The organism is Tardiphaga sp. vice154 (assembly GCF_007018645.1).
GTDB lineage: Bacteria > Pseudomonadota > Alphaproteobacteria > Rhizobiales > Xanthobacteraceae > Tardiphaga.
This window is the reverse complement of the sequence record NZ_CP041399.1, coordinates 4,677,459-4,905,133: the sequence shown is the minus strand read 5'-3', so window position 1 is coordinate 4,905,133 and position 227,675 is coordinate 4,677,459. Positions and strand designations below refer to the sequence as shown.

General features: G+C 64.2%; 213 protein-coding genes and 2 tRNA genes (2 of these 215 cut by a window edge). 127 read left to right on the top strand and 88 right to left on the bottom strand.

Going from position 1 to position 227,675, the window contains the following annotated elements; genetic code table 11:
• Both ypfJ and moaB read left to right on the top strand, forming a co-directional pair.
• On the top strand, positions 1–103 hold the 3' end of the coding sequence (gene ypfJ, locus FIU28_RS23075; protein ID WP_143575442.1) for a KPN_02809 family neutral zinc metallopeptidase. 827 nt of this gene lie to the left of the window's left edge; 103 of the gene's 930 nt are visible here — the last part of the coding sequence; the start codon falls outside the window, past its left edge; it ends in the stop codon at positions 101–103.
• A gap of 150 nt (positions 104–253) precedes the next feature.
• A complete protein-coding gene (gene moaB / locus FIU28_RS23070) occupies positions 254–838 on the top strand; it encodes a molybdenum cofactor biosynthesis protein B (RefSeq protein ID WP_143575441.1) in 585 nt (194 codons plus the stop codon).
• Positions 839–968: 130 nt separating this feature from the next.
• Here the strand turns inward: moaB and FIU28_RS23065 are convergent, their stop codons facing one another.
• The 3 genes from FIU28_RS23065 to FIU28_RS23055 all read right to left on the bottom strand — a co-directional run bounded on the left by FIU28_RS23065 (position 969) and on the right by FIU28_RS23055 (position 5,222).
• Positions 969–1,535 (bottom strand): glycosyl transferase, encoded by a 567-nt coding sequence (locus tag FIU28_RS23065; RefSeq protein WP_143575440.1) that lies wholly within the window; start codon positions 1,533–1,535, stop codon positions 969–971.
• 106 nt (positions 1,536–1,641) lie between these two features.
• A complete protein-coding gene (locus FIU28_RS23060) occupies positions 1,642–3,279 on the bottom strand; it encodes a PEP/pyruvate-binding domain-containing protein (protein ID WP_143575439.1) in 1,638 nt (545 codons plus the stop codon).
• Between the two features lie 14 nt (positions 3,280–3,293).
• The gene (locus FIU28_RS23055) at positions 3,294–5,222 is read right to left on the bottom strand and encodes a hypothetical protein (protein WP_143575438.1); all 1,929 of its coding nucleotides are present in this window, start codon (positions 5,220–5,222) and stop codon (positions 3,294–3,296) included.
• A gap of 186 nt (positions 5,223–5,408) precedes the next feature.
• On the opposite strand from FIU28_RS23055, the gene FIU28_RS23050 reads away from it, so the two are divergent.
• Entirely contained in the window at positions 5,409–6,569 is a 1,161-nt protein-coding gene (locus tag FIU28_RS23050; protein ID WP_143575437.1) for a PA0069 family radical SAM protein, read from the top strand.
• 306 nt (positions 6,570–6,875) lie between these two features.
• Here FIU28_RS23050 and FIU28_RS23045 read toward each other — a convergent pair whose 3' ends face one another.
• Both FIU28_RS23045 and FIU28_RS23040 read right to left on the bottom strand, forming a co-directional pair.
• Positions 6,876–7,823, bottom strand: a complete 948-nt coding sequence (locus tag FIU28_RS23045) for a DnaJ C-terminal domain-containing protein (protein WP_143575436.1) — start codon at positions 7,821–7,823, stop codon at positions 6,876–6,878.
• Between the two features lie 148 nt (positions 7,824–7,971).
• On the bottom strand, positions 7,972–8,367 hold the full coding sequence (locus tag FIU28_RS23040; protein WP_143575435.1) for an RT0821/Lpp0805 family surface protein: 396 nt from the start codon (positions 8,365–8,367) through the stop codon (positions 7,972–7,974).
• 135 nt (positions 8,368–8,502) lie between these two features.
• Here FIU28_RS23040 and pdxH point away from each other — a divergent pair, with 135 nt between their 5' ends.
• Together pdxH and FIU28_RS23030 are read left to right on the top strand one after the other, a co-directional pair.
• The gene (gene pdxH / locus FIU28_RS23035; protein WP_143575434.1) at positions 8,503–9,168 is read left to right on the top strand and encodes a pyridoxamine 5'-phosphate oxidase; all 666 of its coding nucleotides are present in this window, start codon (positions 8,503–8,505) and stop codon (positions 9,166–9,168) included.
• A gap of 35 nt (positions 9,169–9,203) precedes the next feature.
• The gene (locus FIU28_RS23030) at positions 9,204–9,956 is read left to right on the top strand and encodes an SDR family NAD(P)-dependent oxidoreductase (protein WP_143576357.1); all 753 of its coding nucleotides are present in this window, start codon (positions 9,204–9,206) and stop codon (positions 9,954–9,956) included.
• Between the two features lie 153 nt (positions 9,957–10,109).
• Here the strand turns inward: FIU28_RS23030 and FIU28_RS23025 are convergent, their stop codons facing one another.
• On the bottom strand, positions 10,110–10,319 hold the full coding sequence (locus FIU28_RS23025; protein WP_143575433.1) for a hypothetical protein: 210 nt from the start codon (positions 10,317–10,319) through the stop codon (positions 10,110–10,112).
• Positions 10,320–10,577: 258 nt separating this feature from the next.
• A complete protein-coding gene (locus FIU28_RS23020) occupies positions 10,578–11,558 on the bottom strand; it encodes a magnesium transporter CorA family protein (protein WP_143576356.1) in 981 nt (326 codons plus the stop codon).
• Positions 11,559–11,941: 383 nt separating this feature from the next.
• Here FIU28_RS23020 and FIU28_RS23015 point away from each other — a divergent pair, with 383 nt between their 5' ends.
• Positions 11,942–12,625, top strand: coding sequence for a L,D-transpeptidase (locus FIU28_RS23015; RefSeq protein ID WP_143575432.1), 684 nt, complete (start codon positions 11,942–11,944; stop codon positions 12,623–12,625).
• A gap of 354 nt (positions 12,626–12,979) precedes the next feature.
• Here FIU28_RS23015 and FIU28_RS23010 read toward each other — a convergent pair whose 3' ends face one another.
• Positions 12,980–13,975 (bottom strand): extensin-like domain-containing protein, encoded by a 996-nt coding sequence (locus tag FIU28_RS23010; RefSeq protein ID WP_246660782.1) that lies wholly within the window; start codon positions 13,973–13,975, stop codon positions 12,980–12,982.
• Positions 13,976–14,121: 146 nt separating this feature from the next.
• Between FIU28_RS23010 and FIU28_RS23005 the strand changes: the two genes are divergently transcribed.
• The 3 genes from FIU28_RS23005 to FIU28_RS22995 all read left to right on the top strand — a co-directional run bounded on the left by FIU28_RS23005 (position 14,122) and on the right by FIU28_RS22995 (position 18,190).
• On the top strand, positions 14,122–15,750 hold the full coding sequence (locus FIU28_RS23005) for a fatty-acid--CoA ligase (RefSeq protein ID WP_143575430.1): 1,629 nt from the start codon (positions 14,122–14,124) through the stop codon (positions 15,748–15,750).
• Positions 15,751–15,883: 133 nt separating this feature from the next.
• Entirely contained in the window at positions 15,884–16,606 is a 723-nt protein-coding gene (locus FIU28_RS23000) for a ribonuclease HII (RefSeq protein WP_143575429.1), read from the top strand.
• A 78-nt stretch (positions 16,607–16,684) separates the two neighbouring features.
• Positions 16,685–18,190 carry a glycosyltransferase family 39 protein gene (locus tag FIU28_RS22995; protein ID WP_143575428.1) on the top strand — a complete coding sequence of 502 codons (1,506 nt, stop codon included), beginning with the start codon at positions 16,685–16,687 and terminating at the stop codon, positions 18,188–18,190.
• A gap of 90 nt (positions 18,191–18,280) precedes the next feature.
• Here the strand turns inward: FIU28_RS22995 and FIU28_RS22990 are convergent, their stop codons facing one another.
• Complete coding sequence (locus FIU28_RS22990) at positions 18,281–19,132, bottom strand: uracil-DNA glycosylase (RefSeq protein ID WP_143576355.1); 852 nt, start codon at positions 19,130–19,132, stop codon at positions 18,281–18,283.
• A 143-nt stretch (positions 19,133–19,275) separates the two neighbouring features.
• Here FIU28_RS22990 and FIU28_RS22985 point away from each other — a divergent pair, with 143 nt between their 5' ends.
• From FIU28_RS22985 to FIU28_RS22975, 3 genes are all read left to right on the top strand, one after another.
• Positions 19,276–20,934 carry an electron transfer flavoprotein-ubiquinone oxidoreductase gene (locus tag FIU28_RS22985; protein ID WP_143575427.1) on the top strand — a complete coding sequence of 553 codons (1,659 nt, stop codon included), beginning with the start codon at positions 19,276–19,278 and terminating at the stop codon, positions 20,932–20,934.
• A gap of 478 nt (positions 20,935–21,412) precedes the next feature.
• Positions 21,413–23,197 carry a tetratricopeptide repeat protein gene (locus tag FIU28_RS22980; RefSeq protein ID WP_143575426.1) on the top strand — a complete coding sequence of 595 codons (1,785 nt, stop codon included), beginning with the start codon at positions 21,413–21,415 and terminating at the stop codon, positions 23,195–23,197.
• Between the two features lie 22 nt (positions 23,198–23,219).
• On the top strand, positions 23,220–24,104 hold the full coding sequence (locus FIU28_RS22975) for a 4-(cytidine 5'-diphospho)-2-C-methyl-D-erythritol kinase (RefSeq protein WP_143575425.1): 885 nt from the start codon (positions 23,220–23,222) through the stop codon (positions 24,102–24,104).
• Positions 24,105–24,228: 124 nt separating this feature from the next.
• Here FIU28_RS22975 and FIU28_RS22970 read toward each other — a convergent pair whose 3' ends face one another.
• Positions 24,229–25,239: a polyprenyl synthetase family protein gene (locus FIU28_RS22970; protein ID WP_143575424.1), complete on the bottom strand. Its 1,011-nt coding sequence runs from the start codon at positions 25,237–25,239 to the stop codon at positions 24,229–24,231.
• Between the two features lie 225 nt (positions 25,240–25,464).
• On the opposite strand from FIU28_RS22970, the gene FIU28_RS22965 reads away from it, so the two are divergent.
• The 6 genes from FIU28_RS22965 to glyS all read left to right on the top strand — a co-directional run bounded on the left by FIU28_RS22965 (position 25,465) and on the right by glyS (position 31,445).
• Entirely contained in the window at positions 25,465–25,692 is a 228-nt protein-coding gene (locus tag FIU28_RS22965; RefSeq protein WP_143575423.1) for a putative signal transducing protein, read from the top strand.
• Entirely contained in the window at positions 25,685–26,464 is a 780-nt protein-coding gene (locus FIU28_RS22960) for a tRNA1(Val) (adenine(37)-N6)-methyltransferase (RefSeq protein ID WP_246660781.1), read from the top strand. The genes FIU28_RS22965 and FIU28_RS22960 overlap by 8 nt, the downstream gene beginning before the upstream one ends.
• A 223-nt stretch (positions 26,465–26,687) precedes the next feature.
• Positions 26,688–27,572: a S49 family peptidase gene (locus tag FIU28_RS22955; RefSeq protein WP_143575422.1), complete on the top strand. Its 885-nt coding sequence runs from the start codon at positions 26,688–26,690 to the stop codon at positions 27,570–27,572.
• Between the two features lie 96 nt (positions 27,573–27,668).
• Positions 27,669–27,860: a hypothetical protein gene (locus tag FIU28_RS22950; RefSeq protein WP_143576353.1), complete on the top strand. Its 192-nt coding sequence runs from the start codon at positions 27,669–27,671 to the stop codon at positions 27,858–27,860.
• Positions 27,861–28,278: 418 nt separating this feature from the next.
• Positions 28,279–29,208 (top strand): glycine--tRNA ligase subunit alpha, encoded by a 930-nt coding sequence (locus FIU28_RS22945; protein WP_441351633.1) that lies wholly within the window; start codon positions 28,279–28,281, stop codon positions 29,206–29,208.
• Entirely contained in the window at positions 29,208–31,445 is a 2,238-nt protein-coding gene (gene glyS / locus FIU28_RS22940) for a glycine--tRNA ligase subunit beta (protein WP_143575420.1), read from the top strand. The genes FIU28_RS22945 and glyS overlap by 1 nt, the downstream gene beginning before the upstream one ends.
• A gap of 236 nt (positions 31,446–31,681) precedes the next feature.
• Here the strand turns inward: glyS and FIU28_RS22935 are convergent, their stop codons facing one another.
• Positions 31,682–32,050, bottom strand: coding sequence for a DUF1236 domain-containing protein (locus tag FIU28_RS22935; protein WP_143575419.1), 369 nt, complete (start codon positions 32,048–32,050; stop codon positions 31,682–31,684).
• A 238-nt stretch (positions 32,051–32,288) separates the two neighbouring features.
• Between FIU28_RS22935 and FIU28_RS22930 the strand changes: the two genes are divergently transcribed.
• The gene (locus tag FIU28_RS22930; protein ID WP_143575418.1) at positions 32,289–32,447 is read left to right on the top strand and encodes a DUF3096 domain-containing protein; all 159 of its coding nucleotides are present in this window, start codon (positions 32,289–32,291) and stop codon (positions 32,445–32,447) included.
• 95 nt (positions 32,448–32,542) lie between these two features.
• On the top strand, positions 32,543–35,560 hold the full coding sequence (gene ppdK / locus FIU28_RS22925) for a pyruvate, phosphate dikinase (RefSeq protein WP_143575417.1): 3,018 nt from the start codon (positions 32,543–32,545) through the stop codon (positions 35,558–35,560).
• 229 nt (positions 35,561–35,789) lie between these two features.
• Here the strand turns inward: ppdK and FIU28_RS22920 are convergent, their stop codons facing one another.
• The 4 genes from FIU28_RS22920 to FIU28_RS22905 form a co-directional block, all read right to left on the bottom strand.
• The gene (locus FIU28_RS22920; protein WP_143576352.1) at positions 35,790–37,013 is read right to left on the bottom strand and encodes a bifunctional alpha/beta hydrolase/OsmC family protein; all 1,224 of its coding nucleotides are present in this window, start codon (positions 37,011–37,013) and stop codon (positions 35,790–35,792) included.
• 96 nt (positions 37,014–37,109) lie between these two features.
• The gene (locus FIU28_RS22915; protein WP_143575416.1) at positions 37,110–37,772 is read right to left on the bottom strand and encodes a sulfite oxidase-like oxidoreductase; all 663 of its coding nucleotides are present in this window, start codon (positions 37,770–37,772) and stop codon (positions 37,110–37,112) included.
• A 30-nt stretch (positions 37,773–37,802) separates the two neighbouring features.
• Complete coding sequence (locus FIU28_RS22910; protein WP_143576351.1) at positions 37,803–39,038, bottom strand: MFS transporter; 1,236 nt, start codon at positions 39,036–39,038, stop codon at positions 37,803–37,805.
• Positions 39,039–39,482: 444 nt separating this feature from the next.
• The gene (locus FIU28_RS22905; protein WP_143575415.1) at positions 39,483–40,910 is read right to left on the bottom strand and encodes an amidase; all 1,428 of its coding nucleotides are present in this window, start codon (positions 40,908–40,910) and stop codon (positions 39,483–39,485) included.
• 113 nt (positions 40,911–41,023) lie between these two features.
• Here FIU28_RS22905 and FIU28_RS22900 point away from each other — a divergent pair, with 113 nt between their 5' ends.
• Positions 41,024–41,869, top strand: coding sequence for an alpha/beta hydrolase (locus FIU28_RS22900; protein WP_143575414.1), 846 nt, complete (start codon positions 41,024–41,026; stop codon positions 41,867–41,869).
• 124 nt (positions 41,870–41,993) lie between these two features.
• Here the strand turns inward: FIU28_RS22900 and FIU28_RS22895 are convergent, their stop codons facing one another.
• Entirely contained in the window at positions 41,994–42,770 is a 777-nt protein-coding gene (locus FIU28_RS22895; RefSeq protein WP_143575413.1) for an SDR family oxidoreductase, read from the bottom strand.
• 205 nt (positions 42,771–42,975) lie between these two features.
• On the opposite strand from FIU28_RS22895, the gene FIU28_RS22890 reads away from it, so the two are divergent.
• Entirely contained in the window at positions 42,976–44,052 is a 1,077-nt protein-coding gene (locus FIU28_RS22890; protein ID WP_143575412.1) for a tartrate dehydrogenase, read from the top strand.
• 219 nt (positions 44,053–44,271) lie between these two features.
• Here the strand turns inward: FIU28_RS22890 and FIU28_RS22885 are convergent, their stop codons facing one another.
• Genes FIU28_RS22885 through FIU28_RS22875 form a run of 3 tightly spaced genes read right to left on the bottom strand, consistent with a single transcriptional unit; the run spans position 44,272 to position 47,413 of the window.
• Entirely contained in the window at positions 44,272–45,180 is a 909-nt protein-coding gene (locus FIU28_RS22885; RefSeq protein ID WP_143575411.1) for an NAD(P)-dependent oxidoreductase, read from the bottom strand.
• Between the two features lie 14 nt (positions 45,181–45,194).
• Entirely contained in the window at positions 45,195–46,442 is a 1,248-nt protein-coding gene (locus tag FIU28_RS22880) for a Zn-dependent hydrolase (protein ID WP_143575410.1), read from the bottom strand.
• Positions 46,443–46,480: 38 nt separating this feature from the next.
• On the bottom strand, positions 46,481–47,413 hold the full coding sequence (locus FIU28_RS22875; protein ID WP_143575408.1) for a LysR family transcriptional regulator: 933 nt from the start codon (positions 47,411–47,413) through the stop codon (positions 46,481–46,483).
• 122 nt (positions 47,414–47,535) lie between these two features.
• Between FIU28_RS22875 and FIU28_RS22870 the strand changes: the two genes are divergently transcribed.
• The 8 genes from FIU28_RS22870 (at position 47,536) to FIU28_RS22835 (ending at position 53,697) form a co-directional block, all read left to right on the top strand.
• Positions 47,536–48,348, top strand: a complete 813-nt coding sequence (locus FIU28_RS22870) for a putative hydro-lyase (protein WP_143575407.1) — start codon at positions 47,536–47,538, stop codon at positions 48,346–48,348.
• Between the two features lie 90 nt (positions 48,349–48,438).
• Positions 48,439–49,689, top strand: a complete 1,251-nt coding sequence (locus FIU28_RS22865; protein WP_143575406.1) for an ABC transporter substrate-binding protein — start codon at positions 48,439–48,441, stop codon at positions 49,687–49,689.
• Positions 49,690–49,910: 221 nt separating this feature from the next.
• Positions 49,911–50,789 carry a branched-chain amino acid ABC transporter permease gene (locus tag FIU28_RS22860; protein ID WP_168203019.1) on the top strand — a complete coding sequence of 293 codons (879 nt, stop codon included), beginning with the start codon at positions 49,911–49,913 and terminating at the stop codon, positions 50,787–50,789.
• On the top strand, positions 50,789–51,775 hold the full coding sequence (locus FIU28_RS22855; RefSeq protein WP_143575404.1) for a branched-chain amino acid ABC transporter permease: 987 nt from the start codon (positions 50,789–50,791) through the stop codon (positions 51,773–51,775). The genes FIU28_RS22860 and FIU28_RS22855 overlap by 1 nt, the downstream gene beginning before the upstream one ends.
• A complete protein-coding gene (locus FIU28_RS22850; protein ID WP_143575402.1) occupies positions 51,772–52,506 on the top strand; it encodes an ABC transporter ATP-binding protein in 735 nt (244 codons plus the stop codon). Before FIU28_RS22855 ends, FIU28_RS22850 begins: the two co-directional genes overlap by 4 nt.
• Complete coding sequence (locus tag FIU28_RS22845; RefSeq protein ID WP_143575401.1) at positions 52,490–53,194, top strand: ABC transporter ATP-binding protein; 705 nt, start codon at positions 52,490–52,492, stop codon at positions 53,192–53,194. The genes FIU28_RS22850 and FIU28_RS22845 overlap by 17 nt, the downstream gene beginning before the upstream one ends.
• A 51-nt stretch (positions 53,195–53,245) precedes the next feature.
• A complete protein-coding gene (locus FIU28_RS22840) occupies positions 53,246–53,446 on the top strand; it encodes a hypothetical protein (RefSeq protein ID WP_143575399.1) in 201 nt (66 codons plus the stop codon).
• A complete protein-coding gene (locus FIU28_RS22835) occupies positions 53,443–53,697 on the top strand; it encodes a ParE family toxin-like protein (protein ID WP_143575397.1) in 255 nt (84 codons plus the stop codon). Before FIU28_RS22840 ends, FIU28_RS22835 begins: the two co-directional genes overlap by 4 nt.
• A gap of 8 nt (positions 53,698–53,705) precedes the next feature.
• Here the strand turns inward: FIU28_RS22835 and otnC are convergent, their stop codons facing one another.
• Entirely contained in the window at positions 53,706–54,368 is a 663-nt protein-coding gene (otnC, locus tag FIU28_RS22830; protein ID WP_143575396.1) for a 3-oxo-tetronate 4-phosphate decarboxylase, read from the bottom strand.
• Between otnC and ltnD the strand changes: the two genes are divergently transcribed.
• The 6 genes from ltnD to FIU28_RS22800 all read left to right on the top strand — a co-directional run bounded on the left by ltnD (position 54,323) and on the right by FIU28_RS22800 (position 64,153).
• Positions 54,323–55,399 (top strand): L-threonate dehydrogenase, encoded by a 1,077-nt coding sequence (gene ltnD / locus FIU28_RS22825; protein ID WP_143575395.1) that lies wholly within the window; start codon positions 54,323–54,325, stop codon positions 55,397–55,399. The two genes, otnC and ltnD, sit on opposite strands and share 46 nt — an antisense overlap.
• Positions 55,400–55,419: 20 nt before the next feature.
• Complete coding sequence (otnI, locus tag FIU28_RS22820; RefSeq protein WP_143575393.1) at positions 55,420–56,199, top strand: 2-oxo-tetronate isomerase; 780 nt, start codon at positions 55,420–55,422, stop codon at positions 56,197–56,199.
• Entirely contained in the window at positions 56,196–57,470 is a 1,275-nt protein-coding gene (gene otnK, locus FIU28_RS22815; protein ID WP_143575391.1) for a 3-oxo-tetronate kinase, read from the top strand. The genes otnI and otnK overlap by 4 nt, the downstream gene beginning before the upstream one ends.
• 241 nt (positions 57,471–57,711) lie before the next feature.
• On the top strand, positions 57,712–59,391 hold the full coding sequence (locus FIU28_RS22810) for a methyl-accepting chemotaxis protein (protein ID WP_143575390.1): 1,680 nt from the start codon (positions 57,712–57,714) through the stop codon (positions 59,389–59,391).
• A gap of 390 nt (positions 59,392–59,781) precedes the next feature.
• Positions 59,782–62,967, top strand: a complete 3,186-nt coding sequence (locus FIU28_RS22805) for an efflux RND transporter permease subunit (protein WP_143575388.1) — start codon at positions 59,782–59,784, stop codon at positions 62,965–62,967.
• Positions 62,957–64,153 carry an efflux RND transporter periplasmic adaptor subunit gene (locus tag FIU28_RS22800; RefSeq protein ID WP_143575387.1) on the top strand — a complete coding sequence of 399 codons (1,197 nt, stop codon included), beginning with the start codon at positions 62,957–62,959 and terminating at the stop codon, positions 64,151–64,153. The genes FIU28_RS22805 and FIU28_RS22800 overlap by 11 nt, the downstream gene beginning before the upstream one ends.
• A gap of 144 nt (positions 64,154–64,297) precedes the next feature.
• Here the strand turns inward: FIU28_RS22800 and FIU28_RS22790 are convergent, their stop codons facing one another.
• Positions 64,298–65,797 carry an acetyl-CoA acetyltransferase gene (locus FIU28_RS22790; protein WP_143575386.1) on the bottom strand — a complete coding sequence of 500 codons (1,500 nt, stop codon included), beginning with the start codon at positions 65,795–65,797 and terminating at the stop codon, positions 64,298–64,300.
• A 226-nt stretch (positions 65,798–66,023) separates the two neighbouring features.
• On the bottom strand, positions 66,024–66,803 hold the full coding sequence (locus FIU28_RS22785) for an SDR family NAD(P)-dependent oxidoreductase (protein ID WP_143575385.1): 780 nt from the start codon (positions 66,801–66,803) through the stop codon (positions 66,024–66,026).
• Positions 66,804–66,957: 154 nt separating this feature from the next.
• On the opposite strand from FIU28_RS22785, the gene FIU28_RS22780 reads away from it, so the two are divergent.
• Positions 66,958–67,749 (top strand): enoyl-CoA hydratase/isomerase, encoded by a 792-nt coding sequence (locus FIU28_RS22780; RefSeq protein WP_143575383.1) that lies wholly within the window; start codon positions 66,958–66,960, stop codon positions 67,747–67,749.
• A 209-nt stretch (positions 67,750–67,958) separates the two neighbouring features.
• Here FIU28_RS22780 and FIU28_RS22775 read toward each other — a convergent pair whose 3' ends face one another.
• The 5 genes from FIU28_RS22775 to FIU28_RS22755 all read right to left on the bottom strand — a co-directional run bounded on the left by FIU28_RS22775 (position 67,959) and on the right by FIU28_RS22755 (position 70,910).
• Positions 67,959–68,738 carry an enoyl-CoA hydratase-related protein gene (locus FIU28_RS22775; RefSeq protein WP_143575380.1) on the bottom strand — a complete coding sequence of 260 codons (780 nt, stop codon included), beginning with the start codon at positions 68,736–68,738 and terminating at the stop codon, positions 67,959–67,961.
• Positions 68,739–68,858: 120 nt separating this feature from the next.
• On the bottom strand, positions 68,859–69,524 hold the full coding sequence (locus FIU28_RS22770; RefSeq protein WP_143575379.1) for an HAD family hydrolase: 666 nt from the start codon (positions 69,522–69,524) through the stop codon (positions 68,859–68,861).
• Positions 69,524–69,895 (bottom strand): TIGR02301 family protein, encoded by a 372-nt coding sequence (locus FIU28_RS22765; RefSeq protein ID WP_143575378.1) that lies wholly within the window; start codon positions 69,893–69,895, stop codon positions 69,524–69,526. The genes FIU28_RS22770 and FIU28_RS22765 overlap by 1 nt, the downstream gene beginning before the upstream one ends.
• 68 nt (positions 69,896–69,963) lie before the next feature.
• Positions 69,964–70,389, bottom strand: a complete 426-nt coding sequence (locus FIU28_RS22760; RefSeq protein WP_143575377.1) for an NUDIX hydrolase — start codon at positions 70,387–70,389, stop codon at positions 69,964–69,966.
• Entirely contained in the window at positions 70,386–70,910 is a 525-nt protein-coding gene (locus FIU28_RS22755; RefSeq protein WP_143575376.1) for a hypothetical protein, read from the bottom strand. Before FIU28_RS22755 ends, FIU28_RS22760 begins: the two co-directional genes overlap by 4 nt.
• Before the next feature lie 60 nt (positions 70,911–70,970).
• On the opposite strand from FIU28_RS22755, the gene FIU28_RS22750 reads away from it, so the two are divergent.
• From FIU28_RS22750 to FIU28_RS22715, 8 genes are all read left to right on the top strand, one after another.
• A complete protein-coding gene (locus FIU28_RS22750) occupies positions 70,971–71,738 on the top strand; it encodes an SOS response-associated peptidase (protein ID WP_143575375.1) in 768 nt (255 codons plus the stop codon).
• Between the two features lie 235 nt (positions 71,739–71,973).
• Complete coding sequence (locus FIU28_RS22745) at positions 71,974–73,371, top strand: cell wall hydrolase (protein WP_143575374.1); 1,398 nt, start codon at positions 71,974–71,976, stop codon at positions 73,369–73,371.
• A gap of 276 nt (positions 73,372–73,647) precedes the next feature.
• Positions 73,648–74,634, top strand: coding sequence for an acrylyl-CoA reductase (NADPH) (gene acuI, locus FIU28_RS22740; protein ID WP_143575373.1), 987 nt, complete (start codon positions 73,648–73,650; stop codon positions 74,632–74,634).
• Positions 74,635–74,745: 111 nt separating this feature from the next.
• Positions 74,746–75,351, top strand: coding sequence for a hypothetical protein (locus FIU28_RS22735; protein WP_143575372.1), 606 nt, complete (start codon positions 74,746–74,748; stop codon positions 75,349–75,351).
• A gap of 317 nt (positions 75,352–75,668) precedes the next feature.
• Positions 75,669–76,145 carry a MarR family winged helix-turn-helix transcriptional regulator gene (locus FIU28_RS22730; RefSeq protein WP_143575371.1) on the top strand — a complete coding sequence of 159 codons (477 nt, stop codon included), beginning with the start codon at positions 75,669–75,671 and terminating at the stop codon, positions 76,143–76,145.
• Positions 76,142–78,202: an FUSC family protein gene (locus FIU28_RS22725; protein WP_143575370.1), complete on the top strand. Its 2,061-nt coding sequence runs from the start codon at positions 76,142–76,144 to the stop codon at positions 78,200–78,202. Before FIU28_RS22730 ends, FIU28_RS22725 begins: the two co-directional genes overlap by 4 nt.
• Complete coding sequence (locus FIU28_RS22720; RefSeq protein WP_143575369.1) at positions 78,199–78,408, top strand: DUF1656 domain-containing protein; 210 nt, start codon at positions 78,199–78,201, stop codon at positions 78,406–78,408. Before FIU28_RS22725 ends, FIU28_RS22720 begins: the two co-directional genes overlap by 4 nt.
• A complete protein-coding gene (locus FIU28_RS22715; protein ID WP_143575368.1) occupies positions 78,405–79,301 on the top strand; it encodes an efflux RND transporter periplasmic adaptor subunit in 897 nt (298 codons plus the stop codon). The genes FIU28_RS22720 and FIU28_RS22715 overlap by 4 nt, the downstream gene beginning before the upstream one ends.
• Before the next feature lie 168 nt (positions 79,302–79,469).
• Here FIU28_RS22715 and FIU28_RS22710 read toward each other — a convergent pair whose 3' ends face one another.
• A complete protein-coding gene (locus FIU28_RS22710; protein ID WP_143575367.1) occupies positions 79,470–80,372 on the bottom strand; it encodes a LysR family transcriptional regulator in 903 nt (300 codons plus the stop codon).
• Between the two features lie 90 nt (positions 80,373–80,462).
• On the opposite strand from FIU28_RS22710, the gene FIU28_RS22705 reads away from it, so the two are divergent.
• The 7 genes from FIU28_RS22705 (at position 80,463) to FIU28_RS22680 (ending at position 85,917) form a co-directional block, all read left to right on the top strand.
• Positions 80,463–81,161: a pirin family protein gene (locus FIU28_RS22705; RefSeq protein ID WP_143575366.1), complete on the top strand. Its 699-nt coding sequence runs from the start codon at positions 80,463–80,465 to the stop codon at positions 81,159–81,161.
• A 45-nt stretch (positions 81,162–81,206) separates the two neighbouring features.
• The gene (gene wrbA / locus FIU28_RS22700) at positions 81,207–81,806 is read left to right on the top strand and encodes an NAD(P)H:quinone oxidoreductase (RefSeq protein WP_143575365.1); all 600 of its coding nucleotides are present in this window, start codon (positions 81,207–81,209) and stop codon (positions 81,804–81,806) included.
• A gap of 71 nt (positions 81,807–81,877) precedes the next feature.
• On the top strand, positions 81,878–82,009 hold the full coding sequence (locus tag FIU28_RS27235) for a hypothetical protein (protein WP_256365913.1): 132 nt from the start codon (positions 81,878–81,880) through the stop codon (positions 82,007–82,009).
• Positions 82,010–82,051: 42 nt separating this feature from the next.
• Positions 82,052–82,585, top strand: coding sequence for a DUF2478 domain-containing protein (locus FIU28_RS22695; RefSeq protein WP_143575364.1), 534 nt, complete (start codon positions 82,052–82,054; stop codon positions 82,583–82,585).
• A gap of 256 nt (positions 82,586–82,841) precedes the next feature.
• Positions 82,842–83,846, top strand: a complete 1,005-nt coding sequence (locus FIU28_RS22690; protein ID WP_143575363.1) for a TRAP transporter substrate-binding protein — start codon at positions 82,842–82,844, stop codon at positions 83,844–83,846.
• A gap of 204 nt (positions 83,847–84,050) precedes the next feature.
• Positions 84,051–84,599 (top strand): TRAP transporter small permease, encoded by a 549-nt coding sequence (locus tag FIU28_RS22685; protein WP_246660777.1) that lies wholly within the window; start codon positions 84,051–84,053, stop codon positions 84,597–84,599.
• Between the two features lie 25 nt (positions 84,600–84,624).
• Positions 84,625–85,917 (top strand): TRAP transporter large permease, encoded by a 1,293-nt coding sequence (locus FIU28_RS22680; protein ID WP_143575362.1) that lies wholly within the window; start codon positions 84,625–84,627, stop codon positions 85,915–85,917.
• Positions 85,918–85,984: 67 nt separating this feature from the next.
• Here the strand turns inward: FIU28_RS22680 and FIU28_RS22675 are convergent, their stop codons facing one another.
• Together FIU28_RS22675 and FIU28_RS26590 are read right to left on the bottom strand one after the other, a co-directional pair.
• Positions 85,985–86,755 carry a FadR/GntR family transcriptional regulator gene (locus FIU28_RS22675; RefSeq protein ID WP_143575361.1) on the bottom strand — a complete coding sequence of 257 codons (771 nt, stop codon included), beginning with the start codon at positions 86,753–86,755 and terminating at the stop codon, positions 85,985–85,987.
• A gap of 123 nt (positions 86,756–86,878) precedes the next feature.
• Positions 86,879–87,028, bottom strand: a complete 150-nt coding sequence (locus FIU28_RS26590; protein ID WP_168203018.1) for a hypothetical protein — start codon at positions 87,026–87,028, stop codon at positions 86,879–86,881.
• Between the two features lie 254 nt (positions 87,029–87,282).
• On the opposite strand from FIU28_RS26590, the gene FIU28_RS22670 reads away from it, so the two are divergent.
• Positions 87,283–87,999 carry a glycosyltransferase family 25 protein gene (locus FIU28_RS22670; protein ID WP_143575360.1) on the top strand — a complete coding sequence of 239 codons (717 nt, stop codon included), beginning with the start codon at positions 87,283–87,285 and terminating at the stop codon, positions 87,997–87,999.
• A 7-nt stretch (positions 88,000–88,006) separates the two neighbouring features.
• On the opposite strand, the gene FIU28_RS22665 is transcribed toward FIU28_RS22670, so the two are convergent.
• The 3 genes from FIU28_RS22665 to FIU28_RS22655 all read right to left on the bottom strand — a co-directional run bounded on the left by FIU28_RS22665 (position 88,007) and on the right by FIU28_RS22655 (position 90,966).
• Positions 88,007–89,230: an O-antigen ligase family protein gene (locus FIU28_RS22665; protein WP_143575359.1), complete on the bottom strand. Its 1,224-nt coding sequence runs from the start codon at positions 89,228–89,230 to the stop codon at positions 88,007–88,009.
• Positions 89,227–90,102, bottom strand: coding sequence for an amidohydrolase family protein (locus FIU28_RS22660; protein ID WP_143575358.1), 876 nt, complete (start codon positions 90,100–90,102; stop codon positions 89,227–89,229). Before FIU28_RS22660 ends, FIU28_RS22665 begins: the two co-directional genes overlap by 4 nt.
• A 93-nt stretch (positions 90,103–90,195) precedes the next feature.
• Positions 90,196–90,966 carry an IclR family transcriptional regulator domain-containing protein gene (locus FIU28_RS22655; RefSeq protein WP_143575357.1) on the bottom strand — a complete coding sequence of 257 codons (771 nt, stop codon included), beginning with the start codon at positions 90,964–90,966 and terminating at the stop codon, positions 90,196–90,198.
• Positions 90,967–91,065: 99 nt separating this feature from the next.
• On the opposite strand from FIU28_RS22655, the gene FIU28_RS22650 reads away from it, so the two are divergent.
• The 6 genes from FIU28_RS22650 (at position 91,066) to FIU28_RS22625 (ending at position 96,697) form a co-directional block, all read left to right on the top strand.
• Positions 91,066–91,542 carry a MaoC family dehydratase gene (locus FIU28_RS22650; protein WP_143575356.1) on the top strand — a complete coding sequence of 159 codons (477 nt, stop codon included), beginning with the start codon at positions 91,066–91,068 and terminating at the stop codon, positions 91,540–91,542.
• A gap of 19 nt (positions 91,543–91,561) precedes the next feature.
• Positions 91,562–92,002, top strand: a complete 441-nt coding sequence (locus tag FIU28_RS22645) for a MaoC family dehydratase (protein ID WP_143575355.1) — start codon at positions 91,562–91,564, stop codon at positions 92,000–92,002.
• Positions 92,003–92,050: 48 nt separating this feature from the next.
• A complete protein-coding gene (locus FIU28_RS22640; RefSeq protein WP_143575354.1) occupies positions 92,051–93,022 on the top strand; it encodes a tripartite tricarboxylate transporter substrate binding protein in 972 nt (323 codons plus the stop codon).
• 224 nt (positions 93,023–93,246) lie between these two features.
• Complete coding sequence (gene ykgO, locus FIU28_RS22635) at positions 93,247–93,372, top strand: type B 50S ribosomal protein L36 (RefSeq protein ID WP_143575353.1); 126 nt, start codon at positions 93,247–93,249, stop codon at positions 93,370–93,372.
• A gap of 113 nt (positions 93,373–93,485) precedes the next feature.
• On the top strand, positions 93,486–94,130 hold the full coding sequence (locus FIU28_RS22630; RefSeq protein ID WP_143575352.1) for a tetratricopeptide repeat protein: 645 nt from the start codon (positions 93,486–93,488) through the stop codon (positions 94,128–94,130).
• Between the two features lie 149 nt (positions 94,131–94,279).
• Positions 94,280–96,697 (top strand): mechanosensitive ion channel family protein, encoded by a 2,418-nt coding sequence (locus FIU28_RS22625; protein WP_143575351.1) that lies wholly within the window; start codon positions 94,280–94,282, stop codon positions 96,695–96,697.
• A 54-nt stretch (positions 96,698–96,751) separates the two neighbouring features.
• Here FIU28_RS22625 and FIU28_RS26585 read toward each other — a convergent pair whose 3' ends face one another.
• A complete protein-coding gene (locus FIU28_RS26585) occupies positions 96,752–96,928 on the bottom strand; it encodes a hypothetical protein (RefSeq protein ID WP_168203017.1) in 177 nt (58 codons plus the stop codon).
• Positions 96,929–97,077: 149 nt separating this feature from the next.
• Here FIU28_RS26585 and FIU28_RS22620 point away from each other — a divergent pair, with 149 nt between their 5' ends.
• The 3 genes from FIU28_RS22620 to FIU28_RS22610 all read left to right on the top strand — a co-directional run bounded on the left by FIU28_RS22620 (position 97,078) and on the right by FIU28_RS22610 (position 99,319).
• Entirely contained in the window at positions 97,078–97,815 is a 738-nt protein-coding gene (locus FIU28_RS22620) for a DUF3750 domain-containing protein (RefSeq protein WP_246660776.1), read from the top strand.
• Positions 97,816–97,887: 72 nt separating this feature from the next.
• Positions 97,888–98,850: an alpha/beta fold hydrolase gene (locus FIU28_RS22615; protein WP_143575350.1), complete on the top strand. Its 963-nt coding sequence runs from the start codon at positions 97,888–97,890 to the stop codon at positions 98,848–98,850.
• A gap of 40 nt (positions 98,851–98,890) precedes the next feature.
• Positions 98,891–99,319: an OsmC family protein gene (locus FIU28_RS22610; RefSeq protein WP_143575349.1), complete on the top strand. Its 429-nt coding sequence runs from the start codon at positions 98,891–98,893 to the stop codon at positions 99,317–99,319.
• 167 nt (positions 99,320–99,486) lie between these two features.
• Here FIU28_RS22610 and FIU28_RS22605 read toward each other — a convergent pair whose 3' ends face one another.
• Positions 99,487–100,080 (bottom strand): DUF1036 domain-containing protein, encoded by a 594-nt coding sequence (locus FIU28_RS22605; RefSeq protein ID WP_143575348.1) that lies wholly within the window; start codon positions 100,078–100,080, stop codon positions 99,487–99,489.
• A 177-nt stretch (positions 100,081–100,257) separates the two neighbouring features.
• Here FIU28_RS22605 and FIU28_RS22600 point away from each other — a divergent pair, with 177 nt between their 5' ends.
• Positions 100,258–100,563 (top strand): DUF1244 domain-containing protein, encoded by a 306-nt coding sequence (locus FIU28_RS22600; RefSeq protein ID WP_143575347.1) that lies wholly within the window; start codon positions 100,258–100,260, stop codon positions 100,561–100,563.
• 179 nt (positions 100,564–100,742) lie between these two features.
• A complete protein-coding gene (locus FIU28_RS22595; RefSeq protein ID WP_143575346.1) occupies positions 100,743–101,018 on the top strand; it encodes a DUF2312 domain-containing protein in 276 nt (91 codons plus the stop codon).
• 224 nt (positions 101,019–101,242) lie between these two features.
• Here the strand turns inward: FIU28_RS22595 and FIU28_RS22590 are convergent, their stop codons facing one another.
• The 5 genes from FIU28_RS22590 to FIU28_RS22570 all read right to left on the bottom strand — a co-directional run bounded on the left by FIU28_RS22590 (position 101,243) and on the right by FIU28_RS22570 (position 108,281).
• On the bottom strand, positions 101,243–102,892 hold the full coding sequence (locus FIU28_RS22590) for a DUF882 domain-containing protein (RefSeq protein ID WP_246660775.1): 1,650 nt from the start codon (positions 102,890–102,892) through the stop codon (positions 101,243–101,245).
• A gap of 261 nt (positions 102,893–103,153) precedes the next feature.
• Positions 103,154–105,292 carry a L,D-transpeptidase family protein gene (locus FIU28_RS22585; RefSeq protein ID WP_143575345.1) on the bottom strand — a complete coding sequence of 713 codons (2,139 nt, stop codon included), beginning with the start codon at positions 105,290–105,292 and terminating at the stop codon, positions 103,154–103,156.
• Between the two features lie 300 nt (positions 105,293–105,592).
• Positions 105,593–107,095, bottom strand: coding sequence for a sigma-54-dependent transcriptional regulator (locus tag FIU28_RS22580; protein ID WP_143575344.1), 1,503 nt, complete (start codon positions 107,093–107,095; stop codon positions 105,593–105,595).
• Between the two features lie 86 nt (positions 107,096–107,181).
• Positions 107,182–107,832 (bottom strand): TerC family protein, encoded by a 651-nt coding sequence (locus tag FIU28_RS22575; RefSeq protein ID WP_143575343.1) that lies wholly within the window; start codon positions 107,830–107,832, stop codon positions 107,182–107,184.
• A 113-nt stretch (positions 107,833–107,945) separates the two neighbouring features.
• A complete protein-coding gene (locus FIU28_RS22570) occupies positions 107,946–108,281 on the bottom strand; it encodes a hypothetical protein (RefSeq protein WP_143575342.1) in 336 nt (111 codons plus the stop codon).
• 98 nt (positions 108,282–108,379) lie between these two features.
• Between FIU28_RS22570 and FIU28_RS22565 the strand changes: the two genes are divergently transcribed.
• The 9 genes from FIU28_RS22565 to FIU28_RS22525 all read left to right on the top strand — a co-directional run bounded on the left by FIU28_RS22565 (position 108,380) and on the right by FIU28_RS22525 (position 115,017).
• Positions 108,380–108,712: a helix-turn-helix domain-containing protein gene (locus FIU28_RS22565; RefSeq protein ID WP_143575341.1), complete on the top strand. Its 333-nt coding sequence runs from the start codon at positions 108,380–108,382 to the stop codon at positions 108,710–108,712.
• Positions 108,709–109,143: a hypothetical protein gene (locus FIU28_RS22560; RefSeq protein ID WP_143575340.1), complete on the top strand. Its 435-nt coding sequence runs from the start codon at positions 108,709–108,711 to the stop codon at positions 109,141–109,143. The genes FIU28_RS22565 and FIU28_RS22560 overlap by 4 nt, the downstream gene beginning before the upstream one ends.
• 40 nt (positions 109,144–109,183) lie before the next feature.
• Positions 109,184–111,088, top strand: coding sequence for a M3 family oligoendopeptidase (locus FIU28_RS22555; RefSeq protein ID WP_143575339.1), 1,905 nt, complete (start codon positions 109,184–109,186; stop codon positions 111,086–111,088).
• Between the two features lie 92 nt (positions 111,089–111,180).
• On the top strand, positions 111,181–111,405 hold the full coding sequence (locus tag FIU28_RS22550) for an AbrB/MazE/SpoVT family DNA-binding domain-containing protein (protein WP_143576347.1): 225 nt from the start codon (positions 111,181–111,183) through the stop codon (positions 111,403–111,405).
• Between the two features lie 12 nt (positions 111,406–111,417).
• Entirely contained in the window at positions 111,418–111,807 is a 390-nt protein-coding gene (locus FIU28_RS22545; protein WP_143575338.1) for a type II toxin-antitoxin system death-on-curing family toxin, read from the top strand.
• Positions 111,808–111,912: 105 nt separating this feature from the next.
• On the top strand, positions 111,913–112,065 hold the full coding sequence (locus FIU28_RS22540) for an aa3-type cytochrome c oxidase subunit IV (protein WP_143575337.1): 153 nt from the start codon (positions 111,913–111,915) through the stop codon (positions 112,063–112,065).
• Positions 112,066–112,143: 78 nt separating this feature from the next.
• Entirely contained in the window at positions 112,144–113,274 is a 1,131-nt protein-coding gene (locus tag FIU28_RS22535) for a Re/Si-specific NAD(P)(+) transhydrogenase subunit alpha (RefSeq protein WP_143575336.1), read from the top strand.
• Positions 113,275–113,285: 11 nt separating this feature from the next.
• Positions 113,286–113,600: a proton-translocating transhydrogenase family protein gene (locus FIU28_RS22530; RefSeq protein ID WP_143575335.1), complete on the top strand. Its 315-nt coding sequence runs from the start codon at positions 113,286–113,288 to the stop codon at positions 113,598–113,600.
• A 10-nt stretch (positions 113,601–113,610) separates the two neighbouring features.
• Positions 113,611–115,017 (top strand): NAD(P)(+) transhydrogenase (Re/Si-specific) subunit beta, encoded by a 1,407-nt coding sequence (locus FIU28_RS22525; protein WP_143575334.1) that lies wholly within the window; start codon positions 113,611–113,613, stop codon positions 115,015–115,017.
• Positions 115,018–115,298: 281 nt separating this feature from the next.
• Here the strand turns inward: FIU28_RS22525 and FIU28_RS22520 are convergent, their stop codons facing one another.
• Positions 115,299–115,691 (bottom strand): VOC family protein, encoded by a 393-nt coding sequence (locus FIU28_RS22520; protein ID WP_143575333.1) that lies wholly within the window; start codon positions 115,689–115,691, stop codon positions 115,299–115,301.
• Positions 115,692–115,847: 156 nt separating this feature from the next.
• Here FIU28_RS22520 and FIU28_RS22515 point away from each other — a divergent pair, with 156 nt between their 5' ends.
• From FIU28_RS22515 to FIU28_RS22505, 3 genes are all read left to right on the top strand, one after another.
• Positions 115,848–116,942, top strand: a complete 1,095-nt coding sequence (locus FIU28_RS22515; RefSeq protein WP_143575332.1) for a calcium:proton antiporter — start codon at positions 115,848–115,850, stop codon at positions 116,940–116,942.
• Between the two features lie 18 nt (positions 116,943–116,960).
• Positions 116,961–117,248 (top strand): cupin domain-containing protein, encoded by a 288-nt coding sequence (locus FIU28_RS22510; RefSeq protein ID WP_143575331.1) that lies wholly within the window; start codon positions 116,961–116,963, stop codon positions 117,246–117,248.
• A 138-nt stretch (positions 117,249–117,386) separates the two neighbouring features.
• The gene (locus FIU28_RS22505; RefSeq protein WP_246660774.1) at positions 117,387–118,217 is read left to right on the top strand and encodes a hypothetical protein; all 831 of its coding nucleotides are present in this window, start codon (positions 117,387–117,389) and stop codon (positions 118,215–118,217) included.
• A gap of 12 nt (positions 118,218–118,229) precedes the next feature.
• On the opposite strand, the gene FIU28_RS22500 is transcribed toward FIU28_RS22505, so the two are convergent.
• From FIU28_RS22500 to purE, 4 genes are all read right to left on the bottom strand, one after another.
• Positions 118,230–118,880: a tetratricopeptide repeat protein gene (locus tag FIU28_RS22500; RefSeq protein WP_143575330.1), complete on the bottom strand. Its 651-nt coding sequence runs from the start codon at positions 118,878–118,880 to the stop codon at positions 118,230–118,232.
• Between the two features lie 123 nt (positions 118,881–119,003).
• A complete protein-coding gene (rpsU, locus tag FIU28_RS22495; protein ID WP_143575329.1) occupies positions 119,004–119,312 on the bottom strand; it encodes a 30S ribosomal protein S21 in 309 nt (102 codons plus the stop codon).
• A gap of 188 nt (positions 119,313–119,500) precedes the next feature.
• Complete coding sequence (locus FIU28_RS22490) at positions 119,501–120,604, bottom strand: 5-(carboxyamino)imidazole ribonucleotide synthase (protein WP_143575328.1); 1,104 nt, start codon at positions 120,602–120,604, stop codon at positions 119,501–119,503.
• Entirely contained in the window at positions 120,601–121,086 is a 486-nt protein-coding gene (gene purE, locus FIU28_RS22485) for a 5-(carboxyamino)imidazole ribonucleotide mutase (RefSeq protein WP_143575327.1), read from the bottom strand. The genes FIU28_RS22490 and purE overlap by 4 nt, the downstream gene beginning before the upstream one ends.
• A gap of 219 nt (positions 121,087–121,305) precedes the next feature.
• Between purE and FIU28_RS22480 the strand changes: the two genes are divergently transcribed.
• Positions 121,306–121,869, top strand: a complete 564-nt coding sequence (locus FIU28_RS22480) for a GGDEF domain-containing protein (RefSeq protein WP_441351251.1) — start codon at positions 121,306–121,308, stop codon at positions 121,867–121,869.
• A 235-nt stretch (positions 121,870–122,104) separates the two neighbouring features.
• Here FIU28_RS22480 and FIU28_RS22475 read toward each other — a convergent pair whose 3' ends face one another.
• The gene (locus FIU28_RS22475; RefSeq protein ID WP_143575325.1) at positions 122,105–122,356 is read right to left on the bottom strand and encodes a hypothetical protein; all 252 of its coding nucleotides are present in this window, start codon (positions 122,354–122,356) and stop codon (positions 122,105–122,107) included.
• A 217-nt stretch (positions 122,357–122,573) separates the two neighbouring features.
• Positions 122,574–122,780, bottom strand: coding sequence for a YdcH family protein (locus FIU28_RS22470; protein ID WP_143575324.1), 207 nt, complete (start codon positions 122,778–122,780; stop codon positions 122,574–122,576).
• A 242-nt stretch (positions 122,781–123,022) separates the two neighbouring features.
• On the opposite strand from FIU28_RS22470, the gene FIU28_RS22465 reads away from it, so the two are divergent.
• Positions 123,023–123,205: a YdcH family protein gene (locus FIU28_RS22465; RefSeq protein ID WP_143575323.1), complete on the top strand. Its 183-nt coding sequence runs from the start codon at positions 123,023–123,025 to the stop codon at positions 123,203–123,205.
• Positions 123,206–123,347: 142 nt separating this feature from the next.
• On the opposite strand, the gene FIU28_RS22460 is transcribed toward FIU28_RS22465, so the two are convergent.
• Positions 123,348–124,460 carry an NAD(P)/FAD-dependent oxidoreductase gene (locus FIU28_RS22460; protein ID WP_143575322.1) on the bottom strand — a complete coding sequence of 371 codons (1,113 nt, stop codon included), beginning with the start codon at positions 124,458–124,460 and terminating at the stop codon, positions 123,348–123,350.
• A 191-nt stretch (positions 124,461–124,651) separates the two neighbouring features.
• Between FIU28_RS22460 and FIU28_RS22455 the strand changes: the two genes are divergently transcribed.
• The 4 genes from FIU28_RS22455 to FIU28_RS22435 all read left to right on the top strand — a co-directional run bounded on the left by FIU28_RS22455 (position 124,652) and on the right by FIU28_RS22435 (position 130,018).
• A complete protein-coding gene (locus FIU28_RS22455) occupies positions 124,652–126,943 on the top strand; it encodes a sensor domain-containing protein (protein ID WP_143575321.1) in 2,292 nt (763 codons plus the stop codon).
• Between the two features lie 51 nt (positions 126,944–126,994).
• Complete coding sequence (locus tag FIU28_RS22450; RefSeq protein WP_143575320.1) at positions 126,995–128,161, top strand: ABC transporter ATP-binding protein; 1,167 nt, start codon at positions 126,995–126,997, stop codon at positions 128,159–128,161.
• Positions 128,158–129,069: an ABC transporter permease gene (locus tag FIU28_RS22445; protein ID WP_143575319.1), complete on the top strand. Its 912-nt coding sequence runs from the start codon at positions 128,158–128,160 to the stop codon at positions 129,067–129,069. Before FIU28_RS22450 ends, FIU28_RS22445 begins: the two co-directional genes overlap by 4 nt.
• Positions 129,070–129,217: 148 nt before the next feature.
• Entirely contained in the window at positions 129,218–130,018 is an 801-nt protein-coding gene (locus FIU28_RS22435) for an ABC transporter permease (RefSeq protein WP_143575318.1), read from the top strand.
• Between the two features lie 118 nt (positions 130,019–130,136).
• Here FIU28_RS22435 and FIU28_RS22430 read toward each other — a convergent pair whose 3' ends face one another.
• Positions 130,137–132,044 (bottom strand): AsmA family protein, encoded by a 1,908-nt coding sequence (locus FIU28_RS22430; RefSeq protein ID WP_143576345.1) that lies wholly within the window; start codon positions 132,042–132,044, stop codon positions 130,137–130,139.
• A 273-nt stretch (positions 132,045–132,317) separates the two neighbouring features.
• On the opposite strand from FIU28_RS22430, the gene FIU28_RS22425 reads away from it, so the two are divergent.
• The 3 genes from FIU28_RS22425 to FIU28_RS22415 all read left to right on the top strand — a co-directional run bounded on the left by FIU28_RS22425 (position 132,318) and on the right by FIU28_RS22415 (position 134,948).
• Positions 132,318–133,058 carry a CoA transferase subunit A gene (locus tag FIU28_RS22425; protein WP_143575317.1) on the top strand — a complete coding sequence of 247 codons (741 nt, stop codon included), beginning with the start codon at positions 132,318–132,320 and terminating at the stop codon, positions 133,056–133,058.
• The gene (locus FIU28_RS22420; RefSeq protein WP_143575316.1) at positions 133,058–133,708 is read left to right on the top strand and encodes a 3-oxoacid CoA-transferase subunit B; all 651 of its coding nucleotides are present in this window, start codon (positions 133,058–133,060) and stop codon (positions 133,706–133,708) included. Before FIU28_RS22425 ends, FIU28_RS22420 begins: the two co-directional genes overlap by 1 nt.
• Before the next feature lie 178 nt (positions 133,709–133,886).
• Positions 133,887–134,948, top strand: a complete 1,062-nt coding sequence (locus FIU28_RS22415; protein WP_143575315.1) for an AI-2E family transporter — start codon at positions 133,887–133,889, stop codon at positions 134,946–134,948.
• 3 nt (positions 134,949–134,951) lie between these two features.
• Here the strand turns inward: FIU28_RS22415 and FIU28_RS22410 are convergent, their stop codons facing one another.
• Positions 134,952–136,592, bottom strand: coding sequence for an ABC transporter permease (locus tag FIU28_RS22410; RefSeq protein WP_143575314.1), 1,641 nt, complete (start codon positions 136,590–136,592; stop codon positions 134,952–134,954).
• Between the two features lie 168 nt (positions 136,593–136,760).
• Positions 136,761–137,777 (bottom strand): Fe(3+) ABC transporter substrate-binding protein, encoded by a 1,017-nt coding sequence (locus FIU28_RS22405; protein ID WP_143575313.1) that lies wholly within the window; start codon positions 137,775–137,777, stop codon positions 136,761–136,763.
• Positions 137,778–138,137: 360 nt separating this feature from the next.
• On the opposite strand from FIU28_RS22405, the gene FIU28_RS22400 reads away from it, so the two are divergent.
• Positions 138,138–138,995 carry a substrate-binding domain-containing protein gene (locus FIU28_RS22400; protein ID WP_143575312.1) on the top strand — a complete coding sequence of 286 codons (858 nt, stop codon included), beginning with the start codon at positions 138,138–138,140 and terminating at the stop codon, positions 138,993–138,995.
• Positions 138,988–141,351, top strand: a complete 2,364-nt coding sequence (locus tag FIU28_RS22395; protein WP_143575311.1) for a putative bifunctional diguanylate cyclase/phosphodiesterase — start codon at positions 138,988–138,990, stop codon at positions 141,349–141,351. The genes FIU28_RS22400 and FIU28_RS22395 overlap by 8 nt, the downstream gene beginning before the upstream one ends.
• 10 nt (positions 141,352–141,361) lie before the next feature.
• Here FIU28_RS22395 and FIU28_RS22390 read toward each other — a convergent pair whose 3' ends face one another.
• A complete protein-coding gene (locus FIU28_RS22390) occupies positions 141,362–144,556 on the bottom strand; it encodes a PAS domain-containing sensor histidine kinase (protein ID WP_143575310.1) in 3,195 nt (1,064 codons plus the stop codon).
• A 340-nt stretch (positions 144,557–144,896) separates the two neighbouring features.
• Here FIU28_RS22390 and FIU28_RS22385 point away from each other — a divergent pair, with 340 nt between their 5' ends.
• The 6 genes from FIU28_RS22385 (at position 144,897) to FIU28_RS22360 (ending at position 147,983) form a co-directional block, all read left to right on the top strand.
• Positions 144,897–145,271 (top strand): phasin, encoded by a 375-nt coding sequence (locus FIU28_RS22385; RefSeq protein ID WP_143575309.1) that lies wholly within the window; start codon positions 144,897–144,899, stop codon positions 145,269–145,271.
• A 295-nt stretch (positions 145,272–145,566) separates the two neighbouring features.
• The gene (locus FIU28_RS22380; protein ID WP_143575308.1) at positions 145,567–146,001 is read left to right on the top strand and encodes a phasin; all 435 of its coding nucleotides are present in this window, start codon (positions 145,567–145,569) and stop codon (positions 145,999–146,001) included.
• Positions 146,002–146,196: 195 nt separating this feature from the next.
• A tRNA-His gene (locus tag FIU28_RS22375) sits at positions 146,197–146,273 on the top strand.
• A gap of 196 nt (positions 146,274–146,469) precedes the next feature.
• Positions 146,470–146,700, top strand: coding sequence for a hypothetical protein (locus FIU28_RS22370; protein WP_143575307.1), 231 nt, complete (start codon positions 146,470–146,472; stop codon positions 146,698–146,700).
• A gap of 51 nt (positions 146,701–146,751) precedes the next feature.
• Complete coding sequence (locus FIU28_RS22365; protein ID WP_246660772.1) at positions 146,752–147,111, top strand: hypothetical protein; 360 nt, start codon at positions 146,752–146,754, stop codon at positions 147,109–147,111.
• Positions 147,112–147,302: 191 nt separating this feature from the next.
• Positions 147,303–147,983, top strand: coding sequence for a ParA family protein (locus FIU28_RS22360; RefSeq protein WP_143575306.1), 681 nt, complete (start codon positions 147,303–147,305; stop codon positions 147,981–147,983).
• Positions 147,984–148,106: 123 nt separating this feature from the next.
• Here the strand turns inward: FIU28_RS22360 and FIU28_RS22355 are convergent, their stop codons facing one another.
• Positions 148,107–148,382: a metal-sensitive transcriptional regulator gene (locus FIU28_RS22355; RefSeq protein WP_143575305.1), complete on the bottom strand. Its 276-nt coding sequence runs from the start codon at positions 148,380–148,382 to the stop codon at positions 148,107–148,109.
• Between the two features lie 49 nt (positions 148,383–148,431).
• Here FIU28_RS22355 and FIU28_RS22350 point away from each other — a divergent pair, with 49 nt between their 5' ends.
• On the top strand, positions 148,432–150,780 hold the full coding sequence (locus FIU28_RS22350; protein ID WP_246660771.1) for a heavy metal translocating P-type ATPase: 2,349 nt from the start codon (positions 148,432–148,434) through the stop codon (positions 150,778–150,780).
• 315 nt (positions 150,781–151,095) lie between these two features.
• Here FIU28_RS22350 and FIU28_RS22345 read toward each other — a convergent pair whose 3' ends face one another.
• Positions 151,096–152,019: a LysR family transcriptional regulator gene (locus tag FIU28_RS22345; RefSeq protein WP_168203015.1), complete on the bottom strand. Its 924-nt coding sequence runs from the start codon at positions 152,017–152,019 to the stop codon at positions 151,096–151,098.
• 2 nt (positions 152,020–152,021) lie between these two features.
• Positions 152,022–152,987, bottom strand: a complete 966-nt coding sequence (gene trxB, locus FIU28_RS22340) for a thioredoxin-disulfide reductase (protein WP_143575303.1) — start codon at positions 152,985–152,987, stop codon at positions 152,022–152,024.
• Between the two features lie 246 nt (positions 152,988–153,233).
• Here trxB and FIU28_RS22335 point away from each other — a divergent pair, with 246 nt between their 5' ends.
• Together FIU28_RS22335 and FIU28_RS22330 are read left to right on the top strand one after the other, a co-directional pair.
• Positions 153,234–153,713 carry an Lrp/AsnC family transcriptional regulator gene (locus tag FIU28_RS22335; RefSeq protein WP_143575302.1) on the top strand — a complete coding sequence of 160 codons (480 nt, stop codon included), beginning with the start codon at positions 153,234–153,236 and terminating at the stop codon, positions 153,711–153,713.
• Between the two features lie 314 nt (positions 153,714–154,027).
• Positions 154,028–154,966, top strand: coding sequence for an IS110 family transposase (locus FIU28_RS22330; RefSeq protein WP_143572486.1), 939 nt, complete (start codon positions 154,028–154,030; stop codon positions 154,964–154,966).
• Positions 154,967–155,032: 66 nt separating this feature from the next.
• Here the strand turns inward: FIU28_RS22330 and FIU28_RS22325 are convergent, their stop codons facing one another.
• From FIU28_RS22325 to FIU28_RS22305, 5 genes are all read right to left on the bottom strand, one after another.
• Positions 155,033–155,443, bottom strand: a complete 411-nt coding sequence (locus FIU28_RS22325; RefSeq protein ID WP_143575301.1) for a DoxX family protein — start codon at positions 155,441–155,443, stop codon at positions 155,033–155,035.
• A 187-nt stretch (positions 155,444–155,630) separates the two neighbouring features.
• The gene (gene greA / locus FIU28_RS22320) at positions 155,631–156,107 is read right to left on the bottom strand and encodes a transcription elongation factor GreA (RefSeq protein WP_143575300.1); all 477 of its coding nucleotides are present in this window, start codon (positions 156,105–156,107) and stop codon (positions 155,631–155,633) included.
• A gap of 204 nt (positions 156,108–156,311) precedes the next feature.
• Positions 156,312–159,641 (bottom strand): carbamoyl-phosphate synthase large subunit, encoded by a 3,330-nt coding sequence (carB, locus tag FIU28_RS22315; protein WP_143575299.1) that lies wholly within the window; start codon positions 159,639–159,641, stop codon positions 156,312–156,314.
• A gap of 213 nt (positions 159,642–159,854) precedes the next feature.
• Positions 159,855–159,928: transfer RNA gene (locus FIU28_RS22310), tRNA-Cys, on the bottom strand.
• A 78-nt stretch (positions 159,929–160,006) separates the two neighbouring features.
• The gene (locus FIU28_RS22305; RefSeq protein ID WP_143575298.1) at positions 160,007–160,702 is read right to left on the bottom strand and encodes a class I SAM-dependent methyltransferase; all 696 of its coding nucleotides are present in this window, start codon (positions 160,700–160,702) and stop codon (positions 160,007–160,009) included.
• Positions 160,703–160,911: 209 nt separating this feature from the next.
• On the opposite strand from FIU28_RS22305, the gene FIU28_RS22300 reads away from it, so the two are divergent.
• Positions 160,912–161,439 carry a Dps family protein gene (locus FIU28_RS22300; protein WP_143575297.1) on the top strand — a complete coding sequence of 176 codons (528 nt, stop codon included), beginning with the start codon at positions 160,912–160,914 and terminating at the stop codon, positions 161,437–161,439.
• 124 nt (positions 161,440–161,563) lie between these two features.
• Here the strand turns inward: FIU28_RS22300 and treS are convergent, their stop codons facing one another.
• Complete coding sequence (treS, locus tag FIU28_RS22295; RefSeq protein ID WP_143575296.1) at positions 161,564–163,651, bottom strand: maltose alpha-D-glucosyltransferase; 2,088 nt, start codon at positions 163,649–163,651, stop codon at positions 161,564–161,566.
• Positions 163,652–163,873: 222 nt separating this feature from the next.
• Complete coding sequence (gene carA / locus FIU28_RS22290) at positions 163,874–165,064, bottom strand: glutamine-hydrolyzing carbamoyl-phosphate synthase small subunit (protein WP_143575295.1); 1,191 nt, start codon at positions 165,062–165,064, stop codon at positions 163,874–163,876.
• Between the two features lie 363 nt (positions 165,065–165,427).
• Between carA and FIU28_RS22285 the strand changes: the two genes are divergently transcribed.
• Together FIU28_RS22285 and FIU28_RS22280 are read left to right on the top strand one after the other, a co-directional pair.
• A complete protein-coding gene (locus FIU28_RS22285) occupies positions 165,428–166,993 on the top strand; it encodes a glycosyltransferase family 39 protein (protein ID WP_368039452.1) in 1,566 nt (521 codons plus the stop codon).
• A 106-nt stretch (positions 166,994–167,099) separates the two neighbouring features.
• Positions 167,100–167,558 (top strand): GatB/YqeY domain-containing protein, encoded by a 459-nt coding sequence (locus tag FIU28_RS22280; RefSeq protein ID WP_143575293.1) that lies wholly within the window; start codon positions 167,100–167,102, stop codon positions 167,556–167,558.
• 80 nt (positions 167,559–167,638) lie between these two features.
• Here the strand turns inward: FIU28_RS22280 and FIU28_RS22275 are convergent, their stop codons facing one another.
• Positions 167,639–168,409 (bottom strand): anti-sigma factor family protein, encoded by a 771-nt coding sequence (locus tag FIU28_RS22275; protein WP_143575292.1) that lies wholly within the window; start codon positions 168,407–168,409, stop codon positions 167,639–167,641.
• A gap of 265 nt (positions 168,410–168,674) precedes the next feature.
• A complete protein-coding gene (locus FIU28_RS22270) occupies positions 168,675–169,163 on the bottom strand; it encodes a sigma-70 family RNA polymerase sigma factor (protein WP_143575291.1) in 489 nt (162 codons plus the stop codon).
• A 201-nt stretch (positions 169,164–169,364) separates the two neighbouring features.
• Here FIU28_RS22270 and fabI point away from each other — a divergent pair, with 201 nt between their 5' ends.
• From fabI to FIU28_RS22250, 4 genes are all read left to right on the top strand, one after another.
• Positions 169,365–170,183, top strand: a complete 819-nt coding sequence (fabI, locus tag FIU28_RS22265) for an enoyl-ACP reductase FabI (RefSeq protein ID WP_143575290.1) — start codon at positions 169,365–169,367, stop codon at positions 170,181–170,183.
• A gap of 11 nt (positions 170,184–170,194) precedes the next feature.
• Positions 170,195–170,794: a histidine phosphatase family protein gene (locus FIU28_RS22260; RefSeq protein ID WP_143575289.1), complete on the top strand. Its 600-nt coding sequence runs from the start codon at positions 170,195–170,197 to the stop codon at positions 170,792–170,794.
• A gap of 229 nt (positions 170,795–171,023) precedes the next feature.
• A complete protein-coding gene (gene aroC, locus FIU28_RS22255) occupies positions 171,024–172,109 on the top strand; it encodes a chorismate synthase (RefSeq protein WP_143575288.1) in 1,086 nt (361 codons plus the stop codon).
• A gap of 33 nt (positions 172,110–172,142) precedes the next feature.
• Positions 172,143–173,315, top strand: coding sequence for an adenylate/guanylate cyclase domain-containing protein (locus FIU28_RS22250; RefSeq protein WP_246660770.1), 1,173 nt, complete (start codon positions 172,143–172,145; stop codon positions 173,313–173,315).
• Between the two features lie 2 nt (positions 173,316–173,317).
• Here FIU28_RS22250 and FIU28_RS22245 read toward each other — a convergent pair whose 3' ends face one another.
• Both FIU28_RS22245 and clpS read right to left on the bottom strand, forming a co-directional pair.
• Entirely contained in the window at positions 173,318–175,285 is a 1,968-nt protein-coding gene (locus FIU28_RS22245) for a methyl-accepting chemotaxis protein (RefSeq protein WP_143575287.1), read from the bottom strand.
• Positions 175,286–175,517: 232 nt separating this feature from the next.
• Complete coding sequence (clpS, locus tag FIU28_RS22240; RefSeq protein WP_143575286.1) at positions 175,518–175,823, bottom strand: ATP-dependent Clp protease adapter ClpS; 306 nt, start codon at positions 175,821–175,823, stop codon at positions 175,518–175,520.
• A 178-nt stretch (positions 175,824–176,001) separates the two neighbouring features.
• Between clpS and FIU28_RS22235 the strand changes: the two genes are divergently transcribed.
• Positions 176,002–176,832 carry a DUF1194 domain-containing protein gene (locus FIU28_RS22235; RefSeq protein WP_143575285.1) on the top strand — a complete coding sequence of 277 codons (831 nt, stop codon included), beginning with the start codon at positions 176,002–176,004 and terminating at the stop codon, positions 176,830–176,832.
• 118 nt (positions 176,833–176,950) lie between these two features.
• Here FIU28_RS22235 and FIU28_RS22230 read toward each other — a convergent pair whose 3' ends face one another.
• A complete protein-coding gene (locus FIU28_RS22230) occupies positions 176,951–178,495 on the bottom strand; it encodes an acyl-CoA synthetase (RefSeq protein ID WP_143575284.1) in 1,545 nt (514 codons plus the stop codon).
• Positions 178,496–178,663: 168 nt separating this feature from the next.
• Between FIU28_RS22230 and FIU28_RS22225 the strand changes: the two genes are divergently transcribed.
• The 7 genes from FIU28_RS22225 to FIU28_RS22195 all read left to right on the top strand — a co-directional run bounded on the left by FIU28_RS22225 (position 178,664) and on the right by FIU28_RS22195 (position 187,218).
• The gene (locus FIU28_RS22225; RefSeq protein WP_143575283.1) at positions 178,664–179,335 is read left to right on the top strand and encodes a TetR family transcriptional regulator; all 672 of its coding nucleotides are present in this window, start codon (positions 178,664–178,666) and stop codon (positions 179,333–179,335) included.
• Between the two features lie 232 nt (positions 179,336–179,567).
• The gene (locus FIU28_RS22220; RefSeq protein ID WP_143575282.1) at positions 179,568–180,326 is read left to right on the top strand and encodes an SDR family NAD(P)-dependent oxidoreductase; all 759 of its coding nucleotides are present in this window, start codon (positions 179,568–179,570) and stop codon (positions 180,324–180,326) included.
• A gap of 242 nt (positions 180,327–180,568) precedes the next feature.
• Positions 180,569–182,443: an AMP-binding protein gene (locus tag FIU28_RS22215; protein ID WP_143575281.1), complete on the top strand. Its 1,875-nt coding sequence runs from the start codon at positions 180,569–180,571 to the stop codon at positions 182,441–182,443.
• Between the two features lie 21 nt (positions 182,444–182,464).
• A complete protein-coding gene (locus tag FIU28_RS22210; RefSeq protein WP_143575280.1) occupies positions 182,465–183,592 on the top strand; it encodes an acyl-CoA dehydrogenase family protein in 1,128 nt (375 codons plus the stop codon).
• A 111-nt stretch (positions 183,593–183,703) separates the two neighbouring features.
• Complete coding sequence (locus FIU28_RS22205) at positions 183,704–184,948, top strand: acyl-CoA dehydrogenase (protein ID WP_143575279.1); 1,245 nt, start codon at positions 183,704–183,706, stop codon at positions 184,946–184,948.
• 171 nt (positions 184,949–185,119) lie between these two features.
• Positions 185,120–186,361, top strand: coding sequence for an acyl-CoA dehydrogenase (locus FIU28_RS22200; RefSeq protein WP_143575278.1), 1,242 nt, complete (start codon positions 185,120–185,122; stop codon positions 186,359–186,361).
• Positions 186,362–186,537: 176 nt separating this feature from the next.
• Positions 186,538–187,218, top strand: coding sequence for a nitroreductase (locus tag FIU28_RS22195; protein ID WP_143575277.1), 681 nt, complete (start codon positions 186,538–186,540; stop codon positions 187,216–187,218).
• A 238-nt stretch (positions 187,219–187,456) separates the two neighbouring features.
• Here the strand turns inward: FIU28_RS22195 and FIU28_RS22190 are convergent, their stop codons facing one another.
• Entirely contained in the window at positions 187,457–188,239 is a 783-nt protein-coding gene (locus FIU28_RS22190; protein WP_143575276.1) for an enoyl-CoA hydratase/isomerase family protein, read from the bottom strand.
• Positions 188,240–188,379: 140 nt separating this feature from the next.
• Here FIU28_RS22190 and FIU28_RS22185 point away from each other — a divergent pair, with 140 nt between their 5' ends.
• The 4 genes from FIU28_RS22185 to FIU28_RS22170 all read left to right on the top strand — a co-directional run bounded on the left by FIU28_RS22185 (position 188,380) and on the right by FIU28_RS22170 (position 190,919).
• Positions 188,380–189,039: a Crp/Fnr family transcriptional regulator gene (locus tag FIU28_RS22185; protein WP_143575275.1), complete on the top strand. Its 660-nt coding sequence runs from the start codon at positions 188,380–188,382 to the stop codon at positions 189,037–189,039.
• Positions 189,040–189,051: 12 nt separating this feature from the next.
• Positions 189,052–189,909: a DUF6537 domain-containing protein gene (locus tag FIU28_RS22180; protein ID WP_143575274.1), complete on the top strand. Its 858-nt coding sequence runs from the start codon at positions 189,052–189,054 to the stop codon at positions 189,907–189,909.
• A gap of 46 nt (positions 189,910–189,955) precedes the next feature.
• Positions 189,956–190,360 carry a DUF3307 domain-containing protein gene (locus tag FIU28_RS22175; RefSeq protein ID WP_143575273.1) on the top strand — a complete coding sequence of 135 codons (405 nt, stop codon included), beginning with the start codon at positions 189,956–189,958 and terminating at the stop codon, positions 190,358–190,360.
• Between the two features lie 139 nt (positions 190,361–190,499).
• Positions 190,500–190,919 carry a hypothetical protein gene (locus FIU28_RS22170; protein ID WP_143575272.1) on the top strand — a complete coding sequence of 140 codons (420 nt, stop codon included), beginning with the start codon at positions 190,500–190,502 and terminating at the stop codon, positions 190,917–190,919.
• 16 nt (positions 190,920–190,935) lie between these two features.
• Here FIU28_RS22170 and FIU28_RS22165 read toward each other — a convergent pair whose 3' ends face one another.
• The 4 genes from FIU28_RS22165 to FIU28_RS22150 all read right to left on the bottom strand — a co-directional run bounded on the left by FIU28_RS22165 (position 190,936) and on the right by FIU28_RS22150 (position 195,056).
• Positions 190,936–193,161, bottom strand: coding sequence for a sensor domain-containing diguanylate cyclase (locus FIU28_RS22165; RefSeq protein WP_246660769.1), 2,226 nt, complete (start codon positions 193,159–193,161; stop codon positions 190,936–190,938).
• A 153-nt stretch (positions 193,162–193,314) separates the two neighbouring features.
• Entirely contained in the window at positions 193,315–193,635 is a 321-nt protein-coding gene (locus FIU28_RS22160; RefSeq protein ID WP_143575271.1) for a YkgJ family cysteine cluster protein, read from the bottom strand.
• 176 nt (positions 193,636–193,811) lie between these two features.
• Positions 193,812–194,423 (bottom strand): pyridoxamine 5'-phosphate oxidase family protein, encoded by a 612-nt coding sequence (locus FIU28_RS22155; RefSeq protein WP_143575270.1) that lies wholly within the window; start codon positions 194,421–194,423, stop codon positions 193,812–193,814.
• A gap of 81 nt (positions 194,424–194,504) precedes the next feature.
• On the bottom strand, positions 194,505–195,056 hold the full coding sequence (locus FIU28_RS22150) for a carboxymuconolactone decarboxylase family protein (RefSeq protein WP_143575269.1): 552 nt from the start codon (positions 195,054–195,056) through the stop codon (positions 194,505–194,507).
• Positions 195,057–195,174: 118 nt separating this feature from the next.
• Between FIU28_RS22150 and FIU28_RS22145 the strand changes: the two genes are divergently transcribed.
• Entirely contained in the window at positions 195,175–196,080 is a 906-nt protein-coding gene (locus tag FIU28_RS22145) for a LysR family transcriptional regulator (RefSeq protein WP_143575268.1), read from the top strand.
• Here the strand turns inward: FIU28_RS22145 and FIU28_RS22140 are convergent.
• Positions 196,077–196,496, bottom strand: coding sequence for a PaaI family thioesterase (locus FIU28_RS22140; RefSeq protein ID WP_143575267.1), 420 nt, complete (start codon positions 196,494–196,496; stop codon positions 196,077–196,079). The two genes, FIU28_RS22145 and FIU28_RS22140, sit on opposite strands and share 4 nt — an antisense overlap.
• 206 nt (positions 196,497–196,702) lie before the next feature.
• Positions 196,703–197,875, bottom strand: coding sequence for a 4-hydroxybenzoate 3-monooxygenase (pobA, locus tag FIU28_RS22135; RefSeq protein ID WP_143575266.1), 1,173 nt, complete (start codon positions 197,873–197,875; stop codon positions 196,703–196,705).
• 181 nt (positions 197,876–198,056) lie between these two features.
• On the opposite strand from pobA, the gene FIU28_RS22130 reads away from it, so the two are divergent.
• The 8 genes from FIU28_RS22130 to FIU28_RS22095 all read left to right on the top strand — a co-directional run bounded on the left by FIU28_RS22130 (position 198,057) and on the right by FIU28_RS22095 (position 207,223).
• Positions 198,057–199,091, top strand: a complete 1,035-nt coding sequence (locus FIU28_RS22130; RefSeq protein ID WP_143575265.1) for a TRAP transporter substrate-binding protein — start codon at positions 198,057–198,059, stop codon at positions 199,089–199,091.
• Between the two features lie 235 nt (positions 199,092–199,326).
• Positions 199,327–199,821 (top strand): TRAP transporter small permease, encoded by a 495-nt coding sequence (locus tag FIU28_RS22125; RefSeq protein ID WP_441351311.1) that lies wholly within the window; start codon positions 199,327–199,329, stop codon positions 199,819–199,821.
• Positions 199,822–199,831: 10 nt separating this feature from the next.
• A complete protein-coding gene (locus FIU28_RS22120) occupies positions 199,832–201,136 on the top strand; it encodes a TRAP transporter large permease (protein ID WP_143576340.1) in 1,305 nt (434 codons plus the stop codon).
• Positions 201,133–201,594: a DUF3237 domain-containing protein gene (locus FIU28_RS22115; protein WP_143575263.1), complete on the top strand. Its 462-nt coding sequence runs from the start codon at positions 201,133–201,135 to the stop codon at positions 201,592–201,594. Before FIU28_RS22120 ends, FIU28_RS22115 begins: the two co-directional genes overlap by 4 nt.
• Before the next feature lie 231 nt (positions 201,595–201,825).
• Positions 201,826–202,617: a crotonase/enoyl-CoA hydratase family protein gene (locus tag FIU28_RS22110; RefSeq protein WP_143575262.1), complete on the top strand. Its 792-nt coding sequence runs from the start codon at positions 201,826–201,828 to the stop codon at positions 202,615–202,617.
• A 38-nt stretch (positions 202,618–202,655) separates the two neighbouring features.
• On the top strand, positions 202,656–204,539 hold the full coding sequence (locus FIU28_RS22105) for a feruloyl-CoA synthase (RefSeq protein WP_168203013.1): 1,884 nt from the start codon (positions 202,656–202,658) through the stop codon (positions 204,537–204,539).
• 109 nt (positions 204,540–204,648) lie between these two features.
• Positions 204,649–205,797: an ABC transporter substrate-binding protein gene (locus FIU28_RS22100; RefSeq protein WP_143575261.1), complete on the top strand. Its 1,149-nt coding sequence runs from the start codon at positions 204,649–204,651 to the stop codon at positions 205,795–205,797.
• A gap of 280 nt (positions 205,798–206,077) precedes the next feature.
• Positions 206,078–207,223, top strand: coding sequence for an ABC transporter substrate-binding protein (locus FIU28_RS22095; RefSeq protein WP_143575260.1), 1,146 nt, complete (start codon positions 206,078–206,080; stop codon positions 207,221–207,223).
• A 159-nt stretch (positions 207,224–207,382) separates the two neighbouring features.
• On the opposite strand, the gene FIU28_RS22090 is transcribed toward FIU28_RS22095, so the two are convergent.
• From FIU28_RS22090 to FIU28_RS22080, 3 genes are read right to left on the bottom strand one after another with little or no spacing between them, the layout of a single operon-like run.
• The gene (locus FIU28_RS22090) at positions 207,383–208,114 is read right to left on the bottom strand and encodes an ABC transporter ATP-binding protein (protein WP_143575259.1); all 732 of its coding nucleotides are present in this window, start codon (positions 208,112–208,114) and stop codon (positions 207,383–207,385) included.
• Entirely contained in the window at positions 208,111–209,883 is a 1,773-nt protein-coding gene (locus FIU28_RS22085; protein ID WP_143575258.1) for a branched-chain amino acid ABC transporter ATP-binding protein/permease, read from the bottom strand. The genes FIU28_RS22090 and FIU28_RS22085 overlap by 4 nt, the downstream gene beginning before the upstream one ends.
• A 5-nt stretch (positions 209,884–209,888) precedes the next feature.
• The gene (locus tag FIU28_RS22080) at positions 209,889–210,929 is read right to left on the bottom strand and encodes a branched-chain amino acid ABC transporter permease (RefSeq protein ID WP_168204696.1); all 1,041 of its coding nucleotides are present in this window, start codon (positions 210,927–210,929) and stop codon (positions 209,889–209,891) included.
• Between the two features lie 178 nt (positions 210,930–211,107).
• Here FIU28_RS22080 and FIU28_RS22075 point away from each other — a divergent pair, with 178 nt between their 5' ends.
• A complete protein-coding gene (locus FIU28_RS22075; protein WP_143575257.1) occupies positions 211,108–211,611 on the top strand; it encodes a MarR family winged helix-turn-helix transcriptional regulator in 504 nt (167 codons plus the stop codon).
• Positions 211,612–211,833: 222 nt separating this feature from the next.
• Here the strand turns inward: FIU28_RS22075 and FIU28_RS22070 are convergent, their stop codons facing one another.
• From FIU28_RS22070 to FIU28_RS22020, 11 genes are all read right to left on the bottom strand, one after another.
• Complete coding sequence (locus FIU28_RS22070) at positions 211,834–213,072, bottom strand: ABC transporter substrate-binding protein (RefSeq protein ID WP_143575256.1); 1,239 nt, start codon at positions 213,070–213,072, stop codon at positions 211,834–211,836.
• Between the two features lie 181 nt (positions 213,073–213,253).
• Positions 213,254–214,483 (bottom strand): ABC transporter substrate-binding protein, encoded by a 1,230-nt coding sequence (locus FIU28_RS22065; protein WP_143575255.1) that lies wholly within the window; start codon positions 214,481–214,483, stop codon positions 213,254–213,256.
• A 159-nt stretch (positions 214,484–214,642) separates the two neighbouring features.
• Positions 214,643–215,860 (bottom strand): ABC transporter substrate-binding protein, encoded by a 1,218-nt coding sequence (locus FIU28_RS22060; protein ID WP_246661602.1) that lies wholly within the window; start codon positions 215,858–215,860, stop codon positions 214,643–214,645.
• 155 nt (positions 215,861–216,015) lie between these two features.
• Complete coding sequence (locus FIU28_RS22055; protein ID WP_143575253.1) at positions 216,016–217,239, bottom strand: ABC transporter substrate-binding protein; 1,224 nt, start codon at positions 217,237–217,239, stop codon at positions 216,016–216,018.
• 263 nt (positions 217,240–217,502) lie between these two features.
• Complete coding sequence (locus tag FIU28_RS22050; protein WP_143575252.1) at positions 217,503–218,729, bottom strand: ABC transporter substrate-binding protein; 1,227 nt, start codon at positions 218,727–218,729, stop codon at positions 217,503–217,505.
• A 314-nt stretch (positions 218,730–219,043) separates the two neighbouring features.
• Positions 219,044–220,270 (bottom strand): ABC transporter substrate-binding protein, encoded by a 1,227-nt coding sequence (locus FIU28_RS22045; protein ID WP_143575251.1) that lies wholly within the window; start codon positions 220,268–220,270, stop codon positions 219,044–219,046.
• Positions 220,271–220,280: 10 nt separating this feature from the next.
• Positions 220,281–221,309, bottom strand: coding sequence for a branched-chain amino acid ABC transporter permease (locus FIU28_RS22040; protein WP_143575250.1), 1,029 nt, complete (start codon positions 221,307–221,309; stop codon positions 220,281–220,283).
• Positions 221,310–221,311: 2 nt separating this feature from the next.
• The gene (locus FIU28_RS22035) at positions 221,312–222,190 is read right to left on the bottom strand and encodes a branched-chain amino acid ABC transporter permease (protein ID WP_143575249.1); all 879 of its coding nucleotides are present in this window, start codon (positions 222,188–222,190) and stop codon (positions 221,312–221,314) included.
• Positions 222,191–222,217: 27 nt separating this feature from the next.
• On the bottom strand, positions 222,218–222,931 hold the full coding sequence (locus FIU28_RS22030; RefSeq protein ID WP_143575248.1) for an ABC transporter ATP-binding protein: 714 nt from the start codon (positions 222,929–222,931) through the stop codon (positions 222,218–222,220).
• On the bottom strand, positions 222,931–223,737 hold the full coding sequence (locus FIU28_RS22025) for an ABC transporter ATP-binding protein (protein ID WP_143575247.1): 807 nt from the start codon (positions 223,735–223,737) through the stop codon (positions 222,931–222,933). The genes FIU28_RS22030 and FIU28_RS22025 overlap by 1 nt, the downstream gene beginning before the upstream one ends.
• A gap of 75 nt (positions 223,738–223,812) precedes the next feature.
• Positions 223,813–224,682 carry an IclR family transcriptional regulator gene (locus FIU28_RS22020; RefSeq protein WP_143576337.1) on the bottom strand — a complete coding sequence of 290 codons (870 nt, stop codon included), beginning with the start codon at positions 224,680–224,682 and terminating at the stop codon, positions 223,813–223,815.
• Between the two features lie 137 nt (positions 224,683–224,819).
• Here FIU28_RS22020 and FIU28_RS22015 point away from each other — a divergent pair, with 137 nt between their 5' ends.
• On the top strand, positions 224,820–226,904 hold the full coding sequence (locus FIU28_RS22015; protein WP_143575246.1) for a 3-hydroxyacyl-CoA dehydrogenase NAD-binding domain-containing protein: 2,085 nt from the start codon (positions 224,820–224,822) through the stop codon (positions 226,902–226,904).
• 191 nt (positions 226,905–227,095) lie between these two features.
• A protein-coding gene (pimA, locus tag FIU28_RS22010) for a dicarboxylate--CoA ligase PimA (RefSeq protein WP_143575245.1) crosses the window boundary here: on the top strand, positions 227,096–227,675 show its 5' portion. Its footprint extends 1,106 nt past the window's final position; the window shows 580 of its 1,686 coding nt (coding positions 1–580); the start codon lies at positions 227,096–227,098; the stop codon falls past the right edge of the window.

Below are 227,675 nucleotides of genomic sequence, written 5' to 3'. Positions count from 1 at the left end.
CTTCACCCACGGCTCCGCCGAGCAGCGCAAGCGCTGGTTCATGACGGGCTACCAGCAGGGCACCGTGACGTCGTGCAACACGTTCGCTGCCGAGCGGCTGTAAGGCGTGCATTCCGTTCCCCGGACGCGACGCAGCACGAAGTGCTGCTTCGCAGAGCCGGGGCCATTGCGGGCGCCGGCGTCTGATACGGTCCCGGCTCTGCGAAGCGGCATAGGAATGCCGCATCGCGTCCGGGACAAGTGAGAGAGCATCATGTCATCCACCGACGACGCCAAAACCTTCATCCCGCTCAACATCGCGGTGCTGACGATCTCCGACACCCGCGTGCTGGCCGATGACAAGTCCGGCACGACGCTGGCCGATCGCCTCACGTCGGCCGGCCATCATCTCGCCGCCCGCGACATCGTCACCGACGACGTCGAAGCCATCCGCGTCATGATCCGGAAATGGATCGCCGATCCCGGCATCGATGTGATCATCAGCACCGGCGGCACCGGTTTCACCGGCCGCGACGTCACGCCGGAAGCCGTCGAGCCCTTGTTCGAAAAACGCATGGACGGCTTCTCGATCGCCTTTCACATGCTGAGCCACGCCAAGATCGGTACCTCGACGATCCAGAGCCGCGCCACGGCGGGCACCGCTGGCACGACCTTCATCTTCTGCCTGCCGGGCTCGCCCGGCGCCTGCCGCGACGGCTGGGACGGCATTCTCGCCGCGCAACTGGATTATCGCACGCGGCCCTGCAATTTCGTCGAGATCATGCCACGGCTCGACGAGCATTTGCGGCGCGGCAAGGCGAAGGGCCCGTCTGTATCATCTCAGTCGCCGTCATCCTGAGGCGTTCGCCGGAGGCGAGCCTCGAAGGATGCGGCGACAAGCGCGGGTGTGGGGGTCGGCGCAAGCCTGGTGCGGCGGGCGTGCCCGGCATATTGGCGTCGGGGATACTTGGCTTGGCCGGCGCTCAGGCTCAGGCCACGATGATCCGGCTGCGCAGCAGCGTGCGCGAGGAGCGGCCGAGCCGGCGCAGCAGGCGCGCTTCGGCGCGGCGGGCGTCGGCATAGCCGCCGAGCCGGTCATAATGCTCCCGGGCGATCAGCAGGCCCTGGTCGGCAGACGGCCCCTTCAGGATCCGCGCCAGATATTTCAGCCCGTCGACCACGCCGCTTTCATCATAGGGCGAGCGTGCATAGCGAAAAATGCCGGCGCGCGGCCGGCCACTCATCGAAACCCGCTGGATGAACTGGCTGGTCTCTTCGGTCCAGCCGGCATCGAGCACCGCGCCGGCATGCAGAAACATCAGCCATGGCGAACGCGCCTGTTTGGCGCCGGCGGCCATCGCCGCCGCGCGGCTGCCCTGGAACGGCAGGAAGCCGCAGCCGGCGACATCGGCGACGTGTTCAATCACCCCGGTTCCGGCGCGATCGACCAGCAGCACTTCCTTGATCACTCCCGCAGCAGCGCCCGGCACCAACGCGGCCAGGGTGGCCACGGCGGGTTGTTCATTACCATCGGTGGGAATGATGACGCTCAGCATTGACGGGTAAAATTACCTTATGATGTGAAACCGTTGCACGGTTACCATCTTGTCGCAATCAAATCAGCGAACTGCTCGTCAATTTTTGCCGCTGCGGCAAGCTGGCTTAGTGGCTGGCGGGATGTTGGCTTGCCGGGTCCGTCCGGTGATGGCCATGGCCCTTGCCGTGCTTGTTCGATCGCCAGCCCTCGATCTCGGCGAGTTCGGCGTCGGGACGGCTGACGATGATCTCGCGCTTGCCGAGATAGATCCGGCCGCTGTCGCCATCGATGGCGATCCAGTCGCCCGCCGACACCGCCGAGCTGCCGAGCATGGCGCGGTCCGTGTCGCTATCGATCACCAGGCCGGCGCAGCCGACGATGCAGGGCCGCCCCATCTGCCGCGCCACCAGGGCGGCGTGCGCCGTGCGGGCACCCACCGCGGTGACGATACCGGCCGCCACCGCAAAGCCGGCGACATCTGCGGTCGAGGTCTCGGGCCGCAGCAGGATCACCGGCTCGCCCGATTCAGCCAGCCGTTGCGCGCTGGCGGAGTCGAACGCCGCGCGGCCGACCGCAATGCCGCCGGAGGCGCCGATCCCGGTGATCGCCGGATGGCCGGTATCGGCGAGCCGCGTCAGATCCAGCGCGGCAATGTCGATGCCGTCGATCCGTTGCAGCGCTTCCTTTGGTGCGATCAGCCCTTCTTGGACGAGGTCGATGGCGATACGTAGCGCGGCGCGTGGCGTCCGCTTGGCGGTGCGGGTTTGCAGGATCCAGAGCTTGCCATCCTCGATGGTGAATTCGATGTCCTGGACGTCGCCGAATTCCCGCTCGAGCTGCTTCAGGATGCCGGCAAGCTCCGTGGCGACCGCCGGCAGAACACGGGCGATGGTCTGCTCGGTATCCGGGGTGCGGCGGCCGGACACCACGTCCTCGCCCTGCGCGTCGAGTACCAGATCGATCATCGGTTTCGGCAGGCCTGTGGAAGGATCGCGCGAGAATGCCACGCCGGCGCCGGAACTGAGCCCGCCATTGCCGAACACCATGGCCTGCACGGTGACCGCGGTGCCCCGGAGATCGTCGAGCTGCTGCAGCCTGCGATAGGTCTGCGCGCGTTCGCTGATCCATGAGCGATAGACCGCGCGCGCCGCGCTGTCGAGCTGGACTGCGGCATCCTCCAGCCAGCCATCATCGTCGTCGTCAATCAAAGCGCGTTGCGCGCCGGCCAGTCGCTCCAGCGCCTCGCTGTCGAGGTCGCGATCGCTTGACGCCTGCTCGGCGGCGATCAGCTCGTTCAGCCGCGCGGCCAGCGACGCGGGATCGATGCCGAGCACGGTTTCCGCATAGCTCTCGATGAAGCGCCGGCGGCAGTCCCATGCCAGCCTTGGGCGCCCGGTCGCGCGGATCAGGCCGTGGACGGCGGAAAGCGTACAGCCGACGTCGAGCACGGTCTCCAGCATGCCGGGCATCGAACGCGCCGCGCCCGATCGCACCGACACCAGCAGCGGGTCGCGGCGATCGCCGAACCGCTTGCCGGTCGCGGCCTCCAGAAAGGCAATGCCGTCCTTCAGCCCGTGGCGCAGGTCCCGCTCGGCATGCGCATCGCCGGCGAGAACGGCGGCGCACAGCTTGACCGGCAGCACGAAGGCCGGCGGCACCGGCAGGCCGAGTGCCGCCATGCGCGCGAGGTTCGCAGCCTTGTTGCCGATGCTGTCGGCGGAATGATGTTTGGCGGAGCCGTCGCCAATTCGCACGATATGCATTGTCAGCCCCTCGGTTACGCCAGCAGGTCGGAAATGATGTAGCGGCGCAGCAGGTGACCGAATCCTGCGAGCCGGTCGGTCGCGCGCTCGATCGCCCGCGCCAGTTCCAGCACCGCCAGCGAGGTCGCCACGTCGAAGCCGCCGGTCAATACCTGCGCCGTAATCTCGCGTTCGCGCAGGTCGGCGCTGTGCTCGGCGTCGATCAGGCGGAGCACGCAGGCCAGTGCGTCCTCGGAATCGACGCGCTGGCCGTCGGGCACTTCGGCGGCGGCGGCGACGCCTGAGGCGGTTGCCTGCAGGGCCGAGACGGACGAGCCGCACAGCCCCGCCAGCGCTTCCAGCAGCGCCGGGGCAACCGCTTCAGGCAGCAGCGAGGCGATGAACGCCGCTTGTTCCAGTTCGTCGATGGCCTGCTCGACGCGGTCCATCATCTGCTCGATGACCGGACGGGCGTTGAGGCGCGTCACCTCCTTGCGGGCTTCGATGGCGATGCGGTCGGCCTTCTGCTCGATCCGGCTGGCGCGCGCGGCGAGGGCCTTGCCGTCGCTGCTGCGCCCGGCCTGCAGCGCGGCGATATGAGACGCGAGGCCGGCGGCGATATCGTTCGCCAGACCGGCCTGGCGCAGGATGATGGCAAGCAGGGTGCTATCGACCCGCTCCAGATGCCGGACCAGTTCGGCTTCGATCTGGTCGCGTACCAGGCGTACCGAGCGGCCCTCGCGCAGTGCTTCGGTGGAAACCCGCATCGCGGTCTTGAGGAATTCCACCGCGGCGTCGCGGCCCAGGGCCTGGTCGAGCCGTTCGCCGAAACCGATCCTTGTTGGGGCCGCGTTGCGTACCGCGGCGCCGATCAGTTCGTCACCGCCAAGTTCGAGGAACGCCCGGTGGCCGATCCGATGGCGCGCCGCCCAACCGAGCAGGTTGGCGGCGTCGCCCTTGGCGACCCAGCTCCGCAACAATTTTCGCGCCTTGTTCCAGTCGATCAGGAACACCAGAGCAGCGCCGATCGCGGCCAGGAAGGCATCGCGCTCATCGGCGCTGTCGGCCTGATAGTCGCCGGTCACCAGATAGAACGTGCCGTCGTCGCCGAGTCCGCTGGCGGCGTGCCGATCCAGCCCGCTCCACGCCGCCGGGAATTTCTCGAACTGCGCCACGAAGAACCTGGCGCGGGCGCGATGCACGTCGGTATAGGTGACGGTGACGGTGTTCGCCTTCACGGCGATTACGACGACATGGGCATCGGTGGTGCCGATATCGTTCTGGATCAGCAGCCGCCCGCCGGAACGCGTCGCCATGGTGTCGAGGCCAGGGTGATCGAACTTCAGCATTTTCGTCTCGCCGAGCCCACGCATGAAGCTCTGCACCGGCGCATGGTCTTCAGGCTGCAGACCGAAGACATGGGCGCCATCGACGATTTCCTCGGCGCAACGGGCGGCAAGACGGTTAAGCGCCTTGTGCAGGTCCATCACCAGCCGATGCAGGCTGTCGGCGCCGTTTTCGGCCATGCCGGTCAGTCGCGCGATCCGCACCACCTCGATCTCGGTCGCCGCGTCCAGCACGCCGGCCGCCAGCATCGCCGCCAGCCGGGCGTCGAAGGCCTCGCCCTCCTGCGGGGCGCCGGCCCGGACGGCGCGGATCATCGCCGCGATGTCGTCGGCGATGTCCTTCATCAGCTTGGCAAGATTTGGCGCGGCGATGCGACCGTCGGCTGCCATATGGGCGCCGCCGATCAGCGTCGCGATCGCCGCCGGCGGAATCGAAGCGGCGCGGCATTCGGCCTGCAGATCCGAAACGGCCTGATCCGGCTGTCGCGCATGCTGCGCGGCGCCCTGCAACGCGCTCATCCGCACCTTGATGCGGTCATTGGCGCCGAGACCTTCCGCGACCAGAGAGGGCAGCAGCATGCCGGTCTGGCCAAGTTGTTCGATGATCTGGGATTTCATTTGCCACCACCAGTTCGATCCGACCTGTGCATGTATGGCGCGCCTTCGCGACAGTTTGATTGCGCTGGATCATTCATCGAAACGTCACAGAACAGCTGCCCGACCGGCACGGATTGCCGCCGGCTGTTTCGAACAGGGATGTTTATTTGTTCTTGATATGTTCCGGTTGTTTGTTATGTTGTCGGCATGACTCGCACCCATGCTGCCGCCCGCAAGCACCCGCCGGTTCTGCCGCCCCCCGAACCGGGCGGGGCCTCGCCGTTTCCCGAGATTGCGGTGGCGATCGAGAAGCAGCGGCGGCGCGGTCGCGGGGCGCAATCCAATGATAGCGGTCGCTTCGAGGCCGAAGCCCGCGTCGCCTTCGACGACGGCTGGCAGAGCCTCGATGAACTGCCGGCCTTCAAGACGACGGTGGCGGTCGATACCGCGCGAAAGGTGATCACCCGCAACGAGTCGCCGGATATCGGCTTCGACCGCTCGATCAATCCCTATCGCGGCTGCGAGCACGGCTGCGTCTATTGCTTCGCGCGGCCGAGCCACGCCTTTCTCGGCCTGTCGCCCGGACTGGATTTCGAATCGAAGTTATTCGTCAAGCCGGACGCGCCGGGGCTGCTGGAGAAGGAGCTGGCGGCGCCGGACTACGAGCCGAGGATGATCGCGATCGGCACCAACACCGATCCCTACCAGCCGATCGAACGCGAGCGGAAGGTGATGCGCGGCATTCTCGAAGTGCTCGAGCGCGCCAACCATCCGGTCGGCATTGTCACCAAGGGGGCTTTGGTGACCCGCGATATCGACATTCTGGCGCGTATGGCGAAGCGCAACCTCGCCAAGGTGGCGATCTCGGTGACGTCGCTCGATCCGAAGCTGTCACGCACGATGGAGCCGCGGGCGTCGTCGCCGGAAAAGCGGCTGGAGGCGCTGCGGCAATTGTCGGAGGCGGGCATTCCGACCACGGTGATGGTGGCGCCGGTGATTCCCGCGCTGAACGACGCCGAGATCGAGCGCATTCTCGATGCCGCGGCGCATGCCGGGGTGAAGGAGGCGAGTTACGTCCTGCTGCGGCTGCCGCTGGAGGTCCGCGACCTGTTTCGCGAATGGCTGATGGCGAACTATCCGGATCGGTATCGCCACGTCTTCACGCTGATCCGCGACATGCGCGGCGGCCGCGACTATGATTCGCAATGGGGCACGCGGATGAAGGGTACCGGGCCGATGGCCTGGATGATCGGCCGGCGCTTCGAGATCGCCTGTACCAAGCTCGGCCTCAACAAGCGCCGCTCCAAGCTGACCACGGATCACTTCGTGCGGCTGAGCAAGGCGGGCCAGCAATTGAGTTTGTTTTAGAAGGCTAAGTTTCGCTGCCAGAAGTTTCGCTGCCAGAAGTTTCGCTGCCAGGACTTTCGCTGCCAGGACTTGGCCCCTCGCTTCCATGCGGAACGAGGGTGCCTGAGCAGCGCCATCGGGTGGAGGGGAGTTCGTGAGTTCGCGGCTCCCCTCGCCTGAAAGGCAATGCATCGATTGATGCCGACCTCTTGACGGAGCGTCGGTCGGTAGCCCGGATGAAGTCGGCGCGCGGGAAGCGCGCGACGACGTAATCCGGGAATGGCTGTTGTGGATAGGCCGGCCCCGGATTGTCATCCGGGCTACGCATTACCCCAGATCGCTGCGCGGATTGTAGGTGTTTCCGTCGCGCCATTTTTCCATCAGCGCTTCCAGTTCGGCGTCGTTGCCGTCGGGCAGCATGATGCGGGTGATGAAATACAGGTCGCCACTTGTGCCACCGACCTTCGGCAGGCCCTTGCCCTTGAGGCGGAAAATGCGGCCGCTCGACGTGTTCTTCGGAATCGACAGCTCGACCGCCCCCGACAGCGTCGGGGCCCGCACCTTGGCGCCGAGCACCGCCTCGTACAGCGTGATCGGCAGTTCGACGCGCAGATCGCTGCCGTCGATCTTGAAGAAGGCATGCGGTGCAATGCTGACCGTGATCATCAGGTCGCCGGGCCGATGGCCGGGGGCGGTTTCGCCCTGGCCCTTCAGCCGGATCTGCTGGCCGGCGGAAACGCCGGCCGGAATCTTGACGTTCAATTCCTTGCCGGTCGGCAGCCGGACGCGCTTCTCGGCGCCCTTCACGGACTCCTCCAGCGACACCGTCATGGCGACAGCGACGTCGAGATCCACCGGCATCATGCGCTCATCGAAGCCGGCGCCTTGCGGCCCGCCGCGGCCGCGCCCGGAGCCGGCAAACATGCTGTTGAGAATATCCTCGAAACCGCCGCCGCCAAAGCCCTGCTGCGCGCCGGGACCGCCGCGGAAGGCATGTTCGAATCCGGGCTGCGCCGAAGCGCGCCCGCCGCCCGGGAAGCCCTGGAATTTCGGCTTGCCCTCGGCGTCGATCTCGCCGCGGTCGAACTGCTTGCGCTTGTCTTCGTCACCGATGATCTCGTTGGCCGAGTTGACTTCGGAGAAGCGTTCGGCGGCCGTCGGATCCTTCTGGTTATTGTCTGGATGATGTTTCTTGGCGAGCTTGCGGTAGGCGCTCTTGATCGCCGCAGCGCTGGCGCCCCGCTGCACCCCCAAGACCTCATAGGGGTCGCGCATCCGTCGTCACTCCTTCAGGCAAAACTACGAAATGCGGGCAAACGGCCCGCTTGATCTCTCATTTGGGGCCTTGGTGTCTTTTTTGCAACTGCGATGTGACAAATCCGCCAAGACGACCGGTCATCGCAACCGCTCGTCGCGACGGTCGTCAGCCGCGCCGCCACGGCTTCAGCGAGTGGACATCCCAGCGCGCGCCGTCCTTGCAGGCGGCGCCCTGCATCCAGGTTTCCGAGCGGCCGTTGACATAGCTGGCCAGGAACGCCCGGCAGGTTCGACCGTCTTCGCTGTAGGCATTGGCCAGCGGCGTCACCGAGCCGCGCGCGCCGGTCGAAGGGTTCTCCCACGGCTGGCTGGAATCCTTGTCGCCCTTGGTCAGGACGTCGGAGGCGGCGGTGCGGGCGAACACCAGGTCGGCCTCGGTCGGCTCGGGGCCTGCGGCCGGCACCAAAGGCGTGATCGAGCCGGTCACGTCGCTGCCTTCCATTCTGGCAAAAGCGCCCTCGTTGCGGCCGATACTGCAGCCGCCGACGCCGGCACCGATCATAATAGCTGCAATCGCCGCCACGGGCGGGCAGATAGCCGATAGGCCAATGCCAATACGTGTCCTATATAGGACTGGCCTATGCAGGAACCGCAGCAAGCTCGAAGCCTCAGGCCAACACAAGACGGAACTCCGGACATGACCGACACGATCAACCCTATCCAACACCCGACTCCGTTAACGTCCGGTGATTTTACGGCGGCCGATGAGCCTTTTGCGTTGTTTGCCGACTGGTTTGCCGAAGCGCAGGCCGCCGAGCCCAACGATCCCAACGCCATGGCGCTGGCAACGGTCGATGCCGACGGGCTTCCCGACGTCCGCATGGTGCTGATGAAGGGCTTTGATGCCGACGGCTTCGTGTTCTACAGCCACATCGCCAGCCAGAAGGGCCAGGAGCTCGCCGCCAATCCGAAGGCGGCATTGCTGTTTCACTGGAAGTCGCTGCGCCGTCAGGTCCGGGTGCGTGGTCCGGTAACGCCGGTCACCGAGGCCGAGGCCGACGAATATTTCGCGTCCCGCCCCAGGCAGTCGCAGATCGGCGCCTTGGCCAGCAAGCAGTCGCAGCCACTGGAGAGCCGCTTTGCCTTCGAGCAGGCCATCGCCAGGGAAGCCGCCAAGCATCTGATCGGCGCCGTGCCGCGGCCGGCAGGCTGGACCGGCTGGCGGATCACCCCCCAGCGCATCGAATTCTGGCACGACCGGCCGTTCCGGCTGCACGACCGCATCGAATTCCGCCGTGACACGACCGACGCGTCGTCCGGCGCTGCGCAAAACTCCTGGAGCAAGGTGAGGCTCTACCCGTGAACCTGCAAAATTCGACGAGACCGGCCAGCAGCATGATGCCCACAGGTTCAAACGCGCCGAAGCGTACGCTGCTCCTGACCGGGGCCAGCCGCGGCATCGGCCATGCCACCGTGATGCGCTTTTCCAGCGCCGGCTGGCGCGTGCTGACCTGCTCGCGGCACCCGTTTCCCGAAGTCTGCCCGTGGGACGCCGGCCCCGAGGACCACATCCAGGTCGATCTCGCTGACCATGCCGACACCACGCGCGCGATCGCGGAGATCAAGGAACGGCTCGAAGGCGGTCAGTTGCATGCGCTGGTCAATAACGCCGCGATCTCGCCGAAGGGCGAGGGTGGCAGCCGGCTCGGCTCGATCGACACCGACGTCGAGACCTGGAGCCATGTGTTCCGGGTCAATTTCTTTGCGCCGATCATGATGGCGCGCGGGCTGATCGAGGAGTTGAAGGCGGCGAAGGGCTCGGTGGTCAACGTCACCTCGATCGCCGGCTCGCGCGTGCATCCGTTTGCCGGGGCGGCCTATGCGACGTCGAAGGCGGCGCTGGCGTCGCTGACGCGGGAGATGGCCTCGGACTTCGGCCGCCTCGGCGTTCGCGTCAACGCCATTGCGCCGGGCGAGATCGACACCTCGATCCTGTCGCCGGGAACCGACAAGATCGTCGCCGAGCAGATCCCGCTCAATCGGCTGGGCACGCCCGATGAGGTGGCGAAGATCATTTACGTGCTGTGCACGGAGACGAGTTCCTACGTGAACGGCGCCGAGATCCACATCAACGGCGGCCAGCACGTCTGATCGTCATTCCGGGGCGAGAGCGCGCCAGCGCGAACGAACCTCAGCCACTCCACTTGGAGTGGCGGGGAATCTCGACATGGAACGATGAACGTTCCGGGATTCGGGGTTCGCGCTCGGCTGTCGCCGTCCGCGCCCCGGAATGACACCATGAATCTACTCCGCGAAAATCCGCCGCGGTGCTGGCGCGGCATCGCTGATGCCGAGGCTGGAGCAATCGTCGTCCGATTCGCCGTCCATCAGCGACGCGCCGCAATGCCGGCAGCACCGTGCCGAGATCGGATGCGCCTTGCCGGCAGCATTCTGACGCGCCTGCTGGTAGGAAAGGAAATTGACGACGTTGGGAGAAGTCACTGGGTCAGTCATTGCAGTCCTCATCACTTGAGCCTGTGTTATGACAGCAACCCTTCGCTCAACCGTTCAGCCAACCATTCAAATTTTACCGTTAGAATTGTGGCGCGGGTCACGCGGCTGCGAAAGCGGTGTGAGTGGTTCGTTAACTGACGCGGAGCTGGACAATCTGTAGCCCGGATGAAGTCGCTGCGCGCGGAGAGCACGGCGTCGAAATCCGGGGCTGAACGTCATGGTGAAAGGCCGGCCCCGGATTGTCATCCGGGCTACGGGCTACAGCCACTTCTTCCATTTGAAGAACATGTAGGGAAGCGCCGCGGCGACCAGCATCATGAGCAGCGCCATCGGGTAGCCGTGTTCCCACTGCAGCTCCGGCATCAAGCGGAAATTCATGCCGTAGACCGAAGCGATCAGCGTCGGCGGCATCAACACCACGGCCATCACCGAGAACAGCTTGATGATGTTGTTCTGCTCGAGATTGACCACGCCCAGCATGGCGTCGAGCACGAAGGTGATCTTGTTCGACAGATACGAGGCGTGATCGGTCAGGGACGCGACGTCGCGCAGCATGGTCTTGAGCTGCGCGCGCATGTCCTTCGACCATTTCACGCCGTCGGCCTCCGCTGTGACGAAGGTGACGACGCGGCCGATCGAAACCAGGCTTTCCCGGACCTTCGAGGTCAGGTCGCCCTTGCGGCCGATCGCGATCAGGATCTCCGAATAGCGCTTGGCATGGCCGGTCCGCATCGATTCGTCGGGCTCGAAAATATCGTGGCTGACCTGATCGACGTCGGCGCCGGCGCGCTCCAGAATGTCGGCGCAGCGATCGATCACGGCGTCGAGGAGTTCCAGCAGCACGGTCTCGCCATTGGCGCTGGGCGGCGTGCCGCGCGACAGCTTGTTTTCCACCAGCGAGAACGGTTTTGGCGCATCATAGCGCACCGTGACGAGCCGATGCCCGGACAGGATAAAGGTGACGGGCGTGATGCGCGGTGAATCGGTGTCGGCCGCGCACATCAGCGACGCCGTCATGTAACGCGCGCCGTTCTCGATATAGAGCCGGCTGGAAATCTCGATCTCCTGCATCTCCTCCCGCGTCGGCACCGCGATGCCGAACAATCGCTCCACCGCATGGTCCTCGCCCGGCGACGGATTGAGCAGGTCGATCCACACCGTGTCGGCCGGCAGCGCCGTCAGATCGGTCGGCTCAGAGCGCTTCAGGGTCGTCTCTTGGGGCGTGAACACAGCGAGCATGGCAACTCCGGAACAATGGCGACGCAAGGTGAACGATTGCAGGCCGGGCGAATCGCAGATCCAGCCCGCATAACCGAAGATCATGGGGGCGGTCATGACAGCCTTCCACGGGCGCGCCAACCCCCCGATCCGGCGGTTTCAACTCACGCGAGCGTGAACGCGGCCGTCGTCCGGATCAGGGCGCCGCGACAAGGCGGCAAAGCCTGCGCGAAACGCCACCGCTAGCCGGCAAAATTGCGACAAATCGGACACACTTCCCGACAGCTTGTGCGCCGCATGAGGGAAGTTCTGGAAGATTGCGATTTTCAAAGCTACTCATCTGGAAGGATTTATTAGCCGTCATGGCGCATCGTTGGCGCCACCCTGTATTGGAACGCTCGCAAATGTCGTCGATGAAGATGAAGCTCGGACTTGTTCTCGCTGCCGGCCTGATGCTGTCGGGCTGCATGCAGACTGGCACCACGTTTCAGGCCGCCCCGGAAGCCAATTTGAAGCCGAATGACAAGGCGCAGCTGGCAAAGGCACGCTACGTCAACACCCCGGTCGCCGAGCCCTTCCGCCGCGCGCTCGTCAGCTATCACCGCAAGGAAGCGCCGGGCTCGATCGTGGTCGATTCCGACAATCACTACCTTTACTACGTTCAGGACGGCGGCAAGGCTATCCGCTATGGTGTCACCGTCGGCGAGGAAGCCCTGGCGTTCTCCGGCGTCGCCCGGGTCGGCAACATGGCCGAATGGCCGAAGTGGACGCCGACTAAGGACATCCACGCCCGTATCGAGGGTCTGCCGGCCCAGGTGCCCGGTGGCGTCGATAACCCGCTCGGCGCCCGTGCTCTGTATCTGTACCAGGGCAACAAGGACACCCTGTTCCGGATCCACGGCACCAACCAGCCGGAATATATCGGCGCCTCGATTTCCTCGGGCTGTATCCGCATGACCAATGAGGACGTCATCGACCTCTACAGCCGCGTCAAGCCCGGTGCGGTCGTGGTCGTGCTCGAGCCGAAGCATGGCGACTCGCCGGTCAATTCCAAGCTCGCTTTGCAGGGCGGCGGCGGCGCTTACTGAACGCGGTTCCCGCTTCATAGATCTGCAAAAGCGCCGGTTCTGCCGGCGCTTTTTTGTTGAGGGTAGCTCTCTTCATTGTTCACGAAGACGGCAGTGGTCTCCCTCCCCCTTGCGGGGAGGGTCGGCCGAACGAAGGCAATGCGTCAGCATTGCCGAAGAGGAGGCTGGGGTGGGGGCGCCACAGGCGATGGCGCTTATGGCACTCCAACCCGTCACGTTTGTTCGCTGAGTTTATCATCGGGCCGGCGAAGCCGGACCCGTTGGCTCTCAAACGCGCCACCCATGGCGGACGAATTCGTCCGCCAGACCCCGAAAGGGGGAGGGAAAGAAGCCGGCGCGTATTGCTGACATGTGCTACCTGAAAATCGGAAACGGCGGATGTTCGGCGCGGCGTTTGCGCGGCTTCGCCTTGGCCTTTCGCTTCACCGGCGCAGGCCTCGGCTCGCCGGCCTCCTGCTCGACCTCGACCTCGGGCTCAACGGCTGCGGCGGCGGCGGGCTGTTCGGCTGGTGTGGGTTGCGGCGGCGTTTGCGCTACCGGCTCCGCGCTTTCGCGCGGCGGCGCGTCGGCCGGGCGCTCCGCCGGCAGCAACGGCGCGATCGGCGGCAGCGGGTCCCAGACGTCCCATTGGCACAGCTTGTAATTGCCGCGGCGTTCGGCGAGGTCGATGTGGATGTGGTCCTCGTGGTAGCCGTCGGAGCCCGGGCCCAGCACCGTCGAGAACCGCGTGCACATCGACCGCAACACCTGCTCGCGCGACGCGCGCGGCGTGTCGCGCTCGGTCAGTGCGAGGCTCTGCCCGTTGCCGAGCTTGAGGCCGCGGATGTCGAGCGCGTTGGCGCGGCCATGCTCGGACAGCTTGGCGCCCGCCACGCGGTTGCGGCCGCGGCAGTCGAATGAATCAAAATTATCGAGTTCGACGAGACGGGTGCCGAGCGACGCCGCCAGCGGCGCCATGTCGGTGCGGATCCAGTCGGCCACCGCGGTGGCCATCGCGCAGCGCATGGTGCCGCCGGGCTTCAGCGGCACGCGGGTCTTGTCCGCCAGGATCACGGCCTCGAGGTGCACCAGGTCCGGCCCGCCGCAGGCGCCCGGCCCCTTGATGTCGGGCACGCTCGGCGCAATCGCGATCGCGTCCGTCAGTGCCAGCCGGCAGGCCGAGGGTGGCGGCGGCCCGGCCGGGCGCTGTTCGGCGGCCGGCTTTTCCGGCTCGGCGGGTTTGTCGGCGTCGGCCGGCGTCGGCTGTTCGACCTCAGGCGCCTCGGCCGGGCGCGGCATCGGCAGCGGCACGCGGCCGGCGGTCAAATAGGCCTGGGCCGGCGTTGCGGCGAGCAGCAGCACGGCGAGCATCGCTGCGGCCCCGCTTTGGCCGCGGCCCCACCGCCAAAAGGCCCATTTCCGGACCGCTTTCCCCGCGCTAAACTTCATGCCAAGACCTTGAATAACAAGCCGGGCAAAAACCGCCCGGCAGACCACATCCCGGGAGGAACGTTTATATGCGCGGATTGATGCAGGACTGGCCGCTTCTTTGTACCCGGATCATCGATCATGCCGCGCAGGTTCACGGCGAACGCGAAGTGGTGACGCGCTCGGTCGAGGGCCCGATCCATCGCACCAACTACGCCGAGATCCGCGCCCGCGCGCTGAAGGTCGCGCAGCGGCTCGATCGCGACGGCATCAAGATGGGCGACCGGGTCGCGACGATTGCTTGGAATACGTGGCGGCATCTGGAGACGTGGTACGGCATAATGGGCATCGGCGCCATCTGCCACACCGTCAATCCGCGCCTGTTCCCCGACCAGATCGCCTGGATCATCAATCACGCGCAGGATCGCGTCGTGATGACCGATCTGACGTTCGTACCATTGCTGGAAAAGCTTGCCGATCAGCTCCCCAGCGTGGAGCGCTACATCATCTATGCCGACAGCGCGCACATGCCGCAGACGACGCTGAAGAACGCCGTCGCCTATGAGGACTGGATCGCGGAAGCCGACGGCGACTTCAAGTGGAAGGAGTTCGACGAAAATACCGCAGCCGCGATGTGTTACACGTCGGGCACCACGGGCGATCCGAAGGGCGTGCTGTATTCGCACCGCTCCAACGTGTTGCACGCGCTGATGGCCAATACCGGCGATTCGCTCGGCGCCAATGCCGCCGATACCATGCTGCCGGTGGTGCCGCTGTTCCACGCCAACTCGTGGGGTATTGCGTTCTCCGCGCCGTCGATGGGTACCAAGCTGGTGCTGCCCGGCGCCAAGATGGACGGCGCCTCGATCTACGAATTGCTGGCCACCGAGAAGGTCACGCACACCGCCGGCGTGCCGACCGTATGGCTGATGCTGCTCAACCACATGAGCGCCAACAACCTGAAACTGCCGGATCTGCGCATGGTGGTGTGCGGCGGCTCGGCGATGCCGCGCTCGATGATCAAGGCCTTCATCGACATGGGCATCGGCGCGCGCCACGCCTGGGGCATGACCGAGATGAGCCCGATCGGCTCGCTCGCCGCGCTGAAGCCGCCATTCGACCAGCTCGAAGGCGAGGAGCGGCTCGATATCCTGCAAAGCCAGGGCTATCCGCCGTTCGGCGTCGAGATGAAGATCACCAACGACGACGGCAAGTCGCTGCCATGGGACGGCAAGACGTTTGGCCGGCTCAAGGTGCGCGGCCCCGCAGTGTCGCGGGCCTATTACCGCGTCGAGACGAACATCCTCGACGAGGAGGGCTATTTCGACACCGGCGATGTCGCCACGATCGACGCGTATGGCTACATGCGGATCACCGACCGTTCCAAGGATGTCATCAAGTCCGGCGGCGAATGGATCTCGTCGATCGACCTGGAAAACCTCGCCGTCGGCCATCCCAAGGTGGCCGAAGCGGCGGTGATCGGCGTCTATCATCCGAAGTGGGATGAACGGCCGCTCCTGATCGTGCAGCTCAAGCCTGACCAGAAGGCGACGCGGGAAGAGATACTCAGCTATATGGACGGCAAGATCGCCAAATTCTGGATGCCGGACGACGTCGTGTTCGTCGAGGGCATCCCGCACACCGCCACCGGCAAGATCCTGAAAACCGCTTTGCGCGACCAGTTCAAGACCTACAATCTGCCGACCGCGGCGGCGTGAGGCTCTGCATCTTCCCCTCTCCCCCGGCGCAGCGGCGTTGGCGGGAGAGGGGAAAAAGAGGTGCGGCTTCGACTCTTCAATCTCGCCCGAGTTCCGTGTTGATTCGCGGCGCTGGCTTGCGCACGATCCCGGCATGATTCGCCCCCCGAAACAGGACGCCCCCAAGCCGCGCAAAGCGGTGGCTGCGCCGAGCTTCAAGCGGGAATGCGCGTTGCTGAAGCAGGGCATATGGCCGGTCGCGGGCTGCGACGAGGCGGGCAGGGGGCCGCTGGCCGGGCCGGTGGTCGCCGCGGCCGTGATCCTCGATCCCAAGCGCATCCCCAAAGGCCTCGACGATTCCAAGCGGCTGACCGCGGCGCGCCGCGATGAACTGTTCGAGGAAATCTGCGCGACCTCGTCCTTTGCCGTGGCCTATGCCTCGCCGGCGCGGATCGACCGCGACAATATCCTGCGCGCGTCGCTGTGGGCGCTGGCGCGCGCGGTGCATGCGCTGCCGGAAGCGCCCAAGCATGTGTTCGTCGATGGCCGTGACCGGATCGATACCACGGCGGAATGTCAGGCGGTGATCGGCGGCGACGGTCTGGTCCTGTCGATCGCCGCCGCCTCGATCATCGCCAAGGTATCCCGCGACCGTTTGATGTGCCGGCTGGCCGAGCACTGCCCGGGGTACGGCTTCGAGATCCACAAGGGCTATGCGGTGCCGCAGCACCTCGCCGCGCTCAACGATCTCGGGCCCAGCATCCACCACCGCAGCCTCTATGCCCCGGTGGTCGCCGCGCGGATCAGGCGCGACGGTCTCGTGGCCGAGGCCGATTTGTTCGCCGACGCGCGGATGGTGCTTCCGATCCCCGCCTGAACGGCCCCTCTGTTGCCTCCTCTGCACATGCGCCGTATCACACGAGGATAGTATTTCCGCGGGCCGGCCTGGCGATTGATGCGTTTCACCTCCCTGATCGTTGAACTGATCCGCGCCCGGCCACGGCTGATCTTCTGGGTCGCCGTACTGTGCCAGGCGATGTTGTGGCTGATGGTGCCGCTGCTGCTGTACAGCGGCCCGCCCGGCGAGCTAGCGACCGTGCTGGCCTATGGCCGGGAATACCAGGTCGGCACCGATCTCGGCCCGCCGCTGGCGTTCTGGCTGGCCGACCTCGCCTTCCGCGCCGCCGGCGGCCATATCTTCGGCGTCTACGTGCTTTCGCAGCTCTGCTTCATCGCCACCTTCCGCGCGCTGTTCTATCTCGGCCGCACCATCGTCGGTGGCCCGCAGGCGGTGATTGCGGTGCTGCTGACCATGACCGTGACAGCGTTCAGTTCGCCCGGCGTCGAATTCGGACCCGTGGTCCTGGCGCAACCGCTATGGGCGATGCTGCTGCTGCACGGCTGGCTGGTGATCGGCGAGGGCCGCCGCAACGCCTGGTTTGCCCTGTCGATCGTGGCCGGGTTGTTGCTGCTCACCACGACGACGGCGCCGTGGCTGCTGTTGCTGCCGCTCGGCTTTGCGCTGGCGACGTCGCGCGGCCGGCAACACCTCAAATCCCTCGATCCGATCTACGCGCTGCTGGTGATCGCCGTGATCGCGCTGCCTTATGCGATCTGGGTGATCCGTGCCGGCGCCGTGGTGCTGCCGGCGCGGCCGGATCTATCGAATATCGCAGGCACCGCGCAGAATTGGGGCGCGCTGCTGTTCTGGCTGGTCGCAGCGGCGGCGGCCTTGATCGTCCTGAGCGTGCTGAACTCGCGCGCTCTCGCGGCGCAGCCCGAGGATGCGCCGATCATTTTTCGGCCGCCGGTGGATCCGCTGGCGCGCAAGTATGTCTATTTCTTCGCGCTGGCGCCGGGACTGCTGGGCAGCCTGTATGCGGCGCTCTACGGCCAAGGTCGCCCGCTGGGCGGCGCGGGCATCGCGTTGCTGGTGTGCGGGCTTGCGGTGGTGATCGCCACCGGCGATCTCGTCACGCTGCGGCGGCAGCGCATGCTGCGCAAGGTCTGGGCCTTGGCAATTGCGGCCCCGGCGCTGGCGGCGCTGGGCGCGGCGTTCATTTTACCGTGGAGCGGCGCCGCCGAGCAGGCAACGGCTTTGCCGGCACGCGACATCGCGCGCTTCTTCAGCGACAGTTTCGAGCGCCGCACCGGCAATAAATTGCAGGCGGTGGCGGGCGATCCGCAACTGGCAGCGCTGATCGGAATGGGGGCCTCGCGCCCGCACGTTCTGTTCGATGCTTCGGCCGCGCGGACTCCGTGGATTTCGCCGGAGATGTTCGCGCAGACCGGCGGCGTGGTGGTGTGGCGCGCGGCGGACACGTCGGGCGCGCCGCCGGCGGACATCGCCTTCCGTTTTCCCAATCTGGTGCCGGAAGTGCCGCGCGGCTTCGACCGTCTCGTCAACGGCCGCAATCCGCCGCTGCGCATCGGCTGGGCGATCGTGCGGCCACGCCCGTAGCCCGGATGACAATCCGGGGCCGGCCTATCTACGATCGATAGTTCCCGGATTGCGTCGTCGTGCGCTGCGCGCCCGCCGACTTAATCCGGGCTACGGACGCGGCGGCAGCGCCGCCAGAGCGCTGGCGATCGCGCGCAGATCGACCCAGGCCATGCGCTTGTAGCCCGGCGAGCGCAGCAAATATTCCGGATGGAAGCTGGCGATGGCGCGGATTTTCCGCGTCCCGGTGTCGTAATCGACCCAGCGGCCGCGGCTCTTCATGATGCCGTCCTTGGTCTGCAGCAGCGTCTGGGTCGCGGGATTGCCGAGCGTGACTAGGATGTCGGGATCGACCAGTTCGATATGGCGCTGGATGAACGGTACGCAGATCTGGGTTTCCTGCAGCGTCGGGGTCCGGTTGCCGGGCGGCCGCCACGCGATCACGTTGGAAATATAGACACCACTCCGGTCGAGTCCGATCGCGGCCAGCATCTTGTCGAGCAGCTTGCCGGCCTGGCCGACGAAGGGCAGGCCCTCGATATCCTCGTCGCGGCCCGGCGCCTCGCCGACGAACATGATCCGCGCCTGTGGATTGCCGTCGGCGAATACCAGTTGCGTTGCTGTGGATTTCAGCGCGCAGCCCTCGAAGGTCTCCATCAGGCCGCGCAGGGCTGCAAGCGTCGGCGCGGTGCGCGCGGCGTCGCGGGCTGCCGCGATCGCCACTTCCGGCGCGATCTCGATTTTGGCCGGCATCACTGGCCGTGCCGGCACGCCGGGCTGCATCGAGGCCAGCGTCGGCCGTTTCGGCGCGTCGCCCGCCGCGGGATCGGCCGCGGGCCGCGCCGGGGCTGTGTCGATATCCGCCAGCCGGTTGACCGGCTCGTCCATCAGGGCGCAATCGACCCCGGCCTCCAGATAAAAGGCCAGCAATTGCGCGAGGCTGGGCGCGGGGTCATGCGTCAAATGGGGCATGGCCGCAATCTAGGACATATTGCGCGGCGGCGAAACGCCCGCGGGGTATTTCGGCTGTTGTTCTCGGGCTCAAAATCGTAAACAAGAGCCCTTAGAAGCGTTCTGAACGGGTTGAAACGGTCCGAGATCAAATTATGAGCATTGAAGAACTGCCGCCGCGCGAATCCATGGAATTCGATGTTGTCATCGTGGGGGCCGGTCCTTCGGGCCTGACCGCCGCGATCCGGCTCAAACAGCTCAATGCGGAACTCTCGGTCGTGGTGGTCGAGAAAGGCTCGGAAGTCGGCGCGCACATCCTGTCCGGCGCGGTGATCGATCCGGTGGCGCTCGACGAACTGATCCCGGACTGGCGCGACGACGCCGACTGCCCGATCAAGACCAAGGTCAAGGAGGACCAGTTCTTCTTCATGACCAAGACCGGCGGTCTGCCGCTGCCGAACTTCATGATGCCGCCGCTGATGAACAACCATCACTGCTACATCACCTCGCTCGGCATGGTGTCGCGCTGGCTGGGCGCGCGCGCCGAGGCGCTCGGCGTCGAGATCTATCCGGGCTTCGCCGCCGCCGAGACGCTGTATGACGAGAACGGCGCGGTGCGCGGCATCGCCACCGGCGACATGGGCATCGGCCGCGACGGCAAGCCGAAGGATTCCTTCACCCGCGGCATGGAACTCCTCGGCAAGTACACGCTGTTCGCCGAAGGCGCGCGTGGCTCGCTGACCAAGCAACTGATTGCCAAATTCGCGCTCGACAAGGATTGCGAGCCGCCGAAATTCGGCATCGGCCTCAAGGAAATCTGGCAGATCGATCCGGCCAAACACCAGAAAGGCTTGGTGCAGCACTCGTTCGGCTGGCCGCTCGACAATGCCACCGGCGGCGGCTCGTTTTTGTATCACTACGACGACAACCTCGTCGCGGTCGGCTTCGTGCTGCATCTGAACTATGAAAACCCCTACATATACCCGTTCGAGGAATTCCAGCGCTTCAAGACCCACCCGAAGATCCGCGACACCTTTGCCGGCGCCAAGCGCCTGGCCTATGGCTCGCGCGCGATCACCGAGGGCGGCTACCAGTCGGTGCCGCGGCTGACCTTCCCCGGCGGCGCGCTGATCGGCTGCGCCGCGGGCTTCGTCAACGTGCCGCGCATCAAGGGCGTGCACAATGCGATGGCCAGCGCGCTGCAGGCCGCCGGACACATCACCGCCGCGCTGGCGGCCGGCCGCGCCAATGACGAGTTGGTCGAGTACGAGAATGGCTGGCGGTCGTCCTCGATCGGCAAGGACCTCTACCCGGTGCGCAACGCCAAGCCGCTGTGGTCGAAATTCGGCACCGTCGTCGGCAATGCGCTGGGCGGTCTGGACATGTGGTGCAATACGCTCGGCTTCTCGCTTTTCGGCACCCAGTCGCACGCCAAGCCCGACCGCAAGACGCTGAAGCCAGCCAAGGACTACCAGCCGATCGCCTATCCGAAGCCGGACGGCAAGCTGACCTTCGATCGCCTTTCGTCGCTGTTCCTGTCGAACGTCAACCATGAGGAGGACCAGCCGGTTCATCTCAAGGTCGCCGACATGGCCTTGCAGAAATCGTCCGAGCACGACGTGTTCGCGGGTCCGTCGAACCGCTATTGCCCGGCCGGCGTCTACGAGTGGGTCGAGGAGAGCACAGGCCCCCGGTTCCAGATCAACGCGCAGAACTGCGTCCACTGCAAGACCTGCGACGTCAAGGACCCGAACGGCAATATCACCTGGGTGCCGCCCGAAGGCGGCGGCGGTCCGAACTACGAGGCAATGTAACCGAGGCGCGACGCTCCCTTCACCTCTCCCCATCGGGGAGAGGTCGCCTTCCACATGCGAAGCATGTGGAAGGCGGGTGAGGGGGCCCTTGCACCGCTGTCTGAGGAAGCCCCTCACCCGACCGGGCTTCGCTGCGCTCTGCCCGGTCGACCTCTCCCCGATAGGGAGAGGTGAAGTAAGAGCCTTCGCTCCACCGATCACGTCATCGTCACCAGACGCGGCAGCAGCGGCGCGTCATGCCTCGCGTCACGATGCCGCCACAGAACAAGCGTTTTCAGGGATGATCGTGATATCTGCGGCCTATCGCCGGGGATTGGCGGTATTGCCGGCGACTCCGTCCGAAGGCCCCCGATCCTTGCGATCGGGCGCCAAACGCGGCATTGTTGGCGGCTTGTGCTGCCAGTTGGCTGCGCAGCCAACTGGCTTGCCAAAGCCTGCACGTCTTCTTGCCTGTCATTTCTGGAGCTCGGCGCACCTCATGTTTTCCAACCGTTTTCATCGCCTGATGCTCGCTACCTCCGCCGTCGCCATGCTGGCGATGCCGCTGCCGTCGTCGGCCCAGACGCCCGATCACACCGGGGACAGCACGGCGCAATTTCCTTCCAAGCAAGACCTGAAATCGCTGACCACCGCCGGCAGCTATCTGGCGGCCCGCCATGCCAGCGTCGAGCGCGACGCCACCTCGGCTGCGGCCTTCTACCGCTCCGCATTGCGCACTGATCCGAAGAACAACGAGTTGCTCGACCGCGCCTTTATCTCCTCGCTGGCCGATGGAGACATCGAGGAAGCCGTCAAGCTCGCCGATCGCATCCTGCTGATCGACAAGTCGAACCGCGTGGCGCGCCTCGTGGTCGGCGTCCGCGATCTCAAGCTGAAGAAATACACGGCGGCGCAGAGCAACATCAACCAGTCGATCCGCGGCCCGATCACCGATCTCGTCGCCACCTTGCTGTCCGGCTGGGCGAGCTTCGGCGCCGGCGACAGCAAGACCGCGATCGCCAATATCGACAAGCTGGTCGGGCCGGAATGGTATCCGATCTTCAAGGACCTGCATGCCGGGCTGCTGCTCGACCTGGCGGGCAAGCAGAAGGAAGCCGGCGCCCGCTTCGAGCGCGCCTACAAGCTCGACGATTCCGCGCTGCGCGTCGCCGACGGCTACGCGCGCTGGCTGTCGCGCAACAAGGACGACGCCGCGGCGCAGGCGGTCTATGAGAATTTCAACGCCAAGCTGGCGCGTCATCCGCTTGTGCTGGAAGGCATCCGCGACACCAAGGCCGGCAAGAAGCTGACCCCGCTGGCCGACAGCCCGCAGGCGGGCGCCGCCGAAGCCCTGTACGGCATCGGCGCGTCGCTGACCCGGCGCGGCGGCGAGGATCTGGCGCTCGTCTATCTGCAACTGGCGCTATACCTGAAGCCCGACCATTCGCTGGCGCTGCTGTCGCTCGCGGACCTCTACGAGTCCGTGAAGAAACCGGCGATGGCCATCAAGGTCTATGAGCGCGTGCCCGCCGCCTCGCCCTTGAAGCGCAACGCGCAGATCCAGCAGGCGACCGATCTCGATGCCGTCGATCGCTCGGAGGAGGCCATCAAGATCCTGAAGGGCGTGATCTCGGAGGATGCGAAGGATCTCGAAGCGATCATGGCGCTCGGCAATATCGAGCGCGGCAAGAAGAAGTTCGCAGACTGCGCGCTGACCTATACCCAGGGCATCGACGTGCAGGCCGCCCAAGGCGACAAGCCGAACTGGGTGTCGTTCTATTTCCGCGGCATCTGCCAGGAGCGTTCCAAGCAGTGGGCGAAGGCCGAGGCCGACATGCGCAAGGCGCTCGCGCTGCAGCCCGAGCAGCCCCATGTGCTGAACTATCTCGGCTATTCCTGGATCGACCAGGGCATCAACCTCGACGAAGCCATGAAGATGATCAAGCGCGCCGTCGATCAGCGCCCCGATGACGGCTACATCGTCGATTCGCTGGGCTGGGCCTATTACCGGATCGGCAATTTCGAGGACGCGGTGAAGACGCTGGAGCGCGCCATCGACCTCAAGCCGGAAGACCCGACCATCAACGACCATCTCGGCGACGCCTACTGGCGCGTCGGCCGCACGCTCGAGGCCAGGTTCCAGTGGCAGCACGCCAAGGATCTGAAGCCGGAAGCCGAAGAACTGCCGAAGATCGAAGCCAAGATGGAAAACGGCCTGCCCGACGACGCAAAGCCGGCGGCGGCATCCAATGACGGCAAAAAAGAAGACGGCAAGGGCGGCTGACCGCGGGCTGGGGGATTAGAAGATGCCGGCGCTGGGGGACGACGCACGCGCTAAGGTCAACCTCACCCTTCGGGTGATGGGCCGGCGCGTCGATGGCTATCATGATCTGGAAAGCGTCGTAGCGTTCGCCGATTGCGCGGACCGCTTGACCTTCGAGCCGGGAGCGGAACTCGCGCTCGTGACCACCGGGCCTGGCGCCGCCGAATGTGGCGATGGCGCCAACAACCTCGTCATCAAGGCGGCACGGCTGCTCGGCGAGCGCGTCGAGGGCCTGACGCTCGGTGCCTTTGCGCTCGACAAGCATCTGCCGGTCGCGGCCGGGATCGGTGGCGGCTCGGCCGATGCCGCCGCGGCGCTGCGCCTGCTGGCGCGCGCCAACGGCCTCGAGCTCGACGATCTCCGCCTGATCGACGTGGCCCTGCTGACAGGCGCCGACGTGCCGGTCTGCCTGCCATCGACCGCCTGCGTGATGTCCGGCGTCGGCGACCATCTGATGCCGCTGTCGCTGCCGCGGCTGCCTTGTGTGATGGTCAATCCGCGGGTGCCGGTGGCCACGAAAGATGTGTTCAAGGAACTCGGCCTGAAGCACGGACAGCTTCGCGTCGGCGTCACCGACGTGCTGAAGGCGCCGAAATGGCCCGGCGAGGGCGCTCCGGTCGAGGCCTGGATCAAGGCGCTAGCCGCGGGGACCAACGACCTCGAAGCGCCGGCGCTGAAGGTCGAACCGGTGATCGGCGAGGTGCTATCCGCGCTGCGCGATGCTAAAAATGTGCGGCTCGCGCGCATGTCCGGCTCGGGCGCGACCTGCTTTGCGATCTTTGACGACGATGCGGCAGCAAAGCGCGCCGCCGCGGCCATCACGCTCGCGCATCCCGAGTGGTGGGTGCACGCCGGGGCGTTGAGTTAAGACCGTTGTCCGTAGCCCGGATGACAATCCGGGGCCGGCCCATTCAGATCGGCTCTTTTCCCGTATTTCGTCACCGTCGCGCGCTTGTGCGGGCGTCGCCGACTTCATACGGGCTACGCGCCCCTCAGTGCGATCTTGCCAGACAGAACGCCACGACCTGCTCGAGCGCGGTCTTCATCGGCGAGGTCGGGAACAGCGCTAGCGCGTCCACCGCCATCGCGCCGTAATGCTGGGCGCGGTTCATGGTGTCTTCGAGCGCGCGATGCTTGGTCATCAGGCCGATCGCCTGGTCGATATCGCCGTCGTTGATCTCGCCGCGTTCCAGCGCCTTTACCCAGAACGCGCGCTCGGCGTCGTTGCCGCGGCGGAAGGCCAGCACCACCGGCAGCGTAATCTTGCCCTCGCGGAAATCGTCGCCGACGTTCTTGCCGAGCTTGGCGGCCTTGCCGCCGTAGTCCAGCACGTCGTCGACCAGCTGGAAGGCGATGCCGAGATTCATGCCGACCGAGCGGCACGCGGTCTGCTCGGCCTTCGGCCGGCCGGCGATCACCGGCCCGACCTCGCAGGCCGCGGCGAACAGTTCCGCCGTCTTGCCGCGGATCACCGCCAGATATTCGTCTTCGGTGGTGGCAGTGTTCTTCGCGGCAGCAAGCTGCATCACCTCGCCTTCGGCGATGGTGGCGGCGGCCGACGACAGGATGTCGAGCGCGCGCAAGGAGCCGACCTCGACCATCATGCGGAACGCCTGGCCGAGCAGGAAATCGCCGACCAGCACGCTGGCCTCGTTGCCCCACAGCATCCGCGCCGACAGCTTGCCGCGGCGCAGCTCGCTCTGATCGACGACGTCGTCGTGCAGCAGCGTGGCGGTGTGCATGAATTCGACGGCGGCGGCGAGCTTGATATGGCCTTCGCCGCTGTAGCCGGTGAGGTTGGCCATCGCCAGCGTCAGCATCGGCCGCAGCCGCTTGCCGCCCGACGAGATCAGATGGTTGGCAACCTCGGGGATCATGGTGACTTCGGAACCGGTGCGCGACAGGATCGTCGCGTTGACGCGCTCCATATCGGGAGCGACAAGGCCGACCAGTTGATCTATCGATGCAGTCGAGGGGCTCTCGAAGGGTACAATCACCGCCACGCGAAAAATCTCCGAAGTGCGAGAGCCTTGCCAGACGGACGGGATGGACCGTGCCGGAAGACGCTGATGGTCAAATAGGACGAATTCAGGTGAAAAACAGGTGTCGTGTCGCTGAACCAGCCCGGAAACGCTGTTCCGCACAATAGAAACTGCCGGCCAGTGCGGCAAGGGCGACGGGCCGGGCAATGGCCGCGGGACGACCTTGTGATGACAAAGGAGCGCCAATTGCGCGAATTGCTGCGAACCAATGATGTCGTGCTGGTGTCCGCGGTGGGCGCGCTGCTCGACGGCGCCAATATCCCTCATCTGTTGCTGGACCAGAACATGAGTATTCTGGAAGGCTCGGTCGGGGTCATCCCGCGCCGGATTCTGGTTCACGAGGACGATGCATCCGAAGCGCGGCAGGTCCTGACCGATGCCGGGCTGGCCCACGAGCTGCGCGACGATGGCTGAAATGGCGCCGGAGGCGGAAATCGCGACCACCTGCGATGGCTTTCTCGGCGGGCAGCTGCAGCTATGCCAGCCGGCACGCGGCCATCGTGCCGGCCACGACGCCATCCTGCTGGCGGCATCGACCGCCGCGCGGCCTGGCGACCGCGTGGTCGATTTCGGCGCCGGCGTCGGCACCGCCGGTCTGGCGCTGGCCTGGCGCGTCAAGGGTATCTCGCTGACGCTGGTGGAGATCGATCCACGGCTGGCCAGGCTGGCGCGCGACAATGCGGCGGCCAATGGGATCGCTGCGAAGGTGATCGGGATGGACCTCTCGTCGCCGGCCGACGTCTTTGCCGCAGCCGGCCTGCCGCCGGATGGTGTCGATGTCGTGCTGATGAACCCGCCATACAACGATGCGACGCGTCATCGCGCCTCGCCGGATGCGGCCCGCGCGGTCGCCCATGTTGCAACATCTTCGACGCTGCAAAATTGGATTCATGCGGCGCGACGACTGCTCCGGTCAGGCGGCGCGCTGACGCTGATCTGGCGGGGCGACGGGTTGTGCGAGGTGGTGGCGGCGCTGGAGAAAGGCTTCGGAAGCATCTCGTTGCTGCCGGTGCACGGCGATCCGGCCAAGCCCGCGATCCGGATTTTGGTGAAGGCGATCAAAGGGGGCCGCGCGCCTGCGGCGATTTATCCGGGGATCAACCTGCGGGATGCAACCGGAGCATCCGATCCCTACATGTCAGAAGTTCTGGCCGGAAAAGCGACGCTTTCACTGGCGTCGCTATAGCGCCTTGCTGGGTGATTATTGCGGCTGGGTTTCGGAACGTTTCTGCGGCGTCGATGTGAAATGGATCGCCGTGAGCAGGGTGCCGATGATCAGCATGAGCAGATAGATTTTCATGTCTTCTCCCGGAGACGGCGCGCTGGCCTGTTATCTTTGCAACGCGAAACGCGGCTGCTGGTTCATGCCATCGGCGCGATAAAATACGGTTAAGATCGAGGTAAACTTAATGATCGAATCCAACCTTTTGACGACGCTGAAAGGCCTGCTGCCGGCCCGGTTCCGCACGCGCGCCCCGGTGGTGCCGGTGGTCCGGCTGTCCGGCGTAATCGGAGCGGCGACGCCGCTGCGGCCGGGCCTTTCGCTGGCGGGCGTCGCCAAACTGCTCGACAAGGCGTTCGCCACCAAGAACGCCAAGGCGGTGGCGCTGGTGATCAATTCGCCGGGCGGATCGCCGGTACAGTCGCGGCAGATCTATCTGCGCATCCGTCATCTGGCCGAAGAAAAGAAACTGCCGGTGCTGGTGTTCGTCGAGGACGTCGCGGCCTCCGGCGGCTACATGATCGCCTGCGCCGGCGACGAGATCTTCGTCGATCCGTCCTCGATCGTGGGCTCGATCGGCGTGGTCGGCGGCACCTTCGGGTTCCAGGAACTGATCCGCAAGATCGGCGTCGAGCGCCGGCTTTATACCGCCGGCGAGCGCAAGGCGACGCTCGACCCGTTCCTGCCGGAAAACCCGGAAGACGTCGCCCGCATCAAGACCCTGCAGCGCGAGATCCACGCCATCTTCATCGCGCTGGTGAAGGGCAGCCGCGGCGCCCGTCTGAAGGGCGCCGAGGACGTGCTGTTCTCCGGCGAATACTGGGCCGGCGAAAGCGGGATCGCGCTCGGCCTGGTCGATGCAATCGGCGACCTCCGCAGCGTGCTGCGCACCCGTTTCGGCGAGAAGGTACAGATGCCGGTCATCACGCAGCCGGCGGGCATGCTGGCCGGGTTGATCGGCCGCAGGTCTGGCGCCGGGGCCCAGCTCTCGCTCGACGGGCTGTCCGGGCTGCCGGAGCAGGTGATTTCGGCGCTGGAAACGAGAGCGATCTGGGCCAGATTCGGCTTTTGAGGGTGGTTTGGTGCCGCAAAAGTTAATTGCGGGACGGTTCGGTCTGCGCGACAATGCTTTGATGAGGTGTGAATCATGACCGACAAGGATCGCGCGATGCCGCCGCTGGTTGCCATTGCCGGCGCGCTCGGAAGCGCCGCCGTCGTTCGCTGGGCCTACCGGACCGCGAAGCGGATCAATCAGGAGCTGGAAGAGGCGCGGCTGGCGCGGGTCACCGAACCTGCCGAGCCGGCCGACGTCCGGACCCTGCGACGCGATCCGGCGACCGGGGCGTATCGGCCGGGCTGAGGCCGCAAAGCACGAAAAAGACCCCCAAAATATTTGCGCCGGTTTCAGGATGGGGCACCATCCTTGAAACCGGCGAGCAAACGTTTGGAAGTCTACGTTAGTCTGGACTTGGAGGTCCGTAGTCTGGGCCAGAGCGGGTCGTCGGCGCGCTGGCCTTCGCTTTAACAAGCACGGACGGGGACTTTCGTTCCGTCCGATCGTCAATTGGTAAAAGACAATTCCTAACGATCGACAGACGGCGGACCGCACCCGACCGGCATGGTTAGCGCCGGGTTAAGCGGCAGGCACCTGCAATACCCCGCATTGCCTTGATTCCCCGGCCCCCCGCCGATACGGTCCGCGCGCCCAGCCCCTTGAAATTTGCCCCTTGAATCCAGAGATCGTGACCCCCGACGTGACCGATTCCATCCCCCCGCACATGCGCCCGGAAAAATCCTTCCAGGGCTTCATCCTCGCGCTGCAGCGCTTTTGGGCCGACCAGGGCTGCGTGATCCTGCAGCCTTACGACATGGAGATGGGCGCGGGTACCTTCCATCCGGCGACCACGCTGCGGGCGCTCGGCCCGAAGCCCTGGAAGGCCGCCTATGTGCAGCCGTCGCGCCGGCCGAAGGATGGCCGCTACGGCGAGAACCCGAACCGGCTGCAGCATTATTACCAGTTCCAGGTCATCATCAAACCGTCGCCGCCGGATTTGCAGGATCTCTATCTGCGTTCGCTGAAGGCGATCGGCATCGACACCGCGCTGCATGACGTGCGCTTCGTCGAGGACGACTGGGAGAGCCCGACGCTGGGCGCCTGGGGGCTTGGCTGGGAGTGCTGGTGCGACGGCATGGAAGTCAGCCAGTTCACTTACTTTCAGCAGGTCGCCGGCGTCGAATGCGCGCCGGTGGCCGGCGAACTCACCTACGGCCTCGAGCGGCTGGCGATGTATGTGCAGGGCGTCGATAACGTCTACGACCTCAATTTCAACGGCCGCGACGGCGACGAGAAAGTCACCTATGGCGACGTCTTCCTGCAGGCCGAGCAGGAATATTCCCGGCACAATTTCGAGCACTCTGACGCCGACATGCTGTTCGAGCAGTTCAAAATGGCCGAGGGCGCCTGCAAGAAATATCTCGACGCCGGCTGGAAGAACGACAAACGCGACGCGCATCTGATGGCGCAGCCGGCCTATGACCAGTGCATCAAGGCGAGCCACGTCTTCAACCTGCTGGACGCCCGCGGCGTGATTTCGGTCACCGAGCGCCAGAGCTACATCATGCGCGTCCGCGACCTGGCGAAAGCCTGCGGCGAAGCCTGGATGCATACGGACGCGGGTGGTTCTTCCCTCCGTGGGGAGAAAAACTGATGCCCGATCTTCTGCTCGAACTGTTTTCCGAAGAGATCCCCGCGCGCATGCAGGCAAAGGCGGCGGAGGATTTGCGTCGCATGGTCACCGATCGCCTCGTCGCCGAGGGCCTCGTCTACGAAGGCGCGAAAGCCTTTGCGACGCCGCGGCGGCTGACGCTGACGGTGCACGGCATTCCCAACAGGCAGTCCGACCTCAAGCAGGAACGCAAGGGCCCGCGCGTCGGCGGCGCCGAGGCCGCGATCGCCGGCTTCCTCAAGGCCACCGGCCTGAACTCGCTCGATGAAGCCAAGATCCAGCGCGATCCGAAGGGCGACTTCTACATCGCGCTGACCGAGAAGCCGGGCAAGCCGACGGTCGACGTGCTGGCGGAAATCCTGCCGCTGATCATCCGCACCTTCCCGTGGCCGAAGCAGATGCGCTGGGGCGCGGCCTCGGCCAAGTCCACCGCGCTGACCTGGGTGCGCCCGCTGCATTCCATCATCGCCTCGTTCGGCATCGAGACCGAAGAGCCGGAGGTGGTGCCGTTCGAAGTCGGCGGTATCGTTGCCGGGCAGGTCACGCGCGGTCACCGCTTCATGGCTCCATCAGAGATCCCGGTGCGCCGCTTCGACGATTATGTGAGCAAGCTGCAACACGCGAAAGTCGTGCTCGACCCCGAGCGGCGCCGCGAGATCATCCTGGCCGACGCGCGCACGCTCTGCGCCGCGCAGAATTTCGAACTGGTCGAAGACCCCGCGCTGCTCGACGAGGTCGCCGGTCTCGTCGAATGGCCGGTGGTGCTGATGGGCTCGTTCGACGAGGCGTTTCTCGCGATTCCCGACGAGATGATCCGCGCCACCATCCGCACCAACCAGAAGTGCTTCGTGGTGCGCGAACCCGCCACCGGCCGTCTCGTCAACAAGTTCATCCTTACCGCCAATATCGAAGCCTCCGACGGCGGCGCCGCTATCATTGCGGGCAACGAGCGGGTGATCCGCGCGCGATTGTCGGATGCAAAATTCTTCTACGACACCGACCTGAAAACGAAGCTGGAAGACCGGCTGCCGAAATTCGAAAACATCGTGTTTCACGAAAAGCTCGGCAGCCAGGCCAATCGAATTCAGCGTCTCGTCGATTTATCTGCCCAGATCGCGCCGCTGGTCGGTGCCGACGTTAAAAAAACAAAGCGCGCAGCCCAACTCGCGAAGGCCGACCTGCTCACCGAAGCGGTCGGCGAATTCCCGGAGCTGCAAGGCCTGATGGGCAAGTACTACGCGCTGGCGCAAAGCGAGGATGCCGCCGTTGCCACGGCATCCGAGGATCATTACAAGCCGCAGGGTCCGGCGGATCGTGTGCCCACCGATCCCGTCAGCATCGCCGTGGCGCTGGCCGACAAGATTGACACGCTGGTAGGCTTCTGGGTCATCGACGAGAAGCCGACCGGTAGTAAAGATCCATTTGCACTGAGGCGTGCTGCTCTGGGCGTTGTTCGGATTCTCATAGAACACCAACTTAAGTTACCTCTCGTAGACATTTGCATGTCGGCGGATATTTCTGTTCGAATTGACATGGCGCATCAGAATTTGGATCGCAAATATCGGGCGTTGGAACAGCTTGAAGTTGAAGGTCTTTCCGCTCGTCGAGCGAAGCGTATATTCAAAGATTTTGAGAAAAAGGTATTGCCTAAGGAGATCTCGTTCGAGGAAGCCGAATTCGCGATTAGTGGGATCTTCAACTTGGTTGACTTCTTCGCCGACCGTCTCAAAGGCCAACTCCGCGAGCAGGGCTCGCGCCACGATCTGGTCGACGCCGTGTTCTCGCTCGGCGGTCAGGACGACCTCTTGATGGTGGTCCGCCGCGTCGAGGCTTTGGCCAAATTCCTCGACACCGACGACGGCAAGAATCTGCGGGCCGGCGTCAAGCGGGCGTCGAACATTCTCGGCATCGAGGAGAAGAAGGACAAGCGCGCCTATGACGGCGCGCCGGAGCCTTCGCTCTACAAGCTCGACGAGGAGAAGGCGCTGGCAGCCGCGATTGTCGAGGTCGGGCCGGAGGCGTCTGCTGCGGTGGCGAAGGAAGACTTCGCCAGCGCGATGACGGCGATGGCCAAGCTGCGGCCGGCGGTCGATGCGTTCTTTGACAAGGTGAAAGTCAACGACGACGACGCAGCCGTGCGCGAGAACCGGCTGAAGCTGCTCAACGAGATCCGCGCCGCGACGCGCGCGGTCGCGGATTTCTCGAAGATCCAGGACTAGCCCGCCAATTCACGCGCGGTCCCTCCCCGTCATTGCGAGGAGCCCTTGCGACGAAGCAATCCCGCCCTCGCGTAGCCTGCGGCTTTCTGGATTGCCGCGTCGCTTCGCTCCTCGCAATGACGGGGAGGGCCGGCGCGCAGGCAAAGAAAAGCCCCGTCCGGCGGGGAAGTCCGGGCGGGGCTTTCTCGCTCAGTCGCCTTGAATGCGCCTGAACGAATTCGGCGTCAGATGATCGACTAGTCGATCACCTGGACAATGCGTCGCGTACGCGGCTCGACCAGCACCGTCTTTTCGTTCACCACGGTGTAGCGATACGGCGTCTGCGCCACGCTCTGCGGCACGTCGTAATAGGTCACGCCAGCGTCTGGCAACGTCGTGCCGACGACGACGCGCTCCGGCACGGTGTAGGTCGGCACGCGCTCGCGCACGACGTATTCCCGGAACGCCGGGCGCTCGGATACCGTAATGCCGTCGGGGTCGTTGTCGCCGACGATCACGGCCTGGCCGCTGCGGGCGACGCCCATGGTGGTCTCTTGCGCCTGAGCCGCCAGCGGCGCGCTGAGAGCGCCTGCCAATGCGACGATCGCGATGATCCTGTTTCGCATCAAGTTCTCCTTCGGGATGAACCCGGCCTGCGCCGGGCTGCTCGCCGCCCAGCCTCCTTCCCCAATCCCGCGTCGCCCAGAACGTTCCGGAATGCAGCGGCACGGAATGCCGGTATTTGATGCAATGCGCGCGAAGATCGGGAACTCCTGCGTCCGGCAGGCGTCTGTATCGGCAACCCCTTGTGCGGGTTAGATTTCCGCAGCGATTCGACCCACCCCTCAGCTCCTGGAGTTTCCCATGGTCCTCACGGCCGCCCATATCCAGCCGATCGTCGCCCTCATCGCCGGCGTCCTGATTCTCGTGATGCCTCGTCTGCTCAACCTGATCGTCGCCATCTACCTGATCTTCATCGGCCTGGCCGGCCTCGGCGTGTTGAAGATGTTGAACATTTCGTAGCGCGCTTGATCTGGTTGCCTTGCGCCAACCCGCCAAAACGTGGTGTAAGGCGGCAGCTTTTCCCCACGTTTCCTCTCGCGGATCGATTGTAGATCATGGCTAAAACCGCATCGAAGACCACGAAGGCCGCCGCCAACTCCAAGGCGGCTGCCAAAACCAAAAAGGTCGCGAAGGCCGCAGCGGCTCCCGCCCGCAAGGCGTTGAAGAAGCCGCCGGCGAAGGCCGTGGCGAAAAAAGCCGGGAAATCCGCGAAGAAGCCTGTCGCGAAAGCGAAGCCGGCCGCCAAGGTCGCCCCGAAGGTCGTCGCCAGGAAGCTGGCGCCGAAGAAGCCGCCGGTCGTGGCGAAGCCCACCGCCAGCAAGAAGCCGGTTATTGCCAAGGGCAAGACCGTTGCCGCCAAGCCCGCGGCCAAGCCGATCGCCGACAAGATCCAGGCCGGCAAGTGGGTGTATTCGTTCGGCGGCGGCAAGGCCGAGGGCAAGGCCGGTCTGCGCGACCTGCTCGGCGGCAAGGGCGCCAACCTCGCCGAGATGGCCAATCTCGGCCTGCCGGTGCCCCCCGGCTTCACCATCCCGACCTCGGTCTGCGTGTATTACTACGCCAACGACAAGACCTACCCGAAAGACCTCAAGGCGCAGGTCGAGAAGGCGCTGGCCGCCGTCGGCAAGATCACCGGCAAGGGCTTCGGCGATCCGAAGAACCCGCTGCTGGTGTCGGTGCGTTCCGGCGCCCGCGCCTCGATGCCGGGCATGATGGACACCGTTCTCAACCTCGGCCTCAACGACACCACCGTGGAAGCGCTGGCCGAACTGTCCGGCGACAAGCGCTTCGCCTATGACAGCTACCGCCGCTTCATCACGATGTATTCCGACGTCGTGATGGGCTTCGAGCACCATCATTTCGAGGACATCCTCGACACCTACAAGGACAGCAAGGGCTACAACCTCGACACCGATCTCGACGGTGACGACTGGGTGGCGCTGGTCGGCAAGTACAAGGAAGCCGTTGCGCACGAAACCGGAAAGGAATTCCCGCAGGATCCGCACGAGCAGCTGTGGGGCGCGGTCGGCGCGGTGTTCTCCTCCTGGATGAACGCGCGCGCGATCACCTATCGCCGCCTGCACGACATTCCGGGATCCTGGGGCACCGCGGTGTCCGTTCAGGCCATGGTGTTCGGCAACATGGGCGACACCTCGGCCACCGGCGTAGCGTTTACGCGCAATCCCTCGACCGGCGAGAGCCGGCTGTACGGCGAATTCCTGATCAATGCGCAGGGCGAGGACGTCGTCGCCGGCATCCGCACCCCGCAGGACATCACCGAAGCCGCGCGCCTCGAATCCGGCTCCGACAAGGCGTCGATGGAAGCCGCGATGCCGGAAGCCTTCAAAGAGCTGACGCGGATCTACACGCAGCTCGAGAAGCACTATCGCGACATGCAGGACATGGAGTTCACGGTCGAGCAGGGCCGGCTCTGGATGCTGCAGACCCGCAACGGCAAGCGCACCGCCAAGGCCTCGATCCGCATCGCGGTCGAACTCGCCAATGAAGGCGTGATCTCGCAGAACGACGCGGTGTCGCGCATCGATCCCGCCTCGCTCGACCAACTGCTGCACCCGACCATCGATCCCGCCGCGCCGCGCGACATCATCGCGACCGGCCTGCCGGCGTCGCCGGGCGCCGCTTCGGGCGAAATCGTGTTCTCGTCGGAAGAAGCCGCACGGCTGCAGGCCGACGGACATCAGGTGATTCTGGTGCGCGTCGAAACCTCGCCGGAAGACATTCACGGCATGCACGCAGCGGAAGGCATCCTCACCACCCGCGGCGGCATGACCTCGCACGCGGCCGTCGTGGCGCGCGGCATGGGCAAGCCCTGCGTCTCCGGCTGCGGCACCATCCGGGTCGATTACAGCCGCGGCACCATGTCGATCGGCGACCGCTCCTTCAAGGCGGGCGACATCATCACCATCGATGGCTCGATCGGCCATGTGATGGCCGGCCGCATGGCGATGATCGAGCCGGAACTGTCCGGCGAGTTCAACACGCTGATGGGCTGGGCCGACAAGGTTCGCAAGCTCAAGGTCCGCGTCAACGGCGATACCCCGAACGATGCGCGCACCGCGCTGAAATTCGGCGCCGAAGGCATCGGCCTGTGCCGCACCGAACACATGTTCTTCGAGGAGACCCGGATCCGCACCGTGCGCGAGATGATCCTGGCGGACGACGAGGAGAGCCGCCGCGCGGCGCTGGCCAAGCTGCTGCCGATGCAGCGCGAGGACTTCGTCGAGCTGTTCGAGATCATGAAGGGCCTGCCGGTTACCATCCGGCTGCTCGATCCGCCGCTGCACGAATTCCTGCCGCACACCCAGGCCGAGGTCGAAGAAGTCGCCAAGGCGATGAATACCGACGCGAAGAAGCTGGCCGACCGCGCCCGCGATCTCGCCGAGTTCAACCCGATGCTGGGCTTCCGCGGCTGCCGTCTGGCGATTGCCTATCCAGAAATTGCCGAGATGCAGGCGCGCGCTTTGTTCGAAGCCGCGATTGAAGCCGGCAAGAGCACCGGCGAACTGGTGGTGCTCGAAGTTATGGTGCCGCTGATCGCGACCAAGGCGGAGTTCGACCTCGTCAAGGCCCGCATCGACGCCACCGCGCAGGCGGTGCTGAAGGAGACCGGCGGCAAGCTGAACTACACCGTCGGCACCATGATCGAACTGCCGCGCGCCTGCCTGATGGCCGGCGAGATCGCCGAGACCGCCGAGTTCTTCTCGTTCGGTACCAACGATCTCACGCAGACCACCTTCGGCATCAGCCGCGACGATGCGGGTAGCTTCTTGGGCACCTACATCGCCAAGGGCATCCTGCCGATCGACCCGTTCATCTCGATCGACCGCAGCGGCGTCGGCGAACTGGTGAAGATCGGTGTCGAGCGCGGTCGCAAGACCCGGGCGAATATCAAGGTCGGCATCTGCGGCGAACATGGCGGCGATCCGGCGTCGGTAGCGTTCTGCCACCAGGCGGGCCTCGACTACGTGTCCTGCTCGCCGTATCGCGTGCCGATCGCACGTCTGGCGGCCGCACAGGCGGCGCTCGGCAAGGAGATTTCCAGCCAGGCGTGAGCCAGACTGGGATTTCTTTAGTGAATTGAAGACGAAATGGCCGGGGATCTTCCCGGCCATTTTAGTGTGATGAGAGCGCTGTCATCGCGATGCCCACCGGCCTCTCCTCGTCATTGCGAGGAGCCCTTGCGACGAAGCAATCCAGCTCTTGCAGATTTCGTGGCCTTCTGGATTGCTGCGTCGCTTCGCTCCTCGCAATGACGTGCAGGGTGCGGCGCACCCTGCAAAACTACTCCCCCGCCGTCGTGACGATTCGAACTTCAGATGTCAGTGTCCGGTGCACCGGGCACTTGTCGGCGATCTCCATCAATTTCTGGCGCTGCTCCGCATCCAGCGCGCCGCTGATGGCGATCACGCGCTCGATCTGGTCGAGCATGCCATCCTTCGTCTCGCACTCCGCGCAATCCTTCGCGTAGATCTTGCCGTGCCGCAGCGTCACCGTGACGCGATCCATCGGCAGCGCCTTGCGGTCGGCGTAGAGCCGCATCGTCATCGCGGTACAGGCGCCGAGCGCGGCGAGCAGCAGGTCGTAGGGACTGGGACCGCTGTCCGCCCCGCCCGCCGAAAGAGGCTCGTCGGCGAACAGCCGGTGCGGGCCGATCGTCACCTGCTGGTGGAATTTGCTGGCGCGGGTTTCCTGCACCACCACTTTGCGCGGGTCTTGCTCGATCACGACCGGCGCCGCTGTCACGACCGCATCGAGATAGCGCGCCGCCCAGGCGACGATCAGGTCGGCGACGTACACTGCATCGTGCTGTTTCGTCAGCATATGGTCCATGCCGTCGAGCGACACGAAGCTCTTGGGATGTTTCGCAGCCAGGAAGATCCGCGTCGCGTTGTCGATGCCGACGGTGTCGTCGGTCGGCGATTGCAGGATCAACAGCGGCTTGCGCAGCCGGGCGATATGGGTCGCCAGATTGTGATCGGCGACGTCGTCGAGGAATTCGCGCTTGATACGGAACGGCCGGCCGGCGAGTTGCACCTCGACCTCGCCCTTTGTGCGTATGTCGTCGAGACGGTCGGCGAACAGGTGCGTAACGTGAGAAGGATCCGACGGCGCCGCGATGGTCACCACCGCTCTGGCCTCGGGGATCTGCGCGGCGGCGGCGAGGATTGCGGAACCACCGAGGCTGTGGCCGATCAGCAGCGCCGGCGCCTTGCTATGGCCCCGCAAATGATCGGCGGCCAGCACGAGGTCGGCGACGTTGGAGGAGAAGGTGGAATTGGCGAAATCGCCTTCGCTGGAGCCCAGGCCCGTGAAGTCGAACCGCAGCACGGCAATGCCGCGCGCGGTCAGCGCGGTCGCGATCCGTTTGGCGCCGAGCGAATCCTTGCTGCAGGTGAAGCAATGCGCGAACAAGGCCGTGGCGCGGATGGGACCATCCGGCAGATCGAGTGCTGCGGCCAGCAGATGGCCGTCAGTGCCGGGAAACTGGAAGCGTTCGGTGGGCACGGCGGGCTCCTTGATCTGTTTGGTGCCACCCACTCTACCGTCATCCTGAGGTGCCGTCGCCCTTGCGACGGCCTCGAAGGATGACAGCTCGGGAGATCAATCGTCCGAATACCTCTGCTCCAGCCACGGGTCGCCGCGGTTATGGTAGCCGCGGACTTCCCAGTAGCCGGGCCTATCCTCCGTGACGAACTCGATGCTTTGCAGCCACTTGGCGCTCTTCCAGAAATACAGATGCGGCACGATCAGCCGCACCGGCCCGCCGTGGTCGCGCTCGATCGGCGCGCCCTGCCAGGCATGGGCCAGCAGCGCGTCCTCGGCCGCGAAATCTTCCAGCGCGAGATTTGTCGTGTAGCCGTCATGCGAATGCAGCACGACGAAGCGCGCCTCGTTACGCGGCTTGCACGCCGCCAGCAATTCGCGCGTCGAAAGGCCGTCCCAGGCATTTTCGTAGCGCGACCAGGTGGTGACGCAGTGGATGTCGGAGATGAATTGCTGCTGCGGCTGCGCGGTGAACTCCGCGAAATCCCAGAACAGCGGCTGCTCGACCGCGCCGTAGACGTCGAGCCGCCAGCGTTCTTTCGAAATGTTCGGCGTGACACCGAGGTCCAGCACCGGCCAGTCCTTCGTCAGGTGCTGGCCGGGCGGGAGCCGCTGGTCTTCCGGGCGCGCGATCTTGCCGGTGAGGAATTTCCCCTCGCGCGCCCAGCGTTGCTTGCTGGTGGTCAGCTTTGAGTCCGGCGGGAGATTATCGTCGGTCATCGCTGTGCTCCGTCGTTTCCGACGCCGCCGTCAGTCGTGACGGTGCATCGCCGAGTTGTGCTTGGTGTCGCGCATGGTGGCGTAAATGATCAGAGAGAGGAAGATCATGCCGCTGAGATAATAATAGAACCATTCCTCGTGGCCCAGGCTCTTGAAATACAAGGCGATCGCCGGCGCGGTTCCGCCGAAAATCGAGACCGTCAGCGCATAGGGCAGGCCGACACCCAGCGCGCGGATGTTGGTCGGGAACAATTCGGCCTTCACCACCGCGTTGATCGAGGTATAGCCGGCGACGAACACCCAGGCGCAGCAGATCAGCAGGAACGCCACGAAGGGCGACTTGGTGTCCTTCAGCAGCGTCAGGATCGGGATCGTCGAAAGCGTTCCGGCAACGCCGAAGAAGATCAGCAGCGGCTTGCGGCCGATCTTGTCGGACAGCGCGCCATAGAGCGGCTGCAAAAGGCAGGCGAAGATCAGCGTGCCGAAGATCACCGTAGTGGTCTGGTCGGTGGTCAGGCCGACCGAGAGCTTGACGAAGGTCTGCATGTAGGTGGTGAACGTATAGAACGCCGCGGTTCCGCCGGCGGTGAGGCCGACCACCAAGAGTAGTTCGCGCGGGTACTTCAGCAGGCCGCGGATCGAACCCATCGGCTTCTTCAACCGCTTGGCTTCGAGGAATTGCGGGGTCTCGTGCATGTCGCGGCGCATCACGGCGGCGAACACGGCGAGGAGGGCACCGATCACGAACGGAATCCGCCAGCCCCAGTCCTTCAGCTCCTGCTCGGTGAGAAACACCTTCTGCAGCAGCATCAGAACGATGATCGCGGTCAACTGGCCGCCGATCAGCGTGACGTACTGGAAGCTCGAATAGAAACCGCGATGCTTGGGATCAGCGACTTCGGAGAGGTAGGTGGCGCTGGCGCCGTATTCGCCGCCGAGGCTGAGGCCCTCGATCATGCGGGCGAAGGCTAGGATCACCGGGGCGGCAAAGCCGATCGTCGCATAGGTCGGCGTGCAGGCGATGATCAGCGAGCCGAAGCACATGCACAGTACTGACAGGGTCAGCGACAGCCGCCGGCCATATGTGTCGGCGAGGTAGCCGAACAGCCAGCCGCCGAGCGGACGCATCAGGAAGGTCGCGGCGAACAGGACGGCGGCGTTGAGCTGCTGCACCACGGGGTCACTGTTGGGGAAGAAGGCCGGTGCGAAGTACAGCGCGAAAGCGGTGTAGGCGTAGAAATCATACCATTCGACCAGGTTGCCCATCGAGCCGATGAAGATCGCCTTGATGCGCTTGCTGGCGTCGTCGAAATGGAGTTTGCCGTCCGGGTTCGGCGCCGCAATCTGTTCTGCCACGTGTCAGTCCTATTCCGTGAAATGAAATGCTGCGTTGCCACGATCCTGCCCAAAAGCCAATGCTCGTGGCTGCAATGCAGCATCCAAATGATGGAGGCTGAGGTGCCGAGGTGTGGGTTTGCTGCAACGCAATGTCGCGAAGGTCGGACTGCGGGCGCGTCCTATGCGACGAAAGTCTAAAGCGACCCCGTTGCCGGGGGACAGCAACACGCCCTCAGCCGTCGTTGCGAGGAGCAAAGCGACGAAGCAATCCAGTCTTCCCTTGTAGCTTTCTGGATTGCTTCGCTTGCGCTCGCAATGATGGCGGCATCGGCAGAGGTTTCGTCGAAACGAGCAGCGCTCTTGCCGCGGGCCTTACTTCGCGGGGCGCGGATCGATCGGCGTGGTGCCGCGCAGGCCGAGGATGTCTTCCAGCACGCGCGCGCCGGCCAATAGCTGCGCCTCGGCGCGCGGCCGGGCGACGATCTGCAATCCGACCGGCAGGCCCTTGGAGGTAAAGCCGCACGGCAGCGACAGCGCCGGGCAGCATACCAGCGTGATCGCCGACACCAGCGTCAGCCACTCGATGTAGTTGTCAAACTTGTGGCCGGCGCATTCGGCGACGTAGCGATCCTCGATCGGGCAGGGCGGCACGATGGTCGAGGGGATCATCAGGAGGTCGTAGGTCTTGAAGAACTCCAGCGTGCGATTCATCATCGCCAGGCGCTGCGCCTCGGCGCGTTGCACGTCGTCGAAGCTGAGCTTGATTCCTTCCTCGATGTTCCAGATCACTTCCGGCTTCAACAGCTCGCGCTTGTCGCGCAACAGGTCGACCTTGGTCAACGCGAAGTCGTGGGCGCGCAGCACATGGAAGCAGTCATGGGTTTCGCGCAGGTCGGGCGAGGCTTCCTCGACGAGGGCGCCGGCCTCGATGAAACGCATCGCCGCCTTGCGGGTGATTTCGATCACTTCGGGATCGACCGGGCTGATGCCACCGAGGTCCGGCGAATAGGCAACGCGGACTGGGGCCTTGCCGGAGCGCGCGGCCGACAGGAACGACGTCGGCAACAGCGGCAGCGACAAGGGGTCGGCGACATGCTCGCCGCTCATCGCGTCGAGCAGAAGCGCGAGATCCTCGACATTGCGCGCCATCGGACCCTGGACGCCGAGCGTGCGGTCCACCGCCGCCGAGGGCGTGTTGGCGACGCGGCCGATGCTCGGGCGAAGGCCGACCACGCCGCAGAACGAGGCCGGGCTGCGCAACGAGCCGCCCATGTCGGAGCCCTGCGCCAGCCAGGCGGTGCCGGAGGCCAGCGCCGCGGCCGCGCCGCCGGAGGAGCCGGCGGAGGATTTCGACAGGTCCCACGGGTTCAAGGTCGGGCCGAACACGTCGTTGAAGGTGTTGGCGCCGGCGCCGAATTCCGGCGTGTTTGATTTGGCGTAGATCACCGCGCCGTTCTCTTCGAGGCGCTCGACCAGGATGTTGGACTCGGCGGGCACGACGTCCTTGTAGATCAACGAACCCTGCGTCGTTCGCACGCCGGCAACTGCGGTGAGGTCCTTGATCGGCACCGGCATGCCGGCGAGCAGGCCGCGGCTTCCGACCGGCTGCTTCATCAATTCCCTGGCGGAGGCGCGGGCACGATCGAAGCACAGGGTCGGCAGCGCGTTGACCTGGCCGTCGACTTCCGCGATGCGGGCTTCCAGCACGTCGAGCAATTCCAGCGGCGAGACCTCGCCGGCATTGAGCTTGTCGACAATGGTGCAGGCCGTGGCCTTGATGAGTGTTTGATCAGTCGCCACGCACGTCTCCAGTTCGTTGCCGCATTGTTGTCGATCCCGACGAAATAGCCGTGTAGACCATTTTGCGGACTTGTGGAATCGCGGGCTGTCGCCCGCATAGCGGGGATGCAACCATGGGTAAGCCTTTCGGCGAAACAGACTGGCGCGCGATGAGCCGTGAGCAGCTCGATGCCGGGCTCAACAACGGCCTGGCCGTTTCCAACAGTTCCGAGATCTCCGCCGGTTGGGTGAAGCGCTCCGAGACGATGAAAGCGAAATACCCCGCGCATCTCGACCTCTCCTACGGTCCCGCCGAGCGCAACAAATTCGATTTCATGAAGGCCGCCGAGGGCGGGCCGACCCTGCTGCTGATCCACGGCGGCTACTGGCAGATGCGCTCCAAGGACTTCTTCACCTGCTTTGCGGCCGGCCCGATGGCGCATGGCATCAACGTCGCGGTGGTCGGTTACACGCTGGCGCCTGAGGCCTCGCTCGACCAGATCGTCGCCGAACTGCACGCCAGCGTCGATGCGCTGGTCGAGCAATTGCCGGCGCTGGGCGGCGACCCCCAGCGCATCGTGGTCTCCGGCTGGTCGGCCGGCGGTCATCTCACCGCCACCACGCTCAATCATCCGGCAATCAAGGGCGGCGTCGCGATCTCCGGGATCTACGACCTGGAGCCGATCCGGCATTCCTATCTCAACGAGAAGCTGCAGCTCGACGAGGCGATGGCGCAGCGCCAATCGCCGCTGATGCAGGACGGCGGCCCCGCGGCGCCGCTGTCGATCGTGGTCGGCGGCGGCGAGTTGCCGATTCTTCGCCAGCAGAGCGCGGATCTCGCCGCGTTCCGCGCGCAGCACGGCCTGCCGGTCAGCTACGAGGAAATTCCCGGCGCCAACCATTTCACCGTGATGGAGCAACTGGAATCGCCGACTGGCCGCATCACCACGCTGATCAAGCAGATGGTGGAGCGGATCTAGCGCTCCGTCGTCATTGCGAGGAGCGAAGCGACGAAGCAATCCAGAGAGCCACGAGATCGGGAAGAACTGGATTGCTTCGTCGCAAGTGCTCCTCGCAATGACGGGCTGCAAGTACCTCGCAGCCCTACACCCACCCCGCGCTCAGCCCGCCGTCCACCGTGTAGATCACGCCGGACGTATATCCCGCGCGGTCCGACGCGAGGAACGTCATCAGGTCGGCGATCTCGGCAGGATGCGCGGCCCGGCCGAGCGGCAGGCCGGACTGCAATTCGCGAAACCGGTTGTCGTCGCCGAACTGCGCCTTGGCGCGGGTCTTCATCAGCGTAATGTGGCGCTCGGTCTCGACCGGGCCCGGATTGATGCCGACGACGCGAATATTGTCCTTCAGGCTCTTGCCGCCGAGAGCGCGGGTGAAGGCCATCAGCGCGGCGTTGCCGGCGCTGCCGCAGATATAGTTGGCGTCGAATTTCTCACCGGCGGCGCCGATGTCGTTGATGATGACGCCGTGCCCCTGCGCCTTCATCCTTGCATAGACCAGCCGCGTCAAATTGATGAAGCCGAATACCTTCAGGTCCCAGGCGTGGCGCCAGGTCGGTTCGTCGATTTTCTCGAGCGAACCGCCGGGGATGTCGCCGGCATTGTTGACCAGGATGTCGATTTCGTCGGCGGCCTCTGCCAGCGCTGCGAGCTGGTTGGGCTGGCGCAAGTCGACCGGATGGATGGTGACGTCGATCTGGTGCCTGGCGCGCAGCCGGTCGCCCAACGCCTCCAGCAGCGCGACGTTGCGCGCGGCCAGATGCAGATGCGCGCCCTCGGCGGCAAAAGCCTCGGCCGCGGCGGCGCCGATGCCTTTTGACGCACCGGTGATCAGAACGCGCTTGCCGTGCAGATGAAGGTCCATTCGATTTTCCTGTAGCCCGGATGGAGCGAAGCGGAATCCGGGGCTGTCGTCGATGTTTGATCCCGGATTCCGCTTCGCTCCATCCGGGCTACGATCCGAGTTAGGCCGGTGCGGCAAAAGCGGTCAACATTGCACTGCAGCGTTGATCGCGGGGCCGGTTTGGTCCACAGCTCGCTTCAGTTTTTCTGACGCGAAGGAACCTGAAGTGAGCACCCAGAAAGAATACCGCATCGCTGTCATCCCCGGTGACGGCATCGGCAAGGAAGTGATGCCCGAGGGCCTGCGCGTGCTGGAAGCCGCCGCCAAGGCGCACCGCATCAAGCTGCATTTCGATCATTACGACTTCTCATCTTACGATTATTACGCCAAGCACGGCCAGATGATGCCGGACGACTGGAAGGACCAGATCGGCACCCATGACGCGATCTATTTCGGCGCCGTCGGCCTGCCGGCCAAGATTCCGGATCACATCTCGCTGTGGGGCTCGCTGATCAAGTTCCGTCGCGAGTTCGACCAATACGTCAATCTGCGCCCGGTGCGCCTGATGCCGGGCGTGCCGAGCCCGCTGGTCGGTCGCAATCCCGGCGACATCGATTTCTGGGTCGTGCGTGAGAACACCGAAGGCGAATATTCGTCGGTCGGCGGTCGCATGTTCCCCGGCACCGACCGCGAATTCGTCACCCAGCAGACGGTGATGACGCGCATAGGCGTCGATCGCATCCTGAAATATGCCTTCGACCTCGCGCAGTCGCGGCCGAAGAAACATCTCACCTCGGCGACCAAGTCCAACGGCATCTCGATCACCATGCCGTATTGGGACGAGCGCGTGGAGGAGATGGCCAAGGCCTATCCGGACGTGCGCTGGGACAAGTTCCACATCGATATTCTCACCGCACATTTCGTGCTGAATCCCGACAAGTTCGACGTCGTGGTCGGCTCCAACCTGTTCGGCGATATTTTGTCGGATCTGGGTCCCGCCTGCACCGGCACGATCGGCATCGCGCCGTCCGGCAACATTAATCCGGCCGGCGATTTTCCGTCGGTGTTCGAACCCGTGCACGGCTCGGCGCCGGATATCGCCGGGATGGGCATCGCCAATCCGATCGGCATGATCTGGTCCGGCGCGATGATGCTGGAGCATCTCGGCGAGAAGGCCGCGTCGGATTCGATCGTCAAAGCGATCGAGCGTACCCTCGGCGAACGCACGCTGCGCACGCGGGATCTCGGCGGCCAGGCCGACACGGGCGCGTGCGGCAAGGCTGTTGCGGAAATGGTGGAGTAGGCCGTCAGGTCGCTCCCGCGTCCTATTAAGTAGCGCAGGCGAAGTGCTCCCTCCCCCCTTGCGGGGGAGGGTCGGGGAGGGGGGAGCCACAAACTCTGTCGCCCGTGGCACCCCCACCCCGGCCTCCACTCCCGATGATGCTATCGCATCATCGCTCATTCGGCCGACCCTCCCCGAAAGGGGGAGGGGGACCATTGGCATCGTCGCGCAACTATAGAATTACCCCGCAATCCGTCGGCAATGCGCCCACGCCGCGGCGATCAGATTGTCGCTGGCTTCCGGCGTGCGGAAGGCGGAATGCGCCGACAGCGTCACGTTCGGCAGCGTCGTCAGCACATGGCCCGCCGGCAGCGGTTCGATGTCGAACACGTCGAGGCCGGCATGGCGCAGATGGCCGGATCTGAGCGCATCGACCATCGCGGCTTCGTCCACCACCGCGCCCCGCGCGGTGTTAACCAGGATCGCGCCCGGTCTCATCTGCGCGATGCGTTCGCGGGACAGGAAGCCGCGGGTGTCATCGTTGAGCAGCAGATGGATCGAGAGCACGTGGCTCTGTCCAAGCAGCGTGTCGAGGTCGACGAAGGTGACCCCGGGATGGGTCTTTGGCGTCCTGTTCCAGGCCAGTACCTTCATGCCCGATCCATGCGCGATGCGGGCGGCCTCTGCGGCAATGCCGCCGAAGCCGAGCAGGCCGATGGTCTTGCCGGTCAGCTCCATGCCCTCGTCGCGCAGCCAGTTGCCGGCGCGCATCTCGCGGTCCATTTCGGCGAGGCCCCGCGCACCCGCCCACATCAGCGCGATGGCGCATTCGGCCACCGCGGTGTCGCCATAGCCGCGGATCAGGTGCACCTCGATGCCGAGCCCGGCGAGCTCCTCGATATGCATGTAGCTGCGCGCGCCGGTACCGAGAAACACGACGTGCTTGAGTTTAGGGCACTGCTTTGCAATCTCGGTCGGCAGATAGGTGTGGTCGACGATGGCGATCTCGGCGCCGTCGAGCACTTGCGGCAGCTCCGCCGGCGTGATGTCGGCATCGCGATGGATCTTCACCGCGATGTCGCCGCTCTCTTTCAGGCGTTCCATGATGAGCGCCAGCTCTTCGCTGGCATCGACGAATACGGCGCGCATGAGATGCCCCTTCCTTACTTCGACGCGACGCCGGTCAGCGCCAATACCGTGTGCAGCAGCACGTTGGCGCCCGCCGCGCAGTCGTCCTGGGTGGAGGATTCCAGCTCGTTGTGGCTGATGCCGTCCTTGCACGGCACGAATACCATCGATACCGGCATCACCGTGTTGAGGTTGCAGGCATCGTGTCCCGCGCCGGAGGTGATGCGGCGATGCGAATAGCCCAGCGTCTCGGCGGCGTGCTCGACCGCGGCGATGTAGTCCTTGTTGAAATGCGTCGGCGGCTTGTGCCAGACCTTGTCGAAGGTCACCTCGACCTTGCGATGCGCGGCGATCTCCTTGATGGCGTCGCGCACGCCACGCTCGATGGCTTCCAGCTTGCCGTCATCGACGCTGCGCAGGTCCATCGTGAAGGCGATCTCGCCGGGGATCACATTGCGCGACGCGTTGGCGATCACCGCCTCGCCGATGGTGCCCAGCGCGCCGATATTGCTGACCACCCGTTCGGTCGCCAGCACGATCTCGGACAAGGTCGCCAGCGCGTCGCGGCGCAGCGGCATCGGGGTCGAGCCAGCATGGCTTTCGAAGCCGGTGATCTTGCCGTCGAACCACAGCACGCCCTGGCCGGAATCGACCACGCCGATGGTCTTGCCTTCGGCCTCCAGGATAGGGCCCTGCTCGATATGCAGTTCGACGAAGCCGGAGAATTTCTGCGTGCCGACGGGCACGTCGCCGCGGTAGCCGATCTGGTCCAGCGCCTCGCCGACGCTGACGCCGGCGATGTCCTTGCGGGAAAGGATGTCATCGGTGGTGAAGTCGCCGACATAGGCCGCCGAGCCCATCATCGCCGGTGCAAAGCGCGAGCCTTCTTCATTGGTCCAGTTGGCGATGCAGATCGGCAGCTCGGTCTCGATGCCGGCATCGTTCAACGTGCGGATCACTTCGAGCGCGCCCAGCGTGCCGAGAATGCCGTCGAACTTGCCGCCGGTCGGCTGGGTGTCGAGATGCGAGCCGATCCCGATCGGCGCCTTCGACATGTCGCGTCCCTTACGCAGGCCGAACATCGAGCCCAGCGCATCGATATGCACGTCGAGCCCGGCCGTCTCGCAGGCGGTGCGAAACCAGTCGCGGACTTGCTTGTCCTCGGCACTCAGCGTCAGCCGTCGCACGCCGCCTTTCGCGGTCGCGCCGAATTTCGCCGTCTCGCCAATCGTGTCCCAGAGCCGCGCCGAATCGATTTTGAGATTATCGCCAAGCTTGGTCATGGGCATGTCCTGGATAGTTCGCGTTGAGGAGGCATTCTTCAATGACGCGGCGCCGCGGAGACGTCAACCGACGGGCTGGGCTGCAAAGACGTCTTTTGCGTCAGCTGTGCGGCGAGCTCGGCGACGAGTTCGATCGCGACCGTGTCGGGCGACGCCAGCCAGCTTGCCGAGAATGTCAGCGGCTGCATTTCCACATCGGTATTGAGGAGCTGCAGCCGGCCGTCCGCCAGCTCGTTCTGGACGATCGCGGTGGGGATCACGGCGATGCCGAGACCTTCGATCGCCATGTGGATCACGGTCGCCAGCGAGGCCGAGGCATGCAGCCGGATCGGCGGCAGTTCTGGCCGGTTGAACAGCGAACGCACGATCTCGTAGGGCTGCGTCTTGCGCGGAAAGGTGATGATCGGATGCCTGGCGAGATCCTGCACCGTCAGCATCCGATCGCCCAGTCCGAGCGCGGGGCTGGCGAGGAAGCCGATAGGATAGTCGCACAGCAACCGGTTGCGCACCGTCGAACTGCTCACCGGGCCCATCAGCAGCGCCAGCTCGATTTCCTGCGCCAGCAACCGGGTCCGCAGATTGGAGGTGATGTCGACCTCGATCTCCAGCGTCAGATTGGGGTAGGCCTCGTTGACGCTTTTGATCAGCCGCGACAGCAGGGTATGCACGATGGTCTCGGCGACGCCGAGCCTCAGCACGCCGCGCATCGCCGAGCGGTCGCTGACCGCCGCCATCATCTCCGCGCGCATGCCGATCAGCTTCTCGGCATAGACCATCAACTGCCGGCCGGAAGGCGTCGGCGAGGCGATCTTGCGGTCGCGCTGCAGCAGCCGCACGCCCATCTCGCGCTCGAGCTGCGCGATGCGCTGCGAGATCGCTGGCTGTGTGGTGTTCAGCTTCTGCGCGGCGCCGCGAAAGCTGCCCAGCGTCACCACCCAGAGGAAGGTTTCCAGCCCTTTGAAATCGGCCATGCCGCTGCAACGTCCTTAGTCGATAACAAGGATTTATCGATTGATATTAAAAAACATGATTAGACATTATCTTAGTCCTAGGTTTCAGTCCCTGTCGAGGCGAAATTAGGCAGGGACCTGCGATGGCGAGTTTTTCAGCAGAGCGACCGGGGGATGCCGAGATGCTGCCGAGTGCCGTTGCGCGCCGCGGCTATCGCGCCGGCAAATATGGCAGCACGGCCGGCGTCGCGCCGGGTTTTGTCCAAGGCAATCTGGTGATTCTGCCGCAATCCCAGGCCGCTGACTTCCACCGCTTCTGCCAGCTCAATCCGAAGCCGTGCCCGATCATCGGCATGTCGGATCCGGGCGATCCGCGCATCCCATCGCTCGGCCTCGACCTCGATATCCGTACCGACATCCCGCAATACGTCGTGTGGAAGGATGGCGAGGCGATCGACCGTCCGGCGGAGGTGATGAAATACTGGCGCGACGATCTGGTGTCGTTCGTGATCGGCTGCTCGTATTCGTTCGAGGAGGCGATGATGGCCGACGACCTGCCGATCCGCCACATCGAACAGGACGTGCTGGTCCCGATGTACCGCACCAACATCGCCTGCCAGCCGGCCGGCCCGTTCGCAGGTCCCATGGTGGTGTCGATGCGGCCGTTGAAGCCGCGCGATGCGATCCGAGCCGTGCAGATCACCTCGCGGTTTCCCGCGGTGCACGGCGCGCCGGTGCATCTCGGCCTGCCGCATTCGATCGGCATTGCCGACATCAACAAGCCCGACTATGGCGATGCCGTGCACATCAACGACGACGAGATTCCGGTATTCTGGGCCTGCGGCGTCACCCCGCAGAGCGTCATCGCGGCGGCGCGCGTGCCGTTCGCGATCACGCACGCGCCGGGTGTGATGCTCATTACCGATCTCAAGAACAAGCACCTGGCTGTTTTATAAGTTTTACAAGAAGCAGCTTGCCGTTCTTTCAGGCTTTACCGTAACCTTGTTTAGTCTCATCGATAGCCGCCAGTCACAAAGGATCACGACATGACGATATCTCGCCGAAACGTATTGCTGGGCGGCGCTGCCGCAGCGACCCTGATGCCGCTTGCAAGGCGCGCTCGCGCGCAGGTCAAGGAAGTCGTGATCGGCGTGATTTATCCCTTGTCCGGTGCCTCCGCGCAGATCGGCGTCGATGCCCAGAAGGCGTTCGAGACCGCCGCCGACATCATCAACAAGAACTACGATTTCGACCTGCCGCTGGCGCGCGGCGAAGGCTTTTCCGGCCTTGGCGGCGCCAAGGTGCGACTGGTATTCGCCGATCATCAGGCCGACCCGCAGAAGGGCCGCGCCGAAGCCGAGCGCCTGATCACCCAGGAAAAGGTTTGCGCGATCGTCGGCACCTACCAGAGCGCGGTGGCTGTCACCGTCAGCCAGATCTGCGAACGCTACCAGATCCCGTTCATCTCGGCCGACAACTCGTCGCCGAGCCTGCATCGTCGCGGCCTGAAATATTACTTCCGCGCCGCCCCGCATGACGAGATGTTCTCGACCGCGATGTTCGACTTCTTCGACGCGATGAAGAAGAAGGGCCAGAAGATCGAGACGCTGGCGCTGTTCCATGAGGACACCATCTTCGGCACCGACTCCGCCAATGCGCAGCTCAAGCTCGCCGCCGACCGCGGCTACAAGATCGTCGCCGACATCAAGTACCGCGCCAACTCGCCGTCGCTGACGGCGGAAGTGCAGCAGCTCAAGGCGGCCAATGCCGACGTGCTGATGCCCTCCAGCTACACCACCGACGGCATCCTCTTGATCAAGACGATGGGCGAACTCGGCTACAAGGCCAACGCCATCGTGGCGCAGGACGCCGGTTTCTCCGAAAAGGCGCTGTATGACGCCGTCGGCGACAGGATCCCCGGCGTCATCTCGCGCGGTTCGTTCTCGCTCGATCTCGCCGCCAAGCGCCCGATGGTCGGCAAGATCAACGACATGTACAAGGAGAAGTCCGGCAAGGACTTCAACGATTACTCGTCGCGCCAGTTCATGGGCCTGATCGTGATGGCCGACGCCATCAACCGCGCCAAGTCGACCGACGGCGAGAAGATCCGCGAGGCCCTGGTCGCCACCGACATGCCGGGCGAGCAGACCATCATGCCGTGGGCCAAGGTCAAGTTCGACGAACTGGGCCAGAACAATTTCGCCGATCCGGTGCTGCTGCAATACACCGGCGGCAAATTCGTCACCGTGTTCCCGCCGCAGGGCGCGATCGCGGAAGCGACCTGGCCGATGAAGTAAGAAAGCGCGGCGCCTCTGTTTGGCGCCGCCGCCACTCCACACGCCGTGTCGTCCCCGCGAAAGCGGGGACCCATACCCTCCGAGGCCGTGTTTTCGCATAGCCTCACCGCCGTCTTCCGATTTAGAGGACGGAGGCTATGGATCCCCGCTTTCGCGGGGACGACAACATGGATGACGTCGCTTGTATCAAGATACGCCCGATTGACCGAGAGGATCGCCCCTTGACCGCCGCCACCATCATCCAGTCTCTTGCCAGCGGTCTGCTGATGGGGCTGCTCTACGGCCTGATTGCGGTCGGTCTGGCCCTGATCTTCGGCCTGATGGACGTCACCAACTTCGCGCATGGCGAATTCCTGATGCTGGCGATGTATGGCGCGTTCTTCATGTTCGCCTTCTTCGCCATCGATCCGCTGCTGGCGGCTCCCCTGGTGGCGGCCGGCATGTTCGCCTTCGGGGCGGCGATCTATCTTCTCGTCGTGCGGTTCGCGATGCGGGCCAAATCCAATATCGGCATGGTGCAGATCTTCGCCACCTTCGGCCTCGCCATCCTGATCCGTGGCCTGGCGCAGTTCTTCTTCACGCCCGACTATCGCAGCATCCCGACCTCGTGGCTCGGCGGCAAGACGGTGTCGCTGGGCGGCATCTTCCTGCCGGTGCCGCAGCTGGTCGGCGCGCTGATCTCGCTGTGCGCGTTCGGCGCGCTGTACTTCTTCATCAAGAAGACCGATTTCGGCCGCGCGCTCGAAGCGACCCGCGAAGACGCCGGCGCGGTGGCGCTGGTTGGCATCGACAAGAATAAGGTGTTCGCACTCGGCTGGGGCCTCGGCTCCGCGCTGGTCGGCCTCGCCGGCGCGGTGATGGCGATGTTCTTCTATATCTATCCCGATGTCGGCGCGTCGTTCGCGTTGATCGCCTATGTCACCGTGGCGCTGGGCGGCTTCGGCTCGGTGTTCGGCGCCTTTGCCGGCGGCATCATCGTCGGTCTGGTGGAAGCCTCCACCGCGCTGATCCTGCCGCCGTCGCTGAAGTCGGTCGGCATTTACGCCGTCTATCTGCTGGTGGTGTTCATCCGGCCCCGCGGCCTGTTCGGATCGATCTGATGGACCAGACCTACACCCAGACCCGCCGCCGCGACCTCACGCTCGCTATCTTCCTCGCGGCGCTTGCCGCCGTCGTGCCGTTCTTCGTCAAGGACGTCAACGTCCAGAACATCATGGTGCTGACCCTGATGTGGGCAGCGCTGTCGCAGAGCTGGAACATCCTCGGCGGCTATTGCGGCCAGATCTCGCTCGGCCACGCGCTGTATTTCGGCCTCGGCGCCTACACCACCACGCTGCTGCTGACCAAGTTCGGCGTGCTGCCATGGTTCGGGATGATCGCAGGCGGCGCGATCTCGGCGCTGATCGCGCTGGGCCTCGGCTATCCGACCTTCCGGCTTCGCGGCCATTACTTCGTCATCGCCACCATCGTGATCGCCGAAATCGGCCTGCTGCTGTTCCACAACTGGGAATATGCCGGCGCCGCACTTGGCATCGACGTGCCGGTGCGCGGCGACTCGTGGGCGCGCTTCCAGTTCACCCGCAGCAAGCTGCCCTACTACTACTTCGCGCTGGTGTTCTGCTGCGTCGCCTGGTTCGTCACCTGGAAGCTGGAAAACTCCAAATGGGGCTATTGGTGGCGCGCGGTGAAGGATAATCCCGAAGCCGCCGAGAGCCTGGGCGTCGTGGTGTTCAATTCCAAGATGGGCGCCGCGGCGATCTCCGCCTTCCTCACCGCGATCGGCGGCGCGATGTATGCGCAATACGTCTCCTATATCGACCCCGAAAGCGTCATGACCTTCCAGTTCTCGCTGCTGATGGCGCTGCCGGCGGTGCTGGGCGGCATCGGCACGCTGTGGGGGCCGGTGCTCGGCGCGGTGATCCTGATCCCGCTCACGGAGCTCACCCGCAACTATCTCGGCGGCTCCGGCCGCGGCGTCGACCTCATCCTTTATGGCGCGGTCATCGTGCTGATCTCGCTGGCGCGGCCGGAGGGGCTGATCGGCCTGTTTTCGCGCAAACCGGCTTCCAAAGGAGTGCCGCAATGACGACACCCCTGTTAGAGACCCGCGGCGTGTTTCAGCGTTTCGGCGGCCTGATCGCCAATAGCGACGTGTCGATCTCGGTCGGCCGTGGCGAGATCGTCGGCCTGATCGGCCCGAACGGCGCCGGCAAGTCCACTTTGTTCAACCTGATCGCCGGCGTGCTGCCGCCGACGCAAGGGTCGATCTGGTTCAACGGCGAGGACGTCACTAATCTGCCGGCGGCGGCGCGCTGCCAGCGCGGCATCGCCCGCACTTTTCAGGTGGTGAAGAGCTTCGAGACCATGACGGTGATCGATAACGTCATCGTCGGCGCGCTGATCCGCACGACGGTGATGAAGGAAGCGCGCCGCAAGGCGCATGAGGTGCTGGAATTCTGTGGCCTCGGCGCGCGCGCCCATGTGCTGGCCAGCCAGCTCATTCCGTCCGAGAAGCGCCGGCTCGAAGTGGCGCGTGCGCTGGCCACCGAGCCCAAGCTGCTGCTGCTCGACGAGTGCCTCACGGGGCTCACCCCGCTTGAGGCGCAGTCGGGCGTGGCATTGGTCCGCAAGGTGCGCGAGACCGGCGTTACTGTCCTGATGGTCGAGCACGTCATGGAAATCGTGATGCCGCTGGTCGACCGCGCCATCGTGCTTAATCTCGGCAAGGTCCTCGTCGAGGGCAAGCCCGCGGATGTCGTCCGGCATCCCGAAGTCATCAGTGCCTATCTCGGGGATCGCCATGCTGTCGGTGCGTGAAGTCTCCACCGCCTATCAGGGGCTGGTCGCCATTTCAGAAGTCACGATCGATGTCGCGAAGGGCGAAATCGTCGCGGTGTGCGGCGCCAATGGTGCCGGAAAGTCGACGCTGATCAAGACCATTGCGGGTGCCGAGCGCCCGCGCTCGGGCACGGTCACCTTCGATGGCGAGCAGATCAACGGCATCCCGCAGCATCTGATCACCGCGCGTGGCATCGCCTATGTGCCGGAGAACCGTCGGCTGTTTCCGCGGCTGTCGGTCGGCGACAATCTGCGGCTCGGCAGCTACATGTATCGCGGCAAGCCCGACCGCGACGAACCGCTAAAGCTGGTGTTCGACCTGTTCCCGCGTCTGGCGGAACGCCTCGAGCAGCGCGCCGAAACATTGAGCGGCGGCGAACAGCAGATGCTGGCGATCAGCCGCGCGCTGATGACCCGCCCGCGGCTCCTGATGCTCGATGAGCCCTCGCAGGGCATCATGCCGAAGCTGGTCGACGAGATCTTCCAGGCCGTGGTCAAGATCCGCGACATGGGCATGACCGTCTTGATCGTCGAGCAGCGGATGTCCGAAGTGCTGGAGATCGCCGACCGCGCCTACATCTTGCAGACCGGCCGCGTCCAGATGCAGGGCAAGGCCGCCGACATCATGGGCAATGCGGATGTCAGGAAGGCGTATCTGGGGCTGTAGACCACAACGCAGCAGTTCAAAGTCTGCGGCATTCGTGCTATGCCTGCACCCATGAGCAGTGTCGAAGACATCGAGAAAGCCATCGAAATGCTGCCGCCGGCAGAGCTGGCGGCATTTCGGTCATGGTTCGAGGCGTTCGACGCCGCCACATTCGATCGCAAGATTGCGCAGGATGCGGTCAGTGGCAGGCTCGATGATCTCGCAGACCAGGCGTTGGAATCCAATCGGCAAGGGCTGGCACGCGAGCTGTGAAGCACTTCGCCAGTCCGGAATTCTGGACGGCCTATCGGCTTCTACCCGAAAACATCCGCGCGCTAGCCGACAAGAATTTTGACTTGTTGAAAAGCGACCCACGGCATCCCTCGCTACAGTTAAAGAAAATTGGCCGGTATGTTTCGGCCCGGGTCGGATTGCGCTACCGGGCTCTCGCCGTCGAGACGGAGGGCGGCCTGATGTGGTTCTGGATCGGATCGCATGCCGATTACGACGCGCTGTTGAAGTAGTTGGGCGATCAATCGTGCCGATGCGGCTCCTCCGGCAGCCCCAGCCCGAACACCTCCGACAGATCCTTCACCTGCGCCGGTGACAAATATCGCGGGTTCAACCCGCGCAGCAGCAAATACAGCTTCGCCGTCTCTTCCAGTTCCTCGATCGCGTACACCGCGGCCTCCAGCGAGTCGCCGGCCACCACCGGGCCGTGATTGGCCAGCAGCACCGATGAATACTTCCCCGCCAGCCCCTTGATCGCCTCGGCGACCGCCGGATCGCCGGGCCGGTGATATGGCACCAGCGCGGTGGCGCCGCATTTCATCAGGTAGTACGGCGTCAGCGGCGGCAGCGCGGCGCGCGAGTCGATCTCGGGCAGCATCGACAGCGCCACCGAATGCGTCGAGTGCAGGTGCACGACGGCGTGCGAAGCGGCGCGGGTCTCGTACAAGGCGGTGTGCAACGGCACTTCCTTGGTCGGCGCGTCGCCCGAAATCAGCCGGCCGGAGGCATCCAGCCGCGACAGCCTTGCCGGATCGAGCGAGCCCAGCGAGGCGTTGGTCGGCGTTACCAGCCAGCCGCCGTCGTCGCAGCGCACGCTGATATTGCCGGACGAGCCCGGGGTCAGCCCGCGCTCGAACAATGAGCGGCCAAGCCGGCAGATCTCTTCGCGCAGTTTCGTTTCCATCGCGGCGTCCTTTTCGGCTTTCTCCCACGCTTTCGCGTGAGGGCCAAGCCGTGTTACCCAAGGCCAAGGCCGCGCAAAAAGCCGGCAATGAGGAAACCGAGGGATGCTGCATGCCGCCGACTGAATCCGGGAAACCGCGCGTCGCCGTGATCGGGCTGGGCTCGATGGGCTTTGGCATGGCGACATCGCTGCGCCGCGCCGGCCTCGACGTCACCGGCTGCGATGTTTCTCCGGATGCGGTCGCCAAATTCGTCGGCGAGGGCGGGCAGGGCGCCGCTTCCCCGGCCGCCGCGGCGCAACACGCCGATATCGTCGTCAGTGTCGTCGTCAATGCGGCGCAGACCGAAACCATCCTGTTCGCCGCCGACGGCGTGGCCTCGACGCTGGCAAAAGACGCCGTGTTCATCTCCTCGGCAACGATGGACCCCGACGTCGCGCGCCGGCTCGCTCGGCAACTCGAGGCCACCGGCCGGCATTATCTCGATGCTCCGATCTCCGGCGGCGCGCAGCGCGCCGCGCAGGGCGAACTGACCATCCTGGCTTCGGGCAGTCCGGCCGCGTTTGCCAAAGCGCGCCCGGCGCTCGATGCGATGGCCGCCAAGCTCTATGAACTCGGCGACGAACCCGGCCAGGGTGCCGCTTTCAAGATGATCAACCAACTGCTGGCCGGCGTGCACATTGCCGCGGCGTCGGAGGCGATCGCCTTCGCCGCCAAACAGGGGCTCGACATCCGCAAGGTCTACGAAGTCATCACCGCCTCGGCCGGCAATTCCTGGATGTTCGAGAACCGCATTCCGCATGTGCTCGATGGCGACTATGCGCCGCGCAGCGCGGTCGACATCTTCGTCAAGGACCTCGGCATCATCCAGGACATGGCGCGCACCGCGAAGTTTCCGGTGCCGGTGTCGGCTGCGGCGCTGCAGATGTTCCTGATGACCTCCGCTTCCGGCATGGGGCGCGACGACGACGCCTCGGTGGCGCGGATGTACGCGAGGGTGACGGGTACGAAACTGCCCGGCGATCCGGCCTGACCGACAACAGAGGACGCACCATGCCCCGCTTTGCCGCCAACCTGTCGATGATGTTCACCGAACATCCGTTCCTCGATCGCTTCGATGCCGCCGCGGCCGCCGGCTTCACCGCGGTCGAATTCCTGTTCCCCTACGAGCATCCGCCGGAAGTGATCGCCGAGCGCCTGCAGCGCAATGACCTGCAGCAGGTGCTGTTCAACCTGCCGCCGGGCGACTGGGAGGCCGGCGAAAAAGGCTTCGCCGCGCGGCCCGACAAGTTCGACGAGTTGCGACAAAGCGTTCATACCGCGCTGCCCTATGTGAAGGCGACAGGCGTGCGACGGCTGCATATGATGGCGGGCCTCGCCGATCGCCGGGATCCCAAGGCGGTGGCGGCGTTCCGCAAGTCGGTGGAATGGACCGCGAACTTTTTCGGCGACCAGGGCATCGACGTGATGCTCGAGCCGATCAACAAGCGCGACGTGCCGGGCTATTTCCTCAACGACTTCGAATTTGCGCGCGACCTGATCGTCGACATGAAGATTCCGAATGTCGGGCTGCAGTTCGACATCTACCACTGCCAGATCCTGCATGGTGATGTCACCATGCGGCTGCGCGAGATGCTGCCGCTGATCGGCCATATCCAGATCGCCAGCGTGCCGTCGCGCCACGAGCCGGGCGAGGAGCTGAACTATCCGTTCCTCTTTGCCGAGCTCGACCGGCTCGGCTACGAGCACTACATCGGTTGCGAATATCGTCCGGCCGCCGGCACCGTCGCGGGTCTCGGCTGGTTTTCGCCCTATGCCGCGGTGAAGCAATGACGCTGGCGCTGGGCTGCATCGCCGACGACTACACCGGCGCCTCCGATCTCGCCAATACGCTGACCCGCTGCGGGCTGCGCACCGTGCAGACCATCGGTATTCCTTCTGACGATCTGGCCTTGCCGGAGGTCGATGCCGTCGTGGTATCGCTGAAGAGCCGTTCGATTGCGGCAGATATTGCCGTCTCGCGTTCCCGCGCGGCGGAGCGATGGCTGCGTGGCCGCGGCGCCGGTCATGTGTTGTTCAAGATCTGCTCCACCTTCGACTCTACCGAGCAGGGCAATATCGGTCCGGTGATGGACGCGCTGCGCGCCGATGCCGCCGAGCCGATCGTGCTCGTCACGCCGGCGTTTCCGGAAACCGGCCGCACCGTCTATCAGGGCCACCTCTTCGTGGGCCATGTGCCGTTGCACGAAAGCCCGCTGAAGGACCATCCGCTCAACCCGATGCACGATTCCAATCTGGTCCGCGTGCTGGCACGGCAGAGCCGGACGAAAGTGGGGCTGCTCGATCTCGCAACCATCGCTCGCGGGCCGCAGGCGGTGCGCGCGCATCTCGATGCGCTCGCGACGCGGGGAATCGGTGCGGCGATCGCGGATGCGGTGTTCGGTCCTGATCTCGGAACCATCGGCGCGGTAGCGCTGACACATTGCGTCTCGGTCGGCGCCTCCGGCCTCGGCCTTGGTCTCGCGCGCGCGCTGATCGCGTCCGGCCGCGTTGCGGCGCATTCCGCCGCCGCGCCGGCCGGCGAGGATATCGGCGGCGCTGCGGCCTGTCTCGCCGGCAGTTGTTCGCAGGCGACGCTGCAGCAGATCGCGCGCGCCGAGCAGACCATGCCGATATTGCGTCTCGATGCGAAGCAGATCATCGGTGGCGACGCGGTGGTGCGCGCGCTTTCGTGGGCCACACCGCGGATCGGCAGCGGCGCTTTCCTGATCGCCAGCAGTTCGACGCCGGAAGACGTGGCTGCGATACAGGCGCGTCACGGCCGTGATGTCGTCGGCCATGCCATCGAGCAGGCGATGGCGGATATCGCCGAAGCCCTGGTGCAGGCCGGCGTGCGACGACTGGTGGTCGCGGGCGGCGAGACCTCCGGCGCGGTGGTCGATCGATTGGCGATCCCCGGCTTCATGGTCGGTGCGGAAATTGCACCCGGCGTGCCGGTGCTGCGCGCCGTCGGCGCCAAGCAAGGCGCGATGTTGCTGGCGTTAAAGTCCGGCAATTTCGGAGGGCCTGAATTCTTCAGCGAAGCAAATAATTTGATGCGCTGACGGGCAGGTGGTTGCGCAGTACCGAATGCGACGTATTTTATTATCAGGTTACCTCATGTACGAGCCAGAACGTGTATGCCCGGTACCTGTCTTTAACGAAATTATTGTTAGCTGATCTGGCGATCATTGACCGTACGATTGGTCAGACGCCCGGGCAATTTCCTCGTTCCCGGATTAACACGATCGAATTTCAACGCCGCGACAGCGGGCCAACGGTCGACGACCGAAGGACAGGACCATCATGTTTGCGACCATTTCCATTCGTACCAAGATTTCGGCTGTTGTCGCGATCCTGCTTCTTGTCATGAGCTGCATGGGCGCTCTGGCGATCAAGCAAATGTATGGCATCAACGCCGCGACCGTCGATATCGCCAGCAACTGGTTGCCAAGCATCCGTACCCTCTCGGAATTGCGGTCCGCGACGATCGCCTACCGCGGTGTTATCCGTTCGCACCTTCTGGCAGACGACGACGCCGGCAGAAAGGTCCAGGATGCTTCGATCGCCCGCTACACCGATCAGATCGCAAATGCTCGCAAGGAGTACGAGCCGCTGATTACTTCGCCAGAAGAGCAGGCGTTGTACGACGAGTTTGCCAAGTACTGGAGCGCCTATGTCGCCGAGCTCGTTCCCGTGCTGGAAGGGTCTCGTAAGGGAGCCGACAAGGCGATCCGTGATCTCAACCTGAAGGCCACCAAGACCGGAATGTTGGCCAGCGCCGCCCTCGAAAAGGACGTCGAACTCAACAACAGGGGCGCGTTGCTGGCCAGTGACCGGGCGACGCAGGATTTCAGCCTCGCCATCAAGTTGCTGATCGGATCCGTCGTGTTTGCCATCATCGTCGGCATCGTCGCTGCGATCATGCTGGTTCGAGACGTGTCGCGCGGCATCAATTCGATCATCGTGCCGATGCAGGCGCTGGGCAATGGCGATCTTGCGGCGACCGTGCCGCATCAGGGCGAAGCTACCGAGATCGGCAAGATGGCGGATACGCTGCAGGTCTTCAAGCTGGCGCTGATCGACAAGAAGGCCGCGGACGAAGCGGCCTCGACCGACGCCGAAGTAAAGATCGAGCGCGGTCGTCGCGTCGATGGTATCACCCGCGCCTTCGAAGCCATGATCGGCGACATCGTGGAGACGGTGTCGTCGGCGTCGAACCAGCTCGAGGCCTCCGCCGGCACGCTGACCTCCACCGCCGAGCGTTCGCAGGAATTGGCCACCGCGGTGGCAGCAGCCTCCGAAGAGGCTTCGACCAACGTACAGTCGGTGGCGTCCGCGACGGAAGAAATGGCTTCGTCGGTCAACGAGATCAGCCGTCAGGTGCAGGAGTCGGCGACCATTGCCAGCCAGGCCGTCGAACAGGCGCGCAAGACCAACGACCGGGTCAGCGAACTGGCGAAGGCGGCCTCCCGGATCGGGGACGTTGTCGAACTCATCAACACCATCGCCGGCCAGACCAACCTGCTGGCACTGAATGCGACGATCGAGGCGGCGCGCGCCGGCGAGGCCGGCCGCGGCTTCGCGGTGGTCGCCTCCGAAGTCAAGGCGCTGGCCGAGCAGACCGCCAAGGCGACCGGCGAGATCAGCATGCAGATTTCCGGAATCCAGGCGGCGACGCAGGACTCGGTCAACGCGATCAAGGAGATCGGCGACACCATCGGACGGATGTCGGAAATCTCCTCGACCATTGCTTCGGCCGTCGAAGAGCAGGGAGCGGCCACCCAGGAGATCTCCCGCAACGTCCAGCAGGCCGCGCCGGGCACCATGGAAGTGTCGTCCAACATCACCGACGTGCAACGCGGCGCCAGCGAGACCGGCTCGGCGTCCTCCGAGGTCCTCTCGGCGGCTCAGTCGCTGTCGGGCGAGAGCAGCCGTCTCAAGCTCGAGGTCGGCAAGTTCCTCAGTGCGGTCCGCGCCGCGTAAGCAGATAATGCGATCGCAGGGTGGGGAGGCGTGCAACGCCTCGTCCACCCTGCATTGTCTTTATCTGGGTTCTTTTGAACGGTCTTCGGCAAGCGGTGCAAGCAGGCCAGGGTCCACCCGCCCAGTCGCCATGCGGCCCGGCGCCTCGACAGGCAGTCCGCTGCGCAGCGACCGCGCATTACAAATCCTTCATGTGGCCGCAGCATTAGTTGAAGCCTCAAACTGTTGTGCTCGCGCCACGAGGGATGGTAAATTCACCTAATGTCGTCGAAGTGAAGTGCCGGGAAGCCGCAGGCGCTGGCTATTGCGCGCGCTTCGGGTAAATCTGGTGCGACGGTCGGTCTGGATTCCGGGCCCGTATCTCACTGCAACCCAGGGAATTCCCGTTCGATGATCTCGTTGGTACGCATAGCGTTGAGCCGGCCCTATACCTTTGTCGTGCTCGCGCTGCTGCTGTTGATCGTCGGACCGCTCGCAGCGTTGCGTACGCCGACCGACATTTTCCCCGAGATCCGCATCCCCGTGATCGGCGTGATCTGGCAGTATACCGGCCTGCCGCCGGACCAGATGGCCGGGCGCATCACGACGCCGTTCCAGCGCGCGCTGACCACCACCGTCAACGACATCGAACACATCTCGGCGAATTCCTATGCCGGCTTCGGTATCGTCAAGATCTTCTTCCAGCCCAATGTCGATATCCGCACTGCCAACGCCCAGGTCACCGCGATTTCTCAGACGCTGATCCGCCAGATGCCGCCGGGCGCGACACCGCCGCTGATCTTGAACTACTCGGCCTCGACTGTGCCGATCATCAACATCGCGCTGTCCGGCGAAGGCTTCAACGAACAGCAGCTGCAGGACATCGCCTTCAACCAGCTACGCACGCAACTCGTCACCGTGCCGGGGGCGGCGATCCCGTTTCCGTTTGGCGGCAAGCAGCGCCAGGTCACAATCGATCTTAACCCCGGTGCGTTGCAGTCGCGCGGACTGTCCGGCCAGGACGTCGCCAATGCGCTGGCGGCGCAGAACCTGATCACGCCGGTCGGCACGCAGAAGATCGGCGGCTTCGAGTACACCATCAACCTCAACAACTCCGCCCGCCGGATCGAGGAACTCGGCAGCCTGCCGATCAAGACGGTCAACGGCGCCATGGTCTATGTCCGTGACGTCGCCACCGTGCGCGACGGCAACTCGCCGCAGACCAACATCGTGCATGTCGATGGCAGCCGCTCGGTGCTGATGCAGGTGCTCAAGGCCGGCTCTGTGTCAACGCTGGATATCATCGCCGGCATCAAGCAGAAGGTGATCGCCTATCGCCCGGCGCTGCCCGACGGCATCAAGATCGCCTATATCGGCGACCAGTCCGGCTTCGTCCGTGGCGCGATCGCGGGCGTGGCGATCGAAGGCGCCATCGCCGCGCTGCTGACCTCGATCATGATCCTGCTGTTCCTCGGCAGCTGGCGCTCCACGGTGATTATCGCGGTGTCGATCCCGCTCTCGATCCTCGGCGCCATCATCATGCTGTCGCTGATCGGCGAGACGCTCAACATCATGACGCTGGGCGGCTTGGCGCTGGCGGTCGGCATCCTGGTCGACGACGCCACGGTGACGATCGAGAACATCAACTATCACCTGGAGAACGGCAAGGACGTCGAGCCGGCGATTCTTGATGGCGCCAACCAGATCGTGGTGCCGGCCTTCGTCTCGCTGCTGTGCATCTGCATCGTGTTCGTGCCGATGTTCTTTCTCGACGGCATCGCGCGCTTCCTGTTCGTGCCGATGGCCGAAGCCGTGATGTTCGCGATGCTGTGGTCGTTCCTGCTGTCGCGCACGCTGGTGCCGACCATGGCGAAGTATCTGCTGCAGAAGCACGTCCATCATGCCGAAGGCGAGCGCCCTGCGACCCGCAATCCGCTGGTCAAATTCCAGCGCGGCTTCGAGGCGCGGTTCGCGCGTTTTCGGGCCGGCTATCACGGCCTGCTGGATGCGGCGCTCGGACGCCGACCGGTATTCGTCACCGGCTTCCTGGCCGTCGTCGCGCTGTCGTTCCTGCTGGTGCCGTTCCTCGGTCGCAACTTCTTCCCGACCGTCGATGGCGGCAGCATCCTGATGCATGTCCGCACCCAGGTCGGCACCCGCGTCGAGGAGACCGCCAACCAGTTCGCCGACATCACCAAGGCGATCCGCACCATCGTGCCGCCGGACCAGATCGAGACCATGACCGACAATATCGGCATGCCCGTCTCGGGCATCAACCTGACCTACAACAACACCGGCGTGATCGGATCGCAGGACGGCGACTTCCAGATCAAGCTGGTCGAAGGCCACAGACCGACGGCGGACTACGTTCGGGAATTGCGGGAAAAGCTGCCGCGGCTGTTCCCGGGCGTCAGCTTTGCGTTCCTGCCCGCCGACATCGTCAGTCAGATCCTGAATTTCGGCGCGCCGGCGCCGATCGACCTGCAGATCCGCGGCGCCAACCTCGCCGCCAACTACGAATATGCCGGCAAATTGCTGAACAAGATCCGCCGCATCCCCGGCATTGCCGACGCCCGCATCCAGCAGTCGCCGAATAATCCCGGCTTCAACATCGATGTCGATCGCACCCGCGCGCAATATGTCGGGGTCACCGAGCGCGACGTCACCAACTCGCTGGTGGTCAATCTCGCAGGCTCCTCGCAGGTCGCGCCGACCTACTATCTCAACCCCGACAACGGCGTTTCCTATTCGATCGTGATGCAGACGCCGCAGTACAAGATGGATTCGCTGGGCGCGCTGGAGACGCTGCCGGTCACCGCCGTGGGTGCCGCCACCGCGCCGATGCTCGGCGGCATCGCCAGCATCAATCGTACGGCCACCAATGCCGTGGTGTCGCAATACGACATCCAGTCGATGGTGCAGATCTACGCCACGCCGCAGGGCCGCGACCTGGGCGCGGTCGCAAAGGATATCTACAGGGCGATCGAGGAGACCAAGGCGGAGGTGCCGCGCGGCAGCCGCGTGGTGCTGCTCGGCCAGGTCGAGACCATGAACTCGGCGTTCTCCGGCCTGCTGTTCGGCCTGCTCGGCGCCGTCGTGCTGATCTATTTCCTCATCGTGGTCAACTTCCAGTCGTGGTCGGATCCGTTCGTGATCATCACGGCATTGCCGGCGGCGCTCGCCGGCATCGTCTGGATGCTGTTTGCCACCGAGACGACCATGTCGGTGCCGGCCTTGACCGGGGCCATCATGTGCATGGGCGTCGCCACCGCCAATTCGGTGCTGGTGATCTCGTTCGCCCGGGAACATTATGCCATGTATGGCGATCCGATCGCTGCGGCGTCGCAGGCCGGTTTCGTCCGGTTCCGCCCGGTGCTGATGACGGCGCTGGCGATGGTCATCGGCATGGCGCCGATGGCGATGGGGCTGGGCGAGGGCGGCGAACAGAACGCGCCGCTCGGCCGCGCCGTGATCGGCGGCCTGATTTTTGCTACGATTGCAACGCTGATGTTCGTGCCGGTGGTGTTCAGCATGGTCCACAAGAAGCAGCAGCCCGCGCCAGAGGCAGGCTCGCCGGAGTTGTCGCATGTCCACTGATCTGAAGCAGCCGTCCCGCCGCAAGCTTGGCCTCATTGGGGTCATCGGGCTGGTGGCCGCGGGCGCGGTCGTGGTGACCGGCATCATGGCGCGCGCCAAGACCGATAGCGAGTTGAAGACCTGGACCGATGCGCAGGCTATTCCCAGCGTCGCGGTGGCGCCGGCCGACGCACGGACGCTCAACGCCACGCTCGATTTGCCGGGCCGGCTGGAGGCCTATTCGCGGGCGCCGATCTATGCCCGCGTCAGCGGCTATGTCGCCAGCTGGAGCGCCGACATAGGCAAGCAGGTCAAGGCCGGTGAGGTGCTCGCCGAGATCGAGGCGCCGGACCTCGACCAGCAGCTCGTGCAGGCCCGCGCCGATCTGGTCAGCCAGCAATCCAGCGCGCGATTGTCGGAGGCGACGCTGAACCGCCGCAAGTCGCTGGTGGCCTCGAACTTCGTCTCGGCGCAGGAAATTGACGAACGCAGCGCCGACCTCGCCAACAAGCGGGCCGCGGTGAATTCCGGGACCGCCAATGTCGAGCGGCTGGAGGCGCTGGCCGGCTACAAGAAAGTCACCGCGCCGTTCGACGGCGTCATCACCCAGCGCAATACCGACGTCGGCGCGCTGATCTCCGGCGGCACCGGCACGGGTCTGGCGATGTTCGTGGTATCCGACATCACCAAGCTGCGCGTCTATGTCGATGTGCCGCAGACCTATGTGCCGGCCATCCAGATGGGCGCGAAGGCGGTCATCACCGTGCCGGATTATCCGAACCGCACCTTTCAGGCCACGTTAGAGGCTTCGTCGCAATCGGTCGACGTCGCCTCCGGTACCGCGCGGATGCAGCTCGCGCTCGACAATCCGAAGGGCGAGTTGCTGCCCGGCGGCTACGCCAATGTGAAGATGAGCCTTGCCCGAGACGCCGCGCCGTTGCACATCCCGGCCAGCGCGCTGATCTTCAACAAGGACGGCACACGGGTCGCCACCGTGACGCCCGGCGACAAGATCCTGTTCAAGACGGTCGTCATCGCGCGCGACCTCGGCCGCGAGATCGAACTGGCCTCCGGCATTGCCGCCGATGACCGCATCGTCACCACGCCCCCCGACGGCCTCCGCGACGGCGATCCGGTGCGGGTGTCGAACCCGTCGAAGACCGACAAGCCGGCCACGGCGTCCGAGAAGCAGGACGCGAAGGGCTGAGCTCTTTCTACCCCTCTCCCACAAGCAGCGAAGCTGCGCAGGCGGGAGAGGGTGGATCGAAGCCCCGCGACTTGTCCGCCGTAGCTTGATGAGCGATGGCGGAAGTGGGTTCGAGACGGGAGGGGACGACAGCGTCCGAAGCTGCTACCCGACCTTCCACTCCAGCACGCCATCGGCCGCGGCGCTGATCGCCCCGCGCGAGCCTACCGGCGAGCGGTCCATGTCCAGCAGATGCGCCAGCGTGGCTGTGTCCTGCACCGGCACCCGTGCCAGCGCCCGCGCGTTGTCGGCGGTGCGGAGGATGACGACGCCATGTTCGGCGACGTTGTTGCGGCCAAAGATCACCGTGAAACTCTCCACCGTGCCGGTCCCCGAAGCCTGCGTCACGAACGCCGGCAAGGCCCCGCGTTGGCGATCCGCTTCCGCCTGGACGCTAGTATCCTGCGCCAGGGCCTCGCCGGCCTGTCGCGACAGCACCAGCGCATGGTGCTTGGTGACGAAGCCACCCTGCCCGTAGAGCAGCCCGAGCTGCGCGCCGGCGCGCAGCTTCCGCACCATCGCGCAGGCCGCATGCGCCATGTAGTCGTTGAGCGGCGCGCCGAAGAAGGTGAGGCCACCGGCCACGGTCGGCTGTACGTCCGCGCCGAGTTTCAGCGTGCGGCGCGCCATCTTCGGCACCACGGGGAAGCAGCTGTACAGCTCGATCGCATCGAAGGCATTGCCATCCGCCAGCGCCATCGCCGCTTTCAGCACGGCATTCTGCGCGTGGCTCTCGACATACTGGTCGCGGTCGAGATAGTCGCGCGGCTCCTCCGCCGAGGCGCCGCCGTGGATGTAGACCATGCGATCCTCGGCGATGCCGGCCGCGCGCGCTTTCGCCAGACTGGTGACGAGGATCGCCGCCGCCTGGTTGACCATCGGATTGGCCACCATCAGCTTGGTATAGGGCCAGGCGATCAGACGGTTGTCCGAGGTCGGCGTGGTGATCTCCTCCGGCGCATAGGCGTGCTTCAGCCAGGCTTGCGGATTTTGCGCGGCCACCGCCGAGTAGCGCGACCACAGCTCGCCGGATTCCGCGAGTGCCTGGCGCGGCGTCTGGCCCCAATGCGCGGCCGAGGCGGCCTCATAGAACGGATACACGGTGACCGGCTTGGCGACGCCGAGCGTGGTCGCCATCGGCTTCTGATAATTGGCGCCGCGTAGCGGCTCCGGTGCGTCATGGGCGAACGGCGTCCACGGCAGCGTGACGCCGGCGCGCTCGGCCTTGGTCGCCGTCGATTGCGCCTCGGCGCCGCAGATCGCGGCGACCGTGGCTTCGCCGCGCGCGATGCGCTTGGCAGCCTCATGGATGAAGCGGATCGGGCTCTCGCCGCCGACCGGGCCGTAATGCGCCTGGGTTGGCGCGATGCCGAGCCGTTCGCTCAACTGCCTGGCGGGATCGCTGTAGCGCCAGCTCAGGAAATTGACGATGTCGAGCGAGTCGATCTCGGAAAGCAGCTTTGCGCCGGCGTCCTGCTCGGCGCGCTTCAGCGCCTGTTCGATCAGCGCCAGCGGCTCGAGCCCGGCGGTGAGCTCGCTGGGGTGATCGGAGAATTCGCCGACGCCGACGATGACGGGGATGCGGTGCTCGGGAGTATTGGTCATTTTTTTCTCGTTGAAGTTTCAGTCTGAAGGCGGCGCGATCTCGATTCCTTCTTCCCTCTCCCCCGCGCGAAGCGAAGCTTCGCTAGGTGGGAGAGGGTGGATCGACCGCGAAAGCGGTCGAGACGGGTGAGGGGAAGCCACAAGCACTGTCGCTAAGACCCCCTCATCCGACGCGGACTTCGTCCGCGCCACCTTCTCCCACAAGGGGAGAAGGAAAAAGAAAGAACTAGAACGCAGTGTAGCCGCCGTCGATCACGAACGTGTCCGCCGTATGATACGACGACGCGCCGCTCATCAGATACACCGCGATGCCGCCGAAATCCGAAGGCTCGCCGAACCGGCGCACGGGAATTCGCGGCATCACATTGGCGACGAACTTCTCGTTGGCCATCAGGCCTTGCGTCATGTCGCTCCTGATCCAGCCCGGCAGGATCGCGTTCGCCGTCACGCCCTGCCGCGCCAGTTCGACGGCCAGCGCGCGCACCAGCGCATTGATCGCGGCCTTGGTCGCGGCATAGTGCTCGTTGCGCGCGGTACCGAAGATAGAAGCGAGGCTCGACGTCGCCACCAGCCGGCCGAATTTGTCGCCGGCCTCGGCGCGCTCGGTCATATGCCGCGCGGTGGCCTGAAAGACATGAAACACGCCGTCGAGATTGGTGGCGAACATGGTGCGCCACTGCTCTTCGGTGCGATCGATGAAAGCGTGCCGCCCGCCGCCGCCGATCCCGGCATTGGCAAAGCAGCCATCGACGCGTCCGAACTTTTGCAGCGTGGCGGCCATCGCCGCCTTCACCGAGCCGGTGTCGGTGACGTCGCAGATCTGCGTATCGACCGTGCCAACGCAGCCCGCCATCGTCGCAGCGGCAGTCTCGTTCTTGGCCGCGTTGCGGCCCCAGATCGAGACGTTGCATCCGGCCGCAGCCAGAGCCTGCGCGATGCCGAGACCGATGCCGCCATTGCCGCCGGTCACCACCGCGACACGTCCTGTGAGATCGAAGATGCTCATCGGCGTTTCCTGTGCTGGCGCACGTTGGCCGTGCGTCCGTGTGAGATCAGATGTTCGCTGCAAGCATGGACAAGCGCCGTCAAAAAATCAAATATGCAGCGAGTAAACACTTCCACACCGCGGAATAACACGCGGATCAACAATCGAGGAAACCATGCAGTTCAAACACGCCACGCTCGACTTCGACGGCCACGTCGCGATCCTCACGCTCGACCATCAGGAGGTGATGAACGCCGTGTCCATGGATATGTTGGGCGGGCTCGGCGAGGCGCTGGACGAGATCGAGGAGCGCAAAGCCTCGGTGCGCTGTCTGGTGATTACCGGCGCCGGCCGTGCGTTCTGCACCGGCGCGAACCTGCAGGGCCGCAACAACAGCGTCACCAAGAAGAGCGGCGCCGGCGCTTCGCTGGAGATCGGCTTCCATCCGTTTCTGCGGCGGCTGCGCGGGTTGCATTGTCCGATCGTCACCGCGGTGAACGGTCCCGCCGCGGGTGCGGGCATGAGCTTTGCGATGATGGGCGATCTCATTCTCTGCGCGCGCTCGTCGTATTTTCTGCAGGCCTTCCGCCGCATCGGCCTGGTACCGGATTGCGGCTCGACCTGGATGCTGCCGCGGCTGATCGGCAAGGCGCGCGCGGTGGAGCTGTCGCTGCTCGGCGAGAAGCTGCCGGCCGAGAAGGCGCTGGAATGGGGCCTGATCAACCGCGTCCATGACGATGCCGTCCTGATGGCCGAGGCAATGAAGCTGGCGCATGAGTTGGCCAACGGCCCGACCATCGCGCTGTCGCAGATCCGCAAGCTGTATTGGGACAGCCCGGAGAATTCTTTCGAGGATCAGATCAATCTGGAGGTGCAGTCGCAGCGTATCGCAGGCGCCGCGGAGGATTTCAGGGAAGGCGTCAGCGCGTTTCTCGAGAAACGCCCGGCGAAGTTCACGGGGAAATAGCAGCGCGCTGTTGCTGGCGCTGCAGGAGATACACACGCGATGTCGTCCCGGCAAACGCCGGGACCCATTGCCTCTGTCCGTGCGGCTCACGCGCCAGAGGGCGACGCCTTGCTTCAATCACACATGACGATGGTTATGGGTCCCGGCGTTCGCCGGGACGACATCGAGTGTGGGGCGCGGTCTACGCGCCAACGCGGTCAGGGTGAAAGCTACTTGCCCTTCCAGTCCGGCGCGCGCTTCTCCGCAAACGCCTTCGGTCCCTCGATATAATCCTGCGACGCCACCATCGCCTTCACCGCCGGATAGTCGCGCTGCTCGGCGATCGCCTGTTCGAGCGATACGTTCGAGCCCTTTTGCATCACCTGCTTCGAGGCGCGGATCGACATCGGCGAGTTCTTGGCAATCGTCTCGGCCCAGCGGATTGCGGCCGTCAGCGCTTCGCCCTGCGGCACAACTTCATTGACGAAGCCGAGTTCGAAACCCTCCTGCGCCTTCACATGGCGGCCGGTGAGGATCATGCCCATCGCGCGCTTCAGGCCGATCTGGCGCGGCAGCCGGTGCAGGCCGCCGGCCATCGCGGCAAGGCCTACCTTCGGCTCCGGCAGCGCGAAGGTCGCGTTCTCCGATGCGATGATGAGGTCGCAGGACAACGCGACTTCGAAGCCGCCGCCCATCGCGACGCCATTGACGGCGGCGATGATAGGCTTGTCGCAATCGAACCGCGCGGTGAGGCCGGCGAAGCCCGAAGTATTCCAGCCGCGCTTGCCGCCGGCGGCCTGCCATTTCAGGTCGTTGCCGGCGCAGAACGCCTTGTCGCCGGCGCCGGTGACGATAGCCACCCACTGCTCGGGATCGCTGGCGAAATCGTTGAAGACGTCGTGCAACTCATTATGCGCGTCGGTGTGCAGCGCGTTGTACACTTCCGGCCGCGACAGCGTGACGATGGTGATCGGGCCCTGACGGGTCACGGTCGAGAATTGCAATGCCATCGACGTTTCCTCTTTTCATTGGGCAGAATTTGCGCAGCGCAGTTGCGCCGGGCGTGATGTGCCAACGTCACCTTAGCCGGGCGCCGAGCAAGATCAAGAACCCGCCCGGGCTGCCCGGAGCTAGAAGCAGCCCGGAATTTCGCCGGGTGCGCTGCACAGATGCATGGCGCCGGCGTCGCGTAATTCCTCGCGGCTGCCATAGCCGTACAGCACGCCGATGGTGCCGATGCCGTTATTGGCGGCGCCGATCATGTCGTGCATGCGATCGCCAATCATAATGGCCCGCTTGGGATCGCTGGCGGTTTCGTCGAGCGCATAGCGCAGCAGGTCGGTCTTATGGGCGCGGGTGCCGTCGAGCTCCGAGCCGAAAACGCGGCCGAAATACGAACGCAGGCCGAAATGGTCGATGATGCGGTCAGCGAACACGTGCGGCTTGCTGGTGGCGACGAACAATCGGCGGCCGGGCGCAGAAACGGCGCTGAGCGCATCCTCGATACCGTCATACAGCGTGTTTTCGAACAGTCCGACGTCGGAAAATCGTTCGCGATAAAATTCGACGGCGCGATGCGCGTCGGCGTCGCCGGTTCCCAACAAAGTCTTGAAGGCGGCGTGCAGCGGCGGGCCGATGCACCAGGTCAGTTCCTCCTGCGTCGGCACCGCGATGTCGAACCTGGCCAGCGCATACTGGATCGAGGTGGTGATGCCGATCTTCGGATCGGTCAGCGTGCCGTCGAGGTCGAAGAACACCGTGTCGACGGCGGGGGATGTCGGCGTGAACAGGCCCATCAGTTGGCGTAACGCGCGGTCAGATCGCGCGAGATCTTGGCGCCTTCCTCGATGTAGCGGCGGATGGCGATGCCGGCGGCCGGGGTGCAGGTCCGGTAGGTCTGCTGGAAGCCGTTATAGCCGCGGTTGAAGCTGTTGATCATGCGGGCGCGGCGCTCGCCCGTGGGCGTTTCGGCATCGACGAGCGCCTGCATCTCGTTGCGCCATTTGGCGCCTTCATTGTTGCCGCAGATGCCGCGCAGGTAATGCAGCGTGCCGAGGATCTCGGACAGCCGCGCCAGATCGCCATCGAAAGGCGCAGCCGCCTCCTGCGCCCGGGCGGAGCCCAGGGTCGCGACGATCAGCAGGGCGGCAAGGAACAGCTTGGGCATCGATCGATCCAGGAACCCGGCTGATATGCCTTTTCGGCGCGAACGAAGCAAGGCGGAGGGGCGGTGTGTCAGGCTTTCGCCAGCACGCGCGCCGCATCGACGATGTCCTGCAGGCCGGGCGTCAGCTGGCGGGACCCCAGCGCATCCGGCGGCAGCCAGGCGAAATCGTCGCATTCGCCGTTCAGGACCGGCTCCCCGGCCACCCAGCGCGCGGCAAACGACATCACCACGTAGTGCTTGCCGGCCCCGGAGACGGCGGGGAGCACCTCACGCCAGCCGGCAAGTCCCAAAATCTCGATCTCAAGACCGGTCTCTTCCATGACCTCCCGCGCCAGCGCGATGTGCAGCGGCTCGCCGAATTCGACACGGCCGCCGGGCACCGACCATGAACCCTTCGCGGGCGGATGGGCACGCTGGATGAGCAGCACGCGGCCATCACGGAAAATCGAGGCCGAAACGGCAAGCTGCGGACGAATCGGGGAGTCGGACGTCATGACGTCGCGTCGGCCATGATGTCGTCGACGCTGGATTCCACATCGTGACCATTGATGACGCCGCCGGCGACGCCGACCAGCGGCTTGACCCACTCGGCGGCCTGTTCGGCCAGTTTGGCGCGGGTCCTGTCCTGCTGCACCTCGCGCATGGCATCGCTTACCGCGGTGAGGATCGAGGTCATGGTCGCGACCACGGTGTCGAATTCGGCGCGCACTTCGGGCCTGGCCGATTCATAGGCGGCGATCGCCAGATCGCGCGCCTTGAAGTTCGATTTGATGAAGTGTTCAGCGTAGGACAAAGGCTGCCATTCCAGAAACAGCTCGTAGCAGTCCGGCATATCCGGGATCAACTCGAGCAGCATGATGGCTTCGTTGAAGTGGTTCAGATAGTCGGTAGCCAGGCCCGTGCGCGGGTTGATGTTGGCCGCCGACAGCTCCGCCGCCGATGCAATCGGAACTGCATCGTCATTTCCCGAATTCTGGCGATCCTGCTGCGCCGGTTTGATGGCCGTCATGGTCATGTTTCGCACTGTTGGCATTTCAGGTTAAAACCGGCTGAAGACATCAGGTGTGGGACGCAAATGTGCGGGCGATTTGTTATCACAACGGCGCCGGAAGCGCTTCGGCAGGTATTTGGCTATGTCGAGCAGCCAAATTTTCCGGCGCGTTACAATGTGGCACCCACCCAACCTGTTCCCGTCGTCATCCTGGAAAATGGCGCGCGGCATTTTCGGCTGATGCGCTGGGGCTTGCTGCCGTCCTGGGTCAAGGATCCCCGCCAGTTTACGCTATTGATCAACGCCCGCGCCGAGACCGTGCAGGAGAAGCCCGCCTTCAGGAATGCGATCCGGCGGCGTCGCTGCCTTGTGCCCGCTGACGGCTATTATGAGTGGCACACCTCCGATGGCCGCAAGCAGCCGTATTTCATCCATCCGCGCGCCCGCGGACCGATCGGCTTTGCCGGTCTTGCGGAAACCTGGATGGGACCGAATGGCGAAGAACTCGACACCGTCGCTATCATCACCGCGGCGGCGAGCACCGGCATGTCGGTGCTGCACCATCGCGTTCCGGTGACCATCGCGCCGGATGATTTTGCGCAATGGCTGGATTGCAGCGCCGACAATGCGACGGATGTGATGACGCTGCTGCGCGCGCCGGAGGATGGCGCGTTCGTGTGGCATCCGGTCTCCACCGCGGTGAACAAGCCCGCCAATGATGATGCGCAACTGATCCTGCCGATCTCCGCGGAAGAAATGGCCGCTGCCGACAGCCTGAAGCCGGCGAAGAAAACGGCCGCTCGAAAAGTGGCGGCCGCGGCGGGCGATGGCGGGCAGGGCTCGCTTTTTTAAGTTCGCAGGCGCGTGTATAGGCGACGTTTTCGTTGACCGGATGTTTACCAGTTTCGTGGACGCGCGGTTTACCACGCCGCACGATTGCGGCTCGCACGCGCAGACGCCGCTTGCCTGTGTCGCGGCGGTATCGCGGATTAACTCCGCGGCAACTTTGATTCCGTACTAACGAAACAGATCGAAATGTACGGAAGTGCAGATCAATCCAGTTTTGTAAGCGTTGCGTAGGCGTATCATGTCAGTAATGCGTAACCGGCCGAAGGGCGCGCCCATTGCGCTCTTCGGTCTCGGCCTCTGCTTCTTTGCAGTGTTCCCGACCGAGGTGGGCTACCAGGATATCGCTTCGTTGCTGGCGCGCCAGCCGGGAGTTGCCGAGCGCTGGCAGAAGCGCGTGGTTGCCTCCGCCGTGAGTTCGATCCAGGTCGCGACCTTCTCATTCGGCCGTCCGATCGGCACCTCGTCGCGCAATCCCACCTTCCAGCTCGCCCGTTTCGAAACCTCGGGCGACGACATCACCGGGGCGCTGACGCGCAATCCGCTGGTGCAGGCGCCGCGCCGCTACGAAGCCGCCGATTTCCCGACCGTCGATCGCACGCTGAAGGGCGATCGCCTCGCGCTGCATACGCCGAATCCGGCGATGTCCGGCGAACAGCCGGCGACTGGCCATTCGCTCGACGACAATGTTTCGGTGCGTGGCGCGAAGACCGTGGATGCGTCGCCGGCAGACAGCGCGCCGCTCGATCCCGAACTCGCCGAAGCGCTGCAGGCGCCGCCGTTGCAGCAGTATGATGCTTCGCTCGAAACCCAGCCGGCCTCCGATCCTCGCCTGGTGCCGGACACCGCTGTCATCGCCGTCGTCCCCGCGCCGCCGAAAGATGGCTTCTCGGTCAAGACCGCCAGCCTGTTCTTCGGCCGTTCGTCGCTCGGCGCCGCCGGCAGCGCGCTGGAGAGATGGCAGCCCGGCGAAGAGCCGATGATCGTGATGCCGGCGCCGTCGGCGCGCGATCCCGACATGAAGACCGGGGCGCAGCTCCCGGCTGCCGCCGATCCCGCCAAGGGCGGCGAGAGCGTCGCCGGGAAGGGTGAGGTCAACGCCGTGACCCACGTCAAGACGCCGGCCGAACGGCTCGGCCTGTTCGACGACAAGGCCCGCGCCAGGCAGGAGAAGTGCCTGACGGAGGCGATCTATTTCGAAGCCCGCGGCGAGGCGGTGCGTGGCCAGATGGCGGTGGCGCAGGTGGTGTTGAACCGCGCGTTCTCCGGCTTCTATCCGACCACCGTGTGCGGCGTCGTGTATCAGAACAAGCACCGCAAGCTGGCCTGCCAGTTCACCTTCGCCTGCGACGGCATTCCCGACGTGGTCAAGGAACCCGACATGTACGAGCGCGCCCGCAAGATCGCCAAGGCGACGCTCGACGGTCGTATCTGGCTGCCGGAAGTGGCGAAATCGACGCATTATCATGCGTATTGGGTGCATCCGTCCTGGGTGCACGAAATGAAGAAAATGTACCGCACCGGCGTTCACACCTTCTATCGCCCACGCAACTGGGGCGACGGCCGCGAGGCGCCAAGCTGGGGTACCGCCGCGCAGACCGCGGAAATATCCGCCAAGCTGGCCGTGCTGAAGCCGTAAGGGCACCGACAATCCACGCTCTTTCTTCCTTCTCCCCTTGTGGGAGAAGGTGGCACGGCCGAAGGCCGTGACGGATGAGGGGGCGTTGGCGACAGTGCACGTGGCACCCCCTCACCCGTCTTCGCTTCGCGAAGCCACCCTCTCCCACAAGGGGAGAGGGAAGAAAGAGCGCGCCGCTCACCAGCCATGCAGCATGTCCGGCCGCCTGCTGTGGTGTTTGCCGCCATCGCGCGGCATATTGCAACAAAGCAACATCATCATTCAGGGAGCGGCGCGTTGGGCATGTTCAAGGCAATCCGGATCGACAAGGCCGACAAGGGCACCTCGGTGGCGCTGACGCAGTTCGACGAGGCCGAACTGATGGAGGGCGACGTGACAGTGCGCGTCGAGTGGTCGACGGTGAATTACAAGGACGGCCTCGCCGTCACCGGCAAGGCGCCGGTGGTGCGGCGGTTTCCGATGATCGCCGGCATCGACTTCGCCGGCACTGTGGAGAGCTCCAGCCATGCCGGCTGGAAGCCTGGCGACAAGGTGATCTGCAACGGCTGGGGGATGGGCGAGACCCATCTGGGCGCCTATGCCGAGAAGGCGCGGGTCAAGGGCGACTGGCTGGTGCGGCTGCCGGACGGCATGACGACGCGTGACGCGATGGCGATCGGCACCGCCGGCTATACCGCGATGCTGTCGGTGCTGGCGCTGGAGAAGCACGGGCTGACGCCCGCTGACGGCCCGGTGGTGGTGACGGGGGCCGCCGGCGGCGTCGGCTCGGTCGCGATCGCGGTGCTGTCGAAGCTCGGCTACCACGTCATCGCGTCGACCGGTCGCACCGCGGAGGAGGGCTACCTCAAGGGGCTGGGGGCCGCGGAAATCATCGACCGCGCCGAACTGTCCGGCCCCGCCAAGCCGCTGGCCAAGGAGCGCTGGGCGGGCGGCATCGACAGCGTCGGCTCGACCACGCTGGCGAACCTGCTGTCGATGACGAAATATCGCGGCGCCATCGCCGCCTGCGGCCTCGCCGCTGGCATGGACCTGCCGTCCTCCGTCGCGCCGTTCATTTTACGCGGCGTGTGTCTTCTCGGCATCGATAGCGTGATGTGCCCGATCGAGTTGCGCAAACAGGCCTGGGCGCGGCTGGCGACGGATCTGGATTCTGCAAAACTCGCTGAAATTACTCAGGAAATCGATCTCGACGGCGTCGTCGACGCCGGTGCCCGGGTGCTGGCGGGCCAGGTCCGCGGTCGAATCGTGGTAAAGATTTCCTGAGCGCGTTCAGACTTTACCAACGTCCGTGCTCCATTGTTGCCACGGTTGGTATGGTAAGCAGCGGGTAAAGGCGTCTGGCGGTCATCCGCGCTCAGTTGGTCGGAGTATCCTATGGTTGCGCGTTTCTTGTTGGGAGCCGTGTTTGCCGCATTCGTCGCGATGCCGGCAATGGCTGGCTCGATGACGGCGGATGAAGCCCGCAAATTCGTCGCCGGAAAGGTATTTGCCTTTACCTGTTTCGACGGCACCCGCGGCGCCGGCCGCGTGTTCGACGATGGCGGCGCGGCAGGCGCCGTCCAGTTTTCGGGCTCCGGCCCCTCGCGCAACATGCGGCTGCCCGGCAATACGCTGCAGGTGCGCGGCCAGGCGATCTGCGCCTCGATCAAGGGCCTGCCGTTCGAGCCCTGCTTCAATCTCGTCAAGAACGATGAGCGCAGCTTCCGCGGTGCCGTCTCCGGCATGGGCTTCGCCTATTGCGACTTCCGCCACCAAGGCGGCCAGATGCTGATGGCCCGCGCCATCGCCCGCCCGCGCTCGCTGCGCGCGCCCGACGCGCCGCGCACCGCTGATGCCGGCGCCTCAGCCGGTGAGACCGTCACCCGCGTCGCCACCCCGCGCGTCGAGATCGGCAAGATCGAATCGATCCCGACCGGCTCGGTGAAGCCGGATGCGGCCCGGGCCGAAGGCGCCTCCGAACTGCGCAAGTCGACGGACTGACGATTACCGCTGCCATCATAGGGTGGGCAAAGCGACGTGGCGCGCAGCGCGACGGCGCGTGTCCACCATTGCCCGCGTGCAAGGTGTAGGCACGGCGCATCCGCCTTCGCCCACCCCACGATTTGCCGCATATCGATTGCACTTCGATGTAGCCCGGATGAAGTCGGCGCGAGCAAAGCGCGCGGCGACGCAATCCGGGGACAGCGTGCATGAGGATGTGCCGGCCCAGGATTGTCATCCGGGCTACACGCACCTGTGAACCCGCCATGGCCACCTGTCGATTGCAGCCTAATCGATAGCATCCTATCTAATTCGGCATGGTGCATTCGCAAACCCATATCCAGGCGGAACTCGGACTGCTGGTCGCGCGGCTGGCGCGGGTGTGGCGGCGGCGCGCCGACCAGGCGCTGCGCGCGCATGGGCTGTCGGAGGCCACCGCCCATCCGCTGCTGATCCTGTCGCGTCATGGTACTTGCGTGCGCCAGGGCGTGCTCGCCGACGAGATGGGCCTGGAAGGGCCGTCGGTGGTCAGGCTTATCGATCTGCTGGCCGCCGAGGGCCTGGTCGAGCGCCGCGAAGACCCGACCGACCGCCGCGCCAAAATGCTGCATCTGACGGCGCTGGGCGCTGCCAAGGCCGACGAGGTCCAGCGGGTGATGCGCCGCGTCCGCAGTGCGTTGATGAAGGGCGTCTCGCCCGACGAACTCAACGTTACCTTCGATGTTCTGCGCCGGATCGAACGATCTGCCAACGACGCCGTTGACGCAACAGGGGAGACGGAAGCTCGATCATGACCGCCACTCGTCCGTCCTTCCTGGTCCGTCACGCCGACATCATCTTCTCGCTGAAGACCTTTCTGGCGGCCGTGATGGCGCTGCTGTTCGCGTTGGCGATGGACCTGCCGCGACCGTATTGGGCGCTGGCCACGGTCTACATCGCCTCGCAACCGCTGGCCGGCGCGACGCGCTCGAAAGCCTTCTTCCGCGTAGCCGGAACGCTGATCGGCGCCTGCGCCAGCGTCGTTCTGGTACCCAATCTCGTCAATTCGCCGGAGCTGCTGAGTCTCGGCCTCGCTTTGTGGGTCGGGCTCTGCCTCTACATCTCGCTGCTCGACAAGACGCCGCGCGGCTACATGTTCATGCTGGCCGGCTATACCGCGGCGCTGATCGGCTTTCCCTCGGTGTCGGAGCCGTCTTTGATCTTCGATACCGCGGTGTCGCGCAGCGAGGAGATCATCTTAGGCATTCTCTGCGCCAGTATCGTTTCGACCATCGTGTTGCCGCGCAGCGTAGGTCCCGCGGTGTCGGCGCAGGTCGATAGCTGGCTCGCCCGGGCGCGGAAGGTCAGCCAGCAGGTCCTTGCCGGCCACGGCACCGACCAGGCGACGCGCGAGCTGCGGCTCAAGCTCGCCGCCGACATCGTCGATCTCGACATGCTGTCCTACCATCTCGCCTATGATCGCAACGTCAGCCGCGACACGCCACGCTGGCTGCGCGCGCTGCGGCTGCGCATGCTGACGCTGCTGCCGCTGTTGTCCTCGATCGCCGATCGCCTCGCCGCGCTCGGCGAGGATGCGCGCACCAGCCAGCCGAAGCTGATGGCGCTGGTCGACGATCTGTCGCGCTGGATCGGCAGCGGCATGGAACGCGATCCAGCGGATGAGCTGCGCGCCACGATCTCGGCGCAACTGCCGGTGCTGCATGGCGGGTCGTCGTGGAACGAGATCATGATCGTCAGCCTGTTGATGCGGATGCGCGAATTGGTCGACATCTCGCAGGATTGCCGCGCGCTGAGCCAGGCGATCGCGAGAGGTGGCCGGCCGGACGGCGCGAGATTGATGTTCCGGCCCGAGGCCGGCGTCGCGCCGGTGCGCCATGTCGATCACGGCATGGCGCTGTGGTCGGCGGGTGGCGCGATCCTCGCGATTCTCATGTGCTGCGCGTTCTGGATATTGACCGGCTGGGCGGACGGCGCCTCGGCGCCGATGATGGCTGCGGTCGGCTGCTCCTTCTTCGCGCAGATGGACGATCCTTCGGTCGGCCTGCGCAATTTCGCCAAATGGACGCTGGTCAGCATGATCATCGTCGCGCTCTATCTGTTTGCGATCCTGCCGGGGATCAGCAATGTCGAAGTGTTGCTGGTCGCGCTGGCGCCGCCGTTCCTGCTGTTCGGCCTCCTGATCGCGCGGCCTTCGACCTTCTTCATCGGCATGATTCTCGCCGCGAACACGGCCAGCCTGATGGCGCTGCAGGCGACCTACAGCGCCGATTTTGCCTCGTTCGCCAATGGCGGCCTGACCTTCTTCGTCGGCACCGAGATATCGACCATCACCATTCTGCTGGCGCGCTCGGTCGGCGCCGAGTGGAGCGTGCGTCGTCTGATGCGCAAGGGGTGGACCGCGCTGGCCTTTGCCGCCGAAAGTCGCGGCAACCGTGATCGCGCGGCGTTTGCCGGTTTGATGCTGAACCGGATCGGCCTCCTGGCGCCGCGCCTTGCTGCGATGCCCGACAGTAAACTCAGCCAGATCGACAGTCTCCGCGAATTGCGCGTCGGTCTCAATATCGTCGATCTGCGCCGCGCGAGGCACCACCTGTCGCCGGCGACGCTGGCTGCCATCGACGCCATGCTCGATGAACTCGCCGCCGATTTCCGCCGCTACGAGGGCGGCGCGATGCCCGGGGCGCTGCTGACGCGGATCGATCACGCGCTGGCCGAGGCCATGACCGAGACCCGCGACGACGCACGCGGCGATGCGCTGATCGGCCTCGTCGGCATACGTCGCGGGTTGTTTCCTGACGCCGCGGCCTATCGGCCGGAGCACCTTTCCAACGCCGGGAGTGTCGCGGCATGAGATTCGAGATCGATCTGTTCGGGATACTCGTGCCGGCGCTGCTGCTGTGGCTGATCCTCACCTATCTGATCGGCGCGCTGCTGCGGCCGCTGATGGTCCGCGGCGGGCTGTATAATTACGTCTGGCACCCCGCGCTGTTCGACCTTGCCCTTTTCGTCTGCCTGTTGGGCGGCGTTGTCTATCTTTCGTCGGGATTGCTGCCATGAAGAATACTGTCGGGTTCGTTCGCCGCTTTGCCGTCACCCTGCTGATGGTGGCCGCCGCCGTCGCGGTCGGCCGCTATCTCTGGGTCTACTACATGGACGCGCCGTGGACGCGCGACGGACGCGTGCGCGCCGACGTCGTCACCGTGGCGCCGGATGTTTCGGGCTTCGTCACCGAAATCGTGGTGAAGGACAATCAGAAGGTGACGCGTGGCGATGTCATCTTCCGGATCGACCGCGAGCGCTTCAGGCTGGCACTGCAGCAGACCGAGGCCGTCGTGGCGGGCCGGCGGGCCAGTCTCGAACAGGCCGAACTCGACCTCAAGCGCTATCGCGACCTGAGCCCGGCGGCGGTGACGCAGCAGAAACAGGAACAGGTGCAGGCGACACAGCTCTTGGCCAAGGCGTCGCTGGATCAGGCGGTTGCAGACCAGGCGATCGCGCAGCTCAACCTCGATCGCAGCGAGGTGCACGCACCGGTCAACGGCCAGATCTCCAACATGGATCTGCGGCCCGGCACCTATGTCAGCGCCGGCAAGGGCGTGATGGCGCTGGTCGATACCGACAGCCTGCATGTCGAAGGCTATTTCGAAGAGACCAAGCTGTCGCGCATCCATGTCGGCGACGCCGTCAACATCCAGCTGATGGGCGATTCCCGGCGGTTGACGGGGCGCGTCGAAAGCGTCGCCGCCGGCATCGAGGATCGCGACCGTAGCGAGGGCAGCAATCTGCTCGCCAATGTGACTCCGACCTTCAGCTGGGTGCGCCTCGCCCAGCGCGTCCCCGTCCGCATCGCGCTCGACCCGCTGCCGCCAGGCACGGCGCTGGTGGCGGGGCGCACGGCGACGGTGGAGATCGTGGCGAAGGATGGGACGAGTGTGGCGAAGGCGTTCTGAGCGCTTCTGTTTAGCTCCGACAACGCTTCAAACACTGTGTCGTCCGCGCGAAAGCGGGGACCCATACACGCCTAGCTATCGGTGGTGCGCGATCGAATTAGCTCTGCGAGCTATTGTGCTCCGATTGAGGTTCTTTACCCTCCCCCTCAAAAGGGGAGGGTAAGGAAACTACACTTTACGCCCCAGTCTCTTCGCCAGATAGTCCAGCAGCACTTCGACGCGTGCCGGGCGCGGGCCGCCGGGCGGGGTGACCAGATACACGCCGCTGGCCGATTGCGACCAGTCGGTAAGTACCGCTTCCAGCTCGCCGGACGCCAGCGCCTCGCCGCAGATGAATTCCGGCAGGTCAGCAATCCCCAGCCCGGCCAGCAGCGCCGGCAGTACCGCCTCGCCATTATTGGCCCGCAGCGGGCCGGCCGGCCGCACGCTGGCGGTCCCGCCGGCGGCATTGCTGAAATGCCAGACGCCGGGTGTCGAGAGATAGGTGTAGCCGAGGCAGGCGTGATCGGCGAGATGCATCGGGTGGGTCGGCCGGCCGTGCTTTTCAAAGTACGCAGGCGAAGCCACGACATGGCGCGGCATGTCGCACAGCCGCCGGGCGAGCAGCGAGGAGTCGGGCAGGGTGGCGATCCGGATCGCAGCGTCAAACCCTTCGCCGATCAGGTCGACGGTGGCGTCACTGAGGCTGAGGTCGATGGACACCTCGGGATAGGTCGCCAGAAATTCCGGCAGCAGCGGCGCCAGCGTCTTGGTGCCGAAGGTCATCGGCACCGCGAGCCGTACCAGCCCACGCGGCGTCGCCGATTGCGCCAGCGCCTCGCTCTCGGCGAGCTCGCCATCCACCAATAGCTGCGACGCCCGCAGCGCCAGCGTGCGCCCCGCATCGGTCAGCGCGATCCGCCGCGAGGTGCGGTTGAACAGCCGTGCGCCCAGCCGCTCCTCAAGCCGGCTGACGGCCTTGGAGACGGTCGCGGTGGATAGGCCGAGGTCCGCCGCAGTGGCCGCAAAGGAACGCAGCTCGACAACCTTGGCGAAAATGGCCAGGGCCTCGAAATCGGGAAGCTTTGCCATCAAAACCCTGAACGATGAGTTTCTATCATTTCTATTTATGCACGTTTTGAGCGGGCCTATCTAGGGTGACGTTTCACCGGAGACCTCGTCATGATCAAGCTTCGACCCTTTAATGAACTCGGAGCCGCCGATCACGGCTGGCTCAAGGCCAAACATCATTTCTCGTTCGGCAGCTACCGCGACCCCGCGAATTCCGGCATCGGCAATCTGGTCGTCTGGAACGACGACGAGATCCATCCCGACACCGGATTCCCGGCGCACCCGCACGCCAATATGGAAATCATCACCTATGTCCGCGAGGGCGCCATCACCCATCAGGACAGCCTCGGCAACAAGGGCCGCACCGAGGCCGGCGACGTCCAGGTGATGAGTGCCGGCTCCGGCATCCGCCATTCCGAATATAATCTGGAGCCGGGCACTACCAAGATTTTCCAGATCTGGATCGAGCCCAAGGTCGAGGGCGGCCAGCCATGCTGGGGCGCCAAGCCGTTTCCGAAAGCCGATCGCTCCGGCAGCTTTGTCACCATCGCCAGCGGCTTCGCGGCCGATACCGCGGCGCTGCCGATCCGGGCCGATGCAAGGGTGATGGCGACCTCGCTGAAATCGGGTGAGACCGTGCCCTATGCGCTCGACGCCGCACGCAATGGCTATCTGGTGCCGGCCACGGGCTCCGTCGAGATCAACGGTGTTTTCGTCAATACACGCGACGGCGTCGCAATCCACGATGAAGCCAACGTCACCATTACCGCGCTGGAAGATTCCGAACTCGTGCTGGTCGATGCGGCCTGACGACGAACCCGTCCTCCAACCGATCCAACCCCGAAGGAGCCCACCATGACCAAAGTTCTCGTTCTTTACTACTCCGCCTATGGCCACATCGAGACGATGGCGAATGCCGTCGCCGAGGGTGCCCGCGAAGCCGGCGCCACCGTCGATATCAAGCGGGTGCCCGAGCTGGTGCCGGCCGAGGTCGCCAAGGCGTCCTATTACAAGATGGATCAGGCCGCCCCGATCGCTACCATCGATGATCTCGCGAATTACGACGCCATCATCGTCGGCACCGGCACAAGGTTCGGCCGCATGGCCTCGCAGATGGCCAACTTCCTCGACCAGGCCGGCGGGTTGTGGGCGAAGGGTGCGCTGCACGGCAAGGTCGGCGGCGCCTTCACCTCGACCGCTACTCAGCATGGCGGCCAGGAGACCACTTTGTTCTCGATCATCACCAACCTGCTGCATTTCGGCATGACCATCGTCGGCTTGAATTACGGCTTCCAGGGCCAGATGAAGCTCGACGAAGTCACTGGCGGCTCGCCCTACGGCGCGACCACGATCTCGGCTGGCGACGGCAGCCGCCAGCCCAGCGAGAATGAACTCGCCGGTGCCCGCTATCAGGGCCGTGTGATCGCCGAGACCGCCAAGAAGCTGCATGGCTGATGCGTGAACGGGGCGGCATTCCGGTTTCCGGATGCCGCCCCTTATACGCCTGGATTCAAGGACATCCCGCCATGCTTGACATGTATCTGATCTACCAGATGGCCCGACGGCCGATCCACGCCATGGCGCGCCAATGGGTGTGTCGCGGCCTGCACCGCGTCACCACGGGCGAGTACCGCTGTCCGGAATGCGGTCCGCGCTGATCTGCATTTGATTTTTGCGCGCTGCGGCAGCATGCTTGCCGGATGTCCGACACGCCCCGCATCGCTGCCTTGATCTACGACGAAAGCCAGGATCCCGACGCGCTGCTGCGCGGCTTTGCGGCCGATCTCAACGGCCGCGGAATGCGTGCTGTCGGTCTGGTGCAGCTTGGCGATCCGCTGGCAGATCCGCCGCAGCTCTCGGCGCTGCTGCTGCACAGCAACGAGACGATGCGGCTGTTTCAGGATCTCGGCCGCGGCTCCACCGGCTGCAAGCTCGACGTCGGACAGTTGCTGGCTGCCGGCACTCTGGTAGCGAAAGCGATCGACGACGGCGCCGACCTTGTCATCATCAACCGCTTCGGCCGCCAGGAAATCGAAGGCAAGGGCCTGTCCTACCTGATCGAGCGCGCGCTGAGCGCAGAGATCCCGGTCGTCATCGCCGTGCCCGACGCGCGACTGGCGGCCTGGAAAATGTTCTCCGACGGCATGGCCGTCCAACTCACCTGTGACCGTCCGGCGCTTGATGGCTGGTGGAGCACGGTTGCGGCCGATGCCGAGCCCGCGCTGTCGGCCTGAGCTCCGCATCCTGCACGCTCGACTTTAGTTTGGCAGCGGTTGCATCGACACCGCTTGCCCGCCCTGCGGGCCGGTGCTAGATGTCCGGTCATCGTACAACTTTGCGGCGTTGTGCGTGGCCGGGTTGCCGGTGGACGAAGGCTGCGGGCGCTCCTACACTGTTGCTGCTAAACTTGTTCTGATCGACCCCGAACGGGGCGAGAATGTCACCGGCCAACGCGCCGGAATCGGGAAATTCACAGGGAGGATTTCGTCCATGAAGAGAAGAGATGTGATCAAAGGCGGCCTCGCCGCACTGGCCGTCGGCGCCACGGGTCTCGGGCGTATCGCGCCGGCGCTGGCCCAGAGCAAGATGGTGCTGAAGGCCTCCGACGTCCACCCGCTGGGCTATCCCACGGTCGAATCCGTCATCGCGATGGGCAAGAAGCTGGAAGCCGCGACCAACGGCCGGCTCAGCATCCAGATGTTTACCTCCATGCAGCTCGGCGGCGAGAAGGAAGCCATCGAGCAGGCCCAGGTCGGCGCGCTGCAGATCGCGCGCATCTCGGTCGGCGCGGTCGGACCGGTGGTCGATGACGTCAACGTCTTCAACATGCCGTTCGTGTTCCGCGACGCCAAGCACATGGAAGCCGTGCTCGACGGCGAGATCGGCAACGAACTGCTGAACAAGATCACGGCCAACGAGAAGACCGGGCTGGTGGCGCTCGGCTGGATGAATGCCGGCTCGCGCAACATCTACAACAGCAAGCGGCCGATCAAGAGCCTCGCCGATCTGAAGGGTCTGAAGATCCGGATGATCGGCAATCCCCTGTTCATTGACACCATGAACGCGCTCGGTGGCAACGGCGTGGCGATGGGTTTCGACCAGGTCTACAGCGCGATGCAGACCGGTGTGGTCGACGGCGCCGAGAACAACCTGCCGACCTTCGTGGCGCAGAACCATTTCCAGGTCGCAAAACACTTCTCGATGACCGAGCACCTCATCATTCCGGAACTGCTGGTGTTCTCGAGGGCGTCGTGGAGCAAGCTCACGCCGGACGATCAGGCGCTGGTAAAGAAGTTCGGCCGCGAAGCCCAGGCCGAGCAGCGCGTGCTGTGGTACGCGGCTGAGAAGACCGCGCTCGACAAGATGAAGGAAGTCGGCACCGAGGTCATCACATCCATCGACAAGGCGCCGTTCCGCGATGCCGTCAAGCCGGTGTGGGACAAGTACGGCACCAAATACGCCGAGATGACCAAGCGTATCGCGTCGGTGAGCTAGTTACACGCGGTTCTCTCAACACGTTGTCCCCGCGAAGGCGGGGACCCATACTCGATGTCGTCGTGTTGCGGGACGGCCGAGATGGTCGCGTCCTGATGGATAGGACCGAGGTTATGGATCCCCGCTTTCGCGGGGACGACGGCTGAGAAGCTACCGCATCATTACTTCTGGGGTGTGATGTCTGAAGTTGTGTCGAAGATCACCATGCCAATTGAACGGTCCGAAGGAGGTCATACCGGCCCTGCCGCCGCCGCCTTCCGGCGCGCGATGAACATGCTGTACTGGACCGGTGCGGTCGCGTCCTGCATCGCGCTGGTGCTGATCTCGGCGATCATCCCGTGGGCGGTCTATACCCGCTACATCCTCAACAGCGCGGCGTCCTGGCCGGAGCCGCTCGCGGTGCTCCTGACCATCGCCGTCACCTTCATCGGCGCGGCGAACTGCTATCGCCAGCGCATCCACATGAACATGACCGTCGGCACCAACCTGTTGTCGCCGCGGCTGCGCGTCGGTGCAGCCTTCATCAGCGAATTGCTGATGGGCGTAGTGGCGTTGTTCATGCTGATCTGGGGCATGAAGCTGGTACTGGCGACGTGGGGAAACTCGGTCGACGAATTTCCGGCGTTGTCGGTCGGCATCACCTACCTGCCGGTCCCGGTGTCCGGTGCCATGATGCTGCTGTTCGTCATCGAACGCCTCACCATCGGTCCGCCGCCGCAGGATGGCAGCGACGCTCACGTGCCGCTCGACTAGTCCGCAACAAGAAAAAGAAAACCACATGGACATCGCCGTTCTGCTGCTCAGTATGTGTCTGTTTTTTGCGGTCGGCATGCCGATCGCCTTCGCGCTGGCGCTATCGGCGCTGGTCGGCGCGCTGTGGATCGATCTGCCGGTGGCGGCGGTGATGCAGCAGCTCTCCAGCGGCGTCGGCAAGGTGTCGATGCTGACGGTGCCGTTCTTCGTGCTGGCTGGCGCCATCATGGCGGAAGGCGGCATGGCGCGGCGGCTGGTCGATTTCGCGGCGGTACTGGTCGGCTTCACACGGATTCGCGGCGGCCTGTCGCAGGTCAACATTCTCGCTACCACCATCATGTCCGGCATCTCCGGCTCGTCGGTGGCCGATACGTCGGCGATCGGATCGGTGATGATCCCGCAGATGGCGGCCAAGGGCTATCCGCGGGTGTTCGCCACCAATGTTACGATCTCCGCCTCGGTGCAGGCGATCCTGGTGCCGCCCTCCCACAATGCGGTGATCTATTCGCTGGCCACCGGCGGCGTGGTCTCGATCACCAGCCTGTTTCTGGCCGGCATCGTGCCGGGCCTCTTGCTAGGCTTCGCCATCATGCTGCTGTGCCTCTACATCGCCTATCGCGACGGCCACCCCAAGGGGGAGCCGGTGCCGATGCGCCAGGCGCTGAAGATGCTCGGCGACGCGACCTGGGGCATCATCACGCTGGTGATTGTGCTGGGCGGCATCCTGACCGGCGTTTTCACGCCGATCGAGGCGGGGGCGGTGGCCTGCGTCTGGGCGTTCTTCGTCACCATGTTCATCTACCGCGACTACAAATGGTCGGAACTGCCGATGCTGACCTATCGCACGCTGCAGACGGTGGCGATGGTGCTGACGCTGGTGGCGACCGCGTCGTGCTTCGGCTATGTCGCGGCCTTGATGCAGATGCCGGCCAAGATGACCGAGTTCTTCGTCGCGATCTCGTCGAACAAATACGTGTTGCTGATGTATCTCAACATCATGCTGCTGGTGCTCGGCACCGCTCTCGACCTTGCACCCTTGTTGCTGATCTGCACGCCGATCCTGCTGCCGGTGGTGAAGAGTTTCGGCATCGACCCCGTGCATTTCGGCATCGTGATGCTGCTCAACCTCGGCATCGGCCTGTTGACGCCGCCGGTCGGCACTACGCTGTTTGTGGGATGTGCCATCGGCAAGGTCTCGGTCGATGAGGTCATGAAGGGCATCTGGCCGTTCTACTGGGCGATGCTCGCGGTCTTGATGCTGGTTACCTATGTCCCGTGGTTCTCGATGGCCCTGCCGCACGCATTCGGGTTTCGCTAAGCGCATGTCGTCCCGGCTCTGCGTTCGCTGCGCAAACTGGTCCGGGACGACAGTGTAAGGGCCTGCGCTAGACGTCGTCCGCCAACCGCCGATACCGCTCCTTGCCGTTCACCAGATGCTTGCGCATCGCGTCGCGGGCCTTGCGCGGATCGCGCGCGGTAATGGCGTCGAGAATCAGCCGGTGTTCGCGTTCGATGCTTTCGAGGTAGCGCTGCTGCAGATCGGCCTTGCCCTCGAAGGTCCGGATGCTTTGCCGCGGAATGATCAGCCCGCCCAGGAATTCCAGGAAGCCGACGAAGCGCGAATTCTGCGTGGCGATGGCGATTGCGAAATGAAAGTCGAAATCCTCCTTCACCGCACGGTCGCCATGGGCGATGGCGCGGCTGAAGGTGGCGGCGGCCTTGGCGATCGCCTTGAGTTGCGCCGCCGTGGCGCGCTCGGCCGCAAGGGCGGCGGCCTCGATCTCGACCGCGGTGCGCAACTCCAGGATCTCGATCACGCTGCTCAGCGATCCGAGCCCGTCCGGGTCGATCGCATAAGGCTGCCGGTTTGCCTCCGCGTTGACGAAGGCGCCGGCGCCCTGCCGGGTGATCACCAAGCCACGGGCGCGCAGCGCCGCAATCGCCTCGCGTACGACGGTACGGCTGACGCCCATCGCCGCCATCATCGCCGCTTCGGTCGGCAGCCGGGCGCCGGGTGCCAACTGGCCTTCGGTGATCTGTGACTTGATGCGCTCGACCACGTCCTCGGTGCGCCGGCGCACCGGATCGAGCGGCCGCAGCAGCGACGTCGAACGGGCGCCCTTGCGCGCTGGTTTGTGGCGTTCTTGTAGGGTCATCGTACAAGTTGGCTAGCATCGCGCCGAAACGCGTGCAAGCACGGACGTCGGCCAAAAGGTCGCGCATCGACCGCGCCTGCCGCGCTGCATTGGCGGCTTCAACCAGTGTTGTTCAGGGAGAGATCAGACCCCGGCGGCGGGCAGGCTGCGCGCGGCGAGGGAAAAGAACGACGACACCAGCCGCCAGGCGCGGCCAAGGCCGGTTTTGGCGCGCAGCTTGTTCGGCGACGGGTTGTTGGGCGTCATGATCGCGTTCCGGTGTTCGATCAGCATTACGAGTGGAACGTCGTGCGCCGCAGCCACCTTGTCGAGGCCTCCACGAAAATAGCGACAGGCGTATCGCGCCTGCTCTGGCGGCGTTGGTGTTGTTCTCTCCGTCGGGCGTTAGGCAGGCGAAACGTTCTCGCCGGCTGGCTTGGAGACAGCCGCGCCCCTGAAGGTCGGCACGCCGACCGGCATTTCCAGACGGGTGTTTTTTGCCTATACCGGCGGCGCAGAGGCGCAGCCGCGCCTCGGGAGACGGTTCGATGCTGCCGGCCTATGTGATCCACGCCAAATCGCTGCCCGAGCGCACCGCTCATATCCAGCGCGAACTCGACCGCGCCGGCATCGCCTTCGAATGGGTGCTGGATTTCGACGCCGACGAGATCACCTCGGATGTTGACCGGGCGTATTTTGCGGAGGGCGCCGATCTCACCTTGCGGCAGAAATCCTGCGCGCTGAAGCACATCGTCGCGATGCAGCGGATCCGCGAGCGCGGCCAGGATCTGGCGCTGGTATTCGAGGACGACGCGCAACTGGTGCCGGATTTTTGCGCGCAACTCGGGCGCGTGCTGGAGGAAGCGCAGAACTGGCCGCGGCCACGCATCCTGCACCTCGGTGCGGCCACCAATTTCTACACGCCAGCGGCGCAATTGCGCCCGGGCCAATTGATCTATGAGGGCAACCGCGTCCGCAACATGGAGGCCTATGTTCTCGGCGCGGTCGAGGCAGAAGCGCGGCTCGACTGGATCTCGCGGCATCCGATGCATGAGCCGATCGACATCGCCTTCAACACCGCCGATCCCGCGCTGGGCATCCCGTTCCTGTGGCCGGAGCCGCCGCTGGCCGAGCAGGGCAGCCTCAACGGCGCGTTCAAGAGTTCGCTCGACCGCAAGGGTCACGGCCAGACCCGGCTGCGCGTGCAATTCGCCGTGCAGAAATTTCGAAGGCGCTATTTGAAGCGCTGGCTAAAGCTGAAGTAGCTAAGGCCTACAGCTTCTTTTCATTCGCGATCACCATCGCGCCGAGCAATCCCACCGCGAGGCAATACAGCATGCCTTGCGTCACCGCCGAGATGTGGCTGTTGAACAACCCGCCGATCACGTTCTGCAGCACGATTGCCTGGCCGAACACGCTGGCCATGTCGCGAGCCAGGAACAGCCGCGCATGCGCGATCCACATCGCCCAGAGCAGCGCGCCGCCGATCAGGCCGAGCTGTAGCACGACGTGCAGCGTCTGATTATGCGGATCGGGCGTGGCCTCGCCATAGGGTGAGGGCCGGGTCGCTTCCAGGCTTTGGTAGAGCGGCTTAATGCTGCCGGTGCCGTGGCCGAGCAGGGGGGCCGCCTTCACGAAATCGACGGCCTTGCGCCAGAAATCCAGCCGCGCGCCGGTCGATACGGTTTCGCCGCCGCCGACCGTGCCCTGGCTGGCGCTGATATCGGTGCCGATCTCTGCCAGCCGGCGTTGCGCCGGCGCCGAAGCCAGGAGCGCCACCGCGACCACGATCACCGCCGGCATCCCGACCAGCATCATGCGTTTCCAGCCGCCGATATGGAGCAGGAACAGGCCGAGCAGCGCCGCGGCCATGATCGCGCCGGTCTTCGACAGATAGATCAGGAACACGTCGGCCAGGAACAGCAGCGCCAGTGCGCCCATCGCAACAGCGCGGCGGCGATCGATGCCCCAGATCCGCAACGCGCCGAAGGCCAACCCGAAGGCGCACAGCGCAAAGCAGCCGCTCTGCACCGCATTGTCCTTGACCGGTACGCCGGGCGCCTTGAACCAGGTCCACGGCCCGGTCGGCCACAGGAACGACGCCCATGACAGGGCCAGCAGGATCAGGCAGGCAGCGAGAAAACCGTAGCCGATCTGCAGCGCCTGTCTTCGCGTGATGGCGGTGGCCATCACCAGCGGGATCAGCAACAGCTTGGCATAGGGGCCGATCCACTTGGCCGCGAGGCCGAATGTCGGCTGCACCGACCACAGCGTGCCGAGCGCGATCAGCGCGAACAGGGCCACCGGCAGCCAGGCCGCCGGCATCCGCAACGTCGCCTCGAAGCGCGCGCGGTCGAGCGTCACTATCGCCAGCACCGCGAAGATCGACACCGCGATCGCCTGCGCGCTGGTCGATAGCGGCAGCGCGAAGGCGGTCGCGATCGCCGCATAGTGCCGGGCGTCCGCCAGCCTGCCCGACAACTCTTTTTTCGTCATATTCCGAGCAGCTTCCGTGCGTTGTTCTTCAGGACCTTCGGCCGGATCTCGTCGCGGATGTCGAGCTTGGCGAAATCGGCCATCCAGCGGTCCGGCATGATCACGGGCCAGTCCGAGCCGAACAGCATCTTGTCCTGCAGGATTGAGTTGATATAGCGCACCAGGATCGGCGGGAAGTATTTCGGCGACCAGCCTGACAGGTCGATATAGACGTTCGGCTTGTGGGTGGCGACCGACAGCGCCTCTTCCTGCCAGGGGAAGGAGGGGTGCGCGAGAATGATCTTCATGTCGGGAAAATCCACCGCGACATCGTCGACATACATCGGGTTGGAGTATTTCAGCCGCATCCCCATGCCGCCCGGCATGCCGGAGCCGACGCCGGTCTGGCCGGTATGGAACAAAGCGATAGCGCCGCCTTCCTGGATCGCCTCGTAGAGCGGATAGGCCAGGCGGTCGTTGGGATAAAAGCCCTGCATGGTCGGGTGGAATTTGAAGCCCTTGATGCCGTAATCGGCAATCAGGCGGCGCGCCTCGCGGACGCCGAGCTTGCCCTTGTGCGGATCGATCGAGGCGAACGGGATCAGCACGTCGGCGTTCTGGCGTGTCAGCTCGATCATCTCGTCATTGCTGTAGCGGCGGAAGCCGGTCTCGCGCTCGGCATCGACCGGAAAGATCACCGCGGCGATCTTGCGCTCGCGGTAATAGGCCGCGGTCTCCGGCACGGTCGGCGGGTGCTTGTGCGGCGACTTGAAATATTCCGCCATCTTGGCCTGGAAGTCGTCATAGCCGTCGTCGCCATGGCAGCCGCACGGCTCCTCGGCATGGGTATGAATATCGATGGCGACCAGTTCGTCCGGATCGATCAGCTTCATGCCGGCAACTCCCTCGGCCTGCACATTCATCTCGCAGGCCTGTCGCCTTAACAAAAAGGCCTGCGCATTAAAAGCCGTGTCGCGCCGTAGCGTTCATCCGGCCGGCGAGGTTTGGGTGCGGATATCCTGGGCCGTACGCCGCAGTGCGACCAGAAATTTCGCTTTGGCCGCGGCCTCGTCGATGGTGCCCGAGATCGTATTGATGCTGATCGCCGCGACCACCTTGCCGGCGTGGTCGCGTACCGGAACGGCGATGCCGCAGATCGCGGGATCGAGTTCGCCATCGACCCAAGCGTAGCCCTGCTCGTCCGTCAGCTGCAATTGTTCGGCAAGCGCATCGGCATCGATGACGGTGCGCGGGGTCACCTTTTTCAACTCGGCTGTGGCCAGATAATGCGCGCGCGGCTCTGCCGGCAGCGCTGCCAGCAACACGCGGCCGAGCGACACCAGATGCGCCGGCAGCCGGCTGCCGACGCCGAGATTGGCCGACAGGATCCGCCGCGCCGGCAGCCGCAGCGCATAGACGATCTCGGTTTCGTCGAGCACCGCCAGCGCGCAGGATTCGCCAATCTCGTTGCGCAGACCCTCCAGCGCGCGCTGCGCATAGCCCCAATAGGGCAGGGCGTTCAGATAGGACAGGCCCAGCCCGAGCGCCCGGGGTCGCAGGCTGAAGTAGCGTCCGTCGGCCTCGCAGTATTTCAACGCCACCAGCGTCGTCAGCATCCGCCTGGCCGTGGCGCGGCTGAGCTCCGCAACGCGGGCAACCTCGGACAGCGTATGTCGCCCCGGCGGCAGGCCGAGCGCTTCCACAACGGCAAAGCCGCGGGCAATCGACCGTACGAAGCCGTCGCTCTCCTTGACCATGAAGTTTCTCCCGGGCTTGCCAGTGGCAAAAATCCCGCTCTATAATGTTCACAAGGCGGCTATAAAGTTCGCCTAGCGAACAATATTGGAGAGGGCGCCATGGCGCAAGCGAAAGCTTTCGAGACCGATTTCTGGAAGGACGCCAATCTACGCAAGGTCTGGGACGACATCGTCCCGGGCGAGCCGCGCAAGACGCTTCCCTATGTCCTGACCCGGGAAGCCATCGAACTGTACTGCCGCTCGGTCGGCGAGACCCACCCGCTGTATTTCGACGAGGCCTATGCCAGGACGACGCCGTTCGGCGGCCTGATTGCGCCGCCGTCGATTCACATCCTGCTGATGTTTTCCTGTACGCCGGCCGACGACTGGATGCGTACCCCCGGCACCGTGAATGCCGGCCAGTCGTGGAGCTACAACAAGCCGGCGCGGCCGGGCGATACCATCACCCTGCAGGCCCGTGCGCTCGACAAGTTCATCAAGCGCGAGCGGCTGTTCGTCGTCCATGACAACGTGTTCTTCAACCAGCACGGCGACGTCATCTGTTCCGGCCGCGGCCACACCATCCGGCCGATGTGAGAAAGAAAAGGATTTGAACATGACGATGACATTCGACTCGCTGTCCATCGGCGATACCATCGACGGCCCGGCCTTTCCGGTTTCACGGGAATCGATCCGGTTGTTCTGCGACGGATCGCTCGACTACAATCCGCTGCATCTCGACGACGACTACATGAAGAACAATTTCGGCAAGACCAATTTTGGCGGCATTATCATGCATGGCATGAACAATTTCGGCCTGATCACCCGCATGATCACCGACTGGGCCTATCCCGCCGGGGCGGTGCACCGCAGGCTGGAAACGCGCTGGGTCAAGCCGGTGAAGCCGGGCGACACCATCCAGCCCGTTGGTATCATCAAGGCCAAGCAGAGCACCGAGCGCTCGCGCTGGGTGCTGATCGATGTGCTGGTTCGCAACCATAACGACGAAAAAGTAGCCATCGGTGAGGCGATGGTTGAGTTTCCGCTGACGGCCTAATGGTAGTTGCGACCTAAGTCGCGCACCTCAAAAAAGACAGGGATCGAAATGGAGAAGCTCGCAGGGCTGGCGTTTTCGTGTCTATTGCTCGCGTGCGGCGGCGTCGCCGGCGCACGGGCGCAGGGTGTTCCGGCCGGACAGGTCCGGATCATTGTGCCGTTTCCGGCCGGCGGCACCACCGACATCCTGGCGCGCTTCGTCGGCCAGTATCTCGGCGACAAGCTCGGCGTCATAGCCGTCATCGAGAACCGGGCCGGCGCTTCGGGCACGATCGGCTCCGAGGCGGTGGCGAAATCGCCGGCCGACGGCAGCGTGCTGTTACTCACGGCGACGCATCACGTCATCAACCCCAGCCTGCGCCGCAATCTGCCCTATGATACGCAAAAAGACTTCTCGCCGATTGCGGTGGTCGCCACAGCGCCCAACGCACTGGTGGTGTCGAAGGATTTTCCAGCGCGCAGCGTCGCCGAATTGATCGCGATGGCGAAGCGCGAACCGGGCAAGCTGTCGTTCGGCTCCAGCGGCATTGGCGGCGCCAATCACCTGTCCGGCGAATTGTTCAAGCAGATGGCCGACATCAAGATCGAGCACATTCCCTACAAGGGGGCGGCGCCAGCGATGAATGACCTGATCGGCGGGCACATTCCCATCATGTTCGACACCCTGCCGACCGTGCTGCCCGCTGCGGAAGGCGGCACCATTCGGGTACTGGCGGTGACCAGCCTGCAGCGCGCGGCCGCATTGCCCGATGTGCCGACCTTGGACGAGGCGGGCGTGAAGGGCTTTGAGGCCACCGCCTGGTTCGGGCTCTATATGCCCAGGGCGGAGGGCAATCCGGCCTATCTCAGACTGGTGCGGGCGATGCAAGAAATTCTGGTGACGCCGGCGATCCGAGAGAAATTCGCGACTCAAGGTGTCGAGCCCGGCAAGTTGACCGGAACCGAGTTTGCCGGCTTCGTCGATTCGGAGATTAAAAAGTGGAACGCGGTGGCACGTGCCGCCAATGTCCCCCAAGAATGACCTTCCCGACGCAGAGCCACGACCGCAGTAATTTGCGTCCCACGCGAAATGGCGCCGGATATAGCCGCTCTGGCGGTCCGACGCCTCTGCTTCGGATTGACAATTGACCCTGCAATGGCCTAGAAACCGCGCGTCCCGGGCGGCTTGCCGTCGTCGGGGCTGATCCCATTTTGCACACTTTCGGCCTGTCGCGTACGGCCTTTCAAGAATTCAGGACCAGACCCATGAAAGTCCGTAACTCGCTGAAGTCGCTCCGCGCCCGTCATCGCGACAACGTTCTGGTCCGTCGCAAGGGCCGCGTCTACGTGATCAACAAGGTGCAGCGTCGTTTCAAGGCCCGCCAGGGTTGATCCGCGACTGATTCCGCGCTGATCGGCTCTCGATCGCGCGAAATACTCCGATATCACGGCTGTGTGACGCGCTGCTGCTTTGCAGCGCGTTTTTTCGCGTCTACACTTTGCGGATGGCACCTCGAGTCCTGACCGTCGTTTTTGAAATTCTGCTCACCGCGCTGCTTGCTGCTGCGCCCGTCCAGGCACAGATCCGCGAGCGCAGCGTGCCGCCGCCCGATTCGCAGAAAAAGCTGCCCGAACCGCCCGCCAAGCTGCCCAAAGTCGGCGCCGACAAGACCCGCGGGCTGGATTTCCTGTTTGGCGCGCTGAAAGTGGCGCCGGATGACGCCAGCGCCAGGCATGTCGAGGCCCGGATCTGGGCGCAGTGGAGCCAGACCTCCAGCGACACCACCGCTTTGCTGATGTCCCGCGCCAAGACCGCGATGGAGGCCAAGCAGGTCGATGTCGCGCTGAAGCTCTTGACCGCCGTGGTCAAACTCCGCCCGGATTACATCGAGGGCTGGAACCGCCGCGCCACGATCTATTATCTGCAGAACGACTACACCCAATCCCTGCAGGACATCGAGCAGGTGCTGGTACGCGAACCCAGGCATTTCGGGGCGCTGGCCGGGCTCGGCATGATCATGCAGGAACTCGGCGACGATAAGCGCGCGCTGGACGCGTTCCGCAAGGCGCTGGCCGTCAATCCGCGGCTGGAAAAAGTGCCGGAACTGGTCAAGACCCTTACCGAAAAGGTCGAAGGCCGCGATATTTGAGGCTTCGACCATTTGGTCGGTATCCCGATAGTCGTTTCGGGGCATCCAAATCTATCCCGCATTGCAATAAAAACGACCTCGGACGCTCGGACCGGCAAACTTCTGACACGCAAGGCTGGGAAACAGCCTGGTGATCTGGAAGGGATTTCATGCTGCTCAAAGCCGTCTCCATCGTCGTGTTCGCCTGCCTGTTGTCGATAGCTCCGGTTTCTGCCCAGCAGGCGGCGCCTGCCGCCAAAGCCGCCGCTCCCGCAGCATCGACGTTGACGCCGGAGCAGGCCAGCCGGGCGCTGGAGACGCTGCAGGACGACGGCAAGCGCAACCAGATGATCGAGACGCTGCGCGCCATCGCGCAGACGGCGCCGGGTGCCAAGGCTTCGGGTGCCAAGGCTTCGGATGCCAAGCCTGCCGATGCCAAGCCTGCGGACAGCAACGAAGCCAAACCCGAAGCCAAGCCGGCGATCCCCTTGGCCGACGACAGCCTGGTCGCCCAGTTGCTGCTGACGGTGTCGCAACAGATCACGGAAACCGGTCGCGACATTGCGGATGCCGTTCGCTCGGTCGTGCGCTTCCCGGTGCTGTGGCACTGGCTGCAGCGCACCGCGGAGGATCCTGCTACTTATAATCTCCTGATCGATATCGCCTGGAAGCTGGCGCTGATCTTCGGCGTGGCACTCGCGCTCGAGTGGCTGGGGCATCGCCTGCTGCAACGGCCGCTGGCCGCGCTGGAGCGGCGTATTCCTTATTCCGCCCGCGCGCCTGCGCGGGTAATCGAGCGGATCGATCCGCCATCCTCCACCGCCGACCTTTCCGAGGTGCCTGATCTGCACCGTCGCCATCGCAGCCTGACCCGGGCATGGCAATCGCTGGTGCGGCTGCCCTTTGTGCTCGGGCGCCTGCTGCTCGAATTGCTGCCTGTGGTGGTGTTTGCCGGTACTTCCACGCTGATCCTCGGCACCGAGATTGGCGACGCCGGCGTAACGCGTCTGGCGATCCTGGCGATCGTCAACGCCTATGTGTTCGCCCGTGTGTTCGTCTGCATGGTCCGCGCCCTGTTCGGCCCGCTCAGCCTGTTCACGATGCGCGAGGAGACCGCGGCCTATATCGAGATCTGGACGCGCCGCATCGTCGCGCTCGGCGTCACCGGCATCGCTTTTGCCAATGTCGCGCTGCTGCTCGGCCTGTACCGCGGCGGCTATCTGGCGATCATCCGGCTGGTGATGCTGGCGGTGCATCTGCTGGTGGTCGTCGTCATCCTGCAATGCCGCCGCCCTGTCGCCAAGGCGATCCGCGCGCCATCGGGGGCGACCGGCATTCCCAGCCTGATCCGCAATCGCTTCGCCAGCCTGTGGCACGTGCTGGCGATCGCCGTGGTGATGGCGCTGTGGGCCGTATGGGCGCTGAGCATTCGAAACGGCTATGCGCTGATGCTGCAGTATTTCGTCGGCACCATTGTCGTGGCGCTGCTGACGCGGCTGGCCTCGATGGTCGTGCTCAGCCTGATCGACCGTGGTTTCCGCATCAAGCCGGACATCCTGCAGCGCTTTCCGGGACTGGAGACGCGGGCCAACCGCTATTTGCCGCTGCTGCGCCGTGTCGTCGGCATCGTCATCGGCGTAGTCGGCTTCATCGCGTTGCTTGAGGTCTGGGGCGTCAATGCGCTGGTGTGGTTCTACGGCGGACAGATCGGCGGTCGCGTCGTCTCCGCGGTGGCCACGGTCGGCATTGCAGCATTGGTGGCGGCCGCGATCTGGGAAGGCAGTAATGCGCTGATGGACCGGCAACTCACTTTGCTGACGCGGAATTCGCATTTCGCCCGCGCGGCCCGGCTGCGGACCTTTCAGCCGATGCTGCGAACGACGCTGCTCTGCGTAATCCTGGCGGTCGTCGCCCTGACGGCGCTGAGTGAGATCGGCGTCAACGTGGCACCATTACTGGCCGGCGCCGGCATTCTCGGTATCGCGATCGGCTTCGGTTCGCAGAAACTGGTGCAGGACGTCATCACCGGGCTGTTCCTGTTGCTGGAGAACACCGTGCAGGTCGGCGACACCGTCACCGTGTCCGGCCTCTCCGGCGTGGTCGAGAATGTTTCGATCCGCACCATCCGGCTGCGCGCCGGCGATGGCGCCGTGCACATCATTCCGTTCAGCGCGGTGACGACCATCACCAATGCCAGCCGTGGCGCCGGCAATGCCGCCGTCAGCGTCAACGTGGCCTACAAGGAAGATACCGACCGCGCCGGCCAGATACTCAAGGACATCGCGCTGCAGATGCGCCGTGAATCCGAGTTCAAGCCGCTGATGCGCAGCGACCTGGAATTGTGGGGTGTCGACAAGGTCGATGGCGCCATGGCGACGCTGGTCGGCCAGATCCGCTGCACGGATTCCGGGCGCTGGTCGGTGCAACGTGAGTTCAATCGCCGCATGAAACAAACATTCCAGGAAGCCGGAATCCAGATTGCAACCCCCGGCCAGACCATCCTGATGCAGGTTCCGTCACCGTCGGACGACATCGACGCCGCCCCCGAAGCGACGCCAGCACGCCAGCTGGCGGGACGGGCGGGTTGAACGATCACCCGCCGCCTTCCTGAAGCGGCATTACTGCCGCTCCTTACAGTTGGCTCAGTGCAACGCCGAATTTCCGGGATGCGCCGAGCCGTGCGCGGCGCGCGCATACATCTGCTGCAGTTGGGCTTCGAGCTGCTCGTTGACGATCAGAAGTGCCTTCAGCGCGCCGCGCAGATCTCCATCGCAGCTGGCGATAATGTGATCGATAGCGGCCTCGGTCGGTTCGGACATGGAAGTGCTCCGGTTGCTCGTCGTTTCGCTAACTTCGAAGCAGCGTAGCTGTTCCGGACGGCGATGAATGGCGCTGCATTCAGCGCGCCAGATGGCGCAGCCGCAAATCGCGCCTATATCAGCCCGATCAATCCATACGGACTGCTTCGGTGAGAAAATTCGTGATTGTACTGCTGGCTCTGCTTGTCATTCCGCTCGGCGTGTCGGCGGCAAAATATTATTGGTTCGGCGACCGCTCGGTGAACTGGCAGAGCGCCGACCGTTCCAGCGCGGGGCTGCTGCCGCAACCATCGGCCCATCCGGAGGCGCTGGTCCGTGTCTTTGCCGCCCGCACGGTGCGCTGGCGCGGCATCTTTGCTGTGCACAGCTGGATCGTATTCAAGGAAAAGGGCGCGTCGCGCTACACCCGCTATGACTACACGGCCTGGGGCGAGCCGATCCGCGTCAACGGCTTTGCCGCCGACGGCCGCTGGTTCGGCGACGAACCGATGGCGATTGCTGCGGCCGAGGGCGATGCCGCAGCCGCCATGATTCCGAAGATACAGGCGGCGATCGCCCAGTATTCCTGGCGGGCCTACGGCGACTATCGCGCGTGGCCGGGGCCGAATTCCAACACCTTCGTTGCCGCGGTGATCGCCGCCGTGCCGGAATTGCGTGTCAGCCTGCCGCCGACTGCGATCGGCAAGGACTATCCGTGGAACGGCGAGGCGTTCGGCTGGACCCCGTCGGGCACCGGCGTGCGGGCGACGCTGGGCGGCTATCTCGGCCTCACGGTCGGCTGGGTGGAAGGGCTGGAGCTCAATCTCCTTGGCGCGGTATTCGGCCTCGATCTTCGACGCCCGGCGATCAAGCTGCCGGGCATCGGCCGACTCGGTCTCAGCGCATGAGCGGCGGCAGACGAAACCCAATCAGCTCTGCGGCGTAGTTGAGGGGTGCGCAAACTCCCCCGGAAAACTCTCATGATCACTCTGACTGTGGTGGCCACGCTGGCCGTGCTGGCGCTGGTCACGCAGGCCGGCGTCTATTTTTTCGAACGCAAATATCCGGCGCAGGGCCGCTTTGTCGATGTGGCGGGCGGACGGCTGCATGCCGTCGAGATCGGCCCGCAAGACGCGAAGGGGCCGCCGATCGTGCTGATCCACGGCGCCACCTCCAGCCTGGAAACGATGCGGCTGCCGCTCGGCAACCGACTTGCGAAGGACCACCGCGTGATCCTGATCGACCGGCCCGGTTTCGGCTGGAGCACGCGTGACGAACTCAGCAACTCATCGCCCGCGATGCAGGCCAGAATGATCGATGAAGCGCTCGGCAAGATCGGCGTCGATCGCGCCATCGTCGTGGTGCACTCGCTGGCCGGCGCGCTCGGAGCGCTGCTCGCGCTGGATCATCCGCATCGCATCGAGGGCCTGGTGATGCTGGCCGGGGTAACGTACCCGTGGCCGGGCGGCGTCGGCACCTACAACGAGGTGGTTACCACGAAAGTGATCGGACCGCTGCTCGCTAGCACGATCACGCTGCCGCTCGGTTATTTCATGACCGATATCGGTGGCCGGGCCGTGTTTGCGCCGCAGATCATGCCCGCGAACTATATCGAGAACACAGCGACGCCTCTGGTGCTGCGACCCCGCAATTTTCTCGCCAATGCCTGGGATCTGGTGAGGCTGAAACCGGCGGTCGCCGAGCAAGCCCCGCGCTACCGTGACATCCGGGTGCCGACCGTCATTATCGCCGGATCCGCGGACACGATCGTTTCGACCGACATCCATTCCCGGCGGTTTGCCGCTGCCGTTCCGGGTGCGAAACTGATCGTGCTGCCGAACGTTGGGCATATGGTGCAGGACGCCGCTCCGGATCTGATCTGCCGTGAGATCGAAAGTATGATTTCGGCGGCTGACATAAAACCGAAGGCGGCGACGCGCTAGCGTTATCCCGATCGAACCGCAACCACATCAGGAGATTTGCATGAGCACGACTTTCGGATCGGCCAAATGGAAGGGCGGCATCAAGGATGGCGTCGGATCAATCTCGACCAAGAGCGGCGCGCTGGCGGATTATCCCTACGGCTTTGCCAGCCGGTTCGAGGGCAAGCCCGGCTCCAATCCGGAGGAACTGATCGGTGCGGCCCACGCTGCCTGTTTCACGATGGCGCTGTCGCTGATCCTCGGCGAAGCCAAGCTCACGGCGGAGTCGATGGAGACCAAGGCCGACGTGACGCTCGAAAAAGACGGCGAAGGTTATGCCATCAAAAAGGTGCACCTGACGCTGTCCGCCAAGGTGCCCGGCGCCGATCAGGCCAAGTTCGACGAACTGGCGATGATGGCCAAGGCGGGCTGTCCGGTGTCGAAGCTGCTGAAGGCGGATATTACGCTGGATGCGAAGCTGGTGAGCTGAGGCAGTAGCCAAACACTTCGTTGTCACCCGCGCAGGCGGGTGATCCAGTAATCGACGCTGTCCAGGCTTTGTCACCGGCCGCGCCTGTTACTGGATCGCCCGGTCAAGCCGGGCGACGACAGTGAGTTTGTGGCGGTGCCGCGCTACGGCACTGCCGTTCTGCGGCTCTACGGCTTGGCCCCCGGCGTTGCCGGCGGCAACGCGGTGCCCGGCGGGCCGCCCGGCGCATTGGGCACGCCGGGAAAACCCTGGCCGGGCGGCCCGACCGGTCCGGGCACGCCGGGCAGCCGCGGCGGCTGCTTCTCATTGGTCTCGGTCAACTGCACGGTCCAGGCGCGCTGTTCGCCGGTATCGACCTCGAAGAAGCCGGTGCGGTCGAATCCGCGCGCCAGGCAGTTTTCGGTGCCCTTGATGGTAAATTCCTTGTCACGCGAGCACATGAACGCCTGGCCCGACCATTCGCCGCCGCGGTCATAGTCCAGCGCGTAGATGTAATAGAACCGCGCCACCAGCGTGCCGCGCAGCAGCGTCTCGCAGGCCCGCGAGGACACGTTCCACCAGCCCTCGGTGGTCCAGCCCTCGGCGTCCTTATAGCCAAGCGCGATGCCGACCCGGCTCGACGTGTTGTTGCAGAGCCGGAAGTCCGCCGCGGCGGGGCTGCTCCACAGGCCCATCCAGGCGAGCGCAAGCGCCGGCAGCAGGCCGGCGATCAGGCTGCGTCTCGACACGGGGCGGCGGTACTCAAAATCTGCAATGGTCATTGGTCGACGCTATATCACTTCATTGCCGATTTCGCTTCACCCCGTCGCAACTGTCAACGGTGGTAGAACCCGATGGTGATGGTCGCGTCATGCCCTGACATCTGGCAAATTCTGTGGCCGCGCCCACCTTAGACCGATAGCCTGAACCGACAGCGGCGCAAAGAGCGAGATCACAGCATGGCAGAGATCGACGACAAGACCAGGACCGAACTGGAGGCGGCGGTGTTCCGCCGCCTGGTTGAACATTTGCGCCATCGCACCGACGTCCAGAACATCGACCTGATGAATCTGGCCGGTTTCTGCCGCAACTGCCTGTCGAACTGGATGAAGGACGCCGCCGACGCCCGGAGCGTACCGCTGAGCAAGGACGATAGCCGCGAGGCGGTGTACGGCATGCCCTATGAGGAGTGGAAGGCGCTGCACCAGGCGCCCGCCAGCGCCGAGCAGCTCGAAGCGATGAAGAAGGCCGCGATCGGGCACTGACGGGAGAGGTCAAGCGGGATCGCGATTCAGACGGCATTAACCGCGTATTATTCCGGGGGTGCTGTGGATGTCGGTGATGGCGGCTTGACCTGAGTCGCCTCACCAATGAAGTGTCATCTCCAGCGACGGGCCCCGATTGGCGCCTGTTCCAGCCTTCCCACATCAGTTTAGGAGTTTTCATGGCCACCTCTGCAGCGTCCGTTCTGGACGATCAGGCGACCCATTCCTTCGCCAAGGACCAGCTCAAGGCTATCGTCGAGCGTATCGAACGGCTGGAAGAGGAAAAGAAGACGATTTCGGACGACATCAAGGACGTCTATGGCGAAGCCAAGGGCAATGGCTACGACGTGAAGGCGCTGCGCACCATCATCCGCATGCGCAAGCAGGACGCCAACGAGCGCGCTGAGCAGGAGACCATCCTGGATACGTATCTCCAAGCGCTGGGGATGCTGTAAACGGCCGTCAACGATTTGATCTTTCCCTCTCCCGCGCGCGAAGCGAAGCTTCGCTAGGTGGGAGAGGGTGGATCGAACCGCGAAGTGGTTCGAGACGGGGGAGGGGGAGCCGCGGACACCGAGTCTAACGCCGCTCATCCGACCGCGCTATCGCGCGGCCACCTTCTCCCGCAAGGGGAGAAGGAAGAAGCAAGCCGGGTCGATTGATAAATGCCGCCCGCGCCTCAGCGCATCGCAGCCGTTCGCATGAAGGCGGTCGTGGTCAGCGTGGCGGCAATCGAGCCGGTGAAGCGTTCGCAGACCAGGCCCATCAGCGGATCTTCCGAGAAGCTCATCGCCACGACATTGTGCGGCTTGACGAAGTGGCTGCGCAGAACGGTGAGGTCGCTGTCGCCCATCACGGTGGAGGACATCGAGGTGGTTGCGGACGGCGCTACGATCATCGCGCGCATCCAGACATTGTCATCCGGAATCGCCGCGGCGGCCAGCCGGGTCGAGACCGATACCACGCGACCCTGCGCCGGGGTGTTCTTGCCAACTACTGTGGTGACGTTGTTGACCGCCATCGGATTGCGCGCCACCGAGGTCGGCCGCATCCCGCGCGGCATCGGCGCGGAAGCGGTCACCACCTGCGGGCGATCGGGCGCGGACGCTGCGGGGGCATAGGCCATCGCCTTCTCGAACATCGACGTCTTGTCGGCGGCGACGTTGGCCGGCTGCGGATCGACGGCGTTGGCGAGCGCCTGGCGGGCGGTGAGGGCGGCGACGAGCTGCGGCGCCGCCTGCTTCGGCACCGCCGGCATGTCATCCCAGAAGCCGCGCGCATTGATGATGTCGGCGGGTGACTGCGGCCTTGAGCCTGCGATGTCGCCGGGCGGTCGCGGCAGCGGGTTGCCGTCCGACGCCATCTTCGGGGCGGGGGCGGGGCCCGGCGTCGGCAAGGACGGCATGTCGGCTGACGCGACCTGGAAGCTCGCGGTGCGGGCCGGCTTGGCGCGCGGCATCGGCACGGGTTCGGATTTCTCCGGCGCTGCCGCGGCCATCAGGCTGGCCTGAGAAGGCTTGGTCGGAGCGATCGCGGGGGCTGCGCCCTCGTCATCGTCGTCATTCCCCGCCTTGCCCTTGAACAGCGAGGTGAACAGGCCGGGCTTGTTCTTCGCCAACGAAGCATCGTCGCCATCGCCGCGCTTCTCGATATCGGCCATCGCGAGCTGATAGCCCGGCAGCGGCTGGCCATTGGAGGGTACGTGCACGGTGCGGCCGTTCGGGAACACCCGGGCCAGCTGGTCGTGGTTCAGGCGCGGCCAGTGCCGGATGCTGCCGGTGTCGAGATGCACGAAGGGCGAGCCCGAGGTCGGGTAGAAGCCGACGCCGCCGCGCTGCAGGCGAAGCCCGGCGTTGCGGATCTGCTCCAGCGGTACGCCGGGAATGAAGAAATCCATCGCGTGGCCTAGCATGTGCTGGCTGGAACGCGCCACGCCGGAGGAGCGGCGGCGCAGCATCGCGTTGGTGGTGGGGGAACGGTAGGCAGAAATAATCTGGATGGGCTGTTTGGCATCGACGTCGCGGGTGACTTCCCAGAGGATGTCGAACAGCCGGCGGTCCATGTTGGTCTGGTCCTGGCTGCGCCAGTCGCGGAGGAAGTAGTTGATCTTCTTCATCGCGTCTTCGTCGTAGCGGCCACTGCGCTTGAACGTGACGGTCAGGTCTTCGCCGGAATGCGTGTGGTGGAAGGATAGCGTGCGGCTATCGCCCAGCGCGGTGGCGTCATGCACCGTACCGGCCCCGGCCATCAGCAAAACCGACGTCAACCCGGCATGAAAGCCGGCGCGCGACGGCAGCGATGTGAAACGGCGTGCGAAGATAGCCAGCACGTATGAGCCCACCCAGTTCAGTCGAACTCCCCGCGACCCCATGCGGCGGCAGAGCGTGAACACGTCTTAAACAGGGAGGGTTAATCGAGATTTACACCCATCCCCCCAAGTAGAGCGTCAAACCTAATGCCTCGACTATGGCAAAAACTAGCCCGCTGCTGAAAGGCAGATGGAGAATGGTTAACTTTGGTACTGGGGGTAGTCACCAAAAAGGGCTCCGCAAACCTGCGAAGCCCTTGATGTTACAGAGTATTGGCTGTTTTAGCGGGTGACGGTGCGGCGTGGCCGCTGGCCCGGCGCCATCGGCGGCGGGCTGGGCTCGCCGAACAGCCGCTCGAAGAACGATAGGCCGCCGCCGGCGCTGGCCGTGGTGCTGCGGCCGTTGTCATTGAACGCCACGCCCTGCGGGATATCGGCGCGGGGACGCGAATAGCTCGGCTGCGCCTTGGCGACGACGCTCTCGAGGTCCTTGCCCTTGGAATTACGCAGGATCGACAGCATCTGGGCGTCGCGGCCATAGATGTCGGGGCGGGTCTGCAGCTTGCCGGCGTCGTCGACCCAGGTGGTCTGGTAGGTGATGTTGACCGGGATCGGCGTCGGGAATTTAAGGTCGATCTCGCTGCGGCCGTACATCGAGCGGATCTTCTCCGGCGTGTAACGCTCATTCGGCATCGTGATGTTCAGCAGCACCGCGGCATACTGGTCCGGGTTCTGCACGCGCATGCAGCCGTGGCTGAAGGCGCGGACATCGCGCGAGAACAGGTTCTTGTCCGGGGTGTCGTGCTGATAGACGAGGAACTTGTTCGGGAAGTTGAAACGGATGCGGCCGAGCGCATTGGCCTCGCCGGGCGGCTGCGCGATGTGAATGCTGCCGTCGCGGTTACGCGTCAGCTTCAGGCCCATGCGGTCGAGCACGGTGGGGTCCTGCTGCAGAGCCGGCAGGTATTCGTTGTAGATGATCGAGGGCGGCACGTTCCAGGTCGGGTTGACGGTGATGTACTTCATCGTCTCGACCATCAGGGGCGTCGCGTGGTTGCCGACCTTGCCGACCACGACGCGCGTGGTCCAGGCCTGCTGGTCGTTATGCATCACCTTCAGCGTGAAGTCGGGAATGTTGAGCATCACATAGGCGTTGCCGGCCGCCGGCGCGCCGAGCTGGCGCGGCAGCCAGCGCCAGCGCTCCATGTTGACGATCAGCGTGTCGATGTGACGGTCGCGCTTCGGCGTGTTCATGGCGCGCACGGTGGCGTCATCCAGCACGCCGGTGACCTTCAGGTCGCTGCTCGCCTGAAACTTGCGCACGGCGTCGGCGACCGCGGCGTCATACTTGGTGTCGTCGGGATTCTCGACATTGAGCCGGGCGCGAAGCTGCGGCACGCGCGGATCTTCCATCACCGCCACGCTCTGCTTCTTGGTCGGCTTGACGAATTTCAGCGCCGGGCCTTCGGCCACCGGCTGCACGGGCAGGCCGGTTTCGCCGCGCAGTTCGGCCAGCTTTTTCTTCAGTTCGCGATAGGCCTTGTGGGGCGGGTTGTAGCCGGCCAGCGCCGCGGAGGCGTCCTTCGCGGTGGAAACGTTGGCCAGCACCTCGGCCGGATCGACAGGGTGTTCGGGGAAGGCAATATCGCCGGAAATCTGCGACCAGTGCATGCGGCCGCTCTGCGCCTGGCGGGCATAATCCAGCATGTTGGCGGTGAGCTTCAGCTCGGCCTCGGCCAGCGAGTCCGGCGTGTTGGCAAGGGTGAAATCAGGGGCCGGGTAATCGGCCGCGTTGAGGCCGTCGGAGCCGGCGTCCTTGAGGCGCGCCATCACGCTTTTGGCGGTCGCGGTCGGCATGCCGTTCTGGGTCCACAGCGGCGCATAGTTGCGCGCGGTATAGAACTTCTCGACCGCGGCGCGCTCGCCCTTGCGGTCGAACAGCTTCGAGGCTTTGGCGCCGAGCAGTTCGCGAAGCTTCTCGGCGACCGGCTGTTCGGAGGCGGCGACGGTGGTCGCGGGCGTGGTGACGTCCCTGGCCTGTTCCTTGACGGGTTCGGCAGCCGGCACCGCGGCAGGGGTTGTCGCCGTGACCGGGGCGGGCGATGCGGCCGGTGTCGGCGCGACCGCCGTGTCGGCTGGCTTAAGCATGTCGGGCGAAGTCGCGCCGACGGTGGTGTCCAGAGCTTTCGCTGCGTCAGGTACAGACGCGGTGGGGTCGGCCTTGAAGTCGCTCGCGGTCGGCGGCGCGATATCGACGGGTTCGGGCTTCGGCACGGCGGCGTCGATGGCGAGCTCGGACACGCTGTCGCGCGGCGAGGGAGACTGCGCGAAAGCGGCGCCGGCGGAGACTGTCAGGAACGTCGCGGCGACCGCCATCAAGACGCGGTCAAATCCGGAGCGGCGATTCGAGTAGTCACGCATTCTCGTACCTCTTGGCTGAAGCTGCCCGGCATGGACCAGCATCGGTCGTCTGATTCATCGAATTCTGCTGAAGCGCCCGCGCTATCAGTCCGCACGCCACGATTCCCACGCAGACGATACACGCCCGGTACGAGCGACCGGGGCTGTTCAAGGTGCTAGCAACAAACTGACTTCAATACGTCTCTTTTGCAACGAATTACGCCGTTTTGACGGGCGCTTTTGGTCGCTGTGTCACTGCGCCGCCACGGTTTTGGTTCCCGTTGCGGCGCCGTCCATGCTCCATCGTGCAGCTGCGGCGCGTCAGTCAGTTCCTTCCGATTCGAGACTCGCGGCCTCCTTCGCGGCCGCTTCGTCGAGCTTGCGGTATAAGGTCGAGCGGCCGATCTTGAGCCGGCGTGCGACTTCCGACATCTGGCCGCGGTAATGCGCAATCGCAAAGCGAATGATCTCGGACTCGATCTCCTCCAGCGGGCGAACCTCGCCCGATTGCGTCAGCATGCCCAGGCTGCCAGCCGGCCACGGCGGGAAGGGCGTCGTCTCGCCACCTGGCGCAATCGCAGGCGCGGAGGTGAAAGCCGGCTCCATCAGCAGCGCCTCGCTTGGCTGTTCTGCGATCGAGGGGGCGTGGGCCGCGGCATGCGGAAAATCGTCGAGGCCGAGCTGGTCGCCTTCGCTCATCACCACGGCGCGGTAGATCACATTCTCAAGCTGGCGGATGTTGCCGGGCCATTCCAGTTGCGCCAGCCGGGTCATCGCCTCGCCGGAGATGCCGGTGATGTGGCGGTTTTCCTCGGCGCAGAAGCGGGCGAGGAAATGCCGCAGCAGATGCGGGATGTCCTCGCGGCGCGCGCGCAGCGGCGGGATCGTGACCGGCAAAACGTGCAGGCGGTAGAACAGGTCCTCGCGAAAATGGCCGCCCTTGACGCGATCGAGCAGCTTGCGGTTGGTTGCCGAGATGATGCGGACGTCGACCTTGACCGGCCGGCGACCGCCGACGGCTTCCACCGAGCCTTCCTGCAACGCGCGCAGCAGCTTGACCTGCGCGGCGAGCGGCAGCTCGCTGACCTCGTCGAGAAACAGCGTGCCGCCGGAGGCCTCGACGAACTTGCCGAGGTGGCGTTCGGTAGCGCCGGTGAACGAGCCCTTCTCATGGCCGAACAGGATGGACTCGACGAGGTTGTCGGGGATCGCGCCGCAATTGACCGCGACGAACGGCTTGCTGCTGCGCTCGCCGGAGCCATGGATGGCGCGCGCGAACAGTTCCTTGCCGACGCCGGATTCGCCTTCGATCAGCACCGGAATGGTGGAGCTGGCCGCCTTGCGCGAGGTGCGCAGCACCGCGTCCATGGCGGCCGAGCGGGTAATGATGTCCCGGAACGTCAACCGGCCTTCGCGGCTGTGCTTGATGCGCTGCAATTCGCCCTTCAGCGCACTGGCGTTGAGTGCGTTGCGCAACGACACCTGCAGCCGCTCGACGCCGACCGGCTTGACCACGAAATCATGCGCGCCGGCGCGCATCGCCGACACCACATTGTCGATGCCGCCATGCGCCGTCTGCACGATGACGGGAACGTTCAGGCCGGCGTCGCGGATCTTGGTCAGGACGCCCATGCCGTCGAGGCCGGGCATCACCAGATCGAGCACCACGGCGTCGATCGCGGGCGCGTCGCTGTCGGTCAGCCGCGCCATGGCAGCGTCGCCGGAATCGACCACGACGACGTCGTAACCGCAGCGCTGCACCATGTTCTCGACAAGACGCCGCTGCACGGCGTCATCATCGGCGACGAGGATACGTTCGGCCATAGATACTCCAAAGCGGGAATTGTCCCGAATTGGAGCACCATGGCGATGAAAGCCTTAAAGCTTTCATAACGTTGCGACGTCGCCGGTCAGCGGGCCGAAAGGCTCGCTGTGGCGTGGGGCCACACTTCGAGCGCACCGCGATAGATCATGTCGCCGGCCACATAAAGAATGATGGCGAGGCCGACATAGGCGATCCAGCGATGGTTCTGCAGCAGCTTGGCGATGAAGCTGGCGGCGAGGCCCATCAAGGCGATCGACAGCACGAGGCCGAAGATCAGGACGTTGGGGTGGTCGCGCGCGGCACCGGCCACGGCGAGCACGTTGTCCAGCGACATCGAGACGTCGGCCAGCGTGATCTGCCAGATCGCCTGGCCGAGCGTCTTGCGCGGACCGGTCGGCGTGCCGTCGGCATTGAGCTGGTTGTCCAACGCGTCGATGTCGTGCTCGTGGCCGGCTCGCAGCTCGCGCCACATCTTCCAGCACACCCACAGCAGCAGCACGCCGCCGGCGAGCAGCAGGCCGATGATCTGCAGGAGTTGCACCGTGACGCTGGCGAAACCGATGCGGAGCACGGTGGCGGCGATGATGCCGATCAGGATCGCACGGCCGCGCTGCTCCTTGGGCAGGCCGGCGGCGGCGAGGCCGATCACAATCGCGTTGTCGCCGGCCAGCACGAGGTCGATCATGATGACCTGCAACAGCGCCGCTAATGCATCAGAGGAAAAAAGTTCAGTCATTGGGGCCGCTCCGTTTTGAAACGTCCAGTCCGACATCACAGCTCGTATGAACTGCCAGAGGGGCCCGGGCCTGGACGTGATAGGCGCAACGCGTCGCGTTGGCGGGATGGTGGTTAGTCGGGTTGCTCCGAAAAGCAAACAAGCCGGACTATCTGCTCAGGCTCTATCAGAAGTGTGATGGCGACGCCAACAAAGGTCAGCACGCCTGCTACATCGTACCACAGGGGACGAACATCGCGCCGGCAAAGCATGGTGATACCAGCCGTCGTGGCGGCGATCGCAAACAGCAGCGTGGCTACGGCCGGTGCCAAGGCGTCGAGCGGCAGCATCGCGCGCAACGCCAGCGCCGCCATCAGTGTGACCAGCAGAACCGCCGCGAAAAGCTGCATCGGCCGTCCGGTCGAAGCGACCGGTGGATCTGCGAGGGGGCTGCGGTCCAGGAAGGCCATGCTGCATCTCGTCGCGTCCGGCGGCGTTCACGCAGCACGCCGATCATGCTACGACTAGTCGTCGGTTGGATCAATTCAAACTGGATAGTTTCGTAATCATGAAACTACGTAAGAAGCAAGCGAAGTTTGCCGCGGCCGAGCCGGCCAAGCCGGTTCCGGAAGCCAGGATGCTGCGCAAGCAGGCCGGCGACTGGCTCAAGCAGAAGCGCGCCGAGGCCGGCCTGTCGCAGGTCGATCTCGCGGCCCGGCTCGCCCTCAAATATTATACCTTCATCTCGCAGGTGGAGAACGGCTTCAGCCGGGTTCCGACCGACCTGATGCAGGCCTGGGCGATGCATCTGGGGCTCGAGCCCGCCGCCTTCGCCAAACACCTGCTGATTTATTACGAGCCGGAACTGCATCGGCTGCTGTTCGGGACATCAGAAAAATGACCGTCATCCCCTTTGAGCGCCCATCCATCGCCGGGGCCTGGAGCGAGGCCGAATTGAACGTCGTCGAAGGCGCGCTAGGCCGCCTGCGTGACGGCGAGTGGGACACCGGCCTCACCGAAATGGGCGACGCGCAGCTGTATCTCCTGGCACCGCGCCCCGACCAGGCCTGCGAACTCTGTGTGTCGCGGGTCGGCGGACGCTACATCCTGGAGGACGGCAATGGCCGGCTGCTGTTCGAGCACCGCAGCCTGCTGCTGGTGGCGATGCACGCCAGATCCGCGCTGCGCATCACGCGCTGGTCACTTGTGGGGCGCGTCGTTGTGGTGTGGTGTACGATTCGCGCTGCGATCCACGATCGCGTCGAGCCCTTGCTCGGCGAAAGCGAGGAATTGCTGGCGCAGTTGACGCCGCAATTGACCGCCTTCGTGTGACGACGATGCCAAACTGAAAGTGCCCATGTCGAAATCTGCGATGTCGAAATCTGCCCCCGCCCGCACGACCAAAGTAGCCCGCAAGCCCGTTGTGGCCACGAAAACGGCCGGCAAGGCCGCCAGCAAGTCGGCGGCGAAATCCTCGCCAAAGGCTGCGGCCAGGGCGAAGCCGGCGAAGCTGCCGGAGTGGAATCTGGCGGATCTCTATTCGGCGATCGATGCCCCTGAGATCGCGCGGGATCTCGACCGGATCGACGCGGACTGCGCCTCGTTCGAGGCCGACTTCAAGGGCAGGCTGGCGACCGAGACGGCCAAGGCCGGCGGTGGTGCCTGGCTGGCGGGTGCGGTGAAGCGCTATGAGGCGATCGACGATCTTGCCGGACGGCTGGCCTCCTATGCCGGGCTGATCCATGCCGGCGACAGCGTCGACCCGGCAATCTCGAAATTCTACGGCGACATTTCCGAACGCCTCACCGCGGCCTCGGTGCACCTGCTGTTCTTCGGGCTCGAACTGAACCGCGTAGACGACGCCGTGATCGAAGAGGCGATGCAGACGCCGGAACTTGGCCACTACCGGCCGTGGATCGAGGACAGCCGCAAGGACAAGCCGTACCAGCTCGAGGACCGCGTCGAGCAGCTGTTCCACGAAAAATCCCAGACCGGCTACGGCGCCTTCAACCGATTGTTCGACCAGACCATCTCGGGCCTGCGCTTCAAGGTGGCCGGCAAGGATCAGGCGATCGAGCCGACCCTGACCCTGCTGCAGGACCGTCAGCCTGCCAAGCGCAAGGCGGCGGCGCAGGCGCTGGCAAAAACCTTCAAGGCCAACGAGCGCACCTTTGCGCTGATCACCAACACGCTCGCCAAGGACAAGGAAATCTCCGACCGCTGGCGCGGCTTCGAAGACGTCGCAGATTCCCGCCACCTTTCCAACCGCGTCGAGCGCGAAGTGGTCGATGCGCTGGTAAGCTCGGTGCGCGCCGCCTATCCGAAGCTGTCGCATCGCTACTACGCATTGAAGGCGCGCTGGTTCGGCAAGAAGAAGCTGGCGCACTGGGACCGCAATGCGCCGCTGCCCTTCGCCGCCACCGGCAACATCCCCTGGGCCGAGGCGCAGGACATGGTGCTGACCGCCTATACGGCGTTCTCGCCGGAGATGTCGGCGATCGCCAAGCGCTTCTTCACCGACCGCTGGATCGACGCCTCGGTGCGGCCCGGCAAGGCGCCGGGCGCGTTCTCGCATCCGACCACGCCGTCGGCGCATCCCTATGTGCTGATGAACTACCAGGGCAAGCCGCGCGACGTGATGACGCTGGCGCATGAACTCGGCCACGGCGTGCATCAGGTGCTGGCCGCGAAGAACGGCGCGCTGATGGCGCCGACGCCGCTGACGCTGGCCGAGACGGCGTCCGTATTCGGCGAAATGCTGACCTTCAAGCGGCTATTGTCGCAGACGAAGAATGCGAAGCAGCGCCAGGCGCTGCTGGCCGGCAAGGTCGAGGACATGATCAACACCGTGGTGCGGCAGATCGCGTTCTATTCCTTCGAGCGCGCCATCCACACCGAACGCCGGAGCGGTGAATTGACCGCCGAGCGGATCGGCGAGATCTGGCTGAGTGTGCAGCAGGAAAGCCTCGGGCCGGCGATCGAGATCAAGCCGGGCTACGAGAGCTTCTGGGTGTACATCCCGCACTTCATCCATTCGCCGTTCTACGTCTACGCCTATGCGTTCGGCGATTGCCTGGTGAACTCACTCTATGCCGTCTACGAGAACGCCCAGGAGGGCTTTGCCGAACGCTATCTGGCGATGCTCGCCGCCGGCGGCACCAAGCATTATTCCGAACTGCTGATGCCATTCGGGCTCGACGCCAAGGACCCGACCTTCTGGGACGGCGGGCTGTCGGTGATCTCCGGGATGATCGATGAGCTGGAGGCGATGGGGTAGCTAAATCTCGTATTACATCTGTTGAACATCGTGAAAGGATGCGTTATACAATTGTATAACGCATCCTTTTCTTTGGGACGGCCAGTATGACGATGAAAATTGAAATCAAGAAGATCGGCAATTCCGACGGCCTGCTACTGCCCAAGGAATTGATGCAGCGGCTCGACCTCAAGCGGGGGCAGGAGCTCCATGTGACGGAGTTGGCGGGCGGTGGCTTGCAGTTGATGCCATACGACCCTGACTTCGAAGAGACGATGAAGATTGCCGACCAGACGATGGACCAATACCGGGACACGCTCGCAGCGCTTGCAAAATGATCGGGGCGTCACATGGACCAGAAGGAGCCGCGCTGGATTACCTATGAGCAGGCGATTGCTATTCATGGCGCGCAACTGCGCCGTTTTGGCGGTGCGCCTGGGTTGCGGGACGAGGGCATGCTGCGATCGGCGCTCGATCGCCCGATCAACAAATGGCAATACGAACAAGCTGAACTAGCGGAGTTGGCAGCGGCCTATGCCTATGGGCTGGCGAAGAACCATGCTTTCGTCGATGGCAACAAGCGGATCGCGTTTCTGAGCCTGCGGATATTTTTGGTGAAGAACTGCATCCAGTTCGATCCAGATCCCGCGCAAGCGACCTCCATCATCCTCTCCCTCGCTGCCGGCGAAGTGAGCGAGGAGAGCCTTACACGCTGGATCCGGGATAACTGGCCGGCATGATGCAGTGCGGTATGCAATGATCGCCGTGGCATGCCAGCATTGTTGCCCTGCTTTGCCAATTGAGCTAATTCCAAGGCAACAATTTATACCGGCTGGAGACGTCCCATGGCTGACCATAGCGAAATCGCCTACACCGCCGCCGACGGCAACGACTATCCTGCCCATGAGCAGACCTATGAAGGCTTCATCGCCCTGGTGAAGTACGGCACCATCGGCGTCGTCGCCATCGTGCTGGGCATGTACATTTTCCTCGTCTGATCCATCGCCGGTTGCGTCGCGCCCGCGGCGCCGTCGCCTGATTTGCTCGCGCGCGCGCATTGCGCCGCCGGAGGCCCCATGAAGATTGCCGTTGCCAAGGAAATCGACGCTGCCGAGCCGCGCGTGGCGATCTCGCCCGACACGGTGAAGAAGTTCAAGGCGCTGGGCGTCGATGTCGCCATCGAGCCGGGTGCCGGCCTGAAGTCCGGCATGCCGGATTCGGACTACACCGCGATGGGCGCGACCATCGAGGCCGATGCGGTCAAGGACGCCGATATCGTCATCAAGGTGAAGCGCCCCGAGGCGGCCGAACTGGCGACCTACAAGCGCGGCGCGCTGGTGGTCGCGATCATGGACCCCTACGGCAACGAGGCCGCGCTGCAGGCGATGGCCGAGGCCGGCGTGTCCAGCTTTGCGATGGAATTGATGCCGCGCATCACCCGCGCGCAGGTGATGGACGTGCTGTCCTCGCAGGCCAACCTCGCCGGCTACCGCGCCGTGATCGAGGCCGCCGAATCGTTCGGCCGCGCCTTCCCGATGATGATGACGGCGGCCGGCACGATTCCCGCGGCCAAGGTGTTCGTGATGGGCGTCGGCGTCGCCGGCCTGCAGGCGATCGCCACCGCGCGCCGGCTCGGCGCCGTGGTCACCGCCACCGACGTGCGGCCTGCCACGAAAGAGCAGGTCGAGTCGCTGGGCGCCAAATTCCTCGCGGTGGAAGACGAGGAATTCAAGAACGCGCAGACCGCCGGCGGCTACGCCAAGGAAATGTCCAAGGAATATCAGGCCAAGCAGGCCGCGCTGACCGCCGAGCATATCAAGAAGCAGGACATCATCATCACCACGGCGCTGATCCCCGGCCGGCCCGCGCCGCGTCTGGTCACCGCCGAGATGGTGGCCTCGATGAAGCCCGGCTCGGTGCTGGTCGATCTCGCCGTCGAGCGCGGCGGCAACATCGAGGGCGCGCGCGCCGGCGAAGTCGCCGACGTGGGCGGCGTCAAGATCGTCGGCTACACCAATGTCGCCGGTCGCGTCGCGGCCTCGGCTTCCAGCCTGTATGCGCGCAACCTGTTCGCCTTCATCGAGACCATGATCGACAAATCGACCAAGGCGCTCGCGGTGAACTGGGACGACGAACTGGTCAAGGCCACCGCCTTGACGAAGGACGGCGCCGTCATCCATCCGAATTTCCAGCCAAAAACTGTTTGAGGACAATCGCCATGGATCACGCCTCGCTGGTCAGCCCTTTCGTCTTTCAGCTTTCGATTTTCGTGCTCGCCGTGTTCGTCGGCTATTTCGTGGTGTGGTCGGTGACACCCGCGCTGCATACGCCGCTGATGTCGGTCACCAACGCGATCTCCTCGGTGATCGTGGTCGGCGCCCTCCTGGCGGTCGGCGTCAACATGGTCGGCAGCGGCGGCGTCTGGGCGCGGCTGTTCGGCTTCGTCGCGTTGATTTTTGCATGCGTCAATATTTTCGGTGGGTTCCTGGTCACGCAGCGCATGCTGGCGATGTACCAGAAGAAAAAGAAGTAAGGGCCACCCGATGAACGCCAATCTCGCCGCCGTCCTGTACCTCGTCGCAGGCGTCCTGTTCATTCTGTCGCTGCGCGGGCTGTCCAGCCCGGCGTCCTCCCGCCAGGGCAACTTCCTCGGCATGGCCGGCATGGTCATCGCGGTGGTCACCACGCTGGCCGCGCACCCGCCGGCCGACGCGCTCGGCTGGGTTCTCGTCGTCCTCGGCATCGCCATCGGCGGCAGCATCGGCGCGGTGATCGCCCGACGCGTGCCGATGACCTCGATGCCCGAACTGGTCGCCGCCTTCCACTCGCTGGTCGGCATGGCCGCGGTGCTGGTCGCGGCGGGCGCGTTTTATGCCCCGGAAGCGTTTGGCATCCTCGATCCGGTCACCGGCAAGATCGTCGGCGCCAGCCTGATCGAAATGTCGCTCGGCGTCGCCATCGGCGCGCTGACCTTCACCGGTTCGGTGATCGCCTTCGCGAAACTCTCCGGCCGCATGTCGGGCTCGCCGATCATCTTGCCGTTCCGCCACATCATCAACATCGTGCTGGCGATCCTGCTGGTCGTGTTCATCGTCGGCCTGGTCAAGACCAGCAGCGCGCTGGATTTCTGGCTGATCGTGATCATCGCACTCGCACTTGGTGCCTTGCTGATCATCCCGATCGGCGGTGCCGACATGCCGGTCGTGATCTCGATGCTGAACTCTTACTCGGGCTGGGCCGCGGCGGGCATCGGCTTCACGCTCGGCAATTCCGCGCTGATCATCACCGGCGCGCTGGTCGGATCAAGCGGCGCGATCCTGTCCTACATTATGTGTCACGCCATGAACCGCAGCTTCATCTCGGTGATCCTCGGCGGCTTCGGTGGTGAAACCGCTGCGGCCGGCGCGGGTGCCGGTGGCGAAGCGCGCCCGGTCAAGCTCGGCTCGGCGGATGACGCGGCCTTCATCATGAAGAACGCGCAGAAGGTCATCATCGTGCCCGGTTACGGCATGGCGGTGGCGCAGGCGCAGCACGCTTTGCGCGAAATGGCCGACAAGCTGAAGGCCGAAGGCGTCGAGGTGAAGTACGCCATCCATCCGGTCGCCGGCCGCATGCCCGGCCACATGAACGTGCTGCTGGCCGAAGCCAACGTGCCCTATGACGAGGTGTTCGAGCTCGAGGACATCAACTCGGAATTCGCGCAGGCCGACGTCGCCTTCGTGATCGGCGCCAACGACGTGACCAATCCGGCCGCCGAGGACGATAAGACCTCGCCGATCTACGGCATGCCGGTGCTGCAGGTCTGGAAGGCCGGTACCGTGATGTTCATCAAGCGTTCGCTGGCGTCTGGCTATGCCGGCATCGACAACCCGCTGTTCTACCGCGACAACACCATGATGCTGCTCGGCGACGCCAAGAAGATGACGGAGAACATCGTCAAGGCGATGTAGAGCTAGGCTCTTCACAAGCCCAATACGAAACGCCCGGTCGCGAGACCGGGCGTTTTTGTTTGATCCTTATCGCGGATCGAGCGGCGGCACTCGGCACCTCTCCCGGAGGGAGAGGTCGGATCGGGAGCGAAGCGAGCGATCCGGGTGAGGGGTTACGAATCATCGACCCAAACAAGACCCTCACCCGGCTCGCATCTGGCGATGCGAGCCGATCTCTCCCCGCTGGGGAGAGGTGACCTGAGCGTCGATGTGCGCAAGGTGTCGTGGCAGGGGCAGTCGCCTTACGCCGCGGCATCCTTCGGCATGCGGTACAGCGCACAGAGCTTGTTGCCGTCGGGATCGCGCAGGTAAGCGAGGTAGAGCTTCACGCCGCCCATGTCGCGCACACCCGGCGCATCCTCGCAGGTCGTTCCGCCATTGGCGATGCCGGCGGCATGCCAGGCATCGACCTGCGCGGTCGACGCCGCGGCAAATCCGATGGTGCCGCCGTTGGCCGGGGTGGCCGGATTGCCGTCGATCGGCTTCGACACCGAAAAGGTGCCGGTCTTGGTGCGATAAAACACCCTGTGGCGATCGACCGCACCGTTCGGCACGTCCAGCGTGCCAAGCAGTCGGTCATAAAACGACTTTCCGGCTTCGAGATCGTTGGTCCCGATCATAATATGTGAAAACATGGCATTCCCTTCGTTTGTGCAGGCTCACCTTGAGGTGATTGCTTCTTATACGCATGAAGGGCGGCCTGGCGAAGCGCCAGACCGGGCTGAGCAACCGATGGCCCGGTTTCGCGTTGGTGTGCGTCACTCCCTCTCTTGCTTCCCGGATCCTCAACGATGTCGATGAACACGATCCCGCGGTCGTCATGGCTGTTTCCTGCGCTGGCCGCCGTGTTCGTCGCCGTATCGACCGGATTCGGATTGACGTTCACGCCGTCCGTTTCGGGAATGGCGTTCGCCGTGGTGCTGCTGATCATTCTGTTCGGCACGGTGTTTGCGGCGGTCCACCATGCCGAAGTCATTGCGCAGAAGATTGGCGAGCCCTATGGCACGCTGCTGCTCACCTTGTCGGTGATCATCATCGAGGTCGCGGTCATCGCCACGATCATGCTGGGCGACAAGGCCGTGCCCACCCTGGCGCGGGACACGGTGTTTGCCGTCGTCATGATCGTCTGCAACGGCCTGGTGGGTCTTTGCATCCTGGCGGGCGGTCTGCGCTTTCAGGAGCAGATATTCCAGGTCAGCGGCGCCAAGGTCTACTTGATCGTGCTGATCGTGCTCGCCACCATTTCGCTGATCCTGCCGAACTACACGCTGACTACGCCGGGCCCGCTGTACTCCGCCCTGCAGCTTGCCTTCGTCAGCGTCATCACGCTGGTTCTATATGGCCTGTTTCTCTACACGCAGACGATGCTGCACCGGGACTACTTCATTTCCAGCGACGATGATGGCGACGATGAGTCCGTGCCCGCGTCGGGCCGCGTTCTCACGATCAGCGCCATTCTGCTGGTGGTCTCGCTGGTGGCCGTCGTGCTGCTGGCGAAATCGTTCTCGGTGGTGGTGGACGCCGGCGCCGCCGCGATCGGCGCGCCGCCGGCCTTCGCCGGCATCGTCGTCGCGCTGCTGGTGCTGTTGCCGGAGAGCGTCGCGGCGATCTCCGCGGCACGCCACAACCAGCTGCAGAAAAGTATCAACCTGTCGTTGGGCTCCGCACTGGCGACGATCAGTCTGACCGTCCCGGCGGTGGCACTGGTGGCCTGGCTGCTCGATAAGCCGCTGGTGCTCGGTCTCGCCCCGCGCGAGATGGTGCTGCTGGTGATGACATTCGCGATCAGCATGCTGACCTTCGCCACGGGCGTGACGAATATCCTGTTCGGCATGGTGCATCTGCTGGTGTTTGCGGTATTCCTGCTCGTGGTATTTGTGCCGTAACGATCGAAGGAAACGTTGATGCTCGCTGCCCAGTCAGACGTCCAGCAGGACACCGCCGAAGTTCGCGTCACCGAATGGCGCCTCGCGCCGGGGGCCGCGACCGGGCACCACACCCATGGCATGGACTATGTGATCGTTCCGATCACCACGAGCGTGATGACGATCGTGCATCCGGACGGCAGCCGCACGCAGGCGCCGATCACCACGGGAAAATCGTATTTCCGCAAGGCCGGCGTCGAACATGACGTGCTCAATGAGACGGACCATGAAATCGTCTTTCTCGAAGTCGAGGTGAAGAAGGCCTGATTGCAGCCCGCCGCTGCTGTCAGCCAGCTCTGACGCAAATTTGCACGACGGACCGGTAGCTGCCTCCGATCCGTCGTGATTGATCCCTGAATCAGCCTCAAAGTTCCCGCATCAACCGGATGGGGAAGAGGCCATCCAATGATCATGAAGTACATTTCCAAGTTTACGATCGACATTTTGCCGTCGATCATCGCGACCATTGTGGGCGCGTATATTGTCACGCACTACATCAATCCGAAGAACGATGCCGACAAGCCGGCCGCTTCCGTGGCCTCGACGCCGGATGCGGCGATCGACAGCAAGGCCGCCGTCGCCAGCCCGGCCGAGAAGTCCGCCGACATCGTGGGCGCGCCGGCCGTGCCGGCTGGCAAGCCCAGGGTAGAGAAGGCCAGTATCGACAAATCCGAGAAAGACAGCGCCAGTGCGCCAAATCCTGGCCGGCATCAGCCGGTGATCCGGGATAAGCCGGTCGCCAAGGCGACGCCAGCTGTCGTGACGCCGCCGGTGGCCACCGTCAGCATCGCACCGGCTGCCTCCCCGACGCCGGAGGAGCGCCGCGACGCCAATGAGCTGGCGCGCGCCGCGATCGAGCGGTTGCGCACCACCAGGGAGGCCCAACCGGTCGTGCAGGAGGCGGCCAAGCCGACCGAGCCCTCGCATGTGCAGGAAGCCGCGCGCAGCGTGCCGGCGCCGCAGACGCTGCAGCAGCTGCCGCCGCCGATCAACGTCTCAACGCCGCCGATCGAAAGCTACGGCTCCACTCCGTCGCGTCCGCCCTATGCCGCCGATCGGAATGCCGATTCCCGCGGGCCGGTGCCGCCCGGCGATATTCCGTCGCCACCGCCGCTAGATCTGCAGGCCGATTCGGCCAGGTCGAACCGCGGCGAACGCACCAATGTCGCCGAAGACGTGCTGTCCGCCGCGAAGTCGGTGTTTCACTCGGTGATTCCCAAGCAGTTCGACCGGTAACGCGAAGAGAACTCAGCCCGCGCGGCCCCCGGTGCGCGCGAGGCCGCTCCTTGCGGCTTCGTCCTTCGGGCGCAGCAGCAGCGCCCGGCTGTAGGAATCCGCGGCCTTGTCTTTGTCGCCAAGTTTCTCATAGGCGGCGCCCCGGATGACCCACAGCTGGCCGTTCTGCGGCCAGGCCTGCACGGCCTCGTCGAGATCCACCGTGGCTTCCTTGGCCTTACCAAGCGCCAGGTAGCTGGTCGCACGGCCTAGCAAGGGATCGGCCTGCTGCGGCGTCAGGCCGTTGGCGGAGGTGAAATCGGCGACCGCCAGTTCATGCTGCTTTTCGGCCTGGTAGAGCAGGCCGCGCTGGTAGAACGTTTTAGCATTGTGCGGATCGAGATCCAGCGCCTCGTTGAATTCGGCGAGGGCTTCCGCCGTCTTGCCGGCCTGCGCCAGCGTCTGGGCGCGCGCGGCGTGGATCTGGGATTCGCGGGGATTGGTGCCCGCGGCGGCCGTCTCTGTTGCGACCGGCTGCGTGGTCTGCGGAGTTGCGTCCTTGCCGGAGCCCGGCGTCAGCGATCCGATATCGAACGAACAGGCAGCGCAGCAGAAGCCCGTCGCAAGCACGGCGGCCAGCGTCAGAGAACGGCGCAGGATCGGTTCGCCAACCAATAATGCCATGGATGCCAAATCTCGCGTGGCGATCTGCCCGTATTGGTAGCCCGGCAAGCGAACAATTGCACCCGGTCAAAAAAACGCGGGCCCGAGGACCCGCGTTATTCAATTCAGAACCTGCGCGATAGTTCAGCGCGGCGTGCGCGGGGCACCAGCACCGGCACCAGCGGCGCCCGGGCGCCCACCACGGTCGCCACCGGGACCAGCACCGAATACCGGCTTCGGCTTCATCGGCAGCAGGCCTTCGCGCTGCAGCTTCTTGCGGGCCAGCTTGCGCGCACGGCGCACGGCTTCGGCCTTCTCGCGGGCCTTCTTCTCAGACGGCTTCTCGTAATGACCGCGGAGCTTCATCTCGCGGAAAATACCCTCACGCTGCATCTTCTTCTTGAGCGCCTTGAGAGCCTGATCGACATTATTATCGCGAACGAGAACCTGCACGCGGCATCCTCTTCAATTGATCGGATTGGAATTCGGGTAAAGCAAAGGACCGACGAGGGCCATGTCCTCAACTTCAAGGCGCCGGATGTACCAGATGGAATCCGGAATGTCCACCTTGCCAACGCTCAGTTTTCCCGCCTGACGCACGAAAAATCGCAGATTTGCTGGGCTTTTCCAGCAAAGCCCCGCTATTTGCCGCCCGGTCGGGTCACTTCGGTGACGTGGCCCATCTTGCGGCCCGGTTTCGGCGCGCCCTTGCCGTACAGATGCACCGTGGCGCCGGGGACCGTCATCCAGTTCTCGTAGGTCAGGATGTCGTCGCCGATCAAATTGGTCATGGTGACCTGGCCGTGGCGCACCGGCTTGGCCAGCGGCCAGCCGGCGATGGCGCGGATGTGTTGCTCGAACTGCGATACCGAGGCGCCGTCCAGCGTCCAGTGCCCGGAATTGTGAACGCGCGGCGCGATCTCGTTGACCAGCAGGATGGTGCCCTCGGGGCTCGCCACCACGAACAGTTCGACGGCGAGCACGCCGACATAATCGAGCGCGCCGGCGATCTTCTCGGCGATGCCGCGCGCCGTGGCGGCGAGTTCGTCCGAGACGTCGGCGGGGGCGTAGGAGAATTTCAGGATATGGTCGCGGTGCTCGTTCTGGGTGACGTCGAAACATTCGACCTGGCCATCGACGCCGCGCGCGGCGATCACCGAAATCTCGCGCTCGAACGGTACGAACGCCTCGAGGATCGCCGATTTGGTGGCGAGGGCTTCCCAGACCTGGTCGAGGTCGTCGCCGGCCCGGATCATCGTCTGGCCCTTGCCGTCATAGCCGAAGCGGCGGGTCTTGATCACCGCGGGCAGGCCGATGGTTTCGACCGCGGCGCGCAGGGTTTCGGCCGACGACACGTCGGCATAGGCCGCGGTCCCGATGCCCAGCCCCGTGATGAAATCCTTTTCGATCAGCCGGTCCTGCGTCGTGCTCAGGATCGCCTGTGCCGGCTGCACCGGGCGGCGTGCGGCAAGAATCATCGCGGTGGCTGTGGGCACGTTCTCGAATTCATAGGTGATGACGTCGCAATCATTGGCGAACAGTTCGAGCGCCTCGACGTCGGCATATTCGGCACAAGTCGCGTGCTGCACCACGTCGAAGGCCGGCGAATCCGGATCCGGCGAGAATACCTCGCAGCGCAGGCCGAGCCGGCTGGCGGCCAACGCGAGCATGCGGCCGAGCTGGCCGCCGCCGAGGATGCCGATGGTGTCGCCGGGCTTCAGCTTCTTGAAGGGGGGAGTGGTCACGCTTTTTCCTCTGGGCGAAGGGCGACCGCATCGGTCTGTGCCTGACGCCAGGCCTTGAGTCGGCCGGCGAGTGCGTCGTCATGCAGCGCCAGCACGGCAGCGGCGAGCAAGGCTGCATTGATGGCGCCGGCCTTGCCGATCGCCAGCGTGCCGACCGGGATGCCGGCCGGCATCTGCACGATCGAATACAGCGAATCGACGCCGGACAGCGCCTTGGACTGGATCGGCACGCCGAACACCGGCAGCTCGGTCAGCGCCGCGGCCATGCCGGGCAGGTGCGCTGCACCGCCGGCACCCGCGATGATGATCTGCACGCCGGCGGCCTTGGCGCCTTTGGCAAAGCTGTACAGCCGCTCGGGGGTGCGGTGTGCGGAGACGATCTGCTTGTCGCACGCGATGCCGAGCGTTTCGAGCGTCTCGGCCGCGTGGCGCATGGTGTCCCAGTCGGACTGGCTTCCCATGATGATGGTGACGGCGGGCATTCCGTGATTTCTTTCGCGAATCCAGAAAGATAGGCTGGAAATACAGGTGTCGCCCCTTGCCAGGCAAGGTGCGTCGTCAAGATGATGCAGTCTTGGTGAAGACGCCCAAGTCTTGTAGCAAACCCCATGAAAAAGAAACCCCCACCCGCGCGGAAGCGGGCTATTCGCCCGGTCCGGGTCGGTAAAACGCCGCGATCCCCGGCCAAATCGGCGGTTCCCGTGACCGCGCTGGTGCTGCACCGGCTCCGGGCGGAACTGGCAAAGGCGCAGGCCAGGATCGCCGAGCTGCAGGCCTCGGCCGAAACGGACTTCCTGCTCGATATCCTCAACCGCCGCGGCTTCGCCCGCGAACTGACCCGCGCGATGGCCTACATCGCGCGCTACCGGGCCAACGGCGCGCTGGTCGTGCTCGACGTCGACCGGCTGAAGCCGATCAACGACGCCTTTGGCCACGCCGCCGGCGACGAAGTCCTGAAGGCGGTGGTAGGCCAGCTGCGCCGCCATGTCCGGGCCTCTGACGTGATCGCCCGGCTGGGCGGCGACGAGTTCGTGTTGCTGCTGTGGAACCTCAGCGAAGCCGACGCGCTCGCCAAGGCGCTGCAACTCGAAGCCGCGATCGACGCGCTCAGCTTTTCGTTCGGCGGCAGCCACGTCTCGGCCGGCGCTTCGGCCGGCATAGCCGTGCTCGGTCCGGACGTGCCAGGCATCGAGGCTTTGGCGCTCGCGGATAGCGCGATGTATGCGCGGAAGAATGAACGTCGCGCGAGCCTGGCGGCAGGATGACGTGGCGCGCTGCATTTGTTATCGCGAAGCCATCGTCGCGGCGGGTTGGTCGGATTGAAACCGGATCAGGCGTCCGGCGTATCGGCGACTGCGAAGTGTAGTTGGCTACGCCATCATCTGGGCGTTCGACTGCGCCCTCATGACGCACGTTATCCCGGCACCTCATGGACCAGCCCGCAGGTCCGTATTGGAAAACCAAGCGACGCCAACGAACGATCTGGCTCACAAATCCTGATCAAAGTCCGCTGAAGTCGTCGGGAACGTCGCCAAATTTGCGGATTACCTGGGCATCGCTGAACTCGCCCACCATCGGATCGCCCGTGCGGCTGAAGGCAACCGCGCCGATGCTGCCCGGCGCACGCGAAAGCACTTCGGCGCGGCGAATCGCACCGGAGGCGCTCTGGCATTCTTCCGCAGCGCCCGCGGCGGGAGTGCCGGAATCGTCCTGCAAGAACGGCAGCGCGACATAATAGGTAACATCAGGCATCGGCGGGCTCCCTGCAGCAGGCGACGCCGAGGTTTGTTCCCAATTTGTTCCGAAGTCAATCAGGTTGCCGCGATGGCCGATGGTCGAATTCGTGCGTGCCGGCCTGCACAGACGTTGCGGACTTCGCCTTGCGAATTCTATCGCTAGATGTTCAGGCGCAAGACATGCACGCCGCGGTCTCTCCGCTTCACGCGGGTTCCGGTATCCCGACGCCTGGTCAGGCGATGATGTCCGGCGTGATCTGGTCTTCGATGAACGAGATGCGATCGCGCAATTGCAGCTTGCGCTTTTTTAACCGCTGCAGCCGCAGCAGGTCCGGTGCAGGTGAGTGATGCAGGGCATCGATGGCCGCGTCGAGATCGCGGTGTTCCTGTTGCAGTCTGGACAGTTCGGCGGGGAGGGCGCGATCTTCGTCGTCGTTCATGGGGGCGGCTGACTGGCTTGGTGAGCAGGATCGTGCAAATCGATCTGCGGACTATCGCCGGTGCACGCGCACCGCGCAAGCGTCAGGTTCCTCGATCATCCGAGGTAATCCGGTCACGATTCGTTTCATATGGATCGATAATCTGAAAATGCAATTTTCAAGACCCATCGACAGATGTCCACTGTCATGTAGACTTCATCGTCCACCGAATCCGAGGTTCAACCTTACCCAGGAGATTTCGAATGGCACTTCAGGCGCATCTCGTCGAACTCGAACGCAAACACAAGGTACTGGAATCCGAACTGCACGAAGCCCTCGTGCATCTATCGACGGACGATCTGCGGATCGTCGAACTCAAGCGCCGCAAGTTGATCCTTCGCGACCAGATCGCGCGTCTCAAGAGCGAGACCGACACGCTGCATTAGCGCACTCCCCCGACTGACTCTTCACCACGTTTAATCACTGAGCTCCCGTTCGTTCGGCGTGCGCGCCGGGTGAACGGGCTGCAACGATGATGCACCAGCGCGGGTATCGATCATCGACTGTTCGGTACCACGCTCGGCGCGACTAGGCCGCGTCCGCCTTTACGATCTCTTCGACATGGTTTGCAATCGCCAGCGATGACGTCAGACCCGGCGATTCGATACCGAACAGGTTGACCAGGCCGCGTACGCCATGCGCCGACGGCCCCTGGATCATGAAGTCCTGCACGGCGACCGCCGGCGGCACGATCTTCGGGCGCATGCCGGAATAGCTTGGAAGCAGCGCGCCGTCGGGCAGTGCTGGCCAATAGCGCCGGATTGCGGGATAGAATTTGTCGCCGCGCGCGGGATCCACCGTGTAGTCGATCCGGTCGACCCATTCCACATCGGGGCCGAACCGCGCCTGGCCGGCAAGATCGAGCGTCAGATGCACACCGAGGCCACCGGGTTCCGGGACCGGATAGATCAGATGCGAGAATGGCGCGCGGGTGCTGCAACTGAAATAGCAGCCCTTCGCGAGATAGGCCGGCGGAATGAGGTCGAGCGGCATGCCTTCAAGGCTGCGCGCGATCGTGGTTGCCGACAGGCCCGCTGCATTGATCAGCGTCGCGCAGGCCAGTCGCATCGGCGCTTCACCGCCGACATCGAGTTCGAAACCATCCGCCGTGACCCGGCCGTGGCGCAGTGGCGCCAGCAGCGCAAACGCCGCCCCGGCCGCCTCCGCCTCGCCGCGCAGCGACAGCATGTAGCCGTGGCTGTCGATGATTCCCGTCGAGGGCGATAGCAGCGCGGCTTCGCACGCCAGTTCGGCCTCCAGTGCGTTGGCCTCTGCGCGCGATAATATTTCGAGGTCATCGACGCCATTGGCTTCGGCATGCGCCTTGATCGACTGCAGCCGGGCGATCTCTTCGGGGCGGGTGGCGACAATGAGCTTGCCGGAATTGCGGTGCGCGATGCCGCGTTCGCGGCAATAGGCATACATCGCCTGCCTGCCCTGCACGCAGAGCCGCGCCATCAGGCTGCCGGCGGGGTAATAGATACCCGCATGGATCACCTCGCTGTTGCGCGATGACGTCACGGTGCCGATCGCATCCAGCGCCTCCAGCACGATCACTTCGCGGCCAGCCTGCGCCAGTTGCCGGGCAATGGCGAGCCCGACCACGCCGGCGCCGATCACGACGCATTCAACTCTGTCCATGTACCATCCGGTCATTCATCGCAGAAATCGCCAGGGTGCGGCGGGCCAATTCAAGCGGAACTTAGCAATGAATTAAGCATCGCATTGGATTGCAGTTCGATCTTGCACCATCTCGTGTTGTAGCCGAGGCTCGTTTACCTGATCCAAATACCTTCCATTAAACACTAATCTTCCGAATACGCGGGTGCGGAATGGCTGGCAAGATGGAATGGACGGGCGGCAAGGCGTTGTTTTTCGCCCTCGCACCGGCGTGTCTGCTCGCAGCCGCTGCCGGCGGAACCGCCCGCGCGCAGTTGGCCGCGGTGCCGGCAGCGAACGCCGGAGGGGGCGAACCGCAGATGGTCTGGGAAGTCCTCATCGGCGGCATTGTGACGCTGGCTTTCATGGCCGCGCTGGTGCTGTGGGGCATCGCGGCGCTGCGTGATGTCCGGAGCCAGGAGCGGCGGCGCAATGCCTTCATCGGCTCGGCCCTCAACCATCTGGGCCAGGGCATCGTGATGGTGGACGCGCAGAAGCGCGTGGTGTTCTGCAACGATCGCTACCTCGAAATTTACGGACTGGATCGCTCCGACCTGACCCGGGATATCACCGCCGACGGGCTGCGGCACTTGCGGCGCGCGCGTGGCCAGCTCGATGCGAATTCCGAGAAGTTCTACGAGACATCTCCGGTGCAAGGCAGCTACGTCGCAGAGCTTCCCGGCGGGCGCTACGTCCGGGTCAGGCTGAATCCGTTGCCGAATGGCGGCGTGATCGGAATTCACGAGGATTGCACCGAGCAGCACCAACTTGCAGACGAACTGGAGAGCACCCGGACATTCCTTGAAACCGTGGTCGACAACATCCCGGTGTCGCTGATGGTGCAGCGCGCCAGCGACGGCCGCTATCTGTTCGCCAATCGCAACTCCGAGATCATTCTGAACCGCCGCCGCGAAGATGCCATCGGACTGACGGTCGCCGACATGCTGCGGCCGGAGGAGGCGAAGCTGATCGTCAGCCGCGATGAAGCGGCGATGAAGAGCGGCAACATCATGGCGGAGGAACACCCGATCAGCACCCGCGACGGGTTGCGGCTGTTCCTGACGCGGCGGGTGACGGTGCGCGACGAGGCCGGCGAGCCGCAATATCTCATCAAGACCTATGAGGACGTCACCGACCGCCGCCAGACCGAGGCGCGGATGGCGCATATGGCCTATCATGACGGCCTTACCGATTTGCCGAACCGCGCCGCCTTCCTGCAAGGGCTGGCGCAGATGATCGACGCCTGCGGCGAGGAAGAAGAAGAGTTCGCGGTGCTATCGATCGACCTCGACGGCTTGAAGGAAATCAACGACGTCTTCGGCTACGCGATGGGCGACCGGCTGCTGGTCGAGGTATCTCGCCGGATCGAAGTCGCCGCCGGCGGCGGCATGGTGGCGCGCCTGGGCGGCGACGAATTCGGCGTGATCATCGACGGCAAGCAGCCGCAGGTCGGGCAGGCGATTGCCGAGCGGATTTCCGAGGCGCTGGCGCAGGGTATTCCGATCGACGGCAAGTCGGTGCGCACCGGCGTCACCACCGGCATCGCCCTGTTTCCGCGCGACGGCGCCGATGCCGCAGCATTGCTGGCCAATTCCGGCGCGGCCTTGTTCCGCGCCAAGGCGCATTCGCGCGGTTCGATCAGCGTGTTCGAACCGCAGATGGACAAGCTGCTGCGCGATCGCCGCGTGCTGCATCAGGATCTTTCGGTGGCGATCCGCAACGGCGAATTGTCGCTGCACTACCAGCCGCAAGCCCGCGCCGGGCAATCGATCGTCGATGCCGACATCACCGGATTCGAGGCGCTGGCGCGCTGGATCCACCCGACCCGCGGTTTCGTGCCGCCCGGCGACTTCATTCCGCTCGCCGAGGAAAGCGGGCTGATCGTCGAAATGGGCGAATGGATCCTGCGGCAAGCCTGTCTGGAGGCGGCATCATGGCCGGTGCCGCTGCGCATTGCCGTCAACCTGTCGCCCGCACAGTTCATGCACGGCGATCTCGTCGGTCTGGTCGATTCGATCCTGCTGGAAACCGGCCTGGAGCCCGGCCGGCTCGAACTGGAAATCACCGAGGGCGTGCTGATCGAGGATTTCGAGCGCGGCGTCGCGCTGCTGACGCGGCTGAAGGCGCTCGGCGTCCGGATTTCGATGGACGATTTCGGTTCCGGCTACTCATCGCTGACCTATCTGCAGGCCTTCCCCTTCGACAAGCTCAAGATCGACCGCGCCTTCGTCATCAACCTCGGCAGCAACCCGCAATCCGCCGCCATCGTCCGTGCCGTGATCGGGCTCGGCCATGGCCTCGACGTGTCGATCGTTGCCGAAGGCGTCGAGACCCATGAGCAGCTCTGCTTCCTGGCCAATGAAGGCTGCGACGGCGTGCAGGGCTATTTCATCGGCCGTCCGGCTCCGATCGCGCAGTATGCGGGATTGGTAGGACGCACCGCGACGGCGTTGAGGACGGGGTAATGTTCAGAGCCAACGGTTGAGCCCGCGGCGATCCGCCGCTAGCTTGCGGCGATGACGACATCTGACATCACCTTTGACGAAACGGCCGCCGCCCCGGCGCCGGTCGTCGCCTATCCCACGCCGTTGCTGCGGATCGAGGCCGTGCGAAAGACCTTCGGTCGCTCGACCGCGGTGGATGGCCTCTCGCTCGATATTCATGCCGGGGAATTCTTTGCGCTGCTGGGTCCTTCGGGATGCGGCAAGACCACGCTGTTGCGGATGCTGGCGGGGTTCGAGACGCCGGATGCCGGCCGCATCCTGCTGGACGGCGCAGACATTGCCGCCGTGCTGCCGCACCAGCGGCCTGTCAACATGATGTTTCAGAGCTATGCGCTGTTTCCGCATCTCAACGTGCGCGACAATATCAGCTTCGGCCTCAAGAACGCCGGTCTGACGCGAGCGGGCATCGATGGCCGCGTCGGCGAGATGCTCGATCTGGTAAAGCTGAAAGGGCTGGAATCGCGAAAGCCGCATCAATTGTCGGGCGGGCAGAAGCAGCGCGTGGCATTGGCGCGCGCGCTGGCGCGGCGACCGCAGCTCCTGCTGCTCGACGAGCCACTCGCCGCGCTCGATAAGAAGCTGCGCGAGGAAACCCAGTCCGAACTGATCGCGCTGCAGCGCAGGCTCGGCACCACCTTCGTCATCGTCACCCACGACCAGAACGAGGCGATGACGATGGCCGACCGGATCGGCGTGATGAACGACGGCCGGCTCGAGCAGGTGGCCACGCCGCGGCAGCTCTACGAGGCGCCGGAATCGCGCTGGGTCGCGGGCTTCGTCGGCGATATCAACTTGATCGAGGGCGATGTGACGCTGCACGACGGCCATCGCCTGACGGTGGCCACGGCGCAGGCCGGGACGCTGCTCGCCACCGAGCCGCGACAGAAGCTGGACGGCCCGTCCGTCTGCCTCGCGATCCGGCCGGAAAAAATCCGGCTGTCGCGCAAGGGCCCGGCCGGCGAACGCGGCATGTCCGGCGCCATGAACAGTGTCGAAGGCGTGGTCAGCGAGGTCGGCTATCTCGGCGGCCTCTCTGTTTACAAACTCAGGCTCGACCATGGCGCGACATTGCGCGCGGCGCTGGCCAACACCGCGCGGCTCGATGTCGATGCCTACAGCATCGGCCAGCGCGTCGTGGCGTGGTTCGCGCCGGACGATTGCGTGGTCCTGCAACGATGAACGCGCGCCGCATCTTCACCGCGCCCGCGCGCCGCGCGGCGATCGCGCCCTATCTCTGGATGGTGCTGTTGTTCCTCGTGCCGTTCGGCTTCGTGCTCAAGATCAGCCTGTCGCAGACGGCGATCGCACAGCCGCCCTATCTGCCGGTGTTCGGTGTGATCGACGGCATCAAAGGGTGGAGGGCGTCATTTGCCGCGCTGTCGCTGGATAATTTCCGGCTGTTGCTCTCCGACACGCTCTATATCAATTCTTACCTGCGCAGCCTCGGCGTGGCGCTGTGCGCAACGACGTTGCTGCTGCTGATCGGCTATCCCATGGCCTATGCGATGGCGCGGCTGCCGTCGCGCTGGCAGGGCGTCGCGATGATGCTGGTGATCGTGCCGTTCTGGACCTCGTTCCTGATCCGCATCTATGCCTGGATCAATATCCTGCAGCACGACGGCCTGCTCAACCAGGCCCTGCTGGCGCTGCACATCGTCTCCGCGCCGGTGGTCTGGCTGTCGACCGACAGCGCGATGATGCTCGGCATCGTCTATTCCTATCTGCCGTTCATGATCCTGCCGCTGTATGCCACCTTGGCCAAACAGGACGGCGCGTTGCTGGAAGCCGCCGCCGACCTCGGCGCGTCGCGCATCGACGCCTTCTGGCGCGTGACGTTTCCGCTGTCGATGCCCGGCATCGGCGCCGGCGTGCTGCTGTGTTTCATCCCGATTACAGGCGAGTTCGTGATCCCGGATCTGCTGGCCGGCTCGGATTCGCTGATGATCGGGCAGACGCTGTGGCTGGAGTTCTTCACCAACAAGGACTGGCCGGCGGCCTCGGCGATTGCCATCGTGCTGCTGGCGCTGCTGCTGGTTCCGCTTGGAATTTACGATCAGCTGCAGCGCCGGCAGTTGGGGGCGAAATGATGTTGCCAGTGGTGATGTTTGAGTTTGCCACGAGCGCTGGAGGCTCCCTCCCCCCTTGCGGGGGAGGGTCGGGGAGGGGGGTAGCCGCGAGCTCGGAGTTTGTGGCACCCCCACCCCCGGCCCCTCCCCGCAACGGGGAGGGGAGTCCATGAAGCTCTCTCGCTTCAATATCACCGCTCTCGCGCTCGGCGCCGCGTTTCTCTATCTACCGATCGTCATTCTGGTGATCTATTCCTTCAACGCCTCGCGGCTGGTGACGGTGTGGGGCGGCTGGTCGACGCGCTGGTACAGCGAACTCTTCAATGACCGTGCGATGCTCGAAGCCGCCTGGATGAGCGCGCGTGTCGCCGTCGCCTCGGCGACGCTGGCGACGCTGCTCGGCACGCTGGCTGCAATTGCGCTGACCCGCGGCGAGCGCTTTCGCGGCCGCACGCTGATGTCCGGTATGCTGTACGCCCCGCTGGTGATGCCGGAAGTCATCACCGGCCTGTCGCTGCTGCTGCTGTTCGTGGCGCTGGGTGCCGAGCGCGGCTTCTGGACGGTGACGATCGCCCACACCACGCTGACGATGTGCTTCGTCGCCGTGGTCGTGCAATCGCGTCTTGCCGGTCTCGACCGCAGCCTGGAAGAGGCCGCGATGGACCTCGGCCGTGATCCCGCGCGCGCCTTTGTCGCCGTGACGCTGCCGCTGATCTGGCCGGCGATGGCGGCGGGCTGGATGCTGGCTTTCACGCTGTCGCTCGACGATCTCGTCATCGCCAGCTTCACCACCGGGCCGGGCTCCGCGACGTTACCGATCCGGATCTATTCGGAAGTACGTCTCGGCGTGAAACCGGAGATCAATGCGATATGCACGCTGATCATCGGCTTCATCGCGTTGATTATTGTGAGCGCCTCGTTGCTGTCGAAGCTGTCCGGCGCCCGCGGCGAGAGCGCCGCGCCGCTATAGGCTGATCGAGGAAACCCTCCACGTCGTTGCGAGGAGCGCAGCGACGCGGCAATCCAGGAAGCCGCAAGCGAAGACTGGATTGCTTCGTCGCAAGGGCTCCTCGCAATGACGGCTGATGTTATTCCGCTTTCGCTGCCGCCGGTGCCTCCGCCGGCTTTTCAACAGCCGCTTCCGGCTCTTTCTTCGCGCCGCCGGTAAACCGTTCCAGCACCGAGCGCACGGCGTCGCGGGTCTTGCGGTCCTTCACGGCGTCGAGCAAAGGCGCGGCACCCGGCGAGCGGCGGATCAGGCTTTCCGGGTCGGGGAAGATCAATGGGTCGTCCCACGGGCCCTGGATCACGAAGGGCAGGTCAAAGCCGCCGGGGGCGTTGGCGACCGAGACCAGGCTGGCGACGCCTTTCAGGTCGTATTCTCTGGAGGGCACCGACGCCGTGCCGGTCAGGCTCAGCCGTGCCGCCGGCCCCTCGATGCGGATGTCCTGCGCGGTGGCCGTGCCGTCGTTGAACCTGACGCTCATGTTGAGCGTCGTGAACGGCGTCGAGCCGGAGCGGAAATTGCCGGCGCCGGACAGCGGCCGGCGCTCCAGCCGCTTCAACAATTGCTCGACATTGAAGCCGCTGATGGCGCCGTCATGGCCGGTCAGCGTCGCGGTGCCGTCGAGCGATTGCGCCAGGCCGAACGGCGACGAGCCGGAGGCTTCCAGCGCCATCGACAGGTTGCCGCGGCCGGACAGCTTGTTGGTGCCGAACAGATCGGAGGCCGTGGCCTGCAGGTCGACGTCGCTGAACTGGAACTGGGCCTTCACGTCGGCCACCGCATCGGAATGCGCGATGCCGAACGAGCCGCGGACGATGCCGCCATAGATCTGCGCCTCGCCGACCGACAGCGCCAGGGTGCCGCCGCGCAGATTGGCGCCGAGCGCAGTGCGTCCGAGTACCGAGGAGCCGACCGTGACCTTGGCGGCCGACAGCCGCATGTCGAGATCGGTTGTCGATAGTGCATTCAGATCGAACAATTGCCGGTTCCAGTCGCGGGCACCGGAGGCCAGCAACCGCACCGTCGAGATGTAGGGCGTGAAGTCGAGCGCGCCGGCGGCGAGCGTCGCCTGCAGGGTCTGGCGGCCATTGTTGCTATAGGTCATGACGCCTTCGGCGACATTGCCGTCGAGTTCGACATTGACGTTGGTCAGCGCGATCGCCGGTCCCACCAGGCTGGCGCGGGCCTTCAGCGCGAAGCGGCCGAAACCGCCGGCGCCGGGCGGCGCCTGGCCGACCCAGCGCAGCGCGTTGCGCAGTGACGGGCTGTCGGCCGTGACGGTGCCTTCCATGATCAGGCTGGCGCGGTTGGCCACCGATCCGTCGAAGGCCAGCTTGATCGGGGCGCTGACCATCCTCGCCTTCAGCCCGGAGCGGTCGCCGGACAAAGCGGCGATGAAATCGCTGACGCTGATGCTGCCGTCGATCCGCTCGCCCCGCCAGTCGAACTGGCCGGTGGCGGCGAACGAGCGCGAGATCGAGGGCCAGGCCAGCGACAGGTCGATGTCGCCGATCCGCTCGTTATTGACGGGGTCCTGATAGCTCAGCTCGCCGTCCTGAATGCGGATTTCCGAGAACGACAGCGGATGGTCGGCACCGGGCTTCATGGTGCGCGCGATGGTTTCGATGAACGGCGTCCAGTTGCTGTTGCCGGCGGCGTCGCGGACCACGTTGATGCGCGGCCGCAGCATCATCAGGTCGGAAATCTCGAAGCGCTGCGTCAACAGCGGCAGCAGGCGCAGATTGGCCGTCAGTACGTCAACCGACAAAGCGGGGTCGATCGAGCCGCCGCCCTTCAGGCCGACATCGTGGAACGAGACATAGCTGCCGGGGAATACCGAGACATCGACGGGGCCGTGGACGACGAGGTCGAGCCCGGTGACGGCGCGGATCTGCGTTTCCACCGCGCTGCGCAGGGCGTCGCGGTTGAGCAGCCAGGACATCGCGAACAGCCCGACCAGCGCAATGCCGAGGAGCGCCACAACCGGCATCCCCAAGCGTCGTATTCCTTGGGCAATCGTCAATGAACTATCCGGGTTGGTTGGACCATCGCAGGCACGGGCGCGTCCGATGCCCAGCTCCGCCAAGGCGCGCAATTTGCTCGGTTTTCTTGACGCTTTCAAGGCCGGAGGTGGGGGGATGGGGTCGCAGCTTGTGCCGGAATCGGGGTCAGATTGACCTGCCGCGACAATTCCGCCAAATAATCCGCACAATAGGATCGGCTCACGCCATTCAGCGCTTTCCTCCATCAGGTCGAATCCCCCATGAACAAGGTCTATCCCGACGCCAAGTCGGCTCTCGAAGGAATACTCAAGGACGGCATGATGGTCATGTCGGGCGGCTTCGGCCTGTGCGGCATCGCCGAGGCGCTTTCCGACGCGCTGCGCGAATCCGGCGTCAAGGATCTCACCGTGGTCTCCAACAATGCCGGCGTTGACGGCATCGGCCTGTCGCGGCTTTTGGAAACCCGCCAGATCAAGAAGATGATCTCGTCCTATGTCGGCGAGAACAAGCTGTTCGCCCAGCAGTACCTCGCCGGTGAACTGGAACTCGAATTCTCCCCGCAGGGCACGCTGGCTGAGCGCATCCGCGCCGGCGGCGCCGGCATTCCCGGATTCTACACCAAGACCGGCGTCGGCACGCTGATCTCGGAGGGCAAGCCGACGATGGATTTCGACGGCGAGACCTACATGCTGGAAAAGGGCCTGTTCGCCGACCTCGCGATCGTCCATGCCTGGAAGGGCGACACCGCCGGCAACCTCGTCTACCGCAAGACCGCGCGCAATTTTAACCCGATGATGGCGACCGCCGCCAAATTCACCATTGCCGAGGTCGAGCACCTCGTCCCGGCCGGCGAGATCGATCCCGACCACATCCACACCCCCGGCATTTTCGTCAAGCGCATCATCGAGGTCGGCACCGCCAACAAGCGGATCGAGAAAGTGACCTCGCGCAAGCGCCCGGGCGAAGCGACCCCCGAAGCAGCAACCGGAGTTGAAATCTGATGGCCTGGACCCGCGATCAAATGGCTGCCCGCGCAGCCAAGGAATTGAAGGACGGATTCTACGTCAACCTCGGCATCGGCATCCCGACCCTGGTGTCGAACTACATTCCCGAGGGCGTCGATGTGCAGCTGCAAAGCGAGAACGGCATGCTCGGCATGGGCCCGTTCCCCTATGAGGGCGAAGAAGACCCCGACCTGATCAACGCCGGCAAGCAGACCGTGACCGAACTGCCGAGCACCAGCTATTTCTCGTCCGCCGATTCGTTCGGCATGGTGCGCGGCGGTCACATCGATCTGTCCATCCTCGGCGCGATGCAGGTGGCGCAGAACGGCGATCTCGCCAACTGGATGATCCCCGGCAAGATGGTCAAGGGCATGGGCGGCGCGATGGACCTCGTCGCCGGCGTCAAGCGCGTCGTGGTGGTGATGGAGCATTCCGCCAAGGACGGCCCGAAACTGCTGAAGAGCTGCAACCTGCCGCTGACCGGCACCCATGTCGTCGACATGGTGGTCACGGATCTCGCGGTGTTCACCATCGACAAGCACGGTAATGAAGGGATGGCGCTGATCGAGCTCGCCGATGGCGTGACGCTGGATCAGGTCAAGGCCAACACCGAAGCCGAGTATCGCGTCGCGCTGACAAATACGTAAGGGCGTCCTTCTTCTTCCTTCTCCCCTTGTGGGAGAAGGTGGCCGCGCGAAGCGCGGCCGGATGAGGGGGAATGTTTGGCTCGGAGCTTGTGGTACCCCTCACCCGTCTCGAACCGCTACGCGGTTCGATCCACCCTCTCCCACAAGGGGAGAGGGAAGGAGGAAAGAACGCCTTCCCATGCGCGACCGTCTTGAAGACAAGGCCTTCCTGATCCTGATCGTCGCGGTTTCGCTGGCGTTCGCCTGGATACTGACGTCGTTCTACGGCGCCATCCTGTGGGGCGTCGTGATCGCGATCATGTTCGCGCCTTTATACCGGCGGCTGTTGCGCATGATGCCCGAACGACCCACGGCAGCGTCGGTGATCATGTTGCTGGGAATCGTCCTGATCGTGATCCTGCCGCTGACCTTGATCGCAGCGGCGTTGACCCAGCAGGGCGCGGCCGTGGTCGGCCGGATGCAATCCGGGGAGCTGAATTTCGGCAAGCTGTTGCAGCAGGTTCTCGATGCATTGCCGGGCTGGGCCACCGGCCTGCTCGACCGGTTCGGCGTGGCAAGCCTCGGCGAAATGCAGGAGAAGGTGACGTCCGGCCTGATCAAGGGCGGGCAGACCATCGCCTCGCAGGCGCTCGACATCGGCCAGAGCACCTTCTCCTTCATGGTCAGCCTGGCGATCATGCTGTATCTGCTGTTCTTCCTGTTCCGGGACGGCGACAGGCTGGCACGCGGCGTCAAGGAGGCGATCCCGCTGCAGCCCGGGCTTCGTGACGAGTTGCTGGAAAAGTTCACGATCGTGATCCGCGCCACGGTGAAGGGCAACCTGCTGGTGGCCCTGGCGCAGGGCGCGCTGGGCGGCCTCATCTTCTGGATTCTCGGCATCAACGCGGCGCTGCTGTGGGCGGTGCTGATGGCGTTCCTGTCGCTGCTGCCCGCGGTCGGTGCCGGTCTGGTCTGGATACCGGTCGCCGTCTATTTGCTGGCTACCGGCTCGTTCTGGCAGGGCGCGATCCTGATTGCCTATGGTGTCCTGGTGATCGGCCTGGTCGACAACATCATGCGCCCGATACTGGTCGGCAAGGATACTAAACTGCCGGATTATATCGTGCTGATCTCGACGCTTGGCGGCATCGAGGCCTTCGGGCTGAACGGCTTCGTCGTCGGCCCGGTGATCGCGGCGATGTTCATTGCGGCGTGGCAGATTTTCTCGCATCAGCGCAAGCAGGAAAACATGGGTCCGTAAACGCTACGCCGGCCCCTGCGGGACGTCGGCAAAGCGCGTCAGCCACATCACCGGCGGAATGCTGGCCGCTACGATCAAGAGTGCCGCCAGCGCGCCTTCCTCGAAACTGCCGCGGCTGGCGTATTGATAGATCGAGGTCGCCAGCGTCTCGACATTGAGCGGGCGCAACAGCAGCGTCGCCGGCAACTCCTTCAGCCCATCGACAAACACTACGATCACGGCGCCGAGCAGCGCCGGTCGCAGCAGCGGCAGATGAATCCGGCGCAACGTGGTGAGATCAGGCGCGCCGGCCGATCGTGCGCTGTCGTCGTAGTCGACGGGAATCCGTTCAAACCCGGCCTTGATGAAACCGGTCGGCACCGCCAGAAAGCGGATCACATAGGCGGTCACCACCGCCGCGCCGGAGCCGATCATGATCAATCCGGGGGGCACCATGCCGAGCCACGCGGCCACCGCGTTGAACGCGCCATCGATCGCGAGCAGCGGCGTCAGCAGGCCGAGCGCGAGCACCAGACCGGGCACCGCATAGCCGGCCTGCGCCACCGCCAGCGACAGATCGGCCAGTCCGGAGGCCCGCCAGCGCCGGGCGACGATCACGGTCAGGCCGAGCAGCAGCGCGATGGCCGTGGCGGTGCCGGCGAGCACGATGCTGTGGCCGGCGTCGCGCCACACGGAGCCCGCGCCCGACCACAATTCGCGGCGAAGGGTCTCGCGCAACAAATACAGCAGAGGCACCGCAAAGCCGAGCAGTGCCGGTGTCATACAGGCCGCGAACGCCAGCGCGGCCCTGATGCCATGAAGCGGCTTGCGGGGCGCCAGCCGCGGATTTTCCGCTGAAAACTCGACGCTGACTTGGTTGCGGCCGATGCGCTCGACCGCGATCAGCAACGCGACGATCGCCAGCATCAACAGCGAAAGCTGCGCCGCACCGGGCAGGCTGCCGCGGTTCAGCCAGGTGGTAAAAACCGACACCGTCAGCGTGCGTACGCCGAGATATTCGCTGGCGCCGATATCGTTCAGCGTTTCCAGCGACACCAGGGCCACGCCCACCGCCAGCGCCGGTCGCGCCATCGGCAGCGACACCCGGCGGAAGGTGGTCCAGCGGCCGGCGCCCAGTACTTTGGCCGCTTCGGCGAAGTCGGCGCTGCGATGCTGAAACATGGCGCGCGCGGAGAGGTAGACATAGGGATACAGCACGAGGCCGATGACGAAGATCGCGCCCGGCAACGAGCGCAGGTTCGGCAGCCAGCGGATGGCGTCGGCTGTCGGCATGGCGGTGGCGAGCGCCTGATGCACGAGGCCGAGCGGCTCGAACAGGTCGACATAGACATAAGCCGCCAGATAGGTCGGGATCGCCAGCGGCATCGGCATCAGCCAGATCAGCAGGCGGCGTCCGGCGAAGTTATGCGTCGAGATCAGCCAGGCCGAGCCGGCGCCGATGCCAAGCGTCACGATGCCGACACCGAGCAGCAGCAACGCCGTATCGCCCAACGCCTGCGGCAGCACATAGGCGACCAGATGCGGCCACAGCTCCGGCACGGGCTGCAGCGCCAGCAGCAGGATGCTGACCACCGGCGCCGCCACGGCCAGCGCGGTCAGCGCGGCGATGGTGGTGGCTGTGAACTGGATGTGACGTGATTTCACGCTCGCGCTTTCTTACCCTCTCCCCTTGTGGGAGAGGGTGGCCGCGCGTAGCACGGACGGGTGAGGGGTTGTGTTCTGCGGCACCCCCTCATCCGACGCGGACTTCGTCCGCGCCACCTTCTCCCACAAGGGGAGAAGGAAGAAGAAGTGCCGAGCTGTGCGCCATCCTCAATTATCGAACCCGACCTTGTCGACCAGCGTCGCAGCGGCCTTGCGGTTGGCGGCGATCTTCGCCATCGGCATCGGATCCGGATCGAGCTTGCCGTAGCCGGCAATGGTCGGGTTGATCGCGACGCCCGCGCGCACCGGATATTCGTAATTGGCGTCGGCATAGATCTGCTGGGCCTGCTCGCCGGCCAGCCACTCGATCAGCTTCAGCGCATTGGCCTTGTTCGGCGCGTGCTTGGCCAGCAGCACGCCGGACAGGTTTACATGGGTGCCGCCGCCTTCGAAGGTCGGCAGGATCACGCGGGTGGCTTCCGCCCACGGCTTCTTGTCAGGATCGGCGTTCATCATCAGCGCCCAGTAATAGGTATTGCCGATGCCGAGGTCGCACTTGCCGGCCGCGACGTCGCGCGCCGTCTCGCGGTCGCCGCCCGACGGTTTTTGGGCGAGGTTGGCCTTGACGCCGTGCAGCCACGCTTCGGCCTTCGCCTCGCCGTGGTGAGCGACATAGGCGGCAAACAGCCCGTTGTTGTAGATATGCTGGCCGGAGCGGATGCAGATCCGGCCCTTCCACTTCGGGTCCGCCAGTTCTTCGTAAGTAATGGTGTCCTGCTTGACGCGGTCCCTCGCGGCATAGATCACGCGGGCGCGCATCGAGATGCCGGCCCAGTGGCCGTCGGGATCGCGATATTGCGCAGGCACGTTCTTGTCGATCACGTCCGACTTGATAGGCTGCGTCACGCCGGCCTGCACGGCCTCGTCGATGCGGCCGATATCGACGGTCAGCAACACGTCGGCCGGGCTGTTGGCGCCCTCGGCCTTCATGCGTTGCTCGAGGCCGGACGAGGCGGAGATCACGTTGACCTTGATGCCGGTGTCCTTGCTGAACGCCTCGAACAGCGGCTGCACCAGTTTGGTTTCGCGGTAGGTGTAGACGTTGACCCCCTCGGCGGCGTGCGCGGTGGAGGCGCCGAAACAGGCGAGGGCAAAAACGGCGGTAACAACGGGACGCGCGATCATGAACAACTCCGGACAGCGGGCAATGTGGATGGAGTAGCGCAGTAGGTGGCCACAGACGCGCGACGCAATGTCGCGATTCTACCGTTCTAGAGAGATTCCAGATTTCCGCTGCTGCGAGCTGTGCGGTCGTGCGCCACGGCATTCCGTTGCGCGTGGTCACACGCAACGTTGTAGATTCCCGGATGACAGAACGGGCCCTGGGCGGGCACACATCGCAACTTCGGTGTCTGGATATGCGATCCTGTGCAATTAGGTAGCAGGGTAAATGGAGGGTGGACCGCTTCACCGGTTGCGGTTCGTATTAAGTTAAGGGTAAGACGCTAGCCTTAGCTGCAATTCTGGCACGGAACGGCAGCTCAGATGATGTCCATGGTGAAGCTACAATTGCATCCGCGAACAGGCCTTCGCCGATCCGCGCTTGTGATACTCGGCGTTGTCCTCGGTCTTGTGCTGCCGGGCGGGGCCAATGCTCAGACGCTGCGCGTCGGTGGTACCGGCGCAGCGGCAGGAATGATGAAGACCCTTGGCGAGGCGTTCTCTGCGGCGACCCCGGGCGTTCGGCTGGACATCGTGCCGAGTCTCGGAAGTTCAGGGGGGATCGCCGCCGTCCGGGATGGGGCGCTCGATCTTGCCGCCTCGTCGCGCGAACTGAAGCCCGAGGAAGCTGCGGCGTCGCTGCGGGCCATGCATTTTGCGACGTCTCCATTCGGTCTGGTCAGTTCGAATTCCGCTCCGGGAGATATCAAGAGCGCTGATATAGCGGGGTTCTACGCCAGCGCAGCTTCGACCTGGCCGGATGAATCGCCGGTGCGCGTTATTCTGCGTCCGCGCAGCGAAAGCGATTCCACGCTACTTGGTGCGACATTCCCGGGCATGGTTGCGGCGATCGCCACCATGCGGGAACATCGTGACATCCCCGTCGCGGCGACCGATCAGGACAACTTCCGGATGGCTGAACGGATCGATGGTTCACTGGTCGCCGCCAGCCTGACGCAGGTTCTGATGGAAAAGCCGCGCCTGCGATTTGTCGCCATCGACGGGGTGGCGCCATCGCTGGAAGATCTGGCGCGGGGCAGCTATCCCTACGGCAAGAAATTCTATCTGATACGATCGGCGCGACAAAACCCGACCGTCGATCGCTTTGTCGAATTCCTTCGCTCGCCCGCCGGTGAACGGCTGCTGTGGCAGACCGGAAATCTGACGGTTGCGCATGAGTGATCATGACCATATCGAGCGCCAAGGGCGCTCGTTACGCCGCACCGTGAACGCGGTGGCGCTCTCGATTGCCTGTCTGATCGGCGTGGGCGTGCCTGCAGGCTATGCCGTGGTCGGCTACGGTTTCGAAAGCTCGCGCGCTGCGTTCCGCGTCCAGCTCGGTGCCCATCGCCTGTCGAGGTTCATCTACGAAAACGCGGTGATGTGGCAGTACCAGACGGTGCGCCTTGCCGAAGTCGTCGAGTTGCCGGAGGCGTCGATGGAGGGCGCACGCGAGTGGATCTTCGACCAGGACGGCAATCAGATATTTTCCGGCGGCACGCAGGCGTCTCGCTTCGAACTGAGCCGCGTCGCGCCGGTGGTCGTCGCTGGGGCAACGGTTGGATCGTTTCAGTTCTCCGTCCCGCTCGATCCGCTGCTGCGTCGCCTGGGTATTGTCTCGCTGCTGTCGATTCTGCTCAGCCTTGGCAGCTACTTCGCAGTTCGGGTGCTGCCGCTGCGCGCGCTCGACCGGGCCCTGCGGGAGCTCAGTGCGGCCAATGCGGTCATATCGCGAAAGAATGCCGATCTGCTCGACCAGAACCAATCGCTCGAGGCGCGCGAAGTTGAACTGCGGCGGGCGGAAGCCACCCTCACGCAACGTTCCGGCCAGCTCGTCGAGGCCCAGCGGATGGGGAAAATCGGCGACTGGAGCTATCGACTGGGCGACGACGACATCTGGTGGTCGCCGGAGCTGTATTCGCTTCTGGAATATGATCCGGTGAGCTTCCGTACCAGCCACGCTGCGGTCGTGGGCGGCTACATCGACGACGGCGCGCAGCGCGTGCTCGAAGCCCAGGCCGAGGTGGCGCGCACCGGAGCGATCAAGAGCGTCGATATCAAGTATCGGCGGGGCGATAATTCGATCGGCGATCTGGTCGTAACCAACAAGGCGACGAGCGATGCCGACGGGCATATCATCGGCTTTCACGGCACCATTCAGGACATCTCGGAACGAAAGCGCGCCGAGGAGCAGCTCGAACAGTTGGCCTATCATGATCCGCTGACGGCGCTGGCCAACCGCGCGCTGTTCCACCGCGAACTCAATAGTCTGCTGGTGCGGCAGCTGGTTGGTAAAAGCGGTGCGCTGCTATTGCTGGACCTCGACCGTTTCAAGGAGGTCAACGACTCGCTGGGGCACGCGGCAGGAGACGAACTGCTGGTTCGCGTCGCGCATCTGCTCTCGCGCCAGCTCGGTAGCCGTCACGTTCTCAGTCGTCTCGGCGGAGACGAGTTCGCGATCATCGTGCGAAGCTATACTGCCCTCGCAGAGGTCGAGACGCTGGCTGCACAGGTAATCTCGGCGATCGCCGACCCGATCTCGCTGAGCTCCGGTGAAGTGCTGGTTGGCGCCAGCATCGGGATCGCGCTGTTCCCGCATGACGGCAACAATGTCGGCGATCTGTTGCGCCATGCCGATCTCGCGCTTTACCAGGCGAAAGAGGAAGGTCGCGGACGCGCCAAGTTCTTCAATCCCGACATGAGCGAAATCGTCCAGCACAAGATTGCGCTCGCGCGCGACCTGCGCGGCGCCGTTCAGCAGAACTGCGGACTTGCGGTGCACTACCAACCGCAGGCGGATCTTTCGTCTGGCCGGGTGGTTGGCTTTGAGGCGCTGCTGCGCTGGAACCATCCGGTGCGCGGCAACGTCCCTCCGGCGGAGTTCATCCCGATCGCTGAGAGTTCGCAGCTGATCTGCGATCTCGGTCTGTGGGTGTTACGCGCGGCCACCAACCAGGCCAAGCGCTGGATCGATGCCGGTGAGCCGCCGCGAGAGGTCGCGGTTAACGTGTCCGCCGCCCAGATATGGCATTCGGACTTCATCGGCGATGTCGTACGCGTGCTTAACGAGACCAGGCTGCCGCCGCATCTGCTGTGCCTCGAACTGACGGAAAGCCTGATGGCCGACCATGCCGTGGGACGGGTCCGCAAGGTGCTCACCGAGCTCAAGAAACTGGGCGTCACGCTGGCGCTCGATGATTTCGGGACCGACTATTCGTCGCTCGGCTATCTGACCCAGTTGCCGTTCGACAAGCTGAAGATCGACCGCATCTTCATCGACGGCATCGCTGAATCCGCCAGGGCCCGCAAACTGCTCGAAGGCATCGTTGCGCTCGGGCGCGGTCTGGGCATGACCATCGTGGCCGAAGGCGCGGAGAAAGTCGCCGAAGTGGAGATCCTTCGCAGCTTCCGCTGCGACATGGTCCAGGGCTACGTCTATGCCCGGCCAATGATCGGGAGCGAGGCGATCGCCTTCGCGCGGAGCAAGGATCACGACGCGGACGCGGGCCTGATGACAGTTCAGGCAGCGGTGGCCTGAACCGCGCGTGCTATGCCTTCACCCTGGCGTCGGCGAATACCACTTCGATCAGCGTGCCGGAGCTTGGCGCGGTCTTGATCTGGAAGCGGGCGCGGTTGGCTTCGACCAGCGCCTTGGTCAGCGACAGACTGACGGCCGCGCTGTCCGGCGCCTGGTCGTTCGGGGCTTGGTGGCTGAACGGCTCCATGGCCGCGGCGAGCTCGCTGTCATTGAGGCCGTGGCCGGTGTCGCGGACGCGCAGCACCACGTCGCCCTCGTCCGACAGCGCGGTGGAGACGATCACCTGCCCACCGGCATTGGCGAGATGGATCGAGTTGCCGATCAGGTTCAGCGTTATCTGGCGCAGCGCGCGGGCATCGGCGGTGACCACCGGCGCGAGATGCGACAGCGAGGTACGGATGATGATGCGACCGCGATTGGCTTGCGGCTGCATCACCGAGACGCATTGCTCCACCATCTCGTTGAGGTTTTGCGCGGCGAAAGACAGATCCAGCTTGCCGGTCTCGATCCGTGACAGGTCGAGCAGGTCGTTGACGATCGTCAGCACACGCTCGCCAGAGGCGCGCACGTCTTTCATGTAATCCAGATATCGCTCGTTGCCGAGCGCGCCGAAACGCTCGTCGATCATCACTTCGGCGAAGCCGATGATGGCGTTGAGCGGCGTGCGGACCTCGTGGCTGATCCGCGCCAGCACGTCGGCCTTGGCGGTCGCTGCGTGGTCCGCCTGGCGCCGTGCGGCGAGCAGTTCGCTTTCGGTCTTCTTGGCCTGCGTCAGATCGCGCAGCACGGCGAAGAAGTTGCCGGCGTCCGAGCGGGTGCGGCCGATCATCACCGACATCGGCACCAGGCCCCCGGCGCGAACCTGGCCAAGCGCCTCGCGGCCCTGCTCGAACAGGCTGGCGACATTGTCCTGCTTGATGGCCTCGATATATTCGCGCAGCACGCGCTGGCTCTCCTGGGCGAACAGGTCGATCAAATTGCGCTGTGTCAGCAGCGCGCCGTCATAGCCGAACAGCGCCTCGGCGCTGCGGTTGCAGGCGTGGATATTGCCTTCGGCGTCGAACATCACGACGCCTTCCGCCATGGTGTCGAGGATCGCGGCGAGTTCTTCCGCATTGGCCTGGCCGGCGACCGGCGCTTCGGCGGCTATCGCGGGTGCTGCAACCTCGGCCGGCTGCCCGGCAGCAACGACTGGCGCCGTGCCAAAAATCAGTCCTTCGGCGGGTTCGCCGTCCCACTCGACCGCGAACATGCGGACATCGGTCGGCACCGCAGAGCCGCCAAGGCCGGGCTCTGCATAATGCGCGTCTAGCCCGCCGGCCTGTTCGAGGGCGTCCAGGCTGGGATAGCCCATCATGGACAGGAAAGCCGGATTGGCGTGTATCAGCCGATCCTCCCGGGTGACCAGCACCGGCACCGGCAACAGGTCGAGCAGAGCCTGTTCGCGCGCCACGCCAGAGCCTGGCGCCACGTCAGGGCTTGCACCTTCGTCGGTCGACGCAGCTTCGAACGAGGAATCGGAAGACTGTACGCCTTCGATGCCCACCTCGGCCTCAAGCCTCGCCGACAACTGCCGCGCCAATTCGTGGAAGGCGTTGTTTTCGACCGGCGTCAGTGTCGGCGATTTGAGATCGCCCGGCTGGAACAGCACGACGTTCTGCAAAGGGTCCGCGTGAAGGTCCGGTTCGATGGTCGTTGTCATGTCGGATTCGGTCTCGGGGGTAAGCGCGTTCGGTTCGTCTTCGAGGCTGTCGCCAACCGGTCCGGCCTGGGCGATGTCCGCAGACAGCGATGGCGGCAGTGGATCGTCCGGCGGGACGGGGCGGGGCGGGGCGATCAGCTGAGCGATCGCTTCGAAATTGCGGCAGATGCCGAAGCCGCGCCAACCGTATACATGGTGATCGCGGTCGAACAACGGCAACCCGGCCATTTCGACCGGCAACCGGCCGCCGCCATCGACCGGCCACAGCAGCGTGATGCCGCTCCACGGCGCGCGTGTCGTGAGCGCAGCGGCCATGCGCCCGTCGGGATCGAGGCCGCGATCGGCGGCAATCTCGGTCCAGGGACCGGAAGCGGCCGCACTCGGCGCGCCGATCAGACGCAGGAATTCGTCCGAATTCAGCGCAAAGCGGCCGTCGGCATCGATCTGCCAGGTGAAGCGCAGCGGCGTGCTGCGCGGCGCCAACGCTGCAAGCTCCGGCCCGGCCGCGGGTTCGTCGGCCACGGCTTCGACAAAGGGCGATGGTTCGGAATCGGCCCGCGGCGATACCGCGGCCTGCGAGGGCGCTCCGGTCCGCGCGACGGTCTCGGCAATCGCGGCTTCCAGTTCGGACGTCGGCTCGGGCTCGGGTGCCACTTCGCGATCTTCGAGGACGGCTTCCCGTTCGATGGCGTGATCGACTTCGGTCTCGTGCGCGGTCAGTTCGGGCGGTGCCCGCCTGGCGTCGGCCTCGACCGCATCCTCGGCATCCGCCGGTTCGGTTGGCGGGGCTTGGCTTTCGACGCGCGTGGATTGCAGCATCTCGGCCGGCGGTTCGATCGGCGTAGCCTGCGCCACGCGAGGCACGATCAGCGCGACCAGCCCGACATCGGCGCCGCTGCCGACGCGTTGCAGCACCATATGGCCGAAGCCGATCGGGGTCTCGTGGCGTCCCACCTGCAGTGCATCGTTGCGCGCGCTGTCGAGGTCAGCCCCATTGAGGTCGTGGAAACCGAGCAAAGCCTGCGCTGCCGGGGAGGCGCCGATGAATTGCCCGTCGCGCGCAAACGCGGCAATCGGCGCGTCGATGCCCTCGACCAGATTTTGCAACCGCTGCAGGAGCGGCATGAAGCGGCCCGTCGGCTCCACCGCCACCACCAGCAGGCCGGCGCCGCCATCGGTGAAGTCCAGCCGTGCGCAGGCGCAGGTCATCAGGCTGCCGAGCGCTGCGCCAAATCCGCGCAGCCGCTCCAGCCGTACCGCGCCGTTTTCCGGCAGCCGCTCGCCGAGTTGCGCGATCTGGCGGCGATGCGGATCGGCGGGGCCGAAGCTTCTGGTGAACAGGGCTGCGGCGTGTTCGGCATCGAACAGCCTTGCGCCGACCGGATTGGCCCACAGGATTCGCGTGCCGTCGAGCGACCACAGCCAGGCCGGCTGGTTGCTTGTCGCGTGCAAGGCCAGCCTGGCATCGCTGACGCCTCGCAACTGGATTTCCGCGCTGTTCATCGGCACTTCATGGCTTACGAATGGAGACCCGCGGGGCGAGTCGGCGGCTTCATCGTTTCAGCATTAACACTTAATTCAGTATCGCGCGCGGTGACGCGCAGGTCCACGGCAGCGCCGTTTTTGCATCGTCGAATGTGGAACAACGTTAATTTGCAAGAGCTGCCGAACGGCTGGCCGGCCATTGTGTGGGGAGTTGCAAAACCAATGCAATGGTTCACGATGGAGCGCGGGACAGCACGCCGCCTCAACATCGACGTCTGGCTCGCAAGAAGGCAGAGATCACGGGAAACAGCCCAAACGGAGCAGCGGATGGCTCCGTCAACGTACAGAGGAGTGGGACATGAGCGGCGACAAGTTCGAAATTCCCAAGGAAATGCGGACCATGGCCGAGGCCAGTTTCAACCAGGCGCGTGCATCATTCGAGAAGTTCATGGCCGGAGCACACGATACGGCCGCCACCATCGAGGACCGCGGCGCCACCGTACGTGAAGGCGCCAAGGACATCAGCAGCAAGGCCATTACCTTCGCCGAGAAGAACGTCGCCGCGTCGCTGGACTACGCCCAGCAATTGCTGCACGCCAAGGACCTCGGCGAGGTGATGCGATTGCACAGCGAATATGTGCAGGGGCAGATGAAATCTCTCGCCGAGCAGGCCAGTGAGATGGGCCAGATCGTCAGCCGGGCCGCGATGGATGCCGCCAAGCCGAAGACCTGACCAAATTTGGCAACGGTGACCAAACTGCTCGATCTTTCGGCAGAAAACCTATCAAGAACCTATCAAGAGTTGTGAATTCTCAGATGGTCGGCCGAGACGTGAATCTTGGCCGACCAGTTATGCTATATTGCCATGCAATATTTCGTTGCAATGCACAAATCCGATATGATATTCTGTTTACGATGCTTAACGCCGGTTTTGACGGCGTTTCGTTCCGGCTGTCCTGGGGACATTGGCGTCTTTAGCGGCAGTTGACCGGTCTCGTTTTCATTTATTGCAGCGAAGGATGCACGTCATGGCCGACTCCATCGATCCGTTCTCATCTTCCGTCATTCCGTTTCAAGTGCCCGAGCAGGTTCGCGAATTGGCCGAGAAGGGCGTTTCGCAGGTCCGCGAAGGTTACGCCAAGTTCAAGGACGCCGCTGAAACCCATAATGGTACCGTCCAGGCTGTGGTGACCACGGCCGCCCGCGGCGTGACCGATTTGTCGGCGAAAATGCTTGAAATCGTCAAGACCAACACCAATTCGGGGTTGGATTTCGCGCAGGATCTGATCGGCGTGAAGTCGCCGTCGGCGGCGCTGGAACTCTGGATGTCGTTTAACCGCAAGCAGGTCGAAGCCTTTACTGGCCAGACCAGGGAACTCGCCGAACTGACCCAGAAGATTGTCTCGGAAACTGCCGAGCCGATCAAAACCGGCGCCTCCAAGCTGTTCCAGCCCGCAGCCTGATCGGTTTGAACGCACCGAATGCGGAAAGCCCGGGCGTCAGCCCGGGCTTTTTGCTGGCATCGACCCGATCCGCCGACGCTCCGCCGGATTCGAGGCAAGATTCATCGATTTCAGCCGCTTGGCGGCCTTGCCAAAGCGCTGCGTTGCACCTAGTTTCCCGCCTGTTCGCGACCCCTGTTTCGGGGCCGTCAGGATGCAGTTGTAGCTCAGTTGGTTAGAGCGCCTGTTTGTGGAGCAGGAGGTCGCTGGTTCGAGACCAGCCAACTGTACCATGCGCTCGCCCGCACGCGTGGCCGAGGCTGCCTTGATAAACGCTCACAATCTCCCCACGCATGGTTGCCCCCACGCATGTCCGCCCCGGGCAAGCATGTGCTGCCGTCAGGTCAGTTGTCCACTGATGCTGCCTCCGTCACGTGGGAACCAGCATGTCAAAGCTTCGTTGCCTTTTTAAATCGGCAGGAGGCCAGCATGAACAACGTGACCATCAGCGACAGTGGCATTGCAGTGATGTGCGATATCGCGCGGGCGTCAGGCCTTGATCTTAATGATGACAAGCAACAGGTGCTTGATCAACTGATTGCCGATGGACTGGTCGAACAGTCGAGCGCTGCGAAAACGACCGAAGCCACCAAATTTGCCGTGACGCCGAAAGGCCAGCAGCTACTCGACGAACGCGGTGTCGGCGTCAACGAGTCCTGAAACGCGAATTGTTGAGTTGGACCCGCACCTCGTTGGCGGCAAGGAGAGTTCGTGAGCATCGAAGTCAACGCCGATCATAAGGCCGAGATCGATCGGCATTTTACGTGGCTTGAGCAGCGGTTGCCGGCCGGACCTGCAAGATATGTCAATTGGCTACGGCGGCCGTCGTCGAAACTGGTACGGATTCCGCTTTCGCTGCTGCTCATGGTCGGTGGTGTCTTCAGCATTTTGCCGGTACTCGGCCTGTGGATGCTTCCGCTGGGCATGCTCCTGATCGCGCAAGACGTGCCCGTTCTGGAAAAACCCGTCGCACGATCGTTGGGATGGGCTGAGCGCAAATGGACGGAACGTCAGCGCAAGAAGCAGCTCGAAAAAGAACGCGTCAGGAACATCGACCGCGTGACGAAATAACAATGCGCTGAATATGTCGCAACGCGTACCACGATCCGCTGTTTGGACAGTGCTGCGGTGCAGCTTGTGACTCAAAAACCCGCTTACTCATAAATCGCTCTCATACCCTTGAACGGCTTGCAAATTCTGCTTTCACGAATCAGTGGCTTGATTCATTTTCGTGTTCTGGGGTCAATCTGGAGGCGGATCATATGAACGTAATTGTTTTTGCGTCGCGTAAAGGTGGCTCAGGCAAGAGCACACTGGCGGCGCATCTTGCTGCTCAAATTCAAAAGTCGTCCAAGAAATGTCTGTTGATCGATGCCGATCCGCAGGCGTCGCTGACGCTGTGGCACAAGCTGCGCGGCACCAATGAACCGATGATCAAGACGGCGACCCGTTCGGTTGCCGAGCTGATCAATGCAGCAAAGAAGGAGGGCGTGGAGTGGGTGTTCATCGATACGCCGCCGACCAACGCGGCCGTGGTCGATGACGCGATCAAGCATGCGACCATGGTCATCATCCCGGCTCGTCCTGGCGTGTTCGACGTCGATGCGGTGCAGGACACGATCCAGAGCTGCCGCACCTCGCGCAAGCCCTATGCGGTCGTGATCAACGGGGCCCCGGCGCGTCGCGATGAGGTCGAGAGCCGCATCGTCACCGTCGCACGCGAGGCGCTGAGCAAGTTCAAGGCCCCGGTGTGGTCGGGCCAGATCACCAACCGCGCGGATCTGCTGCTGGCTTTGGCCGAAGGCGAAGGCGCCCGCGAATATGCCGCCGATGGCCGCGCCGCCGGCGAGATCGCCAAGCTCTGGGCCGCCATCGAACGCTCGATCAAGGCTATCCGCGGCACCATGTCGGCCACCGGCACGATGCACAAGCAGGCCGCGTAACATCCACCAAGCCGCTGACAAAGACGCGCGTACACCGGTACGCGCGTCTTTGTCATGTGCGCTTCAGCGATGTCATGTGCGCTTCAGCGATGTCATGTGCGCTTCAGCGATGTCATGTGCGCTTCAGCGGTCGGCGCGGCTGACCACGTCCATCAGTTCAGCAATCTTGCGCCGCTGGTCGGCCTTGTTGCCGGATGAGATCGCGTGCTCGACGCAGTGCGCGACATGGTCACGCAGGATCTCCTCCTCTACCCGCCGCAATGCCGCGCGCGCCGCCGCAATCTGTGTCACGACGTCGATGCAATAGCGGTCGGTTTCGACCATGCCGGCGATGCCCCGCACCTGGCCTTCGATTCGTTTGAGGCGTTTCAAACATGATGTCTTGATCTCGCTGCTCATGGGCCTAATATACCCCCTCAGGGTATCCGCTTCAAGCGACGAGGGTCCAATGGCAGAGATTGTTCACAAGCATGGCGCGTGCTGTTGCGCGCCGAACGAGACGCCAGCCGCCGTCGATATGCGCGAGACCGATCCGGTGTGCGGCATGAAGGTCGAACGCGCCACGGCCAAGCATCGCTTCAGCTACAAGGATGTGGAGTACCTGTTCTGCGGCGGCCGCTGCCGCGAGCGCTTTGCCGCCGATCCGGAATCCTTTTTGAAACCGAAACAGCCGGCGCCTGCGGCGCCCGCCGGCACGATCTACATCTGTCCGATGGATCCGGAGGTCCGGCAGGTCGGCCCGGGTACCTGTCCGATCTGCGGGATGGCGCTGGAGCCCGAACAGGTCTCCCTCGAGGATGCGCCGGATCCCGAACTGGTCGATATGAGCCGGCGTTTCAAGATCGCGCTGGCGCTCACGCTGCCGGTGTTCGTGCTGGAGATGGGCGCGCATCTCGGCCTGATGACCCTGGTCGCGCCGGCCACTTCGAACTGGATTTCCTTCGTGCTGGCGACGCCGGTGGTGCTGTGGGCCGGCGCCCCGTTCTTCGTGCGCGGCTGGCGCTCCGTGGTCACGCGCCACCTCAACATGTTCACGCTGATCGCGATGGGCACCGGCGTAGCCTGGATCTACAGCGTGATTGCTACGCTGGCGCCGCAGCTTTTCCCGCCGGCGTTCCGCGATCATCATGGCGCGGTCGCGGTGTATTTCGAAGCGGCTGCGGTCATCATCGTGCTGGTGCTGCTCGGCCAGGTGCTGGAATTGCGCGCCCGCAACCAGACCTCGGGCGCGATCCGGGCGTTGCTCGGCCTTGCGCCGAAGACCGCGCGACGGATCGGCGCCGATGGCGACGAAGACGTATCGCTCGACCTCATCGCGGTCGGCGACCTCTTGCGCGTCCGCCCCGGCGAGAAAATCCCGGTCGACGGCCTCGTTACCGAAGGCCGTTCCGCGGTCGATGAATCGATGGTGACCGGCGAGTCGATGCCGGTGACCAAGGCCGAAGGCGCGCGCGTCATCGGCGGCACGGTGAACCAGAGCGGGGGGCTCGTATTGCGCGCCGACAAGGTCGGCCGCGATACCATGCTGTCACGTATCGTCGAGATGGTCGCCAAGGCGCAGCGCTCGCGCGCACCTATCCAGCGCCTTGCCGACAAGGTCGCTGGCTGGTTTGTGCCGTTGGTGATCGCGGCTGCGGTGCTGGCGTTTGCGGCCTGGGCGATGTTCGGGCCGGAGCCGCGCCTGACCTATGCGCTGGTTGCCGCCGTCACGGTGCTGATCATTGCCTGCCCATGCGCGCTCGGGCTGGCGACGCCGATGTCGATCATGGTCGGCATCGGCCGCGGCGCTCAGGCCGGCATTCTGGTGCGCGATGCCCAGGCGCTTGAGCGGCTGGAAACCATCGATACCGTGGTGATCGACAAGACCGGCACGCTTACCGAGGGCCGGCCGAAAGTCGTTGCCATCACCGCCGCCGAAGGCGTTGCGGAAGACGAGGTGTTGCGATGGGCCGCTTCCATCGAACGGGCCAGCGAACATCCGCTGGCGCAGGCGATCGTCCAGGCCGCGCATGAACGCGGCATGGCGCCAGGCGAGGTCCGTGATTTTGCCGCGCCTTCCGGCAAGGGCGTATCGGGCCGCATCGACGGCAAACAGGTGGCGCTCGGCAATGCGATGCTGATGGCGGAGCTGAACGTGGATACGTCGGACCTGAACGGCATCGCCGAAGCCGCGCGCGCCAACGGCGCCACCGCGATCTATATCGCCGTCGATGGCCGCGCAGCGGGCGTGATCGCGATTGCCGATCCGGTCAAGCCGTCGGCCCAGGCCGCCCTGCAAGAGCTGCGCAAGGATGGTCTGCGGATCGTGATGCTTACCGGCGACAACCGCACCACCGCGCTGGCGGTGGCGAAGACGCTGGGGATAGACGAGGTCGAGGCCGGCGTGTTGCCGGACCGCAAGAGCGAGGTGGTGGAGCGACTGCGCGCTTCGGGCCGCCGCGTCGCGATGGTCGGCGACGGCGTCAACGACGCACCGGCGCTGGCGGCCGCCGATGTCGGCATCGCGATGGGCACCGGCACCGACGTCGCGATCGAGAGCGCGGGCATCACTTTGCTCACCGGCGACCTGATGGGTCTAGTCCGTGCGCGGAAATTGTCGAAAGCCACGATGAGCAACATCCGGCAGAATCTCACCTTCGCCTTCGTCTACAACGCCGCCGGCGTGCCGATCGCGGCCGGTGTGCTGTATCCGGTGTTCGGGCTGCTGCTGTCGCCGATGGTCGGCGCCGCGGCGATGGCGCTGTCGTCGGTCAGCGTGATCGGCAACGCGCTGCGGCTGGCGAAGGTCAAATTGTAGCCCGGATGGCGCGAAGCGAAATCCGCGATCGGCTGAACGATCGCACTGTTCCCGGATTGCGCTACGCTCCATCCGGGCTACGACCACTACGCCAAAAAAAAGCCGGGCTCACACGAGCCCGGCCGAGATATTGGCCTCGAGAGGCCGACACAATCACCTTCCAAGAGGGATGACCAAGGCTCCGCACCACTGGAGGAGGGGGATAAACGCGGCGCGACGCCTCAGCTTGCACCAAATATGATCCCCGTTCTGCGCGCCCGGCAACGCCCCGCTCGGCATGTCAGTCATGCAGCAGGCGGTTACCGCGGTGGAATATCAGCCCGGCCAGCGTTGCGCCTTGCTGACGATGAAATCGCGGAACACCTGGACGCGGGCGACCGATTTCAATTCCTCGGGATAGACGAAATAGGTGTCGAGCTGGATCGAATCGGATTCGCCGAACAGTTGCACCAGCCGGTTGTTCTCCTCGACCAGATAGTCCGGCAACGCGGCGATGCCGAGCCCCTGCTGGCAGGCGCGCACCAGGCCCAGGATGTTGTTGACCTTGAAGTAGGATTCGCGCGGGCCGGAGCCGTTGCGACCGGCCTCGACCAGCCAGTTGCGGTTCTGCAGATGCGGGGCCACGCCGCCGTCGCTCAGCGTGATGATGCGGTGGCCGTCGAGTTCGTCCAGCGTCCGCGGCGTGCCGAAATGCTTGACGTATTCCGGCGCGCAATAGGCGTGAAAACCCATCGCGAACAGCTTGCGCTGGATCAGGTCTGGCTGGGTCGGCTTGCGGGTGCGGATGGCCACGTCGGCCTCGCGCATCGACAGATCGAGCTCCTCGTCGGTGACGATCAGCGAGATGCGGATTTCCGGATACAGCGCGGTGAATTCGCCGAGCCGGGGGATCAGCCAGTTGATGCCGACGCCGGGGGTGGTGGTGACCTTGAGGTCGCCGCTCGGCCGCTCGCGGCTGTCGGTCAGTTTGGCGCGCGCCGCCTGCAGCTGCATGAACACGTCATGCGCGGTGCGGAACAAAAGGTCGCCCTGTTCGGTGAGGATCAGGCCGCGGGCATGTCGGTGAAACAGCGAGACAGACAATTCCTGTTCGAGCGCGCTGACCTGGCGCGACACCGCGGATTGCGACAGGCCGAGTTGCTCGCCGGCATGCGTGAAGCTTCCCGCCTCCGCTGCCGCGTGAAACACCTTCAGCTTGTCCCAGTCCATGTCGTTAAATCCATCACGAGAGCGTCCCATGTCTACTCCGCCGCTGCGCGGTCGTGGGCGTGGGCCGCCAGATAACGTTCGGCTTCGAGCGCTGCCATGCAGCCCATGCCGGCGGCGGTGACCGCCTGGCGCCAGGTTTCATCCGCCACGTCGCCGGCGGCGAACACGCCGGGCACCGACGTTGCGGTGGAGTTCGGTGCTACCTCGATATAGCCGGACGGCCGCAGCTTGATCTGATCCTTGACCAGCTCGGTTGCGGGCGCATGCCCGATGGCGATGAACACGCCGTCGGCCGGCACGTCCTGCGTTGTGCCGGTCTTGACGTTCTTCAGCCGGACATGGGTGACCTTGGCCGGGCCTTCGGTGCCGCAGATCTCATCGATCGCCGAGTCCCAGATGACCTCGATCTTGGGATGCTTGAACAGCCGTTCCTGCAGGATGCGTTCGGCGCGGAAATGGTCGCGGCGGTGCACGACCGTCACCTTGGACGCGAAATTGGTCAGGAACAGCGCTTCCTCGACCGCCGTGTTGCCGCCGCCGACCACCACGACCTGCTTGCCGCGATAGAAGAAGCCGTCACAGGTGGCGCAGGCGGAGACGCCGCCGCCGGCAAATTTCTCTTCCGAAGGCAGGCCGAGCCAGCGCGCCTGCGCGCCGGTGGCGAGAATCACGGTTTCGGCGAGATAGACATCGCCCGAATCGCAAGCGATACGGAACGGGCGCTGCCTTGTGTCGAGCTCAGTGACGAGATCGGTGACAAGCTTCGTCCCGACATGCGCCGCCTGCTTTTCCATCTGCTCCATCAGCCACGGGCCCTGGATCACGTCGGCAAAGCCCGGATAATTCTCCACGTCCGTGGTGATGGTGAGCTGGCCGCCGGGTTGCATGCCCTGGATCAGGACGGGCTCCAGCATCGCACGGGCGGCATAGATCGCCGCCGTGTAGCCGGCGGGGCCGGAACCGATGATGACGACTTTCGCGTGGATGGGGGCGGCCATGGTCTATCCCTTTCTGAAGGGAGGGCTGGGGACGACGTGCTTGCGCCAGGGCGGCAGCGTCGAAAGTGTCAGATCGAAGTCCGTCAAACTCTAGGATATCTGTGGAGCTATGCAAGAATTGCAATCCGCATCGGCATTTTTTCCCCAGATCGCGCTTAATTTTTGCGTCGCACGCGCAATAAAATTGCGTCAGCTAACGCTCCTGCGTTAAGAGAGTCGGCCACTGCTCATAAGGATCTGCCGCGCGTGCCGAAAAGCCTAGACGAGATCGACCTCAAGATCCTCACCGAGATCCAGGCCGACGGCCGCATCACCAATGTCGAACTGGCCAAGCGGGTCGGCATCTCGCCGCCGCCCTGCCTGCGCCGGGTGCGGACGCTGGAAGAGGCCGGTTACATCCAGGGTTACCGCGGCCTGCTCGATCCACGGCTGCTCGGCTTCGACGTCACGGTGTTTGCGTCGGTGCATCTGTCGAGCCAGGCCGATGCCGATCTCAAGGCATTCGAGGATTTTGTCCGCCAGGAGCCTTTGGTGCGGGAATGCTGGATGCTATCGGGCGAGATCGACTTCATTTTGAAGTGCGTGGCGCCGGACATGGCCACCTTCCAGGAATTCGTCGGCCAGCTCACCGCCGCGCCGCATGTACGTAACGTCCGCACCTCGCTGGTGCTGCACAATTCCAAATACGCCGCAGCCGTGCCGTTGGAGTTGAAAGTCGCGGACTGACTCTTTCCCTTATCCAAGCAGCGAAGCTATGCAGAGGAGAGAGTAGCGCGTTGGTCAGCCAAGCGAACCACCGGGACGGGTTGGGTCAACACGTGCAGTCGCGCTTGCCGCACCACCCACACCCGGCCGGCCACCCTTGTAACTTGCCGAATGCCGTTTCTGCTAAGCTTGGCGGAGCGGTGGCAGGCGAAAGACCGCATCACCTGAGGGACACCAAGCCCGTTGGGGAGCGTGGGTCTTCGCCTGCCGTTCCATCGAACCCGAACAGTCGCTTGGGCCGCTTTGCGAGCCCGCTTGCGCAAGGATGGGATCAGATGGACGCGATTTACGTTGGCATCGATGTTTCGAAGGACCGGCTGGACGTAGCGGTACGCCCAACGGGCCAGAGTTTTGCGGTCGCCCGAGATGGCGCGGGGATCGACGAACTGATCGGACGACTGAAGGCGATCTCGCCACGGCTGGTAGCCATCGAGGCGACCGGCGGCTTCGAGACGGTTGTCGCAGCGGGCCTCGGCGGAGCAAGCCTGCCGGTGGTGATCGTCAATCCGGCGCAGGTGCGCTTCTTTGCCAACGCGGTTGGCAAGCGCGCCAAGACCGATCCGATCGATGCCATGGTGATCGCGCATTTTGCCGAGGCGACCAAACCGCAGCTGCGTCAGCTGCCCGACGAGATGACGCGCCTGCTTGCCGATCTGGTCGCGCGCCGGCGCCAGATCGTCGAGATGATCGCGGCGGAAAGCCAGCGTGCCCGTCGCGTCAGTAATCCGCGGTTGAAGAAGAGCATCGCCCGGCTGCGCAAGGCGCTGGAGAAAGAGCTGGCTGAACTGGACGACGATATCCGCGATCACGTCCAGGGCACGCCGGCCTGGGCCGAGAAGGAAGATCTGCTGGCCTCGGTCCCGGGCATCGGGCCGACGATTGCCCGCAGCCTAATCGCCGAATTGCCGGAACTGGGCACGCTTGATCGCCGTCAGATCGCCGCGCTTGCGGGTCTGGCGCCATGGACCCGGCAATCCGGCCAATGGCGCGGCAAGAGCTTCATCGGCGGCGGCAGAGCCAGCGTGCGCGGCGTGCTGTTCATGGGCGCCATGGTCGCCGCTCGCTTCAATCCGACGCTCAAACTGTTTCGAGACAAACTCGTTGCCGCCGGCAAGCCCAAGCTGGTGGCGATCATTGCGGTCGCCCGCAAGCTACTCACCATCCTCAACGCCATCCTCCGGGACAAAACGCCATGGCAGCCCAAAAACGCTTGACCCGAAAGACAGTCGCTCCCCACGCGAAGCGCGGGGGAGGGAAAACCAGGCATGCAATTGTAGTTATTACGCCTTGTTGCGCAGCATCGCGTCCGCGCTGATCGGACCACCGCCCGCCGTCGCCAGATACAAACAGGCGAAGCAGAACAGGATCGCGGCGGTGCCGCCGTTCAGCAGCGGCAGGAACACCGGATCGGCGCCCTTGAACATGTGGCCGATGAAATAGGCAAAGGCCATTTCGCCGGCCAGAATGAAGGCGACGATGCGGGTGAACAGGCCGATCAGCAGCAGCGCACCAAGAATCAGTTCGAGCGTTCCGGCGGCACCGATCAGCGAGAACAATTCAACCTTGGCGAAATACGGCACGGCCGGGAATTTGAAGATCTTGGCGATGCCATACTGCAGTAGCAGCAGGCCGGTGATGAAGCGAAACAGGCTGAGCGCCGTCGGCTGGTATCTCGAAAGAGTCTGGTCCATGTCATTTGTCCCCCATGTGATGACAAATCGCTCTTAGCATTATTGCAGCGCGAGATGCCCTTCACTCTCATGTGAGGAACACGTTATCGCCGCAATTATTCCTGCCGGCCGGAGCCCAGTTCAACCGTGCGCGCAGCAAAAAGCCGCGCACCAGGCGCGGCCTTTGCATTTCGGTCAGCGTGCGATCTTAGCGCCACTCGACCTTGGTGATCTCGTAAGCCTTGGCGCCGCCGGGGGCGACGACTTCGACGGTGGCGCCCTTGGCCTTGCCGATCAGCGCGCGCGCCATCGGCGAGGTGATCGAGATGCGGCCCTTCTTGGCATCGGCTTCCGGCTCGCCGACGATCTGCCAGACGGCCTTCTTCTCGGTGTCCTCGTCGACCAAAGTCACGGTGGCGCCGAACATGATGGTGTCGCCGGACAGCTTCGAGATGTCGATGATTTCGGCGCGCCCGATCTTGTCCTCGAGCTCGTTGATGCGGCCTTCGTTGTGCGACTGCTCTTCCTTGGCGGCGTGGTATTCGGCGTTTTCCGAAAGGTCACCATGCGATCGCGCCTCGGCAATCTGTTCGATGATCCGCGGACGGTTCACCGACTGACGCTCCTTCAACTCGACTTCCAGCGCGGCATAGCCGCCTGCGGTCATCGGGACCTTTTCAACCATCGCTTTTCGTCCTTTAACGTCATGCCGGCGCCATCGCGGCGCGCACGAAACCATTCAATCTGCGAGATGTCGGCGACTGCGCTTGCAGCCAAGGACTGCAAACAGGCCCGGCAAGTGCCGAAACAGAACAATATCACGACCGGTGAGTTCCGGTCGTGTCAGGTTTATTGCCGATCGCGGCCCCGGCGTGCCGCCCGGCCTTAATCAGGTTTCGGAAAAGTAACTCTGCAAGGTGCGGACCTCAAGGTCTCCGCCCAGATAGGCGCGGATGCCTTGGGCTGCCGCCACAGCGCCCGAAAGAGTGGTGTAATACGGAACTTTATGCAAGAGGGCAGCGCGCCGCAGCGACCGGCTGTCGGCCAAAGCCTGCGGCCCGTCGGTGGTGTTGAAGACCAGCTGGATCTCGCCATTGGTAATGGCGTCGACGATATGCGGCCGGCCTTCCAGCACCTTGTTGATCTTGACGGCGGGTACGCCATTGTCGGCCAGGAAGCGCTGCGTGCCCGAGGTGGCGAGCACCTTGAAGCCATTGTCCGACAGCAGCTTCACGGTCGGCAGGATCCGCGTCTTGTCGCTTTCGCGTACCGAGACGAACACGGTGCCCTTACGCGGCACGCGGGTGCCACCGCCGAGCTGGCTCTTCGCAAATGCCACCGCGAAGGTCTGGTCGATACCCATCACCTCGCCGGTGGAGCGCATCTCCGGGCCGAGCACGGTATCGACGCCGGGGAAGCGGGCAAACGGGAAGACCGATTCCTTGACGCCAACATGGCCGAGCGTGCGCTTCTTCAGATTGAACGAAGCGAGCTTCTCGCCGGCCATGATGCGGGCGGCAATCTTGGCGACCGGGATGCCCATCACCTTGGCGACGAACGGCACGGTGCGCGACGCGCGCGGATTGACTTCGAGCACGTAGATGTCGCCGTCCTTGATGGCGAACTGCACGTTCATCAGGCCGACGACGTCGAGACCGAGCGCCATGTCGCGGGTCTGCTGCTCGAGCCGTTCGATCATTTCAGGATCGAGCGAATGCGGCGGCAGCGAACAGGCGGAGTCGCCGGAGTGGATGCCGGCTTCCTCGATGTGCTCCATGATGCCGACGACGAACGTGTCCTTGCCATCGCACAGGCAGTCGACGTCGATCTCGATGGCGTCCGACAGATAGCGGTCGAACAACAGCGGGTTCTTGCCGAGCACGGTGTTGATCTGGCCGGTCTTGTCGTTCGGGTAGCGCGACTTGACGTCGGCGGGCACCAGCTCGGGCAGGGTGCCGAGCAGGTAATCGCCGAGCTGGCTCTCCTCGCGGATGATCTGCATGGCGCGGCCGCCGAGCACGTAAGACGGACGCACCACCAGCGGCAGGCCGAGGTCAGCGGCAACCAGGCGTGCCTGCTCGACCGAATAGGCGATGCCGTTCTTCGGCTGCTTCAGCTTCAACTTGTCGAGGATGCGCTTGAAGCGGTCGCGGTCTTCGGCCAGATCGATGGCGTCGGGCGAGGTGCCGAGGATCGGCACGCCGGCGTCTTCCAGTGCATGCGCCAGCTTCAGCGGGGTCTGGCCGCCGAACTGCACGATGACGCCGTGCAAGGTGCCGTTCTGCTTTTCGGTATCGATGATCTCGAGGACATCCTCGGCCGTCAGCGGCTCGAAGTACAATCGGTCCGCCGTGTCGTAGTCGGTCGACACGGTTTCCGGGTTGCAGTTGATCATGATCGTCTCATAGCCGGCGTCATGCAGCGCGAAGCAGGCGTGACAGCAGCAATAATCGAACTCGATGCCCTGGCCGATCCGGTTCGGACCGCCGCCGAGGATGATCACCTTCTTCTTGTCGGTCGGCGCGCTTTCGTCGGAGAAGCCGCCGGCGAACGAGGATTCGTAGGTCGAATACATATAGGGCGTCGGCGAGGCGAATTCGGCCGCGCAGGTGTCGATGCGCTTGAACACCGGGCGGACGTCGAGTGAACGCCGCAGCGTCTTCACTTCTTCCTCGGTCTTGTTCGCCAGCACCGAGAGCCGGGCGTCGGAGAAGCCCATCGCCTTCAGCGTCCGCATGCCGAACGCATGGCCGGGCAGGCCGTTTTCCTTGACCTTGGCTTCCATCTCGACGATGCCGCGCATCTCCGAGAGAAACCACGGATCGATCTTGCAGGAGGTGAAGATCTCGTCGTCGCTCCAGCCGAGCCGCATCGCCTGCGCTACCTGCAGCAGGCGGTCCGGCGTCGGCGTGCCCAAGGCGGCGCGGACGGCGTTCTTGTCGTCACCGCGGCCGAGATCCTCGATCTCGATCTCGTCGAGGCCGGTGAGGCCGGTCTCCAGGCCGCGCAGCGCCTTCTGCAGGCTTTCCTGGAAGGTACGGCCGATCGCCATGACCTCGCCGACCGATTTCATCGAGGTGGTCAGCGTGCGGCTGGCGCCGGGGAATTTCTCGAAGTTGAAGCGCGGAATCTTGACGACGACGTAGTCGATGGTCGGCTCGAACGACGCCGGCGTGGCGCCGCCGGTGATGTCGTTGGCGATCTCGTCGAGCGTGTAGCCGACGGCGAGTTGCGCCGCGACCTTGGCGATCGGGAAGCCGGTGGCCTTGGAGGCCAGCGCCGAGGAGCGCGACACCCGCGGATTCATCTCGATCACCACCATGCGGCCGTCGGCCGGATTGACGCCAAACTGCACGTTGGAGCCGCCGGTCTCGACGCCGATCTCGCGCAGCACCGCCAATGAGGCGTCGCGCATGATCTGGTATTCTTTGTCGGTCAGGGTCAGGGCAGGCGCAACGGTTATGGAATCGCCGGTGTGCACGCCCATCGGATCGATGTTCTCGATCGAGCAGACGATGATGCAATTGTCGTTCTTGTCGCGCACCACCTCCATCTCGAACTCTTTCCAGCCGAGCACGGATTCCTCGATCAGCACTTCGGAGGTCGGCGAGGCGTCGATGCCGCGCTCGACGATCTCGATAAATTCGGCCTTGGTGTAGGCGATGCCGCCGCCGGTGCCGCCCATCGTGAAGGACGGGCGGATCAGGGCCGGGAAGTCGATCACGTCGAGCGCGCGCAGCGCGTCCGGCAGGTTCTTAACCTGCACCGAGCGCGGCGTTTCCAGGCCGATCTTGGTCATCGCCTCGCGAAAGCGCTGGCGGTCCTCGGCCTTGTCGATGGCATCCGCGGTGGCGCCGATCATCTCGACGTCGAATTTCTCCAGCGTGCCCTGCTTGCGGAGGCTAAGGGCGCAGTTCAGCGCGGTCTGGCCGCCCATGGTCGGCAGCAGCGCGAAGCCCTTGGAGCGGTCGCCGCGCTCCTTTTCGATGATCTTGGCGACGATTTCCGGGGTAATCGGCTCGATATAGGTCGCGTCCGCCAGATCCGGGTCGGTCATGATGGTGGCCGGATTCGAATTGACGAGGACGATCCGGTAGCCCTCTTCCTTCAGCGTCTTGACCGCCTGGGTGCCCGAATAGTCGAATTCGCACGCCTGGCCGATCACGATGGGACCGGCGCCGATGATCAGGATGGTGGATATGTCAGTGCGTTTGGGCATTGCATCTCGCGATTGGTCGAAACTGGGCACAAAAAAAGGGCGCGCGTCGCGCGTCCCTTGAGCCGGGCGCGGGTCGATCCTCGCGCGCGGCTGTCTTTAGACCAGTATAGCCGTGCAAGGAAGGCTTTTAAAGCCGCCTTCGACCGGGAATGCACCGCTTTAGGGCTCCGCCTGAGCCGGCTCGCCGAGCCGAAGCTGCGGAGCAGCGAAGGATGGAGGCCCAGCCTGGATTTGAACCAGGATAAGGAGCCTTGCAGGGCTCCCGCGTAACCTTCCGCCACCGGGCCACGCTTATTGATACCGCTTATTGGGTGCGCCAGCCAGCGTTACCCGTCGTTAGACTTAATCCGGCGGCTCGGGCCCGCTTACGAAGCGGGGTGCGCCACGAAGGTCATCCGCCAGCGGTTGTGGCCGATATTGTTCGGCGCCCGTACGGCCGAAAAACCGGCGGCGGCGAGCTTGGCCAGCATGTCGGCTTCGCTGTAATGCTGCAGACCGATTCGGGTTCGCAACTGCCGGTAATCCGACAGGGCGGTGCGAACCAGCCCCCAGACGGCATCCGTCAGAAATCCGTGCTTCCAGGCCAGTTGCAACAAGGCGGCGATATCGCGACCCATGCCGGCATCCGGCTGCAGGATGTCGCCGACCACCAGCCTTCCGCCGGGCTTGAGCAGCCGTTTGATGACGGCAAAGCCGTCGTCGAGCTCGGCGGGGGTCATGTATTGCGCGACCGAATTCATGACGGCGAGGTCGACCGACTGCTCTTCCAACTGCCGCAATTCGTCGAGCGAGTGCACCCGGATCTTCGGCATGTCAGCGAATCGGGCGATCAGCCGGCTGCGCACGCCGGGTGCCGGCTCGGCCAGGATCAGCCGGCCGCACGCCGCCGCCACCTTGGCGGCCGATAGGGCCTCGCCGCAGGCAAAATCCAGCACCACGGCATCGGGTGTGGTGACATACCCCACGATCTCGCGTGCAATGATGTCGAAATGCACGTCGCGGTGCAGCCGGCTCGCGTAGATCGTATGGGCGGAGTCGTAATAATCGATCCAGTCGTCCATCGCTTGGCCTGGCCTATCTTTGTTCCGTCACGGGAACCGGTATAAAATTGAAGCGTTAAGGGATCGGAGCGTTTTCAGGTGCGTTGGAATCGCCTTCACCCGCAAAACTCTCGTTCAATATTGAAGCGATTTCGACACCACCAACGGTCTGCCTTGATGTTCGTCGAAGCCCGTCTGTTCGATATCGCCCTACAGGAAGGTTGTACACCGTGTCCCCAGCCAAGAATGCCAAAGTTGCCGCCGATCTCGATACCCCCTCGGATCTGCCCCAGGAAGCTACCGACAAGATTTCGAAGGCGCTGAACGGGTTGCTCGCCGATGCCTTCGCGCTTTACCTGAAGACCAAGAATTTCCATTGGCACATCAGCGGCCGGCACTTTCGTGACTACCACCTGATGCTCGACGAGCAGGCCGCGCAGATTTTCGCGACCACCGATGAATTGGCCGAGCGCGTCCGCAAGGTCGGCGGCACCACGATCCGTTCGATCGGTGGCATCGCCAAGCTTCAGACCATCAAGGACAACGACGAAGCCTACGTCCCGCCACGCGAGATGCTGCGCGAGTTGATGAACGATAACAAGGCGATGGCCGCAGCGATGCGCAAGGCGCACAAGATCGTCGACGATGTCGACGACGCGGCCTCGGCTGGCTTGCTGGAAAACTTCATCGACGAGACCGAACGCCGGACCTGGTTCCTGTTCGAAGCCTCCCGCCAGGAAGGCGGCAACGAGGACTGAGGTCGTAGCCCGGATGGAGCGAAGCGAAATCCGGGGCCAGCTTCATCGTCTCACGCAGCGACTTCCCGGATTGCGTCACCCGCCTTAAATGGCGGGTGACTTCATCCGGGCTACCGACAGCGACCTACACCGGCGGCATCGACGGCAAGGCGCTGACGATGCGCAACGACAGGCCTTCATAGCCGGCGAGGTGAATGGTCAGTTCGCCGTTCTCCGACAGATCGCCTTCCAGCGTCTCCTTGACCATATCGACCACCGGCCCTGGCGCCACATTGGCGAGGGTGAACGTTTCGTCGATCGGGGTCGGGCCGAAATTGAGCACCGTGAGCTGGGTGCCGCGGCCGCCCGGCAAATCGTGCACCATCACCAGAAGGGCGGGATGCTGCACCTTGGGCAGCGCCAACTGGTGGGCACGGTGAATGCCATAGGCCTGGCGCACCGCCAGCAGCCGTTGCAAGTGGCTGGCGAATGATTCCGGGTGCTTGAGCTGCTCGTCGACCGGGCCGTACAGCGTTCGGGCCTTTGGCAGGCCGGCGCTGGACAGCGTCGCGTCCGGATTGAGGCTGACGAGATCATAGGCCCCGCGCTCGATCCATCTTGTGTCGCCATCGGCCACCAGTTCGCTGACGTCGGACATCGGCAGCGGCAACGCGCCGACCAGATCCCAGCCGGAAATCGCGAATACGCCGGGCTGGAACGCATTGTACATCACCAGCAGCAGATGCACCTTCTGGATCGCCGCGCGGTCATCATCCGTCAGTCCGTCGAGGTCCTGGAAACCGAGCGCCGCCGCGATCACGCTGGCCGTGGTGCAGGCCACGCCGTTGGTGACGAAACGCTGATTGTACGGCGCGTTGGCGCCGGTGAGCTTTTCATACATGACGTCGCGAATGTGCTCGCGCAGCACCTCGCCGGGCCAGGTCTGGCCGCCGAATGTGTAGGTGTCCTTGGCGTGGCGGGTCCAGAAGTGCACCAGTTCGAGCGTCAGTTCGTCGTGGTTCTGCATCGCATGGATCAGCGACGCCGGATCGATTTTTGCGTCGTGCATGGTGTGCAGCATCAAGCGCAAAAATTCGGTGTCGCCTGTCAACAGCGCGTGGTGATAGGCCGGCCGGGTGATGAAATCATAGGACAGGTCGGCGCCGCCATGCGACATCGCGGCGATGTCGTCGACCGTGAGGTTGAGCTCCTGAAAGCTGAAGCCGCCGGCCTTGCGGACCATGCCGGCGATGATCTGGTTGCCGACGATCGACAGCGGATGTCCTTCCGACCAGGCCGGGCCGTTGGCGCGTTTTTCCACGCCGAGAAAGCCGTTGGCGTCGAGCCGAAGCCCACGCGCGCCGAGCACGTCGAGGGAATGCAGCGCGTCGCCGACGATCATCTGCTGCGCGGCGAAGGACGGGTCGAGCCAGTTCAGCGCCGGCTGGCCTTCCTTGAAGTAGTGCAGATAGACCCAGCGGCGGGCGACGCCATCGACGCCGACCACGACGTCGGTGGCGCTCCAGTCGGTTTCCTTCACGCCGGGTTCGAAGAAAATCACGCGGCTGAGCTGGCCGACGATGTAATTCTTGTCGCGCAGCGCATCCACCGTCTTGGGATCGAGGTTGACCGCGTGACGGCCTTCCAGCACGTCGGGCAGCAGCGGCCAGTCTTCCTCGCGGATCGCGACCATGTGATACAGGCCGGGATAATCTTCATAGGCCAATTCGGCGAGGCGGAAATCCGCGCCCTTGCCGGTGTGCGACGGGATTACGTCGTCGATCACGATCGAGTTGTGCGCGGCCGCGACGCGGCACATCGTCATGAACTCGTCCTGCGTGCCGTAGATCGGATCGATGTCGAAGCTGATGCGGTCGAAATTGCCATCCACGGTCGGCGTGTGCTTGCGGTCGCGGATGCCACCGGACACCTTCATCGGCCCCATATGCACGCCCTGGACGCCCAGCGTGGACAGGGCTCGCCAGAACGAATCGCTGCCGAGCGTCGCCAGCACCGAGGTGCCCTCAGCCGTGACGATCGAAGCGGGATAGGCGGTGAACCAGACCGAGGCCAGCGCGGAGGCGGCGCGCGGGCGCGTCTCGGCATAGGGATGCATCCACATCCGCGACTGGCCGGAATAATGATGCGCCAGTCCCCTCGCACAACGCAGCATCGACTGGCCGAGCAGCCACTCGACATATTCGGGCTGGGGTCTTTCGGTTCTAGGGCTCATGCAGTCTCCGGGGTGTGGAATGGGCGGCAATACTCACGCTGCACGAATCGTAGAACGATTCGCTGAAATGACTTGGGCTCTGATCGTGATGAAATCAGGTCGGCTTCCAGAGGCGAACGAGCGAGCAATCGTCGCCGAACGCAGGATAAGCCAGTACCAAACGTGAATGGCCGGGACGAGCCCGGCCATGACGTCACAATAGTTTGGTTTGGGACGAAGGCGCTACGACGCCTTCTTCTCGCGCATCAACTGGGCAAACCGCTTGAACAGATAGTGCGAATCGCGCGGGCCGGGGGAGGCTTCGGGGTGATACTGCACCGAGAACACCGGCTTGCCTTCGAGCTGGATGCCGCAGTTGGAACCGTCAAACAGCGAGATGTGGGTCTGCGTCGCGCCCGCGGGCAGCGTCGCCTCATCCACCGCGAAGCCATGGTTCATCGAGGTGATCTCGACCTTGCCGGTGGTCTCGTCCTTGACCGGATGATTGGCGCCGTGATGGCCCTGATGCATCTTCTTGGTCTTGGCGCCGACTGCCAGGCCGAGCATCTGGTGGCCAAGGCAGATGCCGAAGGTCGGCAGGCCGGATTCGATCACTTCGCGGATCACGGGCACGGCATATTTGCCGGTCTCGGCCGGGTCGCCCGGGCCGTTCGACAGGAACACCCCGTCCGGCTTCAACGCCATGATGTCTTCGGCCGAGGTGGTGGCGGGCACCACGGTGATGCGGCAGCCTTCGCCGGCCAGCAGGCGCAGGATGTTGCGCTTGATGCCGTAATCGATGGCGACGACATGGAATTCCGGTGCGGTCTGGGTGCCGTAGCCTTTTTCCCATTCCCACGGCGTCTCGTCCCAGGTGAAGCGCTGGCTTGAGGTCACCATCGGAACCAGGTCCATGCCTTCGAGGCCGGGCCATTCGCGGGCTTCCTGCTTGAGGCCGGGCAGATCGAACTGGCTGTCGCGGGCGTGCACCAGCACGGCGTTCGGCATGCCCTTGCTGCGGATCAGTGCGGTCAAAGCGCGGGTATCGATGCCTGAAATACCGACAATTCCGCGCGCCTTAAGCCAGGCGTCGAGGTGCCGCGAGGAGCGGTAGTTCGACGGGTCGGTGATCGCCGAGCGCAGGATCAGGCCGCGCGCGCCGGGCGTCGCCGCCATGTTGATGGTTTCGAAATCTTCATCGTTGGTGCCGACATTGCCGATATGCGGGAACGTGAAGGTGATAAGCTGTCCGGCATAAGAGGGATCGGTAAGGATCTCCTCATAGCCGGTCATCGCCGTGTTGAAGCAGACTTCGCCGACGGCCTGGCCTTCCGCGCCGAGGCCGAAGCCCTCCAGCACGGTGCCGTCCGCAAGCACGAGGAGCGCGGTCGGTTTGTGGTCCGGCCAGGCTGAGGATGTTTCAGAGGGGGTCATGAGGTCACTACATAGTCCGCGGGGCGGCCAAGGTCAAAGCCGGAAAGCGCGGATTCACACCTGCGGCGAGACGGTATGGCGGCCAATTGGCGCGCCAGCCCCGCTCGCACGCCGGGCAGGACTGGCGACGCGGCACGTGCCGGGCCAGGAGCCCGAGGGAACCGGCGACACCCGTTCGCCTCAAGCGCGCACATGAGACGCAGAATCAATCAAAATAAACATATGGACGCTTGCCGACGGTACCTTTCGCAGCTAGCAAGCCGTACACCTTCCGTGTTTCCGGACATTTCAGTGCTGTTGGACTATTTTGCCGCGATGGCCGCGCGTTCGGCTGTCGCTCCAGCGCGATGGCGCAGGCCCTTTTTGAAATGGCTCGACGGGATCGAGCAGGGCTGGGCTATTCCCTTGCTGATCGTGGCGTTTGCCGCGGCCTGGCTGGTGTTTCTGACCATCGCCTATCTGAGCGGCGATCTGCATGCCGACGCGCTGGAAACCTGGACGATCGGCCGCGAATTCGCCTGGGGCAATGCCAAGCATCCGCCTTTGATGGGGTGGGCCGCCTGGGGCTGGACGCTGGTGTTTCCGCTCAACGACTGGTCGTTTCAACTGCTGTCGATGACCAATGCGGCGGTGGCGCTGTGGGCGGTCGACCTGATCGTGCGGCGGTTCGTCCGCGGCGATGGCCGCGCCGTCGTGCTGCTGCTCTTGATGCTGCTGCCGGCCTACCAGTTCCACGCCCAGCGCTTCAACGCCAATACGGTGCTGCTCGCCGTGTGGCCGCTCGCGACCTATTGTTTCCTGCGCTCCTATGAGAGCCGCGCGATCGGCTGGGCGATCGCGGCCGGCGTCTTCGGCGCGCTGGCGATGCTCGGCAAGTATTATTCGGTATTTCTGACCGGCAGCTTTCTGCTGGCGGCGATCGCACATCCGCAGCGCGCGTTGTATTTCAGCTCCTGGGCACCGTGGGCCAGTGCGCTGGCCGGGCTGATCGTGCTGGGGCCGCACATCCATTGGTTGGCGACTTCCGGCGCGGCGCCGTTCGCCTATGCGATGCAGGTCCATGGCGGCGTGCCGTTCGGCCCGTCGTTTCTGGAGGCCGGCGCTTTCCTGCTTGGCATTGCGGCGACGGTGGCATTGCCGGCGTTCGTCTGGATGCTGTCGGCGGGCCGGCGTCTGTCGCTCTTTGGTGCCGATTTCCGCGCCATGAACCCGGGGCTCCAGCTGCTGTTCTGGATCTTCGTCGGCACCGTGGCACTGCCGACCCTGGTTGCCATCGTCGTCGGAACCGATATGCCGTCGCTTTGGGCCTTGCAGGGCTTGTTCCTGTTGGCGATCCTGGTGGTGTGCGGCGCCAGCTACACGCTGGAGCGTTTGTACGTCGTGAATCTGGTAGTGATGGTCGGCGCGATCGCCGCCGTGGCGATCATCGTGGCAGCACCGATTCACGCTTATTATCGCAACAACATCAATCCGAACGAGCGCAGCTATTATAGGCTTGCCGCCTTCGAACTGACCAAGCGCTGGCGTGCGATATCGGACAAGTCGATGCCGGCGATCTCGGGCGATGACGGACTGGCTTTTGCCACCGCCTTCTACAGCCCCGATCACCCGGTGTACCGCCGCCCGTTTCAGTATCAATATACCTGGGGCATGCCGCGGGTAACGACGCTGGAAAAAGGCTGGGCCGCGATGTGCTTTGCGGACGACCAGGCCTGTCGGGGCTGGATGGACAAGGTCGTTGCGATTGCGCCTGAGTTCACCCGTGTCGACTTCGAGGTCATCCCCTATCTGTGGGGGCGGGCCGGCCCGCCCGGTCGTCTGATCGCACTGATGATGCCGCCGCAGGACGACCGGCCCGTGGCCACGCAGGCCCCGTCCACCGCTGCCTCCGCGGATTTCTCCTCCAGTCACCGCCAGCCGGCGCCCTGAGCCGTCGCGCAGTTGTGCGGAACCGGCAAAGCGCCTAGATCGGGCCTCACGGGTCAGCCCGATCGAATTTGAGCCGGAACCGCCCTTGCGGTCCGAAGGAGACATCATGACGCTGCGCGACAACATCAACAATGCGGTCAAGGATGCGATGCGCGCCAAGGATGAGCGCAAGCTCTCTACGCTGCGGATGGTCAATTCGACGATCAAGAACGCCGATATCGAAGCCCGCGGCCAAAGCAAGCCGCCTCTGTCCGATGGCGACCTGCTCAGCGTGCTGCAGAAGATGATCAAGCAGCGCCAGGAATCCGTCGAACTGTACGAAAAGGGCGGCCGCGCCGAACTGGCCGAGCAGGAGCGCGCCGAGATCGCCGTGATCTCCGCCTATCTGCCGCAGCAGATGTCGGAGGACGACGTCAAGGCGGTGATCTCGGCCGAAATCGCGGCTTCGGGCGCTGCGGGTATCAAGGACATGGGCAAGGTGATCGCCGCGCTGAAGGCGAAATATGCCGGCCAGATGGATTTCGGCAAAGCCTCGGGCCTGGTCAAGGCCGCGCTGACGAGCTGATTGTTACTTCCCTCTCCTCAACGGGGAGAGGGAGCGCACGACCCGCCCGTCGCTGCAACCAAACATGAAGCATGCGGGCGCTATCCGCCCGTCTTCTCCGTCTGGTCATAGACCAGCCGCGCCACCTGGTTGAGCCGGTCCTTGTCGGTCGGGCCGCTCACGACGTAGCCGACGCCTTTGTCGGCCCAGAACAGTGCGCCGTCCTTGTCCTGCGAGGCATAGCGCATCTGGGTGGTGTCGGTTGCCGCGCGGGACGTGTAGAGCGTGTAGCGTTCGCCGGTCGGGCTTTCATACATGAAGAACGCCGCCGGCGCTTCCGGGCCGGGCAGCAGCCGGCCGCCGACCAGCTTCAGCCCGGTGCCATCGAGCTCCGGTGCCTTGACCGCGTAGCCGACGCGCTTCGACAGCCACTGCTGCAGATGCGCGCGCTCGGAGCCCGCGACTTCCACGGGATGGCGCACTTCGACGACGTAGAGCCGGTGTGCGCCAAGCGCATCGAGCGTGAAGTTCTGGAACACCGAGGGCGCGGCTGCGGCGCCATGCGCCAGCCAGCCGACGCTGCCGCCGACCACGAAGGCCAGCAACGTCGCGGCCACCGCGCCGATCAGAAATGACCGTGGCTGCCGCACCAGCCGGTCGATCTCCAGTCGGGCCGGCACGCTCTCGTCGGCGACGGCGTCGTAGCGCGCATGCAGCAGCTCGGCCATTGCGCGCCACGACTGCACCCGCGCGGCATCGTCGGGATGCGCAGCGAGCCACGCCTCGACCTCGCCGCGGCGCTCCGCCGGCAACTCATTATCGACGTAGGCGTGCAGTTCGTCTTCGGTGACGGGCATGCGGGGTTCGGTCATCGGCGTGGTCTCGGGTGGGTCGCAATGGTGTTCAACGAAGCGCTCTCGGAATCCCTCCCCCTTGCGGGGAGGGTCTGCCGAACGGAGGACGATACGCAGCATCGTTCGGAGTGGAGGCCGGGGTGGGGGTGCCACGGGCGACGTCGCTTGTGGCAACCCCCACCCGACCGCGCTTCGCGCGGCCACCCATGGCGGACGAATTCGTCCGCCAGACCCCGCAAGGGGGAGGGGAAAAAAACCGCCGCTGCTTGATAAATCATGCTCATCACTTCACCGCCCGCAGCGCCGGGCGCTGGCCTTCGAGATAGGCCTTCACATGGGCGCGGGCGCGGGCGAGGCGGCTCATCACGGTGCCGATCGGCACGCCTTGGATCTCGGCGACCTCGCGGTAGCTCAAGCCCTCCAGCATCACCAGCAGCAGCACCGCACGCTGATCCTCGACCAGCGCCGCCAGCGCGCGCGCGATATCGCGGCCCTCGGCTTCGGTGCCGGAGGCGTCCGCATTGTTGTCGAACAATTCGGTCATCAGCGGCCGGCGCGCCAGAGAGCGGCGGCGGTTGCGATTGAGGTTGGTCAGGATGGTGTAGAGCCAACTGCGCAGGTCGCCGCCGATGAACAGTTTTTCCGAGCGCAGCGCGCGCACCAGCGTGTCCTGCACCAGGTCGTCGGCGATGTCGGCGTCGCGCGTCAGCGCCCGCGCATAACGCCGCAGGGCCGGGATCAGGGTCTCGACGTCGTCGCGAAACGCGCTCATGGGCTCTGGGTCACGGTTCAATTCCTGCCGGGTTCCACGGTGCGGGGGGAAGCGCCGTTGTCATCATAACACCTTGGCCGCTCGTCTATTCCGGGACCGTTGCCCACGGTAAACGCAGGTTTGCGGGGTGGATTGGGGCTGTACCGAGAGGGAGCGCTGGTGTACCTCGAAAGGCTGATTTTCAAGCGGACAGGACACGACATGGTTGAACCTACAGGCCTGATGCAGGGCAAGCGCGGCGTTATTCTCGGCCTCGCCAACAACCGTTCGATCGCCTGGGGCATCGCCAAATCCTGCCACGCGCAGGGTGCCGAACTCGCTTTTACCTATCAGGGCGACGCGCTGAAGAAGCGGGTTGAGCCGCTGGCGGCCGAACTCGGCGGCCTCGTGCTCGGCCATTGCGACGTCACCGACCCCGCCAGCATCGATGCGGCGTTCGCGGTGCTGCAGGAGAAGTGGGGCAAGATCGACTTCGTGGTCCACGCCATCGCCTTCTCCGAGAAGGAGGGGCTCGAGGGCCGCTATGTCGATACCACCGCGGAGAATTTCTCCAAGACCATGCTGATCTCGTGCTTCTCGCTGACGGCGATCGCACAGCGCGCCGAAAAGCTGATGACGCAGGGCGGTTCGATCATAACGCTGACCTATTACGGCGCCGAGAAGTGGATGCCGCATTACAACGTGATGGGCGTGGCGAAAGCGGCGCTGGAGGCCAGCGTGCGCTATCTCGCCGCCGACCTCGGCGTGCAGAACATCCGCGTCAACGCGATCTCGGCGGGTCCGATCAAGACGCTGGCGGCGTCGGGCATCGGCGATTTCCGCTACATCCTGAAATGGAACGAGCACAACGCGCCGCTGCGCCGGACCACGACCATCGATGAAGTCGGCGACAGCGCGCTGTATCTATTGTCCGACCTGTCGCGCGGCGTCACCGGCGAAGTGCACCACGTCGATTCCGGCTACCACGTCCTCGGCATGAAGCGCCCGGACGCGCCGGACATCTCGCTGAACAAGGACTGATCGCGCCCGTTATGCCGCAACCCACGATCTATTACATCCGCCACGGCCAGACGGAATGGAACGCACTCGGCCGTTTCCAGGGCTCCAAGGATATTCCGCTCAACGACCTCGGTCGCGAGCAGGCGGCGCATGCCGGGGGAATCCTGAAAGAGTTGCTGGCGCAGCACGCGCGCGACGCGGACAGCCTCGGCTTCGTGTCGAGCCCGCTTGGCCGGGCGCGCTCGACGATGGAGTTCGTCCGCAGCCAGCTCGAATTGCCGCCGCAGCACTACGCGCTGGACGACCGGTTGCGCGAGATCGGCTACGGTCACTGGGAGGGCTCGACGCTCGCCGAGCAGGAGGCCTTGCATCCCGAGATCTTCGCCGCCCGCGAGCTCGACAAATGGAGCAGCCCGCCGCCCGAAGGCGAAAGCTACGCCTCGGTGCAGTTGCGCATGCGCGACTGGTATGAAGGCCTGACCGGCGATACCGTCGCCGTGGCGCATGGTGGCACCGCCCGGGCCCTGATGGTGGCGCTGGACGTACAGACCATCGCTGCCGCGGCCGAACTGCCGATCGAGCAGGGCGCCGTCTACGTGTTCAGCAACGGCGGGCTCGCGAAGTATACTTAAAGTCAGGCGCGCTTTCTTCCTTCTCCCCTTGTGGGAGAAGGTGGCTGCGCGCAGCGCGGCCGGATCAGGGGTAGCCACAAACTCCGAGCCCAGAACCCCCTCATCCGTCGCGGACTTCGTCCGCGCCACCTTCTCCCACAAGGGGAGGAGGAAGAACGCCAGCTGTGCCGCCATTTGACCCCCCGAACCGCCCGCGTTACGACAGCAGCCAGTTTCGAGAGACCGCCCCATGTCCTTCAATACTTTCGGCCATCTGTTCCGGGTCACCACCTTTGGCGAGAGCCATGGGCCGGCGATCGGCTGCGTGGTCGATGGTTGCCCGCCGTTGCTGCCGCTCGACGTGGCCGACATCCAGGCCGACCTCGACCGCCGCAAGCCCGGGCAGTCGCGCTTCACCACGCAGCGCCAGGAGGCCGATCTCGTCAAAATCCTGTCCGGGGTGATGGCGCATCCGGAAACCGGGGTGCAGGTGACGACGGGGACGCCGATCGCGCTGATGATCGAAAACACCGATCAGCGCTCCAAGGACTATTCCGACATCAAGGACAAGTTTCGCCCGGGCCACGCCGATTTCACCTATGAGGCGAAATACGGCATTCGCGATTACCGCGGCGGCGGGCGTTCCTCGGCGCGCGAGACCGCGACCCGCGTCGCCGCCGGCGCCATTGCACGCAAGATCGTGCCGGGCATGATAGTGCGCGCCGCGCTGGTGCAGATGGGACCGCACAAGATCGACCGCGCCAACTGGGACTGGGACGAGGTTCACAACAACCCGTTCTTCTGCCCCGACAAGGACAAGGCCGCGTTTTTTGAGGGCTATCTCGACGGCATTCGCAAATCCGGTTCGTCGATCGGTGCGGTGATCGAGGTCGTCGCCGAGGGCATTCCGGCCGGTCTGGGGGCGCCGATCTATGCCAAGCTCGACGCAGACATCGCCGCGGCGCTGATGAGCATCAACGCGGTCAAGGGCGTCGAGATCGGCGACGGCTTTGCCGCGGCGGAATTGTCCGGCGAGAACAATGCCGACGAAATGCGGATGACCAACCACGGCGCCTCGTTCCTGTCCAACCATGCCGGCGGCGTGCTCGGCGGCATTTCGACCGGACAGCCGGTGGTGGCGCGCTTCGCGGTGAAGCCGACGTCGTCGATCCTGTCGCCGCGGCAGACCATCGACCGCTCCGGCGCCGACACCGATATTCTGACCAAGGGGCGCCACGACCCCTGCGTCGGCATTCGCGCCGTGCCGGTCGGCGAGGCAATGGTCGCCTGTGTGATGGCCGACCAGTTTTTGCGGCATCGCGGCCAGGTGGGCTAGGCTCTCCGCGATCAAGCCAATCGCAGGTGTCCATTGACCGATCCTATCAGCGACATCACCGCCTGGCTCACCGACGGCGCACGCTCGACGCCGGAGCCGAGCGACATGATGGCGGAATGCTGCGAGCGGCTGATCGCCGCCGGGCTGCCATTGTGGCGCGTCGGCGTGTTCGTCCGCACGCTGCATCCGGAAATTTTCGGCCGCAATTTCATCTGGCGTCCGACCACCGGCGTGGAGCTTGGCTCGGTGGATTTCGACATCCAGCACACCCCGGAATTTCTCCGTAGCCCGCTGGCGATCGTGTTCCAGGAAGGCGCCGAAGTGCGCTGCCGGCTGGATGCTCCCGGCAACAACCGGTTTCCGTTCTTCGATGACATGCGCGCCGAGGGCGTCACCGACTACGTCGCCGTCCCGCTGTCGTTTGTCGATGGCATGATCCACGCTTCAAGCTGGACGACCCGGCAGCAAGGTGGCTTCACCGACGCGCAGTTGACCGACCTCAAGCGGGTGGTGCCACCCCTGACCCGGTTGATCGAGGTGATTGGCCTGCGCCGGACTGCGGAGACGCTGCTCGACACCTATGTCGGCCCGCGCGCCGGCGAGCGCATTCTGGCCGGGCAGATCCGCCGCGGGCACACCGAGACCATGCATGCCGCGATCTGGCTTTCCGACCTGCGCGGCTTCACCGCTTTGTCCGACCGGCTGCCGCCGGAGCAGGTGGTCGAGATTCTCAACCTGTACTTCGATTGCCAGGTCGCGGCGATCCACAAGCACGGCGGCGAAGTGCTGAAATTCATGGGCGACGGGCTGCTCGCGGTGTTTCCCATCGAGGCCGACGAGCAGGCTCTTTGCAGCCGTGTCCTGGAAGCCGCGCGAGAGGCGCGCGCCGCGGTGGCGGCCATGCAGTTTGTCAGCGGCGAAACGCCGGAGCGTTTCCGGTTCGGCGTCGCCTTGCATGTCGGCAGACTTCTCTATGGCAATATCGGCGGCGGCAACCGGCTCGATTTCACCTGCATCGGCCCGGCGGTGAATCTGGCCGCACGGCTGGAGAAGATTGCAGGCCGTCTCGGGCGCACGATCGTGGCGTCCGGCGCCTTCGTCGGCACCTGCGCCGCCGACTGGGACAATCTCGGCGAATTCCCCATCGCCGGATTTTCGAGGGCCGAGCAGGTCTACGGCCTGTCGGACGAAACGCCGCGCGAGTGACGTCAGGCGGCGCGCACCGTTTCGAGGAAGCGGTGGACTTCGGACTTCAGCCGGTTGCTGTCGCCGGACAATGACTTCGCCGCCGACAGAACCTGGCCGGAGGCCGCGCCCGTTTCGTTGGCGCCGTGCTGCACGTCGGCGATGTTGGCGGAGACCTGCTGGCTCCCCAGAGCCGCCTGCTGCACATTGCGCGAGATTTCCTGTGTCGCCGCGCCTTGCTCCTCGACCGCCGAGGCGATGGTCGATGCGATCTCCGACATCTGGCCGATGGTCAGGCCGATCGCCTGGATGGCGTTGACGGAATGCCGGGTCGCGGCCTGGATGCCCTCGATCTGCTGGCCGATCTCGCCGGTGGCCTTGGCGGTCTGCTCGGCAAGCGCCTTTACTTCGGAGGCCACCACGGCAAAACCGCGGCCGGCATCGCCGGCGCGGGCCGCCTCGATGGTCGCGTTGAGCGCGAGCAGGTTGGTCTGGGCTGCAATGGTATTGATGAGTTCGACCACAGCTCCGATCCGGCCGGCCGCTTTGGCGAGTTCGGCCACCCGGTCATTGGTCTCGCGGGCCTGATCGACGGCATCACCCGCAATCCGCGCCGAGGCCTGGACCTGGCGGCTGATCTCATTGACCGAGCTGGACAGCTCCTCGGTGGCTGACGCCACGGCCTGGACGTTGGTGGAAGCCTCTTCCGAGGCGGCGGCCACCAGGGTGGCAAGCTGCTGCGAGCGGTCGGCGGTGGCCGTCAGCGTGTCGGCGGAGGCTTCGAGCTCGGTCGAGGCCGCGGACACCGTCTCGACGATCTCGCCCACTGCGCCCTCGAAGCTGTCGGCCAGGCGGTGCATCTCCTGCCGGCGCAGGTCGGCCGCGCGCAGTTCCTGCTGGCGTTGCGCGTCGGCTTCCTGCTGGGCTTTCTCCTGCGCCTTGATCTTGAACTGTCCGACGGCGGCAGCCATCTCGCCGATTTCATCGCGCCGCCCGAGACCGGGCAGCACCACGGCAAAATTGCCCTCCGCCAGCTGCAGCACGGCCCGGACCAGGCCGGACAGGGCGTTCGACACCGACAGGCCGATGATCGCCGAGGTCAGGCCGACGATCGAAGTGGCGGCGGCAAACGCCACCAGCAGCCAGGTCCGGGCGGATTCCCGACTGGAGATCTCGGCGCTCACCGCCTCGCTGTGGACCAGCGCGATGCCCTTCTGCATTTCCACGATCAGCGGCTCGATGGTCTGGAAGGTCTTCGACATCGCGGCGCCGCGCCGTTTCACCTCGTCTGCGCCCGCGGCCCAGGCCATGAACGCATTCTGGTAAGCGGTAACCTGACCGGCCATCTCGGCCTTGATGCCAGGCAAGATGTCGGAGGCGGCGACCGAGTTTGAAAATTCGGTCACCGTCTTCGTCAGTTCGGCGACATATTTGGGGTCGCGCCGCAGCATGAAATCCTTTTCATGGCGACGCATCATCAGCATGCTGCTGGTGAGTTGCGGATCCCCGATCGTTTTCAGCTTCGACTCGACGTCGTGGACGGCGGCTCGCAACGTGCCTGACAGGCCGGCATTCTCATTGAGTCCGAGGCTGGTCTCGGCGCCAGCCAGGGCGGCGAAGTCGCCGGCATAGGCTTTGTAGCCCGAGGCCGCCGTGGTGACGCGCTCCAGCAACGCCGGGTTGGCCTGCAGCAGCAGTTTGAGTTCGTCGAAGTGCTGCCCGATTGCGGCGGACAGCGCCGCATGATTTTTGGCATAGGCCTCGTCGCGGCGAAGCTGGAAATCCTTCTCGGCGCGTCGCGCCTCCAGCATCTCGATCGATAGACGTTGATTGAGCTCGGTCGTGAGCCGGGCGTCCTCCGCTATCGTGCGCGAGGCATCCTGGCGGGCACTGCTGAACTGGTAGATCGCGCCGAATGACACAAGGCTGACGATGCTGATCGCGGCGATGGACATGATCTTGTGGGACAGACGGAGGTGGAAATGGGCCATGTCGTTGCCGTGATTTAGAGCAAAGGGAGATGATGTCGAGGGCATCCTGCGATACCGGCAGTCTGGTCACGTAGCCCGTACAACTACGGATTCTGTCCGCAATCGAATATAGCTGCAACTCGTGAAGTTGTGATTAACTTCGAGGGGCGGCGGGAGACTGGCGCGTAAAATCTGCGGCGATGACATGTCGCTGAAGTGTAGTTCAGCGTCGTCGTCGCGGAGGGGTGTTCAGCTACTCTTCCGGCTCGGTGGTGAACAGCAGCGGATAGCCCTTGGCGCGGCCGGCGTCGGTGGCGCGGGTCGCCTTGGTCTCGGCGACGTCGCGAGTGAACACCGCGACCACGCAGGCGCCGAGCTTGTGCGCGGTGATCATCACCTTGTGCGCCTGGTCCTCGGTCATCCTGAACTCGCCCTGCAGCACCCTCGTCACGAATTCACGCGGCGTGAAATCGTCGTTGACGAGGATCACCTTGTACAGCTTCGGGCGCTCGACCTTCGGCTTGGTCTTGGTGCGGGGCGTGGTGGTGGTCGCGGGCATTCTGCGGCAGCTCCGGGCGCCATCGGGGTGAGTAACATCATAGTGTCACCGCAGAAAACTGTCGATCCGCTGTCGTGCCGGGAAGACCAGTTGAACGGAATGTGACCTCGACCGCGGGTTCCTGCTTTGCGCGCCGTCATTTGCATGTCACGATCCCGACTTCGACGGGAGGGCCGCTATGCGCTGGTATGTCTCGATTGGAGTGGTGCTGGTCGCCGGAGCGATCGCCGGTGGCGATGTCGCCAGCGTGGCTGCGCCGAATGCGCGGCTGGTCGAAGCCCGCGACCCCGTCGTCGATGTCGAACTGGTGCTGGCGGTCGACGTCTCCTATTCGATGGACATGGACGAGTTGGCGATCCAGCGCGAGGGCTACGCCCAGGCCATCGTCTCCCGGGAATTCCTCTCCGCGCTGAAGACCGGCCCGACCGGCAAGATCGCGGTGACCTATTTCGAATGGGCTGCCTCGACCGACCAGAAGTTGATCATCCCCTGGCGCATCATCGATGGCCCGGAATCGGCCGACGCGGTGGCCGCCGAGATCATGCGGACACCGATCAGGCGGGCATCGCGCACCTCGATTTCCGGCGCGATCTATTTCGCGATGCCTTTGTTCGAGGCCAACAGCTACGCCGGGCTGCGCCGCGTCATCGACATCTCCGGCGACGGGCCGAACAACAACGGGTCGCCGGTCACCGTCGCGCGCGACGAGGCCCTGGCGAAAGGCATCGTCATCAACGGCCTGCCGATCATGGCCAAGGAACTGTCCTATTCGACGATGGATATCGAGAATCTCGATTTGTACTACGAGGATTGCGTGATCGGCGGGCCCGGCTCCTTCGTGGTGCCGATCAAGGAGCGCGACAAGTTCAAGGAAGCCATCCGCACCAAGCTGGTGATGGAAGTCGCCGGCCTGCAGCCGCAGCCGCGCGTGGTGCCGATCGCCGGGCGCGAGCCGCGGGTGAACTGCCTGGTGGGGGAAAAGATCTGGCAGGATCGCTGGGGGAGGTAGGCTGTAGCCCGGATGAGCGAAGCGACATCCGGGGAAAGCCTCACGGCGGGCTCTGAATCCCGGATGTCGCTGGCGGGCGCGCAATACGCGACCACCGGCTCATCCGGGCTACAGCTGACTACACCGCCGCCGTTTCCTTCTTCGGCCAGTACCTGTCCCGCAGATGCCGTTTCACCAGCTTGCCGGTCGGCGTGCGCGGCAGTTCGGCTTCGAAGTCGATGCTCTTCGGGCATTTGATGGGCGACAGGTTCTTGCGGCAGAACGCGATCAGTTCGGCCTCGAAGGCCGGACCTGCGCGGGACATGTCGTGTGGCTGGACGACCGCCTTGACCTCCTCGCCCATCTCCTCGTTCGGCACCCCGAACACCGCGACATCGGCGATCTCCGGATGGGTGATCAGCACGTCCTCGGTCTCCTGCGGGTAGATGTTCACGCCGCCGGAAATGATCATGTAGGACTTGCGGTCGGTGAGATAGAGAAAGCCCTCGTCGTCGAGATAGCCGACGTCGCCCAGCGTCGACCAGCCCTTGTCATTATAGGCGCGCTTCGTCTTCTCGGGATCGTTGTGATAGGCGAAGGTCGGCGCGTCCGCGAAATACACCGTGCCGATCTGCCCGACCGGGGCCTCCTGCTCGTTCTCGTCGACGATCTTGACGATGCCGGTGACCGCCTTGCCGACCGTGCCGCGGTGCGACAGCCATTGCTGGGAATTCGACACGGTGACGCCGTTGCCCTCCGAGCCGGCGTAGTATTCGATCAGGATCGGGCCCCACCAGTCGATCATTCGCGCCTTGACGTCGACCGGGCAGGGCGCTGCGGCGTGGATCGCGCCGTGCAGTGAGGAGACGTCGTAGCGCAGCCGCACCTCTTCCGGCAGTTTCAGCATCCGCACGAACATCGTCGGCACCAGTTGCGACTGGGTGATCCGGTGCTGCTCCACCAGCTTCAGGAACTGTTCGGCGTCGAAGCTCTCCATGATGACGGAGGTGCCGCCCAGCGTGATCGCCATCATGTTGAAGCGCAGCGGGGCCGCATGATACAGCGGCGCCGGCGACAGGTAGATGCTATCGCCGGTCATGCCGCACATGTCGGCGCAGAGTTTTTTCAGGAACGGGTTCGGCACCGTGATCGGGTTGCTCTCCGAGGCGCGCTTGATGCCCTTCGGCCGCCCGGTGGTGCCCGACGAATACAGCATGTCGTAGCCGGCCACTTCGTCCGCGATCGGCGTCGCCGGCTGGGCATCCAGCGCGGCCTTCCAGTCGTGGAAATGGTCGCGGGGCCCATCGAGAATGAAGAACTGCGTGTCGGGCGCGCCCGGGATCAGCGGGGCGATCACCTCGGCCCCCTTCGGCGAGGTGATGACGATTCGGGCGCCGCAGTCCTTCACGATGTAGGCGATCTCGTCGGCGGTGAGATAGCGGCTGATCGCGGTGTAATACAGCCCGCTGCGCTGCGCCGCCCAGCAGATCTCCATGAACTCGAGCCGGTTCTCCATCAGCAGCGCGATGTGATCGCCGGCCTTCAACCCGAGCGAGCGAAACAATTGCGCGCCCTGGTTGGATCGGGCGTCGAGCTCGTGGTAGCTGATCGACTGACCGGAGCCAGCCATCCGATAAGCGATCTTGTCCGGCTGGGTGCGGGCGTGGACGGAGGGATGGCTCATGGGGCGTTTCCTCGACAAATGGCGGATTTTTCCGCTCGTGTTGGTTGGCGCGACCGTCACCGTGGGTTGTCCGCGCGAGGGTGGATTAAAAGAGTGCAAATGAGCTTAGTCAATCGCTCAATTAACTCTTGAGTTGGGTGCGCTGATCGTATTATCTGCGCCTCGCACATGACACCGAATTCGCATCTCAGCACCCCGGGAAAACCGATCGTCGGTCGCAATCCGACCGCCGACAAGCTGTTGCTTGCGGCCAGCGAACTGATGATCGAGAGCAACTCGATCGACGTGTCGCTGAGCGAGATCGCGCATCGCTCGGGCGTTAATGCGGCGTTGGTGAAATATCATTTCGGCAACAAGGACGGTCTGCTGCTGGCGCTGCTGGCACGCGACGCGGCCACCGAGATGACTAACCTCGATTACCTGATGGCGCAGCCGATTTCGGCCGCCGCCAAGCTGAAGCTGCACATCGCCGGCATCATCAAGGCCTATCAGCAGTTTCCCTACATGAACCGGCTGATCCATCATCTGCTGCACGGTTCCAACACCGAGGCCGCCGACGAAGTCTCGAAGTTCTTCGTTGGGCCCCTGCTCGAATTCCATCGCCGCCTGCTGGCCGAGGGATTCCAGTCCGGCGAATTCCGCAAGATCGATCCGGTGCTGTTCTACACCAGCCTGATCGGTGCCTGCGACCATCTGTTCTTCTACCGTCACGCGATGTCGCGCGCCATTGGCGTCGGCCCGGTGACGGATGAAGTCAGCCGTGACTACATCGCCCACTTAGAAGCGATGATGCTCGGCGGAATGCTAACCAATAACAAGAAAGCGGGATCAACCGCCTGACGACAACGAGCTAAGAAGAAACGACCCCAAGGAAACTGTACGACCCATAAAAAAAGCTATCGGGAAACGCCCAAGGTACCTTTCTACAAAAACAAGAAAATTCGAGGAAACGCCTCCAAGGAACGGTCAACGTATCGTTCGAACAACAAAACAAGAAACGTCCAAGGACCTTCTTTTAAAAAAATATAACAAGACAAAAAAATCAGGAAACGCCCAGGGAAAGGCAAACTCGATGCAGCTGAAAGACGTAGCCGTATTCATTACCGGCGGCGGATCGGGTCTCGGTGCCGCCACCGCGCGTGCGATGGCCGCGAAGGGAGCTAAAGTCTCTGTCTTCGACCGCAGCCGGGAAAACGCCGAGAAGGTAGCCGCCGAGATCAAGGGTCTCGCCGTGGTCGGTGACGTCACCAGCGAAAGCGACGTGCAGGCCGGGCTTGCCAGGGCAGAGGCCGCGCACGGCATCGCCCGCGTTCTGGTGAACTGCGCCGGCATCGGCGGCTCGCAGCGCATCGTCGGCAAGCAGGGCGTCTATCCGCTCGACAAGTTCACCAACGTCATCATGGTCAACCTGGTCGGCACCTTCAACTGCCTGCGCCTGTTCGCCGAGCAACTGGTGAAGCTGGACGCCGTCGGCGAAGAGCGCGGCGTCATCATCAACACCGCCTCGGTTGCCGCCTATGAAGGCCAGATCGGCCAGATCGCCTATGCGGCATCGAAGGGCGGCATCGTCGGCCTGACCTTGCCGGCCGCACGCGATCTCGCCTCGCAAAAGATCCGCGTCAACACCATCGCGCCGGGCCTATTCCTGACGCCGCTCTTGATGGGGCTCAGCGAGGAGGCCCGCGCCAGCCTCGGCGCGCAGGTGCCGCATCCGGCCCGCCTCGGCGACGCTTCGGAATACGGCAATCTGGCGGTGCACATGGTCGAGAACCCGATGCTGAACGGCGAAACCATCCGCCTCGACGGCGCGATCCGCATGGCGCCGCGGTAGTCTGACTCTTTTCTTCCTTCCCTCTCCCCTTGTGGGAGAGGGTGGATCGAACCGCGAAGCGGTTCGAGACGGGTGAGGGGTAGTCGTGCGCCCGCCCCCTCACCCAATGGAGTTTGCCAATTCTGCCGGGGCTGCCCTCTCCCACGAGGGGAGAGGGCGCGACTATGGGCGCCTGCGATAGTACCAAACCACAAGAGGTCCATCGACGAGACCCCGGTTACCAATCCGTTTGGGAGAACGAGATGAACGCGCAGGCTGCCGCGGTGCTGACACAGCCCGCCTTCCGAAAGATTGACTGGCTCGAACGCGACATCGACGTTGAGCGGCGGCCGGATGGCGTCATCATCCTGAAATCGCGCGTGCCGCTGATGGACTATCCGACCCATCTGCCGGCCTCGCTGGCGAAGTGGGCTGAGCTCCGGCCGGACCTGGCCTGGCTGGCGCAGCGCGTCGGCGACGACCGGCAATGGCGCCATGTAACCTACGCCGAGGCGAAGCGCACGGTCGATGCGCTGACCCAGGCGCTGCTCGACATGCGGCTCGAAGCGGATCGCCCGGTCGCGATCCTGTCCGGCAATTCCATCGAACATGCGCTGATGACCCAGGCTTTGATGCAGGCGCGGCATCCGGCGGCGCCGGTGTCGCCGGCCTATTCGCTGATGAGCCAGGACCACGCCAAGCTGAAATACCTGTTCGACCTGATCCGGCCGGTGGCGGTGATGGTGCAGGACGGGCCTCAGTTCCAGAAGGCGCTGGACGCGCTCGACCTCACCGGCATCCGGCTGATCCATGTCGCGCGTCCGCCCGAAGGGCTTGCCAGCATGTCGTTCGCCGACATGGCCGTAACGCAGCCGACCGCGGCGGTCGAGGAGTCCATTGCGAAAATCACGCCGGATACGATCGGCAAGCTGCTGTTCACCTCCGGCTCCACCGGCGTGCCAAAAGCGGTGATTAACACCCAGCGCATGATGTGCGCCAACGCCACCATGATGATGCAGGTGCGGCCGCGCGACCCCAACGGTCCGCCGCCGGTCTATCTCGACTGGATGCCGTGGAATCACACGATGGGCGGCAACGCGCTGTGTCATCCGCTGCTGATCGAGGGCGGCACGCTGTATATCGACGACGGCCGGCCGGTGCCCGGCCTGTTCGACGAGACGCTGCGCAATCTGCGCGAGGTGTCGCCGACCTATTATGCCAACGTGCCCGCCGGCTATGCCGCGCTGGCGGCAGCGATGGAGAAGGACGATGCGTTGTGCCGCGGCTTCTTCAAGAACCTCGGCGTGATGGCCTATGGCGGCGCGCGGCTGCCCGACGATCTCTACGACCGCATGCAGGCGCTGGCGATCCGCACCACCGGCGAGCGCATCGTGTTCTACACCGGCTGGGGCTCGACGGAGACCTCGCCTACCTCGACCGGCACCTATTGGGACACCGAGCGCGTCGGCCTGATCGGCCTGCCGTTCCCGGGCGTCGAGGTGAAGATGGTGCCGACGGACGGCAAGTACGAATTGCGGCTGCGCGGCGTCAACGTGATGCCGGGATACTATCGCCAGCCCGATCTCACCAAAGCTGCGTTCGACGAGGAAGGCTTCTACAAGATCGGCGACGCCGCGGTATTCGTCGATGAGCAAGATCCGGTGCAGGGCCTGATCTTCTCCGGCCGCGTCATGGAGGATTTCAAGCTGACCACCGGCACCTTCGTGCATGTCGGCAGCCTGCGAACCGACGCCATCTCTGCGGCGACGCCGGTGGTGCAGGACGCGCTGGTCGCCGGGCAGGACCGCGCCTGGATCGGCCTGCTGGCCTGGCCCAATCTCGCCGCCTGCCGCGCGCTGATCGGCGAGCCGGACGCGGGCTTCGCCGAAGTAGTGAAGCATCCTAAAGTGCTGGCCTGCCTGAAGCAGGGCCTCGAGGCGCACAACGCCCATGCCGATGGCGGCAGCAGCCGGCGCATCGCGCGTGCGATGTGGATGGTGGAGCCGGCCTCGATCGACGGCAACGAACTCACCGACAAGGGCTACGTCAACCAGCGCGCGGGGCTCGCCCGCCGTGCCGATCTGGTGGAGCGGCTCTATGCCGATTCACCGGGCGAGGACGTCATTATTCTCAACTGATCTTGCAACAGAGTAACCGCCATGAATTTCGATTTCTCCGACGACCAGAAGCAGCTTCGCGACGAGGCCCGGCGTTTCCTTTCGGAAAAATGCCCGCCGAAGGCGGTGCGCGCCGTGATCGACGGCAAGGCGACCTATGACCGCGAGCTCTGGAAGGGCCTCGCCGACATGGGCTTCCTCGGGGTCGCCATTCCCGAAGCCTTCGGCGGCTCCGGCGCGGGCCATCTGGAGCTCTGCGTGATCGCCGAGGAAATGGGCCGCGCGCTGGCGCCGGTGCCGTTCTCGTCCACGGTGTATCTCGCCGCGGAAGCGTTGATGCTGGCTGGCACCGAGGCGCAGAAGCAGAAGTGGTTGCCGGCGATCGCCGCGGGCACTGCGGTCGGCACGCTGGCGCTGTTCGAGGGCACCGGCAATCCGTCGCCGGCGTCGATCAAGCTGACCGCGACGAACGGCGTGCTCAACGGCGTCAAGAAGCCGGTGCCGGATGGCGCGGTCGCCGACTTCGCCATTGTCGCGGCGCGCAATGGCTCGACCGGACGCGAGACCGACATCTCGCTGTTCCTGGTCGATCTCACCTGCGACGGCGTCGAGACCCGTGCGCTGGCCAATATCGATCCGTCGCGCGGCCAGGCGGAAATCACGTTCACCAACGTCAAGGCTGAGTCGCTCGGTCCGGCCAGCGAAGGCTGGAGCATCCTGACGCGCGTGCTGGATCGCGCCGCGGTGCTGATCGGCTTCGAGCAGGTCGGCGGCGCCGACCGTGCGCTGGAGATGGGGCGTGACTACGCGCTTGACCGCATCGCCTTCGGCCGCCAGATCGGCTCGTTCCAGGCGGTCAAGCACATGCTCGCCGACATGTATGTATCGGCAACTTTGGCGCGCTCGAATTGCTACTACGGCGCCTGGGCGCTCTCCACCAACGCCTCCGAATTGCCGGAAGCCGCCGCCTCGGCGCGGATCAGCGCCACGCAGGCGTTCCAGCATTGCGCCAAGAACAATATCCAGGTCCATGGCGGCATGGGCTTCACCTGGGAATTCGACTGCCATTTGTACTACCGCCGCGCCAACGCGCTGGCGGTCGGCCTCGGCAGCCTGTCGTATTGGGAAGACGCGTTGATCGACCGCATGCGGCAGCGGAACGCGGCGTAGTTTGTGTAGCCCGGATGGAGCGAAGCGAAATCCGGGGATGTCGATATCGCCGAAATGCCGGTCCCCGGATTGCGCTTCGCTCCATCCGGGCTACGAAGAAAGGGCAGCCTCATGAATTTCGATGACACCCCGCAGGAAGCCGCTTTTCGCTGCGAGGCCCGCGCCTGGATCGCGGCCAACGCGCCAAAGGAATATGAGGACGAGCTGAAGCGCGCCTCGCTTGGCCGCATCCAGCTCAAGGGCGGCAATATTCTGGAGGTGGCAAAGGCCTGGCAGAAGAAGAAGGCCGAGGCCGGCTGGGCGGTGCCGCACTGGCCGAAGGACTATGGCGGCCGCGGCGCGTCGCCGATCGAGCGGGTGATCTGGCAGCAGGAAGAGGGCGTGTTCGGCAAGCTCGGCGCGCTGTTCATTATCGGCCACGGGATGTGCGGCCCGACCATGATGGCCTATGCTGCCGAGGACCAGAAGCGGCACTACCTGCCGCCGCTGGCCTCCGGCGAGAACATCTGGTGCCAGTTGTTTTCCGAACCCGCCGGCGGCTCGGACGTCGCCGGCCTGCGCACGCGGGCAGAAAAGGACGGCGACGACTGGATCATCAATGGTCAAAAAATATGGACATCGGGCGCGCACTATTCCGATTTTGGAATCTTGATCACCCGCACCGATCCCAATGTGCCCAAGCACAAGGGCCTCACCATGTTCTTCCTCGACATGAAGAGCGCGGGCGTCGAGGTGAAGCCTATCAAGCAGGCCAACGGGCAGTCCGAGTTCAACGAGGTGTATTTCACCGACGTGCGAATTCCGGACGCGCAGCGTCTGGGCGCCGTCGGCGATGGCTGGAACGTGTCGCTGACCACCCTGATGAACGAGCGTATGGCGATCGGTGCCAATATGGCCACCGGCGTGCCGGAACTGTTCGAGTTCGCCAGCAGCCTGATGCTGGAGGATGGTCCGGCGATCGACGATCGCGCGGTGCGCTCGAAGCTCGCCAGCTGGGCGGTGCGCGCCAGCGGGCTGAAGTACACCAGCTTCCGTGCGATCTCGGCGCTGTCGAAGGGTGAGCGGCCGGGGCCGGAAAACTCGATCGGCAAGCTGGTCGCGGGTACCATGCTGCAGGATGTCGCGACCTACGCGCTCGACCTGCAGGGCGCCGCTGGCGTGCTCAGCGGTCCGGACGACGCCGAGGCGGCCGGCAAATTCCAGGCGATGCTGCTGCGCTCGCCCGCCACCCGCGTCGAGGGCGGCACCGACGAGATCCTGCGCAACATCATCGCCGAGCGCGTGCTGGGCCTGCCCGGCGACATCCGCGTCGACAAGGACGTGCCGTTCAACCAGATCCCCACAAGAGGACGCTGATGCTTTCTTCCCTCTCCCCTTGTGGGAGAGGGTGGCCGCGCGATAGCGCGGCCGGGTGAGGGGTAGCCACAAGCTCCGAGCCCGGAAACCCCTCATCCGTCGCGGACTTCGTCCGCGCCACCTTCTCCCACAAGGGGAGAAGGAAGTAAGAAGAGCCGACTGGAGCTACCGATGAATTTCGACGACACAACCGAAGAAGCAGCCTTCCGCGCCACGGCGCGCGCCTGGATCGCGGCGCATGCGCCGAAGGAGCTCGAGGCCGAGCTGACAAAACCCTCGGCCGAGCGTGCCTCCGAGAAGCGCGACGGCATGATCGAGGTGTCGAAGGCCTGGCAGAAGAAGAAAGCCGACGCCGGCTGGGCCTGCCTGCACTGGCCGAAGGAATATGGTGGACGTGGCGCAACCCCGATCGAGCGGGTGATCTGGCAGCAGGAAGAGGGCGTCTACGACAAGCTCTCGAAGCCGTTCGCCATCGGGCAGGGCATGTGCGGGCCGACCGTGATGGCCTATGCCGATGAAGACCAGAAGCGCAAATATCTGCCGCCGCTGGCATCCGGCGAAACCATCTGGTGCCAGCTGTTCTCCGAACCTGCCGGCGGATCTGACGTCGCCGGCCTCCGCACGCGGGCGGAAAAGGACGGCTCCGACTGGATCGTCAACGGCCAGAAAATCTGGACCTCGGGCGCGCATTACTCCGACTACGGCATCCTCATTACCCGTACCGATCCCAACGTGCCCAAGCACAAGGGCCTGACGATGTTCTTCCTGGACATGAAGAGCGCGGGTATCGAGGTCAAGCCGATCAAGCAGGCCAACGGCATGCAGGAATTCAACGAGGTGTTCTTCACCAACGTGCGGATTCCCGACAGCCAGCGGCTCGGCGCGGTGGGCGACGGCTGGAACGTATCGCTGACGACGCTGATGAACGAGCGGATGTCGATCGGCGCGCGGCTTGCCACGGGCTTCCCCGAACTGTTCGAGTTCTGCAGCAATTTGATGCTGGAGGACGGGCTTGCGATCGACGACCGTGCCGTGCGCTCAAAGCTCGCAAACTGGGCGGTGAAAAATTCCGGCCTGAAATATACCAGCTACCGCGCAATCTCCGCGCTGTCGAAAGGCGAGCGGCCGGGGCCGGAGAATTCGATCGGCAAGCTGGTGTCCGGCGCCATGCTGCAGGACATCGCGATGTTCGCCGCCGACCTGCAGGGCGCCTCGGGCGCGCTGACTGAAGGAGACGGCGAGGCGGCCGGGGCGTTCCAGGCGATGATCCTGCAGTCGCCGTCGATCCGCATTGCGGGCGGCACCGATGAGATCCTGCGCAACATCATCGCCGAGCGCGTGCTGGGCCTGCCCGGCGACATCCGCGTCGACAAGGACGTGCCGTTCAACCAGATCCCTACTAAGGGACGCTAACGGTGTCTTCCTTCCCTCTCCCCTTGTGGGAGAGGGTGGCCGCGCGATAGCGCGGACGGGTGAGGGGTAGCCACAAGCGCCGTGCTTCGCCGTTACCCCTCATCCGTCACGGCCTTCGGCCGTGCCACCTTCTCCCACAAGGGGAGAAGGAAGATGCCACGACTACCGAGGACTTCATGACCGACACCGCCATCGACACGCTCGAAACCCTGCTCGCCGCGCGCTATTCCTGCCGCGCCTACAAGCCGGAACAGGTGCCGCGCGCGACCATCGAGCGCATTCTCACCGCCGCGCAGAAAACCGCGTCGTGGTGCAACAGCCAGCCGTGGCAGGTGACGATTACCTCCGGCGCGGCGACCGAAGCGTTCCGCGACGTGCTGTACCCCGTTGCCGCCGCCGGCACGCCGAACTCCGGTGACTTCCCGTTCCCGCGCGAATATCGCGGCGTCTATCTCGACCGCCGCCGCGAGAGCGGCTTCCAGCTCTATAATACGCTGGGCATCCAGCGCGGCGACAAGGCGGCTTACGCCAGGCAGGCGATGGAGAACTTCAACTTCTTCGGCGCGCCGCATGTCGCCATCATCACCACCGACGAGGCGCTCGGCGTCTACGGCGCGGTGGATTGCGGCGGCTATGTCACCAGCTTCATGCTGGCGGCGCAGGCGATGGGGCTTGCCACGGTGCCGCAGGCGGCCTTGGCGTTTCACTCTGCCGTCGTGCGGAAGCACTTCGGCATGGCGGATGATCGCCGCGTGGTGTGTGGGATTTCGTTCGGATTTCCGGATGCAGATGCCAAGGTGAACAGCTATCGGACCACGCGAGCGGCGTTGCCGGACGTAGCGACCTTCGTGGAGTAGTAGTAAAGCGAAGCTCTTCCTTCCCCTCTCCCACGGCCGTCGCGCAGCGGCGGCTGGCGGGAGAGGGTGTCTCGAAGCCGCGAAGCGGATTCGAGACGGGAGAGGGGGCTCTTCTTCCGGCGTTCTTGGCTCCCCCTCTCCCGTCCGCGCTGCGCGCGGTCACCCTCCCCCACGAGGGGGGAGGGGACTACAGCGCTTGGCGCGAAGCTCCGGGCTCTCTTACAAGCTTCGAGACCCCTCAGAACCTCGGCGGCCGTTTTTCCCCGAACGCCTTGATGCCTTCCTTGATCTCGTCGCCACGCATGCTGTTGCGGGCGCGGGCGTCTGCGGCTTCCTCATCCAGTTCGCCGCGGGCGAATTCGTTGATCGCACGCTTCATGCCGGCCATCGCCCTGGGCGCATTGCCGGCCAGAATCCCCGCGAGCCTGTCCACTTCCTCGTCCAGCGCCGCCATTGGCACCGATGCGGTGAGATAGCCGATCGCCAGCATCTCGGCGGCGTCGATCTTCTGCGCGGTGAGGAACAATCGCTTGGCATTGTTGACGCCAAGCCTTGTCACGTAGCGCTTGATGCCGCCCTTGTAGTAATGCAGCCCGAGCCGGGCCGCCGGCATGAACATCTCGCAGCTGTCCACGCCGATGCGGAAATCGCAGGCCAGCGCCAGATCGGTGGAGCCGCCATAGACGCCGCCATTGAGCCGGCAGATCGTAGGCAGGGCGAGGTCCTCGAGCCGGTTGGCGACGATCTCGAACGACGAGCCGGCGCTCGGTTGCGCGGCCGCGCTGCCGGCGCGGTCGGCGATCGAGCCGAGGTCGAAGCCGGCGCTGAAGGCGCGGCCGGTGCCGGTCAGCACCAGCACGCGAATCGCCGGATCGGCCTCGATCCGGTCGAACAGCAACAGAAGATGGTCGAGGTCGCTCTGCTGCAACCGGTTCAGATGCTTCGCGCGATTTAGCCGGATGGTGGCGCGGGGGCCGTCTTGGGTCAGGATCGGCAGGGAGGCGTCGGTGGTGTCCGGCATGTCGTTCTCCGTCAGGGAAGGTCGGACGGTGCCCGCGCGGCCCCCCTGCGTCAACGCCGCGCGGTGCATTGCGGCATTCGTCATCGACATCGGCTATAATCGACCGCAAGGATATTGCTCCCTGAAAACGGTTGGCTCCGATGGACCTCTTCGACCTGCAACACGCCGGCAGTGTGTTTGCCACGATCTTCGTGCTGGCGACCTGCACGATGCGGACGATGATCCCGCTGCGGGTGTTCGGCGTCATGAGCAACGTGCTGCTGATCCTGCTGTCGATCCCGACCCATAATTATTCCGTGATGGCGTTGCATGGCGTGCTGATGCTGCTGAACGGCTATCGCCTGCACCAGATGCTGCAACTGGTCCGCGACGTGAAAAAATCGGTATCTTCCGACCTTTCGATGGAATGGCTGAAGCCGTTCATGACCAAGCGACGCACGCAGACCGGCGAGGTACTGTTCTACAAGGATGAGAAGGCGGAGGAGATGTTCTACATCGTCAGTGGCCGCTACCGTCTGGTGGAGTCCGAGATCGAGCTGCCGGTCGGCGCCATCGTCGGTGAACTCGGCATGCTGTCGCCGACCAATGCGCGTACCCAGACGCTGGAATGTCTCGAGGGCGGCGCCGTGCTGGGCATCAGCTACAGCCAGGTCGAGGAGCTGTACGTGCAGAACCCGGAATTCGGGTTCTACTTTCTGAAGCTGGCCTCGGCGCGGCTGTTCGAGAACATCGGCAGGCTGGAAACGCAACTGGCGCAGCACGAGGCGCCGTCGATCGCGGGCGCGGCGCAGCCCGCCTGAGCAGGAATTGTCGTGACCGGCTTCATCAACGTCATCCGCAATACGCTTACCGAACTGGTCGGGCCGGATCACAGCACGCCGGCCGTGCTGCCGGCCGGCCTGCCGGATCAGGTGCTGCCCGCGGCGCGTGCTGGGGTGGCGCTGCTCACGGACTATCAAAGCCAGGCCTATGCGCAGCTGTATTGCGACCGGCTGCGCCGCTTTATTGGCCGGCGCGGCGTCGATGACGCGCTGTTTGCCGAGATCGCAAGGCTGCTGGCGGAGCGGATGGCCTATCTCGACGCGATCCGCATCGCGCAGCTCAAATTGCAGGAAGCGCCGGGTCAGGGCCGCCATGCGATCGACGTCCGGCGGTTTCGCTGCGACGAGCTGCTTGGCGCGCTGCCGGTGATTGCCGGCGGGCCGCTGCTGCGAATGGTCGAGATCGTCCGCTGCGCGCATCGGACCGTGCCGATTCGCTTCAGCAATGCGAGCTGGTGGGGGATCCAGCGTCTCAAGCTAGAGTCCTCGTTGCGCCATTCGCGGCGGCTGTCGGCGCGCTATGCGGTCGAGCGCGTCTGGGTCGAGCGCTGGCTGCACATGATCGATCGCGCGCTGACCCGGCAGCCGGCGGCGGTCGGCGCGGTGGTGCAGATGGCGACCATGATCGAAGGCTACGGCACCGGCTACCGGACGGGCATGGCGGCCTGGCACCAGATTATCGACGGGTTGGCCAAGCCGGTGTTCGACGGCCCGCTGGTGCTGCCGGACCTGGCTGCCGCCATCGCCAGGGCCCGCCATGTGCCGCGCGATCCGAAGGGGGAAGAATTGCGCAAAGTCATTGCGGAGATCAGGGCAGGGGCGTGCAATCCCGGTTCCACGATGGCATAAATGGCCGACTGGATATAGCGCCGCTGCCGGTGAGAAGGACGCCTGCTTGTTGTTTCCCGCATTTTCGTCGTCGATCGCCCTGGGACCGCTGCTCGCCTGGATGCTGGCGCTTACGGTCAAGCATGTCATTGCGGACTTCTTCCTGCAGAACGCCTGGATGGCGATGGGCAAGGACGCCCGGACCGGATGGGCTTTGCCACTGCTGGCGCATGTCTCGATCCATGGCGTGCTGACGACGGCGCTGGTCGCCGCCGTGCAGCCGAAACTGTGGTTCATCGGGCTGATCGATTTCGCGATCCATCTTGCGATCGACCGCAGCAAGGGCTTTCTGGTCGCCCGCTACCGCATCGCACCCGGCAATCCCTGGTTCTGGTGGCTGATCGGGATCGACCAGGCCCTGCACCATTTGACCGGTCTGGGCCTCGCCATTCTGCTTGTGGCCAACCGCTGAGCGGTTCCAACGCGGCCAAATTGCGGCGGCGCCTGCCTGATTCGGAACACGAGTTCAAGTTCCAATATCGCCATTAAGGCTCTTGGTTAACTCTGCGTTAGGAAATTGCGCGGCATCCTCCCGATTGAGGAGAACAGCCATGTGGTCCAGCCGACAAGCTTTTGAAAACGATTTCTGTCCAGTCCAGGAAGACCTGCTCGGTGCGATGTACCGGGCCAGCGAGAATGGCCTGCCGCAGCTCGTCGAGAGCGTTTCGTCCGACGTGCGTGCCATGCTGGCGCTGTTCTGCTACCGCCGCAGCCATCTGCATTCGCTGGCGATCGCGATTGCCGCGAGCTGCGACGAACGCGAGTTGATCCAGCTTGGCGGCAGGGTCGGTTCGACGTTGTATGCGCTGTCGCATGAGACGGCAGTGTCGCGTCCCGCGTCGCCATCGTCCTACGGCAACCGCAAGGCGATCACGCTGTCGACTAAACCGCTATCGACCTTCACGCCGGTCGATGACGAACTCGACGACGAAGCCGAAGTGGCCGTGCAGGACAATCGCGTTACCGCCTGAACCTGTGACGATGTCGCTAGGCAACGGATGTCGCCCGGCCGGCGTTCGGCAGCGTCGCTATTTCAACCCGGTTGCGCCCATTGATCTTGGCGAGATACAGCGCCCCATCGGCGCGCGCCATCAGGCTTTCCGCGGTGTCGCCCTCGACATGCTCCGCGACGCCGAAGCTGCAGGTGACCCTGCCGACATCGGCAAACGTCGCCTGTGCGATGCTCTGCGACAGCTTGAGCGCAGCCTGATAAGTCTTCGGCCCGCTTGAGCCGGGCGTCAGAATGACAAATTCTTCGCCGCCCCAGCGCGCCAGCAGATCCGATTTCCGGATGCCGTCCGACACGACCTGTGAAAGCTGGACCAGGACGTCGTCTCCCGCCTGATGCCCATGAATGTCGTTGACCTGCTTGAAGTGATCGACGTCGTACAGCACCAGAGATAGCGGCGTGCCATAGCGCGCCGAGCGCGCCATTTCGCCAACCAGCGAATCGTCGAATTTCCAGCGGTTGAAGAGGCCGGTGAGAGGGTCGGTGACGGCCTGGAAGCGCAGGTCCTGCGCCAGCTTCTGTAAGGCCCGCCGGCTTTCCGTCTGGACGCTTTCCCGTATGCTGTGCTCGCGTCCGATGAAATAGATCAGCGCCATGACCGTTCCCAGCAGCGTGACGATGATCCCGATCAGCCGGCTGGCAACGATCGTTTCCGCCGGCATGGCGACAAGCAGCGACCATTGGCTGTTCTCGGCGAAGCGGCGGCGGACAATTTCCCGCCTGCCGTCAAACGTTATCCATTCCGATCCGATCAGCTCGGTTGCCATCATCGGGCGATCGCCGAGCCATCGGCGTTGCAGCGCCAGTTCGTTTTTCTGGCCATCAGCGAGCGGCCACAACTGCTTGAACAACAAGTCGCGGCGATTGCTGAGGACCACGAGGCCGTCTGGATTGACGAAAAAATAAGGCCGGCCAAAACGGGTCAGGTCGTCTTCGAGCCCGTCGAGCGATTTGCTGAGGATGGCGACACCCGCGACCGTTCCCTTGTCGCTCGGGATCGGCATGCTGGAGACGTAACTGCGGCCTGAGCCATCGCTGTCGAACGCGAAATCACGCCCGGGCTTGCCGGTCATAGCGGCATCAAATGATGGTTGTAGCCGCTTTGGCAGCGCTTCCGTCATGACCCGCGCGTTCTCTGTCGAGGCAGCAATGATGTTCTTCGATGCATCCATTATATAGCCGGACGTGGCGCCGGCGGCTTTGACGTGGAGGTCCAGCGCACCCTGCCCGTATCCATCGCCCTGATGGGGACCGTCGCCGACGGGGGAGAGCAGGCCGGGCGTCCGCGCCAGTGTTAGCACCATGCCATCGACGATGGCCGTTTCGCCGGCCAGGCGGCTGGCCAGCAGATCGATGTCCCCCCGCGCGGTCTGTTCGACATTGCGCCGGTAGATTTCGCCCAGAAATTCGGTGAGCGTCCAGCCGACCAGCAGAATCGTGGTGATCGCGCCGATGGCAGCTATGAATTGTTTGCGGATGTAGGAGGCATAGCGCTCCGAGCCGAGTTCTCTGGCGATCAGAATTCCCCAGATTGCCCAGATGGAGAAAGCTAGCGCGCATGCCAGCAGCGCCCGTACGAGCTGAATAGGAATGCCGGTTGATGCCATGAACCAGGCGTAATGAAGGACCGAGGCCGGCCAAAATGGCACCTCGCGAACGATAATGCCGGCCGCGATGCCATACAGGAAAAAGTAGATGGCCGAGAAGCCAGCGAAAGTTCGCGCACCACCGGTCGATCGTCGTGCCTCTGCGATGAAAATCATTCCGGCCCCGACTGACCCCAGAAAGCCGAAGATGTAGCGTGCCAGCGCTGCTGCCGCGCCCAGGTTAACCGTCGATGCGGCGTAGACCACGATGCCGACCAGAGGCAGATAGATCCATCGGCCGGGCGCCGGAAGATCGAACTGACCGGCATTCATACGCGCGAATTCCATCAGCAGGATAAAAGAAATCGTCATGCCCCCGACACGCAGGGCCGCAAACATCGGCGTATCGCCGATCATCAGCGCAGTCAGGTCGAGCCACTCGCCGATCCCATGCAACAGGGCAAAAGTGCCAAGGATGCTCCATTTGATCCGACCGCCCTGAGCTTTTGAAATGGCAAAGCAGACGGCGCCCAGCAGAATGAACGCCAGACCATAAAAGAAAAAAATGAAATCGAGCTGGGCTTGGAAAAAAACCGCCATGTTCTCATACGCGTTCAACGGGCATTCCCCGAACGAGGGACCAGTTGAGTCCTACTGTCAGAGCTTTAATCTGACCTTACTCGCGGCGTTCATTTAACTAACGAGCTTAACGGAATTTTTTAGAAGTATCCGGGTGTGCAAAATGGCATCGGGATACGCGAGCGAGCCGCGTCAACCCGGCGGCAATGCGGGCATTCCATGCCGGCGCCTTGCCATGTTGCATTCGGGATCGCCGGGCAGGCAGGTCCGGCACACTTCCGGCCGGATCGCATAGATCCCGCAGGCGGTATGCGTGCCCACTTTTCCGGTCAGCGCCGAGCAGCGGTCGCCCTCGCAGCGCATGCCCGACAGCCGGTCGTTGACGAACTTCGCCGGGATGAGATCGAGCTCTGCGTCGTCCTCGGTGGTAAAGCGCGGCCAGTTGCTGGAATAGGAACAGCAGGCGCCGCAGGGCTGGCACGGATTGGTGTCGTCGGGCGTGGGAGCTTCCATCGCGGCTGTTTAGCGCGGACGCATTCCTGCCGATAGAGCTGTCATTCCGGGGCGCGGGCGGCGCGAGCCGACCGCGAACCGGGAATCCCGAAATGTTCAAAGCATATCGAGGTTCCGGGTTCGCTCGCGCTGATGCGCTCGCGCCCCGGAACGACAATCTCACCTCTTCAGCAATCTCACCTCTTCAACTTGGCCAGTTCCGCTTCCAACTCGGCAATCCGGGCATCCCGCCCCGCCAATGCCGCGGCCACATCACCCGCGTCGAATTTCTGCGGGATGTGCTGCGGGCAGTTGGTGTCCCAGGCACTGATGCTGAACAGGATCACCTGTTCGGGCCGCGCCTTGTAGCCGGCCGGCATCAGCGAAGCGAGCAGCGCCGGATCGTCCTCGACCACCCTTGCGGTGCCCCACAGCTTGACGCGGCGGCGATGCGCGTAGTCCATGATGAAGATGTGGGCCTTCGTATTCTCCGCGAGATTACCTTGCGTGATGTATTGCCGATTGCCGCTGTAGTCCGCAAAACCCAGCGTGTGCTTGTCGAGAATTTTGACGAAGCCCTTCGGCCCGCCGCGATGCTGCATGTACGGCTGGCCGTCGGCGCTGGCGGTGGCCAGGAACAGGCTGTCGGCCTCGGCGAGGAAGACCGTGAGGTGATCGTCGACTTCGCTGCGCCAGCCACCGTTTTGCTCGACGCGGGCATAGGCTGCACGTGAGCCCTTGCGCGACTGGATCGTCTTGACGGTGGGCGTAAAGGCGACGTCGCTGTTGAACGCCTGTGGCTCTGACATGGGAACACTCCTTCGTCGCTGTCACGTCATGTCTGCTGCGACGCATTGCCATCGCTGGCGATGCGTCGCGCGGTCGTCGTTTCAGGCTGCGGCAGCGACGGTCACCACCGGAAAGTCGATCTCGGTCTTCGCAACTTCGTTGACGTAGTTTGTCAGCGTGTTCAGTGCGACGTGCAGAACGATCTCGAGCAGTTGCGCGTCGTCATAGCCGGCCTGTCGGACCGAGGCGAGATCGTCATCCGAGACATGGCCACGCTCGGTCACGATCCGAACCGCGAAGCGCACCGCTGCATTGGCCTTGGGATCTTCCGAACCGCCGGCACGGTTGGCGGAGATTTCGCTGTCCGACAGTTTCGCCAGGTTCTTGCCGAGATACGAATGAGCCGACAGGCAATAGCTGCAACCGTTGATTTCAGCGACGGCCAAAGCGATGCGCTCGCGGGTCCGGGCATCGAGCTTGCCCTTTCCCAGCGCGCCATTGAGGCCGAGATAGCCTTCCAGTGCGGCCGGGCTGGTGCCCACCAGACGGAACAGGTTGGGCACCAGGCCGAGTTGCTTGTTGACCGCCTGCAGCAAAGGCTGCGAAGCGGCCGGCGATGTTTCGATGGAGACGGGAGTGGCGATACGGGACATTTGCTTTCCTTTAGGCTGGGGGAGCGTCGCTCTCCGGTGCGCCTAAGATGCAATCTCCCAATAAGAGAAACAATTATTCAAATTGACACTACATTATTTCATATTATGAAATAGTCACATGGACCGTATCGATGCCATGACCGCCTTTGTCGCGGTTGCCGATCTCCGGGGCTTTGCGCCTGCCGCACGAAAAATGGGGCTGTCGGCCTCCAATGTCACGCGGCTGATTGCCGCTCTCGAAGAGCGGGTCGGCGCCCGGCTGTTGCAGCGGACCACCCGCTCGGTGACGCTCACCGACGTCGGCGCGCGCTACCTCGAGCGTGCGCGCCGGATTCTGGCGGATGTCGAGGAGGCCGAAGGTTCCGCGCAGGCCGAGCGCACGCAGCCAAGCGGACGACTGGTGGTGTCGGCGCCGGTCGGCTTCGGCCGGCTCCATGTGACGCCGCTGATGTCCAGCTTTCTGCAACGCTACCCCGAAGTATCGGGCGAGTTGCGACTGTCGGATCGTGTCATCAACCTAGTGGAGGACGGCGTCGATGCCGCGATCCGCATCGGACATCTCGCCGACTCCAGTCTTGTTGCGCGCAGCATCGGCAGCATGCGGCGTATCGTGGTGGCATCGCCGGCTTATCTCGCACGTCGCGGTGAACCGAAAACGCCGCACGACATCGCCGCGCACGACACGATTCACTTCGGCGGGATGGGCGGCGTGACGGAGTGGCGATTCATCGATGGTGGAGAGGAAATTCGCATCAGCCATGCGCCGCATTTCATTACCAATATCGCGGACCCCGCGATCTGGCACGCCGAGCACGTTGGCGGCCTGACCTGGGTGCTGGCCTATCAGGCGGCCGACGCCGTCGCGGCGGGACGGCTCAGGATCGTGCTGGCAGACCATGAGTTGCCGGCGATGCCGATCCACATCGTCTATCCCACCTCGCGGCTGCTGTCGGCCAAGGTGCGTGCCTTCATCGACCTGGCGGCGGAGATTGCTGACTGGAATTTTGCAGGTGCGGCCCGTTAGTCGCTTGTCTGCACCACGCTGAAGGTTGCGCTGGCGCGGGCGCAGACTGTGCTATCGGCTGTGACAAGACACTGTGCGAAGCACAGTCTGCGGCCGGTCTTGATCACCTCGGGCGCGATCTGCAGCCATTGCCCGATTTTCGCAGAGCCGACGAAGTCGACGGTAAGGCTGGCGGTGAGCAGCCGCGTGCCGCCGCCCAGCATGTGACCGCAGCTCAAGCCCATGGCGTTGTCGGCAAGTGAGGAAATCAACCCGCCATGGGCCAGCCCCCGGGAGTTGGTGTGCGGCGTGGCGAGCCGCAACCCGATGATCACCGCCCGGTCGGTGCGTTTCGACCAGATCGGCTCCCATGGTTCAGTGAGCGGGCTCGACCGGTCGTGGCGTGCAAAGCCGTCGGGGATGTCGGGGAAAGTCATGTAATGATACTCGCGATGGAGAGGGGTGCCTCCATAAGAGCGTAACGTTGTCAGCGATGACAGAACAACAAAGTTTAAAACGGGATTTCAAACAGGTTGCGCGCGTTTATAATTGCGAGGAGCACTCGCGACGAAGCAATCCAGTCTTTGCTTGCCGAGCTAGCGGCATGGCTGGATTGCTTCGCACCGCTCGCAATGACGGATCCTTAGTAAGGCAGGCCGACGTAATTTTCCGCCAGAGACGCGGTCGCGGCCTGCGAATGCACGACGTAGTCGAGCTCCGCCTGCTGGATCTTGCCACCGAAGCCGTCCGCGTCGGGGAAACGGTGCATCATCGAGGTCATCCACCACGAGAACCGCACCGCCTTCCACACCCGCATCAGGGCCCGCGCCGAGTAGCCGTCGATCCCCGCGGAAGATTTCTCGTCGTAGAACTCGCGCAGCGCCTGCGACAGATAGTGCACGTCGGAGGCGGCAAGGTTCAGGCCCTTGGCGCCGGTCGGCGGCACGATGTGCGCGGCGTCACCGGCGAGGAACAGTTTTCCGAACCGCATCGGCTCGGCCACGAAGCTGCGCAGCGGCGCGATGCTCTTCTCGATCGAAGGCCCGGTGACCAGCGCCTCCGCGGCCTCCGGATCGAGCCGGGCTCGCAATTCGTCCCAGAACCGGTCGTCGGACCAGTCCTCGACCTTTTCGTCCAGCGCGCATTGGACGTAATGACGGCTGCGCGTCGGCGAGCGCATCGAACACAGCGCGAAGCCGCGTTCGTGGTTGGTGTAGATCAGTTCCGGCGACACCGGCGGCGTGTCCGACAAGAGACCGAGCCAGCCGAACGGATAGACCCGCTCGAACGTCTTCACCGCGCCTGCCGGCACGCTCTGGCGCGACGCGCCGTGGAAGCCGTCGCAGCCGGCGATGAAGTCACACGAAATCTCATGGCTGACGCCGTCCTTGACGTAGCGCACCCGTGGGCTGTCGCCATCAAAATCGTGCAGGCTGACATTGTCCGCGTCGTAGATGGTGGAGAGGCCTGCTTTCACGCGGGCGTCCATCAGGTCGCGCGTCACCTCGGTCTGGCCGTAAACCGTGACGATCTGACCGCCCGAGGCCTGTTTGAGGTCGATGCGGTGGCGGACGCCGCCGAACAACAGTTCGATCCCGTCATGGATCAGGCCCTCACGGTGCAGCCGCTCGGTGATTCCGAGCTTCTCCAGCAGGCCGACCGTGCCCTGCTCGAGTACCCCGGCGCGAATCCGGGCCAGCACATAGTCGCGATCCTTGCGCTCCAGGATGATATTGTCGATGCCGTAGGAATGCAGAAGCTGTCCGAGCAGCATGCCGGCCGGGCCGGCGCCGATGATGGCTACTTTGGTTCGCAAGGGTGACTCCCGTATTGTCTCGATCTGAACCGGGAGCGGCTGGTCGTTAAATCAGACGCGCGCCCTGCAAACCCGGCTTGCAATAATGGTTATATTAAATAACAATATACGCAAAGAGCCGATCAAGGCTTGGTGATCACGTCCAAGAGGACGGGTTCGCAGGACACAGGGAGCGACCTCGATGAGGAAAGCAATTTTCGCAGGGCTGGCGGCTGCGTGCGTGGTTTCGGCGATGCCGCCGGCGATAAATCCTGCGGCGGCGCAGGACAAGACCGTCACCATGAAGGTCTCGCTATGGGTGCCGCCGGCGCATCCGCTGGTGCCGGCGACGCAGGCCTGGGCGGCCGACATCGAGAAGGCCTCCGGCGGCAGCATCAAGATGTCGGTGTTTCCCTCCGAGCAGCTCGGCAAGGCGTTCGACCACTACGACATGGCGCGCGACGGCATTGCCGACATCACCTATGTCAATCCCGGCTACCAGCCCGGCCGCTTCCCGATCATCAGTGCGGGGCAGATCCCGTTCGTCTTCGCCGACGGCAAGAAGGGCACGCTGGCACTCAACGAGTGGTACCGGAAATACGCACAAACCGAGATGAAGGACACCAAGCTGTGCTTCGCCTTTATCCATGATCCAGGCTCGCTGCACGGCAAGAAGAAGATCGTGGTGCCCGGCGATCTGAACGGCGTGAAGGTGCGCCCGGCGCAGAGCACGATCGGCGAAATGGTGAAACTGTTCGGCGGCACCAATGTGCAGGCCTCGGCGCCGGAATCCCGCGACGCGATCGAGCGCGGCGTTGCCGATGAGATCGCGTTCCCGTGGGGGTCGATCTTCCTGTTCGGCATCGACAAGGTCGTCAAATATCACATCGACACGCCACTCTACACGACGGTGTTCACCTACAACATCAATCTCGCCAAATACAACGCGATGTCGGCCGGACAGAAGAAGATTATCGACGACCATTGCACGCCGGAATGGGCCTCCAAGGTCACCGATCCCTGGGTCGATTTCGAGGCCAATGGCCGCGAGAAGATGAAGGCGCTGGAAGGCCATGAGGTCTACAAGCTGACGCCGGAACAGCTCGCCGAATGGAAAAAGGGCGTCGAGCCGCTGCGCACCAGCTGGGCCGCTGCTGTGAAGAAAGCCGGCGGCGACGCCGAGGCGATCGATGCCGAGCTGAAGGCCGCGCTGAAGAAGTTTGATGCGGGGTTGTAGCAACAAACTGTCGTTCCGGGGCGCACATGGCGTGAGCCGAGTGCGAACCCGGAACCTCGATCTGTTCTGAACAATTCGAGATTCCCCGCCATTCCAATTGGAATGGCTGAGGTTCGGTCGCGGTTGACGCTGCTTCCGCCCTGGAATGACACTCTCTGGAAACCTCATGACTTCTCCCGAAATCACTTCCGACGGCGTCATCACCGGGCCGCCCGATCCGCCGCGCAAGAACGTGATGGACCGCTTCATCGACTCGATCGAGTGGATCGCGGCATTGTTCGTCGGCATCGTTGCGCTCAACACCTTCATCGCGGTGGTGATGCGCAAGTTCTTTGCTGTGACGATTCCCGATTACTACAATGTCGGCCAGTTCATGCTCGGCATCCTGATTTTTTGGGGCATCGCTGCGACCTCCTACCGCGGCTCGCACATCACCGTCGATCTGATATGGGCCAACGCGACGCCGAAATATCAGCGCTGGATCGACGTGTTTGCAACGCTGGTGCTGCTGTTCGTCGTCGCCGTGCAGACCTATACGCTGTTCGACAAGGTCGTCGACACCTACAACAGCAACCTCGTGACGATGGACCTGCAACTGCCGGTATGGCCGTTCTTCCTGGTGTCATGGATCGGCGACGGCGCCGCCGTGTTGCTGATCGGGTTTCGCACCTACCGGCTGATCTTCCATCCGGAAGAGATCCACGATTCAAAAATCAAGACCGCAGAGTGATCGCATGGATTTGAGCAATGAAGCGGTCGCGCTGATCGGGTTCGTCACCTTGTTCGTCCTGATGCTGCTGCGCGTGCCGGTCGGTATGGCGATGGGGCTCGTGGGAATCACCGGCTTCGGCTATCTCACGGGTTTCGCGCCGGCGCTGAAGCTGATCGGCCAGACCACGATGCGCACGGTGACGGATTATTCCTTCGGCGTGATCCCGATGTTCCTCTTGATGGGCGCTTTCGTGTCGGTGTCCGGCATCAGTCGCGAACTGTTCCGTGCCGCCAACACCTTCGTCGGCCACTGGAAGGGCGGGCTCGGCATTGCCACCATCGCGGCCTGCGGCGGCTTTGCCGCGATCTCCGGCTCCTCGGTCGCGACCGCGGCGACGTTTTCCGCGGTGGCCTATCCGGAAATGCGGCGCTTCAACTATCCGCAGAGTTTCGCCACCGGCGTGATCGCGGTCGGCGGCACGCTCGGCGCGATGCTGCCGCCGTCCACGGTGCTGGCGGTCTACGGCATCATCACCCAGCAGGACATCGGCAAGCTGTTCATCGCCGGCATTATCCCCGGCCTGCTGGCGATCGTGATGCACATGATCACCATCGCCGTCATCGGCGTGGTGAAGCCGGACTTTTTGCCGGCCGGGCCCAAGTCCTCGTGGCATGAGCGCGCGCTGGCGATTCGCGACGTGTGGTCGCCGCTGCTGCTGTTCGTCTTCGTGATCGGGGGGCTTTATGGCGGCTTCTTCATTCCCACCGAAGCCGGCGCGGTCGGCGCCGTCGGTGCGTTCCTGATCGGTGTGCTGCGCGGCAAGCTGAATCGCGAAGGTATCCTGCAATCGCTGCTGCAGGCGACGCGGACGGCGGCAGCGGTGTTCACCGTGCTGATCGGCGCGCTGTGCTTCGGCTATTTCCTAACCATCACCCAGACGCCTCAGCACGTCACCGAATTCCTCACCAGCCTCGGCATCGGCCGCTACGGCGTGCTGGCACTGATCCTGCTCATGTATCTGGTGCTGGGCTGCCTGATGGACGCGATGGCGATGGTGATCCTCACCGTGCCGATCGTGTTTCCGGTGGTGATGGCGCTCGGCTTCGATCCGATCTGGTTCGGCATCGTCATCGTCATGACGGTCGAGCTTGGTTTGATCCATCCGCCGGTCGGCATGAACGTGTTCGTCATCAAGAGCGTGATCAAGGACGTCAGCATGTCGACCATCTTCAAGGGGGTGCTGCCCTTCGTGGTCACCGATCTGATCCGGCTGGTGCTGCTGATCCTGTTCCCGCTGATCGCCACCTGGCTGCCGACACGGATGATCGGATGACCCCGCAGCTGCAGACGAAATACGTCTTCACCCTCGCGATCCACGTGGGTGCGCCGATCGTCGCCGGCGATTTCGGCCACGGCCTGCGGCGCATCATTCCGATCCTTGGCGGCGAGGTGATCGGGGAGGGCATGCACGGGACGATTTATCCGGCCGGCGCGGATTTCCAGATCATCCGCCCGGACGGTTTTACCGAGCTGGAAGCCAAATACGCCTTCGAGCTGGACGACGGTGCGGTGATCTACATCGAGAACATCGGCATCCGCTTTGGCCCGAAGGAGGCGCTCGACCGCATTGCGAAGGGCGAGGCAGTGGACCCGGCGCTGATCTATTTTCGCTCGGTGCCGAAATTCGAGACCGGAGCTGCGAAGTACCGCTGGCTGATGCACAACCTGTTCATCGGCGTCGGCGCGCGGCATCCGGACCGCGTCGAACTCGACGTGCATCAGGTGCTGTAAGGCACCGTGGCGCGGGGTCCTTCCCTCACCTCTTGTGGGAGAGGGTGGCCGCGCGTTAGCGCGCACGGGTGAGGGGTAGCCACGGGCGCCGAGCTTGGTAACCCCTCATCCGACGCGGACTTCGTCCGCGCCACCTTCTCCCACAAGGGGAGAAGGAAGACGCCGCATCACAAGATTGACTCCCCTCAATTTAGTTATATCCTATAACTATTATCACCAGGATCGCTTTTCATGGCCGACGCTGCTTCCATCACCCCGTCCTTGCTCGCGCTGAACACCAGCGGACGGGTGCTGACCATCGGCCTCAACCGGCCGGCGAAGCGCAATGCGCTGAACGATGGCATCATTCTCGAACTCGAGCGCACCTTCGCGACGCTGCCGGAGGCGATCGGCGCGGTGGTGATCCACGGCGTCGGCGCGCATTTCTCGGCCGGCCTCGACCTCTCCGAATTGTCGGAACGCGACGCGACCGCCGGGCTGATGCATTCGCGGATGTGGCACCGCGTGTTCGACGGCATCGAGCGCGCCCGCGTGCCGGTGATTGCTGCCCTGCAGGGCGCGGTGATCGGTGGCGGGCTGGAGCTCGCCTGCGCCTGCCATATCCGGGTCGCCGATCCCTCCGCCTATTACGCGCTGCCGGAAGGCAGCCGTGGCATCTTTGTCGGCGGCGGCGGGTCGGTGCGGCTGCCGCGGCTGGTCGGTGTCGCGCGGATGGCGGACATGATGCTGACCGGTCGGGTGTACAATGCCACCGAGGGCGTGCCGCTCGGTTTCTCGCAGTATCTTACCGACGCCGGCGGCGCACTGGCCAAGGCGATCGAACTCGCCGAGCGCGTCGCGCAGAATGCGCCGATGACCAATTTCGCGGTGCTGCAGGCGCTGCCGCTGATCGCCGAGGCCAGCCCGCAGACCGGGCTGATGCTGGAAGCGCTGATGGCCAGCGTGGCGCAGAGCGACCAGGAGGCCAAGAACCGGATCCGCGACTTCCTCGATCGCAAGACAGGAAAAGTGCAGCCCGGCTGATCGTTCTTCGAAACAATAATAAACAGGGTCGAAACAACATGTCTGCAACAGCCGCAAAAGGCGATCAGACCAAACGGGCGGAAACCGCGCATCCGCTGCGCCCGATCTCGTTCGGCGATCCCACCGTCACCATCGAGCGTCACCACGACGGCACCATCTACCTGCGCCCGGTGACGCCGATCGGCGAATACCCCGACCGCATCACGGACTATCTGACCCACTGGGCCGCCGAGGCGCCGGAGCGCGTGTTCATGGCGGAGCGCGCCGAGAATGGCAGCTGGCGTGAAGTCAGCTACGCCCAGATGCTCGACGCCGCCCGTCGCATCGCCTCGGCGCTGCTGGCGCGCGGACTGTCGCCGGACAGGCCGATCCTGGTGCTGTCCGGCAATTCGGTCGATCACGCGCTGATCGCCTTCGGCGCGCTGTATGCCGGAATTCCCTATGCGCCGGTGTCGCCGGCCTATTCGCTGGTCTCGAAGGATTTCGGCAAGCTCAAATATGTCATCGGGCTGCTGACGCCCGGCCTGGTCTATGTCGATGATGCCGATGCCTTTGCTGATGCGATCCGCCTCAACGTGCCTGCCGATACCGAAATCGTCGTCTCGCGCGGCGCGTTGCCGGACCGCCCCGTCACCATGCTCAGCGATCTCCTCGCGACGCCGGAGGCCGCCGGTCTGGACGCCGCGCATGACGCCATCGGTCCCGATACGATCGCCAAATTCCTGCTCACCTCGGGCTCGACCGGCAATCCCAAGGCGGTCATCAACACCCAGCGCATGCTGTGCGCCAATCAGATCATGCTGCGCGATACGCTGGCCTTCCTGAAAGACGAGCCGCCGGTGATCATCGACTGGCTGCCGTGGAATCACACCTTCGGCGGCAATCACAACATCGGCCTGACGCTGGTCAACGGCGGCTCGATGTATCTCGACGAGGGCAAGCCGACGCCGTCCGGCATCGACGCGACTGTCCGCAACCTTCGCGAGATTTCGCCGACGGTATATTTCAACGTCCCCAAGGGCTACGAGACGCTGCTGCCCTATCTGCGCGACGACGACGCATTGCGCGAAAAATTCTTTGGCCGCCTGCATGCGATGTTCTTCAGCGGTGCGGGCCTGTCGCCGCACGTCTGGGACAGCCTGGACGATCTCTCGGTGCGGACCACCGGCACGCGGGTGCCGATGCTGACCGGGCTCGGCGCCACCGAGACCGCGCCGTTCTTTATGTCGGTGACCCCCGCGACCAGCCGGTCCGGCCATGTTGGCCTGCCGGTGCCCGGCAACGACGCCAAGCTGGTGCCGAACAACGGCAAGCTGGAAGTCCGCGCCCGCGGCCCGAACATCACGCCGGGCTACTGGCGCCAGCCGGATCTGACGGCGAAGGCGTTCGACGAGGAGGGCTACTACATCTTCGGCGACGCGCTGAAGCCGGTCGATATCGACGATTTCAGCAAGGGCTTTGATTTCGACGGCCGGCTGTCGGAGGATTTCAAGCTGGGTTCCGGAACCTGGGTCAGCGTCGGCCCGCTGCGCGCGCGTTTCATCGGCACCTGCGCGCCTCTGGTCCGCGATGTCGTCATCGCCGGCATCAACCGCGACGAATTGTCCGCGCTGGTGATCCTCGATCTCGACGGCTGCCGGCTGATCAACCCGACGCTGCCGCTCAACGACCTGGCCGCTGCTTCTGCTGATCCGCTGATCCGCGATGCCTTCCGTGACCGGCTGATCATGTTTCTAGCCGGCGCCACGGGCTCTTCGACCCGGATTTCCCGTGCCGTGCTGCTCGACACGCCGCTGTCGATCGACCGCGGTGAAGTCACCGACAAGGGCTCGGTGAACCAGCGCGCCGTGCTGGAGCATCGCGCCGCGCTGATCGAGGCGATCTATGCGGGGACTGAGGAAGCGAAGGCGATTACTATTTGACGGGGGTAGCTGACTTTACCGTCATGCTGACCTAAAGAAGGGGCTGCTCGGACGTTCGAACTACCTTAAAACACCGCCACAAAAACAAGACCATCAGGGAGAGAGTTCAATGACCAGACATCGTTTGGCGATTGCGGCTGTGGCCGCCTCGCTGGCCTTCGCGGGATCTGCACTGGCGCAGACCGCCGAGGTCACCATCGGCTTCACCACCTCCACCACCGGCCCCGCGGCCGCCCTCGGCATTCCCGAGCGCAACGCGCTGGAATTCGTGCCGAAGGAAATCGGCGGCACGGCGCTGAAGGTGATCGTGCTCGATGACGGCGGCGATCCGACCGCGGCGACCACCAATGCGCGGCGCTTCGTCACGGAGTCCAAGGTCGACATCATCATGGGCTCGGCCGTGACGCCGACCAGCATCGCGGTGTCGAATGTCGCCAACGAGGCCGGCATTCCGCACTTCGCGCTGTCGCCGCTGCCGATCACGCCGGAGCGCGCCAAATGGTCGGTCGCAATGCCGCAGCCGGTGCCGATCGTCGGCAAGGTGATGTACGACCATATGAAATCCAAGGGCGTGAAGACCCTCGGCTATATCGGCTATTCCGACAGCTACGGCGATTTGTGGTTCGGCGACCTGAAGAACCAGGCCGTGCCGATGGGCATCAACATCGTTGCCGAAGAACGCTTCGCGCGACCGGATACGTCGGTGACCGGCCAGGTGCTGAAGCTGCTCGCCGCCAATCCCGATGCCATCCTGGTCGGCGCCTCCGGCACCGCCGCGGCGCTGCCGCAGACCGAGCTGCGCGACAAGGGCTACAAGGGCCTGATCTACCAGACCCACGGCGCGGCCTCGATGGACTTCATCCGCATCGCCGGCAAGGCCGCCGAGGGCGTGCTGATGGCGTCCGGTCCGGTGATGAACCCGGAAGGCCAGCCGGATTCGGCGCTGACCAAGAAGCCCGGCCTCGCGTTGAACACGGCCTATGAGGCCAAGTATGGCCCGAACAGCCGCAGCCAGTTCGCCGGGCACTCCTACGACGCCTTCGAGATCCTGAAGCGCGTCATCCCCGTGGCCATGAAGACCGCCAAGCCCGGCACGCCGGAATTCCGCGAGGCCGTCCGCCAGGCGCTGCTGTCCGAGAAGGAAATAGCCGCGACGCAGGGCGTCTACAACTTCACGGAAAAGGATCGCTACGGCCTCGACGACCGTGCCCGAATCCTGCTGACGGTGAAGGATGGCAAGTACGTCCCGGCGAACTAACGCCGTCTGTAGCCCGGATGAAGTCATCGCCGCGCGATGACGTAATCCGGGGCTCACAGTCATGGGGAGGGGCCGGTCCCGGATTGTCATCCGGGCTACGCCAACACCATGTGCCCGCCACCCCGGCAGGATGAAAAGGTGGGCACGGCGCAACAGCGCCTTTGCCCACCCTGCATAACCGAGTAAAAGAGCCGGCCTTCGCCAAGAGGGCCGGCTTTTCGACTCTGCGCGCGTCGTCCCGCAGTTGCAACCTGCGCGACAGCGCTTACGGAGAGAACCCATGTCCAAGCTTCACCTCGCTGCCGTCCTCGCGGCGTCGCTGGCCGTTGCCGCGCCCGCCTGGGCGCAGACCCCCGAGATCACCATCGGCCTCAGCCTGTCCACCACCGGCCCCGCCGCGGCCCTCGGCGTGCCGGAGCGCAACGTGCTGGAATTCGTGCCCAAGGAAATCGGCGGCGTGCCCTTGAAGCTGATCGTGCTGGACGATGGTGGCGACCCGGCCGCCGCCACCACCAATGCACGCCGCTTTGTCACCGAATCCAAGGCCGACGTGATGATCGGCTCCTCGATCGTGCCGTCGTCGATCGCGATGTCCACCGTCGCCAACGAAGCCGGCATTCCGCATTTCAGTCTGTCGCCGATGCCGTTCACGCCGGCGCGCGAAAAGTGGTCGGTCGACATGCCGCAGCCGGTCGCGATCGTCGGCAAGGTCATGTACGACCACATGAAGGCCAAGGGCGTGAAGACGCTCGGCTATATCGGCTACTCGGATTCCTATGGCGACCTGTGGTTCAACGACTTCAAGGAGCAGACCGGCGCGATGGGCATGAAGATCGTCGATGACGAGCGCTTCGCGCGCCCCGACACCTCGATCACCGGCCAGGCCTTGAAGCTGATCTCCGCCAATCCCGACGCGATTCTGGTCGGTGCGGCCGGCGCCGGCGCCGGGATGCCGCAATCCGAACTGCGCGACCGCGGCTACAAGGGGCTGATCTACCAGACCCATGGCGCCGCCGTGATCGACTTCATCCGCATCGCCGGCAAGTCCGCCGAGGGCGTGCTGATGGCGTCCGGCCCGGTGATGTATCCGGAATGCCAGCCGGATTCGGCGCTGACCAAGAAGCCGGGCCTCGTGCTCAACGCCGCCTATGAAGCCAAGTACGGCGCCAACAGCCGCAACCAGTTCGCCGGTCACGCTTACGATGCCTTCGAGCTGCTGAAGCGCGTGATTCCGTTGGCGCTGAAGACCGCCAAGCCCGGCACGCCGGAATTCCGCGAGGCCATTCGCCAGGCACTGCTGTCCGAGAATGAAATGGCCGCGACGCAGGGCGTCTACAACTTCACGGAGAAAGATCGCAACGGCGTCGATGACCGCTCGCGCATGCTGTTGACCGTCAAGAACGGCAAGTACGTTCCGGCGGAGTAGTTTTCACTGTCATTCCGGGGCGCGGGCGGCGATAGCTGAACGCGAACCCGGAATCCCGAGATGTTTTGCGCTGAACATGTCGAGGTTCCCCGCCGATCCAATTGGATCGGCTGAGGTTCGCTCGCGCTGATGCGCTCGCGCCCCGGAACGAAAACCACATCAAATCACGCCGGCACCTTCGTGCTGAAATCCCAGATAGCTCGCGACCACGCGCTGGTTGCTGGCGATATCGCTCGCAGCACCATTCAGGATGAACTCGCCGAGCTCCATCACATAGGCGCGGTCCGCGATCTTCAGCGCGGCCTGGGCGTTCTGCTCGACCAGCAGCACGGCGACGCCGGCGGCTTTCAACTCGGCGACGATGCGGAAAATATCAGCCACGATAATCGGCGCGAGGCCGAGGCTCGGCTCGTCCAGCATCAGGAGTTTTGGCGCGCCCATCAGCGCGCGGCCCATCGCCAGCATCTGCTGTTCGCCGCCGGATAGCGTGCCGGCGAGCTGTTTGCGGCGTTCCTTCAATCGCGGAAACAGGCTGTAGACGCGCTCGAACGACCGCGCCGCCGTCACCTTGTCGATGCGGAAGGCGCCGAGCTGCAGATTGTCTTCGACATTCATGGTGGCGAACAGCTCGCGATGTTCCGGCACCAAGCAAAGCCCCGCGGCGACGCGATCCTCGATATCGAGCGTCGATACGTCTGCGCCCTCGAACATCACGCCGCCCTTGAGCGGCAGGATGCCCATCACGGCGTTGAGCAGCGTGGTCTTGCCGGCGCCGTTGGCCCCGATGATGGTGACGATCTCGCCGCTGCGGACTTCGAGATCGACGGCGCGCACGGCCTCGACCTTGCCGTAGGCGACATGAGCCCCGGTGACGGAGAGCAAGACACTCATGCGACCGCTCCGAGATAGGCCTTGATGACGGCAGGATTGGACTTGATCGCGGCCGGGGTGCCTTCGGCGATCTTGGTGCCGAAATCCAGCACGACGATGCGGTCGGCGAGGTCCATGACGAAGCCCATGTCGTGTTCGACCAGCAGCACCGACATGCCGCCGTCACGCAGGGTGCGGAGCAGGGCGGCGAGCTGCTGCTTCTCCATGTGGCGCAGGCCGGCGGCGGGCTCGTCGAGCAGCAGCAGTTGCGGATCGACGCAAAGCGCGCGGGCGATCTCGACGATGCGCTGCTGGCCCAGCGACAGCGAGCCTGCGAGCTGGTCGATCTGGTCGGCGAGCCCGACGCGCGCGATCTGTCGCGCGGCCTCGGCCAGCAGTTTTGCTTCGTCGGCGCGGTCGAGCCGCAGCATGCTGGCGATCGCCCCGCTGCGGCCGCGCAGATGCGCGCCGAGCGCGACATTTTCCAGCACGGTCATGTCCGGCACCAGCTTGACGTGCTGGAAGGTGCGGGCGATGCCGCGCCGGACGATGTCCTGCGGCGGCGCGCCATCGACGCTGCGGCCGCGCACGGAAATGGCGCCGGAAGTCGATGTCAGCACGCCGGTGATGAGGTTGAAGGTCGTGCTCTTGCCGGCGCCGTTGGGGCCGATCAGCGCCACGATCTCGCGTGCCGTCACGTCGAACGAGACGTCGTTGACGGCGATCACGCCGCCGAACTCCTTGCGGGCTTTGTCCACCTGCAGCAGCACGCCGGCTTCGGCCTCAAGTGCCAGCTTCGGCGGCGGCTCCGTCGCGATGTCCGGCTGCTTGCGCGCAGCCTTGAACGGCAACAGCGACGTCAGCCATGGCCACATCCCGGTCGGTGCGAATTGCAGCAGCGCGACCAGCAGGATGCCGAACACGATGGTCTCGAGCTGGCCGCTGCCGCCGAACAAAAGCGGCAGGTAGCTCTGCAGCGCTTCCTTGAGGATCACGACGATGGCGGCGCCCAGCACGCCGCCCCAGACATAGCCGGCGCCGCCGACCACGGCGATGAACAGATATTCGATGCCGGCCTGCGGTCCGAACGGCGTCGGATTGGCCGCGCGCTGGAAATGCGCGTAGAGCCAGCCGGACAGGCCGGCAAGGACGGCGGCATAGATGAAGACCAATAGCTTGGCACGCGCCGTCTGCACGCCAAAAGCTTCGGCGGCGACATGGCCGCGGCGCAGCGCGCGGATGGCGCGGCCGGTGCGGGAGTCCAGCAGGTTCATCGACAGCAGCGCGCAGACGATCACCGCGATCCAGATCGGGAAATAGATCGTGCCGGGGTCGAGCATCTTCAGCGTGCCGATCGACAGCGGCGGGATGCCGGAGATGCCGTCGTTGCGGCCGAGAAATTCCAGCTTGCTGAACAAATAGAACAGGCTGATGCCCCAGGCGATAGTACCGAGGGGCAGGTAGTGGCCGGAGAGCCGCACGGTGATCAGGCCGAGGAACACCGCGACGCCGCCGCTGACCAGCAGCGACAGCGGCAGCGTCAGCCAAGGCGACAGGCCATAGGTGGTGGTCAGCACGGCCGTGGTGTAGGCGCCGAAGCCGCAGAACGCGGCCTGGCCGAACGAGGTGAGACCGCCGACGCCGGTCAGGATCACCAGCCCCATCGCCACCAGCGCGGCCAGGCCGATATTGTCCAGGAGCACGATCCAGAACGGCGGCATGCCGGGAATGAACGGGATCACTGCCATCACGGCCGCGAACAGCAGGATCGGAAGGAGACGCTGGTTCATTGCGCTCAATCCTTTTCTTCTTCGACCGCGGGTGCTGCCAGCGAGCGCAGCACCAGCACCGGCAGGATCAGCGTGAAGACGATGACCTCCTTGAAGTTGCTGGCATAGAACGACGAGAACGCCTCGACGACACCGACCACGATCGCCGCCACTGCGGTGAGAGGATAGCTGACCAGACCGCCGATGATCGCCGCGATGAAGCCTTTCAGGCCGATCAGGAATCCGGTGTCGTAATACAGCGTGGTGATCGGGATGATCAGGATGCCGGAGATCGCGCCGATCACCGAGGCCAGCAGGAAGGCGATCTGGCCGGAGAGCGAGGTGCGGATGCCGACCAGACGGGCACCGAGCCGGTTGACCGCGGTGGCGCGCAGCGCCTTGCCATACAGCGTGAAGCCGAAGAACAGCCAGAGGCCGACGATTAAAGCGATGGTGATGGCATAGACCGCGATGCTCTGCCCGGTGAAACGCAGCGGGCCGAGCGTCAGCACGGCGCTGGAAAGCGCCGGCGCGCGCTGGCCCTCGGCGCCGAAGAAGACGAGGCCAAAGCCCTGCAGCGCGAGATGGCAGCCGACTGAGGCGATCAGCAGCACCAGCACGGAGGCGTGCGCGATCGGCTGAAAGGCGATGCGGTAGAGATACAGGCCGATCGCGGCGACGATGGCGAGCGACAGCGCGATGTTGACGGCGACGCCGGCCTGGTGGCCCGCCAGCGCCAGCGTCGCGCCCCAGATGGCCAGCGGCAGCGCGACATTGATGGCGAAGCTGCGCAGCACGCGGGCTGCATGCAGCGATTTGCGGGCGGTGAAGAGGTCGAAGCCGAACGCCACCACGCCCATCGCGACCGCCAGCCGGATCGTGCCCGGCACCTGGCCGGCCGACAGGCTGGCATAGGTCAGCGCGCCAAAGGTGATGAACTCTCCCTGCGGGATCAGGATCACCCGAGTCACTGCGAACACCAGCACCAGCGCCAGGCCGAGCAGCGCGTAAATCGCGCCGTTGGTTATGCCGTCCTGCAACAGGAACAGCAAAATGGTCGTGTTCAAGGCCGGTCGCTCCCCACCCGTGTCGTGTGTGCCGCGGTTTACACAGCCACACGACGATCAGCAACGGCAGTTGAAACCCGCCGTATATTTAGTATGGTTTATAACGATTATCGATCATAACCTCAAGGCTTGCGAGCTTTGCCGGGGGCTGCTCCCGGATACAATTGCGGAATCGACCATGGCTGCGACCAAAATCCACACGCGCGAGCAGGCGAAGCCGCTGCCGGTCGAGCCGGTGTCGGAGCCCGCCCCGCTGCAGATGGGTGAACTGTCCGAACTGCTCGGCTATGCGCTGAAGCGCGCGCAGCTCAAGGTGTTCGAGGACTTCCTGCGCTGCATGGCGCCGCTGCAACTGACCCCGGCGCAGTTTTCGGTGCTGCTGCTGCTCGACAACAACCCCGGCCGCAACCAGACCGAAATTGCCAATACGCTGGGGATCCTGCGGCCTAACTTCGTCGCGATGCTCGATGCCTTGGAAAGCCGTGACCTCTTGACGCGGATGCGCTCGCCGAGCGATCGCCGCTCCCATGTCCTGATGCTGACCGACAAGGGCCGGACGACGCTGACGCGGGCCCGCAAGCTGGTGGCGACGCGCCATGAATCGCGGCTGATCGAACTGCTCGGCCCGGGCGACCAGGCAGCATTGCTGGCGATGCTGGCGAAGATCGCGGCGGAGTTTTAAATCCCACTGTCGTTCCGGGATGCGGCCGCCGGCGAAGCCGGTTGGCGCAGACCCGGAACCTTGCAATGTTCATCGTCCCATTTCGAGATTCCCCGCCCCTCCAATTGGAGTGGCTGGGGTTCGCTCGCAGTTCGCGCTGCTCGCGCCCCGAAATGACCGCGTTCTCTTATTGCCCTCCTACCACGCGCGGCTTCGCTGCACGCGGGGGAGAGGGAAGCCAGACTATCCGCCGGTGGCGCCGCCGCCGACTTCGCCGTCGAGCACGTCGCCGAACAGCACCCAGCGCTCGCCCTCGAATTTCATCAGTTGCAACTGCTCGATCGGCGAGAAATCCTTGTCGCTCGTCTTGATCAGAACGCCCGGCAGCAGGCCGGTCTGCTGGATGCCCTTCAGGCTGGCGGCCTGCTTCATCACATTGGCGCGGGTAAGGTCATCGCCACACTGCTTGAGCAGGATCACCATGGTTTCGGCGATGTTGTAGCCGGTCATCGCCGAGCTATCGGCGCGGTTGATGTCTGGCGCGTATTTGTCGAGGAAGGCGTGATAGGCCTTCATGCCCGAATCGTCCTTCCACTGCGGATCGGTGGCGTCCTTGGCGTAGGCGGCGGAGATCACGCCTTGCGCGTTCTCGTAGCCGGCGGGCTTCATCACCGCGCCGATCGAGGCGGAGACATTGGGCACGATCTGGAAAGGCTTCCAGCCGAGCTCGGCGATCTTCTTGATGCTCTGCGCGGCGAATTTCGGCGTCGCGAAGGAAACCACCACGTCGGGGTTCAGCGACTTGATCTTGACGATGTGGGAATCCACCGTCGGTTCCGTCAGCTCGTAGCTTTCCTCGATCACGATCGAGGACGCCTTATCGCCGAGCCCATCCTTCAGGCCCTTCAGATAATCCTTGCCGAAATCATCGTTCTGGTAGAGCACGGCGATTTTCGCGCCGGGCTTTTCCTTCATCAGATATTTGGCGTAGATGCGGCCCTCGCTCTGGTAGCTCGGCAGCCAGCCCATCGTCCACGGAAAGTTCTTCGGGTCGTTCCACTTGGTGGCGCCGGTGGCGAGAAACAGCTGCGGCACTTTCTTGCCGTTGAGGTATTTATGGATGGCGGTGTTGGATGCGGTGCCCAGCGCGCTGAACATCAGAAGCACTTCGTCGCTCTCGACCAGCTTGCGGGTCTGCTCAACCGATTTAGGCGGGCTGTAGGCGTCGTCATAGGAGATGTAGTTGATCTTGCGGCCGTTGATGCCGCCCTGTTCGTTGATCATCTTGAAGTAGGCGGACTGCGCCTTGCCGACGACGCCATAGGCGGAAGCCGGGCCGCTATAGGGCACGATGTTGCCGAGCTTGATTTCGGTGTCAGAGGCGCCGGTGTCGTATTTCTTCTGCGCAAGCGCGGGGCCAGCGATGGCCAACATGAGGGCAGCGGCCGACATCGGCATAAGCCGGGCGTAACGGGCAGACATTCGGTTTCCTTCCCGTGAGTCCGCAGCGGCGAGGCGGCGGCTCATCTTCTTGGTTGAACTTCGATGCTTTTGCATCTGCGAACTGTTCTATCGCGTTCGCAGCATGGCCTCAAATCAAAAAGCCCTCCGCTGGATGGCGGAGGGCCGTTTGCTGTCAAGTTCCGTCAAACGGAATGAAGCATCAGCCGCCGACGTCGGAACTGATGATCTCGCCGAACAGATCCCATTTCTCGCCCTTGAAGCGCATCAGCTGCAACTGGCTGACCGGCGCAAAGTCGGTGGCCGAGGTATTGATCTTGATGCCGGGCAGCAGCATTTCGGTGCGGAAGTCCTTCAGGCTGGCCGCCTGCTTCATCACATTCTCCCGGGTGAGGTTATCGCCGCATTGCCGCAGCACCTGCACCAGGGTCTGGGCCGCGCCGTAGCCGACCACCACGCTGCCATCGAGCTTGTTGCCTTCCGGAAAGTCCTTCTCCAGGAAAGCCAGGAAGGTCTTCATGCCGGGGTCGTTGTCCCATTGCGGGTCCGACACGTCTTTCAGATAGGCGGCAGAGATGATGCCCTGACCGTTCTCGAAGCCGGCGGGCTTCATCACGCTGCCGACCGACGCCGAGACGTTGTTGAGATAGTGCAGCGGCTTCCAGCCGATCTCGGCGGCCTTCTTGATCGCCTGCGCCGCGAATTTCGGCGTGGTGATGTTAACGAAGACATCGGCGTTCAGCGATTTCAGCTTGACGATATGGCTGTCGATGGTCGGCTCCGAGGTCTCATAGCTTTCCTCGATGATGATCATCGACGACGCCTTGGCGCCAAGGCCGTCCTTCAGCCCTTTCAGATAGTCCTTGCCGTAATCGTCATTCTGATAGAGCACGGCGATCTTGGCGGCCGGCTTTTCCTTCAGAAGATACTTTGCGAAGATCTGCGTTTCGGACTGGTAGCTCGGCTGCCAGCCCATCGTCCACGGGAAGTTCTTCGGATCGTTCCACTTGGTAGCGCCGGTGGCGACGAACAGTTGCGGCACCTTCTTGCCGTTCATGTATTTGTGGATCGCCGAGTTCGATGGCGTTCCCAGTGGATTGAACACGACAAGCACTTCGTCCAGTTCCACCAGCTTGCGCGCCTGCTCGACGGTCTTCGGCGGGCTGTAGGCGTCATCGTAGGAGATAAAGGTGATCTTGCGGCCGTTGATGCCGCCTTCGGCATTGATCTTCTTGAAGTAGGCCTCTTCGGTCTTGCCGATCACGCCATAGGCCGAGGCCGGCCCGCTATACGGCATGATGTTGCCGATCTTGATTTCGGTATCGCTGGCGCCGGTATCGTATTTCTTTTGCGCCAGCGCCCCCGTCGTCGCGGCGGCGAGCAAAGCGAAGGCAGCCGGCAGAGTAGCCAGATGCAGATGCAACTTGGGCATTCCATGTCTCCCTGATGATAGCGTTGTGTCGTGTCGTTTGACCGGAGTTCTGCGACCCCTGCTTCCATTGAACACCGGTCGCGCGCCTTCAGCAAGAAAAAGCCCCCGCGACGCCGTCACGGGGGCTTTGTGCGACGAGCGCGGTGCGCTGCCCGGTTGCTATTGCGTGACGTCGCCACTGATGGTTTCGCCGAACCGTTCCCATCGCTCGCCCTTGAAGCGCTGCATTTGCAGTTGCGAGATAGGCGCGAAGTCGGTCGCCGAGGTATTGATCCGGATACCGGGCAGCAGGGTATCGACTTCGAAGTCCTTCAGGCTGGCCGCCTGCTTCATCACATTGGCGCGGGTCAGGTCGTCGCCGCACATTTCCAGGACCTTGACCAGCGTCTGGGCCGCGCCGTAGCCGTAGATGTGGTTGCTGTCGGAGCGGTTGGCGTCCGGCATGTATTTGTTGAGGAAGGCCGACCACCGCTTCATGCCGGCGTCGTCGTTCCACTGCGCGTCGGTGCCGTCCTTGGCGTAGGCTGCCGACAGCACGCCCTGGCCGTTCTCGAAGCCTGCGGGCTGCATCACGCTACCGACATTCACCGAAACGTTGGCGACCATGTGCAGCGGCTTCCAGCCGAGTTCGGCGATCTTCCTGATGGTCTGGGCGGCAAATTTCGGTGTGACGAAACTGATCAGGACGTCCGGGTTCTGTGCCTTGATCTTGACGATGTGGGTGTCGACGGTCGGCTCGGCGATCTCGTAGCTCTCTTCGACGATGATCATCGCGCCCTTGCTGCCGAGCCCGTCCTTGAGGCCCTTGAGGTAGTCCTTGCCGAAATCGTCGTTCTGGTAAAGCACCGCAATACGGGCGTCCGGCTTCTCCTTGATCAGCCATTTCGCGTAGATCTGCGCCTCGGACTGGTAGCTCGGCTGCCAGCCCATCGTCCACGGGAAGTTCTTCGGGTCGTTCCATTTGGTCGCGCCGGTGGCAACGAACAGTTGCGGCACTTTCTTGCCGTTGAGATATTTATGGATCGCGGTGTTGGACGGCGTACCGAGCGGTCCGAACACTAGCAGCACTTCGTCGCTCTCCACCAGCTTGCGTACCTGCTCGACCGCCTTCGGCGGGCTATAGCCATCGTCGTACGAAATGAAGCTGATCTTGCGGCCGTTGACGCCGCCTTTCTCGTTGATCATCCTGAAATAGGCGGCCTCGGTCTTGCCGATCATGCCGTAGGCGGATGCCGGTCCGCTGTAAGGGATGATGTTACCAATCTTGATCTCGGTATCGGTGGCGCCGATGTCGTATTTTTTCTGGGCGAGTGCGCTGCCGCAAAGCACGACGCTGAGGGCAACGGCAGACACGGCCGCAATTGCACGCAATGGCATGGGCATTCGTCAGCTCCCTGATATTTTCGACGGCCGTTGTGGCCTTGCCGCGATTAAATACCTTTCGCAGGAGATCATCAAGAAGAAGCGCTGGGTCACACAAGCACGCGGAGGTGGTCGGGGGGACGGAGAAGGAGGCAGTCTCGCCTACAGCATTACTCCGCCAGACGTCCGTCGAGCACCGGGCCGAACATCTGCCAGCTCTCGCCGGTGAAGCGCATCATCTGCAACTGCTCGATCGGATAGAAATCGGTTGCCGAGGTGTTGAGCCTGACGCCGGGCAGTACCGTGTCGGGGACGAAGTCGACCAGGCTGGCCGCCTGCTTCATGATGTTGTCGCGCGTCAGCGTATCGCCGGCCTGCGTGAGCACCTGCACCATCGTCTGTGCTGCGCCATAGCCATAGATCACGGAAATGTCGCTGCGGCTGACGTCCGGCGCATATTTGGCGAGGAAGCTGGCGTAGCGCTGCATGCCCTCGTCCGTGTTCCACTGCGGATCGGCGCCGTCCTTGGCGTAATAGGCCGAGATGACGCCCTGTGCATTGTCGAAGCCGGCGGGCTTCATCACCGTGGCCACCGATGCACTTGCATAGCTCTGGATGTAGAGTGGCTTCCAGCCGAGTTCGGCGACCTTGCGCAGGCTCTGCACGGCGGATTTCGGCGTGGTCACGCTGATGAAAGTATCGGCGCCGCTGGCCTTCAGATTGATGATGCGGGAATCGACGGTCGGTTCGGTGACCTCGTAGCCCTCGGCGGCGACGATCATCGCGGCCTTGTCGCCGAGTCCGTCTTTGAGGCCCTTCAACAGTTCCTTGCCGAGGTCGTCGTTCTGGTACAGCACAGCGATCTTCGCATCGGGCTTTTCGGCCAGCAGGTATTTGGCGTAGATGCGACCCTCGCTCTGGTACGGCGGCTGGAAAGCCATCGTCCACGGGTAATCGCGCTGGTTGCCGAAGCCGCTGGCGCCGGCGGCGACGAACAATTGCGGCACGCGCTTGCCGTTGAGATAGCGCTGGATCGCAGCATTGGACGGCGTGCCGAGCGGGCCGAATACCGCCAGCACCTCGTCGCTCTCCACCAGTCTGCGGGCCTGCTCGACCGCCTTGGCGGGGTTGTAGGCGTCGTCATAGGAGATGAACTCGATCTTGCGGCCATGGATGCCGCCCTGGTCGTTAATCATGCGGAAATAGGCCGCCTCGATGCGGCCGGCGACGCTATAGGCGGAGGCCGGGCCGCTATAGGGCATGATGTTGCCGATCCTGATCGTGGTGTCGGAGGCGCCGGGGTCGTAGCGCGGCTCGGCACGGGCGGCGACGCAGGCGATGAGGAAGGCGGCAGCGACCGGCAGGGCAGCGGCGCGGGAAAGCAGGGCGGGCATGGCAGTCCTTGAAGCGGGCGGGGGGTCGAAGATCGAGCCGACCCAACACGTTTCACACCGCCGCATCAACAATAAGGCCCCGCAGCAGGAGCAGCGGGGCCTTGGGTTCAGCTGTCATTCCGGGGCGCGAGCGCCTCAGCGCGAGCGAACCTCAGACACTCCAATTGGAGTGGCGGGGATCCCGACATGGGACGATGAACATTCCGAGGTTCCGGGTTCGCGTTCGGCTCACGCCGCCCGCGCCCCGGAACGACAGTTTGTTGTCACCCGCCGATCTTGCCCTGGTATACCGGGCCGAACAGTTCCCAGGTCTCGCCCTTGAAGCGCTGCATCTGCAATTGCTCGATCGGGTAGAAGTCGGTCGCCGTGGTGGTGATGGTGACGCCCGGCAGCAGCGTGTCGGGAGTGAACGCCTTCAGGTTGGCTGCTTCCTTCATGATGTTCTCGCGGGTCAGGTTGTCGCCGGCCTGCTTGAGCACCTGGACGATGGTTTGCGCCTGGCCGTAGCCGTACACCACCGAGCCGTCATTGCGGTCCATGGTCGGGGCATATTTGGCGAGGAAGGCGTAGAATTTCTTCATGCCCTCGTCATTGTCCCACTTCGGATCGGAGCCGTCCTTGGCGTAGTGCGCGGACAGTATGTCCTGCGAGTTGGCGTAGCCGGCCGGCTTCATCACGCTGCCGACCGAGGAGCCGACGTTGCTCTGGATGAACATCGGCTTCCAGCCGAGCTCGGCGACCTTCTTGATCGCTTGCGCGGCAAATTTCGGGGTGGTGAAGCTGACGAACGTGTCGGCTCCCGCCGCCTTGAGCTTGATGACGTGCGAGTCGATGGTCGGCTCCGACACTTCGTAGCTTTCCTCGGCGACGATCATCGACGCCTTGGCGCCAAGGCCGTCCTTGAGGCCTTTCAGCATGTCCTTGCCGAAGTCGTCGTTCTGGTACATCACGCCGATCTTGGCATCGGGCTTCTCCCGCAGCAAATAGGCCGCGTGAATTCGCGACTCGCTCTGGTACGCCGGCTGCCAGCCCATCGTCCACGGAAAGTCCTTGAACTCGCCGAACTTGGTGGCTCCGGTGGCAACGAATAGCTGCGGCACCTTCTTGGCGTTCATGTATTTCTGGATCGCGGTGTTCGACGGCGTGCCGAGCGCGCTGGCGATGAACAGAACCTCATCTGACTCTACCAGCTTGCGCGCCTGCTCGACGGCCTTCGGCGGCGAGTAGCCGTCGTCATAGGTGATGTAGGTGATCTTGCGGCCATTGATGCCGCCCTGTTCGTTGATCATCTTGAAGTAGGCTTCTTCGGTCTTGCCGATCACGCCATAGGCGGAAGCAGGCCCGCTATACGGCATGATGTTGCCGATCTTGATCTCGGTATCGGAGGCGCCGGTGTCGTACTTCTTCTGGGCAAAGGCGACGCTGCCGGTGGCGGCAAACGCGAAGGTCGCGGCGACGGTCAGGGCCACGCGCGAACGATTGGCAGGCATTTCGAAACTCCCATGAGTGCTACCTGAAAAGCGTCGTGATTTTCAGTGCCGGATTTTTTATCCGCCCTTACCTAATACGTTTTCGACTCCGGCAGCAAGAAAAAGCCCCCTGCGACGTTAGTCGCAAGGGGCTGAGATGTTAGGCACTTTTGTTGTTGTGACTCTGTTATTCCGGGGCGCGGGCGCGTCAGCGCGAGCGAACCTCAGACACTCCAATTGGAGTGGCGGGGAATCCCGATATCGGACGATGAACATGTCGAGGTTCCGGGATCGCGTTCGGCTCACGCCGCCCGCGCCCCGGAACGACAGTTTTATTAGTTGCCCAGATGGCTTTCGATCGGCGGACCGAACACGTCCCACTTCTCGCCGGTGAAGCGCATCATGCGAAGCTGCTCGATCGGATAGTAATCGGTCGCCGAGGTGTTGAGCTTGACGCCGGGCAGCATGGTGTCCGTCGCATAGTCCTTCAGCGAAGCGGCCTGCTTCATGATGTTGGCGCGGGTCAGGTCGTCGCCGGCCTGCTTCAACACCTGCACCACGGTCTGTGCCTGGCCGTAGCCATAAACGGCGGACGAGTCGGCCAGGTTGGCGAAGGGCGCGTATTTGGCGACGAAGTCGCGATACTTCTTCATGCCTTCGTCGTTGTCCCACTGCGGATCGGAACCGTCCTTTGCATAGGCCAGCGACATCACGCCCTGCGAGTTGTCGATACCGGCGGGACGCATCACCGAGGCGACCGAGGAGCCGACATTGCTCTGGAAGAACATCGGCTTCCAGTTGAGCTCGCCGACCTTCTTGATCGCCTGCGCGGCGAACTTGGGCGTCGAGATGCTGACCAGCACGTCCGCTCCGCTCGCCTTCAGCTTGACGAGATGGTTCTCGATGGTCGGCTCGGAGACTTCGTAGCTTTCCTCCATCACGATCATCGACGCCTTGTCGCCGAGGCCGTCCTTCAGGCCCTTCAGCAGATCCTTGCCGAGGTCGTCGTTCTGGTACAGCACGCCGATCTTGCCGGCCGGCTTTTCCGTCAGGATGTATTTGCCGAAGATCTGGCCTTCGCTCTGGTAGGCGGGCTGCCAGCCCATCGTCCAGGGGAACGTCTTGTGCTCACCGAACTTGGTGGCGCCGGTGGCCACGAACAGCTGCGGCACCTTCTTGGCGTTCATGTACTTCTGGATCGCGGTGTTCGACGGCGTGCCGAGCGGCCCGAAGATGAACAGCACCTCGTCCGATTCCACCAGCTTGCGGGCCTGTTCGACGGCCTTCGGCGGCGAGTAGGCGTCGTCATAGGTGATGAAGTTGATCTTGCGGCCGTTGATGCCGCCCTGATCGTTGATCATCTTGAAATAGGCTTCTTCCATCTTCCCGATGATGCCGTAGGCCGAGGCCGGGCCGCTATAGGGAATGATGTTGCCGATCTTGATCTCGGTGTCGGTGGCGCCGGTGTCGTACTTCTTCTGGGCAAAAGCGCTGCCGGAGAAAGTGAGAACGACGGCAGCGGTGGAAAGGGCAGCGAAGCGCAGGCTAGTTCTGGAAGTCACGGTAGATCCTTCAGTTTTTACGCAGTTTGCCGATCAGGCTCTGGGCCCCATAGGCGATTTGCCGGGCGCCGTGCGGCACCAGGAAGATGATCATGATCAGGATGACGCCGAACACGGCGCCGGACAGACCCTTCGAGATGTGCTCGGCGATATTCGGCACGAACACGATGAAGGCAGCACCGGCGAGCGAACCGGGCAACCAGCCGACGCCGCCGACCACCATGCCGAGGAACAGGGCGACCGCGAGCTGGATGGTGTAGCCGTCCGGTGCCACGAACTGCACGGCGATGCCGCCGAGGCCGCCGGCCACGCCGGTGATGCCGGCCGAGACGCCGAACGCCAACGTCTTGTACAGCGAGACATCGACGCCCATCGCGGAAGCCGCGATCTCGTTGTCGCGGATTGCCATCATCGCGCGGCCGGAGCGGGACTTCAGCAGGTTGACCGAGAACACGTAGATCATGATCGAGACGACCAGCGTGAAGTAGTACAGCCACATGTCCTGCGAGACTTTCAGCCCCAGCGTTGCGAAGATCTCGGGCGCTTCCGGTTTGGTCACGACCAGGCCCTGCACGCCGCCGGTCCAGTGTTCGAACACGCCGAGCTTGAGCAGCTGCGGCATCGCCACCGCCAGCGCGAAGGTCGCCAGCGCCAGATAGATGCCGCTCAATCGGAGCGCGGGCAGGCCGAACAGGAAGCCGGCGATGAAGCAGACAAGACCGGCTACCGGCAGCGTCAGGATGTAGTTGACGTTGCCGTGTTCGATCAGAATCGCCGACGTATAGGCACCGATCGCATAGAACGCGCTCTGGCCCAGCGAAAACTGCCCGCTGGCACCGGTGAGGATGTTGAGTGCCAGCACCGCGATCGCGTAGATCAGCCACATCGTCATCTGGAAGATGAAGAAGTTCTTCACGAACAGCGGCGTAGCGATCAGCAGCGCCAGGACCACTATCGACGCCATCGGGCCGAGCGACAGGGCTTTCTTTGGAACCGCGTCGATGACGGGAGCGGTGGATGCTTCTTGAACGGCGCTCATGATCAAACTCGCTTCACGATGGCACGGCCGAACAGGCCATTGGGTTTGACGACCAGCACGGTGATGATCAGCGCCAGCGCGATAGGCAGTTTCAATTCGTTGCCGACGCCGGGAATATAGGTGCCGACCAGGTTCTCGAAGACGCCGACCAGGAAGCCGCCGCATACCGCGCCGAGCGGGCTGGACAGACCGCCGACCACCGCTGCGGCAAAGCCGTAGATCAGCACGCCGCCCATCATGTTGGGCTCGAGGAACACCACGGGGGCGATCAGCATGCCGGCGATCGAACCGATCGCGGCCGCCATGCCCCAGCCGAGCGCGATCATCCAGCCGGTGTTGATGCCGACCAGCCGCGCCGATTCAGGCATTGATGCCGCCGCCCGCATGGCGAGACCGACGCGGGTGTAGCGGAAGAAGCCGAACAGCAGGATCAAGAGCACCAGAGTGACGCCGATCATGCCGGCCTGATGCGTCGAGATCAGCTGGCTGCCGAGGAACGGCGAGGAGCCGAACGGCGACGGGAACTGCTTGATGGTGAAATCCCACAGCAGGCCGGCAACGCTGTTGATGATCGCGAACAGCGCGATGAAGCCAGCGACATGGGTCAGCACCGGCGCCTTGGCCAGCGGCTTGAACAGCAGCCGCTCGATCAGGATGCCGCCGAGGAACGAGAACACCAGCGTCAGCACGAAGGCGCCCCAATACGGCACGCCCCACTGCATCATCTGCCAGGCCAAAAATGTCGAGAACATCGCCATTTCGCCTTGTGCGAAATTCAGATGATCGATCGCCTGATAGATCATCACCACGGCGAGCGCCATGCAGGCGTAGATCGCGCCGGTGGCGATGCCAGCCAGGACTTGATTGGTAAAGAGCTCCATAACAATTCCCTTAGTGAGGCTGTTTCCTCAGTATCCCAGATAGGATTTACGGACGTCTTCGTTGTTCGCGATCTCGTCGGCGGTGCCGGACATCACGATGCGTCCCGTTTCGATCACATAGGCCTTGTCGGCGAGTTCCAGCGCGAGCTGCGCGTTCTGCTCGACGACCAGGATGGTGACCTTGTCCTCGCGGTTGATCTTGCCGAGAATCTTGAACATGTCGCGCACGATCAGGGGAGCCAGGCCGAATGACGGCTCGTCCAGCAGCATCAGGCGCGGTCGCAGCATAAGCGCGCGCGCCACGGCCAGCATCTGCTGCTCGCCGCCGGACAGCGTGCCGGCCTGCTGGGCGTGGCGTTCCCTCAGCTTCGGAAAATGATCGTACATCCGCTCGATGTCGGACGAGATCGCCTTGGTGTCCTTGCGGGTGATGGCCCCGAGCTGCAGATTCTCTTCCACCGTCATGTTGGTGAAGGTGCCGCGGCCCTGCGGCACATGCGCTATGCCGAGTCGCACGATGTTTTCGGTCGAGCGGTTGTCGAGCTTGGCGCCTTCGAATTCGATCGTGCCGGTGGAGCGGATCATGTTGCAGATCGCCCGCAGCGTCGTGGTCTTGCCGGCGCCGTTGGCGCCGAGCAGCGTGGTCATGCTGCCTTCCTTGAGATCGAACTCGAGGCCGTGCAGCGCCTGGACCTGGCCGTAATAAGCGCGCAGGTCCTTCACATTGAGCATCGCGGTCATTAGTCCTTGCTCCCCAGATAGGCCTTGATGACGTCCGGGTCGTTCTGGACTTGATGCGGCGTGCCTTCCGCCAGCTTCTTGCCGAAGTTCAGCGCCACCACATGATCGGCGATCGACATCACCAAGCCCATGTGATGCTCGACCAGCAGAACGGTGACGCCGCGGTCGTTGCGGATCTGGCGGATCAGGTCGCCGAGAATGTGGACTTCCTCGTGATTGAGGCCGCCGGCGGGCTCGTCGAGCAGCAGGATCTTCGGCTCGGCGGCCAGCGCGCGCGCCAGTTCGACGCGCTTCTGGGTGCCGAACGGCAGGCCGGCCGTAACGGTGTCCGCGACGTCGTGCAGATCGAGATAGCCGAGAATCTCGTTCACCCGGCGGTTGATGTCGGCTTCGCCACGGCGCACCCATGGCAGCGTCAGCGAATCGCTGACGATGTCGCTGTTGGTGCGGGCATGCGTGCCGATGCGGACGTTGTCGCGCACGGAAAGATTTGGAAACAAAGCGACGTTCTGGAACGTGCGGCCGATCCCGATTTCGGAGATCTTGTGCGGCGGGCGTTTCAGAATGCTCTCGCCTTCGAGCAGGATGTCGCCCTTGCTCGGCTGATAAAGGCGGCTGAGACAATTGAACAGCGTGGTCTTGCCGGCGCCGTTCGGCCCGATCAGGCCGAGGATATGACCCTTCTGCATATCGAACGAGACGCCGTTCAACGCGATGATGCCGCCGAACACGACACTGACGTCGTGAACGGCAAGCAGCGGCGCAACCGAGGTGGTTGCGTTCTGCTGAGCGAGTGCCTGCATCATTTGCGGCAGCCTGCGGTCGCCTGGCGCAGCTGATTGCGCGCAAGGCCCAATCCGCAAACACCGACGCGACGAAGGTTATCTGATCCCATCGACCACACGAGCAACTTTGCCTCCCGGTTTGATTTTTTTGGATGCGATTTTGCTGGCAGGTGGCGCAGACGTGCCGCCCAGTGCCGCTTCGATGTTCCTTACCATCGCCAACAAGCGAGGTCCAATGTCGGTGCGCAATCGCTCTTCGGTAAAGCGAAACGCCGGCGCACCGCAATTGAAAGCGTAAGGTCCGGTGCCATCATTCAGTTTGAGCGCGACGCCGACGGCGTGGACGTCGTCCTGCCACTCTCCTGCGGAAATGACAAATCCGTAACGTGCGACCATTTCGCCGGAACGCTCGAGTCCGTCGCGCATCTTCGACCAGCGGCTGCCGTAATGTTCACGGAACTCACGCAGCAATTGCGCGCGTTCCTCGGGCGGCAACGCCCAGAAATAGGCGCGGCCCATCGCGGTCGTCGCGATCGGGATACGCGAGCCGACATCGAGCTGCACGCCGACGGTGAGGCTGGAGCGGCTCTGCCCGAAATAGATCATGCTCAATCGGTCGCGCGCGCCGACGGCCACCGCGCCGCCGGTCTGCCGCATCAGCTCGTCGCGAAAGCTTTCGGAAAGATGCTTAACGCCAAGGTTCGCAAGTGCAGCATACCCCAGGGCCATAGCTGCCGGCGCGAGTTGATACTTCTCGAACCGCGGCACCGGTGTAAGGTAGCCGAGTTTGGTCAGCGTATAGGTCAGCCGCGAAATGGTAGGCTTCGGCAGATTGGTGCGGGCGGCAATCTCCTGATTGCCGAGCAGCCCGTCATTGGGACGAAAGGCGCGCAATACTTCGAGGCCGCGCGCAAGCGCGACGACGAAACTGCGATCTGTCGCCACATTCTTGGCTGGACGTTTCATGATTCCCTGGAACTGCCGGCGCTTGTCGCGCGTCCCTCGTTGACAAGCGACGCTCTTCAAAATAACCCTCTTTGTCAAGATGTGGAATTAAATTCCGCAGTGCGAAACCGCCAAGAACGCTGTCCAAGGAGAACGCCGTGAACGATGTCGTCAAGCTCGAACGTCATGATGTGGTTGCGATCGTCACGGTCGACTCGCCGCCGGTGAACGCCCTCAGTGCGGCGGTTCGCCGCGGAATTTTTGAATCGATCAAAGCGGCGGCGGCCGATCCGGAAGTGCAGGCGATCGTGCTGACTTGCGCCGGCCGCACCTTCATCGCGGGTGCCGATATCACCGAATTCGGCAAGCCGCCGCAGTCGCCGATGCTCAACGACGTGATTGCGGAAATCGAGAATTGTGGAAAACCCGTGATCGCCGCGATCCACGGCACGGCACTGGGCGGCGGTCTCGAGATCACGCTCGGTTGTCACTTCCGTGTCGCCACCAAGGAAGCCAAACTCGGCTTGCCGGAAGTCAAGCTGGGTCTGTTGCCCGGCGCCGGCGGCACGCAGCGCCTGCCGCGCGCGGTCGGTCCGGAACTCGGCGTCAAGATGATCGTGACCGGCGAGCCGATTGGTGCCGCTGAAGCATTGAAGAATGGCCTGATCGAAGAGATCGTCGAAGGCCCGGCCTCGGGTGCCGAAGCCTTCGCGCGAAAAGTGATTGCCGAGAAGCGTCCGCTGCGCGTGCTGCGTAACGACGATTCAAAGCTCGCCGCGGCTAAAGCCGATCGCTCGATCTTCACCAACGCGGCGGCGGCAGCCAACAAGAAGAACCGCGGCATGAACGCGCCTTTGGCCTGCGCCGAAGCGGTGAGCTGGACGCTGGATCTGCCGTTCGACGAGGCGCTGAAGAAGGAGCGCGAGATGTTCCTCAAGCTGGTCGCGGACGACCAGTCGAAGGCGCAGCGCTACGCATTTTTCTCCGAGCGCGAAGCCGCCAAGGTCCAGAACATTCCGGAAGGCGTCAAGCCGCGTCCGGTCGAGCGCGTCGCCATCATCGGCGCCGGCACGATGGGCGGCGGCATTGCGATGTCGTTTGCCAATGCCGGCATTCCGGTCACGCTGATCGAGACCGGCGAAGAGCAGTTGAAGCGCGGCATGGGCATCATGCAGAAGAACTATGAAGCCACCGCTGCGCGCGGCGGCATTCCCGCCGACGCCCCGGCCAAACGCATGGGCCTGATCAATGGCGTGGTCGGCCTTGAGAACGTCAAGGACGCCGACCTCATCATCGAGGCGGTGTTCGAAACCATGGCGATCAAGAAGGAAGTGTTCACCGCGCTCGACGCCTACGCCAAGCCGGGTGCCGTGCTGGCCAGCAACACCTCCTATCTCAACATCGACGAGATCGCGCAGGTGACCAAGCGTCCGCAGGACGTGCTCGGCATGCACTTCTTCTCGCCGGCCAACGTGATGAAGCTCTGCGAGATCGTCCGCGCCGACAAGACCGCGCCGGACGCGCTTCTGACCGCCGTGGCGGTTGCCCGCAAGATCGCCAAGGTGCCGGCCGTGGTCGGCGTCGCCGATGGTTTCGTCGGCAACCGCATGCTGGCGGCCCGCTCCAAACAGTCCGAGAAGCTTTTGTTCGAGGGCGCTCTGCCGCAGCAGGTCGATGCCGTCGTCACCAAGTTCGGCATGCCGATGGGTCCGTTCGCGATGGGCGATCTCGCCGGTCTCGATATCGGCTGGCGCTCGCGCAAGGACCGCGGCATCACCTCGCCGATCGCAGACGCTTTGTGCGAGGCTGGCCGCTTCGGCCAGAAGGCCGGCAAGGGATACTACAAATACGAGGCCGGCTCGCGTGCGCCGGTTCCGGATCCGGAAGTCGAGAAGCTGATCGACGACACCTGCAAGAGCCTCGGTCTCACCCGCCGCATCGTCAGCGACGAGGAGATCCTCGAGCGCATGATGTATCCGATGATCAATGAAGGCGCCCGCATCCTGGAAGAGAAGGTCGCCTCGCGGCCCTCCGACATCGACGTGATCTGGCTGTACGGCTACGGCTGGCCGATCTACCGCGGCGGCCCGATGTTCTATGCCGACAGCGTTGGCCTCAAGCACATCGCCGAGCGGCTGTCGTTCTACGCCAAGCAGACCAACGATCCGTCGCTGGAGCCATCGGCGCTGCTCAAGCGTCTCGCCGACGAAGGCAAGACGTTCGCATCATTGGCGAAGGGCTGAGCCTTGATGGAGACGATTGCGTCATTGCGCGGTCCTCTCAGCACGTCGTCCCCGCGAAAGCGGGGACCCATAGCCTCTGTCTTATCGATGGAATGCTGTGGAACTATTCGTGCTTCTCTTCCTCTGCCGTGGTTATGGGTCCCCGCTTTCGCGGGGACTACCCGCGGAAAGGCCGAACAGCAGGCATTTCGATGACCTATCCCGGCGAAAAATTCTATCCCGACGACGTGCGCTGGGATGCGCCGATCGCGCGTGGCACGCTGCCCGATCTGCTGTCGAAAGCGGCAGCCGATTTCGGCGACCGTCCCGCAATCGAATTCCGCGACCGATCGCTCAGTTTCAACGAACTCGACGAGAAGGCCGCAACCGCTGCCGCGGCATTCCTTCGTGCCGGCTTCGGTCGCGACACGTCGATCGGTCTGTTCCTCGGCAATACGCCGGATCACCCCGTCCACTTCTTCGGCGGGCTGAAGGCCGGCGCGCGCCTCGTGCATCTCAGCCCGCTCGACGGGGAACGCGCGCTGTCGCACAAGCTCAGTGACTCCGGCGCTCGCGTGCTGGTCACCAGCAACCTGTCCTCGCTGCTGCCGATGGCGCTCAAATTTCTCGACAACGGCCTGCTCGACCTCCTGATCGTCTGCGAGGACGATGACTGGGGCGACGTCGGCAATCCGCAGATACCGCTGCCGGATGATGCCCGCATCATGACCTTCAAGCGCTTCACCGAAGGCGCTGCGCCGCCGTCGCAATGGCCGGCGATTTCGCCGGATG

Coding starts and splice junctions, on each gene's coding strand:
- moaB (WP_143575441.1), top strand. CDS start 254: ATGTCATCCACCGACGACGCCAAAACCTTCATCCCGCTCAACATCGCG.
- FIU28_RS23065 (WP_143575440.1), bottom strand. CDS start 1,535: ATGCTGAGCGTCATCATTCCCACCGATGGTAATGAACAACCCGCCGTG.
- FIU28_RS23060 (WP_143575439.1), bottom strand. CDS start 3,279: ATGCATATCGTGCGAATTGGCGACGGCTCCGCCAAACATCATTCCGCC.
- FIU28_RS23055 (WP_143575438.1), bottom strand. CDS start 5,222: ATGAAATCCCAGATCATCGAACAACTTGGCCAGACCGGCATGCTGCTG.
- FIU28_RS23050 (WP_143575437.1), top strand. CDS start 5,409: ATGACTCGCACCCATGCTGCCGCCCGCAAGCACCCGCCGGTTCTGCCG.
- FIU28_RS23045 (WP_143575436.1), bottom strand. CDS start 7,823: ATGCGCGACCCCTATGAGGTCTTGGGGGTGCAGCGGGGCGCCAGCGCT.
- FIU28_RS23040 (WP_143575435.1), bottom strand. CDS start 8,367: ATGATCGGTGCCGGCGTCGGCGGCTGCAGTATCGGCCGCAACGAGGGC.
- pdxH (WP_143575434.1), top strand. CDS start 8,503: ATGACCGACACGATCAACCCTATCCAACACCCGACTCCGTTAACGTCC.
- FIU28_RS23030 (WP_143576357.1), top strand. CDS start 9,204: ATGCCCACAGGTTCAAACGCGCCGAAGCGTACGCTGCTCCTGACCGGG.
- FIU28_RS23025 (WP_143575433.1), bottom strand. CDS start 10,319: ATGACTGACCCAGTGACTTCTCCCAACGTCGTCAATTTCCTTTCCTAC.
- FIU28_RS23020 (WP_143576356.1), bottom strand. CDS start 11,558: ATGCTCGCTGTGTTCACGCCCCAAGAGACGACCCTGAAGCGCTCTGAG.
- FIU28_RS23015 (WP_143575432.1), top strand. CDS start 11,942: ATGTCGTCGATGAAGATGAAGCTCGGACTTGTTCTCGCTGCCGGCCTG.
- FIU28_RS23010 (WP_246660782.1), bottom strand. CDS start 13,975: ATGCTCGCCGTGCTGCTGCTCGCCGCAACGCCGGCCCAGGCCTATTTG.
- FIU28_RS23005 (WP_143575430.1), top strand. CDS start 14,122: ATGCGCGGATTGATGCAGGACTGGCCGCTTCTTTGTACCCGGATCATC.
- FIU28_RS23000 (WP_143575429.1), top strand. CDS start 15,884: ATGATTCGCCCCCCGAAACAGGACGCCCCCAAGCCGCGCAAAGCGGTG.
- FIU28_RS22995 (WP_143575428.1), top strand. CDS start 16,685: ATGCGTTTCACCTCCCTGATCGTTGAACTGATCCGCGCCCGGCCACGG.
- FIU28_RS22985 (WP_143575427.1), top strand. CDS start 19,276: ATGAGCATTGAAGAACTGCCGCCGCGCGAATCCATGGAATTCGATGTT.
- FIU28_RS22980 (WP_143575426.1), top strand. CDS start 21,413: ATGTTTTCCAACCGTTTTCATCGCCTGATGCTCGCTACCTCCGCCGTC.
- FIU28_RS22975 (WP_143575425.1), top strand. CDS start 23,220: ATGCCGGCGCTGGGGGACGACGCACGCGCTAAGGTCAACCTCACCCTT.
- FIU28_RS22960 (WP_246660781.1), top strand. CDS start 25,685: ATGGCTGAAATGGCGCCGGAGGCGGAAATCGCGACCACCTGCGATGGC.
- FIU28_RS22955 (WP_143575422.1), top strand. CDS start 26,688: ATGATCGAATCCAACCTTTTGACGACGCTGAAAGGCCTGCTGCCGGCC.
- FIU28_RS22950 (WP_143576353.1), top strand. CDS start 27,669: ATGCCGCCGCTGGTTGCCATTGCCGGCGCGCTCGGAAGCGCCGCCGTC.
- FIU28_RS22945 (WP_441351633.1), top strand. CDS start 28,279: ATGCGCCCGGAAAAATCCTTCCAGGGCTTCATCCTCGCGCTGCAGCGC.
- glyS (WP_143575420.1), top strand. CDS start 29,208: ATGCCCGATCTTCTGCTCGAACTGTTTTCCGAAGAGATCCCCGCGCGC.
- FIU28_RS22935 (WP_143575419.1), bottom strand. CDS start 32,050: ATGCGAAACAGGATCATCGCGATCGTCGCATTGGCAGGCGCTCTCAGC.
- FIU28_RS22930 (WP_143575418.1), top strand. CDS start 32,289: ATGGTCCTCACGGCCGCCCATATCCAGCCGATCGTCGCCCTCATCGCC.
- ppdK (WP_143575417.1), top strand. CDS start 32,543: ATGGCTAAAACCGCATCGAAGACCACGAAGGCCGCCGCCAACTCCAAG.
- FIU28_RS22915 (WP_143575416.1), bottom strand. CDS start 37,772: ATGACCGACGATAATCTCCCGCCGGACTCAAAGCTGACCACCAGCAAG.
- FIU28_RS22910 (WP_143576351.1), bottom strand. CDS start 39,038: ATGGGCAACCTGGTCGAATGGTATGATTTCTACGCCTACACCGCTTTC.
- FIU28_RS22900 (WP_143575414.1), top strand. CDS start 41,024: ATGGGTAAGCCTTTCGGCGAAACAGACTGGCGCGCGATGAGCCGTGAG.
- FIU28_RS22895 (WP_143575413.1), bottom strand. CDS start 42,770: ATGGACCTTCATCTGCACGGCAAGCGCGTTCTGATCACCGGTGCGTCA.
- FIU28_RS22885 (WP_143575411.1), bottom strand. CDS start 45,180: ATGCGCGCCGTATTCGTCGATGCCAGCGAAGAGCTGGCGCTCATCATG.
- FIU28_RS22880 (WP_143575410.1), bottom strand. CDS start 46,442: ATGACCAAGCTTGGCGATAATCTCAAAATCGATTCGGCGCGGCTCTGG.
- FIU28_RS22875 (WP_143575408.1), bottom strand. CDS start 47,413: ATGGCCGATTTCAAAGGGCTGGAAACCTTCCTCTGGGTGGTGACGCTG.
- FIU28_RS22870 (WP_143575407.1), top strand. CDS start 47,536: ATGGCGAGTTTTTCAGCAGAGCGACCGGGGGATGCCGAGATGCTGCCG.
- FIU28_RS22865 (WP_143575406.1), top strand. CDS start 48,439: ATGACGATATCTCGCCGAAACGTATTGCTGGGCGGCGCTGCCGCAGCG.
- FIU28_RS22855 (WP_143575404.1), top strand. CDS start 50,789: ATGGACCAGACCTACACCCAGACCCGCCGCCGCGACCTCACGCTCGCT.
- FIU28_RS22850 (WP_143575402.1), top strand. CDS start 51,772: ATGACGACACCCCTGTTAGAGACCCGCGGCGTGTTTCAGCGTTTCGGC.
- FIU28_RS22845 (WP_143575401.1), top strand. CDS start 52,490: ATGCTGTCGGTGCGTGAAGTCTCCACCGCCTATCAGGGGCTGGTCGCC.
- FIU28_RS22840 (WP_143575399.1), top strand. CDS start 53,246: ATGAGCAGTGTCGAAGACATCGAGAAAGCCATCGAAATGCTGCCGCCG.
- ltnD (WP_143575395.1), top strand. CDS start 54,323: ATGAGCGGCCAAGCCGGCAGATCTCTTCGCGCAGTTTCGTTTCCATCG.
- otnC (WP_143575396.1), bottom strand. CDS start 54,368: ATGGAAACGAAACTGCGCGAAGAGATCTGCCGGCTTGGCCGCTCATTG.
- otnI (WP_143575393.1), top strand. CDS start 55,420: ATGCCCCGCTTTGCCGCCAACCTGTCGATGATGTTCACCGAACATCCG.
- otnK (WP_143575391.1), top strand. CDS start 56,196: ATGACGCTGGCGCTGGGCTGCATCGCCGACGACTACACCGGCGCCTCC.
- FIU28_RS22810 (WP_143575390.1), top strand. CDS start 57,712: ATGTTTGCGACCATTTCCATTCGTACCAAGATTTCGGCTGTTGTCGCG.
- FIU28_RS22805 (WP_143575388.1), top strand. CDS start 59,782: ATGATCTCGTTGGTACGCATAGCGTTGAGCCGGCCCTATACCTTTGTC.
- FIU28_RS22800 (WP_143575387.1), top strand. CDS start 62,957: ATGTCCACTGATCTGAAGCAGCCGTCCCGCCGCAAGCTTGGCCTCATT.
- FIU28_RS22790 (WP_143575386.1), bottom strand. CDS start 65,797: ATGACCAATACTCCCGAGCACCGCATCCCCGTCATCGTCGGCGTCGGC.
- FIU28_RS22785 (WP_143575385.1), bottom strand. CDS start 66,803: ATGAGCATCTTCGATCTCACAGGACGTGTCGCGGTGGTGACCGGCGGC.
- FIU28_RS22780 (WP_143575383.1), top strand. CDS start 66,958: ATGCAGTTCAAACACGCCACGCTCGACTTCGACGGCCACGTCGCGATC.
- FIU28_RS22775 (WP_143575380.1), bottom strand. CDS start 68,738: ATGGCATTGCAATTCTCGACCGTGACCCGTCAGGGCCCGATCACCATC.
- FIU28_RS22770 (WP_143575379.1), bottom strand. CDS start 69,524: ATGGGCCTGTTCACGCCGACATCCCCCGCCGTCGACACGGTGTTCTTC.
- FIU28_RS22765 (WP_143575378.1), bottom strand. CDS start 69,895: ATGCCCAAGCTGTTCCTTGCCGCCCTGCTGATCGTCGCGACCCTGGGC.
- FIU28_RS22760 (WP_143575377.1), bottom strand. CDS start 70,389: ATGACGTCCGACTCCCCGATTCGTCCGCAGCTTGCCGTTTCGGCCTCG.
- FIU28_RS22755 (WP_143575376.1), bottom strand. CDS start 70,910: ATGACCATGACGGCCATCAAACCGGCGCAGCAGGATCGCCAGAATTCG.
- FIU28_RS22750 (WP_143575375.1), top strand. CDS start 70,971: ATGTGCGGGCGATTTGTTATCACAACGGCGCCGGAAGCGCTTCGGCAG.
- FIU28_RS22745 (WP_143575374.1), top strand. CDS start 71,974: ATGTCAGTAATGCGTAACCGGCCGAAGGGCGCGCCCATTGCGCTCTTC.
- FIU28_RS22735 (WP_143575372.1), top strand. CDS start 74,746: ATGGTTGCGCGTTTCTTGTTGGGAGCCGTGTTTGCCGCATTCGTCGCG.
- FIU28_RS22730 (WP_143575371.1), top strand. CDS start 75,669: ATGGTGCATTCGCAAACCCATATCCAGGCGGAACTCGGACTGCTGGTC.
- FIU28_RS22725 (WP_143575370.1), top strand. CDS start 76,142: ATGACCGCCACTCGTCCGTCCTTCCTGGTCCGTCACGCCGACATCATC.
- FIU28_RS22720 (WP_143575369.1), top strand. CDS start 78,199: ATGAGATTCGAGATCGATCTGTTCGGGATACTCGTGCCGGCGCTGCTG.
- FIU28_RS22715 (WP_143575368.1), top strand. CDS start 78,405: ATGAAGAATACTGTCGGGTTCGTTCGCCGCTTTGCCGTCACCCTGCTG.
- FIU28_RS22710 (WP_143575367.1), bottom strand. CDS start 80,372: ATGGCAAAGCTTCCCGATTTCGAGGCCCTGGCCATTTTCGCCAAGGTT.
- FIU28_RS22705 (WP_143575366.1), top strand. CDS start 80,463: ATGATCAAGCTTCGACCCTTTAATGAACTCGGAGCCGCCGATCACGGC.
- wrbA (WP_143575365.1), top strand. CDS start 81,207: ATGACCAAAGTTCTCGTTCTTTACTACTCCGCCTATGGCCACATCGAG.
- FIU28_RS27235 (WP_256365913.1), top strand. CDS start 81,878: ATGCTTGACATGTATCTGATCTACCAGATGGCCCGACGGCCGATCCAC.
- FIU28_RS22695 (WP_143575364.1), top strand. CDS start 82,052: ATGTCCGACACGCCCCGCATCGCTGCCTTGATCTACGACGAAAGCCAG.
- FIU28_RS22690 (WP_143575363.1), top strand. CDS start 82,842: ATGAAGAGAAGAGATGTGATCAAAGGCGGCCTCGCCGCACTGGCCGTC.
- FIU28_RS22685 (WP_246660777.1), top strand. CDS start 84,051: ATGCCAATTGAACGGTCCGAAGGAGGTCATACCGGCCCTGCCGCCGCC.
- FIU28_RS22680 (WP_143575362.1), top strand. CDS start 84,625: ATGGACATCGCCGTTCTGCTGCTCAGTATGTGTCTGTTTTTTGCGGTC.
- FIU28_RS22675 (WP_143575361.1), bottom strand. CDS start 86,755: ATGACCCTACAAGAACGCCACAAACCAGCGCGCAAGGGCGCCCGTTCG.
- FIU28_RS26590 (WP_168203018.1), bottom strand. CDS start 87,028: ATGCTGATCGAACACCGGAACGCGATCATGACGCCCAACAACCCGTCG.
- FIU28_RS22670 (WP_143575360.1), top strand. CDS start 87,283: ATGCTGCCGGCCTATGTGATCCACGCCAAATCGCTGCCCGAGCGCACC.
- FIU28_RS22665 (WP_143575359.1), bottom strand. CDS start 89,230: ATGACGAAAAAAGAGTTGTCGGGCAGGCTGGCGGACGCCCGGCACTAT.
- FIU28_RS22660 (WP_143575358.1), bottom strand. CDS start 90,102: ATGAAGCTGATCGATCCGGACGAACTGGTCGCCATCGATATTCATACC.
- FIU28_RS22655 (WP_143575357.1), bottom strand. CDS start 90,966: ATGGTCAAGGAGAGCGACGGCTTCGTACGGTCGATTGCCCGCGGCTTT.
- FIU28_RS22650 (WP_143575356.1), top strand. CDS start 91,066: ATGGCGCAAGCGAAAGCTTTCGAGACCGATTTCTGGAAGGACGCCAAT.
- FIU28_RS22645 (WP_143575355.1), top strand. CDS start 91,562: ATGACGATGACATTCGACTCGCTGTCCATCGGCGATACCATCGACGGC.
- FIU28_RS22640 (WP_143575354.1), top strand. CDS start 92,051: ATGGAGAAGCTCGCAGGGCTGGCGTTTTCGTGTCTATTGCTCGCGTGC.
- ykgO (WP_143575353.1), top strand. CDS start 93,247: ATGAAAGTCCGTAACTCGCTGAAGTCGCTCCGCGCCCGTCATCGCGAC.
- FIU28_RS22630 (WP_143575352.1), top strand. CDS start 93,486: ATGGCACCTCGAGTCCTGACCGTCGTTTTTGAAATTCTGCTCACCGCG.
- FIU28_RS22625 (WP_143575351.1), top strand. CDS start 94,280: ATGCTGCTCAAAGCCGTCTCCATCGTCGTGTTCGCCTGCCTGTTGTCG.
- FIU28_RS26585 (WP_168203017.1), bottom strand. CDS start 96,928: ATGTCCGAACCGACCGAGGCCGCTATCGATCACATTATCGCCAGCTGC.
- FIU28_RS22615 (WP_143575350.1), top strand. CDS start 97,888: ATGATCACTCTGACTGTGGTGGCCACGCTGGCCGTGCTGGCGCTGGTC.
- FIU28_RS22610 (WP_143575349.1), top strand. CDS start 98,891: ATGAGCACGACTTTCGGATCGGCCAAATGGAAGGGCGGCATCAAGGAT.
- FIU28_RS22605 (WP_143575348.1), bottom strand. CDS start 100,080: ATGACCATTGCAGATTTTGAGTACCGCCGCCCCGTGTCGAGACGCAGC.
- FIU28_RS22600 (WP_143575347.1), top strand. CDS start 100,258: ATGGCAGAGATCGACGACAAGACCAGGACCGAACTGGAGGCGGCGGTG.
- FIU28_RS22595 (WP_143575346.1), top strand. CDS start 100,743: ATGGCCACCTCTGCAGCGTCCGTTCTGGACGATCAGGCGACCCATTCC.
- FIU28_RS22585 (WP_143575345.1), bottom strand. CDS start 105,292: ATGCGTGACTACTCGAATCGCCGCTCCGGATTTGACCGCGTCTTGATG.
- FIU28_RS22580 (WP_143575344.1), bottom strand. CDS start 107,095: ATGGCCGAACGTATCCTCGTCGCCGATGATGACGCCGTGCAGCGGCGT.
- FIU28_RS22575 (WP_143575343.1), bottom strand. CDS start 107,832: ATGACTGAACTTTTTTCCTCTGATGCATTAGCGGCGCTGTTGCAGGTC.
- FIU28_RS22570 (WP_143575342.1), bottom strand. CDS start 108,281: ATGGCCTTCCTGGACCGCAGCCCCCTCGCAGATCCACCGGTCGCTTCG.
- FIU28_RS22565 (WP_143575341.1), top strand. CDS start 108,380: ATGAAACTACGTAAGAAGCAAGCGAAGTTTGCCGCGGCCGAGCCGGCC.
- FIU28_RS22560 (WP_143575340.1), top strand. CDS start 108,709: ATGACCGTCATCCCCTTTGAGCGCCCATCCATCGCCGGGGCCTGGAGC.
- FIU28_RS22555 (WP_143575339.1), top strand. CDS start 109,184: ATGTCGAAATCTGCCCCCGCCCGCACGACCAAAGTAGCCCGCAAGCCC.
- FIU28_RS22550 (WP_143576347.1), top strand. CDS start 111,181: ATGAAAATTGAAATCAAGAAGATCGGCAATTCCGACGGCCTGCTACTG.
- FIU28_RS22545 (WP_143575338.1), top strand. CDS start 111,418: ATGGACCAGAAGGAGCCGCGCTGGATTACCTATGAGCAGGCGATTGCT.
- FIU28_RS22540 (WP_143575337.1), top strand. CDS start 111,913: ATGGCTGACCATAGCGAAATCGCCTACACCGCCGCCGACGGCAACGAC.
- FIU28_RS22535 (WP_143575336.1), top strand. CDS start 112,144: ATGAAGATTGCCGTTGCCAAGGAAATCGACGCTGCCGAGCCGCGCGTG.
- FIU28_RS22530 (WP_143575335.1), top strand. CDS start 113,286: ATGGATCACGCCTCGCTGGTCAGCCCTTTCGTCTTTCAGCTTTCGATT.
- FIU28_RS22525 (WP_143575334.1), top strand. CDS start 113,611: ATGAACGCCAATCTCGCCGCCGTCCTGTACCTCGTCGCAGGCGTCCTG.
- FIU28_RS22520 (WP_143575333.1), bottom strand. CDS start 115,691: ATGTTTTCACATATTATGATCGGGACCAACGATCTCGAAGCCGGAAAG.
- FIU28_RS22515 (WP_143575332.1), top strand. CDS start 115,848: ATGTCGATGAACACGATCCCGCGGTCGTCATGGCTGTTTCCTGCGCTG.
- FIU28_RS22510 (WP_143575331.1), top strand. CDS start 116,961: ATGCTCGCTGCCCAGTCAGACGTCCAGCAGGACACCGCCGAAGTTCGC.
- FIU28_RS22505 (WP_246660774.1), top strand. CDS start 117,387: ATGATCATGAAGTACATTTCCAAGTTTACGATCGACATTTTGCCGTCG.
- FIU28_RS22500 (WP_143575330.1), bottom strand. CDS start 118,880: ATGGCATTATTGGTTGGCGAACCGATCCTGCGCCGTTCTCTGACGCTG.
- purE (WP_143575327.1), bottom strand. CDS start 121,086: ATGCCCGCCGTCACCATCATCATGGGAAGCCAGTCCGACTGGGACACC.
- FIU28_RS22475 (WP_143575325.1), bottom strand. CDS start 122,356: ATGCCTGATGTTACCTATTATGTCGCGCTGCCGTTCTTGCAGGACGAT.
- FIU28_RS22470 (WP_143575324.1), bottom strand. CDS start 122,780: ATGAACGACGACGAAGATCGCGCCCTCCCCGCCGAACTGTCCAGACTG.
- FIU28_RS22465 (WP_143575323.1), top strand. CDS start 123,023: ATGGCACTTCAGGCGCATCTCGTCGAACTCGAACGCAAACACAAGGTA.
- FIU28_RS22460 (WP_143575322.1), bottom strand. CDS start 124,460: ATGGACAGAGTTGAATGCGTCGTGATCGGCGCCGGCGTGGTCGGGCTC.
- FIU28_RS22455 (WP_143575321.1), top strand. CDS start 124,652: ATGGCTGGCAAGATGGAATGGACGGGCGGCAAGGCGTTGTTTTTCGCC.
- FIU28_RS22450 (WP_143575320.1), top strand. CDS start 126,995: ATGACGACATCTGACATCACCTTTGACGAAACGGCCGCCGCCCCGGCG.
- FIU28_RS22445 (WP_143575319.1), top strand. CDS start 128,158: ATGAACGCGCGCCGCATCTTCACCGCGCCCGCGCGCCGCGCGGCGATC.
- FIU28_RS22435 (WP_143575318.1), top strand. CDS start 129,218: ATGAAGCTCTCTCGCTTCAATATCACCGCTCTCGCGCTCGGCGCCGCG.
- FIU28_RS22430 (WP_143576345.1), bottom strand. CDS start 132,044: ATGCCGGTTGTGGCGCTCCTCGGCATTGCGCTGGTCGGGCTGTTCGCG.
- FIU28_RS22425 (WP_143575317.1), top strand. CDS start 132,318: ATGAACAAGGTCTATCCCGACGCCAAGTCGGCTCTCGAAGGAATACTC.
- FIU28_RS22420 (WP_143575316.1), top strand. CDS start 133,058: ATGGCCTGGACCCGCGATCAAATGGCTGCCCGCGCAGCCAAGGAATTG.
- FIU28_RS22415 (WP_143575315.1), top strand. CDS start 133,887: ATGCGCGACCGTCTTGAAGACAAGGCCTTCCTGATCCTGATCGTCGCG.
- FIU28_RS22405 (WP_143575313.1), bottom strand. CDS start 137,777: ATGATCGCGCGTCCCGTTGTTACCGCCGTTTTTGCCCTCGCCTGTTTC.
- FIU28_RS22400 (WP_143575312.1), top strand. CDS start 138,138: ATGATGTCCATGGTGAAGCTACAATTGCATCCGCGAACAGGCCTTCGC.
- FIU28_RS22395 (WP_143575311.1), top strand. CDS start 138,988: ATGAGTGATCATGACCATATCGAGCGCCAAGGGCGCTCGTTACGCCGC.
- FIU28_RS22390 (WP_143575310.1), bottom strand. CDS start 144,556: ATGAACAGCGCGGAAATCCAGTTGCGAGGCGTCAGCGATGCCAGGCTG.
- FIU28_RS22385 (WP_143575309.1), top strand. CDS start 144,897: ATGAGCGGCGACAAGTTCGAAATTCCCAAGGAAATGCGGACCATGGCC.
- FIU28_RS22380 (WP_143575308.1), top strand. CDS start 145,567: ATGGCCGACTCCATCGATCCGTTCTCATCTTCCGTCATTCCGTTTCAA.
- FIU28_RS22370 (WP_143575307.1), top strand. CDS start 146,470: ATGAACAACGTGACCATCAGCGACAGTGGCATTGCAGTGATGTGCGAT.
- FIU28_RS22360 (WP_143575306.1), top strand. CDS start 147,303: ATGAACGTAATTGTTTTTGCGTCGCGTAAAGGTGGCTCAGGCAAGAGC.
- FIU28_RS22355 (WP_143575305.1), bottom strand. CDS start 148,382: ATGAGCAGCGAGATCAAGACATCATGTTTGAAACGCCTCAAACGAATC.
- FIU28_RS22350 (WP_246660771.1), top strand. CDS start 148,432: ATGGCAGAGATTGTTCACAAGCATGGCGCGTGCTGTTGCGCGCCGAAC.
- FIU28_RS22345 (WP_168203015.1), bottom strand. CDS start 152,019: ATGGGACGCTCTCGTGATGGATTTAACGACATGGACTGGGACAAGCTG.
- trxB (WP_143575303.1), bottom strand. CDS start 152,987: ATGGCCGCCCCCATCCACGCGAAAGTCGTCATCATCGGTTCCGGCCCC.
- FIU28_RS22330 (WP_143572486.1), top strand. CDS start 154,028: ATGGACGCGATTTACGTTGGCATCGATGTTTCGAAGGACCGGCTGGAC.
- FIU28_RS22325 (WP_143575301.1), bottom strand. CDS start 155,443: ATGGACCAGACTCTTTCGAGATACCAGCCGACGGCGCTCAGCCTGTTT.
- greA (WP_143575300.1), bottom strand. CDS start 156,107: ATGGTTGAAAAGGTCCCGATGACCGCAGGCGGCTATGCCGCGCTGGAA.
- carB (WP_143575299.1), bottom strand. CDS start 159,641: ATGCCCAAACGCACTGACATATCCACCATCCTGATCATCGGCGCCGGT.
- FIU28_RS22305 (WP_143575298.1), bottom strand. CDS start 160,702: ATGGACGACTGGATCGATTATTACGACTCCGCCCATACGATCTACGCG.
- treS (WP_143575296.1), bottom strand. CDS start 163,651: ATGAGCCCTAGAACCGAAAGACCCCAGCCCGAATATGTCGAGTGGCTG.
- carA (WP_143575295.1), bottom strand. CDS start 165,064: ATGACCCCCTCTGAAACATCCTCAGCCTGGCCGGACCACAAACCGACC.
- FIU28_RS22280 (WP_143575293.1), top strand. CDS start 167,100: ATGACGCTGCGCGACAACATCAACAATGCGGTCAAGGATGCGATGCGC.
- FIU28_RS22275 (WP_143575292.1), bottom strand. CDS start 168,409: ATGACCGAACCCCGCATGCCCGTCACCGAAGACGAACTGCACGCCTAC.
- FIU28_RS22270 (WP_143575291.1), bottom strand. CDS start 169,163: ATGAGCGCGTTTCGCGACGACGTCGAGACCCTGATCCCGGCCCTGCGG.
- fabI (WP_143575290.1), top strand. CDS start 169,365: ATGGTTGAACCTACAGGCCTGATGCAGGGCAAGCGCGGCGTTATTCTC.
- FIU28_RS22260 (WP_143575289.1), top strand. CDS start 170,195: ATGCCGCAACCCACGATCTATTACATCCGCCACGGCCAGACGGAATGG.
- aroC (WP_143575288.1), top strand. CDS start 171,024: ATGTCCTTCAATACTTTCGGCCATCTGTTCCGGGTCACCACCTTTGGC.
- FIU28_RS22245 (WP_143575287.1), bottom strand. CDS start 175,285: ATGGCCCATTTCCACCTCCGTCTGTCCCACAAGATCATGTCCATCGCC.
- clpS (WP_143575286.1), bottom strand. CDS start 175,823: ATGCCCGCGACCACCACCACGCCCCGCACCAAGACCAAGCCGAAGGTC.
- FIU28_RS22235 (WP_143575285.1), top strand. CDS start 176,002: ATGCGCTGGTATGTCTCGATTGGAGTGGTGCTGGTCGCCGGAGCGATC.
- FIU28_RS22230 (WP_143575284.1), bottom strand. CDS start 178,495: ATGAGCCATCCCTCCGTCCACGCCCGCACCCAGCCGGACAAGATCGCT.
- FIU28_RS22225 (WP_143575283.1), top strand. CDS start 178,664: ATGACACCGAATTCGCATCTCAGCACCCCGGGAAAACCGATCGTCGGT.
- FIU28_RS22220 (WP_143575282.1), top strand. CDS start 179,568: ATGCAGCTGAAAGACGTAGCCGTATTCATTACCGGCGGCGGATCGGGT.
- FIU28_RS22215 (WP_143575281.1), top strand. CDS start 180,569: ATGAACGCGCAGGCTGCCGCGGTGCTGACACAGCCCGCCTTCCGAAAG.
- FIU28_RS22210 (WP_143575280.1), top strand. CDS start 182,465: ATGAATTTCGATTTCTCCGACGACCAGAAGCAGCTTCGCGACGAGGCC.
- FIU28_RS22205 (WP_143575279.1), top strand. CDS start 183,704: ATGAATTTCGATGACACCCCGCAGGAAGCCGCTTTTCGCTGCGAGGCC.
- FIU28_RS22200 (WP_143575278.1), top strand. CDS start 185,120: ATGAATTTCGACGACACAACCGAAGAAGCAGCCTTCCGCGCCACGGCG.
- FIU28_RS22195 (WP_143575277.1), top strand. CDS start 186,538: ATGACCGACACCGCCATCGACACGCTCGAAACCCTGCTCGCCGCGCGC.
- FIU28_RS22190 (WP_143575276.1), bottom strand. CDS start 188,239: ATGCCGGACACCACCGACGCCTCCCTGCCGATCCTGACCCAAGACGGC.
- FIU28_RS22185 (WP_143575275.1), top strand. CDS start 188,380: ATGGACCTCTTCGACCTGCAACACGCCGGCAGTGTGTTTGCCACGATC.
- FIU28_RS22170 (WP_143575272.1), top strand. CDS start 190,500: ATGTGGTCCAGCCGACAAGCTTTTGAAAACGATTTCTGTCCAGTCCAG.
- FIU28_RS22160 (WP_143575271.1), bottom strand. CDS start 193,635: ATGGAAGCTCCCACGCCCGACGACACCAATCCGTGCCAGCCCTGCGGC.
- FIU28_RS22155 (WP_143575270.1), bottom strand. CDS start 194,423: ATGTCAGAGCCACAGGCGTTCAACAGCGACGTCGCCTTTACGCCCACC.
- FIU28_RS22150 (WP_143575269.1), bottom strand. CDS start 195,056: ATGTCCCGTATCGCCACTCCCGTCTCCATCGAAACATCGCCGGCCGCT.
- FIU28_RS22145 (WP_143575268.1), top strand. CDS start 195,175: ATGGACCGTATCGATGCCATGACCGCCTTTGTCGCGGTTGCCGATCTC.
- FIU28_RS22140 (WP_143575267.1), bottom strand. CDS start 196,496: ATGACTTTCCCCGACATCCCCGACGGCTTTGCACGCCACGACCGGTCG.
- FIU28_RS22130 (WP_143575265.1), top strand. CDS start 198,057: ATGAGGAAAGCAATTTTCGCAGGGCTGGCGGCTGCGTGCGTGGTTTCG.
- FIU28_RS22125 (WP_441351311.1), top strand. CDS start 199,327: ATGGACCGCTTCATCGACTCGATCGAGTGGATCGCGGCATTGTTCGTC.
- FIU28_RS22115 (WP_143575263.1), top strand. CDS start 201,133: ATGACCCCGCAGCTGCAGACGAAATACGTCTTCACCCTCGCGATCCAC.
- FIU28_RS22110 (WP_143575262.1), top strand. CDS start 201,826: ATGGCCGACGCTGCTTCCATCACCCCGTCCTTGCTCGCGCTGAACACC.
- FIU28_RS22105 (WP_168203013.1), top strand. CDS start 202,656: ATGTCTGCAACAGCCGCAAAAGGCGATCAGACCAAACGGGCGGAAACC.
- FIU28_RS22100 (WP_143575261.1), top strand. CDS start 204,649: ATGACCAGACATCGTTTGGCGATTGCGGCTGTGGCCGCCTCGCTGGCC.
- FIU28_RS22095 (WP_143575260.1), top strand. CDS start 206,078: ATGTCCAAGCTTCACCTCGCTGCCGTCCTCGCGGCGTCGCTGGCCGTT.
- FIU28_RS22090 (WP_143575259.1), bottom strand. CDS start 208,114: ATGAGTGTCTTGCTCTCCGTCACCGGGGCTCATGTCGCCTACGGCAAG.
- FIU28_RS22085 (WP_143575258.1), bottom strand. CDS start 209,883: ATGAACCAGCGTCTCCTTCCGATCCTGCTGTTCGCGGCCGTGATGGCA.
- FIU28_RS22075 (WP_143575257.1), top strand. CDS start 211,108: ATGGCTGCGACCAAAATCCACACGCGCGAGCAGGCGAAGCCGCTGCCG.
- FIU28_RS22070 (WP_143575256.1), bottom strand. CDS start 213,072: ATGTCTGCCCGTTACGCCCGGCTTATGCCGATGTCGGCCGCTGCCCTC.
- FIU28_RS22065 (WP_143575255.1), bottom strand. CDS start 214,483: ATGCCCAAGTTGCATCTGCATCTGGCTACTCTGCCGGCTGCCTTCGCT.
- FIU28_RS22060 (WP_246661602.1), bottom strand. CDS start 215,860: ATGCCATTGCGTGCAATTGCGGCCGTGTCTGCCGTTGCCCTCAGCGTC.
- FIU28_RS22055 (WP_143575253.1), bottom strand. CDS start 217,239: ATGCCCGCCCTGCTTTCCCGCGCCGCTGCCCTGCCGGTCGCTGCCGCC.
- FIU28_RS22050 (WP_143575252.1), bottom strand. CDS start 218,729: ATGCCTGCCAATCGTTCGCGCGTGGCCCTGACCGTCGCCGCGACCTTC.
- FIU28_RS22040 (WP_143575250.1), bottom strand. CDS start 221,309: ATGAGCGCCGTTCAAGAAGCATCCACCGCTCCCGTCATCGACGCGGTT.
- FIU28_RS22035 (WP_143575249.1), bottom strand. CDS start 222,190: ATGGAGCTCTTTACCAATCAAGTCCTGGCTGGCATCGCCACCGGCGCG.
- FIU28_RS22030 (WP_143575248.1), bottom strand. CDS start 222,931: ATGACCGCGATGCTCAATGTGAAGGACCTGCGCGCTTATTACGGCCAG.
- FIU28_RS22025 (WP_143575247.1), bottom strand. CDS start 223,737: ATGATGCAGGCACTCGCTCAGCAGAACGCAACCACCTCGGTTGCGCCG.
- FIU28_RS22020 (WP_143576337.1), bottom strand. CDS start 224,682: ATGAAACGTCCAGCCAAGAATGTGGCGACAGATCGCAGTTTCGTCGTC.